The following is a 226092-nucleotide window of genomic DNA, read 5'->3' as shown; positions in this document are numbered from 1 at the left end:
CGATGCAGGACGTGCATTGGCCGGGTGCGGCCTTCGGCTACTTCCCCTCCTACACGCTGGGCGCGATGATGGCGGCGCAGCAATGGGCGGCTCTGACGCGGGAGCATCCCGCCGCCGATGACGATCTTGCCAAGGGTAATTTCGAGTCCATCAACGCCTGGCGCCGCGAAAAGATCTGGTCGCAGGGGTCACGCTGGTCGACACCGGACCTGCTCGAGCGCGCCACCGGCGAAAAACTCGACGCCACTTATTTCGTGAACCATCTGAAGCAGCGATACGGCGGATGAACCCGCCATATCGGCCCTTCTCGATTTCGGTGATCGGCTGATGCCCGTCGGCATTCTGGATGCAACGGGCGTCATCGCTGTGCGGCGACAGCTTCCTGTGTCTTGCGGGATCGTCTCTACTTTTCTATCACTGGTAGTATCCGACAGTTATCTTGCGAGACGGCCGGATTGTTCGGGCGGGGTGCTTTCCAGTGATATCTTCAGCGATCATGCGGCTTTTCGTCTTGATTGCCTTTGCCATTTTCTGTTCCCCAGCCATGGCCGGCGCCGAAATCCACAAGGGCAGTCCTGGCGGCTGGATCGATCGGGTCGAGCTTCCCAGGCCGGACCCGCGCTTCGACAGCCAGATCAAGAACGGCATATCCAATCTTTTGTCGGAGTATCAGATCCGAAAACGGCCAGGCGGCATCGAGGCATTTGACCGCTATGCCTACAAGATCGTCGATCGCACCGGGCTCGAGCGCGGTGCGGCCATAAGCATCGAGTTCGACCCGGCAACGTCCGAAGTCACGATGAACTGGCTGAACATCATTCGCGACGGCGTGGTGATCGACCGGTTGCCCGGGGCCACCTTCGACGTTTTTCGACGCGAAAAGGATGCGGAGAAAGGCCTGTTCGACGGCTGGCTCACCGCTTATGTGAATGTCGACGATGTCCGCGTCGGCGACATCATCGACTACGGCAAGACCACGGTCAGGACACCGATCGTCGGTGCTGACCTGTTTTTTCACTCGGTCGCGCTGGCGTGGGGAGAACCCATCGCACTCATCCGCGAGAGAGTGATTTGGCCGACAACCGAGCCGCTGAAGATCCGCCAGATCCGCACCGACCTCCAGCCGGATATCAAGGCGGATGGTGCGATGACGGCCTATCTTTGGCAGAGCGCAAATCCGGCTCCGGTCAAGCCCGAAGAGAACCTGCCGGCGGATTTCCTGACTTACCCCAGTGTGCAGATGTCTTCGACGTCCAATTGGCAGGATGTCGTCGACGCGGTTCTGCCCTACTACCGGCTCGATCAGGAACTGCCGGCCGAGTTCGCCTCGAAACTGGACGACATCGCCACCAGATACGCCAAGCCGGAAGACCGGATGATCGAGGCGATGCGGCTGGTTCAGGACACCATTCGCTATGTGAGCCTGTCGATGGGCCGCGGCTCCTACATCCCCCGCAGCCCCGATGTGGTGGTCAAGAGCGGCTTCGGCGACTGCAAGGACAAGGCCCTGCTTCTTGCCTCCAGCCTGCGGCGGCTGGGTATCCAGGCTGACCCGGCGCTGACAGACCTGGACGACGGATTTGCACTCGGCGATATTCTTCCAACAATACGCGCGTTTGACCACGTCATCGTCAAGGCCATCATCGGCAGCCAGACTTACTGGATCGATGCGACCAACTATCTCCAGGGCGGCAGGGCCGAGAACCTTGTTCCGCCCGACTATGGCTTTGCCTTGCCGATCGTCGCCGACAACGCTCAGATGGAGAGAATCGAGCGCAAGGAACTTTTTCAGCCGACCACCTTCGTCAGCGAGGCTTTTGACTTTCCCAAACTCAAGGGCGAGCCGCTCAACCTGACGGTCAGTACGACCTATCGCGATGCGGATGCCGACAGCATGCGGTACAGGTTGGTTTCGCAATCGGCCACAAAGCTCGCCGACGACTACCTACAATACTACAACCGCCAGTATCCCGGGATGACAAGCCTGGCGACGTTGTCGACAAACGACGACCGCGATCGGAACGTCGTCACGATAGTCGAATCCTACGAGTTGCCGGCAGAGGCGCTCGATACCGATGATCTTGTCACGAACTTTCCGCTGAAGGCGGATGTTGGCATCAGCAATTTGCCGGCGCCGGATATGGTCGGCAGGATCGGTCCGGTCTGGCTCGGCAGCCCCATATTCAAGCGTCATCAATGCATCGTCAGAAACCTGAAGGCACAATTTGTCGGGCCCGAGAAATCCAACGACGTGATTACGCCCTACGTCGCCTTCAAGGCGCGCTGGTCCAGTACGCCAACTGAATTTCAGGTCGACTGGTACCTCAAGACGATCGGCGATCGGGTTCCCGCCAAGAATATCGGCGCCTATCTCCGATCACGAAAGAAGATGAGCGACAATTCCGGCTGGAACTACAACTTCGCCTACGCCGAGCCCGAAGCAAACTGAGTCCCGCCGGAAATGCCTACTCCGCCGCGCCCCTGAAGGCGCTGGCGCCGGTATCGAACTGCAACTTGGCCAGCCGCGCATAGATGCCGCCCTTGGCGACGAGGCTCTGATGCGTGCCCTCCTCGACGATGCTGCCGCCGTCCATGACCAGGATCCTGTCGGCCTTCAGCACCGTCGCCAGCCGGTGGGCGATGACGATGGTGGTGCGGCCCTGCATCAGCCGCTCCAGCGCCACCTGCACCAGCGTCTCGCTTTCGGCGTCGAGCGCGGAGGTCGCCTCATCGAGCAGCAGGATCGGCGCGTCGCGCAGGATGGCGCGGGCGATCGCCACCCGCTGGCGCTGGCCGCCGGACAGCGTCACGCCGCGCTCGCCGACCTGGCTGTCATAGCCTTTCTCCAGCCTCAGGATGAATTCGTCGGCCAGCGCGTCCTTCGCCGCCGTCTCGATCTCGGCCTCGCTGGCGCCCGGCCGGCCAAAGCCGATATTGTCGCGGGCGCTTGCCGCGAAGATGGTGACATCCTGCGGCACGATGGCGATGCGCTCGCGCACCGAGACGGGATCGGCCTCGCGCACGTCGACGCCGTCGATCAGGATCCTGCCAGTTTCGGGATCGTAGAAACGCAGGATCAGCGAGAAGACCGTGCTCTTGCCGGCGCCTGACGGGCCAACAATCGCTACCGTCTCGCCGGGCATGACCTGAAAGCTCAAGCCATGCACGGCAGCGCGGTCGGGCCTGGCCGGGTAGGAGAAGGAGACATCGTCGAAGACGATCGCGCCCTTGGCGGCTGTTGGCAGGGGCTTCGGATGGGCCGGTGCCTGGATTGCCGGCTTCTCGGCCAGGATCTCGGTCAGCCGTTCGGCAGCACCCGCCGCCTGCGCAAGCTCGCCCCACACTTCCGACAGCGCGCCGAGCGCACCGGCGGCGAACACTGAATAGAGTAGGAACTGGCCGAGCGTGCCTGGCGATATCGAGCCTTCGAGCACGTCGCGCGAGCCGAACCACAGCACCGCCACGACGGACGAGAAGATCGTGAAAATGGCAAAGAAGGTGAGGAAGGAGCGCGCGAAGATCGAGGCGCGCGCCGCCGCGAAAGCGGCTTCCACCGCGGCGGAGAAATGCCCTGTGACCAGCTTCTCATTGGTGAAGGCCTGCAACGTGCGCACCGCGCCGATCTGCTCGCTGGCATAGGCGGTGGCATCGGCAAGTGTATCCTGCGCTTGCCGCGACTTGCGCCGCACCGAACGGCCGAAGGCGACCAGCGGCAGCACGATGACCGGGATAGCGGCGATCACCAGGCCGGACAGTTTCGGGCTGGTGACGACCATCATCCCCACCGCGCCGAGGCCAAGGATGACGTTGCGCAGCGCCACGGAAGCGGTCGCCCCGACCGCCGATTTGACCTGCGTCGTGTCGGCGGCGAGCCGCGAAACGATCTCGCCCGACTGGGCGGTGTCGAAGAATGAAGGCGATAGCGTCGTCACATGGGCAAAGACATCGCGGCGGATGTCGGCGACGACGCGCTCGCCAAGCGTGATGACGAAATAGTAGCGGCCGGCCGAGGCGGCCGCCAGCACGGCGGCCATCGCCACCAGGGCGGCGAAATACTCGGCGATGAAGGTGGTGCTGGCCGACGAGAAACCATGATCGATCATGCGCCGCACGGCCAGCGGCAGCGCCAGCGTCGTTGCCGCGGCGATGACCAGCGAGATGACGGCGCCGATGACCAGCGTGCGATAATGCGTGATGTACGGGAACAGGCGCCTGAGCGGCTTGAGCGAGCGCCGGCGCTCGTCTGCGCTGCTGGGTTGCGCCATTCCAGTGTTTCCTCTAGCGGCCTTCGGGCTATGCGCTTCAATATGCGCTTGCCGCGGCCTTGTGATTCAATTCCGGCTGATGTATAGGCTCGCCGACCGTTTTAGAAGCCGTGGCTCCTCAATAGCTGCGGCTTCGAGTTTTAAAAAGGGGCGCATCGACGCAGGCTTATGCCCGTCGGCAGCGCCGGCAAGCCAGGAACCGAACCATGAAGACCGACATTCATCCCGATTACCACACCATCAAGGTCGTCATGACCGATGGCACCGAATACATGACCCGTTCGACCTGGGGCAAGGAAGGCGATACGATGAACCTCGATATCGACCCGACCACCCACCCGGCCTGGACCGGCGGCCAGCAGACCCTGCTCGACCGCGGTGGCCGCCTGTCGAAGTTCAAGAAGCGTTTCGAAGGTTTCGGCCTCTAAGTCCGGCGACCTTTTCGCAGATCGGAAAACCCGCCCTTCGAGGCGGGTTTTTTGTTGGATTCGCCGAAGATTCAGCCTGCGCTCCTTACTCCGCCAGCAATTCCCTGAGCGCCATGCGCTTGTAGGCGGCGACCAGCCTGTCGCCCTCCTGGCGCTCCACCGAGATCGCCAGGCGCACAGCGGCCTCGCCCATCTGCCAGACAAGGAACGCAGTGGTTTCCAGCGCAGTCGGATCGGCGGCCGGCCGTAGCCGCTTCAGCACCGCGGTGAGGAATTCGGCGTTGGCCCGGCTGTCGGCGAGTTCGAGCTGGCGCAGCGCCTTGTCGGCCTGCGTGCCCGACCAGATGTCGCGCATCACCGGCTCGGCCAGGAACAGCCCGTAGTAGATATCGACCAGCTCCGAAAACGCCTGGCCCAGGCCTTCGGCGTCGCCGACATCGGCGAGTGCCGCCGAGATGCAGGCCTGGCTTTCGGCGGTGTAGCGCTCGGCCAGCGCCCAGACGATCGCCCGCTTGTCCGGAAAGAACTGGTAGAGCGAGCCGATCGACACCCCTGCCCGTTCCGCCACCTCGCCCATGCGCATGGCGTCGCTGCCCTGCTCGGCGATCAGCGCCGAGGCGGCGGTGAGCATCCGCTCGACCCGCTCACGGCTGCGCTGCTGGCTCGGCGCCCGGCGCGGCGAAGCAATCTGCTCCTGGGCCGAAACCGGCACGGCGGTGTCTTCCATGGCCAACTCCAAATGCCAACAAAATTGCTTGACTCGCAAAATACGAGGGTTTATCACGTTTTGCAAATGTGAGGATTACTCATGTTTGTAAAAGAGGAAAACGCCATGAACGACACGACAACGAAACCCATCCTGATCCTCGGCGGCACCGGCAAGACCGGCCGCCGCCTTGCCGAGCGGTTGACGGCGCATGGCCTGCCGGTACGGATCGGCTCGCGCTCGGGCACCCCGCGCTTCGACTGGCAAATCCCCGCGACCTGGGGCCTGGCATTGCAAGGCGTCAGCGCCGTCTACATCAGCTACTATCCCGATCTGGCCGTGCCGGGTGCGGCCGAGGCGGTCGGCGCCTTCGCCAGGCTAGCCGTAGAAAACGGTGTCCCCCGGCTGGTGCTGCTGTCCGGGCGTGGCGAGGCGGAAGCCCAACGTGCCGAAGAGATGCTGAAGGCCTCTGGCGCAGACTGGACGATCCTGCGCTGCGCCTGGTTCTCGCAGAACTTCAGCGAAGGCTTCCTTGTCGAGTCCTTGGCTGAGGGCGAAGTGGCTTTGCCGGTCGGCAATGTCGGCGAGCCATTCGTCGATGCCGATGACATCGCCGACGTCGCCTTCGCCGTGCTGACTGAGCCAGGGCATGTGGGCCAGCTCTATGAACTGACCGGGCCGCGACTGCTGAGCTTCGCCGACGCGGTCGCCGAGATTGGCAAGGCCGCCGGGCGCGACATCCGCTTTGTCAGGATTTCGCACGACGAATTCACCGCCGCCGTGACCGCGCACGACCTGCCGCCCGAATTCACCTGGCTGCTCAACGAGCTGTTCACCGAGGTGCTCGACGGCCGCAACGAGTCCCTCACCGATGGCGTCCAGCGCGTGCTTGGCCGCCAGCCAAGAGACTTCTCCGCTTACGCAACCGCAACCGCCGCAACCGGCATCTGGAGCAACTGACATGATCACGAAACTTCTCCCCACCCTCGTGTTCCTCGCCGCGATCGGCTCGGGCGTCGTCGGCGGCGTGTTCTTCGCCTTTTCCAACTTCGTCATGCCGGCGCTCGCCCGACTGCCCATCCCAAGCGGCATCGCGGCGATGAATTCGATCAACATCACGGTGATCACCCCGACCTTCATGATGGCGCTTTTCGGTACCGGCCTGCTCTGTCTGGTGCTTATCGCCGCCGCCATCATGGGCTGGAGCCAGTCCGGCTCGTACTGGTTGCTTGCCGGCGCGGTGATCTACCTGATCGGCAACCCGATCGTGACCATGGTCTTCAACGTGCCGCTCAACGATGCGCTCGCCGCCGTCGACCCGGCCAGCAGCAACGGCGCCGCCGTGTGGGCGAACCATCTGAACCAATGGGTGATGTGGAACCACGTCCGCACCATCACCGCCATCGTGGCGATGGCCTGCTTCATTCTCTCATTGCTCTAAGCAACTCCAGGAAAAGTGTGTAGCCGTCCGGATTGCGTCAAGACAAAGAGAGAAGCGTTTCTGCGAAAAGCAAGAGGCCCCGCTCAGGCGGAGTCTTTTGATGTATGGCCCTTGCGGTCGGAATGACCGAGATCGCGATCCGGATCGATGACATCGCGGACCAGCTGCTTCAGCTTGGCCGCGTCCGGAAAGCCGCCGTCGCGCTTGCGGTCCCAGACCAGCGTATCATTGCAGGAAATGGTGAAGATGCCGCCGGTGCCGGGCACCAGCGTCACCTCGCCGAGATCAGTGCCGAAGGTCGACAACAATTCCTGCGCCATCCAGCCTGCACGCAGCAGCCACTGGCACTGCGTGCAGTAGGTGATGCGGATGGCGGGCAGCGCTTTTTCGCTCATCTCGGACTGAGCTCCGCTCATGTCTCTGGCCGAGCCCTGCTCATGCCGCGCTGAGCTTGGCCATCGTCTCGTCGTCGACTTCGAAGTTGGCGTAGACGCTCTGGACGTCGTCGTCGTCCTCGAGTGTGGCGACCAGCTTCATCAGCGACTGTGCGCGATCCTCGTCGACTGGAACACTGTTCTGCGGCTTCCAGATCGGCTTCACCGATTCGGCTTCTCCGAGCGAGGCTTCCAGCGCCTTCGAAACTTCGCCGAGATTCTCGAAGGCGCAGTAGATCGTGTGACCTTCCTCGTCGGATTCCACATCGTCGGCGCCGGCTTCGATCGCCGCATCCATCACCTTGTCGGCGCTGCCGGCCGATGCCGGATAGTAGATCTCGCCGGCACGATCCCACATGAACGACACCGATCCGGTCTCGCCCATCGCCCCGCCAGCCTTGGTGAAGGCGGCGCGCACATTCGACGCCGAACGGTTGCGGTTGTCGGTCAGAGCCTCAACGATAACGGCGACGCCGCCCGGACCGTAGCCCTCATAGCGCACGGCTTCGTAGTTCTCGGCATCGCCCATCGACGCCTTGTTGATGGCGCGCTGGATGTTGTCCTTCGGCATCGACACCGCCTTGGCGTTCTGCACGGCAAGGCGCAGGCGCGGGTTCATCGATGGATCGGGCGTCCCGCTCTTGGCGGCAACGGTGATTTCGCGCGCCAGCTTGGAAAACATTTTCGACCGCACCGCATCCTGGCGGCCCTTGCGGTGCATGATGTTCTTGAACTGTGAATGGCCAGCCATGGCACCCCTGTCGTCTCTTGGGCTAGAGCAGCTTGCGGCCAGGTGGAATCACCTGGCGTTTTGCAAAATGCTCAAATTCAAAATTTCAGAACGCCCCTTGCGCGTCCGCATGGACGTACGGCGTTCTCTGTCGGAATGGCCGGCTTATAGATAAATCGGCTCAATTCGTCCAGCCGCGCCTTATAGGCAGCGCGGCGCTCGGGATCGCGGCTTTCCGAGGCTAGTGACCGCCGGACCCTGACTTCTTCCGTTTGCGGGCCAGCATGTTGAGACCTTCGACCATCGCCGAAAAACCCATGGCGGCATAGATATAGCCCTTGGGCACGTGATAGCCCATGCCGTCGGCGATCAGCGTCATGCCGATCATCAGCAGGAAGCCCAGCGCCAGCATGACGATGGTCGGGTTCTTGGCGATGAAATTGGCGAGCGGCGCCGCCGCCAGCATCATCACGCTCACCGCCACGATGACGGCGATATACATGATGGCGATCTCGTCGGTCATGCCGACAGCGGTGATGATCGAATCGATGGAGAAGACCAGGTCGAGCAACAGGATCTGGAAGATCGCGCCGGCGAGCGAAAGCTGTAGCGTCTCGCCCATCATCGTGTCCTGATGATCGTCGAGATCGACCGTGTGGTGGATTTCCTTGGTCGCCTTCCAGACCAGGAACAGACCGCCGGCGATCAGGATCAGGTCGCGCCAGGAAAAACCGTGGCCGAAGGCGGTGAACACCGGCGTCGTCAGCTGGACGATGATCGAAATGGTGGCCAGCAGCACCAGCCGCATGATCAGCGCCGCCGAGATGCCGAGGCGGCGGGCACGAGCCCTTTGCGATTCCGGCAGCTTGTTGGTCAGGATCGAGATGAAGATCAGATTGTCGATGCCGAGCACGATCTCCAGCACCACCAGCGTCAGCAGCGCGACCCAGGCGGTTGGATCGGACACGAAGTGAAAATGCGGCGCCAGGAATTCGATGAGCTGCATGGAGGTCGTCCCCTCTTGTAACGATCTGAAGCAGATGAAGCCGGCAGTTAGGTACTAAGCGCGTCTATATCAATGTCACAACCAGAAGGAGGGTGCGGTTTCCTCCAGCCGCGGGCCGCGACGAAACGGCGCGATCCGCTCGGTCAGCCCGGTGCGGTCGGAGATATCGACACCGACGCCACACAATGTCGCCGGCCCGGTCGCGGCCTCGAATCGCCCTTTCGGCACCTTCGACAGGAACCGGTTGAGCGGTTCCTCCTTGTCCATGCCGAGCGAGGAATCATAGTCACCGCACATGCCGGCATCGGAAATGTAGCCGGTACCGCCATTGAGGATCTGGTGATCGCCGGTCGGCTGGTGCGTGTGGGTGCCGACGACGAGACTGGCGCGGCCATCGACGAAATGCGCGAAGCACATCTTTTCCGAGGTTGCCTCGGCGTGGAAGTCGATGATCACCGCATCCGCCTGCTCGCCGAGCGGACAGGCAGCCAGCTCGCGTTCGCCGGCCTGGAACGGATCGTCGAGTTCGGGATGCATGAACACCCGGCCCATGATGTTGGCGACCAGAACCCGCGCGCCGCTCCTGGCGATGTAGACGCCGGAGCCGCGCCCGGGCGTGCCCTTGGGGAAATTGGAGGGGCGCAGAAAACGCTCTTCGCGCGGCGCAAAGGCCAGCGCATCGCGCTGGTCCCAGACATGGTTGCCGGTGGTGACGACATCGGCGCCGGCCGCGATCGTCTCGCGAAAGATCTCTTCGGTGATGCCGAAGCCGCCGGCGGCGTTCTCGCCGTTGACGATGACGAAATCGAGTTTGAAATCGGAGATCAGCCCCGGCAGTTGTTCCCACACCGCCGTGCGTCCCGTTTTTCCGACCATGTCGCCGAGGAAGAGAAGTCTCATATCCACTTCTATCCAGAGCCATGGATGCAAGGCAAGCGGTACCGCGATTGGTCCTGACGCCGACCGGAAGTGACCCGCTGCCGGTGGAGCGGCTTTGTGCACGCGCCCGCAGCGCGAACGGGCGATTGCATCATGGGCGACGTGGACGCGCGTGCCATCCGCGTAGCCAGAAGAACCATACGTAGAAGGCCGTGAAGCCGCCGGTACCGACAATGATCAACAGGGCGACGAGCCAGCCCTTCATTGCGGCGGTATCGAGGTTCGATGGATCGGCGGGGTCGTAGTACAATTCCACCTTGTCGCCTATGGACGCCGCATAAAGACCGATGATTTTGCCCTTTCCGGACCAGGTCATCGGCGCGTCGTCAACCACATAGGTGACGGCGACTTTGATGCCATCTATCGGTAGGCCGTTCTTTCTCGTTTCAGTGTAGGGATCGACATCCGTCACGGTGGCGACCGTCTGATGCCAGGCAGCCTGATGATACAGGCCGGTCCCGACGATGTGCAATCCCATTGCAAACAGCGCTGCCGTGATCAGGGCGAAAGGCATCAGGATGAAACGCATTAAAGACACAGTCTTTGCCGCCATCAAGTCGGATTGTACTACTGAAATACTATCCGATCTTCCCAGAAACGCGATAGGCAGATCATAATATTTTAAGGGATATCGAACCGGCGCAATCCGCTCTCGGTGAGTATTTCCGCAATGACAACGTCATGGTTTTCGTCCGGCACCTGTGCCACCTCCTGGCAGTCGAAGGCGATGCCGATCAGCCGTGGCGGCAGCCCCTTGTCGATCAGCTTGGCGATGGCGCGGTCGTAATAGCCGGCGCCATAGCCGATACGGTGACCGCGCGCGTCGAAGGCGGCAAGCGGCACCAGCATCACCGAAGGGTCGAGCACCTCGGCTTCTTCATGCGGGCCGACAGTGCCGAAGCCCATCTCGACCATCGGCGCGCCGCGCACCAGTTCGCGAAAGACGATGGTGGTCTTGTCGAGAATGGCCGGCAGGCAAAGCCTTGCCCCTTGCTCGCGCAAGGCAAACATCAGCGGCCGCACGTCGACCTCCGAGCGCATCGGCCAGAAACCGGAGACGATCTGGCCCGGTTCGACCGCGAGGTGATCGCGCGCCGTCTCGGCCATTTCGAGCGCCGCCTCCAGCCGCCAGAACGCATCCAGCGCATCGCGCCGGCCGAGTGCTTCCTTGCGGAGGTGTTTTTTCAGTTCTTTTGGAGAGGTCATGGAGCCAGGGTAGAAAAAGTCGGATTTGAACGGAGGGGCAGGAACGACGTTTTCTACCGCATGATCCACCGAAATGTCAGTGGATGCTTGGCCTTGAGCGACGATCCACACAACCGGTGGAGAGAGCGATCCCGGGAACCTACAAAGTAGGTGGGCGCCGTATGAGAAAACCCACGGGTCTTCCCAGGGACAGCTCCCTAAGGATCGTTAAGGCCCCGGGGAAAATGTTCTCCTGCCGGGAAGCACAGACCGTCTCACTCAATATAGGCTGCTGGTCGACCAAGCGCCAGTGAGACGGGCATTCTTTCCGTGTCGGGTTCACGGCCTCGCCGCCGCCAACAAGCCACCCTTGCACAGGCAGGGCGGCGTCCTTACGGTCGTCATGACCAACCAGGGAGCAAAAATGCGTTTCGAAGGCACGGCGGCCTATGTCGCCGACAAGGATCTGATGGTGGCGGTCAACGCGGCTATCGCGCTCGAGCGGCCCTTACTGGTCAAGGGCGAGCCCGGCACCGGCAAGACCGAGCTCGCCAGGCAGGTGGCCGCCGCACTCGGCCTCGACCTCATCGAATGGCACGTCAAGTCGACGACAAGGGCGCAGCAGGGCCTTTACGAATACGACGCCGTCTCGCGGCTGCGCGACAGCCAGCTTGGCGACGCACGTTTCAACGACATCAGGAACTACATCAAGCGCGGCAAATTGTGGGAGGCTTTCGCGGCCGGCAGGAAGGTCGTGCTTCTGATTGATGAGATCGACAAGGCCGACATCGAGTTCCCCAACGATCTGCTGCAGGAACTCGATCGGATGGAGTTCTTCGTCTACGAGACCGGCGAGACCATCCGCGCCGCGGTCAGGCCGATCGTCATCATCACCTCCAACAACGAGAAGGAACTGCCGGACGCCTTTCTGCGCCGCTGCTTCTTCCACTACATCCGTTTCCCCGACGTCGAGACGCTGCACAGAATTGTCGACGTGCACTATCCCGGCATCAAGCAGAATCTGGTGCAGGCGGCGCTGACCCAGTTCTACGAGATCCGCGAGGTGCCGGGGCTGAAAAAGAAACCGTCAACCTCAGAGGCGCTCGACTGGATAAGGCTTCTGGTCGCCGACGACATCGCCCCGGAAGACCTGCGCGCCGACCCGAAGAACGCCCTGCCCAAGCTGCATGGTGCCCTTTTGAAGAACGAACAGGACGTGCATCTGTTCGAGCGGCTGGCCTTCATGGCGAGAAGGCAGGGTTAGCGCTTTCCCCGGCTGTGGACTGTTGCCGCCAGCCGAACAGGCAGGCAGCTTCGGCCAGAACCCTTCGGAGGAGACAAAATGACCGAGATCACCGTCCGCCCGCTGGCGCAGTCCGACCATGCCGACTGGCAGCGGCTGTGGACCGCTTATCTCGCCTTCTATGAGACCAGGCTGCCGGAGGAGGTCTACGCCGTCACCTGGAAGCGGCTGTTCACGGCGGGTGAGTTCGATCCGAAGGGCTTCATTGCCACCCTCGACGGCAAGGCTGTCGGCCTCACCCACTACCTCTATCACCGCTCCTGCTGGGCGGAGCAGAACAACTGCTACCTGCAGGACCTGTTCGCCGACCCAGAGGTGCGCGGCAAAGGCATCGGTGCGGCGCTGATCGAGGCGGTGAAACACGAAGCGGCAGGGATCGGCGTCAAGAACGTCTACTGGATGACGCACGAGACCAATGCCACGGCACGCAAGCTCTACGACCATGTGGCGCGCCGGACCGGCTTCATCGAGTATGATCTGCTGTAGATAGACAATGTTCATCCCATTCTTCCTCGAACTGAAGGCAGCGCGTGTTCCCGTTTCGCTGCGGGAATATCTGTCGCTGCTGGAGGGGCTGGAAGCCGGGCTGGTCGACTACGACGTCGAGGGTTTCTACTATCTCGCCCGCACCGCACTGGTGAAGGACGAACGCCACATCGACCGCTTCGACCAGGTGTTTGCCCATGTCTTCAAGGGTGTTGAGGCGCTGGGCGGGCCGGATGCCGTGGACGTCGCGAACCTCCCGGAAGAATGGCTGCGCCGGCTCGCCGAGAAGCACCTGACCGACGAGGAGAAAAAACTGGTCGAGGCACTCGGCGGTTTTGAAAAGCTGATGGAGACCTTGAAACAGCGGCTCGAGGAGCAGAAAGGCCGACACCAGGGCGGCTCGAAATGGATAGGCACCGGTGGCACCTCGCCCTTCGGCGCCTATGGCTACAATCCCGAAGGCGTGCGCATCGGCCAGCACGAAAGCCGAAACCGCCGCGCCGTAAAAGTCTGGGATAAGCGCGAGTTCAGGAATTTCGACGACGCCGTCGAACTCGGCACGCGCAACATCAAGATCGCGCTCAAGCGCCTGCGCCGCTGGGTGCGCGAAGGCGCCGAGGAGGAATTCGACCTGCCCGGCACCATCCACGCCACCGCCGAGCATGGCTATCTCGACGTGCAAACGCGGCCGGAACGCCGCAATGCCGTGAAGCTCTTGATGTTCTTCGATGTCGGCGGCTCGATGGACGATCACATCAAAGGTGTCGAGGAATTGTTCTCGGCCGCCCGCGCGGAATTCCGCCAGCTCGAATATTTTTATTTCCACAACTGCCTCTACGAGGGCGTGTGGAAGGACAATCGCCGCCGTCACGCCGAGACGATCCCGACCTTCGACCTGCTCCACAAATATGGGCCGGACTACAAGGTGATCGTCGTCGGCGACGCCTCGATGAGCCCCTACGAGATTGCCCACCCCGGTGGCTCCGTCGAACACTGGAATCCGGAAGCAGGCAGCGTCTGGCTCGGCCGCCTGCTGCAGCAGTGGCCCAACGCGGTATGGCTGAACCCCGAGGACCAGAAGAACTGGGGTTATACCCATTCGATTGCCATGATCCGCGACATCTTTGGCGGCCGCATGTTCCCGCTGACGCTCGCCGGGCTCGAAGGCGCGACGAAGCAGCTTTCAAGGAAGCATTGAATAGCCACCGACGGGAAACCCGATGACCTGCTTTCTCTGCCTGCAATGCGGCGTCCAGTTCGCGGCAACCCAGGAACCACCGGACCACTGCCCGATCTGCGAGGACGAGCGGCAATTTGTGCGCTGGGAAGGCCAGGCCTGGATCACGTCGCAGGAGCTCGCTCACGGACACCGGGTCATGGTCAGGGACGACGCCGGTGTTCTCGCTTTCGGCATCGAACCGCGCTTCGCCATCGGCCAGCGCGCACTGCTGGCGCAGACGCCGCACGGCAATGTGCTGTGGGACTGCATCTCGATGGTCAACGACGAGGCAGTGGCCGAAATCAACCGTCGCGGCGGCCTGACAGCGATCGCCATCTCGCACTGCCACTTCTACTCGGCGATGGTCGAATGGAGCGAGGCGTTTGGCGGCGTGCCGATCTATCTCCATGCCGACGACCGACAATGGATCCTACGACCGCACAAGGCGATCATCAGTTGGGAGGGCGAGACGCTCTCCCTGAACCCGTCACTGACGCTCATCCGCTGCGGTGGCCATTTTGCCGGCAGCCAGGTGCTGCACTGGAAACGCGATGGCGGCAACGCCATCCTGACTGGCGATACTGTGCAGGTGACGCCGACGCGTCGCCATGTCAGCTTCATGTACAGCTACCCGAACCAGATTCCGCTCAACGCGGCCGCCGTACGCCGCATTGCGACGGCACTGGAGCCGTTCCGGTTCGACCATATCCACGGCGCATGGTGGAACCAGAATGTCATTGGCGATGCAAAGGCGGCATTCGACACATCGGTCGCCCGCTATCTCAGGGCCATCGCATGAAGGCACGACCGAAAATGCGGGCAAACTCTGTAACAAATGCCTATTTGCTGCGAATATGACGTTGCAATCAACAACGAGCCGGCAAGGCTGAGGAGATCAAATGGACACCCACACCTACCCCATCACCCGCACCGACGCCGAATGGCGCGCCCGGCTGACGCCGGAGCAATACGCCGTCATGCGCGGCCACGGCACTGAGCGGCCGGGCAGCTGCGCCCTGCTCTATGAGAAGCGTGCCGGCACGTTTTCCTGCGTCGGCTGCGACCAGCCTCTGTTCGAATCCAAGCTGAAGTTCGAGAGCGGCACCGGCTGGCCGAGCTTCAACGACCCGGTGCCCGGATCGGTTGAGAACACCGTCGATCGCAGCTACGGCATGGTCCGCACCGAATGTCATTGCGCCCGCTGCGGCAGTCATCTCGGTCATGTCTTCGAGGACGGCCCGCCGCCGACCGGCCTGCGCTATTGCATCAACGGCGTGGCGCTGAAATTCGAGCCGGCAATTTGAGCCCAACACGATCGCTGGGTAGACGGAAAGGGTGGCTGCGGCTGCCCTTTTTCATGCGCAGCAGGAGCCCGGCGAATGCGACAGGCGCCATGTCCGCGCTGTCAGATCACGACCACCAGGATCAGCCACAATGTGGCGCCAAGCGTCATCAATGAGGCCTTGGCGCCCTTGTCCTTTTCCGTGGTTCGCCATACCGCAAACGTCAGAAAGATGTTGTAGGGCACCGGCGCGAAATGCGCCGCCAGAGCCAGCGCGAGCGGCAGCTTCAGTGCGAGCAGGATGATCGCGACCACCGAAAATGCGACGTTGATCGCGGTGCCGACAAGGACGAGGTCGCGCCAGAACAGCCGATCGAGTGGCATCTGGCCTTGCCAGCGTGAGCGGAAGAAGGATCGGATGCCTTCTGGCAACACCTGCGAACTATCCCTGTCCCAGGACTTCGGTCACCGCGCGTTCGATGCGCGAGGCCTCCGTCACCAGCCAGTCGGCCATGGCCGGCCAGTTGTCTTCGGCATAGCAGTTCACCCGCCACATCGAATTGATGCCAAGGCCCTCGCAACTCTGTTCGGGCTTAAGCTTCAGCCTGTCTTCGATCGCCGGCTGGAACGGCTTCAACCGCGACCAGGCTTCCGTGGCGCCAAACTTCTCGTTGCGGCCGAAGAAGACGCCGACATGGTTCTGCGCCGGCGCGACATACATGGAAAGGACCAAGGCGAAATCGGGCATTCCGCGCTGCCAGAACCAGGGTCCGCGCCTCGCCATCAGAGTCCTTTCTTCCGGATGCCGTTCGGCGAACAGCGCCCAGAAGCCGCGCTGGCGGAATTCAGAGGCGCGGCGGGCGCCGAAGTCGAATTCGCTCATGGTTCGAACCGTATCTCCGGCAACCGCGTTGGGCGCCGGGCCGGTTAGTCTTACACCATGCCGAGCGCGGCCTTGTACAGGTCGAGGATGGTTTCCTCCTCCTGCCGCTCAGCCTGATCCTTCTTGCGCAGCCGGATGATCGTGCGCATCGCCTTGGTGTCGAAGCCGGTGCCCTTGGCTTCGGCGAACACTTCCTTGATGTCGTCGGCAATGGTCTTCTTCTCCTCCTCGAGCCGCTCTATGCGCTCGATGAAGGCACGCAGCTGGCCGGCGGCAACAGTCTGGCTGGTCTCGGTGATATCGTCGGCCATGTTTTCTCCACATCGTTCCTGCGCCGCGACTCGGGGGACTACGGCGGCAAATTTGAGCCGGTTCGATGCCCGACCGGCGGCGGCGGGTCAAGCGGTTATCGATGCGGCCTGTCGAGACGTTGGACAGGACGTGACAATCCGGCCTCAATCCGGATCCGAGACCTTTTCAGAATTCGCTCCGGTAAGCCGGATGGCATGGTTTCGAGAGCCGGCGCGCAGCAGACATTCCGGTCCATGAGCACCGGAAGCGCAGAAACCCGCGTCAGGTGACCGCCGGAGTAGAATTCTCAAAAGGTCTCAATTGAAGGCGATCAGCAGATCCTTGGCGTCGATCTGATCGCCGGCCTTGACCAGCACCTCGGCGACCGTGCCGTCGCGCTCGGCATGCAGCGCCGTCTCCATCTTCATCGCCTCGATGGAAAGCAGCACGTCGCCGGCCTTCACAGCCTGGCCGGCGGCAACCGAAAGCGCCGAGACGACGCCCGGCATCGGCGCGCCGACATGCGCCTCGTTGCCCGGCTCGGCCTTGCGGCGGGCCTTGGCGGCGGACGCACCATGCGCCCTGTCGGGCACCTTGACGCGGCGCGGCTGGCCGTTGAGTTCGAAGAACACGGTGACCATGCCCTTCTCGTCGACATCGCCGATCGCCAGGCAGCGCACCACCAGCGTCTTGCCCTTCTCGATGTCGACGAAGATTTCGCCCTCCGGCTTCATGCCGTAGAAATAGGTCGGCGTCGGCAGGACGCTGACCGGTCCGTAGGTCTCCTGCGCGCCGGCGAAGTCGGAAAACACCTTCGGATACATCAGCCACGAGGCGAATTCGAACTCCGAGAGCTTGCGCTCGAGCTTCTCCTCGATTTCCTTGCGGCTGGCCGTGAGATCGGCCGGCTTGAGCAGCGAACCAGGCCGCACCGTGATCGGCTTGTCGCCCTTCAGCGCCTTCTTCTGCAGCGCCGCCGGCCAACCGCCGGGCGACTGGCCGAGATCGCCGCGCAGCATCGAGACGACCGAGTCCGGAAAGGCGATATCCCTGGCCGGATTTTCGACATCGGCGACCGTCAGGTCCTGGCTGACCATCATCAATGCCATGTCGCCAACGACCTTGGACGACGGCGTTACCTTGACGATGTCGCCGAACATGAGATTGACGTCGTGATAGGTCTGCGCCACCTCGTGCCAGCGTGTCTCGAGCCCAAGTGAGCGCGCCTGTTCCTTGAGATTGGTGAACTGTCCGCCCGGCATTTCGTGCAGATAGACTTCCGAGGCCGGTCCCTTGAGGTCGCTTTCGAAGGCGGCGTACTGGTTGCGCACCGCTTCCCAGTAGAAGGAGATCTTGCGGATCCATTGCGGGTCGAGGCCCGGGTCGCGCTCGGTGCCTTTCAGCGCCTCGACGATCGAGCCCAGGCAAGGCTGCGATGTGTTGCCGGAAAAGGCATCCATCGCCGCGTCGATGGCATCGACACCGCTCTCCACCGCCGCCAGCACCGTCGCCGCCGACAGGCCTGACGTGTCGTGGGTGTGAAAATGGATCGGCAGATCGGTCGCCTCGCGCAGCGCCTTGAACAGAACGCGTGCGGCGGAAGGCTTCAACAGGCCCGCCATGTCCTTGACCGCGATGATGTGGGCGCCGGCCGCCTGCAATTCGCCGGCGAGGCCGACATAATATTTGAGATCGTATTTGGCTCGCGCCGGGTCGAGTATGTCGCCGGTGTAGCACATCGCCGCTTCGATCAGCTTGCCCTCGGTGCCGACCGCGTCCATGGCGACGCGCATGTTCTCGACCCAGTTCAGGCAGTCGAACACGCGGAACAGGTCGACGCCGCCGCTTGCCGCCTGCTTGACGAAATGCTGCACGACATTGTCGGGATAGTTGGTATAGCCGACGCCGTTGGCACCGCGCAGCAGCATCTGCAGCAACAGATTGGGCGCTGCCTCGCGCACCAGCGACAGCCGCTCCCATGGATCCTCGGTGAGGAAGCGCATGGCAACGTCGAAAGTGGCGCCACCCCAGCATTCGAGCGACAGAAGCTGCGGCAGGGCGCGCGCATAGGTGCCGGCGATGCCGGCAATGTCATGCGTGCGCACACGTGTCGCCAGCAGCGACTGATGGCCGTCGCGCATCGTCGTATCGGTGACCAGAACTTCCTTCTGCTCGCGCATCCAGGCGGCGAATTTCTCCGGTCCGAGCACGTCCAGCTTCTGCTTGCTGCCGCCCGGCACGTTGCCGTTGAGGTAGGGCACGACGGGGGCGGCCGCGTCGGCCTTCGGCTCCGGCCGCCCCCGCGTCTCGGGATGGCCGTTGACCGACACGTCGGCAAGATAGTTGATGAGTTTGGTGGCGCGGTCCTGCCGCTTCACCTGCTGGAACAGTTCCGGCGTCGTGTCGATGAACTTGGTGGTATAGGAATTGTCGGCAAAGCTTGGGTGATTGATGATCGCTTCGAGGAAGGTCAAATTGGTGGCGACGCCGCGGATACGGAACTCGCGCAATGCCCGGTTCATGCGGGCAATGGTCTCGGCCGGCGTCGGTGCCCATGCCGTCACCTTCTCAAGCAGCGGATCGTAGAAGCGGGTGATGACCGCGCCGGAATAGGCGGTGCCGCCGTCGAGGCGGATGCCGAAGCCGGTGGCTCCGCGATAAGCGGTGATGCGGCCGTAGTCCGGGATGAAATTGTGCTCGGGATCTTCGGTGGTGATGCGGCACTGCAGTGCATGGCCGTTCAGCCGGATGTCTTGCTGCGCCGGCACGCCCGATTCCGGCGTGCCGATGGCAAAGCCGTCGAGGATGTGGATCTGTGCCTTGACTATGTCGATGCCGGTCACCTGCTCGGTGACGGTGTGCTCGACCTGGATGCGCGGATTGACCTCGATGAAATAGAACTTGGCCGTATCGGCATCCTGCAGGAACTCGACCGTGCCAGCACCGATATAGCTGGTCTCGCGCGCGATCTTCAGCGCGTAGCCGCAAAGCTCCTCGCGCTGTGACATTTGGAGATATGGCGCGGGCGCACGCTCGACGACCTTCTGGTTGCGGCGCTGGATCGAGCAGTCGCGCTCGAACAGGTGCACCGCATTGCCATGCGTGTCGCCCAGTACCTGCACCTCGACGTGGCGGGCGCGCTCGATCAGCTTTTCGAGATAGACCTCGTCCTTGCCGAAGGCGGCTTTCGCCTCGCGCTTGCCTTCCATGACCTCGCGGGCAAGATCGGCCTCGGAGCGGATGGCGCGCATGCCGCGCCCGCCGCCACCCCACGATGCCTTCAGCATCACCGGATAGCCGATCTCCTTGGCCAGCTTCTTGACCGCGCCCATGTCGTCCGGCAGCGGATCGGTGGCCGGGATCACCGGCACGCCGACCTCGATCGCCAGATTGCGCGCGGCAACCTTGTTGCCGAGCCGGCGCATCGTGTCCGGCTTCGGCCCGATGAAGGTAATGCCGGCGACGGCGCAGGCTTCGGCGAATTCGGGGCTTTCCGACAAAAGCCCGTAACCGGGATGGATGGCATCGGCGCCGGAAAGCCTGGCGACGCGGATCACTTCCTCGATCGACAGGTAGCTTTCGATCGGACCCATGTCGCGGGTCAGGTGCGGCCCGCGCCCGACCTGGTAGCTCTCGTCGGCCTTGAAGCGGTGCAACGAATACTTGTCCTCCTCGGCCCAGATCGCCACGGTTTTGAGACCGAGTTCGTTGGCCGCGCGAAAAACGCGAATGGCGATTTCGGATCGGTTGGCAACGAGGATCTTCGTGATGGCCAAGGACGAACTCCGGACAGTGTCGGGGAGGGAAACAGACGCCATGATTAGCGCGAAAATGCTGCAGCGCAAACAAAATTGACGCTGGATTAAACCGATTGAAATGGAATCTTTGCGCCAAACCTGGTCGCATTCGGTCGAACGCGCAAGAAAGCGCCGAAGCTGCCGTTCAAGGCACGTTCCTTTTCCGGCCAAAGGCCAGGCTGTAGCGGCTTTCCGGACTCATCGGAAAGGGGAGCGCCCAAAAGAAAAATGCCCGGCGCGAGGCGCCGGGCATCCGTAAGTCTAGAGGCCGACAGGCTTACATCTTCTGGATGTAGGTGTACTTGCCGTCGTCGCCCTTCTTCCACTCGTACATGACGTAGCCGGGCAGCGTCGGATCGCCCTTGGCGTCATAGGACAGGTCGCCGAGCACGGTCTTGAACGGGCCGTTTTCATGCAGTGCCTTGGCAACTGCCTGCGGGTCGTTCGACTTGGCGGCCGTCGCTGCTTCCGTAAGCGCCTGCACGGCAGCGTAAGCGTAGAGCGTGTAGGCTTCCGGCTCGAAGCCCTGCGCACGGAACTTCTCGACGAGTTCCTTGTTCGCGGGGATCAGGCGCGGATCCGGGCCGAACGTGTTGAGCGTGCCCGCGACCGCGTCGCCTGCGATCGAAGCCAGTTCGTTCGACACGATGCCGTCACCGGAGACCAGTGTCGCCTTGAGGCCCTGGTCAGCCGCCTGGCGGATGATCAGGCCGGCTTCGGTGTGAAGGCCGCCCCAATAGATGATGGAGACGCCGGCTTCCTTCATCTTGGCGATCAGAGCCGAGAAGTCCTTGTCGCCGACGTTGATGCCTTCATACATGACTTCCGTCAGGCCCTTGGCGTTCATTGCCTTCTTGGTTTCGTCGGCAAGGCCCTGGCCGTAGGTGGTCTTGTCGTGCACGACGGCGATCTTGGCGTCCTTGAAGTTCGCGGCGAGATAAGCGCCGGCAATGCTACCCTGCTGGTCGTCGCGTCCGCAGGTGCGGAACACGTTCCACAGGCCACGCTCGGTGAACTGCGGGTTAGTGGCCGCCGGGGTGATCTCGACGATGCCGTTTTCCGCATAGACTTCCGATGCCGGGATCGACACGCCCGAGTTGAAGTGGCCGACCACGAACTTGACGCCGTCGCCGACGAACTTGTTGGCGACCGAGATGCCCTGCTTCGGATCGGAGACGTCGTCACCAACCTCGAGCTTGATCTGCTCGCCGTTGATGCCGCCCTTGGCATTGATGTCGGCGACAGCCGCTTCCGCACCCTTCTGAAGCTGTGCGCCGAAGGCTGCGTTCGGACCAGTGATCGGACCGGCAACGCCGATCAGTACATCAGCCCACGCGTTGCCGCCGAACGCGACCAGCGCGGTCAGGGCGACGGCGGACAAAAGTGACTTTTTCATTTAAACGCTCCCATTTACGGAGTGGGCGTGGATGAAGCTTTCATGCGATGCCCACCCTTATCGCAGAAAGCATAGTTTGCCGATTTTCAGGCACTTGTCACGCCGATTCATCCCCGAAGCGGCGTTAATGGTGAGCGTCAACCTTTCGGTTTCCAGCTCAAGATTGAAGCTCTTTCATAGAGCCAATTATACTGCGTCACCATCTGGTTGGTGCGCGTGTATTGATAGCCGACGAAGCCGAGGATCATCAGCACGATGGTGTCGACGACGTAGTAGTGCAGCGAGAACATCGTGCCGCCAAACAGCGCGTGATGGATGAAGCGGATGCCGATGCCGAGGCCCAGCATATAGGCGAACAGCTGGATGAAGCTGCGCCATGTCTGGGCGCTGGCCTTGCCCGTCATCCAGGCCGCCCAACCGCCGAGCAGACAGGTGACGAAGAAGAACTGCCAGATCGACGGCTCCTCGTAGAGAATACCCTGCATGGTGAAGTCTCCTGAGCTCAGTGGTGTCCGCCTTCGAGATAGGCGGCGCGCACTTCCGGATTGGCGAGCAGCTCCTTGCCGGTGCCGCTCATCGTCACGTTGCCGTTGACCATGACGTAGCCGCGCGTGGCGAGCTTGAGCGCGCCGAAGGCGTTCTGCTCGACCAGGAACACGGTCAGCCCCTGGGTGCGGTTCAGCTCGCGGATGGCGTCGAAGATCTGCTTGACGATCAGCGGCGCCAGACCCAGCGACGGTTCGTCGAGCAAAAGCAGCTTCGGCCGCGCCATCAGCGCACGTCCGATCGACAACATCTGCTGCTCGCCACCCGACAGCGTGCCGCCGCGCTGGCCGATACGCTCCTTGAGCCGCGGGAACAGCGTGAACACCTTCTCGACGTCCTCGTCATAGTGCTTGAGGTTGTCGAGGCTGGCGCCCATTTGCAGGTTTTCCATCACCGTCATGCGCGGGAAGATGCGCCGGCCTTCGGGCGATTGGGCGATGCGCATGCGAGCGATTTCATGCGTCGGCATCTGGGTAATGTCGGTGCCGGCGAAGGTGATGGTGCCGGCGCGGGCGCGAGGCGCGCCGAAGATGGTCATCATCAGCGTCGACTTGCCGGCGCCGTTGGCGCCGATCAGGGCCACGATCTCACCCTCGTTGACGGTGACATCGACGCCGTTCAGCGCCCGGATGTTGCCGTAATAAGTCTGCACGCCCTTGATATCGAGCAGCGTTGTCCCGGCCATCACTTGCCCCCTCCGCGCTTGCCCGCCACAGGCTTGGCGGCGGCAGTCTTTCCGGAAGCCGTGGTCTTTCCGGAAGCTGCATTTGCAGTCTTTCCGGACGCATGGCTGGTCGCCACCTTGCCCGCATCGACGCGACGCGAGAATTCCGTGTCCTTGCCCTTGCCGAGCAGCTTGGCCTGCTTGACCCATTCCTCACGAGCGATGCGCCCATCGAAGGCAAGATAGGCTTCAGCGGCCTCGACATCTGATTTCTTCCAGGCGCCGATCTGGTCGAAATGGAAGATGCCGTGCTCGTTGAGCTTCTTCTCGTTGACCGTGCCGATGCCCTTGATGCGGGTCAGATTGTCGGCCTTGCCGCCGCGGGGCGCCGCCAGCCTGTTGGAGATTTCCCCAACCTTGGCCGCTGGCGCTTTGGCGGCTGCCGGAGTCTTGGCTGCCGGTTTGGTCGGTGCGGACGCAGCGGTCGACTTCACCGCCGTTCCGGTTGCCACCTTGGACGCCGCTTTCGGAGCAGGCTTTGCCTTCGCCGCTGGAGCGGGCTTCGCGGCCGGTACGGCAGCCAGCGAGGCCGCCTTGCTTGCCGCGGCAATCGATCTTGCGTCGACCTGGTCGGCCTTTGACGCGCCCTTCGCCACCGTTACCCGCTCGCCCGAAATGTGCCCGACCGTGTCGGTCACCGGCCCGGCGAGATACGATGACGATGTCCCCGGACCGTGCGCGCCATCAGGCCCGGTATCGAGCTGTTCGATGACGTCTTCGTCGCCGACTTCGGTGAGGACCGCCTCGACTTCCTCGTCGTCGACGCCGAGATAGGCGGCGATGACGCGCGGATCGGTACGCACCGATTGCGGACTGCCGTCCGAGATCTTGCGGCCATATTCCAGCACCACGACATGGTCTGAAATCTGCATGACCACCGACATGTCATGCTCGATCAGCAGGATCGAGGTGCCCGTGGTGTTCTTGATGTCGATGAGCAGTTCGTTGAGCGACGCCGATTCCTTTGGATTGAGACCGGCCGCCGGCTCGTCCAGGCACAGAAGCTCCGGACCCGTGCACATGGCGCGGGCGATCTCGAGGCGGCGCTGTGCGCCATAGGGCAGGTCACCGGCCGGATCGTCGGCACGATCGACAAGATTGGCCTTCTCCAGCCAGTGCCTGGCGAGGTCGATCGATTCGGCCGAGGCCTTGCGATAGCTCGGGAAGCCGAACAGGCCAAGCACCGTATAGCCCGAGGCCTTCATCAGCTTGTTGTGCTGGGCAACCAGAAGGTTCTCCAGCAACGTCATGCCCGAGAACAGGCGGATGTTCTGGAAGGTGCGCGCCACCTTGGCGCGCGCCGGGATCTCGTGATTGGGCAGACGTTCGAGCAAATAGCTGGAGCCGTCGTTCCGGTTGAGCGTGATCATGCCTTCCGACGGCTTGTAGAAGCCGGTGATGCAGTTGAACACGGTGGTCTTGCCGGCACCGTTGGGTCCGATCAGCGCGGTGATCTCGCCGCGCTTGGCGGTGAAGGACAGGTCGCCGATGGCGACCAGGCCGCCGAACTTCATCGACAGGTGATCGACCTGCAGGATGGCCGCGTTCATGGGTGTGCTCGCATTCATCAGCCGTGGCCCTCCTTGGTGAAGGAACTGGAGACAGCCCTTCGCTCCTTGAGGAAGGCGGTCGGTTCGCGACTGCCGACGAAGCCGCGCGGCTTCCACAGCATGACGATGACCATGGCCATGCCGAACAGAAGCATGCGGTAGAGTTCGGGGGTGAAGTCCGGCCCGAAGATCTGCTTGAGGAAGTCGAGTTCGCGCAGCGCCTCGGTGCCGCCGATCATCACCAGTGCGGCAACCGCTATGCCGACCAGCGAGCCCATGCCGCCGAGCACAACGATGGCCAGGATGATCGCCGATTCCAGGAAGACGAAGGATTCCGGGCTGACGAAGCCTTGCCGCGCGGCGAAGAAAGAGCCGGCGAAGCCGCCGAACATGGCGCCTGTTGCAAAAGCCGTGAGCTTGGTCGTCGTCGTGTTGATGCCCAGCGACCGGCAGGCGATCTCGTCCTCGCGCAGCGCTTCCCAGGCGCGGCCGACCGGCAGGCGGCGCAGCCTGATGGTGACGAAGGCGGTGAGCAGGCACAGGCCCAGGATCAGATAATAGAGGAAAATCTTGTAGTAGGCGCCTGATTGAGCGATGTGCAGCACCTTGGCGATATAGTTCGGGTCTGACACGTTGAACGACATCAGGCCGAAGAAGCTCACCTTGGGAATGCCGGAAATGCCGGCCGAGCCGTTGGTGACCTCGCGCCAGTTGATCAGCACCAGGCGGATGATCTCGCCGAAAGCCAGCGTGACGATCGCCAGATAGTCGCCGCGCAGGCGCAGCACCGGGAAACCGAGCAGCACGCCCCAGAAGGCGGCCATGGCGCCGGCTGCCGGCAGCAGGATCCAGAACGACAGGCCGTACTGGGTGCCGAGCAGCGCATACGCATAGGCGCCAAGTGCATAAAAGGCGACGTAGCCGAGGTCGAGCAGGCCGGCGAGGCCGACAACGATATTCAGGCCCCAGGCCAGCATCACGTAGATCAGGATCTGGATGCCGAAATTATCGACCCATTTCAGCGAGCCCTGCAGCCCGCCGGCAATCGACCAGGCGCTCAGCGACAGCACCGCGACTACGAGGATCGGGTACAGCACCAGCGCGGCAATGCCGAGTTTGGTGAAGTTGGCATGGATGAAGGCCCTGAAATAGTAGATCACGCAAGCCAGTACGTAGATGACCGCCAGGGCGCGCAGGAATTGCAGATAGCCGGCCGGTTCTGCTCCCACCCATCCGGCGAGAGAGCTGTTGAACACGAACAGCAGCACCGCCGCGACAACGGCCCCGATGAACGCCGGCAACTGGAAGAAGCGTGATGCCACGCTGCCTGGCAACAGGCCGGTGGCGACGTCGGCGATCTTCTGGTTGGCTATGAACGGCTGGCCATAGGCGACATAGAGGAAGCGGCCGACGGCTGTGGCGATCACCACGGCGGCGAGCAGGCCCCAGCGTGTGGTCACGACCAGTTCATTGGAGATGTTCTGGCCGGTCTTCAGGCCAATGAACAGCACGAACAGGCCAAGCGAGATGGCGCCTGCGTAGAACGCCTCGCGCAACGCGCGCTGCACAGGGGTGGCGACGACGTCGCGCTCCGGAGATACGGTGACGGCCATGATCTCAGACCTTTTCGACTTCTGGCCGGCCCAGAATGCCGGAAGGCAGGAAGATCAGCACGATCGCCAGGATCGAGAACGCCGCGACGTCCTTGTAGTCGATCGAGAAATACGCCGACCACATGCTTTCGATGAAGCCGATCATCAGCCCGCCGAGGACCGCGCCCGGCAGTGAGCCGATGCCGCCGAGCACCGCGGCGGTGAACGCTTTCACACCCGGCGTGAAGCCGTCGGAGAAGGCGATGACGCCGTAATACATCAGGAACAGAGTGCCGGCGACGGCGGCGAGCGCCGCGCCCATGATGAAGGTGATCGAGATCGTGCGATCAACGTCGATGCCGAGCAGTGCCGCCATCTTGCGATCCTGCTCGCACGCTCTTTGCGCCCGACCCAGCGATGTCCTGTTGACCAGATACCAGAACAGCGCCAGGAGCGCTGCCGTGACGGCGACGATGATGATCTGCTTCAGCGACACGCTGATGCCGTTGATGTTGTAGACCTGGCTGACCATCGGCGGGATCGGCTTGTTGCGCGGCCCCTGGGTCACCTGGACGAAGTTCGACAGCGCGATCGACATGCCGATCGCGGTGATCAGCGGCGCCAACCGGAACGAACCGCGCAGCGGCCGGTAGGCCACCTTCTCGATCGTCCAGTTGTAGAGGCTGGTGAGCAGCATCGCCACGATCATCATGACCAGCAGCGCGACGACGACGGGCACCGAATAGAACAGCGCGCCGAGGACGAGGAAAACGATCAGCGCCGTGAAGGCGCCCACCATGAAGATGTCGCCATGGGCGAAGTTGATCATGCCGATAATGCCGTAGACCATCGTGTAGCCGATCGCGATCAGCCCATAGATCGATCCCAGCGTCAGCCCGTTGATAAGCTGCTGGACAAAGTACTGCATGTGTACGTGGCTCCCCTGGAATGTCGCCCATGCAGACGCATTCCTTTTCGTATTTCCCCTAGTCGTAAAGTTTCGAGCCCGGATTGCAACGTCATTTTTCAATCGTCATGCGCGTTTTGCCGACACGCCGTCGGATTGCCCGTTTTCTCCCATCCGGCCCCTGGACTATCGCGGACCCTATCATTGGCATAACGCAATGTCTTTGACGATTCGACCGCATCATGCGCCCCGTTTCGAAGAAATCACCGTCAAAATTAGGTGATAAGAGGAATCGTTGCGTTGCTGACATCATCCGTTTTTCGCCCCGTCGCTTTCCGCGGGGTGAGGTTTCCCATTACCCGACCACAAGAACATGCGCGAACGGATCGCGGCCGTTGAGAAAGATGGCGTTCAATCCGGTCACCCGTGCCCAGCCGCCGATCGAGGGTGCGGTAGTTCCCCCTGGGCACTCAGTAGGCAGACCCGCCATTCTCGCTCAGGACATGCCGCTCGGTGCCATCAAGGGGAGGATTGAATACGCTGACCAGGATCATGTCGCCGGCAGCATCGGCACGCAGATAGTGGTCGTCATGTTCATCGAGCACATAGATCGTGCCCGGCTCGATACGATGCACCTCACCGGACATGTCTTCGACCTCACCGGTGCCGGCGATGCAGTAGCAGGCCTCGAAATGTCGCCGATAGTGGAGGCGTGACTCGCTGCCTGCACGCACAACGGTATGACAGACGGTGAACCCCATGCCGTCCTTTTGTGTCAGCAGGCGGTGGCTGGTGCCATTGCCCCAATCCACGAAGAAGTCAGATTTTTCTACATCAGCCAATTGTCTGGTGAACATGATCGCTTTCCCTGCGTATCGTCAAATGTCCGGCGTCTCCGGTGATGGACCGGAAAAAGACCCGAAATCCGACTGCAGAAATGCCGCAAGATAGGCACGTCTTCAAATGATTGCTTCTCACCCGATATGTTAGTAAATTTTACATATGGAATATGTCCCGCTGAACGCCGTCCGGGCTTTCGAGGCTGCTGCACGTCATCTCAGTTTCTCCGCTGCCGGCGAGGAGCTGCACGTCACTCATCCGGCCATCAGTCACCAGATAAGGCGACTGGAGGAGTGGTTGGGCGTGCCGCTTTTCCACCGGGATGCGCGCAAGGTGCGGCTGACGGACGCCGGGGTTATCCTCCAGGCCTCGGCGAGCGGGGCACTTGCCGAACTCGGCGCCACATGCCGGCGCATTCGGCGCAATGCAGCGGTGGCGACCGTATCCGTGGGCTGCATACCTTCCATTGCCAGCCGTTGGCTCGTGCCCCGCTTGCCGGACTTCACCGCCGCCCATCCCGATATCGGCATGCGGGTGGCTTATGCCCGGGCCGAGGAAAGGCTCGGCGATGGCGAGAACGATGTGCTGATCACGCTTGGGGCGGATCCGACGCCCGGCGTCACCAGTCTCAAGCTGTTTTCACGCCTGAACCGGCCGGTATGCAGCCCCTATTACTTCGCTGGCAAGGACCATCTGCGAACACCTGCGGGTATGGCAGGGGCGGACCTGCTGCATGACGAGAACCGCCAGGGTTGGCGCGAGTGGTTCTCCGAGGCCGGACTGCCCAATGTCGATGTCGGCAACGGACCCGTCTTCGCCGACTTCAACATTCTGGCAACGGCGGTCATCGCCGGCCACGGCGTGGCCCTTTGTCCCGTCGACGTTTTTCGGGACGAATTGAATCGCGGCGATCTGATTGTTTTGTCGCAGGTCGCAACCAACCGCGACAAGGGCTACTTCCTGACGATGTCGGTGGATGCCGCGCCCGCAGCCCTTACCTTCGCCGACTGGTTTCGCCAGGAGGTCTCGGTCGATGCCGCGGCAGATGATCGGTAGATATCACTTGACGACAAAACCATGTGCGAACGGATCGCGGTCGTCGATGAAGATGGTGTTCAAGCCGGTCATCCGCGCCCAGCCGCCGATCGAGGGAATGATCGCCGGCTTTCCGGCGACGGTGACGTCCTTTTCGACCTTGCCCTTGAACAGCGAACCGATGATCGATTCATGGACGAAGCTGTCGCCGGCCTTGAGCTTGCCTTTGGCATGAAGCTGCGCCATGCGCGCCGAGGTACCGGTGCCGCACGGTGAGCGGTCGATCGCCTTGTCGCCGTAGAAGACGGCATTGCGCGCGTCCGCGCCATCCACCGTCGGCGCACCTGTCCACAGCATGTGCGACAGCCGGTTGATGCCCGGGTTCTCCGGATGCACGAAGGAATATTTTTCGTTGAGCCTTTGCCGCACCACCGGGCTCCAGGCGATGAAGTCGCCGGCCGAATAATCGGCCATGTCGCGATAGTTCTTCTGTGGCTCGACGATGGCGTAGAAATTGCCGCCATAGGCGACGTCGACGGTGATCTCGCCGAGTTGCGGACATTCGACGGTCAAGCCCTGGGCATGGAGGAAGGACGGCACATTGGTGATGCGCACCTCCTCGACATAGTCGCCAACCTGCTTGTATTCGGCGATGACCAGGCCGGCCGGCGTGTCGAGCCTGAGCACGCCCGGCGTCTTCGGCTTGATCAGCCCGTGCTCGATCGCCATCGTCACCGTGCCGATGGTGCCGTGGCCGCACATCGGCAGGCAGCCCGAGGTTTCGATGAACAGGATGGCGATGTCGCAATCCTCGCGCGTCGGCGGATAGAGGATCGAACCCGACATCACGTCATGGCCGCGCGGCTCGAACATCAGCCCCGTGCGGATCCAGTCATATTCGGCAAGGAAGTGCGCGCGCCGTTCCATCATCGTCGACCCCTGCAGCAGCGGGCCGCCGCCGGCGACCAGCCGCACCGGATTGCCGCAGGTGTGGCCGTCTATGCAGAAGAAGGATTTCTTGGCCATGACGCTCCTCGAAAAATCAAAACCGTTTTGGACTGAAGGGGGCCAGATCGATCGGCGGAACCTGCCCCAGGACAAGGTCGCGGATCAATCGCCCGGTGGCCGCCGCCTGGGTCAGGCCGAGATGGCCATGGCCGAAGGCATAGACCACCGACCGGCCTCCGGGCGCGCGGCCAATGACTGGCACTGAATCCGGCAACGAGGGTCGGAACCCCATCCATTCGCGCCCACCGGTCGGATCGAGCCCCGGCAGGAATTTCTGTGCCTTCTGCAGCAGCGCCTTCGATCGCGCATAATTGGGCGGCCGCTCGATGCCACCGAGTTCGACGGCGCCGCCGACGCGCAGGCCTGTTTCAAGTGGCGTGATGACGAAGCCATGACCGGAAAAGATCAGCTGCCGCTTCACGTCGAAGGCAGCCTTCGGCAGCGTCGTGTTGTAGCCGCGCTCGGTCTCCAGCGGAATGCGATCGCCGAGCTGCCTCGCCAGGAGATGCGACCACGCGCCGGCGGCAATGACGAGATGTCTGGCCTGCCTTGTCGTGCCATCGGCCAGCGTGAGTGTCGCGCCATCCTGGTCCGCCGCGACGCGCTCGATCCGAGCCATTTCAAAGCGCGCGCCCTTGGTCTGCGCATAGGCCCACACCGCCTTGCCGAGCAGTTTTGGATCTGCGACCGTCTTCCATCCCGGCACGAAGGTGCCCTTGACGAAAAGTGGCGAAAGCCCGGGCTGCAAATCCGCAAGGTCTTCGCCCTCGACATGGCGGAAACCGATGCCGAAACGCTCACGCGCCGCCCAGCCGGGCAGCGAGGCGCGGAACTCGGCCTCGCTCTCGTAGAGTTCGAGCGAGCCGTCCTCGCGCAGCATCCCTCGCGTGCCGGAACGATCGAGCAGCGCCATCCATTCGGCTTCGGCGAGCTTCATCATGCCGGCCTGCGCGGTGAGACTGGCCTCGTAGCGATCGCTCCACCCGGCGCGCCAGAAGCGGACCAGCCAGGGCAAAAGCTTGGGCAGATAGGCGGGTGGAATGCTGAGCGGGCCGAGCGGGTCGGCCAGCCATTTCGGCAACTGCCGGATCATGCCCTTGTGGGCCATCGGCAGCACTTCTGAAAAGGCAAAGGCGGCGGCGTTGCCGGAGCTCGTTTCCTCGCAGATGCCGGTGCGATCGAAGACCGTGACGTTGCGCCCCGCCTCGGCAAGACGGGCGGCGGCGCAGATGCCGATGATGCCGCCACCGATGATGGCGATGTCTTCGCCTTCTCCTCGTTCACGGGGAGAAGGTGTTCGAGGGGCGGGACGGAGGCCCGCTTCTGTCGACTTGGAATATCCCTGCACGTGGGCGCTGTCCCTCATCTGGCTGCCACCATCTTCTCCCGCGAACCGGGGAGAAGAAAGCCTCAGAACTGCGGCAGCTTCGGCCGTACCGCCAGTGCATCCTTGACGATCTTCTCGACTGCCTTGCGGCGCTCGCCCGACAGCGGCTGGCGCGGCATGCGCACGCGATCGTTGGTTTGAATGGCGAACACCTCGGCAAGCTTGATGTTCTGCACCAGATAAGTCGAAACGTCGAGATCGAGCAGCGGCCGGAACCAGCGGTAGATGGCGAGCGCCTCTTCGCGGCGGCCCTGTTTCATCAGCTGGTAGATGGCGACGGTCTCGCGCGGAAACGCCGTGACCAATCCGGCGACCCAGCCGATGGCGCCGACCGACAGCGCCTCGAAGGCGAGATTGTCGACGCCAGTGAACAGGTCGTAGCGGCTGCCCAGGCGATTGATGATCTCGGTCGAGCGGCGGATGTCGTCGGAGGATTCCTTGATGGCGACAAAGCGCTTGTCCGACGCCAGCTCCTCCATCTGGTCGACGGTGACGTCGACGCGGTAGGCAAGCCGGTTGGAGTAGATCATGACCGGCAGGTCGCCGGCCTCGGCCACGGCGCGCAGCGCCGCGACCGTCTCTTCCGCATTGGTGTGATAGATCGGGCTCGGCACCACCATCAGACCATCGGCGCCTTCCTTGGCGGCGCGGCGGGCAATGCTGGCGGCTTCGCGGGTGCCGGCCTCATTGACCGTCAGCAGCACCGGCTTCTTGCCGGCGACTTTCTGGGCGGTCTTCAGCACCTCGATCTTCTCATCCGGTGACAGCATCGGCCCTTCGCCGAGCGATCCGCAGACGATGATGCCGTCGCAGCCGGCCTCCATCTGCAGGCCAAAGCAGCGTTCCATCTCGGCATGGTCGAGGCGGTCGTCAACAGTGAATTTGGTCGTAACGGCGGGGAAAACTCCGGTCCACATGGTCATCGCTCCATCTGATATATCAGCGGTATATCTGTTAAGAAACCGCCTGTCAATGAGGATTCTCCTATGATATATCCTGAATATATCAGGAGATCGCCTTTGATATCCATGGAAGCAACTACCGCATTCGAGCCCGCGGCGGCCAAAGCCTACCGCGTGCTCGAGCACATGATCGTCACGCTCGAACTGGCGCCGGCGAGTTTCGTCACCGAGGGCGCCCTGATCGATAGGCTGGCGCTCGGCCGCACACCGGTGCGTGAAGCGATCCAGCGGCTGGCCTGGGAAGGGCTGCTCGACGTGCGGCCGCGCGCCGGCATTGCGATCGCTCCGCTGCATCCTGGCGACTGGCTGCGCGTGCTTGACGCGCGCCGCGGCGTCGAGGTGGTGCTGGCACGCTCGGCCGCCCGCTTCGTCACCCGCGAAGCCGCCGACATGTTTCACGAAGCAGCCCTTGCCATGCAAAAGGCGGTGATCGCAGGCAACGTGCTTGCTTTCATCCAGGCCGACAAGGCGCTCGACGAAGCGCTGGCGCTGGCCGCCGACAACCCGTTTGCTGCCCGCCTGGCAGCCCCCTTGCAGGCCCACAGCCGCCGCTTCTGGTTCCGCTACAAGGCCGACACCGGGCTTGCCGAATCGGCCGAGCACCACGTCGCGCTGATCCGCTCGATCCTCGACGGCGACGAGGAGGCCGCTGCCAAGGATGCCAAACGGCTGATGGCGCTGCTGCGCGGCCACGCCGAGGTGGCCGCGACCCGCTGATCGGGCGGTCAGATCCCTTGCGCCGTCGCGGTCACCGCGAGGGTATTCTCCCAGCCCTCACCGGTCGCGATGATGCAGCTTTGGCCCTGCACGTCGGTTACCAGCATGGTCCATGTCCCACTTGCCGAAACGTAGATCTCGACGATGGCGGCTTGTCCGACCACCCCGTAGCCGATCTGCCTTTGTTGGAAGGCCTGCGCCAGTCCCGCGACAAGATCGCCGTGGCCGCCGCAGACGAATTGCGCCTGTGCGGATAGCGTCGACAGCGCCAGCGCGGCGCCGATCGCCGCTATCCTGATCCATCGAAACGAAAATTTGTGTGCCATTTGGCACCTCCTTCGCCTTGACGTTCCGGCAAAGGGAGGCACATGGGCAGCCTCAATATGCCGGCGCGTTCCAGGCCGGGTCCGACGTCTTCATCACGTCACTCCTTCTGGTTTCCGGTCTGTCGTCTGGGAATTCTGTCACATTCCCTGGAGTCGATATGGTGAGGTCCCGATCCGAAAACAAGCGCCATTTCGGCCCTGCGGCGGGCAGCGGGGCGACGATCCCCTCAGCCTTCCACGGGTTCGCGAAGCGCCGCCCATTTCAGCAGGGCGTCGAGAGCCGGGCATAGCGCCTGGCCCCAATCGGTCAGACAGTATTCGACTTTCGGCGGCACTTGATGATGCACGATGCGGCGCACGATCCCGTCGCCCTCCATCTGCCTCAGCTGCTGGATCAGCATCTTCTGCGAGATCGCCGGGATCGCCCGTTCGAGGTCGGAGAAGCGCAACACCTTACCACCGAACAGGTGAAACAGGATCACCAGCTTCCAGCGGCCTTCGAGGATACGCAGCACATTCTCGACGCCGCTCGCCGCCGACAATGGCGTCAATGCTTCAGCCTTACTTTCAGGTAAGTACCTTACTTTTTCGTCGGTTCTTGTCATTTTTTCAGCATATCTCATTTTAGGAACCCGACAAGCCGTGGACTTTAAGTCGGCGGCAGGAACTGGAACCGGAGACGAGCCATGACCGTAAAACTTCCGCAGCCGCTGACCGACTATTTTGCCGCCAAGAACAGACACGACGTCGACGCCATGCTCATTCCCTTCGCGTCGGATGCCACGGTCAAGGACGAAGGCGAAACCCGTCGGGGTTCGGCCGCCATCCGCGGATGGATGGAAGCAACGACAAGCAAATATCGGGTTACGGTTGAGGTCGCCGACGCGACCGCCAATGGCGATGCATGGCGGGTCGCCGGCCTCGTCTCAGGCAATTTCCCGGGCAGCCCGGCGACGCTCCATTACAACTTCACGCTGGCCGACGACCGGATCACGCGGCTGGAGATCGGTGCATGACCATCCCTGGGAAATTCCCGGTCGACAATCAGGAATTTGGCGGCAAGCGCGTTCTGGTCACCGGCGGCACCAAGGGTGCCGGCGAAGCCATTGTGCGCCGGCTTACGGCGGCGGGCGCGATGGTTGTCACAACCGCCCGCTCGGCGACCGGACCATCATCGCCGAAGCTGTTCGTGCAAGCTGACATCAGCACCCTGGCCGGCGCAGAAAAAGTGGCGGCATCCACCATGGACAGTCTCGGTGGCGTCGATATCCTTGTTCACAACGTCGGCGGGTCGAAAAGCCCCGGTGGAGGATTTGCCGGACTGACCGATCAGGCCTGGCAAGACGAGCTGAGCCTCAACCTGCTCGCGGCGGTGCGGCTCGACCGCCTGCTTGTCCCGCATATGGTAGAACAGGGTGCCGGCGCGATCGTCCACATATCATCGATCCAGCGCCGGTTGCCCCTGCACGAGTCCACCATTGCCTATGCGGCGGCGAAGGCAGCCCTTGCAACCTACAGCAAGGCGTTGTCCAAGGAACTCGGCCCCAAAGGCATTCGAGTCAACACCGTGGCGCCCGGCTGGATCCACACCACCGCATCTGAGGCGATGGTGAAGAGGCTGGCCGCCCATTCCGGTTCGGATGAAGAAACCGCACACCAGAGCGTCATGGATGCGCTTGGCGGCATCCCGATCGGCCGGCCGGCTTGGCCGCACGAAGTTGCCGAGTTGGTGGCATTCCTTGTTTCGGACCGCGCTTCCGCCATCCATGGCGCCGAATGCGTCATCGACGGCGGTACCATTCCGACCGTGTGATCCAATGCAAAGAGGGCGCGGCCAAGCCGCGCCCTCTCCCGTGAAATAGCTGTCGGATTTTAGTTCATCGTCGGGATGACGAACTCCGCACCATCCTTGATGCCGGACGGCCAGCGCGAGGTGACCGTCTTGGTCTTGGTGTAGAAGCGGAACGCGTCCGGGCCGTGCTGGTTGAGGTCGCCGAAGGACGACGCCTTCCAGCCGCCGAAAGTGTAGTACGCGATCGGCACCGGGATCGGCACGTTGACGCCGACCATGCCGACCTGGACCCGCGAGGCGAAGTCGCGCGCCGCGTCACCGTCACGGGTGAAGATGGCGACGCCATTGCCCATCTCGTGATCGTTGGCGAGTTTGATCGCGCTCTCATAGGTCGGCGCCCGTACCACCGAGAGCACTGGACCAAAGATCTCTTCCTTGTAGATGCGCATGTCTGATGTGACGTTGTCGAACAGGCAGCCGCCCATGTAGTAGCCGTCCTCGTAACCCTGCATGGAGAAGCCACGGCCGTCGACGACCAGCTTGGCGCCTTCCTTGACACCGGTGTCGACGTAACCCTTGACCCGCTCCAGCGCCTGCGCCGTCACCAGCGGGCCGAAATCGGCGGAAGAGTCAGTCGAAGGTCCGACCTTCAGGCTTTCGACGCGCGGAACCAGCTTTTCCATGAGCCGGTTGGCGGTATCCTCGCCGACCGGGACGGCCACCGAGATCGCCATGCAGCGCTCGCCGGCCGAGCCGTAGCCGGCACCGATCAGCGCGTCGACGGTCTGGTCCATGTCGGCGTCGGGCATGATGATCATGTGGTTCTTGGCGCCGCCGAAGCACTGCACGCGCTTGCCGGCGGCGGTGCCGCGCGAATAGATGTAGTGGGCGATCGGCGTCGAGCCGACAAAGCCGATGGCCTTGATGTCGGGATCGTCGAGGATCGCGTCGACCACGCCCTTGTCGCCATTGACGACGTTGAGGATGCCAGCCGGCAGGCCGGCCTCGATGAACAGTTCGGCAATGCGCATCGGCACGCCCGGATCGCGCTCCGACGGCTTCAGGATAAAGGCGTTGCCGCAGGCGATGGCCGGCGCGATCTTCCAAAGCGGGATCATTGCCGGGAAGTTGAACGGCGTGATGCCGGCGACGACACCGAGCGGCTGGCGCATCGAATAGACGTCAATGCCGGGGCCGGCGCCGTCGGTGAATTCGCCTTTCATCATATGCGGCGCGCCGATGCAGACCTCGACCACTTCGAGGCCGCGCTGGATGTCGCCCTTGGCGTCGGCGATCGTCTTGCCGTGCTCGCGCGCCAGGATGTCGGCCAGTTGGTCATAGTCGCGGGCGACGAGTTCGAGAAACTTCATCAGCACGCGCACGCGGCGCTGCGGATTGGTTGCCGCCCACTTCGGTTGGGCCGCCTTGGCATTCTCGACGGCTGCACGCAGTTCCGCCTGCGAAGCCAGCGCCACCGTGCCGCGCACGGTGCCGTCCATCGGCTGCATGACATCCTGCTTGCGGCCGCTGGTCCCGGCGACATGCTTGCCGCCGATGAAATGACCGTAGTCGATCATGATTTCTCTCCCTGGGTTTGTGATGGCGCATTGTCCGCCTTTGGCCGGCGGATGGCAACGCGAGCCAGAACGCAACCGTTGTGCATGAAATAGATAGCGATTGACGGAAGAGCATCAATTGCCGCAAAATGATGAATTGCCATTGCTGCTGTACGGATTGAGAGATTGAGTTCCACGGCGCTCATCATTCGATCGGACCATCCCTATGAACTGGGATGACGTCCGCATTTTCCTGGCGGTGGCGCGGGCCGGGCAGATCCTTGGCGCGGCCAAGCGGCTGGAGCTCAACCATGCCACCGTCTCGCGCCGCATCGCCGCACTCGAGGATGCACTGCGGACAAAACTGTTTCGCCGACTGACCACCGGCAGCGAACTGACGCCGGGGGGCGAGCGCTTTCTCGATATTGCCGAGCGCATGGAAGGCGACATGATCGCCGCGCGCTCGATCGTTGCCGGCGAAGGCGACGATGTCTCCGGCACGGTGCGCATCGGCGCGCCGGACGGGTTTGGTGTCGCTTTCCTGGCCAAACGTCTCGGCGCGCTGACCACGCTGCACCGCGAATTGACTATCCAGCTCGTGCCGGTGCCGCGCTCCTTCTCGCTGTCGCGCCGCGAGGCGGACATCGCCATCACCGTCGAGCGGCCGACCGAAGGCCGGCTGGTGGCGGGCAAGCTGGTCGACTACTCGCTCGGCCTGTTTGCCTCGCGCGCCTATGCGCAAGCGCATGGCCTGCCCCAGAGCGCCGCCGAGCTCGGCCAGCATACTCTCATCGGCTATGTGCCGGACCTCATCGTCAGCCCCTCTCTTGATTACGCCGCCGAATTCAGCCCGGACTGGCGCACCAGCTTCGCCATCTCCTCGGCGCTCGGCCAGGCTGAAGCGGTGCGGTCGGGCGCCGGCATCGGCATCCTGCACACCTTCGTCGCCCGCTCGATACCGGAACTGGTTTCGGTCGACGTGGTGGCGCCCATCCGCCGTGCCTACTGGCTGGTCTACCACGAATCGGTCCGGCCGCTGCGCCGCGTTCAGATCGTCGCCAGCTTCATCACCAAGGCGGTGGAGCAGGAGAGAAGCCTGTTCGTTTAGAGATGCCGCCTTTTCCTCGCCACAAAATCGATGAGTGTGGCACCGGGCGTGCAATTCTGCCGATGTCACGGTGGAATTCCTGCTGCGGGTGGGGACATTCAGAAAGCTGGCGCGGATAAAAATGCGAGCCGTTCTTGCCATCCTGCCGCTGGTTTTTCTTTCCGCTTGCGCCAATCCATGGACCAAGGTGCCGGAAGCCGAACTGCCCAGGCCGATCCGCTACGCCATGGCCCGCCCTTCGCCTTTCGTCTTCGGCAATTATTGCGGCCCCGGCACCCGCACCGGCGATCTGTCGGCACGCCCGGTCTCCCGTCTCGACGCGGCCTGCCAGACGCATGACGCCTGCTACATCGCCCGCCACAATCATTGCGACTGCGATGGTGCCCTCGTCGCCTCGGCGAAAGCGATACGCGACGACAAGACAGCTCCGCGCAAGATGCGCGGCGAGGCGGAGCTGCTCATTGCCACTTTCGCCATCCCCGTCTGCAAGGTGTTCCCGCAGGGCTTCATGCCGCCGCGCGACCCGGCACAACTGAGCGCCCTGAAGGCCGGGGCGACCGAGTGAACGGCCGCGCATCCATCATCGTGGCCCTGTTCGGGCTGGCGGTCCTTGCCGGCTGTGCCGGCTCGTCGGGCCGCAATGCCTGCGACCTGCTGCAGGGCCAGGAGGCCTGCGCTCGACCCTCACTGTCGGCCACGACGCCTGGGCCGCGGGTCGCCGCCGCTCAATTTTTTGGCGACGCCGGCACAAGTGACTATGAAAAGCGGTTCCTGGCGCTGCTCGCCCACCACCAGCTCGGCGCCATGGACCGGGCCAACGGCACCGGCCCTTTTGGTCATGACCGCCATGAGATCCGCAACAGCGATTTCCAGGCGACCTACCGGACGCTGCAGCACCTGGCCGGGCCGGTTGCCGAAACGCATCTGCCGCCGGTCAGCGGCGGCAGCGGCGATGGCCATTTCAACGGACGCTGGCGGGTGTCAAGGCAGTCGCTCTACATCGATGCGGCAGCACGGCCTTCGGCGCCCAAGACATTCGACTTTTCCGGCCTGCAGGCGCGCAGCGTCGAGATCGTGCTGCGCCAGGCGGGCAAGCAACCGGCCGACATCGAGGGCTCATGCGACGGCGCGTTGGCGCTCCGCGACGGCGCCGGTTCGCGAACCATTGCTGCGGGCACGGCATTCCGCTTTCGCCTGTCTGGCGAGGACGACACCGTCAGCCTGTTCCCCAGCGACAGCCTGAACCGCTGCACTGCCAGGATCCGCTCCAGCCTTGTGCCGGCCGGCGCGCCGCTCACCATCCGGCGCGAAGAGACCGCCGATCCGGCGCTCGCCGCCTTCGACAGCCGTTACGAGCGTTGTCCTACCCCCGACCCCACGGGCCTCGACCCGCTGAGCCGCGCCTTCTACGCCAGCCGCTGGCTGTCGCAGACCTGTGCCCTGCCTATTGGAGAACCGCGCCTGCTGCGCAAGTCACGCGACGGCTTCAACGCCAAGGTCGAGGCGCTGATGGGAGCACCGCTGTCCGACAGCGCCATCGACAAGGGCGATCCGGAGCTGCCTCTCGACTTCTCAAAGGCGCCAAAGCTGAAACTGATCTATCTGTCCTCGCTCGAGTTCAAGGCGGATTTTTCCGGCCGCATCATCGAACGGTTGATCCGCCACCATGCCGCGCTCGGCACCAAGGTGCGCATCATGGTCACCGACGTGCTGGAGCGCGACAAGGACGATGCGCTTCTGCACCGGCTGGCGGCCGAATTCCCCAATGTCGAGCTGCAGGAATATCGCTGGCGGGCGGATCAGGGCGCGCCGATCGACGAGCAGATCTCACAATTGCACAAGACCCACCACGTCAAGATGCTGGCGACGCTGGCTGATGAGCCCGGGCGCTCGCGCGTCATCATCGGCGGCCGCAACATCCATGACGGCTTCCTGTTCCACCAGCCGATTGATCTTTCGCGCCATCCGGACCTGGAGCAATACGGCAAGACCGATGGGTTCTCGCTGAACTACTATTCGAACTGGAGCGACTTCGACATCGAGTTCTCCGACCGGACCACGGTCGAGACGCTCGCGGCGCATCTTTCGACAGTGTGGCTGCGCGACGCCGACACCAACATCGCGCGGCCCTTCTCCATTCCGGTCCGGTCGGACGGCCGCCGCCCGTCAGGCACGGCGCGGCACTTCATCTCCGTGCCCTATGCGGATGGCCATGCGCTGGAGGATTATTTCGTCGAGCTGGTCGACGCCGCCCAGCACCAGATCCAGATCGTCAATCCCTACCTCAACCTGACACCAAAGCTTAGCCGCGCTTTCGACCGGGCGCTGGCCCGCGGCGTCAGGATCGACATTGTCGGCCGCATCGATCTCAAGGGCGATATCGGCGGCAAGTTCCTCACCGCACTCAACAAGCTGTTCGTCGAGAAATATGGCGACCGCATCGACATTCGCGAGTTCAAGGCACCCGATGTCGTTCTGCATTCCAAGATCATGATGATCGACGAAAGGCTGGTGGCCATCTCCTCGGTCAATCTCAACAACCGCAGTTTTTTCCACGATTCAGAGAACGGGATGATGGTGTTGGACCCGGCCTTCTACACCAGGATGAAGGCGATCTATGACGACTATCTCGCCCACTCCAACCCGGTCGCCACCAATGTGACGATCCCGTGGGCCTATCGGCTGCTGTTCGACGAAGACTGGGTCAGGCAGGCGTTCTAAATCCCTATCGCAGGTAACGCTCCTGCGCGAGGTCGCGGACATCGATGTCCGGCACCCGGCTCGAGATGATGTCGGCCAGCACCTTGGCCGAGCCGCAGGCCATGGTCCAGCCTAGCGTGCCGTGGCCGGTGTTGAGATAGAGATTGGAAAGCTCGGTACGGCCGATCAGCGGCGGGCCATCCGGCGTCATCGGCCGCAGCCCGCACCAAAACGTCGCGTCCCGCATGGCGCCGGCGCCCGGAAAGAGATCGCCGACCGAGTGTTCCAGCGTGCGGCGCCGCGATTCGTGCAGCCTGAGGTCGAAGCCGGAAATCTCGGCCGTGCCGCCGACGCGGATGCGGTTCCCGAGCCGGGTGATCGCCACCTTGTAGGTCTCGTCCATCACCGTCGACACCGGTGCCGCGGCGGCATCCTGGATCGGCACGGTGATCGAATAGCCCTTGACCGGATAGACTGGGATCGGCCGCTTCACCCGGCGCATGAACGCCGCCGAATAGCTGCCCATCGCCATCACATAGGCGTCAGCGGTCATCCAGCCCTTGCTGGTGCTGAGATTGGCGATGCGGTTGCGGCTGCGCAGCACGCGCCATACCGTCAGATCATATTCGAATTTGACGCCACGCGCCACGCACAGCTCGGCCAGCCTGTCGGTGAACATCTTGCAGTCGCCGGTCTCGTCGCGCGGCAGCCTGAGGCCACCAACGAATTTTTCGCGCACGCCGGCCAAGCCCGGCTCCGCCGCGATACAGCCGTCCTGGTCGAGGATCTCGTAGGGAACGCCATACTTCTTCAGCACCTCGACATCGCCACCGGTGCCGTCGAGCTGCTTTTGCGTGCGGAACAGCTGCAGCGTGCCCTGGCTACGCTCGTCATAGGCAATGCCGGTCGCTTCGCGCAGCGCCTTCAGCGTGTCGCGGCTGTACTCGGCCAGCGGCACCATGCGCGCCTTGTTGATCGCATAGCGCTCGGCCGTACAGTTGCGCAGCATCTTGATCAGCCACGTCCACATATGCGGGTCGAAGGCCGGCCGCACCACCAGCGGGCCATGCTTCATCAGCAGCCATTTGATCGCCTTCAGCGGAATGCCGGGCCCTGCCCAGGGCGAGGCATAGCCGGGAGAGATCTCGCCGGCATTGGCGAAGCTGGTTTCCAGCGCCGGGCCTTTCTGGCGATCGACCACCGTCACCTCGTGGCCGGCCTCGGCGAGATAATACGCCGTGGTCACCCCGATGACGCCACCGCCCAGCACCATGATTTTCATTGTTCACTCCTTGCCGCACTGCGCGTCCTTCAGGACATCCGTAGACGCGGCCGCATTTCCGATTTGCGCATGATCCTTTCCGAAAATCGATTCCGATTTTCGGGGCCTTGCGCTGTGGCCCGTTCAAGCCGCCGAGGGACCGGGGTCGTCGTCTTCTGTCTGCCGCATTCCAGCCTTCTCGCCAAGAGGCCGCCTGTCGGCCGCGGCACTGTAGACCAGGGTGAGCCCATGCGGTCGCCTCACCTCGGCCTGGGATTTCTCCTCGACCGCGCGCCGCGCAGCCTCTGGCTGATAAAGCACGGCCTTGATCAGGATCGACTCTCGCCTGCCGTCGGCCTGTTCGATCACGGCCGCCTGGCCTTGCGCCATGCCAAGCATGCAAAGCCCGCGCCTCGTTGCGATCGACAGGCTGGAGCCGACCGGTCCGCGCACCTCGTTTTGTACCAGGGTTCGCGTCTCGGCAGGGCCCGCGCCGATGCAAAACACCACTCTGCTGTTCAGCGTGACGATATCGGGTTCGACCAAATCGATCGGGACGAGATCAGCGTTTGAAAGCTTGTGTTCAAGCATGTCCACCATCGGATCCGCGAATGCACGCCGACGCTCCAGCATGATTTCGAGGACGGCAAAGTCCTTCGTCGTCAAGCGACAATTCGCACCTTTCATCACCGCCTCCACGATCAGCGCCGCTGATGGCCGGAGGCGGGCGTGTCGACGGCTTCGACGGTCACCGACAGTTCCCTGCCGCCACGGCTGCTCCAGCACACCGCCTGCCCGACGGTTGCACCGATGAGCGCCGTGCCCATGGGCGTCAGCACCGAGATCTTGTTTTCAGCGATGTTGGCATCGCCGGGATAGACCAGCGTGATCCGCTGGGGGGTCCCGCTTTCGGCGCGGATTGTCACTGTCGAACCCATTCGCACCACGTCGGCCGGCATCGCCGCCGCTTCCGTGACGACAGCCCGGTCCATTTCCGAAAGCAACTCTTCGGCCGTCTCAGGCGTGCGGTCGAGCGACGCTCTCGCCAGGCCTGTCAGTCTGTCATGGTCAGCATCGCTGACCATGATCTGGTTCTGTGGACGCAGTCCTGTTGCATGTTGCATGGCAAACCTCATGAATTGGCGCATTGAATGGATGCGCGCTTGCCGCCGTACGGACGGCAGCTTGATGAAAAGCCGGCAGCCGCGAGGGCTGTCAGGCTTGATGGCGGTGTTGGATGTATGGATGCCCCGGTTCGGACGGACGCCAAGAAGGCGGCCGCGCCGGGGCTACGATCCCGCGATCGGGCAGACCCTGAACAAGGTTCTGATATGGGCGAGGTTGCTCATGCACGAAACCTTGCCGACAGGCGTCCGCTTGTCAAGCGCGGCCAAACCGCTCAACCGTCGACGTATCGCCGATGAAAGCGAGGCCCGAGGCTGGTCAGGATTTCGTAGCCGATGGTGCCGGCATGGCCGGCCGCGTCATCGACGCTTTGCGAGGGGCCGAGCAGCTCGACGAGATCGCCTTCGCGGAGCTTGCCGGGTGGCAAAGCGGAAATGTCGAGAATGATCGAATCCATCGACACCCGCCCAAGGAAGGGCAACCGCACGCCCTCGAACCAAGCCGCGGACGCCGCGCGGCGATGCCAGCCATCGGCATAGCCGAGCGAAATCGTCGCGGCGGTGAGAGGAGCCGTGGTGCGGAAAATGTGGCCGTAGCCGACACCAACGCCGGCCTCCAGCATGCGTGTCTGGACGACCTTGGCCTGCAGCCTCACCACCGGCAGCATCGGATTCGGCCTGGCCGGTGTCGGATTGATGCCGTAGAGCGCCGCACCGGGGCGGGCCAGATCATAGTGAAAGCGCTGGCCAAGAAAGATGCCGGACGAATTGGTGAACGAGGCCGGTGCCTCCGGCAACAGCTTGCGCAGCCGCTCGAAGGCAAATCGCTGCTGCTCATTGGCCGGATGATCCGGCTCATCGGCGCAGGCCAGATGGCTCATTACGAAACGGATGTCGATGCCGTCAAAGGCGCGCGGGTCGGCAGCGATGCGCTCGACATCCTGGGACGCCATGCCGAGCCGCGACATGCCGCTGTCGACCTGGATAGCCGCCGGCAGTTTTCGGCCGGCGCGGCGGGCCGCCGCACGCCAGGCCGCCAGTTGTTCCGGGCTGTTGACGACGGCGCAAAGGTTTGCCGCCACGGCGTCCGGCTCGGCACCGGGCGGAATGCCGTTCAGCACAAAAATGGAAGGGGCCGGCCCAAGCGAGCGGCGCAAGGCGATGCCTTCGCCGAGAAGCGCGACGAAGAAGTTCTCGCAGCCTTCGCGCAGCAACGCGGCGGCCACCTGGCTCGCGCCAAGCCCGTAGCCGTCGGCCTTGACCACGCCGGCACAGCGAACGCCCCCCAGTTGCGCTTTCAGCCGCCGGTAGTTTTCACGGATCGCGCCAAGGTCGATGGTGAGGATGGCGCCGGCCACCGCTTCGCTTGTGGCAGCGACGTCCTCGGGCAGCGACCTCTTGGGGGCGTCGTTCATGGCGACCCTTCTTGCGGCGGATAATGCATGTCGCCCAAAAAGTGGCCCGGTTTAGGGAGGACGACATGCATAAGACAAAGACATAAAGCGCGTCGCTTGAACCCACGCGACGCGCTTTAGACATCAATAGAACCGCCGGGCCGGCGCGGCAACTGCGGTCGCTTCGCGTCGAGGCTATTGCACCAGGTGCCGGAACGCCGCCACCACGTCTTCATAGACATGACGCTTGAACGGCACGACAAGGTCGGGCAAGTCCTGCATCGGCCGCCATGCCCATTTGTCGAATTCGGCGGTGTGGCCGCCTGGCGGCGGATTGATCTGGATCTCGCTGATATCGCCGTGGAAGCGGAAGGCGAACCATTTCTGCGTCTGGCCGCGATACCTGCCCTTGAAGGCGATGCCGACGAGGTGGTCCGGCAGATCATAGTTGATCCAGTCCGGCGCTTCGGCAAGCAGCGAGACGCCACGCATGCCGGTCTCTTCGAAGAGCTCGCGCTCGGCCGCCTGCAACGGCGCCTCGCCCTTGTCGATGCCGCCTTGCGGCATCTGCCAGAGCTGTGTCGTACCTGCGAATTCGCTGTCCGGTTCGGCGATGCGATGCCCGACCCAGACCAGGCCATCGGCATTGAGGATCAGCAGCCCGACACAGGGACGATAGGGCAGCGTTTCGCGGTCGACTCTTTTTGTCTTTGCCATCAGTCAATCTTCCAAGCCGTTTGCCGATGGCTAGCCTTTTTGCGGATCGATGGCCACCGCTGAAATCGGCACGATCTCGATGCCGCGCTTCTTGGCCTCCACCACCCAGGACGCCACCGTGTCGACCGTCACGTCGAAGGCCGAGCCGATGCCGACGGCAAAGCCTTTGGCGCGCGCGGTGGCTTCCAGCCCGTCGAGCTTTTTCAGGATGGCGCCGCGATCCTGTACGGCATCGATCGCCGTGTCGCCGGAGACGAAGGGCACCCCGTCCTTCAAAGCCAGGTCCGGCGCCAGGCTGCGCGCCGACGAGCCGTCATCGATATAGGCCAGCCCGCGTTTGCCGAGCTCGGCCATGAACGGCTCCATCGCCGCCGCGTCAGCGGAAAAACGCGCGCCCATGTAGTTCATGACTCCGGTGTAGTTCGTCGTCCGCGACAGCGCCCAGCGCAGGTTTTTCAAATTCTCGTCCGCGCTCGCCGCCACCGTCAGCGTGTTGCGGCCGGGGTTTATCTTCGGGTAGTCGAACGGTTCGAGCGGCACCTGCATGACGATCTCGTGGCCGCTCTGCCGCGCCGCCTGCATCCAGCGGCCGATGCTGTTGCCTTGCGGCGCGAAGGCCAGCGTCACTTCCGCCGGCAGTTTGGCGATCGCCGCCTGGGTGCCGGTCTGCGAAACCGAAAGCCCGCCGATGACGATCGCCACCCGCGCACCGCGCGCGCCCGACCAGGGCCGCGCATAGACGTCGAAAGGCCGCCGGCCATCGGCTGCACGGACGGGCAGAGGCCCGGTTTCGCTGGCTTCGATCAGCGCCTTGTCGGGAATATGGGCGATCTTCAAATTCTGGCCGAGGGTCGACGGGTCGCGGATGACGATCGCCTTGGGCGGGCCATCACCCTCTTCCGTCTGCACATGGATGATCTGCGGCCCGCCTGTCTTTGCCGGCGCCTCCGGCTTGGGTGCCGCCACCGGGGCCAATGCGACCGGCGCAGCGGCGGGCTCGGCCGCCGCCGTCACTTTCGGCGTCGACACGGCGACCTCTTGCGGCTTGCGGAACGGCTTTTCCCTCAGCGCGATCGCACCCGAGACGCCGACCACCGCCAGCACGACCACGGTTGCCGCGATCGCACCGGGGCGCACCTTGCCGGCGACGCGCGGCGGCCGGACGGTTTGTCCAAGCGGGCGTTCGATGTCCTTGCCTATGTCAGCCAAGCTGCATCCCCGGGCGCATGGCTCCGAAGACGAAACCCCTTCGAAAAGACATGCACGAATTCATCAATCCTGGCGCACCCCTGGCGCCACATTTCAGGGCTTCGCCTGCCCCGAATCAAACTGCCGGAACCTTTCGGTCCCGGCAGCATCGCATTGCTTCCATCAGGCGGCCAGCCTGTTGTCGGCCACAACCCTTACTGGTTGAGCACGGCCTTTTCCGGATTGGGCGGAAAAGCCGGATCGGTCTTCTGGCCGCGCAGCAGCTGTTCGGCATAGATGAGCTGCAGATCGTCCTTCGGATCCGGCGGCACATAGGCCGCCGAGCCCGAACCGGTCGAACTCTCGTCGGCACCCTTGATATGGCCCTTGAGGTCGGATTCGCCGCGCGTCAGATCTCTGCCCTGCAGTTCCGGTGGCAGCGGCTGGTCGACCTTGATGTCGGGCGTGATGCCCTTGCCCTGGATCGATTTGCCGGACGGCGTGTAATAGAGCGCCGTCGTCAGCCTGAGCGCACCATTCTCGCCGAGCGGAATGATGGTCTGCACCGAACCCTTGCCGAAGGACTGCGTGCCGACCACCGTGACGCGGCGCAGGTCCTGCAGCGCGCCGGCAACGATTTCGGAAGCACTGGCCGAGCCACCATTGACCAACACGATCATCGGCTTGCCGTTGATGTCGTCGACCTGCTTGGGCTTGGCATCGAAGCGGGTGACGTCCTTCGGATCGCGGCCGCGCGTCGAGACAATCTCGCCGCGGTTGAGGAAGGCATCGGACACGCTTACCGCCTGGTCGAGCAGGCCACCCGGATTGAGACGCAGATCGAGCACATAGCCCTTGAGCTTGTCGTTCGGCACCTGCTTCTTGATGGTGTCGATGGCGCTCTCGAGGTCGTCATAGGTCTTTTCCGTGAAGGAGGTGATCTTCATGTAGCCGATGTCGTTCTCGACCCGGAACTTGACCGCCTTGACCTTGATGATGTCGCGCACGACCGTCAGTTCGATCGGCTTGTCGGCGCCCTGGCGCAGGATGGTGAGCTTGATCGGCGTGTTGACCAGGCCGCGCATCTTCTCGACGGCGTCGTTGAGGGTCAGGCCGCGGACCTCCTCGCCATCGATCTTGGCGATATAGTCACCGGCAAGCACACCTGCCTTGGCGGCCGGCGTGTCGTCGATCGGCGTGATCACCTTGACCAGGTCGTTTTCCATGGTGACCTCGATGCCGAGGCCGCCGAACTCACCCTTGGTCTGCACGCGCATGTCCTGCGCCTGCTCGGCGTTCATGTAGGAGGAGTGCGGGTCAAGCGAGGCAAGCATGCCGTTGATGGCGTTCTCGACCAGCGACTTGTCGTCGGGCGGCGTCACGTACTGTGCCCGTACCCGCTCGAAGATATCGCCGAAGATGGCCAGTTGCTTGTAGGTCTCCGACCCTGCAGCGTTCGCCGCCGAGCCGGGTGTGCCATAAACAAGGCTCATGGCGGACGCGCCCATCAGCGCACCGGCAAACAGAAGCGACAGTTTCCGCATCATTTCACGTCCTTCCAGAAAAACGGTCCGCCCACCATGGGGCCGGATCGACGGGTTTTCCATCCTTGCGGAACTCGACATAGAGTTCCGGTGTGGCATTTCCATTCTTCGAAACCGAGGTGCTCGCCACCCGGGCCTCTCCCATCGCGCCGACCGGCTCTCCTGCGAGCACTGACTGGCCAGTCGCGACGCTGATTCTGCTCATCCCCGCCAAAACGACATGATAGCCGTCGCCTGCGTTCAGGATCAAGAGTTGACCATAGGAGCGAAACGGCCCCGCATAAAGCACATTCCCATCCGCCGGCGCGGTGACGATGGCTCCCGATTGTGTCGCAACCATGTCGCCAAGCATCACCGCGCCGTTACCGTCCTCGGCACCGAATCGCCGTTTGATGCGGCCGGTGACCGGCAGCACGATCTGTCCCTGCAGCGCCGAAAACGGTGCCGCTGCTGTGAGTTGATTGCCTTCCGGCACCGGTAGCGACGCCAGATCGGCCGGCGCCGCTGTCTTGTCGCCATCCGCCGTCTTCTGCTCGGCGGCCTTGGCCGCATCCGCCGCCTTGCGGCTCTTGTCGGCTTCGAGCGACGCGATCAGTTCCTTCAAGCTGCCGGCCTTGGCGGCCAGCGCCTCGGATCGCTGCTTTTCTGCGGCGATTTCCGTTTGCGTGTCGGTTTCAAGCTTCTGCTTGGCCTCCAGCAGCATGCCGAGTCGCTTCTTTTCCGCCGTCTGGTCGCCAACCGCCGCCGTCAGCCGCGCCCGCTCGGCCTCGATCGAGGCCGTCACCCGCGACTGTTCCTTGAGATCGGTCAGCAAAATATCCGTCTGCTGGCGCAGTTCCGGAACGACGGCGCCGAGCAGGATGGCGCTGCGCACCGACGACAGCGCGTCCTCCGGCTTGACCAGGATCGCCGGCGGCGGGTTGAGCCCCATGCGCTGCAGGGCACCCAGTACCTCCGCCAGCACGTCGCGTCGTGCCATCAGTGAAGTGCGGATCTTCTGTTCCTGATCCTTCAGCCCTTCCAGCCTGGCGCCGATATCCTCGATGTCCTGGCCGAGCTTCTGCTCGGTCATTGCCGACTGGATCAGCGCGGCAGTGATCGAGGCATGATCCTTCTTGATCGTCGCTATGTCTGCCGAAAGCTTGGCCAGGCGCTCGGACGAGAGGGTGATCTCCTTCGCGACCTGTTCGTATTCGGCGCGGCTCTGGTCCGGATCGGGGGCAAGGTCGAGCGTGTTCTCGGCTCGCGCCGCGTGCAGCGACAGCACGAGCACCGCCGCCGCGATGCAGCAGCGCGCGCGCCATGAGCTCGTCCTTGATTTCCAGTCTTCAGACATTGAAGCCCGACTCTATGCGTGGCTTCGTTAACGAACAATCAACCATGTTCGGAGGCCCCGTCAATTGGCGTAGTCTGGTGCGGCATTGGGGCGGAAATCCGTGTGTGTCGCGCCAATTCACCGGTTTACGAACGATGATAGGGATGGCCGGACAGGATGGTCGCGGCCCGGTATAACTGCTCCCCCAGCATCACGCGCACCAGTTGGTGCGGCCAGGTCAGCAATCCGAATGACATCACCAGTTCGGCTTGATCGCGCAGCGGCTGATCGTGCCCGTCGGCACCGCCAATGGCAATGACCAGCGCCTTGCGGCCGCCATCACGCAGCTGGCCGATGCGGCCTGCGAAGTCTTCGGACGAAAAATTCTTGCCGCGTTCGTCAAGCAGGAATAGCGAGGTGCCGGGCTGCAGCTGCCCCTGCAGCTTCTGGCCTTCCTCGCGCCGGCGCTCGTTGGCGGTCTGGGCGCGCCCCTCGGCAATTTCGGCCACGCCGGCAAATTCGAGCCCCACCGCCGGGCCGCTCTTGGCAAAGCGCTCGAAATAGCGGTCGGCGAGCTGCTTCTCGGGGCCGGCTTTCATCCGGCCCACGGCATGAACTGATATCTTCATCCTCGCCCCTATAAGCCGCTAATGCATGTCACCCAAAAGTGGGAACCGGTTTCGGGACGATGACATGCATCAAAACAAAGACGGCTTAGTGGAGGGTCTCTTCCTCGAGATCCGGCGCCTGCCACATCTTTTCGAGATTGTAGAAGTCGCGGACTTCGGGACGGAAGACATGGACGATGATGTCGCCCGAATCGATCAGGACCCAGTCGGCGCCTGCCAGCCCCTCGACGCGCGCCGTGCCGAGACCGGCATCCTTGAGCGCCTTGAGCAGGTGATCGGCGACAGCCGAGACATGACGGTGCGATCGACCCGACGCGACGACCATATAGTCGCCGAGGCTCGATTTCCCCTGAATGTCGATTGAGACGATGTTTTCGGCCTTGGAGTCTTCCAGACTGGCAAGGACTGTCTTGATGGCACGGGACACGGCGTCGTTTACGCTGATCCCGGCCGGCGAAGGCATGATATCGGCCTTCTTCCGCAGTGCTGTTCTCAGTGTATTTCCTTTCGCAGCAAGAACAACCAAATCACCCACAAAAACAGGTGACGCCTCTTAGATAGGCAGAGTTCCGTTGCAGTTTCAAGACGGCGCCCTGTCGCGCACGAACGTATTGTCGGTCCCGCGGTTCCGCCGCATGCGCGAAAAGATCGGAACCATGGCCGTCCGCATGGGTTATCGGCTCACCGACCAACCGGATTTTCCCCATGCCGATCGACCCTCAAAACGCCCTTCTGACCGTCCAGGCCGGCCTCGCGCAGCTCAGCACGCTGATCGTTTCCTACGCCTTCTCGGCCATCGGTGCCGTCATCCTTTTGATTGTCGGCTATATCGTCGCCGGACTTGCCGAGCGTTCCATCTTCGCTGGACTCGGCCACATCCATGGTTTCGACGCGACGTTGCGGCATTTCTTCTCCAAGATCGTCCGCTATGCCATCCTGATCCTCGTCACGATCATGGTGCTAGGACAGTTCGGCGTGCAGACAGCGTCGATCATCGCCGCGATCGGCGCCATCGGTCTCGCCATCGGCCTGGCGCTGCAAGGCACGCTGCAGAACATTGCCGCAGGCATCATGCTTCTGGCGCTGCGGCCGTTCCGCATCGGCGAATCCGTCGAGGTCGGTTCGATTGCCGGCTCGATCGAGGAGATCGGCCTCTTCGCCACCAGGCTCAGGGCCGCCGACGGCGTCTACATCCTGGCGCCCAATTCGACGTTGTGGAACCAGCCGGTGCGCAATTTTTCGCGCAACGGCGTGCGCCGCGGCGACATCACGCTCTCGATCGGCTCCTGGAACGACATCGACCGCGCCCAGAAGGCGCTGCTTGCCATTGCGGTCGCCGAGCGCCGGGTCAAGCGCGACCCGGGGCCGATCGCGTTCGTGGCGACCCTTGGCGAAAGTACCGTCTCGATTTCACTGCGCTACTGGACATCGTCGGCGGATTTCTTCGCCACTCAGGCCGACCTCACCAAGCGCGCCAAGCAGGAATTCGACGCAGAAGGCATATCGATCCCGCTGCCGCCACCCGAAGCGCCGGCGCCGGAAGCCCGCCGGCAATAAGCGTGGGTACCGGTTTTCGAAGAAGATCATGCTCAAACCATCCCGGTCCCACCGGGATGGGCTCAATTGCCCCGATGCCGGGCCTACTCGTCCGGCGCGAAGGCCAGTTCGACCGGCAAGGGCGCCTGCGCCGTCATCGGCGCGAAACTGCCGGTTTCGGCGGCTGGAACAGCCTGCGTCGTCACCACGCGCAAAAGCACGAACAGACAGAAGGCGCAGGCGATGACGATCGCCACATAGATGAAGGCCTGCGTCCCGAAGACGGCCGACAGCGCGGTGACGATGCCGGGCACGATGAAGCCCGAAAGCGACCAGGCGAACAACAGCGAACTGGACAGCGCCACCATGTCGTCCTTGCCGGCGCGGTCGGCGGCATGCGCGCTGGCCAGCGAATAGATCGATTCCGAGGCGCCGTCCCAGACGATGTAGATCACCACCAGCGCCGCCAGCGCACCGCCGTCGAAACCGAGCGCAAACATCCCTGCCGCCGCGGCGAGCGCTGATGCGGCGATCAGCACGTAGCGGCGGTCGGTGCGGTCGGAAATCCAGCCGAGCGGGATCTGCAGGATCAGCGTGCCGACCGGCATCGCCGAAAGCAGCAGGGCGACGTCTGCCTGGCTGTAGCCCTTGGCCGTGGCGTGGATCGGCGCGAAGCCGGCGATCGACATCGACAGGCCACCGACTGCAAGCATGCCGGCAACGCCGACCGGTGAAATCCGCCAGGCCCGGCCGAGCGCCACCGAGGCCGCTTGCGGTGCCGGCGGCTGGGCAAGCCTGGTCAACCCCACGGGCAGGATCGACAGCGCCGTGAAGGCGATGCCGATCAGCGGCGCGTCCGCGGTTCTGATGTCGACAAGAGCCAGAGTCGCATAGCCGACACCAAGCCCGGCGACATAGGCAACGTAGAAGAACGCCATCACCCTGCCGCGGATGGCATTGGCAACCGCATCGTTCAGCCAGCTCTGCGCGACGATGAACAGGCCGCATATGGCAAAGCCGTAGAGCGCGCGGGCCGCGATCCAAATCAGCGGATGCGGGCCGGCACCGACGGCGGCATTGGCCAGTGCGATCAGCGCCGACAGCACCATGAAGGCGCGGGCATGGCCAACCCTTCGCACCAGCGGTCCAGTCAGGATACACCCGGCGAGGCCGCCGGCCGAAAGTCCGGTGATGATCAGCCCGGCCCAGGTCGGATCGAAGCCCTCGGCGCCGAGCCGGACCGGGATATAGGCAAACATCAGCCCGTTGCCGACGGCGATCAACGCCATCGACGCGATGACGCTGGCAATCGCGATCAGCGGCGTGGACTCATCGTCCTGCCCGGCTTCGGTACGGTTTTTCCTGGGAATCGACATGCCTGCTCAGAATTGCCGATGAAACGGGCAAAGGGAGCGATAAAAGCGACATCACCAGGCGAGCCGGCTCAACCCTTCGCCAGTTTGCGGATCGCACTCGACGACAGCGACGAGCGCGGACCGTGGATGAAGGTCCAGGCCGGCGCCTTCATCCGGGCGAGCCTTGGCGCATCGCCTTCGTCGACGCGGGCATAGTCGAAGGTCTTGGCGACGACCGACGACAGGAACGACAGCGTCGCGCCTGGACGGTCGATGACGGCGATCGGGAAGGTCATGACGATCTCGCGCCAGCGCTGCCAGCGATGGAAGTCGCGCAAGCTGTCGGCGCCCATGATCCAGACGAAGTCGACGCCCGGATTGCGCGCCTTGACCAGCGCCAGCGTGTCGGCGGTGTAGCGGACGTGACGCGCCGCCTCGAAGGCGGTGACCTTGATCTTGGGGTTCTTGGCGATCTGCTCCGACAGTTGCAGTCGCTCGGCCAGCGGCGCCAGTTCGCGCGTGCTCTTCAGCGGATTGCCAGGCGTCACCATCCACCACAGCTGGTCGAGCGCCAGGCGTCTGAGCGCAATCTCGGCGACCAGGGCGTGGCCGGCATGCGGCGGATTGAACGAGCCGCCGAACAGGCCGACGGCCAGCCCTTTTTCGGCATGCGGCATTTTGAGATAGTGCGAGGAAATGAGGTCCTTGCCCTCCCCCTTGTCGGGAGGGTCGATCCGCGAAGCGGAGCGGGGTGGGGGCGTTGCAGAGTTCAGCGTTATTCCCCCACCCGGCTCGCTGTGCTCGCCACCCTCCCCACACGGGGGAGGGTAAGACAAGTTTTCAAGGCCTCACCTGTCCCGACCCGCGCACGCGGTATTTGAACGAGGTCAATTGCTCGACCCCGACCGGTCCGCGCGCATGCATCTTGCCGGTGGCGATGCCGATCTCGGCGCCCATGCCGAATTCTCCGCCATCGGCGAATTGCGTCGAGGCATTGTGCAGCAGGATTGCCGAATCGATCTCGTTGAAGAATTTTTCGACGGCTCGCGCATCTTCGGCGACGATCGCCTCGGTGTGATGCGAGGAGAACGTCTCGATATGGTCGATCGCACCACCGACGCCGTCGACCAGCTTTACCGCGATAATGGCGTCGAGATACTCCGTCACCCAGTCGAGATCGGTGGCAGGCTTGGCGTCGAAGAATACCTTCAGCACCTCGGCATCGGCATGGATTTCGCAGCCGGCCGCGCGGAGTGCGTCGAGGATCGGCACCAGATGCGTCGAGGCAACAGCACGATCGACCAGCAGCGTCTCTGCGGCACCGCAGACGCCGGTGCGCCGCATCTTGGCGTTGACGGCGATCTGCAGCGCCATGTCGAGCTTGGCGGAGCGGTCGATGTAGAGATGGCAGATGCCTTCGAGATGGGCGAACACCGGCACCCGCGCCTCGCTCTGCACCCGCCCGACAAGGCTTTTTCCGCCGCGCGGAATGATGACGTCGAGCGTGCCGCCAAGCCCCTTGAGCATCTCGCCGACGGCGGCGCGATCGGCGGTCGGCACCAGCTGAATGGCATCTTCGGGCAGGCCGGCGGCCTTCAATCCCTCGACCAGGCAGGCATGGATGGCGGCCGACGAATTGAGCGAATCCGAACCGCCGCGCAGGATCACCGGATTGCCCGCCTTGAGGCAGAGCGCGCCGGCATCCGCGGTGACGTTCGGCCGGCTCTCATAGATGACGCCGACGACGCCAAGCGGTGTGCGCACGCGCTCGATATGCAGGCCGTTCGGCCGGTCCCATGCGGCGATGACGTCGCCGACCGGATCGCGCAGTCCGGCGATTTCCCTGATGCCGTCGGCCATGGCGCGGATGCGCGCAGGGTTGAGCTTCAGCCGGTCCATGAAGGAAGCGGAAAGCCCTGATTCCTGGCCATTCGAGACATCGATGGCGTTGGCGTCGAGAATGTCCTGCTCACGGTTGACGATCGCTTCGGCCATGGCGACAAGTGCGGCGTTCTTGGCGGCGGTCGTGGCGATGGCCAGCGGTCGGGCGGCAGCGCGGGCGCGGCGGCCGATATCGGCCATCAGCGCCACGGTGTCATCCCCGGATTTTTCATGCAGCTTCAGCATGGCTCATCCTCCGCTCGATACTTCGTCACCAGCCATTACTTGGTTGCTGGCCAGCGCTTGGTCACCGGCCCGTACTTGGTCACCGGAATGGCTCACCACAAGGTCGTCACGGTGGATCATCGCCGAACGCGCCTCGTAGCCGAGCACGGTTTCGATCTCGGCCGTCTTCAGGCCTGCGATCCTTACGGCATCGGCGGCATCATAGGCAACCAGCCCGCGCGCGATCTCGCGGCCCTCGGGCGACAGGATCGCCACCGTATCGCCGCGCGAGAAATTGCCGCTGACCAGCTTGACGCCGGCCGGCAGCAGCGACTTGCCTGACAGCAAGGCACCGATGGCGCCGGCATCGACCGTCAGCCGGCCGGCAGGCTCGAGCTGGCCGGCGATCCAGGTCTTGTAGCCCTTGACCGGATTGCTGCTCGGCCGGAAAAAGGTGGCGCGTTCGCCGCGTTCGATCGCCATCAGCGGCGACAGCCGCGTGCCCGACGTGATGATCATTGCGGTGCCGGCGGCGGTCGCGATCTTGCCCGCATCGAGCTTTGTCCGCATGCCGCCGCGCGACAATTCGGACGCGGCCGCTCCCGCCATCGCCTCGATGTCGGGCGTGATACGGTCGACCACCGGAATGAACTTTGCGCTGGGGTCACGCGCCGGCGGTGCGGTGTAGAGCCCATCGATGTCTGAGAGCAGCACCAAAAGGTCGGCGCCCATCATCGTCGCCACGCGGGCGGCCAGTCGATCATTGTCGCCATAGCGGATTTCGGAGGTTGCCACCGTGTCGTTCTCGTTGATGACCGGCACCGCCTTCATCTTCAAAAGCGTCGAGATCGTCGCCCGCGCGTTGAGATAGCGGCGGCGCTCCTCGGTGTCGCCGAGTGTCAGCAGGATCTGGCCGGACTTGAGCGCCCCCTTGCCAAGCGCATCCGACCAGGCGCCGGCCAGCGCAATCTGTCCGACGGCGGCTGCGGCCTGGCTCTCCTCGAGCTTCAAGGCCCGCTTGCCGAGGCCGAGAATCGTGCGGCCAAGCGCTATCGCGCCGGACGACACGACGAGGATTTCAGCGCCACCCTGGGCGAGCACCGCAATGTCGTCGGCCAGCGAGGCCAGCCAGTCGCGCTTCAGGCCGGTCGTGCGGTCGACGAGCAGCGCCGAGCCGATCTTCACGGTGATGCGCCGGTATCTCTTCAGCGACTGCATGGCCCTATTTGTCCCAGCGCGTCTCGATCGGGGCCGATATCTTCGCACGCGCCTCGGCCACCACCGCCATCAGCGCCCGCAGCACCGCTTCGACGCCCTCGCCGGTGACCGCCGACAACAGCATCGGTGCGCGTCCGGCGGCGCGCTTCAGCGAGGCGACCTTCTTCTTGCGCGCATCGGCGTCGAGCGTGTCGACCTGGGAAAGCGCCACGATCTCGACCTTGTCGGTCAGGCCATTGCCATAGGCATCGAGTTCGGCGCGCACGGTCTTGTAGGCCTTGCCCGGGTTTTCCTCTTGCGCCGAGACCAGATGCAGCAACACACGCGTGCGCTCGACATGGCCGAGAAAACGGTCGCCGATGCCGACGCCCTCATGCGCGCCTTCGATCAGGCCGGGAATGTCGGCGATGACGAACTCGCGCGCATCGATGCGGGCAACACCGAGACCGGGATGCAGCGTCGTGAACGGATAATCAGCGATCTTCGGCTTGGCCGCGGTAACGGCGGCCAGGAAAGTCGACTTGCCGGCATTGGGCAACCCGACCAGCCCCGCATCGGCGATCAGCTTCAGCCGCAGCCAGATGTTGAGCTCTTCGCCCGGCAGGCCGGGATTGGCCCGGCGCGGCGCCTGGTTGGTCGAGGTCTTGAAATGCTGGTTGCCGAAACCGCCATTGCCGCCCTTGGCGAGCAGAAAGCGCTGGCCGACCACGGTCAGGTCGCAGATCAGCGTTTCGTTGTCTTCTTCGAAGACCTGCGTTCCCGCCGGCACTTTCAGCGTGACGTCGGCCCCTTTGGCGCCGGTCATGTTGCGGCCCATGCCATGGACACCGGTCTTGGCCTTGAAATGCTGCTGGTAGCGATAGTCGATCAGCGTGTTCAGCCCATTGACCGCTTCGAGCCAGACGTCGCCACCGCGGCCGCCATCGCCACCGTCCGGTCCGCCGAACTCGATGAATTTTTCACGTCGGAACGACACCGAACCGGCACCGCCGTCGCCGGAGCGTATGTAGACTTTGGCTTGATCGAGAAATTTCATGGGCTTGTGGAGTTTCTGCTAGTGGCTTTGCGGCATTGCTCTAAACCTTCGGCTTTGCTCTAAACCAAGGCGCGGCGAAGGGCGAGGCCGTTTTGTGACAATGGCCGCGAGGGATCGGCCGGAGATGCCGGAATGAAGCTTGTAACCTACAACATCCAGTACGGCATCGGCCTTGATGGGCAGTACAATGTCGAGCGCATCACCGACGCCGTGCGCGGCGCCGACGTGATCGCGCTGCAGGAGGTGACCCGCAACAACCCCAGGAACGGCGGCCGCGACATGGTCGCCGAGATCGGCGAGGCGCTGCCCGACTATTTCGCCGTCTATGGCAGCAATTTCGAAGCCAACATCGGCTCGCGCATCGAGAATGGCCGCGCCATCACCACGACCTTCCAGCTCGGCAATATGGTGCTGTCGAAGACGCCCATTCATCTGTCGCGCAACCTGCTTTTGCCGCGCAGCCGCAGCTTCGAGATGATGAACTTCCAGCGCGGCGCGCTGGAAGCGCTGATCGAGACGCCGTTGGGTTTCATCCGCTTCTATTCCATCCATCTCGATCACCGCAGCCCGGTCGAACGTGCCAGCCAGATCCAGTTCCTGCGCCAGCGCATGTTGAACTATGCGCTCGAAGGCGGCGCCTTGTCCGGCGTCGCCGAGATCGGCCTGCCGGAATTGCCGCATCCCGAAGCCTTTGTCGGTATGGGCGACTTCAACATGCTGGCCGGATCGCCCGAATATGTCGAACTCGCCGGCCGGCCGGACCATGAATTCGGCATGCCGCTGACCGCAGACTTTGCCGTCGATGCCGCCTTGCGCCTCAACGTCACCGGCGACGACCTGGTCAGCTGGGTCGACCCCAAACAGCCCGCCAATGCCAGCCGCTACAAGCGCATCGACTATGTCTTCACCAGCGCTTCGCTTGCCAGATCGCTGCAGCGTCTGTGGGTCGATCGCCAGGCCGTCGGTTCGGACCACCTGCCGGTATGGGTCGAACTGGGCTGACTTTTTCAAACCTGTGATTTCGATGCGACGCGAGGTGCGTCGAGATTCAGGTCAGGTCGAGCCGAGAATGGTGGCTTCCGAGAACCGGAGCGGAGCGTACTTAAAGTACGTGAGCACCGGAAGCGCAGGAAACCGCCATTCGCAGGCCGGCATCACCTGAATATCGATACACCTCAAAAATGCACCCAGTTCCTGAGGCTGGTCCAGGTCTTCCTGTCGAGCCGGTAGCGCTCGACCGGCACCTGGCCGGCGACGATCGAGTTCAGCATGCCCTGGCCGGCATACTGGAAGCCGCACTTGTGGATCACCCGGCGCGAGGCCGGATTGATGACCCGTGTCGAGGCATGCAGCACCTGGATCGACGTCTTCTGGAAGGCGAGGTCGACCAGCGCGTGGGCGGCTTCCGTCGCATAGCCCTTCTTCCAGTGTGGCTCGCCGATCCAGTAGCCGAGCTCCAGCCCGCGATCGGTGGTGTTGAGACCGGCACAGCCGACGAAGGTGTCGGTGCCGGCCAGCGTCAAGGCATAGGCGATGCCGGCACGGCGCGACTTCGCCATGGCAAGGAAGGCGCGTCCCTCGGCCTCGCCATAGGGGTGCGGCATGCGGGCCAGCATTTCGGCGACATGACGGTTGTCGGCAAGCTCGACCAGTTGCGGAATGTCGTCTTCGCGGGGCGCTCGCATCACCAGCCGCTCGGTGACCAGGACCGGGCAGTCTATCGCGTAACTTTCGTCGTCGGTGTCTTCCGCTTCGGCAACCATTTGAAAGTCCTCCAGGCCAAGAAAAAGGGGAGATGGAAACCCATCTCCCCTGATCCTTTTCCTGGCTTTGCCAGACACCGGTTCCCGAGATGGGGCGCCGGTGTTCTAGTGCGGAACCGGCTACTCCGCGGCTTTGGCAATCGGGTTGACCGATACGTAGGTTCGGCCGTTGGCTTTTTTGTTGAACGTCACGGCGCCGGTCTCAAGCGCAAAAAGGGTATGGTCCGTGCCCATGCCGACATTGACGCCGGGATGCCACGTGGTGCCGCGTTGACGAATGATGATGTTGCCCGGGATGACGGCTTCGCCGCCGAACTTCTTCACGCCCAGACGCTTGGAATGCGAGTCGCGACCGTTGCGCGACGAGCCGCCAGCTTTCTTGTGTGCCATCTAACTAACTCCGTTGCGCCGCAAGGCGCCTAAAAGGCCTTATGAACGCGTTCGCGTTCCGTTTCAAGTCCGATCCGGCGACCTGATCGCCAGAAAATTACTTCGCCGCCAATTCCTTGGCCTGCTCGCGCCAGTCCTTGATCTGGTCGGCGCTGAAGGGCATGTGCTCGTCGATCTTGGCGACATCCTTGTCGGTCAGCTTGGCGAGCTGCGCGAAGGTGATGATGCCCTGCTCGGCGAGGTCCTTGGCTGCAACCGGGCCGATGCCCTTGATCACGGTCAGGTCGTCCGGCTCGCCCTTCGGCGCCTTGAACAGCGGCGCTGCCGCGGTCTCGGCTACCTTCGCCTTGGGCTCCTTCTTCGGCGCGGCTTCCGCCTTCGCTTCAGTCACGGCCTCTGCCTTGGCTTCCTTCTTCGGCGCCTTGACCGCTGCCGTCTTCGTCGGCTTGGCACCACCCAGCAGGATCTCGGAGATCCGCACGGTGGTCAAAAGCTGCCGATGGCCGATCTTGCGGCGCGAATTCTGCCGGCGGCGCTTCTTGAAAGCGATGACGGTGCGGTTCTTGCCCTGTTCGACGACTTCGGCGGTGACCACCGCGCCATCGACGAACGGCGCGCCGAACGTGACATTCTCGCCCTCGCCATGCGCGAGAACGTGGCCGATCTCGACCATATCGCCGACATTGGCTTCGACTTTTTCGATCTTCAGGAGATCGTTGGCGGCAACGCGATACTGCTTGCCACCCGTTTTAATGACTGCGAACATTTTTTGCCTTTCGCTGTTCGGTCGGCCTTGATGAACCGCCTCTGGCGGTTCGGCCGTCTTTTTGTCAGTCTGCGGGTTCAAAAAACAAGCGGCGCGGAAGAACCCTCCACGCCGATTGCGCGCTGTCCCTAACCGAAGGTTGAGTGCGTGTCAAGGCGAGGCCGTTGCCGAGACTGTTATTGGCGGGTGCGAGCCAGCCGTGTCAACAAGACCGGACGGCATTGCCGTTGTCTGCAGGCGAGGATGCGCGGCTGGCGGGGAAATCCGCCTGCCTCCCGCTGCACCAGAACCGCCACGAATCCATCGCTTGTCAGGCAAGCCAAATAACTCACGGATTGGCCTTGTAACCTGCCCGTTCAGCCGTTATCTAGTGCGCCGCGCCGGCAACGGCCGACCATGACCGCGGAGAGGTGGCAGAGTGGTCGAATGCACCGCACTCGAAATGCGGCATGGGTGCAAGCCCATCGGGGGTTCGAATCCCTCCCTCTCCGCCATTTCGGAACAAAACCGGGCACGTTCAGGGTATCCAATTTTACGCCAGAGCTAGAGATCGCCACCAAGGTCGGATCAGGTTGCTCTTGGACCCAGTCCCGCCGCGGTCTTGCCGCGCCTAGATGATCTGGGCTGTTAAGCCGATGACGGCGGGTCTATGCAGCCTTCCGCCGCGATTGGCTCACGCTCAGGCACACCGCCGAAACCAGGAAGTAGAAGGCGCCTACCGCGGCATAACCAGCCACGTTGGTGATGGATGGCGGCATCGGCATCCGCGCCTGCACGATGAAAAACGTGCCTGCCAGCGCTGACTGCCCACCGCTCAGGATCATCGCCCATTGCGCACCATATCTCCTCCAACGGCGGATTGCGGTGCCGAGTTGAAGCACGCCGGACAGGATCGCCCATACGCCGAACACTCCGAGCACCCAATTCATGCTCATCTTCAGCGCGAGAGCCACCGCGAGCATTGTCGCCACACTAACCACGACGTTGATAGTCTGCGTTCGATTCTGTCCCAATCCTCCGCTGCGCGATGCGTCGACAAAATTGGCAAGCGCATCCCATGCAGGATAAGCCACCAGTAAGGCCGCCGCGATCACCCAGGAATGCTGTCCCACCGTGAAGGCAGCCACCACCCAGGCAGCCGAGAACGCCGTCCGAGCGAAGTAGTAGAGCTTGAGCCATTGTTCCTGGCTGGCGCGAGAAAGATCGCCACTGTGAGCCGTCATCGAATTGTCCTTTCAACTAGTAGGTAGAGCTCTCGACGAACGTCGCGGAGCGATTGCGGCTATGGTTGTTTGAGATCTAGGACCGTATCTGGAGGGAAGCCGGAGCGAGTCGCTGCAAGAGCGGGCCTGTCACGATGCTGAACATCTTCGGATCGCCATAGGCCCGCGCCGAAAGCATCGCGCCGTGAACCGTCGCCATGAACGCTTCGGCCTCGGCACGAGGAGTACTCATCAGTTGAAGTTGGCCGTGCCGCGCGCCGCGCTCCAGCACGGATGTCAGCCACGCTGACAGGGAGCGGAAATGCGCCCGGACCTCCAGGCCAACTTCCTCGGGCAGAACGGGGAGTTGGGTTGCCAGCAGGGCGCAGACACAAAACGGAGCGCTGGCGTCCGCGATGCAGGCTTCCCAATACCCAGCGTAGAACCGAAGCTGTTCGAGCGGATCGGATACTTGGAGTTCGAGATTCGCCATCCCCGTTTCAGCTTCTTCCCGGTACCGCGCAACCAGCGTTCGGACCAGATCCACCTTGCTCGGGAAATGGTGATGGATGCTCGCCTTACGAATCCCGACCACATCAGCGATATCGGCATAACTGAAACCGTTGTAGCCGCCAGCGACGATCAGAGAACGCGCACGGGCCAGGATGTCATCAGAGGTGGTGGATAGGTTGCTCATGGCTTAACCTACCTTCTGGTAGGATGGTCGTCAAGCGCCCCTTGCAACGCGAGCGACAAAACAGAGAGAGCAGTAGCGTGGAATTAGGGAGCTATGGCGTAGACGTCGTTCCCATCTTCACTGTTCTCGGCCCCCCAGTTTCCAGCGCCGGAGCCCAACGATCTTCAGCGTATGCCTTCAGGCCGAGCCATCCGATTGATGCCCCGCGATCGCGGCGAGAAAAACCTGGCCAAACTCCTTGAGCTTCGCCGCACCGACGCCATTCACTTCGGCCAAGGCGTCGAGATCGCGCGGGCAGCGTTCGGCCATGTCGATCAGCGTGCGATCGGAGAACACCACATAGGCCGGCACCTGGCGCTCCTTGGCAAGCCGCAGCCGCAGTGCCTTGAGCGCGGCCAGCAGCGAAGCATCGACGCCTTCGGTGTCCGCGGCCTGGGCGGAACGCATCTTGCCGCGCAAGGCGCGGCTGCGCGTCTCGACGCGGTAGTGGAACGGCATCTCGCCACGGCCAAGCGCATGGCCCTTTTCGGCGATGGCGAGGCCGCCATGGCCGCCCGGATCCGGTGCCAGGAAACCGCCCGCGACGAGCTGCCGGATCAGCGACAGCCAGACATCCTTCTTGTGCGCCACCCCGCTGCCGAAGCTGGCAAGCCGCTGGTGGTTCCTGGCCAGCACCTTCTCGGTTTCATGACCGAGCAGAATGTCGATGACATGGCCGGCACCGAAGCGTTCTCCGCTCTGCGCCACCGCCGACAGGATGATCCGCGCCTCCGCGCCGCCATCGGCGCGCGGCGCCTGGTCGAGGCAGGTGTCGCAATTGCCGCAAGGCGAGGCTTCCTCGCCGAAATAGCCAAGCAGCACCTGGCGGCGGCACTGCGCCGTCTCGCAATAGCCGATCAGCGTGTCGAGCCGGCCATGCGAACGCCTTTTGTGCTCCGGCGGCGCATCCTCGTCGTCGATGAACAGCCGCCGCATGCGGATATCGCCAAGGCCAAACAGCATGTGCGCCTCGGCCGGCCGCCCGTCGCGGCCGGCGCGGCCGATTTCCTGATAGTAGGCCTCCAGGCTGCCCGGCAGATCGGTGTGGAAGACATAGGCGACGTCAGGCTTGTCGATGCCCATGCCGAAGGCGATGGTCGCCACCATGACGACGCCGGACAGGGTCATGAAGCTGTTCTGGTTGGCGTCACGCGCCTCCTTGCTCATGCCGGCATGGTAGGCGAGCGCGGTGACGCCGTTCTTCTCGAGGAAGGCCGCCATCTCTTCCGTCTTCTTGCGCGACAGGCAATAGACGATGCCGCTGCGGCCGGGATGACGCTCGACGAAGCTCAGCAGCTGCCGCTTGCTGTCCTGCTTGGCCTCGATGCCGAGCTTGATGTTCGGCCGGTCGAACCCCAGCACCAGGGTTTCGACGCGCTCGGCGAACAGCCGCGACTCGATGTCGGTGCGCGTGCTCTCGTCCGCCGTCGCCGTCAGCGCGATGATCGGCACATTGGGGAAGATGCCGCGCAACCGCGACAAATCTTCATATTCGCGTCGGAACGCCGGTCCCCATTGCGAGATGCAATGCGCCTCGTCGACAGCAATCAGGCTGACGTCGAGCCTGGCCAGCGCGTCGAGCATCCGCTCGGTCATCAGCCGCTCCGGCGCGAGATAGAGCAGGCGCGTCTGGCCCGCCGCGACGCGGCGCCAGGCGGCGACATTGGCCTCGCGGTCGATCGAGGAATTGATCGTATCGGCGGCGACGCCGGCAAGCCGCAAGGCGGCGACCTGATCCTGCATCAGGGCCACCAGCGGCGAAACGACAATGGTCAGCCCGCCCAGAACCAGCGCCGGGACCTGGTAGCAGAGCGACTTGCCCGCACCCGTCGGCATGACAGCCAGCACATGGCGCCCGGCCAGCAGCGCATCCATGACGTCGGCCTGGCCGGGACGAAAATCGTCAAAGCCGAACACGTCCTTCAGGACGCGCCGCTTGGGATCTTCGGCGCGAATGCTCGCTGCCTGTGCCTGCATCAGTCGGACACCGGGCTGGATTGGATTTTTCGGGGATTGGAGAGGATGTGGAAACCGATCAAAACGACTCTCCGCGTGGCGCTTTGGAGTAGCGCAGCCGTCATCCAACCACAACGCCCCTTTGCAGGAACCCGATGATGCGGCTGTTGACATCGTCGGGCTGCGCCATGGCGGCGATGGGGCCCATCCTGGAGACAGAGGCAGCGCTTTCCCTTGCGACACCCGCACCCCCGCTGGATTCCTTCGCGCGCTGCGATGTAAGCTTGTCGACAGGCCAGGGAGGGCGCGATGCTGCAGACCAGACAGGATGCGATGCTGCAGACCAGACAGGATGCTCTCGGCGAGCGATTCCAGTTTCAGCGCGCCGCCTTCGAGGCGCAGCCTTTCCCGGACATTGGCGTCCGCATGGACCGACTGAAGCGCCTGCTGGCATTGACCGAGCGGCATGAGGCCGACATCTGCGCGGCGATCGACGCCGACTTTGGCGGCCGCTCTGCGCACGAGACGCGCCTTGCGGAACTGTTTGTCGTGCGCGCCGGCATCCGCCACGCGCTGTCCCATCTCAGGGGCTGGATGCGCGAGCGCCGCGTTGCCACCACCATGCCGTTCCTGCCCGGCAGAAATCGTCTCGTTCCGCAGCCGCTCGGTGTCGTCGGGATCGTGTCGCCCTGGAACTACCCCTTCCAGCTCGCCGTCGCGCCGGTGACCGCGGCGCTTGCCGCCGGCAATCGCGTGCTCGTCAAACCGTCCGAACTGACGCCGGCTTTTTCCGCTTTGCTGGCGCAACTGGCGGGCGAGCATTTCGCACCCGATGAGCTCAGCGTCATCACCGGCGATGCTGAGATGGGAAAGGCCTTCGTGTCGATGCCTTTCGATCACCTGCTTTTCACCGGCTCGACCGCGGTCGGCCGCCAGGTGGCGATCGCCGCGGCCGCCAACCTGACCCCGGTCACGCTCGAACTCGGCGGCAAGTCGCCGGCAATCCTCGATCCATCCTGCGACCTCGATGCGGCGGCATCCAGCATCGCCTATGGCAAGCTGTTGAATGCCGGGCAGACCTGCATCGCGCCGGACTATCTGCTGGTGCCGCAGGGACAGGCAGGCGCCGTCGCCGCGAAGCTCGCAACGGCGATAGCGCGGCTCTACCCGACCCTGCGCGACAACCCCGACTATACCGCCATCATCAGCGACCGGCATTATCAGCGCCTGCGCGACATGATCACGGAAGCCCGCGATGCCGGTGCCGTCATCGTCGAGGTCAATCCGGCCGGTGAAGAGTTCGGCGCCACCAGCCGGAAGTTGCTGCCGACCCTGGTCCGCAATGCCGGCCCGAACCTGCGGCTGATGCGTGAAGAGATATTTGGCCCGGTGCTACCGATCGTCGAATATGCCACCGTCGACGAGGCGATTGACCATGTGAACCGGGCGGACCGTCCGCTGGCGCTCTACTGGTTCGGTCGCGACAGCGGCAACCGTCAGCGCATCCTGCGCGAGACGATCGCCGGTGGAGTCACCATCAACGATTGCATGCTGCATCTGGTGCAGGAGAACCAGCCCTTCGGCGGCGTCGGCGCCAGCGGCATGGGCGCCTATCACGGCGAATGGGGTTTCCGCACCTTCAGCAAGGAGAAGCCGGTTTTCCTGCAGTCGCGGCTGAGCGGGGGAGGCTTGCTGCGCCCGCCCTACGGCAAGACGTTCGAGCGGCTTTTCAGCCTGCTCCGGCATATCACCTGACAGAGGACAGCCGTCGGTTGTACGGCGCGTTAAGCCTATGTTCACCATGATGGGGCAGGCTTCACATCCTGCGGTCATGTCTTGAGTACCGCGGCGCCACAAGCGCCCAGGCAACAACCCGCGCCTCTTCGGGGCGCGGGTCAGTCCCGACGCTCGATCTCCCAGCCTTGGCTAGGCAAGTCCTCGGCCAGAGCAATTCCGGGAAAAGTGTGAAACGGTTTTCCGTCAGGAATTGCGTCAAAACGAAGAGATGGAGCGGTGCGGCGTTTCCGTGAAACGGTGAACCGCTCTAGGCAAGAAAATCGGCCCGGTGCGGCGTAAAGCTGTCGACCAGCCGCCCCGCTTCCAGCGCCTTGACGCCGTGCACCAGGCCGGACGGCACGATGAAGCTGCCGCCGGCCGCGATGATTTCGATCCGGCCGTCGATGGTCACCTCGAAGCGGCCCTCTGCGACGTAGCTTGCCTGGACATGCGGGTGCGAATGCAGGGCGCCGACGCCACCCTTGTCGAAACCGAATTCGACCATCATCAGCTCATCGGTGTGCAGGAGAACACGCCGCCTGTTGCCGTCCGGCGTCGGCGTCCAGGCACCCTCGCCCGCATGCGCGAAAATCTTCGGCTCAGTCATCGCCATCTCCTCACCGCGCCAGCCAGCCGCCATCCACCGGCACCACCGCGCCATGCATGTAGTTCGACGCCGGCGCGAGCAGGAATACGGCGGCGTCGCCGATGTCGCCCGGCTCGCCCCAGCGGCCGGCCGGGATACGCCCCAGGATGGCGGCACTGCGATCGGGATCGGCACGCAGCGCCTGCGTGTTGTTGGTCTCGATATAGCCGGGTGCAATGGCGTTGACGTTGATGCCCTTTGCGGCCCATTCGCAGGCGAGCAGCCGGGTGATGCCGAGCACGCCATGCTTCGAGGCCGTGTAGGATGCGACGCGGATGCCGCCCTGGAAACTCAGCACCGAGGCGATGTTGACGATCTTGCCCTGGCGCCCGCCGGCAAGCGCACGCCTGGCGAAGGCCTGGCAGAGCAGGAAGACCGTCTTCAGATTGACGTCCATGACGTCGTCCCAGTCGGTCTCGCTGAGATCAACGGCATCGGCGCGGCGGATGATGCCGGCATTGTTGACCAGTCCGTCGAGCGGACCGCTTTCGTCCCAGACGCGGTCCAGCATCGGGCCGGCGGCGGCCGTATCGCCAAGGTCGGCGCTCACTGCCTCGAATTGCCCGCCCACTGCGGAGAGCTTGCTTGCCGTATCGTCCATCGAGGAACGCCCAACGCCAATCACCGCGCCGCCGGCCCGCGCGATCGAGACGGCAATGCCCTGGCCGATGCCGGTGTTGGCGCCGGTGACGAGAATGCGCTTGCCGGCCAGGCTGAAAGCGGAGAGATCGCTCACCGCAATTCGCCCAACGTCACGGGGTCGACATCGGTATAGTCGACATTGTCGCCGGCCATCGCCCAGATGAAGGCGTAGTTCGAGGTGCCGGCGCCTGAATGGATTGACCAGCCCGGCGACAGCACCGCCTCCTCATTGCCCATGACGATATGGCGTGTCTCGTCCGGCTCGCCCATGAAGTGGAAGACGCGCGCCGTCTCGGCCAGGTCGAAATAGAGATAGGCCTCCATGCGCCGGTCATGCACATGGCACGGCATGGTGTTCCACACCGAACCCGGCGCCAGTTGCGTCATGCCGACGACCAACTGGCAGGTTTTCGCGCCGTCGGCATGGATGAACTGGAAGATCGAGCGCTCGTTGCAGCTATCCTTGCTGCCTAGATCGAGACGCTTGGCATCGCCGATGCGGATCAGCCGGCTGGGCCAAGCCTGATGCGCCGGCGCGCTGAGCAGATAGAATTTGGCCGGCGCTGCTTTATCCGCCGAGGCGAACGACACGTCCTTGCTGCCCATGCCGAGATAGAGCATGTCACGCGCCTGCAACTCATAGGACTGGCCGCCGGCCTTGATGATGCCTGCGCCACCGATATTGACGGCGATCAGCTCGCGGCGATCGAGAAAATCCTTGGTCCCGGTCGGCTTGATCGCCTCCAGCGGCAGCAGCGTCGCCACCGGCACGGCGCCGCCGACGATCATGCGGTCATAATGGGTGTAGGTCAGGCTGATGCGGCCCGGCTGGAAAAGGTCTTCAATGTGGAAATTATGGCGCAATTCATCGGTTCCCATCGCCGCGGCGGCGACCGGGTCGATGGCAAAGCGCGATGTATAGTCGGTATGGCTCTGGCTCATTGCTGTCCTGACTTGAGATGGGTCATTCGCCGGCAGCGGCCTTGACCGAGCTGGTATAGAAAACCTGCCTTGCATGCAGGCGATCGCGGTAGCGTTGCTGGCTGGCGGTAAGGTGCGCGCGCATCGCTTCGCGCGCGGCTTCGGCATCGCCTGATGTAATCGCGTTGAGGATCACCAGATGCTCGCGCTGCAGCCCACGCTGGTATGTGTCGGATTGCACCAGCTCGGTCGACCAGGGCGAGGTCACGTCGCACGGAATGGCGCGCCGGCCGAGCACGTCGAGCATCTCGACATAGAACGGGTTGTTGGTGGCGCTGGCGATGGCGCGGTGGAAGGCGAGGTCGGCAGGACCGGTCGGCTCTGAGGCGAGCAGCAGCCGTTCGAATTCGAAGAAGGCCTCCTGGATCGCCGCCTCCTGCGCGGCGTTGCGGCGGATGGCGGCGAGTCCGGCCGACTCGATCTCGATCGCCAGCCGCACCTCGAGCACGTTGAGCGCGATCGAATCCTTGCTGCCCATGTCGGCGGCCAGCGCGCCGAACATTGTCGAGATGTGCTCGGTGACGAAGACGCCGGCACCCTGGCGCGGCTCGACCAGGCCGTCGGCGGCAAGCTTGGCCAGCGCCTCGCGGATGACGGTACGGCTGACGCCGAAGGTTTCGGTCAGCTGGCCCTCGGTCGGCAGTTTGTGGCCGGGCAGGATTTCACCCGCCTGCAGCTGCTTGCGGATCGCCGCGACCACGGTCTCCGACAGTTTTGGTTTTCTCTCGACCCTGAGGTCGGTTGCGGTATCCGATGCCATGTCGCCCCCTATTTGAACACGCTCGGCAACCAGAGCGAGATGGCCGGAATATAGGTCACAAGCCCGAGAACCACGAGGCTCGCACCATAGAACGGCCAGATCGAGCGCATCGCCTCCCACACCGTGATCTTGCCGACCGCACAAGCGACGAACTGCACCGTGCCGACCGGTGGCGTGTTCAACCCGATGCCGAGGTTGAGGATGGTGATGACGCCGAAATGCACCGGGTCGACGCCATAATGCGTGACCAGCGGCAGGAAAATCGGCGTGCAGATGATGATCATCGGCCCCATGTCCATGAAGGTGCCCAGCAGCAGCATCAGGACGTTGAGCAGCAGGAGCACGACCAGCGGGTCGGTGGAGATGGCGTTCATGCCGGCGATCAGCAGCACCGGCACCTTGAGATAGGCCATCAGCCAGCTGAACGAGGCCGCCGTGCCGATGATCAGCAGCACCATCGACGTGGTGCGCACGGCGCCCTTGGTGGCATGGACGAAGTCGCTCCAGGCCATCGAGCGATAAACGAAGACGGTGACCAGCAAGGCATAGAGGATGGCGATGCAGGAGCTTTCGGTCGCCGTGAAAATACCCGAGCGGACACCGCCGAAGATGATCCCGATCAAAAGAAGTCCGGGAACGGCGATGACCGCCAGCTGGCCGACGCGTGCGAGGCCGGGGAACTGTTCGACCGGGTAGCCGCGGCTACGGGCGACGAAGTAGGCGGTGACCATCAGCGACGCCGCGAACAGAAGGCCGGGCAGGATGCCGGCGGTGAACAGGTCGGCGATCGAAATCTTGCCGCCGCCGGCGATCGAATAGATGATCATGTTCTGCGACGGCGGCAACAGTAGCGCGATCAACGCCGCCATCGAGGTGACGTTGACGGCATAGTCCGCGCCATAGCCGCGTGCCTTCATTTGCGGGATCATCAGCCCGCCGACCGCCGCCGCTTCCGCCACGGCCGAACCCGAGATGCCGCCGAACAGGGTGGCGGCGATGATGTTGACCTGGCCGAGCCCACCCCTGACATGGCCAACCAGTGAGCCGGCAAAGGAGACGATGCGCTGCGCGATGCCGCCGCGCACCATCAGATCGCCGGCGAAGATGAAGAACGGGATGGCCATCAGCGAAAACGCTGACATGCCAGACTTCAGCTGCTGGAACACCACCAGCGGCGGCAGACCGAGATAGAGCACGGTGCCGAAGGACGCAGCACCGAGGCAGAACGCGATCGGCGTGCCGGCAAACATCAACAGCGTGAAGACGCCAAACAGGATCCAGAGTTCCATTCAGGCCTCCTGAACCGCCGGCATTTCCGGCACGTCTTCGAGATTGATATCCTTGTCGATATCCAAGCCTGACCAGCGCTGTGCAATGCGCTCCGCCGAGAAGAGGCAGATCAGCACGCCGCCGGCGACCAGCGGCACATAGTCGAAGCCGCCGGGCAGTTCGAGCGCGGGGATGGTGGTGTGCCAGGTCAGGCCGACCAGCTTGCAGCCGTACCAGACCATGCCGAAGCCGAAGCCGAGCGCGATGAGGTCGGAAAGCATGCGCAGCGCGCCTTTGCTGCCCTTCGGCAGGACATAGAGCAGCACGTCGAACCCCATATGGTAGTTCTCGCGCACGCCGACCGCGGCACCGAGGAAGATGAACCAGTTCATCAGCATGATGGCGCTGGTTTCGGTCCAGCTCGGCGACGAATTGAGCACGAAACGGGAGAACACCTGGTAGGCGACGAGCGCGGTCATGGCGACCATGCCGATGCCCGCCAGATAGAGCGCGCCATCGCAAATCCTGGAAAGAACGGCGCTGACGCGGGCCATCGGCTGCGTCTCGCTTTTTACCGATCCTGTCGCCATCCGGTCCTCCCGATCCTTGCTAGGAATGGAGCGGGGCGGGCGCAAAACCCGGCCCCGCAACCGGCTTACTTGGTTGCCTGGATACGGGCGGCGAGGTCCTTCAGCTCGGGTGTCGACAGATACTTGTCATAGACCGGCTTCATGGCATCGATCAGCGGCTGCTTGTCGATCTCGCTGACCTTGACGCCGGCCTTCTCGACGAGATCGCGCGACTTCTTCTCCTGCGCGTCCCACAGTTCGCGCATCTTGACGACGCTGTCCTTGGCCGCCTGCCGGACGATCGCCTGGTCTTCCGGCGTGAGCTTGCCCCAGCTTGCCTTTGACATCACCAGCACTTCCGGAACGATCTGGTGCTGGTCGGTGGTGTAGTGCTTGGCGACCTCATAGTGCTTGGCGGATTCGAAGCTCGGCCAGTTGTTCTCGGCGCCGTCGATGACGCCGGTCTCGAGCGCCGAATAGACCTCGCCATAGGCCATTGGCGTGGCGTTGGCGCCCAGCGCATTGACCATGTCGACGAACACGTCCGACTGGATGACGCGGAACTTCATGCCCTTGAGATCGGCGATCGAGGTGATGTCCTTCTTAGTGTTGTAGAAGGAACGCGCGCCGGAATCGTAGAAGGCGAGACCGACGAGGTCATGCGCCTCGAAGGCTTTCAGGATATCGTCGCCGACCGGTCCGTCCATGACGTGGCGCATCTGCTCGACCGAGCGGAACATATAGGGCAGCGACGGCACCGCGGTTTCCGGAACGATGCCGTTGAACGGCCCCATCGAGACACGGTTGAGGTCGATGACGCCGGTCTGCGTCTGCTCGATCGTGTCCTTCTCCTCGCCGAGCTGCGCCGAGTGATAGACCTCGACCGAATAGCGGCCATTGGTGCGCTGCTTGATCAGGTCGCCCATGTATTTGACCGCCTCGACCGTCGGATAGCCGTCGGGGTGCGTGTCGGCCGAGCGCAGCACGGTATCGGCGTTGGCAATGCCGACCAGCAGCGAGCCGAAAGCGAACGTGGCCGCCGTCAATTTTGAAAAATGCAACATGACTTCCTCCCTTTATGAAACCAAAGCGACCGGTTCAGAGCCGGTACGCCTTCTTCGCAAGCGTGTAGGCAAGCTCCCGCGCCAGCTCGTGCGCCTCGTCCTCGCGCAACCGGTGCTCGGCGACGAGCCGCGCCAGGAACGCGCAGTCGACCCGACGCGCCACATCATGACGCGCAGGTATCGATGGAAAGGCACGGGTGTCGTCGTTGAAGCCGACGGTGTTGTAGAAGCCGGCCGTCTCGGTGGTCATCTCGCGGAAGCGCCGCATGCCTTCCGGGCTGTCGTGGAACCACCAGGCCGGCCCGAGCTTCAGCGCCGGATAGGTGCCGGCGAGCGGCGCCAGTTCGCGCGCATAGCTCGTCTCGTCGAGGGTGAAGAGGATGATCGTGAGATCCGGTTCCAGGCCGACGCAGTCGAGCAGTGGCTTCAGCGCCGCCACATAGTCGGTTCGGGTCGGTATATCGAAACCCTTGTCGCGGCCGAATTTCTGGAAAATGGAAGGCGAATGGTTGCGCCAGGACCCTGGATGGATCTGCAGCACAAGCCCGTCATCCCGGCTCATCTTGGCCATTTCGGTCAGCATCTGGGCGCGGAACAGTCGCTTTTCGCGCTCATCGTCCGAACCGTGGCGCACACGATTGAAAAGCTCTTCGGCAGCCGCATCGGAAAGGTTGGCGGTCTCGGCCGTCGGATGGCCGTGATCGGACGAGGTCGCGCCAAAGCTTTTGAAGAAAGCACGCCGCTGGCGGTGCGCATCGAGATAGCCGGCCCAGCTGCCGGTGTCGCAGCCGGTGATCTCGCCGAGCCGATCGAGATTGGCGGAAAAACCCTCGAAGTCGGGATCGACGACGGCATCCGGCCGATAGGCGGTGACGACCTTGCCTTCCCAGCCGCTGTCGCGGATCATCTGGTGCCATTTGAGATCGTCGAGCGCGCCTTCCGTCGTCGCGATGACCTCGATGTTGAAGCGCTCGAACAGCGCACGCGGGCGGAAATTCTCCCACTGCAGCAGCGTCGCGATGGTGTCGTAGTGGCGGTCGGCAGTGCTGGCATTCAGCGGTTCGTCGATGCCGAACAGATGCGCCAGCACATGGTCGAACCACAGCCGGGTCGGGGTGCCACGGAAGAGGAAGTAGTTTTCGGCAAAGCGCCGCCAGATCGCCCTGCCGTCGGTCTCCACCGGTGCGCCGTCCAGGGTCGCTACGCCGAGATCCTCGAGGCGGACGCCCTGGCTGAACAGCATGCGAAAAATGTAGTGGTCCGGCACGATGAGCAATTGCGCCGGATCCGGGAACGGCTCGTTCAGCGCATACCAGCGCGGATCGGTGTGGCCGTGCGGGCTGACAAGGGGCAGGTCCTTGATCCCGGCATAGAGATCGCGGGCGATCGAGCGCGGATGCGCCTCGGCGGGAAACAGCAAATCCGCATTGGTCAGTGCCACGACGATCCTCCCAGGGCCGCTATCGGTAGGGTCGACAAGAAATAATGTCAACATACAAAAATTAGATTGTTGTATGATGACTTTTCTAGCCATTGTGTGGCAAGAAATCGGATGTTACGCCGCTTGCCAACCATCCCGAGGCGATTTCATGCCGTCCGACCAGACCAGCCATGCCACGACGACCAGACGCCTCTCCGGCGAGACGGCACACGCCTTGCCGGCTTCGGTCGCGACGCCTTCGTATGATCGCAGCCGCGTCGTCCCGGGCATCGTGCATCTCGGCGTCGGCGCCTTCCATCGCGCCCATCAGGCCGCCTATGTCGACGACTGCCTGGCAGCGGGCGAGACCGATTGGGGCATCGTCGGCGTATCGCTGCGCAGCGCCGACACACGCGATGCGCTATCGCCGCAGGACGGGCTCTACACGCTGGCAATCAGGAGCAGCGGCGCGGAAAAGCTTCGCGTCATAGGCTCGATCGGTTCGATGCTGGTGGCGCCGGAAGACCCGGACGCGGTGCTCGCCGCGCTGACCGATCCGCGCACCCGCATCGTGACGCTGACCATCACCGAAAAAGCCTATCTCAGGTCCGCCAGCGGCGGGCTGGACACCGCTCATCCCGACATCATCCACGATTTGGCAAATCCGCAAATGCCGATGACAGCGCATGGCTTTCTCGCCGAGTCGCTTGCCCGGCGACAGGCCGCCGGCACGCCGCCCTTCACCGTGCTGTGCTGCGACAACCTGCCGGCCAACGGCGCCACGCTGCACCGGCTGCTGATCGAATTCGCCAGGCTGCGCGATGCCAGGCCCGCCCAACCAAGCGATACCAGGCTCGGCGCGATGGACGATAACAGCCTAGCCCGCCATATCGCCCAGGTCGCGTTTCCCTCCAGCATGGTCGATCGCATCGTGCCGGCAACCACCGATGCCGACCGGGCGCGGATTGCTGTCGAGCTCGGACTCAACGACGCTTGGCCGGTCATGACCGAGCCGTTCTGCCAATGGGTGATCGAGGACAATTTTCCGCAGGGCCGTCCGGCCTGGGAACAGTTCGGCGTCACCATGGTCGACGACGTCAGGCCCTTCGAGGACATGAAGCTCAGGCTGCTCAACGGCTCGCATTCGGCCATCGCCTATCTCGGTCTGCTCACCGGGCACGCCACGGTCGACCGCGCCTTCGCCGATGCGGCGATACGAGCCTTCGTCGATGCGCTCTGGGCCGAGGCCATCCCGACACTGCCCAAGAATGCCGGGCTCGACACCAGCGCCTACACCGCGGAACTCGCCGAGCGTTTTGCCAACACAGCACTTGCCCATCGCACGGCTCAGATCGCCAATGACGGCAGCCAGAAATTACCGCAGCGCATCGTCGCTTCCGCCTTGGAGTGCATCGAAGCCGGGACCGTGCCCGAACACCTGACGCTGGTGATCACCGCATGGATCGCGGCCTGCGAGGCACGCGGCAAGACCTTGCCGGAGAGCCATTTCACCGATCCGCTCGACATGGCACTGGCCGGGCTTTTTGGCAGGCAGCTGCCGACGGAAGAGACGGTAGCCGCTGTGTTCGACCTCGCCGGCTTCGCCAAGGACCACGCCGAGCGTCAAACACTGATCGAGTTCGTCGCCACCCACATCGTCCATCTCAAGCAGGGCGGGCCGGCCCTTGCCCTCGCCGCTCTCGGTATAGGCAGCAAATAGCTGATGACAGACCTGGCGCTGGTTCATACCTGATGCGTCTAAGGCCTATTTGCGGGCCGAACCACCCAACGTCTGCCGGGCAGAATAATCCACGCCTTGCGAATTCCAGAACAACCTCGCGGCCTTGCCAACGAGGTTTTCGTAGGGAACGAAGCCGACCATGAATCGGCTATCGGAGGCATTGTCGCGATTGTCACCCAACACGAAATAGTGGTCCTCCGGCACCTCGAACACGCGCGTATTATCCCCAACGGAATTCTCTGTCAGGTCGAGAACGAAATGGGTCACACCTCCCGGCAGGGTCTCCTGTTGAAGCTTGGCCGGCTGCGAGATTTCCTCGTAGGAAAAAGTGCCGGCATCCTCGAGCCCAACGGCTACATCGTTGATGTGAAGTACCCCATCGATCATCTGGATCTTTTCGCCCGGCAAGCCGACGATGCGCTGGATGTAGTCGATCTCGGGGTCGGGTGGGTATTTGAACACCACCACGTCCCCTCTCTTGGGTTCCACGCCGAAAATGCGTCCTTCAATCGGCAGCAAATTGAATGGCACGCCATAGTGGCTGTAGCCGTATGTGAACTTAGAGACAAAGAGATAGTCGCCGGCCTGTAACGTCGGCACCATGCTGCCGGACGGAATCGAAAACGGCTGGAACAGAAACGAGCGGATCACAAGCGCAGGCACTGGCGAGGTAAGCAGGACAAGCACCACCACCCAAATCCCATGCGCATACCACCTGCCCGGCTTGTACCGGTGCGCGAAGGGCACGACGAGCGCTGCCCACAGGATCATCAAAGCAATACCTGAAAGGTTGGCCAGCCAGGCAAGATCGACGCCAGGCAACACCGGAAATCCGATGTAGATAAGCGCCAAGCTGATGGCGCTGATCACTACCAGGCTGGCAACCGCCAGTCTGCCGCTCCCGATCCAGAGAAACCCGCCGAACGGACCGCCAAAGGCCGACACAAGGGCCGTCGACCATCTCGATCGCGAGGTTGTTTCTCGCGCAACTGCTTCTTCTGTCATCGGCCATCCCCCACGCCAAGGCAGCCGACTGTCCAACAAACAAAAAAGCGAGGCAAGGCCCCGCTTTTTCAATCAGTCATCTGATGCGAACTTCAGGCCGGCAGAATGGCGCTTTCCAGCGTGGTAAGCTGGCTAAGGAACTGTTCCGCCTTGCTTCGGACCTGGTCGTCCTTGGCGTCGGCGGCGTCTTCCTTGGCTTCCTGGATACGGCGGGCGAGATCGGCGCGGTCGACATCCTTCACCGCGACAGCCGATTCCGCCAGCAGCGTGCAGCCGGCCGGAACGATGTCGGCGAAGCCGCCGAACACCACGTAGCGCTCTTCGCCACCAGACGCTGTCTTAACCGTGACGACACCCGGCTTGATCGTGGTCATGACCGGCGCGTGATGCGCCATCACGGTCATCTCGCCTTCGGCGCCCGGAATGACGACGGATTCGACCTGCTCGGAAACCAGCAGGCGCTCCGGCGAGACCAGTTCGAATTTGAAAGCTTCAGCCATGATCACTTTAGCGAATAGCGAGTGGTGAATAGCGAGTAGTTAGAAAAACCTACCCGGCTCACATTGCCCCTATTCACTACTCCCTATTCGCTATTCGCTTGCCTTAAGCCGCTTCGGCGGCAAGGCGCTGTGCCTTCTCGACCGCTTCCTCGATGCCGCCGACCATATAGAAGGCAGCTTCCGGAAGGTGATCGTAGTCGCCATTGCAGAGACCCTTGAAGCCCTTGATGGTGTCGGCGAGGTCGACCAGCTTGCCCGGCGCGCCGGTGAACACTTCGGCGACGAAGAAGGGCTGCGACAAGAAGCGCTCGATCTTGCGGGCGCGGGCCACCGTCTGCTTGTCCTCTTCCGACAGCTCGTCCATACCCAGGATGGCGATGATGTCCTGCAGCGACTTGTAGCGCTGGAGGATCGACTGCACCTGGCGCGCGACGCCGTAGTGCTCGTCGCCGACGACCAGCGGGTCGAGCATGCGCGAGGTCGAGTCGAGCGGATCGACGGCCGGGTAGATACCCTTCTCGGCGATGGCGCGGTTGAGCGTCGTCGTCGCGTCAAGGTGGGCGAACGAGGTCGCCGGCGCCGGGTCGGTCAAGTCGTCGGCAGGCACGTAGATCGCCTGCACCGAGGTGATCGAGCCCTTGGTGGTGGTGGTGATGCGCTCCTGCAGCGCGCCCATGTCCGTGGCGAGCGTCGGCTGATAGCCGACGGCCGACGGGATACGGCCGAGCAGAGCCGACACTTCCGAACCCGCCTGCGTGAAGCGGAAGATGTTGTCGACGAAGAACAGCACGTCCTGGCCCTGGTCGCGGAAATATTCCGCAACGGTCAGGCCGGTCAGGCCGACGCGGGCGCGCGCGCCCGGCGGTTCGTTCATCTGGCCATAGACGAGTGCCGCCTTGGAGCCTTCGCCGCCGCCCTTCTTGTTGACGCCGGACTCGATGAACTCGTGATAGAGATCGTTGCCTTCGCGGGTGCGCTCGCCGACGCCAGCGAACACCGAATAGCCGCCATGCGCCTTGGCAATGTTGTTGATCAGTTCCTGGATCAGCACGGTCTTGCCGACGCCGGCGCCGCCGAACAGGCCGATCTTGCCGCCCTTGGCGTAGGGAGCCAGCAGGTCGAGCACCTTGATGCCGGTGATCAGGATCTGTGCTTCCGTCGACTGCTCGACATAGGTCGGAGCCGGTTGGTGGATGGAGCGCATTTCGGTTGCATCGACCGGGCCCTCTTCGTCGACCGGCTCGCCGATGACGTTGATGATGCGGCCGAGCATGCCCGGGCCGACCGGCACCGTGATCGGGGCGCCGGTGTCACGCACTTCCTGGCCGCGCACCAGACCCTCGGTCGAGTCCATGGCGATACAGCGCACGGTGTTTTCACCCAGATGCTGGGCGACTTCGAGCACCAGGCGGTTGCCGACGTTTGTCGTCTCGAGCGCGTTCAGGATCGCCGGCAGGTGATCGCCGAACTGCACGTCGACAACGGCGCCGATGACCTGGCGGACCTTGCCGACAACGCCGGTTGCCTTGGTGGCCACTACCGATGTCTTGGCCGCAGCGGCCTTTGCCGGTGCTGCCGCCGTCTTGGCCGGAGCTGCCTTTGCAGCTGGAGCCTTGCCCGCCGCTTTTGCGGGGGCTGCGGTCTTCGCGGCTGCTGCCTTGGGGGCCGCCGTCTTGGGGGTCGCTGCTTTCGCCATCGTCTTTACCCTTTTTCGTCCTTTGTTTCTCACGCGGTCCGGTCGCGGGCCGATGACCCGCGAACCGCGCCTAGAGCGCCTCGGCGCCCGAAATGATTTCGATCAGTTCCTTGGTGATCTGCGCCTGCCGCTGACGGTTGTAGGTGATCGACAGCTTGTTGATCATCTCGCCGGCGTTGCGCGTCGCATTGTCCATGGCGCTCATCTTGGCGCCCATTTCGCCGGCCGCGTTTTCGAGCAGCGCCCGGAAAACCTGCACCGAGATGTTGCGCGGAATGAGATCGGCGAGGATTTCGCCCGGCTCCGGTTCGTATTCATAGACGGCGCTGCCGCCATCCACCGCCTCGGCCGGAGCCGACGCGAGACCGGCCGGAATGATCTGCTGCGCGGTCGGGATCTGGCTGATCACCGACTTGAACTGCGAATAGAACAGCGTGCAGATGTCGAAGCCGCCCTCGTTGAAGAGGTGGATGACCTTCTTGGCGATCGCGTCGGCATTGACGAAACCGAGCGTCTTGACCTCGCGCAGGTCGACACGGTCGATGATCATCGACGCATAGTCGCGGCGCAGGATATCGAAACCCTTCTTGCCGACGCAGATGATCTTGACCTGCTTGCCGTCGGCCAAAAGCCTGCGGATATGGTCGCGGGCAAGGCGGGCGATCTGCGAATTGAAGCCGCCGCACAGGCCGCGCTCGGCGGTGCAGACGACGAGCAGATGCACGTCGTCCTTGCCGGTGCCGGTCATCAGCGCCGGGGCATCGCCACCGCCGCCGATCGCCTGGGTGATGTTGGCCAGCACCGAACCCATACGCTCCGAATAGGGGCGCGCCGCTTCCGCTGCCTCTTGCGCACGGCGCAGCTTCGCCGCGGCGACCATCTGCATCGCCTTGGTGATCTTCTGCGTCGCCTTGACCGAGGCGATACGGTTACGAAGGTCTTTTAATGAAGGCATGCTTCAAACCTGATCCCGTCTTGTCTCATCCGGACTGGCGCTTCGCTCAGGCGAAGGTCTTGGCGAAAGCGTCGATCTCGGCCTTCAGCTTGGCGCGCAGATCGTCCGACAGCGCCTTTTCCTTGCGGATGGCCTCGAGCACGTCCTTGCCTGCCGCACGCATGTGGCTGAGCAGGCCATGCTCGAACTTGCCGACCTGGTTGACCGGCAGCTTGTCGAGATAACCGTTGACGCCGGCGAAGATCACCGCGACCTGCTCTTCCGTCTTCAGCGGCGAGAACTGCGGCTGCTTCAGGAGTTCGGTCAGGCGTGAACCGCGGTTGAGCAGGCGCTGCGTGGCAGCGTCGAGATCCGAGCCGAACTGTGCGAAGGCCGCCATTTCGCGGTACTGCGCGAGCTCGCCCTTGATCGAGCCGGCAACCTGCTTCATCGCCTTGATCTGCGCGGCCGAACCGACGCGGCTGACCGAGAGGCCGACGTTGACGGCCGGACGGATGCCCTGGAAGAACAGGTTGGTTTCGAGGAAGATCTGGCCATCGGTGATCGAGATCACGTTGGTCGGGATATAGGCCGACACGTCGTTGGCCTGCGTCTCGATGATCGGCAGGGCGGTCAGCGACCCGCCGCCCAAATCGTCATTGAGCTTGGCGGCCCGCTCGAGCAGGCGCGAGTGCAGGTAGAACACGTCGCCCGGATAGGCTTCGCGGCCCGGCGGGCGGCGCAGCAACAGCGACATCTGGCGGTAGGCGACGGCCTGCTTCGACAGATCGTCGTAGCTGATCAGCGCATGCATGCCGTTGTCGCGGAAATATTCGCCCATGGTGCAGCCGGCGAACGGCGCCAGGAACTGCATTGGCGCCGGATCGGACGCGGTGGCGGCGATGATGATCGAGTATTCGAGGGCGCCGCGCTCTTCCAGCACCTTGACGAACTGCGCGACGGTCGAGCGCTTCTGGCCGACGGCGACATAGACGCAGTACAGCTTTTCCTTCTCGGGGCCGTTGTCGTGCACCGATTTCTGGTTGAGCATCGTGTCGAGGATGATGGCGGTCTTGCCGGTCTGGCGATCGCCGATGACCAGCTCGCGCTGGCCGCGGCCGACCGGGATCAGCGCATCGATGGCCTTGAGGCCGGTCGACATCGGCTCGTTCACCGATTTGCGCGGGATGATGCCGGGCGCCTTGACGTCGACGCGCTTGCGCTCGACTGCCTTGATCGGGCCCTTGCCGTCGATCGGATTGCCGAGCGCGTCGACGACGCGGCCGAGCAGGCCGGGGCCGACCGGAACGTCGACGATGGCGCCGGTGCGTTTGACGATGTCGCCTTCCTTGATGTCGCGGTCGGCGCCGAAGATGACGACGCCGACATTGTCGGCTTCGAGGTTGAGCGCCATGCCGCGGATGCCGCCGGGGAACTCGACCATCTCGCCGGCCTGGACATTGTCGAGGCCGTAGACGCGGGCGATACCGTCACCGACGGACAGCACCTGTCCGACTTCGGAGACCTCGGCCTCCTTGCCGAAATTCTTGATCTGGTCTTTCAGAATTGCGGAAATTTCCGCGGCGCGGATGTCCATCAGCCGACCTCTTTCAGTGCAAGCTTGAGCGAATTGAGTTTGGTTTTGAGCGACGTATCGATCTGGCGCGAGCCCATCTTGACCACCAGTCCGCCGAGCAGTGACGGATCGACGGTGACGGAGATGGCCACGTCCTTGCCGGCAACACTCTTCAGCGCCGCCTTGAGTTCAGTCTGCTGGGCAGCAGTCAGCTCGTGCGCCGACGTCACTTCAGCAGCGGTCTCGCCACGATGTTCGGCGGCGATCTGGCGGAACGCCCTGATCATGCCGGGGATGGCGAACAGTCGGCGGTTTCTTGCGACAACCCGCAGGAAATTACCGGTGAGGCCAGCAATCCCAGCCTTGTCGGCGATCGCCGCGATGGCCTTGGCCTGGTCCTCGCTGGAAAACACCGGGCTGTTGATCAGCCGGGTGAGGTCGGCGCTGCCCGCGAGCATCGCCTCGAAGCTGTTGAGGTCGGCCTCGACCCTGGCCACGGAATTTGCCTGCAGGGCGAGTTCGAACAGCGAACCCGCATAGCGTTCTGCGACACCTGAGATTGGCGATGACGATTGAGCCACGGACCGTCTTTTCTCTTGTCTGACAGGCCGCAGATTGTTGGCGCGAGCAAAAACTCTGGCTAAATCTTTGACCTTACTGCATTTTTTCAAGCACGGAGGCGCGGCTTCCGCTATCCCCGGCCGAAAGTCGATTGCCGTCTAGCACAGGCATTTTAAGACCGCAATGCGTCGTTCCGCATGGTTTTCAGGCACTATTGTCGCATCCGGCGAAAGAACCCCGTCTTCCACCCCGGAAACCCAAGGGATTCAAGGCAGAAAGCCGAAGGCGAAGGCGAGCGGCAGCGCCGCCAATGCCAATTCCACCACAATGGACACCCAATTGAAAGGCGTGTTTGCGCCATCCGACATCATCGACAGCAGCCGCCCGAACGCGGTGAACAGCCAGGAGAAGCCAAGCGTCATGTAGACCAGCGGCTGCGCAAGCAGGATGCAGCACAGGCCGACGCCCAGATAGAAGCCCGACATTCTGCCGCGCCCCTCGGCGATCGCCGCCACCTTCTCGGGCTTGACCTGCAGCCGCAGGATCCGGAAGGCCAGGCCAGGCGCCAGAAAAAACAAAAGGCCGAGCAGCACGGTGACGACGGCGCTCGACCAAGCCAGCCATTCGCCCTGGCTCATTGGCCACGGAAATGCAAAATCCATCTTGTCTGGCCCCCCTCACAGCAATTCCGGATGCATTGAATGTCGCCCGTGGAGGAAGTCAAGCGCCCAGCCGGCAAGTCGGGGTTTCGGCAAAGCCGCATTGGAAATGCTATCGCCTGATGTGAGCTACCAGCTTGGAACCGCCGGCTTTGCGGCCGATTCGGCCACCACGCAAGCAAACATCTGAACGAGAATATATGCGGCGCAATTTCTTCAACAGTATAGATTGCGTGCCTTGCCGTGACGTAACGCAAGTATTATGCTTCGAATGTTCCTTTCGTCGACTTCTTGTTTAGTTTAGCAATTTCACATGTTTCATGATCACTTGTGAAATCTGCACGAACGGAGTGCGGCAGGCAGGATCTCATAATTCGGAGAAGATCATGCCGGATCTTTGTCGGGCTTTGCATCTGGCCAGCATCTGGGTCGCTGCGGCAGCCCTTGCCGGGATCGCGCAAGGCGCTCGCGCGGACTGTATCGCCGAACGGCCGTCCGTCATCGCTCCCGCCGACCCTTTGGTCTGCCAGCAGCTCGAGGCGACGATCAAGAAGCCCTCGGCGCTGTCCCTGGGCGACTACGAGAACAAGCTCAACCAATATCTGGGCAGTTACTGTTATCGCGATGAGGCTGCCGGATGGGTGCACGACAAATACGTGCGCCAAGCCGGGCCGCGCATCGCGACCCTGGTCAACGGCGCCTGGCAGGGCGTCGACCATGGCACCCATGCGCCGGTGATGATCTGGTATTCGCCTGACATGGTGGACTGGCTTCGCAAGAACCGCTCGGCAGAAGGCGAGGTCGATCATCCGCCGCCGGTTCCCGACGGCGCCATCATGGTCAAGGAGATGTTTTCGGAGCCGGCGTCGGATTGCCGGACGGTCGATCCTCTCAGACTTTTTCCAACCAGCGGCGCCGCGATCATGATCCGCGATGCCAGCGCCTCCTACGATGGCTGGTTCTGGGGCTGGTACGGCTTTGGCAGCCAGAGCGGCTGGACTCCGGATTGGCCGGCTCTGCCGGCCGACAACAACAGCCTGCCCAACATGGGCTTCGCCCAGTACTGCATGAACTGCCATGCCTCGGCGGCGGACAATCTGACCTTTGCATCTCCCAAGAACATCGCGGGCGAGCCAGGCAAGCCGCTCAACTATCTCGCACAGGATTTCTTCGCGGGCGCGCCGGCAACGACCTTGCACCAGTCGGTCGTTTTGCCAGTCAATGCCAACCCGCGTCTTGGCCAACCGCTCTACAGTCCGAACGCTGACGTGATCGCCGCGCTGCAGGCCTATGTCCGCGAGATGCCGACCTATGAGACCGTCTCGCGGATGCCTTCCGAAACCTACGACAACACCTGGGTCGCGGCCAAAGGTCCCGATGCGTCCGATACGTTCCTGACCTCGAGCCAATGCCTCGGCTGTCATGATGCCGGCAGCACCGGGCTGCAGTTCGACATGACCAAGCCGAACCCGCATGGCGATGGCTTGATCAATCTGTCGCCGCTGGCGACCTGGCGAACCTCGCCGATGGGGCTGGGCGGCCGCGACCCGATATTCTTCGCGCAGCTGGCCAGCGAAACGCAAAGCTTTCACCCCAAAATGTCCGGTGTGGTGCAGGACGTTTGCCTTGGCTGCCACGGCATCGCCGGGGAACGGCAGTTTCACATTGACGAGAAGGCGCGCTCGGGCAAATGCGAACTGTTCTCGCGCGACATGGTCGACGCGACGCCCTGGCCAGCCGACAATCCGAGTGCCGCGCACGCCAATTACGGCATGCTTGCCCGCGACGGCATCACCTGCACGTCCTGTCACCGCATGGTGCTCAACAGCAAGGCCAGTGGACAGCTCGGCGATCAGCCGCAGAACGCCTGCGTGGACGAGCGGCAGGCGCTGCTCAATCCGCACGCGACCGGTTTTGCCAAGACCTTCACCGGCAGCTTCATGGTGGGTTCGCCGGACACGCTCATCGGCCCCTTCGAGAAACCGGAAGTCGGGCCGATGCACAGCGCGCTGGGCATCAAACCGGTCCACGACGCCACGATCCTGAGCTCCGAGGTTTGCGGGACGTGCCACACGGTTCATTTGCCGGTTCTGCAGGGCATCAACACCCTGGCGCATATCTACGAGCAGACGACCTATCCGGAATGGGCGTTCAGCGCCTATCGAACCGGCAGCACGCCGGACGGCCCGCTTCCACTGGGCGCCGGCGCCACGCCGCGCAGCTGCCAAGGTTGTCACATGCCATCGACGGAACAGGACGGATCGCCGACGATGAGCAAGATCGCCAGCATCCAGGAAAATCTGAATTTCCCGCAGACCGAATCCAGCAACGCACCGGATCTTTCGGTTCGCGAGGGATTTGCCAGCCACACGCTCGTCGGACTCAACGTCTTCCTGGTCAAGATGGCGCAGCAGTTTCCCGATGTCTTCGGCATCAGGACGCGCGATCCGATGATGGGCAAGAAGGCTGTCGATCCCCTCGTCCTCACTGAGCAGGCGATGCTGGACCAGGCGTCACAGGCGACCGCCACCGTCACCGTCAGCGACCTTGCCATGACCGCCGACGCGCTTGATGCCAAGGTGACGGTGAAGAATCTGGCCGGTCACAAGTTTCCCTCCGGAGTGGGTTTCCGGCGTGCGTTTCTCACCTTCAGCGTGCTCGACCAGAACGGCGAGCAGCTCTGGGTCTCCGGTCGCGCCAACGCCGCCGGCGTGATCGTCGACGCCGACGGCAAGCCGCTTGATGGCGAGCTTTGGTGGAAGGACGACTGCTCCGGCCGCCTCCACCCTGGCGAACGGCCACATCAGCCGCACTACCAGAAGATCACACGACAGGATCAGGTTCAGATCTATCAGGAACTGGTCTCCACGCCGCCCGCCAATACGCAAAATCCAGTCTGCAATGCGCAGGCGAAGCCGGAAGGCGAACTGACGACCAGCTTCCTGTCGATCTGCACGGAGGTGAAAGACAACCGGATCTTGCCGGCGGGCTTTTTGCCGGTCGAAAGCCGGCTGGAAATCGCCAAGGCGTTGGGCGCCGATGAGGAACTTGCCGTCGATGTCGGCGCGACCGCTGTCGAGGACGATCCCGACTACATATCGGGCGGCAGCGACACGCTGAGCTACTCGATACCGCTTGCCGATTTGCCGAAGGGCGCACGCCCTGCCAGCATCGAGGCGGATCTCTACTATCAGGCGACGCCGCCGTCCTATCTGCAGGATCGATTCTGCACCGCCAACGGCCCCGACACCGATCGCCTGTATTTCCTGACCGGGCATCTCAATCTCGCCGGCACGCAGGCAGACGGCTGGAAGCTGAAAGTGGTCGGCAGCGGAACTGTTGCAGTGACTGCCCAGCCCTGATCTCTATTTGACGCAATTCCCCAGGGAAGCGCCACGCGCTTTTCCCGCGAAAACCGTTTCAGACTTTGCCTGGAATTGCTTCAGGGCAGCATGAAGGCCACCGCTGCCTCGGCATGGATGCGCGTCGTGTCGAAGACCGGGATGTCGAAGTCCGGCTGGCCGATCAGCATGGTGATCTCGGTGCAGCCCATGATGACGCTGTCCGCAGCCTCTTCGCGGCGCAGGCGTTCGGTCTCGGCGATATAGGCCGCCTTGGAGGCTTGGGTGACGACGCCCTGGCACAGTTCCTCGTAGATGACGCGATGCACCATGTCGCGCCCGGCGACATCGGGCACCACGGGCTGCAATCCGTATTTGTCGGCGAGCCGACCCTTGTAGAAATCCTGCTCCATGGTGAAGCGCGTCGCCAGCAGCGCCGGGCGCTGCATGCCGGCGCGCTTGATGGCGGCCGCAGTGGCGTCGGCAATGTGGATCAGCGGGATCGACACCGCCGCCTGCACCTGGTCGGCCAGTTTGTGCATGGTGTTGGTGCACAGAAGCAGGCCTTCCGCGCCGCTCGCCTCGAGTTTGCGCGCGGCGTCAGCCAGAAGCACGCCGGCGCCGTCCCAGTCGCCGTGATGCTGCCGCTCGGCGATCTCGGCGAAGTCGAACGACCACAGCAGCAGCTTGGCCGAATGCAGGCCGCCAAGTCGCTCACGCACGATCTCGTTGAGCAGCCGATAATAGATGGCGGTCGATTCCCAACTCATGCCGCCGAGAAGGCCAAGGGTTTTCATGTGATCTTCCTGTCTCGCCGGCTTGTGCCAGCCCATCGCTGCAATCGCATTCTTACAAAAAGCTTTGCGGGTCGATATCCACCTGCACCCTGACCGAACCGCGCTGTTTCGGCCCATTGGCCAGCATGGCGCGAATGAAGCCTTGCATGTCGGCGCGGCGCTCGCCCTGGATCAGCAGGCGAAACCGGTGGCGGCCGCCGAGCAATGACAGCGGCGCCTCGGCCGGACCCAGCACGAACAGGTCGGTGGCCTCGGGGGCGGCACGGCGCAGGCCGCGCGCATGGCCCTCGGCTTCTGCCCGCGTCACTGCGCTGACGATGACGCCGGCGAGCCGGCCGAAGGGCGGCAGTGCCGCCCGTTCGCGCTCGGCAATCTCGCGCTCGTAAAAAGCCTCGGCATCGCCGGAGACGATCGCCCGCATCACCGGATGGTCGGGCTGGAAGGTCTGCAGCAGGCCGAGGCTCTTCTTGCCGGTGCGACCAGCGCGGCCGGTCACCTGGCTGAGCAGCTGGAAGGTGCGCTCGGCGGCACGCGGATCGCCATTGGCGAGGCCGAGATCGGCGTCGACGACCCCAACCAGCGTCATGTTGGGGAAGTTGTGGCCCTTGGCGACCAGCTGTGTGCCGATGACGATGTCGGCCTCGCCATCGGCGATCGCCTCCAGTTCCAGCCGCAGCCGCCGCACGCCGCCCATCAGGTCGGATGACAAGACGATGGTGCGCGCGTCCGGAAAATGCGCGACGACCTCCTCGGCGATGCGCTCGACGCCCGGCCCGCAAGCAACCAGATGGTCGAGCGTACCGCATTCCGGGCAGGCTTCGGGGCGGCGCTCATTGTGCCCGCAATGATGGCAGACCAGCTGGCCGCGAAAGCGATGCTCGACCAGCCAGGCCGAGCAGACCGGGCAGCCGAAGCGGTGGCCGCAGACGCGGCACAGCGTCAGCGGCGCATAGCCGCGCCGGTTGAGGAACAGCAGCGACTGCTCCTTCCTCTCCAGCGTCTGGCGCATCTGGTCGAGCAGCACCGGCGACAGGAAGCCGCCGCGCGCCGGTGGCGCCCGCCGCATGTCGATCGCCTTGAGATGCGGGAGAGCCGCCTCGGCGAAGCGGGCGGAGAGCACCGCCCTGTTGTAGCGGCCCTGGCTGGCATTGACCCGGCTTTCGACCGACGGCGTCGCCGACGCCAGCATGACCGGAAAGCTGCCGATATGACCGCGAACCACCGCCATGTCGCGCGCATTGTAGAAGACGCGGTCTTCCTGCTTGTAGGCGGGGTCATGCTCCTCGTCGACGACGATCAGGCCAAGCTCCCTGAACGGCAGGAACAGCGCCGAGCGCGCGCCGGCGACGACACGCACGCCGCCTTCCGCCACTTGCCGCCAGACCCTCTCGCGCATCCTCGGCGGCAGGTCCGAATGCCATTCGCCCGGCTTGGCGCCGAAGCGCTGCTGGAAGCGCTCGAGAAAAGCATGCGTCAGCGCGATCTCCGGCAACAGGATCAGCACCTGCTTGCCTTGGTCGAGCGCGGCCGCCACCGCCTCGAAATAGACTTCCGTCTTGCCCGATCCGGTGACTCCGTCGAGCAGCGCGACATTGAACACACCGGCCGCGACATTGGCGCGCAGCATCTGTGCGGCGTCGTTCTGGTCCGGCATCAGTTCCGGTATCGCGTAGCTGGTGTCGGGCGCGGCCACCACCGGGCGCGGCGGGATCATCACCGTCTCGAACACGCCCTGCGCCCTCAGCCCGTCGATCACCGTCGACGACACGCCGGCCGCATGCGCCAGGCCCGACCGCGTCCATGCAAGCCCGCCTTCGGCCGTCTCCAGCACGCGCTCCCTCGCCCCCGTCATCCGGTCGGGCGCGAGAAGCGTGCGCTGCAGCCCCTCGATCCATGGCTCGGGGTCGAAAGCCTCCGGCGCCCTGAGCAGCATGCGCGCCACCATGCCCGGCGGCGACAGCGTATATTGCGCCACCCAGTCGACGAAGCGGCGCATCGCGCGGTCGATCGGCGGGCAGTCGAAGACCTGTTCGATGGGGCGCAGCTTTTTCGCGTCTACCTTCTCGACGGCGCCATCCCAGACGATGCCGGCGACCTGGCGCGGACCGAGCGGCACGCGCACGATCGACCCCGGCACCACGCGCATGCCGGCGGGCACCGCATAGGTGTAGGGACGTTCGGCGGGCATCGGCACCAGCACCGGCGCGGCTGCGACAAAGGGCGAATCTTCGTTCATGAGGCGTGACCTTGCCTCGACTTTGGTCTAGATCAAAGCGCAACGCTGAACGTGCCTTTCCCAGCACGACGAAATCGTCAGGAGACCGCCATGAAATTTTTTGTCGACACCGCCGACGTCAAGGATATCCGTGAGCTCAACGATCTGGGCCTGCTTGACGGCGTCACCACCAACCCGTCGCTGATCCTGAAATCCGGCGGCAAGATCGCCGAGGTCACCAAGCAGATCTGCGACATCGTCAAGGGTCCGGTCTCGGCCGAAGTCACCGCCACCGAATATTCCGAGATGATGCAGCAGGCCAAGGTCCTGGCCAAGATCGCCGACAACGTCTGCATCAAGGTGCCGCTGACACTGGACGGCCTGAAGGCCTGCAAGACGATCCGCACCGAAATGAACCGGCTGGTCAACGTCACGCTCTGCTTCTCGGCCAACCAGGCGTTGCTTGCGGCCAAGGCCGGTGCGTCCTTCATCTCGCCCTTCGTCGGCCGCATCGACGACATCGGCATCGACGGCATGGAGCTGATCCAGGAGATCCGGCAGATCTACGACAATTACGATTTCCAGACCGAGATTCTCGTCGCTTCGGTTCGCACCGTGAACCATGTCAAGCAGGCAGCACTTATCGGCGCCGATGTTGTTACCGCGCCGCCGGCAACGCTGAAGGCACTGGTCAAGCATCCGCTGACCGACAAGGGCCTGGAGCAGTTCCTCGCCGACTGGGCAAAGACCGGCCAGTCTATCGGCTGAGATGGCGATCGGCCGAGGCCAATACCGTTCTCAACAAAAAGGCCGAGCAATCGGCCTTTTTTATTGCGCTTCCGAAGAAGTCGACCCCCCAAGGGCGCCCGCCGATCAATCCGTGCCCTCATCGCCGGGCGCGCTCACCTGCTGGCGCCGGCCCATGATGATCTCGCGTTTACCGACATGGTTGGGTGCACCGACCAACCCTTCCTTTTCCATTCGCTCGACCAGCGATGCGGCGCGGTTGTAGCCGACACCGAGGCGGCGCTGGATGTAAGACGTCGAGCACTTCTTGTCGCGCACCACCACCTTGACCGCCTCGTCATAGATGGTGTCATTGTCTTCGGCTGCAACGGATCCCTTGTCGAAGACCGCGCCCTGATCGCCTTCGGCTTCTTCCTCATCCTCGTCGGCTGTCACGGTCTCCAGATATTCGGGGCGGCCCTGCGCCTTCAGATGCGCCACGACATGCTCGACTTCCGCGTCGGCAACAAACGGGCCATGCACGCGCGAAATGCGCCCCCCGCCCATCATGTGCAGCATGTCGCCCTGGCCGAGCAGCTGTTCGGCGCCCTGTTCGCCCAGGATGGTGCGGCTGTCGATCTTGGATGTCACCTGGAAGGAAATCCGGGTCGGGAAGTTGGCCTTGATCGTGCCGGTGATGACATCGACCGAAGGGCGTTGCGTTGCCATGATCAGGTGGATACCGGCAGCGCGTGCCATCTGTGCCAGGCGCTGGATGGCGCCCTCGATCTCCTTGCCGGCAACCATCATCAGGTCGGCCATCTCGTCGACGATGACGACGATATAGGGCATCGGCGCAAGGTCGATTTCCTGCTGTTCGAAAAGCGGCTCGCCCGTGCCCTTTTCGAAGCCGGCCTGCACGGTCATGACGACCGTCTCGCCCTTGTCGCGGGCGGCAGCCGCGCGCTCATTGTAGCCGTCGATGTTGCGCACACCGAGCCGCGCCATCTTCCGATAGCGATCCTCCATCTCGCGCACCGCCCATTTGAGCGCGGTGACCGCCTTTTTTGGATCCGTGACGACGGGGGTCAAAAGATGCGGGATGCCGTCATAGACGGAGAGCTCCAGCATCTTGGGGTCGACCATGATCAGCCGGCACTCTTCCGGCTTCAGCCGGTAAAGCAACGACAGGATCATGGTGTTGATGGCGACCGACTTGCCGGAGCCGGTGGTGCCGGCCACGAGCAGGTGCGGCATCTTCGCCAACTCGGCGATGACAGGCTCGCCGCCGATCGTCTTGCCGAGACAAAGCGCCAGCTTGCAGCTGGTCCTGCGGAAGCCCTCCGATTCGATCAGCTCCCGGAAATAGACCGTTTCGCGCATCTCGTTCGGAAGCTCGATGCCGATGACGTTGCGGCCCGGCACAACGGCGACGCGCGCCGAGACCGCCGACATGGAGCGGGCGATATCATCGGCGAGCCCGATGACACGAGAGGATTTCACACCTGGCGCCGGCTCGAACTCGTAGAGCGTGACGACCGGGCCAGGCCGAACATGAATGATCTCGCCGCGCACGCCGAAATCTTCGAGCACGCTTTCCAAAAGATCGGCGTTCTGCTCAAGCCGCTCCTGCGACATGTAGAAGCCCTGCCCCTCCGGTGGCCGCTGCAACAGCTCTTCGGAGGGGAGCTGGTAGGAATCGCCCGCCGTTGAAGGCGCGATTTTCCCGGCCAGAGGCAAGCGTGAGGAAGGCTGTGCGGCCGCGACCCGCACCGCGATGTCCCGACTCCGCACGACTGGCACGGCTACGGGATTGCTTGCCGCAGCGGGGAGTGCAGCGACCTCGACCTGCGACGGCGCGTTGCTCGCCGGCATGTCGGGCAGGGCGGCAGCTTCGTTCGAGTTGGATGGCCGGGCATCAGGCAATGGCTTCTTGGGCTGGCCTGGAAGCCATTCGATGACACGAAACAGCGAGGTGGCATCGGCAACCATAGATGGCCTGATGTCGATCCGCGCAGCGGCGACCGGCGCCGGCGTGGCCGGGCTGGCCGGTTGGGCCTGGGGCGAAACGTCGACCAGATAGGGCGCCATGACCTCGAAGAAGGCGTGATCCGAAAGATGAGGCCAGCGCTGCGTCTCGGGGATGGCTGTCCTAATCGCGGCGCTGCCCGCTGGGACGGCAGCCATGCGCGCGGATGCGCGTCCCGTTGCGACCGTCATCGGAGGCACCGACGGAGCACGTCGTGCCTTGTCGCTGGCACGACTCGGCGCAGCAGACGCTGCAGCCAGCGGCGGCGTCCTTTGTGCGGCCGTTTCGCTGCCGCCCTGCAACCGGGCTGTTTCCAAATGGGGATTGCGGCTTTTCACCGACGCCGGCAATGCCAGCAGCGAAGGCGCAAGTGGCGCGTCATCGACGATGGATTGCGTGATTGCCTGCTGCGTTGGGAGCGCGACTGGATCGCCTTGCTGGACGACACGGTCGCTCTCCTGGCGGTGCTTCTTGGTCTCATAGTCCGGCGTGCGGGTAAAACGCACGTTGGGCGCGAGGAAGAAGTATTCCTGCCAGGCAGGACTTTCGATGTCGCCGATTTTCGAGGCCGCATCGCTTGTCCCAAGGCCACCCCTCGGCTCCATATAGGGCCGCCTGTTGCCGCCGAGATCGACAGCCCTTGCGGAATAGCCGGCCTGCTGTGTACCGGACTGCCGTCCGTCCTGTCCCTGGTGAGTCGGGCGATCAAGGCCGCCTGTCCCGGCTGAAGGGGCTCGCTGACTGGCCCTGCCACGCATGCCATCCAGACGCTCCACCCCAGGGTCATCGGGCGAAGTTGCCTTCAATGAGTTGACCCTGGGAAAACGCTTGGATTCCATTCTCAAGACTCGCTCTGAAACGTCTGCCGAGCAATAGGGAGCGAGTGGTTAACAGTTGCTTCCCGGCGGGCTCGATGATCGACGATCTTGGAACAGCAATGTCATCGTGCCGGCCGCAACGAACGAGGCCAGGACCGTTGTCTCGCAGCACTCACGCCGGTGGCGCGCCCTGCCTGCAGGAGCCATAAGGATGTGAGGCAGGCTATCTTCGCGGCACTACCGGACGGGTCCGGCTTCGGGGTGCCTGATCGTGATGTCACCGATATCCAGCATACCCTCGCTTTGACGCGAGGGCGTAAGATACGAATGAACTGGGTGCTAGCCGGCCTTGCCGTGCCTGACCAGGTCCTGGGCGATGGACAGCTGCAGGGCTTCGGCCAGCTCGCGCGCGGCACGGTTCTCGGCGTCGATCTGCGCCCGGTATGCGGCGAACTCCTGACGCGGCCTGTCGAAGGACGAGGTGATCGAGCGAACCCCGGACGCGATCTTTGCACCGGTCTTGGCATCGCTCAACTGATAGTTGGCGGTCAGCGTCACGGAACCGGCGGTCGGCTCGTCTTCGTCGGTTCCGACCTGAACGAGTGCCGAGGATTCCACGGATTCGCCCACGCCGAGATAGAGCGAATAGACGGGCGAGGCCGGCTCGCCGGCGCCTCGTCCAAACCCGAAGATCAAATTGTTGCGCACCTGCTGCCCGAAACGCGTGTTGACCGGCTTGATGCCGATCGATGCCAGTTCGGCATTGGCGCTTACGGTCGAGCCGGTCGACAACGGCGCGTTCGAATAGAGCGGTCGCACCGTGCAGGCCGAGACCAGCGCAAGCGAGCCGAGCAAGCCGGCAAGCGCGATACGGCGCAGCAAAGGGCTCAGCTCTGTCTTTTCCCGATCAGGCAACGACATTGACGATCCTCTGCGGCACGATGATCACCTTGCGCGGAGCCTTACCTTCGAGCGCTTTCTGCACGAAGTCGAGAGCCAATACCGCTTTTTCGACCGCACCTTGGTCCGCGTCGCGGGCAATTGTCAAATCCCCCCGCTTCTTGCCGTTGACCTGCACCGGATAGGTGACTTCGTTGTCGACGACCAGCGCCGGATCGAAGACCGGCCACGGCCGTTGGGCGACCAGATCAGTCCCGCCGAGCGTTTCCCAGCACTCCTCGGCCAGGTGCGGCATGACCGGCGCGATCAGATGCACGAGTATCTCCACAGCCTGCCGGCAGGCGCCTTTCAACGCCGTATCGGCCTTGCCCTCCGCCACTTCGTTAAGCGGCGTGGTCAGCGCGTTGGCCAGTTCGTAGATGCGGGCGATGGCGCGGTTGAACGCGAGTTTCTCGATATCCTCGCCGACCGCCTTCAGGATCTTGTGCGCAGCCTTGGAGACGGCTCCGGCGTCGCCGGCATTGGTCGCCACGGGCTCGACGCCCACCAGCGTTTCGGCCGCCGTCGACACCAGGCGCCAGATGCGCTGCATGAAGCGATGCGCGCCGGCCGCGCCGTCGTCTGTCCATTCGACATCGCGCTCGGGCGGCGAGTCCGACAGCATGAACCAGCGCGCCGTGTCGGCGCCGTAGCCGTCGGTGATGTCTTCCGGGCTCACCGTGTTCTTCTTCGACTTCGACATCTTTTCGAGCGGGCCGATCGTCACCGCCTCGCCGGTGGCGATGTCAATGGCGCGGCGCTTGCCGTCGACATCCTCCAGCTTGACCTCGGTCGGCGCCAGCCAGCGGCCATTCGATGCCGAACCGACGCGATAGGTTTCGTGCACCACCATGCCTTGCGTGAACAGGCCCTTGAACGGCTCGGCCAGATCGACATGGCCTGTCTCGCGCATGGCGCGGGTGAAGAAGCGCGAATAGAGCAGATGCAGGATCGCGTGCTCGATGCCGCCAATATACTGATCGACCGGCAGCCATTCGTTCGCCGCCATGGGATCGGTCGGCTCATGCGCCCAGGGTGCCGTGAAGCGGGCGAAATACCACGACGAATCGACGAACGTGTCCATCGTGTCGGTTTCGCGCCGCGCATCCTTGCCGCATTGCGGGCATTTGACGTGCCGCCAGGTCGGATGGCGGTCAAGCGGATTGCCCGGCCGGTCGAAATCGACATCGTCGGGCAGCTTGACCGGCAGGTCAGCCTTCGGCACCGGCACGACGCCGCAATCCTCGCAATGGATCATCGGAATCGGGCAGCCCCAGTAGCGCTGCCGCGAAATGCCCCAGTCACGCAGGCGGAAATTCACCTTGCGCTCGGCCATCGGCCGGTTACCGATGGTCTTCTCTTCCAGCCGTTTCGCGACCTCGTCGAAAGCCTGATCCGGCTTCATGCCGTTGAGGAGGCGCGAATTGATCATCACGCCGTCGCCGTCATAGGCTTCATCGATGATCTGGAAGCTTGCCGGGTTCTCGCCTTCCGGCATCACCACCGGTACCACAGGCAGGCCGTATTTGTTGGCGAAGTCGAGGTCGCGCTGGTCGCCCGACGGACAGCCGAAGATGGCGCCGGTGCCGTACTCCATCAGCACGAAATTGGCGACGTAGACCGGCAGCGTCCAGCTGTCATCAAACGGATGAACAACGCGGATGCCGGTGTCGAAACCCTTCTTCTCGGCCGTCTCCAGCGCCGCCACCGAAGTGCCCATATGGCGGATCTCGTCGATGAACTTGGCCAGCGCCGGATTGGTCTCGGCAGCTTTTTTTGCCAGCGGGTGATCGGCGGCGACAGCCATGAAGGAGGCGCCGAAAATGGTGTCGGGCCGCGTCGTGTAGACTTCCAGCTCATGCTCGCCGCCAGAGGCGGTGGCCAGCGGCCAGCGGATCAGCAGGCCTTCGGAACGGCCGATCCAGTTCTGCTGCATCAGCTTCACTTTTTCCGGCCATTCGTCGAGGCCGTCGAGCGAATCAAGCAGGTCCTGTGCGAAGTCGGTGATCTTGAAGAACCACTGAGTCAGCTCGCGCTGTTCGACCAGCGCGCCCGAGCGCCAGCCGCGCCCGTCGATGACCTGCTCGTTGGCAAGCACCGTCATGTCCTCCGGATCCCAATTGACCTTGGAGGATTTGCGCGTCACCAGCCCCTTCTCGACAAAGTCGAGGAACAGCATCTGCTGGCGGTGGTAATAGTCGACGTCGCAGGTGGCGAATTCGCGCGCCCAGTCCAGCGACAGGCCCATGACCTTGAGCTGCTCGCGCATGGTGGCGATGTTCTGGTAGGTCCATTCCTTGGGATGGACCTTGTTCTGCATCGCCGCGTTCTCGGCCGGCATGCCGAAGGCGTCCCAGCCCATTGGGTGCAGCACGTTGAAGCCCTTGGCCCGCTTGTAGCGCGCCACCACGTCGCCCATCGTATAGTTGCGGGTGTGGCCGATATGGATGCGCCCCGACGGATAGGGGAACATCTCCAGCACGTAGTATTTCGGGCGCGGATCGTCATTGTGCGCTTCGAACAGCTTCTTGACGTCCCAGGCCTTCTGCCATTTGGGCTCTGACGCGCGCGGATTGTATCGTTCGGTTGCCATGGGACGTTTTTCACTTAAAAGCATGCGGACTGCGGGCGACAGCTCGGCAGTTCATTGGATATGGTCCGGGTGTTCACCATGGTTTGGCAAACCCGTCAACCATATGGGTCCCGCGTCGGTCAAAAACGCGGATCAAAACAGCGGGATTTGCATATGGGCGACGCCGTTCAGCAGTTTTTCGCGGTCAAGGCCAAGATCGCCGCCGCCGAGCGCGAGGCCGGTCGCCAAGCTGGCGCGGTGACGCTGGTCGCGGTTTCCAAGACCTTTGACGCCGCCGACATAAGCCCGGTCATCGAGGCCGGACAGCGCGTTTTCGGCGAAAACCGCGTCCAGGAAGCGCAAGGAAAATGGCCGGTGTTGAGGGAGGCTTTTCTCGACATCGAACTGCATCTGATCGGTCCGCTGCAGTCGAACAAGGCGAAGGAGGCGGTGGCGCTGTTCGACGTCATCGAGACGATCGATCGCGACAAGATCGCCGCTGAACTCGCCAAGGAAATCGCCAGGCAGGGCCGTGCGCCGAAGCTCTATGTCCAAGTCAACACCGGCTCCGAGCCGCAAAAGGCCGGCATCGAACCCCGCGACGCGCTCGCCTTCGTCGCCCGTTGCCGCGATGTCCATGGCCTCGGCATCGAAGGCCTGATGTGCATCCCGCCGGCGGACGAAAACCCCGGTCCCCACTTCGCCTTGCTGGAGAAGCTCGGCAAGGAAGCCGGCGTCGCCAGACTGTCGATGGGCATGTCCGGCGACTATGAGACGGCGGTCGCCTTTGGCGCCACCAGCGTGAGGGTCGGTTCGGCGATCTTCGGCAGCCGCTGACACGCCGCGGCCCTTGGACCAGTTTGGCGAGTTCGCTGTGCCAGCATTGGAAACGAAACGTACCGTTCCTATTTGCTGGATGTCATCACGATTCTCCTGGAGCCACCATGCGTTACAACCAGCTTGGAAATACGGGGATGTTCGTCTCTGAACTTTGCCTCGGCACCATGACCTTCGGCGCCGCCGGCGAAAACGCCCAATGGGGCCTGATTGCCAGCCTCGACCAGAAGGGCGTCAACGAGACCGTCGCCCGCTCGCTCGCCGCTGGCGTCAATTTCTTCGATACGGCCGACGTCTATTCCTTTGGCCAGTCAGAGAGACTGCTCGGCCAGTCGCTGAGGGACCTCGGCGTCAACCGGCAGAACGTCGTCATCGCCACCAAGGTGCACGGCGCCATGGGCGAAGGCCCGAACCAGCGGGGCTCGTCACGCGGCCACATCATGGATTCGGTCGATGCCAGCCTCGAGCGGCTGCAACTCGATCATATCGATCTCTATCAGTTGCACGGCACCGACACGGTGACGCCGATCGACGAGACGCTGCGGGCGCTGGATGACCTGGTTGCCAGCGGCAAGGTCCGCTATGTCGGCGTTTCCAACTGGCAGGCCTGGCGCATCGCCAAGGCGCTCGGCATCGCCGACCGCAAGGGCTTCGCCCGCTTCGAGACCATCCAGTCCTATTATTCGATCGCCGGCCGCGATCTCGAGCGCGAAATCGTGCCGCTCATCAACGAAGAGAAACTCGGCCTGATGGTGTGGTCCCCGATGGCCGGCGGTCTGCTGTCCGGCAAATACGGTCCCGGCGCGCCCGGCAATGGCGAGGGCCGCCGTGCCTCCTTCAATTTCCCGCCGGTCAACGAGGATCGTGCCTGGGCGGCTGTCGCCGTCATGCGCGAGATCGCCAGGAAGCACGACGTGAGCGTTGCCACGGTGGCGCTCGGCTATGTCCTGGCCAAGCCGTTCGTGATGAGCGTCATCATCGGCGCCAGCCGCATGGAGCAGCTGGAGCAGAACCTCGCCGCCACTGAACTGAAGCTCGACACCGACGATCTCGTCCGCCTCGACGAGATCAGCGCCTTGCCGGCCGAATATCCCGGCTGGATGGTGGAGCGTCAGGCAGCCGGCCGCCGTCCGGCGCCGTTCACTCCGAAAGCATAGAAGCTGCAGCGAAGACATCTCGGGAGCCTCGCCGGTTCCCGAGAGCCCTGTCAGGTCAGCCGCACGCTCTCCCCCAGAAAATCCAGAAAGGCCCGCACCCGCGCCGGCAAATGCCGGCCCTGGCCGACATAGACGGCGTGGGTGGGTTCCTCGTCACCAGGATTGAAATCCTCAAGCAGCGACACCAGCCTGCCCGCAGCGATATCGGCTGCCACGTGCCAGCGCGCCAGCCGAGCGATGCCGGCACCCGCCAGCGCCATCAGCCGCATCGCCTCGCCATCGCTGACCAGCGTGTTGCCGGCGATCGGAACCATGATGGGGTTGCCGGCCGCATCGAGGAACGGCCAGCCGTCGAGATGCCTGACGAAACCGAAGCCCATGCGGTTGTGCTGGTCGAGATCGGCGGGTGTCAGCGGCCTGCCATGTGTGCCGAGGTATGAGGGTGCGGCAACGACAACCACCGGGCTTTGCCCGAGCTTGCGCGCCACCAGCCGTGATTCGCCGAGCGGGCCGGCACGGATGGCGACGTCGGCGCGTTCCGCCATCAGGTCGATGACGCTGTCGGTCAGCACCAGATCGACCGAAATCTCTGGGTAGCGTCCGAGGAAGCGCGGCAAAAGCGGGATCAGCCGGTGCACCCCGAAGGGGACGTAGGTGTTGACGCGCAGCCGTCCGCGCGGCGCCGCACCCGCCGCTGCCTCCTGTTCGGCTGCTGCCATGTCAGCCAGGATGCGCAGGCCGCTATCGTAGAACGCGGTGCCTTCCGGCGTCAGTTGCAGCTTGCGCGTCGAACGGCTGACCAGGCGTGCGCCGAGCCGGGCCTCCAGCCGCGCGATCAGCTTGCTCACCGCCGACGGCGTCATGCGCAACGCGCGTGCCGCAGAAGAGAAACTACCTTCCTCGACAACGCGCACGAACACTTCGATCTCGCCGGAGCGATTGATGTCGGGCCTGGCCATTTGTGAATCTATTTCACAGAAAATGTGCCTAAGGCAAGTCTGGTTCACAATGCATTGCGACACGATCTTTCGGGTCGGGGCGCGGGACGACGCTCTTCGTCATCGAAGTGGAAATCGCCATGCCTCTTGCTCTTTACGCGCTCGCCGCCGGTGCCTTCGGCATTGGCGTCACCGAATTCGTCATCATGGGTCTGCTGCTCGATGTCAGCAAGGATCTCGGCGTTTCGATCTCGGCCGCCGGCCAGCTCATTTCGGGCTATGCGCTCGGCGTCGTCATCGGCGCGCCCCTGCTGACCATCGCCACCGGCAACTGGCCGCGCAAGACCGTGCTTCTGGCACTGATGTCGATCTTCACGCTGGGCAATCTCGCCTGTGCGCTGGCGCCCGACTATTGGACGCTGATGGGCGCCCGCATCATCACCGCCTTTGCCCATGGCACCTTCTTCGGCGTCGGCTCGGTGGTTGCCACCGGCCTGGTCGCGCCCAACAGGAAGGCTTCGGCGATTGCGCTGATGTTCACCGGCCTGACCATCGCCAACATCCTCGGCGTGCCCTTCGGCACCTGGCTCGGCCAGGCCTTTGGCTGGCGGGCGACCTTCTGGGCGGTAACCGTGGTTGGCCTGGCGGCCTTCGCCATCATCTTGGCTCTGGTGCCAAGCAGCCAGACAGCGCCTGAGAAAAGCGACCTGCGCGCCGATCTCGCCGTACTGCGCCGCACGCCCGTCCTGCTCGGCCTCGCCACTACCGTGCTCGGCTATGCCGGCGTCTTCGCCGTCTTCACCTACATCGCCCCGTTGCTGACCGAGATCAGCGGCTTCAAGGAGGCGGCAGTATCGCCGATCCTGCTCGTCTTCGGCGGCGGTCTCATCGCCGGCAACCTTGCCGGCGGCAAGGTCGCCGATCGCTGGCTGGTGCCGGCCGTTCTGGGCAGCCTCGTGGTGCTGGCCCTGGTGCTCGCCACCATGACCTTTGCCATCCACAGCCAGGTGATGGCCGTCATCTATGTCGGCCTGCTCGGTGCCGCCGCCTTCGCCACAGTGGCGCCGCTGCAGATGTGGGTGCTGGAAAAGGCGCAAGGTGCGGGCCAGAGCCTCGCCTCGTCCTTCAACATCGCCGCCTTCAACCTCGGTAATGCGGCAGGTGCCTGGCTTGGCGGCGCGGTGATTGCCCATGGCCTTGGCCTCGGCGCGCTCACCTGGGTCGCCGCCCTGCTGCCGCTTGCCGCACTCGCCGTGGCGGGACTGGCACTGCGTCTCGATCGCACCCCTGCGCTCGGCGCGCCTGCCTCCGTACGGCTGTGACATCAGCCGGCAAAACCGGATCGCTCTTCGACATCCCTCTTTCCACATCATCAGGAGCCAAGAAAATGGACTATCGACATCTCGGCGCATCGGGCCTGAAAGTGCCCGCACTCTCATTTGGCGCGGGAACCTTTGGTGGCTCCGGCCCGCTGTTCGGCGCCTGGGGCAACAGCGACGCCAGGGAAGCACGGCGGCTGATCGACATTTGCCTTGAGGCCGGCGTCAACCTTTTCGACACCGCCGACGTCTATTCGAACGGCGCGTCGGAAGAAGTGCTTGGCGAAGCGATAAAAGGCCGCCGCGATGCCGTGCTGATCTCGACCAAGACCTCGCTGCCGATGGGCGACGGCCCGGCCGACTACGGCTCGTCGCGTTCGCGGCTGATCAAATCGGTGGACGATGCGTTGAGGCGGCTCGGCACCGATTACATCGACCTGCTGCAGCTGCATGCCTTCGATGCCGGCACGCCGATCGGGGAGGTTCTGTCGACGTTGGACGGGCTCATGCGCGCCGGCAAGCTGCGTTATGTCGGCGTCTCCAACTTTTCCGGCTGGCAAGTGATGAAGTCGCTGGCGGAGGCCGACAAGCACGGTTATCCGCGCTATGTCGCGCATCAGGTTTACTATTCACTGGTCGGCCGCGATTATGAGTGGGAGCTGATGCCGCTCGGCCTCGACCAGGGCGTCGGCGCGCTGGTGTGGAGCCCACTCGGCTGGGGCCGCCTGACAGGCAAGATCCGCCGTGGAGCAAAGCTGCCGGAAAAGAGCCGGCTGCACGACACCGCCAGCTTCGGCCCGCCAGTCGAGGACGAGCATCTCTACCGGGTCATGGATGCCCTTGACGCGGTGGCCGAAGAAACCGGCAAGACGGTGCCACAGATCGCCATCAACTGGCTGCTGCAGCGCCCGACTGTGTCGTCGGTCATCATCGGCGCGCGCAACGAGGAGCAGCTGCGCCAGAATCTCGGCGCCATCGGCTGGACCTTGACGCCGGAGCAGATCAGCAAACTCGACGCGGCAAGCGAAGTCACCGCGCCCTACCCATATTTCCCTTATCGCCGCCAGGAAGGTTTCGCCCGGCTGAACCCGCCGGCTGTCTAAGCGTCGCGACACATCAACCGTTCGGAATCAGGGTGTGCGGAGATTCAGGTCAGGCCGCCCTGACCTGAAGATCGGCACGCCCTAGTGAAGCACGAACTCGCCATCGACCTTGCGCCATTCGTTCGGCGCGATCAGCTTCTGGTGCGTGTAAACAACCGAATGCAGCGGCCCGTCGAGCCTGGTCTTCCAGAATTCGATGAAACGGATCAGCACCGGAAATTCCGGAGCCAGGTCATAATCCTGCCAGATGTAGCTCTGCAGCAGATGCGGATGGTCGGGAAAATGATAGAGAATCTTGGCCGTGGTCAGGCCGTAGCCCTTGAGCATCAGGTCCATTTCGGAATGGTCACGCATCGCGGTCCCCAGGTTGAGTCTCCTTGCCTCCCAACGTCAGAGTGTGCGCGCCGTTGCTTAACTGTCTATTGATTTTTTCTTATCGCAAACGAGTTTTCCGCGCGAAAACATGCGGTTAGCAGCGACCTTGGCCGAGTGCTGACAGCTCCGTGCTGGCCCCCTGCGGCATCCCGCCACGCAAACCCAACGTCTAATATTGCCGTCACGACGGAACTGGTAATAATGCCGCCGAATTCGCGGCCGCTTCGCCGCGATCCCGCCGGCGTTTCAAGCCGGCGGATTGGTTCGGGAGGAAAGTGAAGAAATGTCAGAGGTTCATGTCCATCGCGTCCAGCCGGCGTGGAAGAAAAACGCGCTGATCGACAATGACACCTACCTGAAATGGTATGCCGACAGCGTCAAGAATCCGGACAAGTTCTGGGGCAAGCACGGCAAGCGCATCGACTGGTTCAAACCCTTCAGCAAGGTCAAGAACACCTCCTTTGACGGCAAGGTCTCGATCAAGTGGTTCGAGGACGGGCTGACCAACGTTTCCTACAACTGCATCGACCGGCACCTGAAGAAGCGAGGTGACCAGACCGCCATCATCTGGGAAGGCGACAATCCCTACGACGACAAGAAGATCACCTACAACGAGCTTTACGAGCATGTCTGCCGGCTCGCCAATGTGATGAAGAAGCACGGCGTCAAGAAGGGCGACCGCGTCACCATCTACATGCCGATGATCCCCGAAGCCGCCTACGCGATGCTCGCCTGTACGCGCATCGGCGCCATCCACTCGATCGTCTTCGGCGGCTTCTCGCCGGACGCGCTGGCCGGCCGCATCGACGACTGCAAGTCGACCTTCGTCATCACCGCCGACGAGGGCCTACGTGGCGGCAAGCCGATCCCGTTGAAGGACAACACCGACAAGGCGATCGAGATCGCCGCCAAGGCCGGAACGAAAGTCGAAAAGGTGGTGGTCGTGCGCCGCACCGGCGGCAAGACCGGCTGGGTGGCAGGCCGCGACGTCTGGTATCACGACGAAGTCGCGACGGTGAAGGCCGAATGCAAGCCGGAGAAGATGAAGGCGGAGGATCCGCTGTTCATCCTCTACACCTCGGGCTCGACCGGCAAGCCGAAGGGCGTCCTCCACACCACCGCCGGCTATCTCGTCTATGCCTCGATGACGCACCAATATGTCTTCGATTACCATGATGGCGACATTTACTGGTGCACCGCCGATGTCGGTTGGGTCACTGGCCACAGCTACATCGTCTACGGGCCGCTCGCCAACGGCGCCACCACTCTGATGTTCGAAGGCGTGCCGAACTATCCGTCGCAGTCGCGCTTCTGGGAAGTCATCGACAAGCACAAGGTCAACATCTTCTACACCGCGCCGACGGCTTTGCGCGCGCTGATGGGCGCCGGCGATGCGCATGTCACCAAAACATCGCGCAAGTCGCTGCGCGTGCTGGGCTCGGTCGGCGAGCCGATCAACCCGGAAGCGTGGGAGTGGTACTTCAACGTCGTCGGCAACGGCAAGGTTCCGATCGTCGACACCTGGTGGCAGACCGAGACCGGTGGCATCCTGATCACGCCGTTGCCCGGCGCCACCGACCTCAAGGCGGGTTCTGCGACGCGGCCCTTCTTCGGCATCAAGCCGCAACTGGTCGACGGCGAAGGCAAGGTGGTGGAGGGTGCGGCCGACGGCAACCTCTGCATCACCGATTCCTGGCCGGGCCAGATGCGCACCGTCTATGGCGACCATGACCGTTTCATCCAGACCTATTTCTCGACCTACAAGGGCAAGTACTTCACCGGCGACGGCTGCCGCCGCGACGCCGACGGCTACTACTGGATCACCGGCCGCGTCGACGACGTCATCAACGTCTCCGGCCATCGCATGGGCACGGCCGAAGTCGAATCCGCGCTGGTCAGCCACGACAAGGTTTCGGAGGCCGCCGTCGTCGGCTACCCTCATGACATCAAGGGCCAGGGCATCTACTGCTATGTCACGCTGATGGCCGGCGAACAGGCGAGCGAGGAGTTGCGCAAGGAACTCGTCGCCCATGTCCGCAAGGAGATCGGCGCCATCGCTTCGCCCGACAAGCTCCAGTTCGCGCCCGGCCTGCCGAAGACACGCTCGGGCAAGATCATGCGCCGCATCCTGCGCAAGATCGCCGAGGACGATTTTTCGGCCCTCGGCGACACCTCGACGCTGGCCGATCCGGCCGTCGTCGAAGACCTGATCGCCAACCGGCAGAACAAGAAAAGCTGATGCAATCAACTGTCGCGGTCGGTTCGGTCACCGAGCTTTGGCGCTATCCGGCGAGTTCGCTCGCCGGAGAACGCCTCGACGCGATTTCGGTGGATCAGCAAAGCATCGACGGCGACCGCATGTTCGGTCTCGTTGATGTCTCCGACAACGAAATAGCGCGGCCGGACCGCGACGTGAAATGGCACAAGGTGCCGCACATCAAGACCCGGTTGTCGCCAACCCGCGAACTGGAGGTTGCCATCCCGGATGGCGACTGGCTGCCGGCACCCGGCGCCGAAAGCGATCGCGCCGTGTCCGCCTATCTCGGCTTCGCGGCCTCGATCCGGCCGTTTCGGAGGGAAAACGCGGCGCCCGGCTATTCTGGGCCGTTGACCGCCGAGCGTTACCGCAAGGCCCCGATCCACCTGCTGACAACGGCTTCGCTGGCACGGTTGAAGGCATTGCACCCAGATGGTATCGCCGACCCGCGCCGCTTCCGCCCCAACATCGTCGTCGACATGGCAGCGATCGAAGGCTCGTTTCCTGAAACGGAATGGATCGGCCGCAAGCTGGCGATCGGCGACCTGCTCCTGACCATCTCCGAGCCATGCCGCCGCTGCGGCTTCACCATCATCGCCCAGGATGGTTTCGACCACGACCCCGCCATCCTGCGCAATCTGGTCCGCCACAACGCGCACAATCTCGGCGTCTACTGCACGGTCGACCAGCCCGCCCGCGTCGAAATCGGCGCAGCGATGCGATTCGTCTGATCACCCGTACAGATCCGCCCGCGTCGGCGGCAGGCCGCTCGGTCCGCGCGCCCGTCTGGTGACGACAGTCTGGAAAATCTGCGCCGAGGCGCGTTCGAAGGTGATCGAACAGCCTGTCAGGTAAAGCAGCCACAACCGCGCCTTGGCTTCGCCGACCTCGGCAATCGCCTCGTCGAAGCGGGCATGCAGGCGTTCCGCCCACAGCCTGCAGGTACGGGCATAGTGCTCGCGCAGGTTTTCGACATCATAGACGAGGAAGCCATGCGCTTCGAAATTGCCGAGCGTCATGCCGATCGTGTCGAGTTCCCCGCCGGGGAAGATGTATTTGATCAGCGCCTTGTATTCCGGTCCCTTGCGCAGGGTTTTCTTGATGTCGCCCTTGCTGCGCCTGGTGATGGCGTGGTGCAGATAGATGCCGCCCGGTTTCAGCAACCGGTGGATGGTGGAGAAGTAGGCGGCATGGTTGGCGAGCCCCAGATGCTCGAACATGCCGATCGACGATATCTTGTCGAAGCTACCGGTAAGCTCGGCGTAGGATTTTATCTCGATGGTGATCCTGTCCTCCAGCCCCTCGGCGCGAATGCGCTCCCGGGCGAGTTTCGTCTGGGCTTCCGACAGCGAGACACCGTGGCCGACGACGCCATAGTTCTTCACGGCATGGATCAGCATCGCTCCCCAGCCGCAGCCGATGTCGAGCAGTCTTTCGCCGGACTTCAGCCGCAGCTTGCGGCAGATATGGTCGAGCTTGTCGATTTGCGCCTGATCAATGCCGTTGGCGAAATCCTTGAAGTAGCCGCAGCTGTAGACCATGCGCTCGTCAAGGAAGAGCCTATAGAAGGCGTTCGAGATGTCATAGTGATGCTGGATCGCTTCCTGGCTCGAACCGCTGACGAAGGGATTGCGCCCTGAAAGGTCGGTCCGCGCCGTCATCTGCTTCCTTGAAAACAGCACGGCAGGCAGGTCACGCAGGATCGCCAGCTTGGGCAATGCCTTGAGTTTCGACCTGAGCTTGCCTTGCGAAGGCAGGGCGTAGAAATCAAACAGCGATCCGTCTTCGACATCGACCGCCTTGGAAATCCACATCTCGATCAGCGTCGAGAATGAAGGGCGGCGAACGATCTGCCAGACAATGTCCGCGTCGTTGACGGTAAGCACAGGGCCGGTGGCCGGGCCAATCCGCTCGCCGGTCCAGAGCTTGACGGCAAAGCCCGGCTTCAGTGTCTCAACTACCGTCCGAACGATCCGCGCGGCCTTGTCGGTGGCGTCCATGCTCCCTCCCGAAGCCAGGGCAACAATGTTGTCCGTTTGCCCCTGGACTGCAAGCCGCCCGTCTGGCTGGCCTGTCTGAAAAGACACACCGCCGGCTTTTTGGGAGTGATGCCTTGCCATTTGCCAAATCAGACCCCATCATCTCTGTGTTGTTCAACAAATCGAAAGGAGGTGATCCGATGTCGAGTGATTTCGTTTTCCAGAACGTGGCCTCAGCGGATTGCACTTTCGGGAAGCAGTCTTCCCGTTAAGGCGCGAGACGCGCGGCGGGTGACCTGACAGGTCGCCGCCATTGGCCGCGCCACGGACGGAAACACGGAAGGCCGCCGGCTTCGAAAGAAGCGGCGGCCTTTTCCTTTTGGAGCCCACGCCGAAGACCGGCGCATCGCTTTGCCGCGAATGGCCAGGTTCCGGGCTGCTATTTGGTCAGCGCCAGGGTTTCGATGTTGCGGGCAATGGTCTGAAAAGCGTTGTCGAGTTCCGCACCGGTGGCTGCTTTGTAGAAATGCTTGATCGAACCGCTGTCGGCGCTGGCACAGTCCTTCAGGGTCGCTTCGGCATTGGCTTCATTCAGATCGAAGCCGATCGTGAAGATTTCGATGCCCTTGCCTCGCATGGCGGCACAGAGCTTCTTTGCAGCTGTGCGGGTCGGTTCCTTGCCGGCGTCATTGTAGACCTCGTCAACGCTGCTGGCGTCGAAATAGGACAGGTTGAATTCGCCATCGGTCATCAGGATCGCATATTTGGCGACTCGCTTCGGGTCCATCCTGGCCGGCCGCTCGGAGGCTTTCATCATGCTGCCCCAGTTCTCCGAGAGCATGTACCAGGTCCATTGCACGCCGATATGACCGGCGGTGCCGCCCGATGCGACAAAATCCTTGATGACGTTCTTGAGTGCGTCGGCGTTGGCCGTCAACGGCACGAGCCCGGCGGCCGGGCAAGGGGCGGTGCGGCTGTTTGCGGCAAAGGTCGACAACAGATAGTCGCGATTGACCATGCTGGAACCGGGGCCTGCGTCAGAATATTGATCGGCACCCTTGCGTTCGGTGGCGCAATTGTCCGGACGCACTGATGCCGAAGCAGGCTGCGCGCTGGTGTTGCCGGGCGCCTGCTTGCGCTGGCTGGCATCGGTTTCAACATAGACGCTGCTGGCGGCAAGCGCCCCTGTATTGACCGAATTGGCGTAGGGCACGATGGAAACGCGCACCCTTGGCCTGGTCGGATCCTGGTTGCCCAGGAAACTGTCCACCGCATTGCTCGCGGCCGCCTTCAGATCCTTGATCTTCTGACCTGCCATGGATCCGGTCACATCGAGCATCATTGCCACTTCGATGTTCCTGTCCGAATAGAGTGCCGTTGTGGAAGCGGTGACGCGTTTCATGTCACCCATGCTGAAGATCGGGAAATACAGGGCGACATCGACATGGGCGTCCGCCTGGACCGTGTTGGTGGTCCTGTCGACAATCAGCCTGTCCATGACGATCTGGTTGGCCTGCAGGATGCCCGCCTGGCTGTTGGCGTCGAGAAAGACCTGCACCGATTTGTTGGCATCGGCTTCCCTGGTGACACCGGTCGTCAGGTCGCGTGCCGTCGACGTCACCGCGGCGTCAACCACGCCCTGCAGGCTCGATCTGGCATTGTAGAGCTGCGATACGTTGACGGAAAAGCCAACAGTCAGCGCCAGGACCGAGGCGGTAAGGCCGAACAGGACTGCGAAATTTCCACCGCGATGTCTGGCGAAAGCGCCGACCGCGTGAACAAGACCCCCGTAATTCCGCATCCTATTGCCTCCACTCGCCTCGGCCTCGTCGCCGCGGGAAGGGCAATGCAGGATTCCAGCCGGATGACGCCGCCGTGGGGCAGAAGACCAGCCATGCACCAACAACCCGTTGTTTTTGTTTGGTTTCGAGCTGCGTGAAGGTGAATGACCGGTAAACTGAAAAACACTTTTGCGACTTCGTTTACGAGCCGCTTACCATGATCGGAGCAAGGGATTCCGCAATGCCCGATGACGTCCTGTTGCGGTACAGGGCTTCTGTGCCGAAGCGGACCAGTTGTCCCATGGAGCGCGAAGCGGCCGGACTAGGCCAGCATTTGCGCGCTGACCGTCCTGTCGATGCCGTGATAGGGCGGATTGAACAGATTGCCTTCCTGTTCGTAGGTCCACACCTTGAACAGGCTGAGCCGATGCGGGCCGAAACTGTGCAGCAACGGCACGTCGGTGGCGTCTCGGCCGCGCGCGATCACGACGCGGCCAATCCTTGGCGTGTTGTGGCGGGGATCGAATGTGTACCATTTGCCGTCGAGGAACACTTCCAGCCACGCCGAGAAATCCATCGGCGCCGGATCAATCGGCACGCCGATGTCGCCGAGATAGCCGTTCACGTAGCGCGCCGGAATGTTCATGCAGCGGCAGAGCGTGATCGCCAGATGGGCGAAGTCGCGGCACACGCCGACGCGCTCCTCATGCGCCTGTGCCGCGGTGCGGGTCGAACGGGCATAACCATAGCCGAAGGACAGCCGGTTGTGGACATAGTCGACGATCGCTTGCGCCCGCGCCCAACCCGAGGGGAGATGGCCGAAAAGCTGCCACGCCAGCCCGCTCAGATGATCGGTCTCGCAATAGCGGCTGCCGAGGAGATAACCGAGCACTTCGTCGGGCAGTTCCGGCACCGGCACTTCCCTGGCCAGCGTGTTGACCGCATCGGTCTCGCCGCTGTCCTCGACGACCGCATCATAAAGGATGCGAAAGCCGCCGGCGGGCGCGGTGAAACGGCGGCAGGCATTGCCGTGCAGATCGTGGTAGAGCCTTGTCGGCACGGCGGGCGATGTCAGCACCCGCGTCTGCCGCTTGATGTCGGCCTGCCTGTCACTGTGGATCTCAAGCAGTGAAATCACCGGGGTGGCCGCGGTGCATTCAATGGCGATTTCGTAGCCGAGCCGGATCAGCATCGCAGTCCCCCTTCGAACGTCGTGGAAAACAGTTTTGCTCAAACGCGGAAGGAAGGGGCGAAGTTCCCTGGGACCATCGAAAAGGTGGCGCTTGCGCCTTCCCATAAAGACGCCGCGACGTTAGGTTCGGCGATCGCCAGAAGCGGTCCCCGACTCAAGGAAAACCATGTTCGCAGGCAAGAAATTCGCTGCCTTCCTCTTCGATATGGACGGCACGCTGCTCAATTCGACCGCCGCCGCGGAGCGCGTCTGGAGCAATTGGGCGATGGGGCACGGCCTCGACGTGGCGGCTTTCCTGCCAACCATGCATGGCAGGCGGGCCATCGAGACCGTCCGCAGGCTGGCACTTCCCGGGGTCGACCCACAGCACGAGGCGAACGAGATTACACGGGCCGAGATCGCCGATGTCGAAGGGATCAATGCCATCGCCGGCGCCGCGGCATTCTTGAGTGCGCTGCCGCCGGATCGCTGGGCCATCGTGACATCATCGCCGCGCGCGCTTGCGCTGGTGCGGATCGCAGCGGCGGGCATCCCGCGTCCGGCGACAATGGTCACGGCGGAAGACGTGGTTCACGGCAAGCCTGCCCCCGACTGCTTCCTGTTGGCGGCCGAACGGCTTGGCTTCGACGCCCACGACTGCGTGGTTTTCGAGGACGCAACGCCGGGCATCCAGGCTGGCGAGGCGGCCGGCGCCACGGTGGTGGTCCTCACAGCGACGCATCAGCACAAGATGGAAACGCCGCACGCCACCATTCCTGACTATGACAACCTGACGGCGGTCACCGACGCGCAGGGCCGGCTGGGTCTGGAGCGAACACAAAGCGCGGCGGCGTCCTGATGCATGTCGCCCAAAAGTGCACAGCGGTTTTGGAAGGAAATGCATAAAGCAAAGACCTGAAGCGCGTCGCCTGATCCCGTTCGAACGCTACGCGCTTCAGACCCTGGCAACGGCTAGAAATCGCTGGTCAGGCCCTTGACCTCCCAGTCGCCATAGCGGCCGGGCTCCTTGCCGCCACGGCCGCCGACTTCCTTCGGCGCCGCGGCTTCCTTCTCCAGATATTTCACGCGTCTTGCTTCGGCTTCCGCGAGCGCACGGCTGGCTTCCGGCGTCAACACCTTTGGCTGGACGTCATCGCCAAGCTCGGCATTGGTTTTACTGGTTTCGTCGTTCATGCGATATTTCCGGCGGATTGAAACGGGGACTGGCATTTCCCATCATATAGCGGTGAGCCCACAGGGATCGACCCCCCTTCACGATCAGTTGGACAGGAGCAGACGATGAACACACTTCGCACCGCCATGCTTCTTGCCGCAATGACGGCGCTGTTCATGGGCGTCGGCTTTTTGATCGGCGGAACCGGCGGCATGATGATCGCCCTGCTGATTGCGGCCGGCACCAATCTGTTCAGCTACTGGAACGCCGACAAGATGGTGCTGTCGATGAACCGCGCCGTCGAGGTCGACGAAAAGAACGCGCCCGAATATTACGCCATCGTTCAGTCACTGGCCCAACAGGCCGGCCTGCCGATGCCGAAGACCTATCTGATCGACAATCCGCAGCCGAACGCCTTCGCCACCGGCCGCAACCCGCAGAACGCCGCCGTTGCCGCCTCCACCGGCCTGCTACAGCGGCTGAGCCATGAGGAAGTCGCCGCGGTGATGGCCCACGAGCTCGCCCATGTGCAGCATCGCGACACGCTGACCATGACGATCGTCGCCACCTTTGCCGGCGCCATCTCGATGCTTGGCAATTTCGCCTTCTTCCTCGGCGGCAATCGCAACAACAATCCGTTTGGCTTTGTCGGTGTGCTGGCGGCGATGATCGTCGCGCCCTTCGCGGCGATGGTCGTGCAGATGGCGGTCAGCCGCACCCGCGAATACGAGGCCGACCGGCGCGGCGCCGAAATCTGTGGACACCCGCTCTGGCTGGCGTCGGCCCTTGACAAGATCGCCCGCGGCGCCGAACGCATTCCCAACCCCGATGCCGAACGCAATCCCGCGATGGCGCATCTCTTCATCATCAATCCTCTTTCCGGCGAGCGCATGGACAGTCTGTTTTCCACCCACCCCAGCACCGAGAACCGCATCGCCGCCCTGCAAGCGATGGCGCGCGAGATGGAAAGCGGCGGCACAGGGGTTGCACCACGCCAGGCGCCGATGCCGCAGGCAGACGAACAGCGGCCATTGGGCCCGTGGGACCAGTCAGCACGGCCCGAGCAGCCGGCAGAACCGGCCAAGCCGAAGCCCGGTCCGTGGGGCCGCAATCCGACCGGGCCCAAAGGCCGGTGGTCGTGAGCGTGTCGGACAGAGGACCTCGGCGCACCGTTTCAGGCGATCAGGAACACAAGGACGGCGGCGACTTCGTTGCCGGTCTCGCCGCCCGCAAGGCGGCGGCGCGCCTGCTTGCCGCCGTCATCGACGCCAGGACGCCGCTCGACGGACTGACCGACCACGAGAACGGCCACCCGCAATACAAGGCGCTCGACCTGCGCGACCGTAGCCTGGTCCGCGCCATCCTGGTTACAGCGCTGCGCTATCGCATGACCATCACGGGGCTGCTCGCCCGCCGGCTCGAGAAGCCGCTGCCGCCCAACGCCACCGCGCTGTCGCACATATTGCATGTCGCGGCCGCACAGATCCTGGTCCTCGACATTCCCGACAGCGCCGCCGTCGACCTGGCCGTGACCCACGCCAAGTCCGATCCGCGCACGCTGCGCTTTTCCGGCTTGGTCAATGGCGTGCTGCGCACCCTGGCGCGCGCCAAGGAAACGGAGCTGCCTGCCGCCCTTGCCGCCACCGACGAAGCGCCGAAATGGTTCTCCGATCGGCTGAAAACCGCCTATGGCCCCGAGCATGCCAGGCTGATTCTCGCCGCCCATCGGCACGAGGCGCCAGTCGATTTCTCGGTCAAGACCGACCCAGAGCTGTGGGCCGAAAAGCTCGGCGGCATCATCCTGCCGACCGGCACAATTCGGGTGGAGAAGCTTGCCAATGCCGTCACCGAATTGCCCGGCTTCACCGAGGGCGCCTGGTGGGTCCAGGACGCCGCCGCCAGCCTGCCGGCGCGGCTGTTCGGCAATGTCAGAGGCTTGCGCGTCGCCGATCTCTGCGCCGCCCCCGGCGGCAAGACCGCTCAGTTGATTCTCGCTGGCGCCAACGTCACCGCCGTCGACACCTCGAAGAACCGGCTGGCGCGGCTGACGCAAAACCTTGAACGTCTCGGCCTGACGGCCGAGATCGTCCAGGCCGACCTGCTCAAATACCAGCCGGAAGAGCTGTTCGACGCCGTGCTCCTCGACGCGCCCTGCTCGTCGACCGGCACGGTGCGGCGGCATCCCGACGTGCCGTGGACCAAGACGGCGGCCGATGTCGAGAAGCTGGCCGACCTGCAACGCAGGTTGCTCGCCCGCGCCGTCACGCTGGTAAAACCCGGCGGCAGGATCGTCTTTTCCAACTGCTCGCTCGACCCGCTCGAGGGCGAAGACCTCTATCGCGCCTTTCTGGCCGGCACAGCGGGAGTAGCCAACGATCCGCTGCGGCAAGGCGAGATCGCCGGCATCGATCCATTCCTGACACCGCAGGGCACGTTGCGCACCACGCCCGCCGATTTGGACCTCGGCGCGCCGGAACGCTCTGGCCTCGATGGCTTCTTCGCCGCGCGCATGCGTAGAGCCGGCTAAGGATTTTAACCGACCGGATTTACTGACTTTTTCAGGGAGAGCCGGGAGCAGAACCGGGTGAGCCGGGGCCGTCCGATGGAATTCGCCTTCGCACGAGTCATGCAATCATGTAAACTTGCACCGGGGTAGAGGACGATCAGGAGGGGTTTTGGCACTCGCTGCCAGCAGCACGACGCGTCTATGGACGCTTGTCGCGAGGGAGTTCTGGCGCAAAACGCGCCGGCGCCTCCGTGCCGGGCCGATCTATCGCTGGCGCTATTCCGGACGCACGCCGGAACGTGTGCTGATTGCACCGCCGGACCTGCGCCTCGCCGACCCGCAAATCGCGCTCGAGATCTACTATGGCCGCTATCCCTTGTCGGGGCATCTGGTCGAGACCGGCGGCAAGTCGCCTTTCCAGATCAACGTGCCCAACCATGGCTGGCAGAAGACGCTGCATGGCTTTCGCTGGCTGCGCCACATGCGCGCCGCCGGCACCGAGCTCGCCGCCGCCAACGCCCGCGCCCTGGTCTCCGACTGGCTCGCCATGCACGGCAGCCATATCTCCGGTATCGCCTGGGAGTCCGGAACCACGGCCAAGCGCATCATCGCCTGGCTGCAGCACTCCTCTGTCGTGCTGCAGGGCGCCGAGTTCCCCTTCTACCGCGCCTTCCTGAAATCGCTCGCCATCCAGATCCGCTACCTCAGGTCGATGGCGCGCGAAATGCCTGACGGCAAGGACAGGCTGCGCGCCCGCATCGCGCTCGCCTTCGCCGCCCTGTCGCTGCCGGCGCCGGCATCAGCGCTGCGCGGCGCGACCCGCAACCTTGCGGACGAACTCGACCGCCAGATTCTTGCCGACGGCGGTCACATTTCGCGCAATCCGATGGCCGTCCTGGAAATCCTCGCCGACCTTTTGCCGCTGCGCCAGACCTATGCCAACCAGGCGGAAACGCCGCCGCAGGCCCTCATCGGCGCCATCGACCGCATGCTGCCGGCGCTGCGCTTCTTCCGCCACCAGGACGGTAGCCTCGCCCGCTTCAACGGCATGGGCGCCACCATCCATGACCGCATCGCCACCATCCTGCGTCACGACGATACCGCCGGCGCGCCGCTGCTGCATGCGCCGCATTCCGGCTATGAGCGCCTGTCGATGGGCGGCGCTACGATTATCGCCGACACCGGCCTGCCGCCGCCGATCGACGTGTCCAACGCCGCACATGCCAGCTGCCTGGCCTTCGAACTGTCGTCCGGCCGCCAGCATTACATCGTCAACGCCGGCATCGACACCTACGGCGCCGCCGAGTTCCGGCCGCTGGCGCGCGCCACCGCGGCGCACTCGACCGCCACCATCAACGACACCTCGTCGGCGCGTTTCAGCCATTCGCTGCGCGTCAACGACCTCCTCGGCTCGCCGCTGATCGGCGGCCCGCAGCAGGTGCAGTGCAAGCGCACCGACCAGAAGGGCGCTCAGGGTTTTGTCGCCCGCCATGACGGCTATGTCCCGCGCTTCGGCTTCCTGCATGAGCGCGAGCTGAATTTGTCGGCGAACGGCAACGTGCTGGCCGGCAGGGACCGCTTCCTGCGGCCCGGCAATGCGGAAATCCGCAACAACGGCCGCGACTTCGTCACCATACGCTTCCACGTCCATCCCGACATCAACCTGCTGCAGGACGAGCACGATCGACTGGTCCTGGCCGGCGATCAGGCCGACACCTGGGTGTTCACCTCCAGCGAAGTGGTGCCGGACGTCGAGGAATCGATCTATTTCGCCGGTCTTGGCGGCCCGCGCCGCAGCCGCCAGATCGTGCTTGCCTTCAAGGCCTCTGAAGTCGCCGAAGTCCACTGGCAGCTGACGCGCACCAGCATCGCCGGTTACCCGGAAAACAACTGACCGTATCTGCCTCGAGCATGAGGCCGAAAGTTACAGACTTTTCGGAACATCATGCGGCAAAACAAAGAGCCAACCAGCGCTTCCGGTTTGATTTCCCGATGTCATGTGCTACGGCGCGGGCATCCACCACACCAGCCGTGAAAGGCCGCCATCCCATGGCCGTCGCCGCCAAGAACATTCCCGCACCAGACCTCGTTGCCGTGCGTCGCGCCCTGCTCTCGGTCTTCGACAAGACCGGCCTGATCGATTTCGCCAGGGCGTTGGCCTCGGCCGGCGTCGAGCTGGTCTCGACCGGCGGCACGGCAAAGGCGATAGCCGAGGCAGGCCTCGCGGTGCGCGACGTCTCCGAGCTCACCGGTTTTCCCGAGATCATGGATGGCCGCGTCAAGACCTTGCATCCGGCGGTGCATGGCGCGCTGCTCGGCGTGCGCGACGACCCGGAGCATTCGGCTGCGATGCGCAAATACGGCATCGAGCCGATCGATCTGGTCGTCTCCAATCTCTATCCGTTCGAGGAAGTCCGCCGCTCCGGCGCCGACTATGCCGCGATCGTCGAGAACATCGACATTGGCGGCCCGGCGATGATCCGCGCCTCGGCCAAGAACCATGCCTATGTCGCCATCGTCACCGACCCCGGCGACTACGCCTCGGTGCTGAACGCGCTAGAGATGAACATCGGCTCGCTGTCGCTGGATTTCCGCAAGAAGCTGGCGGCCAAGGCCTTTGCCCGCACCGCCAGCTATGACGCCGCGATCTCCGGCTGGTTCGCCGAGGCGCTCGAGATCGAACATCCGACATGGCGCGCCTTTGGCGGCAGGCTGGTCGAGGTGATGCGCTACGGCGAGAACCCGCACCAGAGCGCCGGCTTCTACGTCAATGGCGACAAGCGGCCGGGCGTCGCCACGGCGCGCCAGCTGCAAGGCAAGCAGCTGTCCTACAACAACATCAACGACACCGACGCCGCTTTCGAACTGGTCGGCGAATTCGATCCCGGCCGCTCCGCCGCGGTCGCCATCATCAAGCACGCCAACCCGTGCGGCGTCGCCGAAGGCACTTCGCTGAAGGCAGCCTACGCCAAGGCGCTCGCCTGCGATCCCGTCTCGGCCTTCGGCGGCATCGTCGCTGTGAATCGCATCCTCGATGCCGAGGCCGCGGAGGAGATTGTCAAGACCTTTACCGAAGTGATCATCGCGCCCGACGCGACTGACGAGGCAGCGGCAATCGTCGCGGCGAAGAAAAACCTGCGTCTCTTGGTCACCGGCGGCCTGCCAGACCCGCGCACGCTTGGCACGTCGGTCAAATCCGTCGCCGGTGGCATGCTCGTCCAGGGCAGGGACAATGCCGTGGTCGACGACCTCGAGCTGAAGGTGGTGACCAAGCGCGCACCGACACCGGCCGAAATGGCCGACCTCAAATTCGCCTTCCGCATCGCCAAGCACGTCAAGTCCAACGCCATCGTCTACGTCAGGGATGGCGCCACCGTCGGCATCGGGGCCGGCCAGATGAGCCGCGTCGATTCCTCACGCATCGCCGCCCGCAAGGCGCTCGACGCGGCCGAGGCTGCAGGCCTTGCCGAACCGCTGACCAGGGGTTCGGTCGTCGCCTCCGACGCCTTCTTCCCCTTCGCCGACGGATTGCTGGCGGCGATCGGAGCCGGCGCCACCGCCGTCATCCAGCCCGGCGGCTCGATGAACGACAAGGACGTCATCGCCGCCGCCGACGAACACGGCATCGCCATGGTGTTTACCGGCGTGAGACACTTCAGGCACTGAGCTACTCTTCCTTCTCCCCCAGGGGGAGAAGGAAGAGGCGCTGCTACTATTCCACCGGCTGGTCCGCCGGGTATGGCGTCCTGATCAGGATCGCCATGCCGATGGCCAGGAACAGGATGATCACGGCCATGCCGAGCCGCGCCGAGTCGCTGACGGCGGTGATGGTCGCCACCATGAACGGCGCCAGGAAACTGGTCGCCCGTCCGGCCAGCGCGTAGATGCCGAAATAGCGGCCGGATTCTGCCGCCGTGACGCTGCGCGCCATGTAGGAGCGTGACGACGCCTGCACCGGCCCGAAGGCCAGGCCGATCAACAGGCCATACATGATGTAGGCCTTTTCGGCGGCCGTGCCGAACAGGCCGCCCGAATCGACGGTCGAAAGCTGTATCAGGCCGAGCAGCGTGAAGCCCGGACCAGTCGAGACGACGCCGATCGTGGCGATCGACAGCATCACCAGCGCAATCATCACCACCACCTTCGAGCCGAGCGCGGTGTCGAGGCGCGCCGCGACCCAGCAGCCGAAGATGGCGACGACGTTGAGGATGATGCCGAACATGCCGATCTCGGTGATCGACCAGTGGAACATCGCCGCCGCAAAGGTTCCCCCCAGTGCCAGCAGCGCGTTGACGCCATCCTGGTAGATCATGCGGGCGACGAGGAAGCGGAAGATGCCGCCACGCTGGCGCACCTCGGCCAACGTCGATTTCAGTTCCGACAGGCCTTCTCGCACCGCCGGCCCGATCGGAATTCCCTTGATCGCATCCGGCGTGAAAAAGAACATCGGCAGGATGAACAGGAAGTACCAGCCCGCCGACAGCGGCCCGGTTGCCCGCGCGTCCTCGCCGAGCTTCGGGTCGAGCCCGAACAGCGGGTCGATGCCGATGATCGTCTTGCCGGTCTCCGGCGAGCCGGCCAGGCAGGTAACGACGAAGATCAGCGCGATCATGCCGCCGAGATAGCCGAGGCCCCAGGCAATGTTGGAAATCCGGCCGATTTCGCTTTTCGGCACCAGCCGCGGCATCATCGAATCGTTGAACACGGTCGAGAATTCCGCCGCCACCGAGGCCAGCGAGAACAGGGCCACGATGAGGAACAGGTTGGAGCCGGGGGCGGCGAACCACAACAGGCAAAGGCTGGTGATCTTGATCGCGGCGAAAAACGCGATCCATGGTTTGCGCGGTCCGGTTTGATCGGCGATCGAGCCGAGAATCGGCGACAGCACGGCGATGACCAGCCCGGCAGCGGCGATGCCATAGCCCCAGACCGCCTGGCCGGTATTGGGATCGCTCGACATGCGCGAAACGAAATAGGGGCCGAAGATGAAGGTGGTGACGACGGTGAAGAACGGCTGCGCCGCCCAGTCGAAGAACATCCATCCCCAGATGCCGCGCCCAGACGCACGCTGCACTGTTACCTCGGTCATGTCCCCTCCCAGCATCCGCGCGGCGCATCGCGCGCCATGTCTGCATGTTTTTCATGACGGCGCAAACGAACAAGCATGGCGCCGCCCCTCATTGCCGTTGGCTTCCTCGCCCCGGCGAAGCCGAGACGGAGGCGGGGAAATGCGCCGTCCCATGGTTCAGGTAATCGTTCAAGGAAGGGCTTCACCCTACGAAGCCCCTCTCCGATCGCTTCTCGGCCACCTCTCCCCCGCTCTAGCGGGGGCGAAGACTCCAATCTTGCGAGGCCTTACATCCCCGTCAGATCGCTCATCAACCCGGACGCTACCGACAGCCGCGACACGGTGATGTCGCCGCCTTCGGTCAGCGCCTGCAGCCGCTCGCGGATGCGTGCCACCCGCTCGCCGCCGGCTTCCAGCCAGGCCGCCACCGGATCGGCTGCCTTTGCATGGCCGGTGAGTGCCGCGACCGCAATGCCGCGCCGTGCCGCACCGATCGTGTCGGTGGCGCGCGACAGCGCCAGCTGATCGTAGTAGTCGGAGGGCGTGATCGAGCGCGCCGCGTCTTCGACACGCGGGATGCGGAAGGCATCGCTGACCGCGAAGAACGCCTTGGCCGCGGCGACGATGTCGGCATTGGCCGTGCGGGCCGTGAGCGCAATGTCGGGGATGAGTTCCGCCACCTCGCTCAGCGCCAATTGCTCGGCCAGCCTTTCCGGCGCGCCGCTCTTGAACAGCCCGTGCCGCTTCTCCTCGATCCGCTCGCGCGAAAAGGCCGGCAGCAGCGAAACGATCTTGGGCTCCAGTGCCTTGCGTGCGTCCTGCAGTTCGGCGATGCGCAGGCCAAGCGGTGCCGTGCCGGCATCGTTCTTGAGATACCAGCCGCTGGTCACGTAGATCAGCCGGCTGACCGCCTGGTAGAGATCGAGTTGCACCTGGCCGTCGATAAGGTTGTCGAGCGCGTCGATCTCGCGATAGAGCGCCGGCAGCGCAAAGCCGTCGCGCACCACGGCGAAGGTCCGCACCACCGCGGCGGCGGTGCGGCCGGTCGCCTCCTGCAGGCGGTTGACGAAGGACGGGCCGCCGCGATTGACCAGGTCATTGGCGACGACTCGGGCGATGATCTCACGACGCAGCCGGTGGCCGTGGATCTCGGCGGCGTATTTCTTCGCCATCCGGTCCGGGAAATAGCCCATCAGGTCGCGATCGAAATGCGCGTCGTCCGGCACGTCGCTGGCGACGATATCGGAAAACAGCACGATCTTGGCATAGGCGAGCAACACGCCGAGTTCGGCCCTGGTCAGCGGCTCACCGCGCGCTTCGCGCTCGGCGAGTGCTGCCGGCGACGGCAGTGTCTCGACCACGCGGTCGAGCAGGCCGCGTGCCTCCAGCGCCGTCATGAAGCGGCTCTGATGCGCGATGTCGGCGAGGCCGCGCTTGCGGGCGATCGAAAGTGCCAGCGTCTGTTCGTAATTGTTGGACAGCACCAGTCCGCCAACCTCGCCAGTCATTTCGGCCAGCAGCTTGTTGCGCGCCGGGCGAGTCAACGATCCCTTGCGCATGGCGGACGCCAGCGCGATCTTGATGTTGACCTCGACGTCGGAGCAGTTGACGCCGCCCGAATTGTCGATGGCATCGGAATTGCAGCGGCCGCCATTCATGCCGAACTCGATGCGCGCCCGCTGCGTCACGCCGAGATTGGCGCCCTCGCCGATCACCTTGGCGCGCACGTCGAGCGCGGTGATGCGGATGGCATCATTGGCGCGGTCGCCGACCTCGGCGTTGGTTTCGCTGGATGCCCTCAAATACGTGCCGATGCCGCCGAACCACAAAAGGTCGACCGGCGCCTTGAGGATGGCGCTCATGATCTCGACCGGCGTGGCGGTCGTCTTGCTGAGGCCGATCGCCGCCGCCGCCGCCGCCGGCAAGGTGATCGACTTCTGGTTGCGCGACACGATGATGCCGCCTTCCGACAGTTTCGTCTTGTCGTAGTCCTGCCAGCTCGAACGCGGCAGGGCGAACATGCGCTCGCGCTCGGCCATCGAAGCGGTCATGTCGGGATCGGGATCGATGAAGATGTCGCGATGGTCGAAGGCGGCGATCAGCCGGGTCTTCGGCGACAACAGCATGCCATTGCCGAACACGTCGCCAGACATGTCGCCGACACCGACGACGGTGAAGGACGAGGTCTGGATGTCGCGGTTGATCTCGCGGAAATGCCGCTTGACCGCTTCCCAGGCGCCCTTGGCGGTGATGCCCATCTTCTTGTGGTCGTAGCCGGCCGACCCGCCGCTGGCGAAGGCATCGTCGAGCCAGAAGCCGTGCTTCTCGCTGATCGCGTTGGCTGTGTCGGAGAAGGTCGCGGTGCCCTTGTCGGCGGCAACGACGAAATACGGATCGTCCGGGTCACGGCGCACGACGCCGGCCGGCGGGATGACACCGTCGAGGCCGATATTGTCGGTGATCGACAGCAGGCTGGAGACAAAGTTCTTGTAGGCCGACGTGCCGGCCTCGAAGATCGCGTCGCGGCTGCCGCCCGCCGGCAGGCGCTTGGGAAAAAAGCCGCCCTTGGCGCCGACCGGCACGATGACGGCGTTCTTGACCTGTTGCGCCTTGACCAGGCCGAGCACCTCGGTGCGGTAGTCCTGGGCGCGGTCCGACCAGCGCAGGCCGCCACGCGCCACCGGACCAAAGCGCAGATGCAGCCCCTCGACCTCGGAGCCGTAGACGAAGATCTCCCGCCACGGCCGCGGCGCAGGCAGTCCCTCGACCGCATGCGAATCGAGCTTGATCGCCAGCGACTGGCCTTTCTCTTTCGTATCGGCAACGAAATGATTGGTGCGCAGCGAGGCTTCGATCAGATTGAGGTAGCGGCGGATGATGGTGTCGTCATCGATGTTCGGCACATCTTCCAGCGCATCCTTGATCTTGGCCTTGAGATGCTTTGCCGCCACCACGCCTTCGGTCTCGGCTGTCGGGCCAAGCCGGGCGATGAACAGCGCATGCAGGCCACGCGCGATGTCGGGATAGCGGTTGAGCGCGGCGGCGATGAAATCCTGGCTCTGCGGAATGCCGACCTGCTGCAGATAGCGGCCATAGGCGCGCAGGATGGTGATCTCGCCCGACCACAGGCCGGCGGTCTGGGCGAGGCCGTTATAGCCGTCATTGTCCACCTCGCCGCGCCAGACGGACAGGAACGCGTCCTCGAACAGCGCGCCGCCATCGCCAAGGTCGATCGGCTTGCCGTAGCTGTTCTCCAATTCCATGTCGTGGATGAAGACCATACCGGACTGGTCGTCGTCGACCTCGAAAGTGCGCTCGCTGATGACGCGGAAGCCGATGTTTTCGAGCACCGGCACCCGCCGCGACAGCGCCACCGGGCTGCCGTGGTGATAGATCTTTAACGACGCCTGATGCGGCTTCTGCTCAACATCACGATAATAGTCGATGGCGATCGGATTGCCGGCGCTGATCCTGGCGATGCGGCCGGCATCGGCCAGCGCCACCGCCGCGCTGAACGAATCGCGGTAGCTTTCCGGCAGCCGCGCGGCAATTGCCTTCAATCCCTGGTCGCCGCCAGTGGCGTCCGCGGCATCGGAAAGAGCATCCTCCCAGGTGCGCACGATGTCGCGGATCGCCGCCTCGATCGTCGCTTGCTCGACCTTTGGCGTCTTGCCGCCGGAACGGCCGATGATGAAGTGCACACGCGCCAGCCCGCCTTCGGGGAAGGCTGGGTAATAGGCCGACAGCCGGCCTTCGAATACGGTCTTGAGATAGCTGCCGATCTTCTCGCGCACCACGCTGTCGTAGCGGTCGCGCGGCACGAAGACGAGGATCGAGACGAAGCGGTCGAACTGGTCGGCGCGCACCAGCGCCCGAACGCGCGGCCGCTCGACCAGGCCGAGAATGGCGGCGGCATGCTTCCTCAGGATCGGCACCGGCACCTGGAACAATTCGTCGCGCGGATAGCTCTCCAAAACGTTGATCAGCGCCTTGCCGGAGTGGTCGTGACGGTCGAAGCCGGACTTGGCGATGATGGTTTCGGCCTTCGACCGGAGATAGGGGATCTTCATCACCGAGCGCGTGTAGGCGGTCGAGGTGAACAGGCCGACGATGCGCAATTCGCCCGCCAGCGTGCCATTGGGAGTGTAGGTCTTGACGCCGACGTAATCGAGATAGATGCGGCGGTGCACGGAAGACTTGGCATTGGCCTTGGTGACGATCAGCGGCTCCGGTCCATGCAGGAAGGCGCGGATCTCCGGCGTTGTCGTCACGGCCTCCGTGCCGCGCCTTAGCACCAGCACGTCGGGATCGGCCAGAATGCCGAGACCGGGCTTGTCGGCGCGCTCCAGCGTACCGCTTTCCTCGCCGCCCGTGTATTTGAATTCGCGCATGCCGAGGAAGGTGAAATTGTCGTCGCGCAGCCACTCCAGGAAGGCGATCGCTTCGGCAACGCTCTTCTTGTCGAGCGGCACCGCGGTATAGCGGTACTCCGAGATCGCCTGGTCGAGGCGGGCCAGCATCGGCCTCCAGTCATGGACGGCGGCATGAACCTGGCCGAGCATCTTGCGCAGCCGCTCGGTCAAGCCGGTCGCCTGTTCGGCGGTCAGCCGCGGGATGTGGACATGGATGACGCTCAGCCGGTCGTGATTGCCGTCGTCCTTGGCGAAATTGCCGTCGCCGAGGATTTCATCGACGCCTGTCTTGCCGTGGCGCACGGTGATCACCGGGTGGGTGACCAGGGTCGGCTCGCCGGCGCTCTCGGTGATCTCGCCGAGGATGGAATCGAACAGGAACGGCATGTTGTCATTGACGACGGTGATGATCGTCACCGGGCGACCCTCGCGGACAACGCCCGAATCGGCATCGACGGCAACGACGCACTCGCCCTTTTTGTGGCTGGCGACTGCCTGGCCGGCGAGATCGGCTGCGCGTTCGAGATCGGCCGCTTCGTAGGTTGCGATGTCTTCAGCCGGCGCGCGGGCGAGCAGATAGTCGGCAAGCCTGGCTGGTCTTTCCTCCGTTTTCGTCGCTGCCGTGGCCTTTTTCTTCGACTTGCTTGCGGATTTCACGCTGGCCATGATGCCATTCCCTCCCGTCGCATGCTTTTGCGACTATGGTAGCAGATGACCGCTGTTTGGCGACAAAGGTTTGACGGCTTGCCAAGAATTATCGCAATTCTGCGGCAATCCGCCGCCCACCGAGGAGAAGTGACCCATGACCGGCAAGATCACCGCGCTTGACCTTGGCCCGGGAGAGCTGAGCGAGGCGACAAAAGCCTATTTCGCCAAATGCGAGGAGAAGCTCGGTCTCGTCCCCAACGTGCTGCGCGCCTACGCCTTCGACGACAAGAAACTGCGCGCTTTCACCGACATGTACAACGACCTGATGCTGGGAGAGTCCGGCCTGTCGAAACTGGAACGCGAGATGATCGCGGTCGCCGTCTCCTCGATCAACGATTGCTATTACTGCCTGACCGCGCATGGCGCGGCGGTGCGCCAGTTGTCCGGCGACCCGGCGCTTGGCGAGATGATGGTGATGAATTTCCGCGCCGCCGACCTTTCGCCGAAGCAGACCGCAATGCTCGAATTCGCCGTCAAGCTGACCGAAGAGCCGGCCAAGATCGTCGAGGCCGATCGGGCAGCACTTCGCCAGGCCGGCTTCACCGATCGCGACATCTGGGACATCGCCTCGACCGCCGCCTTCTTCAACATGTCGAACCGGGTGGCGGCGGCAATCGACATGCGGCCGAACGACGAATACCACGCCATGGCGCGGTGAAGCTCGGCGGCTGGAACACAACCACGCCTATATTAGCTGTTTCGCATTCTCGTTGCATGTTCGCCGCTTTGGTCCGATGATCGAGAGGCGGCGTGACCGCATGCCGGTTCCATGCCGCTGATCAAGGGAGGAGAACATGGCGAAGTTTCTCTACGTCTATCACGGCTCGGGCAAGATGCCGACCGAGGAGGCCGAACGGAAAGCGGCAATGGACGCCTGGACGGACTGGTACGGCAAGCTCGGCTCGGCCGTGGTCGACGGCGGCAATCCGGTCGGCATGTCGAGGATGTTGCTGCCCGGTGGCAAGGTCGAGAACAATGGCGGCAGCAATCCAACCGCCGGCTACACAATCGTCGAAGCAAGAGACATCGACGATGCCGTCGGCAAGGCCAGGGACTGCCCTATCCTGATGGACCCGGGTTTCAGCGTCGAGATCGCACCAATCATTGAAATGATGTGACGCGGCATTTGTTTAAGCATGATCTCTCCTGCCGAAGGTCAGCGAAGCAAAAAACGGTTCCCGCTTTTAGCTGACGCAGTCCTTCGGTTCGGATTTACGCTCTGTCAGCGCGCCGCGATCGCCGCGGCAGCGCCGGCCATCGTCGTGGCGCTGACGCGGTTGGCGATCTTCATGGCGCGCTTGCTCTTCAACAGCTTGCGCGCCTGCGAGGCGGCAAGCACCCAGGCGAGGTCGATGGCGACCAGCACCGCGGCCATGGTCGCCGTCAATTCGACCCAGCCGACGATGCTGACCGACGCAAGGTCGATGATCGTTGGCAGCAGCGCCAGATAGAACATCATGATCTTGGGGTTGCCGAGCGTCACCGCCATGCCGGCGAAGAACAGTTTTGCGGGCGAATCCTCGCGCGGCATTTCGCCTGCGTTTGCCTCGACCGGCGCGGTCCACATCTTGAAGGCAAGATAAGCGAGATAGGCGACGCCGATCCATTTCACGACGACGAAAGCGAAGTGAAAACTCTGCGCCACGACAGCCAGACCGAACACCGCCAGCGACAGCCAGATGCCCTCGCCGATCCACATGGCGAGCAGGAACGGGAACACGTCGCGAAACCCTTTCGAGATGACGCGAGCGACGAGTGCAGCTATCGACGGGCCGGGCGAGCCGGCGGCGACGAACAAAGCGGCGGCAAAGATCAGGAGCGAGGTGAGGTGCATGGCCAGGATCTCTGTTGAAACCTTCGTTGCCCGACATTAGAGCAACTCTAGGAAAGTGCGTAACGGTTTCCGTCCGGCATCGCGTCAAAACAAAGAGATGGAGCGGTTCTGCGTTTCCATGAAACGATGAACCGCTCTAGAGAAATCGACTGAGCGGCGGTAGCACCGACAAAGATACGCTTGCCCGTCCGGCATCTCGCGGCTAGAAGAGCCGCCGCGAAACAAATTCGAGCTTCACTTTGCCTCAGTAACCGCCGGTCTCGTCAACTCCCCCGACACACTGCATGGCGCCGCAATCGCGGAGCCTGTTTTCATTTTCATGTGTTCCTCTGGGCGGCGGTTCGAGACCGGTTTGGCACTGCTGAACCGCTGTCGCGCGCTGTCCGCCCGTGACACCTGATTTCCAATCATAGCTAGCTATCGCCACGCCGTGCCCGCATGGGCATCTCGACATCGCCGGCCTGATGAACTTCCCGACGGGAAGGGCCTATCGGCATGTCTGGACTATCGCGTATCCACTGGGCCATCGTGCCCAAGACCGCACCTCGACCGCTTATCAACTGCAATCGCTGCGGCACCGTGAAGGCCTATCGTTGCAGCGGCAAATTCCGCGTCAACGCCAATGGCAAGCGCATCGACGTCTGGCTGATCTACCGCTGCATCGACTGCGACAATTCCTGGAATTTCGGCATTCTGGAGCGTTGCAACCGCCGCGACCTCGAGCCGGCGCGGCTGGCGGCGCTTGAAAGCAACGATCCGGCGCTCGCCAAGCGCCATGCTTTCGATGTCGTTGCGCTACGCAGCCGGGTGGGGCGTGTCGAGGAGTTTCCCGATGTCGCCGTCCACAAGCAGAGGCTCGGCGACACGAGGGAAAGCGCAACCGGATTGGAACTCCAGCTCCGGCTCGAAATGCCGACATCGCTGCGGCTGGACCGCTTGCTTGCCAACGAACTCGGCGTCTCGCGATCGCGGCTTCAGGCGTTGGAAGAGCGGCGATTGTTGATCGTTGATCCGGAAGGCGCCAAAGCCTTGCGCAAACCGGTCCGGGAGGGAACGACGATCCGCATCGACCTGGCTGGCCAACACGACCGGGAGCACATCATCTCGGCTGCCGGTGGATAAACGAAAGAGGGGCGAAGCACGCCTATGCTTCGCCCCTCTGAGCTTTGGGAAAAAAGAGGATTAGGCCGCGCCGACCGCCTTGGCCGACTTCTCGAAGCGCTTGCGCTCATTGGGGTCGAGATAGAGCTTGCGCAGCCGGATGGTCTTCGGCGTCACCTCGACCAGTTCGTCGTCCTGGATCCAGGCCAGCGCGCGCTCCAGCGTCATGCGGATAGGCGGCGTCAGCTTGACCGCCTCGTCCTTGCCAGCGGCGCGGATGTTGGTGAGCTTCTTGCCCTTCAGCACGTTCACTTCGAGGTCGTTGTCTCTGGAGTGGATGCCGATGATCATGCCCTGATAGACCTTGACGCCGGGATCGATGACCATCGGGCCTCGGTCTTCCAGGTTCCACATGGCGTAGGCCACCGCCTCGCCCTGCTCGTTGGAGATCAGCACGCCGTTGGTGCGGCCTGGCAATTCGCCCCTGTAGGGCTCGTAGGCATGGAACAGCCGGTTCATCACGGCGGTGCCGCGCGTGTCGGTCAACAGTTCCGACTGGTAGCCGATCAGGCCGCGCGTCGGCGCGTGGAAGACGATGCGCTGGCGATTGCCGCCCGACGGGCGCAGCTCGACCATCTCGGCCTTGCGCTCCGACATCTTCTGCACGACGATGCCGGCATGCTCCTCGTCGACGTCGATGACGACTTCCTCGACCGGCTCCAGCAATTCGCCGTTCTCGCCCTTCTGCATGACGACGCGCGGACGCGACACGGCGATCTCGAAACCTTCGCGGCGCATCGTCTCGATCAGCACGGCCAGCTGCAATTCGCCGCGGCCGGAGACGAAGAACGAATCCTTGTCGGGCGATTCCTCGATCTTCAGCGCGACATTGCCTTCGGCCTCGCGCAGCAGGCGGTCACGGATGACGCGGCTGGTCACTTTGTCGCCTTCGGTGCCGGCCAGCGGGCTGTCGTTGACCAGGAAGGACATGGTCACGGTCGGCGGATCGATCGGCTGCGCATGCAACGGCTCGGTCACCGCCGGATCGCAGAACGTATCGGCAACTGTGCCCTTCGACAGGCCGGCGATGGCGACGATGTCGCCCGCTTGGGCTTCCTCGATCGGCTGGCGCTCGAGGCCACGGAAAGCCAGGATCTTGGAGATACGGCCGGTCTCGACCAGCGTGCCGTCATGGTGCAGCACCTTGACCGGCTGGTTGGACTTCAGCGTGCCGCTCTCGATGCGGCCGGTGATGATGCGGCCAAGGAACGGATTGGCTTCCAGGATGGTGCCGATCATGCGGAACGGACCGGGATGCACGGTCGGCGCCGGCACATGCTTGATGACGAGATCGAACAGCGGCGCCAGGCCCTGGTCCTTGGGGCCTTCCGGATTTTCGGAAACCCAGCCGTCGCGGCCTGAACCGTAGAGGATCGGGAAGTCGAGCTGCTCGTCGGTGGCGTCGAGCGCCGCGAACAGGTCGAACACCTCGTTGACCACCTCGACATGGCGCGCGTCCGGACGGTCGATCTTGTTGATGACGACGATCGGCTTCAGGCCGACCTTGAGCGCCTTGCCGACGACGAACTTGGTCTGCGGCATCGGCCCCTCGGCGGCGTCGACCAGCACGATGGCCGAATCCACCATCGACAGGATGCGCTCGACCTCGCCGCCGAAATCGGCGTGGCCGGGGGTGTCGACGATGTTGATGCGGGTGTCCTTCCAGTCGACCGAGGTCGCCTTGGCCAGGATGGTGATGCCGCGTTCCTTTTCGAGGTCGTTGGAATCCATGGCACGCTCGGCGACGCGCTGATTGTCGCGGAAGGACCCGGATTGCCGAAGCAATTGGTCGACGAGGGTGGTTTTTCCATGGTCGACGTGCGCGATGATCGCGATATTACGAATTTTCATGTTCTGGTCTCGGAAGCGTTGCGGGCAGCAGGCCAAAAGGCGCTGCCTCTTTCGGTTGCGCGGCTCATACAGGGTTTTTCGCAGTTGCGAAAGAGGCGGCGCGACACCAAATACTCATCAAATCTTAAGCATCTGCGTGTGAGATGATTTTGTTAACCAAGGCGGGAACCTTTCGGGTCCCGGACAGTTCGAACGTCATGACCGATAAACTCAACCGATTTTGGCCGCTCATCGCGTCCGCTGCCTTTGCCGTCCTGCTGGCGGTCAACGCCGCGCAGTCGGCTGCGGCGCTGAAAGAGGCACGGCCTGCCTTGCCGTCCGATGCGCCGTCTGCCGAGCAGGTTTTCGCCGACGCCCCCGACGGCGTCGACCCGATGGTGACCGGGCCGGTCAGCGCCTCCTTCAAGCAGAGGCAGGACGCCGCCAACTGCGACAGCGCCGTCTGGCCCAACATCCCGATGGTTTGCTACCCTGATTGACGACCGCCGGCAGCGGTCGTCATTGCAGAGATGACGAAGGTCGGCTTAGGCAGACCGCACAGGGTCGAGCGTGACCTTGTAGAGTTCATTGTCGTCGCGATCCATCAGCCGCACCGTCATCTGCTCGCTGGCGCCGTTGATATCGACCAGCCCGAAGAATTGCAGGCCGGCCGACGGCGGCAGGTTCTGGCCTTGCTCGGCGGTCGGCGCCTTGATGAACTTCAGCTCCGGACCGAAGGTCATGTCGAAATCGTTCGGACCGAACGTGCCGGCATGGATCGGACCCGAGACGAACTCCCAGAACGGATTGAAATCCTGGAACTGCGCCTTGTCGGGATTGTAGTAATGCGCGGCGGTGTAATGCACGTCGGCGGTCAGCCAGACAGTGTTGCTGATGCCGGCGTTCTTGATGAAGCGCAGCAGGTCGGCGATCTCCAGTTCGCGCCCCTTGGCCGGGCCGTTGTCGCCGTTGCTGACCGCTTCCGCGCCGGCCTTCTTGGTGGCATCGTCCCAGACGACGAGGCCGAGCGGCATGTCGGCGGCGATGATTTTCCAGGTTGCCTTCGAGTTTGCCAGTTCGCGCTTCAGCCACTTCGTCTGCTGTTCGCCCAGCATCCGCGATTGCGGCGTCATCTCGGTCTGCATGTCCGGACCGTTGGGGCCGCGATAGGACCGCATGTCGAGGAAGAACACGTCGAGCAGCGGCCCGTAAGCAATCTTGCGATAGACGCGGCCGGGCTCGGACGGTTCGTAGCGGATCGTCGTCATTTCATGGAAGGCGCGCGCCGCACGTGCCGCCAGCACATGGATGGATTTCTCGGTGTAGCGGGAGTCGGCGCTGAGATCCTTCGAGTCCGACCAGTTGTTGAGCACCTCGTGGTCGTCCCACTGGTAGAAGGTCGGGCAGATGGCGCTCAGGCCGAGCACGTTCCTGTCCATCATGTTGTATTTCCACTGGTCCCGGTATTCGTCCAGCGTCTCGGCGACCTTGCGCTTGCCATCGATCAGCACGACGTTCTTCCACTTGCCACCGCCGGGCAGGTCGACCTCGTCCTTCATGGCGCCGTCGGCATAGATGGTGTCGCCCGAGTGCAGAAAGAAATCGGGCGTGTGCTTGCCGATCGTGGCGTAGGTCTTCATGCCGGTCTCGTCGATGCCCCAGCCCTGGCCGGCGGTATCGCCCGACCATGCGAACTTGATGTCGCGCCTGGAGGCGGGCGCGGTGCGGAAACGGCCGGTGATCGGTTCGGAGAGGGCGTTGATATCGGCAAGATCGGCGGCCGTCATGCGGTAGAAGATGTCCTGGTCGGAAGCGAGGTCGGTGAGCAGCCGCTTGGCCGTATAGTCGCTGGCCGGCGAGGTATCGAGCGGCGCCAGGCGGACGGCATCGGTGAAACTTTCGGTCGATGACACTTCGAACATGACGCGCGATGGGCGATCGGTACGCGTCCACACCATGCCGCTGGTGGCATCGACATCGCCTGACTGGACGCCATGGGTAAAGCCCGGGCGCTGGTTGGCGCGCGAATAGTAAGGCAGCGCCAGGCTGGAAGCACCGACCAGGCCAACGGCGCTGGCGGAGGTGACGAAAGCGCGACGGGTCATCGAGAGCTTGTTCATGGCTGTCTCCTGGATGGCTTGAAAATTGCCACCAAAGTCCAGCGTCAATGTTTCAGGCGCATCTCGAAATCATGAAGGTTTTCTGACGATCAACAGCGCGTGGTGGCTCGCCCGGACGGCGAAGCTCCGATCCCCCCACGTGGGGGAGATCGGCAGCTTGACCGATAGCACCTACGCCGCTTGCGGTTCCGGATCGAACGCCGGGCGGCTGGTGTTGATCAGCAGTGAGATACAGGCAGCGGCGATCGCCGTCATGCCGGCGATCAGGAAGGCCAGCTCATAATTGCCCTGCAGCTCGCGCATCGTGCCGCCGAAGGCAGCCGCGGTGGCCGCACCGATCTGGTGGCCGGCGACGATCCAGCCGAACACGATCGGCCCGCTACGGTCGCCGAACGCCTCGTTGGCGAGCCTCAGCGTCGGCGGCACGGTCGCGATCCAGTCGAGGCCGTAGAGCACGGCGAAGATGATCAGGCTGGTCGCCGAGAAGCCGGAATAGGGCAGGTAGATCAGCGACAGGCCACGGATGCCATAATAGACGCCGAGCAGCTTGCGCGGATCGAAACGGTCGGTGAGCCAGCCCGACAGCGTTGTGCCGATCAGGTCGAAAATGCCCATCATCGACAGCAGGCCGGCCGCCTGCACCTCGCCGATGCCCATGTCGCCGCAAAACGCGATCAGATGCGTGCCGACCAGTCCGTTGGTGGTGAAGCCGCAGACGAAGAAGGTGGCGAACAGGTACCAGAACACCCGTGTGCCGGCGGCGCGGCGCAGCGTCGAGAACGTATGCGCGAGGAAATTGCCTTGCGATGCTGGCGGCGTCGGCGGCTTGTCGTCGGCCTCGGCGCCATAGCGCACCATGCCGATCGAAGCCGGCCGCTCCGGTACCAGCAGCCAGACCAGCGGTATCAGCGCCGCTGTGGCGATCGCAACCGCGATGGCGACCGGCTGCCAGCCACCCGACTGCGCCAGCGCGGCGATCAGCGGCAGGAACACCAGCATGCCTGAGGCACTGGAGGCTGACATCAACCCCATGACAAGACCGCGATTGGTCTTGAACCATCGATTGACGATAGTGGCCCCAAGCACGCTGGCGACGGCGCCGGAACCAATGCCCGAGAACACGCCCCACGTGATGAACAGATGCCAGGGCTTGGTCATCAAGAGGCTGAGCGCGGTCGAGCCCGACATCACCACCAGCGAGGCAAGCAACGTGCGGCGCAACCCGATGCGCTCCATCAGGGCTGCGGCAAATGGACCGGTGAGGCCGTAGAGCAGGATGCCGACGCCGGCGGCCAGCGAGATGATGTCGCGCCGCCAGCCGAAACTGTTCTCCAGCGGCAGCATCATGACGGCAGGCGCCGAGCGCAAGCCGGCCGCGACCAGCAAACAAAGAAAGATGACGCCGACCACGACAAAGGCGTAGCGCTGGCCAAAGGGACGGGATTGAGCTATCATGTTACTGACCGGTACGTTGCAGGGGTGTGAACATCAATACGTACCGATCGGTAACACGTCAATCGAGTTCCATGATGCCAACGGACAAAAATATTGAACTGACCATCAGCGACGGTCATGCATCGGCGCCGCCGAAAGCCGCCAAGAAGATCCTCGATGTCGCCTACGACCTGTTCTACCGGCGCGGCATCCGGGCGATCGGCGTCGACGAGATCGTCCGGCGCGCGGGCGTCACCAAGCCCAGCCTCTATCGCAGCTTTCCGTCCAAGGATGAGCTGGCGGCCTCCTATCTCAGGCAATACGACCAGGAATACTGGGAGCGTTTCGATGAGGCGGTCGCCGCTCATCCCGGCGACCCGCGCGCCCAGATCAAGGCTTTCCTGACCCGCATCGGCAAACGCACGCAGATGGCGGAATATCGCGGCTGCGGCATGACCAATGCGGCGGTCGAATATCCCGAACACGGCCATCCGGCCCGTGTGGTCAGCGAGGCCAACAAGCAGGAGCTGCGCCGACGGCTGCGCGCCATGGCGGTTGTGATGGGAGCGCAAGACCCTGACACGCTGGGCGACGGCCTGCTGCTCCTGATCGAAGGCGCCTATATCAGCGGCCAGTTGTTCGGGCTCGGCGGCCCGGCGCAGTCGGTCGCCCGCAACGCCGACCTGCTGATCGAAGCGAGCTTGAAGAAATAGCGTTTGGCGCTACGCTGCGTTGGCTTGCAACGGAGATCGTCCGCCATGCGTGCCATTCTGATCCCGCTTGCCCTCGCCGGCCTGTGTCAGGCGGCTCATGCCGACGGCATTGCGAGCGCCTACACCGATCTCGACTGGAAGAAGGACTGCGTGACCTACGCGCAGGCCGAGGAAGGCGACGGCGACTGGGCCGATCTCGCCTGTTCCGGCTATCGCGGCTATCCCGTGCTGGTCGCCTATGACGACGCCCGTGAATCGCTTTTCTATGGGTTTCCGCCGGGCGGCGACATGACATCGGTCTGGGAGAGTTTTTCCGGCTTCAATTCCTCCGGAGCCAAGGTCGAGTGGCGCATCGAGACCAACGGCGACAAGGCTGTGCCGTTTGCCGCCATCCACCGCCGCTCGATCAGCAATCCCGAGGACCAGAACAAGCCTACCGAGGTGCTGCTCGTCGCCAAGGTCGGCCAGATGGAGGCCCGCGACGGCTGCACGGTCGGCCTGGTGCTCGCCACCGGCAATCCCGCCGCCAACGATCAGGCGCGCAAACTCGCCGACGAGAAAGCCCGTATGTTCGCCTGCGGCAAGGACAAGCACACCGTCATCGGCAATGTGCCGGCTTTCGGCCGCGTCGATAACTGACCAGTCGGGCTACTTGCTCGCCTTGGCCCGCTCGATCGCGTCGACGATCATCTTCTTGGCATATTTGGAATCGTGCCAGCCTTCGATCTTGACCCATTTGCCGGGCTCGAGATCCTTGTAGTGCTCGAAGAAGTGCTGCACCTGCTGGCGCGTGATGTCGGGCAGCTGGGTGTATTCGGTGACGTTCTCGTAGCGCAGCGTCAGCTTCGGCGACGGCACGGCAATGATCTTTTCGTCCTGGCCGGCATTGTCTTCCATGATCAGCACGCCGATCGGCCTGACATTGATGACGCAGCCCGGCACCAGCGCGCGCGTATTGCAGATCAGCACGTCTATGGGATCGCCATCTCCCGACAGCGTGTGCGGCACGAAGCCGTAATTGCCGGGGTAGCGCATCGAGGTGTGCAGGAAGCGATCGACGAACAGCGTGCCGGCCTCCTTGTCCATCTCGTACTTGATCGGCTCGCCACCGATCGGCACCTCGATGATGACGTTGACGTCCTCTGGCGGATTCTTTCCGCTGGCTATGGCTTCAATGCGCATGGCTTTGTCCCTCTTATCGATGAAACGATCGATAGCGGGCGCTGCGGCGCGGCGCAATGCGGCGAATGGTGCTGGATACGGTCGACGAACGCAGTGGCCGGAAGGCCGGGCTGTCACTCCCAGACGAAAGCGACCTTCTTCAGCGCCTTCTGCTCGAAGATTTCGACACCCTCGGCAACATCACGGCCGCCGGCGCCAGCATAGAAGGCGAGCGCGTTCTGGTTGTCTTCCAGCGCCCATACCACCATGCCCTTCAGCCCGTGATCGGCCAGACGCGCCCTGGCTGCCGCGAACAAACGGCTGCCGAGCCCGATGCCCTGATATTCCGGGCGCAGGTACAATTCGTAGATTTCGCCTTGCTGCCGCAGTTCCCGGGCGCGGTTCTTGCCGATCGTCGCATAGCCGGCGATCTGGCCGCCGATCTCGACGACCAGAACGGTGGCGGCGCGGCGAATGGCATTCGCCCACCAGTCGGCGCCGCGGCGGTTGATCATCGACGTCAGGGTACGGTGCGGAATGATGCCTGAATAGGCGCCGCGCCAAGCCTGCAGGTGCACCTCGGCGATGTCACCAGCGTCGCGCGGCTCGGCCTTCCGGATGTCGATCGTGAGCGTATTCATGATTTGTTAACCATAAACCCGCATCGCCCGATTGCAAGAGTCAGGGCGACCTGCCGATCGCTTTCTCACAGGCGATCATCGCCTCAATGAGGTGCCTTCGATGCCGTCTTGGAAAGGCTCATATCTCGACGAGATGGTCGTCGAGCTCGTTGGCGTCGCCCGATGTGACCGGGAAATGCTCGGCCAGCACCGCCCCCACCGAGTCGACCGCCTTGACGAAGCCATCGGCAAGCCGGTCGTCGCCGGCATGCGCGGTCAAGTCGCGGACGACACCATCCCAGACATGCTGGCCGACCTTGGCATCGATGCCCGAGTCGGCGACCACCTCGGCGTAGCGCTCCGCGATCGAGACGAAGACCAGCACGCCGGTGCGCGCCGTGGTGCGGTGGACGTTGCGGGCAAGGAACTGCTTGATCGCATTGGCGTGCGCCGACTGATAGCGCAGCCGCCTCGGCACCAGATGGATGCGCAGGCCGGGCAGCGCCCACAACAACGCCAGCACGCAGACCAGCGCCAGCAGCTGGGCGATGACGAAATGCGGCAGCCGGATCGACAGCCACCAGGCCTCCAGTCCGTAGCCGACGGCAAGGCTGACGATCAGCATGCCTGCAGTCGCCATGAAGGCGGCCGGGAAGAAGTAGCCGTCGCTGGCATGCGCCACGACGCAATAGATCTCGCCATCGGTCCTGGCTTCGGCAGCGCGGATCGCCGCGGCGATGCGCTCATGGTCTTGCGGGCTAATCGGTCGTGTCACCATGATCTTGTCTCACCAGCTTCCTGAAGAACCACCACCACCGGACGAACCGCCGCCGCCGGAAAACCCGCCGCCACTGCCGCTCGAACCCGACCAGCCACTGCCCGAACTGCCCGACGACCAGCCGCTGCCCGACGAAGAACCCGTCGTCCAACCGCTGCCCGACGATCCGCTTGGTCCGCGGCCGTAACGGAATGTCATGCCCAGCCATTTGTACACGCCCGGCGACAGCTTCGTGCCGAACATCGGCGGCAGGAACGCCATTGCCAAGCCGCCGAAGAACATCGTCCCCCACAGGATCAGGAACACCGTGACGACGGGGTCGATAGGAGTGCTGTTGTCGGTGGGATTGCGGTGACCGCGCGCTTCCAGCTCCTCCGGATTGCCTTCCAGCACCATGACCATATCGTCGACGGCTTTGCTGATACCGCCAGAGAAATCGCCGGCGCGGAACGCCGGCACCATGTCGTTTTCGATGATCAGCTTGGTGTGCAGGTCGGTCAGCGTGCCTTCCAGCCCGTAACCGACCTCGATGCGCATCTTGCGGTCGTTCTTGGCCACCAGCAGTAGGACGCCGTTGTTCTCGCCGGCCTGGCCGAGTTTCCAGAAGCGGAACAGCCGGTTGGCGTAGGGTTCGATCTCTTCGCCGTCGAGGCTATTGATGGTGGCGACGACGATCTGGTCGGAGCCCTTGGTCTCGAAATCGGCGAGTTTTTGCGTCAGCGCCGCCTTGGTGGCGGGGTCGATGATGCCGGCATTGTCGACGACACGGCCCGTCAGCGCCGGCAGTTCGGCGGCAAAGGCCGTGAAGCAGCACAACAGCACGGCAGCCAAAACGATCAAGGCAGCGCCGATCGCCGCTGCCGGACGGCAGGGTGTCGTGGGATCGATGCTGCGTATCGTCATGCCGTCACCAGCTTCCCGACGAGCCGCCACCGCCGGACGAACCTCCGCCGCCGGAAAAGCCGCCACCGCCGCCACCCGAAGACCAGCCACCGCCGGAACTTCCCGACGACCAGCCGCCACCGGACGACCGCCGGTGTGGTTCGAAGGTCATGCCGAGCCAGCGATAGCGGCCGGGACCAAGCTTCTGGCCGAAGATCGGCGGTAGGACGGAAACCGCCATGCTGCCGAAGAAGATGATCGCCCAGATGCCGATGAACACCGCAAAGAACAGATCGTCGGTGTTAAAGGGCGGCTGCTGGTTGCGCTCACCCCGCGCCACCAGCTCCTCCGGATTGCCTTCCAGCACCATGACCATGTCGTCGACGGCTTTGCTGATGCCACCGGAGAAATCGCCGGCGCGGAACGCCGGCACCATGTCATTTTCGATGATCAGCTTGGTGTGCAGGTCGGTCAGCGTGCCTTCCAGCCCATAGCCGACTTCGATGCGCATCTTGCGGTCGTTCTTCGCCACCAGCAGCAGCACGCCGTTGTTTTCCTTCGCCTGGCCAAGTTTCCAGAAGCGGAACAGCCGGTTGGCGTAGGGTTCGATCTCTTCGCCGTCGAGGCTATTGATGGTGGCGACGACGATCTGGTCGGAACCCTTGGTCTCGAAATCGGCGAGCTTTTGCGTCAGCGCCGCCTTGGTCGCGGGGTCGATGATGCCGGCATTGTCGACGACACGGCCCGTCAGCGCCGGCAGTTCGGCGGCAAAGGCGAGCGGCAGCAAGAGAAAGCTTAGAATGGCATACAGCAAGGCAAGGTTGGCGATCCGTCGCGCCCCCCAAGGTTGGCGAAAGCGGATGCGACAGCCAATCTCCCCCCTTGAGGGGGAGATGTCCGGCAGGACAGAGGGGGGTGTGGACACGCCTGCGGTCCGTCTCGTCAGGATGCGATACTAGGAGATTCGCCGGCTTCGCCGCTCACCCGCCCTGCTTCGTGCCGAAATCGACCTTCGGCGTCTGCAGCTTGTCGTCGTCGATGGTGAAGTTGGCGAACGGCTGATTGCTGCGGAACCAGAAAGTCGCCCACAGCACCGAGGGGAAGGTCCTCAGCGTCAGATTGTAGTCCTTCACCGCCTGGATGTAATCGCGCCGCGCCACCGCGATGCGGTTTTCGGTGCCCTCGAGCTGCGCCTGCAGCGCCAGGAAATTCTGGTTGGCCTTGAGATCCGGATAGGCTTCCGACACCGCGATAAGCCGCGACAATGCGCTTGTCAGCCCCGCCTGGGCATCCTGGAACTTCTTAAGGGCTTCCGGGTCTTTCAGCGTTTCCGGCGTCACCGTTATCTGCGTTGCCTTGGCGCGCGCCTCGACCACCGCGTCGAGCGTGTCCTTCTCATGCGCGGCATAGCCCTTGACCGTCTCGACCAGGTTGGGGATGAGGTCGGCGCGGCGCTGATACTGGTTCAGCACCTCGCTCCATGCCGCCTTGGCGTTTTCCTCCGCCGTCGGGATGGTGTTGTAGCCGCAGCCGGCAAGCAGCGGCAGCACGATCGCCATCATCAGGAAGGCGGGCAGCGTGCGGAACATGGTCGGTGGAGCAAGGCGCTGGGCAAACATGATGGGTCCCTCGGTAGAAGTTGCATGCGAAGCATTACCACAATCGGCGCGCAAGAAAACGGCCTCGGCCGCGCAGCCCACCTGGCATGCCGCATACCATCGCAAGGCCCTGTGATTGGCCGCGCGAACGCGATAAGGTCCGGGTAAAACAGGACATCATCATGGCGGAACGCCAGGACAGCGATAGGGAATCGCGACGTATCCTCGAGCGCATCGCGCGAGAGACGGATCCGGCCGGCAATTCGTTTGTGGCGCGAGCCACGAAGGGCGTGCGCGACCACGTCACCGCGACCGATGCCGACCGTGCCGACCCGATCGAAATTTGGGGCACGCGCATTGGCCGGACAATCGGCCTGCTCCTGGTGCTGGGCCTGATGGTCTGGCTCGTGCTTTACCTCATCCGGGGCAACTAGGAATCAACGAACAATGAGCGCCGAACAAACCGACGCGCCGCGTGCGGTCATCGTCATTTCCAGCCATGTCGCGCGCGGCTCGGTCGGCAACCGTGCCGCTGTCTTTGCGCTGGAGACGCTGGGCTTTCCGGTATGGGCCGTACCCACGGTCATCCTGCCCTGGCACCCCGGCCATGGGCGGGCAACCCGGATCGTGCCGCCGCTCGACCAGTTCAAGGCGCTGATGGCCGATCTCGAGCGCGCGCCATGGCTGGGCGAAGTCGGCGCCGTGCTCTCCGGTTATCTCGGCGAGGCCGGCCAGGCCGAGGCCGTTGCTTCCTTGGTTGCCGCCGTGAAAGCAAGGACGCCTGATGCCGTCTATATTTGTGATCCGGTGATGGGCGATTCGGGTGGCCTCTACGTGCCGGAACCGACTGCTGCTGCCCTGCGCGACCGGCTGATGCCGATTGCCGACATCGCCACGCCCAACCGCTATGAACTGGAATGGATGGCCGGCGCCCCTTTGCCGGACCTCAAATCGGTGATCGCGGCGGCGCTCCACGCCGGCCCATCGACCATGCTGGTCACCTCGGCACCGTCGATGATGACCGGCGGCACCGGCAATCTTCTGCTCGACGGCAACCAGGTACTGCTGGCCGAGCACCGCCTGATCGACAAGCCGCCGAATGGTCTCGGCGACCTGACGGCCGCCGTCTATCTGGCGCGCATCCTCTCCGGCCAGCCGCCGATCAAGGCACTGCAGTCGACGACGGCGGCGGTCTACGAGATCCTGGCGCGCACCGCCAAGCGCGGCGGCGACGAACTGCAGCTCGAAACTGATGCGCAGAGCCTGTCGCACCCGATGGCGATGGTACAGCTTCGCCACCTCACGCATCCGGGGCGGGACCGCCGGGCGTGACTCCAGCCGCGGCCGCCGTGCTTGTCGGCGTCGATGGCTGCAAGGCCGGCTGGATTGCGGTGCGGCGCGATGCCGGTTCGACACCTCGTAGCCCTGGCTCGATACCTCGTAGCCCTGGCTCGATACCTCGTAGCCCCGGCATGCCACCTTCCGTCTCCGTCTTTGCAAGCTTCGCCGCGCTGCTTGCCGCACTTCCCGACGATTCGGTCATCGCTGTCGACATGCCGATCGGCCTGCCCGAGTTTTCGAGCAAGGGCGGACGCGGGCCGGAGGCGCTGGTGCGGCCACTGCTCGGGCAACGTCAATCCAGCGTCTTCTCGATCCCGTCCCGCGCCGCGCTTTATGCCGACACCAACGACTTCACCACCGTCGAAGCGTGGTACGCCGCGCATCGCCGGGCAAGCGAGGTGGCCAAGATCACATCCGACCCGCCGCGTGGCGTTTCGATCCAGGCGTTCGGCATTTTTGCCAAGATCCGCGAGATCGACGCGCTGCTGGTCGCGCAGCCTGCGTTGCGCAGCCGCGTCTTCGAATCGCATCCGGAAGTCGCTTTCTGCCGGCTGAACGGCGATCAGGCCATGCAGCTGCCCAAGAAGATCAAGGGTAGCATCAATCCGGCCGGCATGGCGGAACGCAAGGCGCTGCTAAGCCGGCACGGCTATGAGATGGGCTTTCTCGATCAGGCGCTGCCGCGCGGTGCCGCCGCCGACGATTTTCTTGACGCAGCAGCGATGATGCTGATTGCCGGTCGCATCGCCAACGGTGAGGCACGGCCTTTTCCCGACCCGCCGGGCAGCGACAGTTTTGGCATCCCCGTCGCTATCTGGGCGTAAGCAAGTCCAGGACGAGTGTGAGACGGTTTCCGTCGGGTGTTGCGTCAAAGAGGTCCAACGATGCATCTTGCATGGCGATTGCCGGGCAGCCATCTGCAATTCGGCATTGCCCGCAACAGGCTTTTGCCGTTAGAGCCTCTTTGGAGCAATTTCTAGGAAAAGTGTGAAACGGTTTTCCGTCCGGAATTGCGTCAAGCAAACAGATAGAGCGGTTTGGCTTTTCCGTGACACGGTGAACCGCTCTACACCGCAACGAGCTGCCGCATCCAACCCGGAAAGGCTCCAGACGCCGCCCATGCCTCATCTCCCCGACCACCTTCTCGCCGGCTACCGCAATTTCATGACCGGCCGCTATCTCACCGAGAGCGGACGCTATCGCGAGCTTGCCCGCGAAGGCCAGGCGCCGGAAACGATGATCGTCGCCTGTTGCGACTCCCGCACGGCCCCCGAGGCGATCTTCGACGCCGGGCCCGGCGAACTCTTCGTGCTGCGCAATGTCGGTAATCTGGTGCCGCCCTACGCGCCGGACGGGGAGTTCCATTCAACCTCTGCCGCACTCGAATTCGCCGTGCAGAGTCTCAAGGTGAAGAACATCGTCGTCATGGGCCATGGTCGCTGCGGCGGCATCCGCGCCGCGCTCGACACCAATTCCGCACCGCTGTCTCCCGGCGACTTCATCGGCAAATGGATGAGCCTGATCGCGCCAGCGGCCGAGACCGTGTCCTCCAGCACCTTCATGACGGCGTCGGAGCGCCAGACCGCGCTGGAGCGCATTTCGATCCGCTATTCCATCGCGAATCTCAGGACCTTTCCTTGCGTCTCGATCCTCGAAGGCAAGGGGCGGTTGTCGCTGCACGGCGCCTGGTTCGACATCTCGACCGGCGAACTCTGGGTGATGAACAAGGAGACCGGCGATTTCGAACGGCCGGAGATGACATAGACCATGATCCCCAGCCGAAGGACCGCGCCGGCGAAAAGCGGGGACCGGTTTTTCGGGAAAGATCACGGTCGAACGGGAAGTTGGAGGCAGCACATGATGGGAGATCGCCGTTCGGTCACTTTCGTCGCGGCAGCGTTGCTGTTTTCGATCATTCCTGTCCGCGCCGACGATGGCGCCCTCATCAGCCGCTGGTATTCGGCACTGCTGGTCGCCGACCGCACCGAACTGTCCGACCTGCTCGCCGATGATGTCCGCATAAAGCTCGAAGATCTCGGCATCGTGCAGAGCAAGCAGGAATTCATCGCCTCGATCGACGAATGGCAGGGCGCCGTCGCGGGTGCGGAGATCCGGCACCGGATCGAAAAGAGCGAAGGCGGCGTCACCACCGTGATCGCCTGCTACGACTTCCCCAACAACGACATGCTGATGCAGGAAACCTTCGCGGTGACTGACAACCGCATCACCGCCAGCTCGCAGGCGGCGATCGCCGAAAATTGCGACGGCTATTGACGAAAACCTGACCGGCAGCCCTGTTGCGCACGGCAAACCTGCGCCCTACATCGGGAACGCCCCGCCCTTTCCTTCGCCGCCAACATTCGAAAGACTGTCCATGCCTTCCACGAAAGCCGTAGACCTCGCCGCCCATCCGCTGACCGCGTGGCAAGGACCGCTGGATCTGCCCGATTTCACCCGCATCGGCGACGACGACTTCTCCCCGGTCTTCGACGCGGCACTAAAGGCGCATGAAGCCGAAATCGAAGCGATTGCCGGCAACAAGGATGCGCCGACCGTCGAAAACACGCTGCAGGCGCTGGAACTCGGCGGCGAAGCGCTCGATCGTGTCTCGTCGATCTTCTGGTGCCGCGCCGGCGCCTACACCAATGAGACGATCCAGGCGCTGGAGCGCGACATCTCGCCAAAGATGTCCAGGCATTTCTCGGCGATCTCGATGAACGAGAGGCTGTTCGCCCGCATCGACGATCTCTACCAGCGCCGCGACAGCCTGAAACTCGACGCCGAGACGCTGCGGGTGCTGGAGAAGACCTGGAAGGGGTTCGTCCGTTCCGGCGCCAAGCTTGACGCCGACGGCAAGAAGCGGCTGGCAAAGATCAGCGAGGACCTGTCTTCGCTTGGCACGACTTTCGGCCAGAATGTCCTTGCCGACGAGCGCGACTGGGCGCTGTTCCTCGACGAGGCCGACCTCACCGGGCTGCCGGGCTTCCTGAAGAGCTCGATGGCCGAGGCCGCCGAGATGCGTGGCCAGAAGGGGCGCTATGCCGTCACCTTGTCGCGCTCGATCTACGAGCCGTTCTCGACCTTTTCCGAACGCCGCGACCTGCGCGAGGTCGCCTTCCGCGCCTTCACCATGCGCGGCCAGAACGGTGGCGCCTCCGACAACACATCCGTGGTGCGCGACATGCTGAAGCTGCGCGCCGAAAAGGCAAAACTGCTCGGCTACGGCTCCTTCGCCGCCCTGAAGCTCGACGACACCATGGCCAAGACGCCGAAGGCGGTGCATGCACTGCTTGATCCGGTCTGGGAAAAGGCGCTGGAAAAAGCGGCAGCCGACCAGACCGAACTGCAGCGGCTGGCGACCGAAGCCGGCAGCAATGAAAAATTCGCCGCCTGGGACTGGCGCTTCTACCAGGAGAAACTGCGCGCCGAAAAATTCGCCTTCGACGAGGCCGAACTGAAGCCTTACCTGCAGCTCGACCGGATCATCGAAGCCTGCTTCGACGTGGCAACCAAACTGTTCGGCGTCACCTTCGAGGAGAAAAAGGGCATTGCCGTATGGCATCCCGACGCGCGCGTGTTCGTGGTGAAAAATGCCGACGGCAGCGAGCGCGGCCTGTTCCTCGCCGACTATTTCGCACGGCCGTCCAAGCGCTCCGGCGCCTGGATGAGCGCGCTCAAGTCCGGCTACAAGCTTGGCCACGGCTCGAAGCCGGTGATCTACAACGTCATGAACTTCGCCAAGCCACCGGCGGGCGAGCCGGCTCTGCTATCGGTCGATGAGGCAAAAACACTGTTCCACGAGTTCGGCCATGCCCTGCACGGCATGCTGACCGACGTCACCTGGCCATCGGTTTCCGGCACTTCGGTGAGCCGCGATTTCGTCGAACTGCCCTCGCAGCTCTACGAACACTGGCTGACCGTACCGGCGGTGCTGGAAAAGCATGCGCTGCATGTCAAGACCGGCAAGCCGATGCCGAAGGCGTTGCTCGACAAGATGCTGGCGGCGCGGACTTTCGGCGCCGGCTTCGCCACGGTCGAATTCACCGCTTCGGCGCTGATCGACATGGCCTATCACGCACGGCCGGATGCACCAGAAGCGCCACTTCGTTTCGAAGCCGAAACGCTTGAAAAGCTCGACATGCCGGACACCATCGCGATGCGTCATCGCACCCCGCATTTCGGCCATGTGTTTTCCGGCGACGGCTATTCGGCCGGCTACTACTCCTACATGTGGTCGGAAGTGCTCGACGCCGACGCCTTCGCCGCCTTCGAGGAGACCGGCGACCCCTTCAACCCGGCGCTGGCAGAGCGGCTGCGCAAGAACATCTACGCCGCCGGTGGCTCGAAGGACCCGGAAGAGCTCTACACCGCCTTCCGTGGCAAGATGCCTTCGCCGGAAGCGATGATGGTCAAGCGCGGGCTCGTGTAATCCAGCCTCACATCTTCCACGGATCAGCCACCCGCGGCCAGATCGGCCGCGTCAGCTTGGTGTAATTGGTCACCGCCGGATTGCTCGGATACGAACTCGGCGCCGAGACATAGATGATCTCGGCGGCGATCGGCTCGAAGCCGGCGTAGAAATGATTGGTCGACTTGATCAGCAGCACGTCCTTGCTCATCGGATCGATGCCGATATTGGAAAAGATATCCGGTTCGAAGGTCTGCGTGCGATTGGTGTTGAGGATGATGTCGACCTCGGTGCCTTCGATGCGCACCTGCGCTGTTGGCCCGAGTGTTACCCGGCTCGGCCCGAAACTCTGCCAGCCCTCGGCAACAGCCTTCAACACCCGCACGCGCGCGTCGATCGGCTCGCCGGCCTGAGGGCCGGCCTTGCCGCCGAAGCGCAGGTCGATGACGGCGCCCTCGCCTGCCGCCAGGCAGAAGGTGACCGCGATCGGATCCCAGATCGTCGCAACGCCGATAGTGTTGAGGCCGCGCGCCAGCATCTGGCGCAGCACAGCGGTGCCGTCGCCGGGTACGCCGCCGCCGGGATTGTCCCAGATATCGGCGATCACCACCGGCTTGCCCGGATTGTCGGCGCGCACGGCCAGCGCCCGATCAATGCCGTCGGCGGCACTCAGCATCGTCATCGCCGTCTTTTCGCGCAGCGCGTAGAGTTCCCGCCCCAGCCGCTCCGCCAGCGCATCGCCCTTGGCCTTGTCGTCGTCGGTGACGACCAGGATGCGCGTGCCCATTTCGGCCACGTCGGCCGCCATGAAGCCATGGATGACCGAGATCGACAGCACGCCGTCCTTACCGTGCAGCGCCTTGATGCGGTCGACAAAGGAGCGCATCGGCTCGCGGCTGGTCGGCAGCACCTGGATCATGCGGCAGTCGAAGGTCGAGATGACAGGCTTGATCTCACCACGGGCCGCGGCGAGGCCAAGCGCGACGACATGTTCACCGCGTTCGTAGAAATCGGTGTGCGGGAACTCGAGGAAGTAGGCCATGATGTCTGACGCCGCGACACGCTTCGGCGTCAGATGGCTGTGCGGATCGAATTCCGACGCGATGACGACCTTCGGGCCGACCATCTCGCGGACGCGCGCGAGCAGGTCGCCTTCGCAATCGTCATAGCCTTGCGCCACCATGGCGCCGTGCAGGCCGAGGATGACGGCGTCGACCGGCAGCGCCGCCTTGAGCTGGCCGAGTATCTCGTCGCGCAGCGCCTCATAGGTCTGCCGCTGCACCAGGCCGCCGGGCTCCGCCCAGGTGGCGGTGCCCTCGATGACGGTCAGGCCTTCGGCTGCCGCGCGCCGGCGCAGGGCGACCATCGGCGATGAGCACAGCGTCGGCGTTTCCGGATGTTTGCCGGGTCCAGCATAGAAGGCCATTTCGAACGAGGCCCGGTCGGTCGGCACCGGCGAGAATGTGTTGGTTTCCGTCGCCAGCGAGGCGGTGAAGATGCGCATGAAAGCTCCGTGGGCCTAGAGCAATTCCAGGAAAAGTGTGAAGCGGTTTTCCGTCCGGAATTGCGTCAAAACAAAGAGATAGAGCGGCTATTTGACCGCCCCGAGCGCCAGCCCCCTGACGAGGTAGCGCTGCAGCCAGATGAACAGGATGGCCACCGGCAAGGTCGCCAGCAGCGTCGCCGCCATGACGTGGTGCCATTCGATGGTGTAGCGGCCGGCGACCAGCGAAAACACCTGGATCGGCAGCGTGTAGCTTTCCTGGCTGCGCAGCATGGTCAGCGCCACGACGAATTCGTTCCAGGCATTGATGAAGGTGAAGATCGCGGTCACCGCGATCGCCGGCAGGCAGAGTGGCAGGAACACCTTGCGCAGGGTCAGCCAGCGGCCGGCACCCTCCATCCAGGCCGCCTCTTCGAGATCGCGCGGGATGGTGTCGAAATAGCTCTGCAGCATCCACACCGTGAAGGCGACGTTAAAGGCCATGTAGATCAAGCCGAGCGCCGTGGTGCTCTCGACCAGGCCCCAGGCCGCCATCAGCCGAAACAGGCCAAGCACCAGCACGATCGGCGAGATCATCTGCGAGATCAGCAGGAACTGGCGCAAGGCGCCGTAGCCGGCAAATCGGAAGCGCGACATCGCATAGGCGGCCGGAACCGAGATCAGGATGGCGCCGACAGTGGCAATGACAGACACGTAGAGCGAATTGAGCAGCGCCTGGCCGAACCCGGTCGCCACCCACATGTCGGAAAAATTCGACCAGCGGAATTCGCTCGGCCACCAGGTTGGCGACAGCACTTCCTGCCTTGGCTTGACCGCTGTCAGGAACATCACCGCGAAGGGAAAGATCGTCACCACGATCAGCGGCGCCAGCAGCAGCCATGCAATGATCGAACGCCTCAGCTTACTCGTCATGCGCGTTGCTCCCGCATTGCCAACCGCACATAGATCATGGTGAAGACCAGCAATATGGCGAACATCACCAGCGACACCGCCGATGCCTCGCCCAGTTTGCCGATGCGAAAGGCCAGCTTGTAGAGGTGGGTGACCAGGATGTCGGTCGAATTGGCCGGCCCGCCCTGCGTCATCACCCAGATGATCGGGAAGGAATTGAAGACGTAGATGGTGTTGAGCACGATGGCGATGTTGATGAACGGCTTCAGCAGCGGAAAGGTGATCTCGCGGAACTGCTGCAGCGGTGTCGCGCCTTCGAGCGCCGCCGCCTCGTAAAGGTCGTCCGGGATCGACGACAGGCCGCCGAGGAAGATCGTCGTCGTGAACGGCACCGTCACCAGGATGCCGATCAGCACCTGCATCGGAAAGGCGGTCTCCGCGCTCGCCAGCCACTGGATGTTGTGGTCGATGAGGCCGAGGCCGATCAGCGCCGAATTCAGCATGCCGCTTTCGCCGCTCAGTGCCCAGCGCCAGACCACAGCGGTCATGGTCAGCGACACCGCCCAGGGCAGCATGATGATGACACGGGCAATGCCGCGGCCATAGAAATCGCTATTGAGGATCATCGCCACCGGAATTGACAGCAGCAGCGCGCCGCCGACCACCAGCACCGTCCACTGGCCGGTGCGCCAGAGCGCGGCCATGAAGTCGGGATCGGCAAGCAGTGCCGCGAAATTGGCAAAGTCGTTGAATTCGCGAAGCTGGCCGAAGCGGCTGACTTCATGCGTCGAGATCTGGATCAGGTCCCACACCGGCCAGAAGATGACGACAGCCGCCAGGAACAGGCTGGGCAAGGTCAGGAGATAGGGCAAGAAGCGATTTTGCATCGGCTGACCTGCGCCTCGGCGCGGTGGATCTGAAGGTTCTGCTTGAGCGACGCCGCTATCGGCCGCTCTAAAGCATGATGCCGAAAAGTGTGAAGCGGTTTTCGGACGACATCATGCTCTATCTCTTGATTTAAAGGCGGATTCAGATTTCAGGTCGATTCGACCTGAAATCATCCCGCGCCAGGCGGAAATCAAGGTGTGGCGCGCCCCGCCTGAGTGGGGCGCGCCACGGGCGCAGGGAGATACGCCCTATTTCTTGAGCACTGCATTGGCCTTGGCCGCCGCGTCTTTCAACCCCGCCTCGGGGTCGCCGCCGAGATAGATCTTCTGCATGGCGTCGGAGGTGATCTGGGCGACTTCTTCCCAGCCGGGGATGATCGGTGCAAAGCGGGCGTCGGGCAGCAGCGCGGTGAACGCCGCCAGATCGGCGTTGTTCACGTAATAGTCCATTTTGGCTTCTTCCTTGTTCACCGGCAGGAAGCCTTCGCCTTGCGTGAACTTGGCGCGCTGCTCGGTGGTGAACAGGAAATCGAGCAACTTCCAGGCCTCGTCCTTGTTCTTGGAATTCTTGAACATGATGATGGAATCGGTGACGCCATACGTGCCGCGCGCACCGGTCGGTCCGGCCGGAATGGCCGCCACGCCATATTTCAGGTTCGGCGCCTCGTCCTTGATCTGGTTCGACAGGAACGGTGCGGTGATCATCATGCCGACCTTGCCCTGCTTGAACAGGTTCTGCACATCCTCGCGGTTGTTGGAAGTGACGCCAGGCTCGGTGAGGCCTTCGTCGATCATCGACTTGTAGAGCTTGGCGGCTTCAAGCGCGCCCGGCGTGCCGAGGCCGGAGGTGCCGTCCTTGTTGAGGATCTCGGTGCCCTGGGACCACATCGCATAATAGTAGTAGACGTCGGTCTCGATCTCCTTGCCCTGCAGGCCGAAACCGAAGGTGCCGGACCCGAGCGCCTTGATCTTGCGCGCGTCTTCCTGCAGCTCGGTCCAGTTGGCCGGTGGATTGGCGATGCCGGCCTTCTCGAACAGCTCCTTGTTGTAGTACAGCGCGCGCGCCGAGGCCGCGATCGGCAGGCCGTAGGTCTTGCCCTCCATGATCGAGGGCGACAGGAAGGTGTCGATGAAGCGGGCCTTGAAGTCCGGCGTGATGTAGCTGTCGAGCGGCTCGGCGACATCCTGCTGGACGAAGTCGATCAGCCAGCGCGTGCCGATGATGGACAGGTCGGCATTGGTGCCGGCGGTGATGTCGGTGGTCAGCTTCTGCAGCAGCACCTCCCACGGCACGACTTCGAATTTAACGGTGATGCCGGGGTTGGCCGCCTCGAATTCCTTCTTGACGCTTTCGAAATATGGCCCAGTCTTGGCGCTGTACTCGGCGACGGTGACGCGCACCTCGCCCGCATTCGCCTGCGCCGCCAATGCCATCATGCTCATTCCGGCCATCAGGCCGACAGTCCATTTTGCAAGGCTCATTTGATGTCTCCCATTTTGATTTTGCGCTTGCGCGCCTCTTCGCGACCCGCGCAGAAGATTTATGTGACTTTCCTACATTATCGATGATTTGAAGGCTTGCAAGCAGATTATTCTGTTGCTTAATTACATTTCGTGGACTAGGCCTGATACGGCTGTCAGAGCTCCCGGAGGATGACGCACGGTGGTTTCGCGACCTAAGTTCGAAGGCAGGGCCGAGTTCGAAGGCAAGACTGTCGTGGTGACCGGTGCCGGCGGCGGCCTCGGCACGGCCATCGTGGCGGTGATGGCGCAGAGGGGCGCCAGGGTCATCGGCTGCGACCAGTCCAGCGAAGCGCTGAAGAGCCCGCATCTTGCCTCCCGCCACGTCTTCGACCTTCTCGACCGGGCTTCGATAGACGCGGCAATCGCAGCGATCCTCGACAGGGATGGCGTGCCCGACATCCTTATCAACAATGCCGGCTGGACACGCGCCGAGACGCTTTCCGCCCTCAATCCCGACAAGATCGAACACGAACTCGACCTCAACCTAACCGGCGTGATGACTTTCGCCGATCCGCTGGTCAAGGCGATGGCTGACCAGGGCTCCGGCAGCGTCGTCTTCATCTCGTCGGTCAATGCCATCGCGCATTTCGGCAATCCCGCCTATGCGGCGGCCAAGGCCGGAATCAACGCCTATGCCAAGGCTATCGCCGTCGAGCTCGGCCGCAGCGGCCTGCGCGCCAATGTCGTCTGCCCCGGATCGATCCGCACCGCCGCCTGGGATCACCGCCTTGCCAAGGATCCAGAAATCCTCGGCAAGCTGCAACGGCTCTATCCGCTCGGCCGCATCGTCAACGCTTCGGAAGTGGCCGAAGCCGTCGCCTTCCTTGCCTCCGATCGCGCATCGGGCGTAACAGGCGTGGTGATGCCGGTGGACGCTGGCCTGACGGCCGGCTGCCTGCCATTCATCGACGACATATTGGGAGCGTGACCATGACCGACGTCGAGTTCCGCGACCTGTCGAAATCCTTCGGGCAGCACAAGATCCTCGAAAACATCAGCCTCGACATCAAGAGCGGTGAGTTCGTCGTGCTGGTCGGGCCATCCGGCTGCGGCAAGTCGACCCTGCTGCGCATGCTGGCCGGGCTGGAGACGATCACCTCCGGCGACCTCATGATCGGCGGCGTGCGCGCCAACGAATTGCCGCCGCAGCAGCGCAACATCGCCATGGTGTTCCAGTCCTATGCGCTGTTCCCGCATCTGAAGGCATCGGGCAATATCGGCTTTGGCCCGAAGATCCGTGGCGAGGCGCGCGCCACAGTCGATGCGAAGGTCAAGAAGGCGTCGGGCGTCCTCAATCTGTTCTCCTATCTCGACCGCTATCCCCGCCAGCTGTCGGGCGGCCAGCGCCAGCGCGTCGCCATGGGCCGCGCCATCGTGCGCGAACCGTCGGTGTTCCTGTTCGACGAGCCCTTGTCCAACCTCGACGCGCAATTGCGCGTGCAGATGCGCGTCGAGATCAAGGCGCTGCACCAGCGACTGAAATCGACGATCGTCTATGTTACCCACGACCAGATCGAAGCCATGACCATGGCCGACCGCATCGTGGTGATGGACCGCGGCCGGATCCAGCAGGTCGGCGCGCCGCTGGAGCTCTATGACCGGCCGGCCAACAAGTTCGTCGCCAGCTTCCTCGGTTCGCCGTCGATGAGTTTTGTTTCCGGTTCTGTGAAGGCAACGCCTGAGAAAACCTGGTTCGAGTCGGCCGGCGGCGGGCGGCTTGCGCTTGCCGCCAAACAGGTGCCGGCGGGCAGCGCTGTAGAAGCCGGCATCCGGCCCGAACATTTTGTGATCGGCGAGGCTGCCGACGCGATGACGATCAAGGTGGATGTCGTCGAGCCGACCGGCTCCGAAACCCATGTCTATGGCGCCATCGGCACCGACACGGTGCGTGCCGTGTTTCGCGACAGGGTGCCGGTCAGGCCGGGCGACGTGCTGCCGGTGAGTGTCGATCCCGGCAACATCCACCTGTTCGACAAGGCGACGGGCCTGCCCGTATGAAAACACAGAAATGAAAACGCCGGCCGACATCATCACGCGCCTGCAACTGATGTCGCAGGACGGCACCAAGTCGGATCGCAAGCTGGCAGCCTTCGTGCTTGCCGACCTCGATCTCGTCTCCAAGGCGGCGATTTCGGAAATTGCCGCGCGCGTCGGTGTCAGCGAGCCGACGGTGACGCGGTTCTGTCGCAACCTCGGTTGCGAGGGCCTGCGCGATTTCAAATTCTATCTGGCGCAGGCCATCGCCATCGGCGGCCAGTATCTTTCGCCGGAGCCGTTGAGCCGCGACGCCCGCGAACAGCGCATCGCTTCCGCCATCACCGAAGCGGCAATTGCCGCCATCCAGCGCGCCAGCGAAAACCTCGACATGACGACTCTGGTCGCCGTCGCCGCGCGGATCGCCGTTTCCGGCAATGTCCTGTGCATCGGGTCGGGCGGCATTTCGTCGATGATGGCGACCGAAATGCAGAACCGGCTGTTCAGGTTGGGCGTGTCGGTGCTGGCACAGATCGACGGACAGCTGCAACGCATGTACGCCGCCGTAGCCACTACAGACACCACGCTGGTCGCCTTTTCGGTTTCCGGCTATGCGCGATCGGTCATCGATGCGGTGCAGGTCGCCCAACAATATGGCGCCACCACCATCGCCATCACTCCGCCGGACTCGGCACTCGCCAAAGCCGCAGACACGGTCATCCATTTCCAGTCGCTAGAGGATGGCAACATCTACAAGCCGACATCGTCACGCTATGCGCTGCTGTCGATCGTCGACATGATCGTCACATCGGTCGCCGAAACGCGCGGACCAAGGGTTCTGGAAAACCTGCGCCGCATCAAGCAGAGCGTGAACACGTTGAAGGTCGACGATCCCCGCCTGCCGCTGGGGGATTGAACCTCCATCGAAGGCATCAGGACTGCTGGTCGAGCGCCTCGATGCCTTTCGCCAGCATCGCCGGATCGCCTGCAACGCGCACGGTCTTCAGCCGGGCGGTGCCACCGGCGACAATCGACACGGCGGACGCCGGCACGCCTAGCGCCTTGGCGATCAGCTTTTCGAGCGCCTTGTTGGCTGCTCCGTTTTCCGGCACGGCGCGGACGCGGGCCTTCAGGTGACTTCGCCCGTCTGCAGCGGTTTCGACGCCTTCGAGCCTGTCCAACGCAGCCTTTGGCGTCAGCCGCACAAACAGATCGACGCCGTTTTCGCGCGGGCGAAACGGCGCGCTCACAGGTTGGCTGCCTCAGACGACCAGCGACAGCACGGTGGTGAGCAGGAACTGCCGAAGGAAAAACAGGATCAGCAGCAGGATGATCGGCGAAATGTCGATGCCGCCAAGGTCCGGCATGAAACGGCGAATCGGCCGCAACGCCGGCTCGGTCAGCCGGTAGAGCATGTTGCCGATGCTGCCGACGAACTGATTGCGCGAGTTGACGACGTTGAAGGCGTAGAGCCAGGAGAAGATCGCCGAGGCGATGATGACCCACCAGTAGAGGTCAAGCGCCATGACGATTGTTTGAATGAGGGCGATCATGCCGGTCTCCGATTGTTGCCGACATGTAGCCATTGCGGGCTAAACCGGCAAGGGCCGCCGTCCTGCGCGCGCCGGCCCGACGTCTGGCGACCACGGATTTCGGCAAAACGCCGCCTTGACAGGAAAGCGCGGCGCCCGATAAATGCGCCCATCCGCTGGACGGGGCTGTAGCTCAGCTGGGAGAGCGCGTCGTTCGCAATGACGAGGTCAGGAGTTCGATCCTCCTCAGCTCCACCAGTGGAATAATCGATTTTCTGCTCTCCACGCCAAGAGGAAAGCGCGACGTTCGCCATGGCTCGCCTGCGGGCAATATTTGTTGTGCCAGCGCGCCTTCGAAGGCCGCGGCGCAATACTGCACCCTTGTCTGGCGTTATCCGGCGAAAACTGTTGTCAATTGGACTTATGGCCGAAGCCGCCCGGCGATTGTTTTCATTTTCTTTGGAAGCTGCCCCATTAGATTGACGTTACCAAATCAGTTTTTCTGTGCGTTGCGACAAGGGCGTTTCGGCGGGGGCGACCGAAGACGCTATATGGATTTTCGAATCGAAATGAAAATTCGCCTGCGGAAGCAAAGACGTGTCAATTCGCGAGAATCTCGCTGCCAACCTTAGACGCCTCTGCAAGGACCATGCCTCGGTAAGTGCGGTATGTCGTGAGCTGGGCATCAACCGCACGCAATTTGAACGCTACCTGCAAGGGCAGACGGTCCCGAACAAGGCGACCGCCAAGCTCATATGCCACTACTTCCGGATCGACGAAGCCGAATTGTACCGTGATCCCGGTGTTCCCGAACCCAGGGGGCGCGGGTTGCCGCCGGTTTCCGAGAGTCTGTTCAACCAGATGATCCGCCCTCCCAGTCCATCGATCGCGGGAGGCACCTATTTCACCTATTTTTCAATCCCGGACCGCCCCGATCTGCTGATGCGATCGGTGACCTTCGTGCGGCGCGAAGCCGAGTTGGTCACATTCAGAAGGGTCACCGGCTGGTCGGAACGGCGGGGATCGACCTGGGCGCGGGCGCGCGGCAACCACTATGGAGTGGCGATCTCGCGTCTGAACTGGATCTATTTCAGCGGCATCAATCGCCGCCAGACCGGCGAGCCGTCGCTGATCTCCGTGCAATGGGCTCCCATCTCCGAACCGGTGCTGACAGGCAAGGCCATGCTTCTGACGGAAGCCGGGCCGGCATTCGTGTCCGTCATCATGCGGCGCGACATTACCAACATCCGCCCCAGGGATGCCATCGGCATGGCACATGTCATCAGGCTCGACGATCCTGATGTCGACCAACTGGTGATCAGCCTCACCCGGGACGGGCTGGGCTAACCCCCTTGGCCATGGGCCCGCTTACGCTAAATAAGGATAAGAATATACCGAAAGAGCGTATGACAACGATTGTCTACTCCGTATATGATTAAAATCGATATTTTACACTTTAGCGTCAGGAAAGATAATCCACCAGGCCGCCTTTAGAAGGCAGATTTACTACAATTTTAACAAAGCATTAACTCTTTCGACCTTACCTTTCTTGTCGTGGATCCCGTTTTTGGGGGTCTTTAAACGGATCCCGATGGGGTCAGGAAAGGGATGAAATATGGCCAAGAAAGCGAACACCGCTCCGAAGCTGACGATTGCCGCCGGCACGCAGACCGTCTTCTTTTCGCAGGGCATGCACTACAACAAGCGCTGAAATCGTTCCGCGTCGGCGAGCGGTTCGCTTGTCGGCGCCTCGGCTCCCCAGGCGGCATTCAGCATCATGAAAATGCGCTCTTCAAAAACGCTCGTTTTCTACCCCGGACCGAACAAGGTCACGGCATGCAACTTCCTGACCAGAAGCGTGTTTGAATGCAGCCCCGAGGTGATCGGTCTTCTCGCATCGTGGGACAAATGGGCCTCGACGGCGGATATCGCCCGCGCCCAAGGACGGTCGAAGTCCGAACTGAAGGCTATCGTTCCGCAGTTGCTCGATTTTTCCGCCCTGGTGACCGCAGGATCGCCGCTCGCCGAACAGGAGGAGCAGTTTTCCGGACAATGGAAGTGGGGCCTTCCGACCGCGCTGATGCATTTCTGCGTCCAGGACAGCGAGTTCATGACCATCGAGCAAGCCGAAGAGCGGCAGACCGAACGCGCCGGTCATACGCCGCAGCCTGACCTCCTGCTCAAGAACTCTCCGGGCGCCATTCAGTTGCCGAACGCACTGGAAGACAATGAGCTTCTCGCCCTGATGGCGCGGCGCCGCACCAACCGCACGACGGCCAAGCCCGGCATCACGGCGAAGCAGCTTTCCGATTGCCTGTTCGCCGGCATGGGCATTACCGGCGAGACCACCAACTGCGTCGGCGCCCTGCCGCTTGGCATGACCCCTTCGGGCGGCGCTCGAAATCCTTATGAAGCCTATGTGGTCGCGCTTGCCGTCGATGGCCTCGAGCCCGGCGTCTATCACTATTCCGCCGCCGATCACGACCTTGGCCGGATTTCCGCAAACCATCTGCCGAAAATCTCCGAACTGGTCGGCGGGCAGGAATGGGCGGACGCCATGCCGTGCCTAGTCCTGCTTTGCGCGAAGCTCGATCGCACGATGTGGAAATACGAGGATGCCAATGCCTATCGTGTCGTGCTGATCGAAGCCGGCCATATCGGCCAGAACATCATGCTGGCGGCCACCAACCATGGCCTGTCCGCATGCCCCACCGCCGCACTCAGCCATTCGGCGATCAAGCGCCTGCTTGGTCTCGATCGCCTCACCGATGCGCCGATCTATGCCTTGACCATCTCAACCCCGCAAACAAGCCCGTCTTCGGCGGGCCAATCGATCAATTAGTCGGCTCAGCATGTTCAGTAACGCCTTTCTTGGGGCCAACCAGAAGACAGGAGCAGCACGTGCCAAATCAATCCTTACGTCAGTCCGAGATCGATAGCCTTCAATACATTTCGTCGATGACCAATGAGCTCGTGCAGATGGCCGAAGCAAGCCGTTTTCCCATGATCTCCTATCTGCTGGGCATGGCCTATGCCGAAGCCTTCGACGTCCTTCGCGGCGCACGGCCGGCCAGGCATGCGCAGCTCAGCGGCAATCCGCTGCACCCCAAGACGCAGGCGAAAGACCATCGCGCTCATGCGAGGAGAGCGTAGCGACATGCAATCGTCAGCCGCATACGCGGCTGCAGGCTCGACCTTCCGGCCAAACCGCTGGGAGACACTGTGCGCGTTGCAAAGCCTGCTGCCGCTGCTGAAAAAGGCCGCCACGGATCTTGGCCGCCCCGACATGGTCTACTGGTTCGAACAGGCCGATGCCGAGGTCGCCAACATCATCAAGGGCAGGCCGTCCGATACGACCGCCATTCCGGCCTTGATCACATCCTGCCCGCAGGACCGGCATCCGGTCGCATAGGCCCAAGGCGTTAGGTTTGATTGGATCGCCGGACTCGCTCTAACCGTTTGTTTTTACGCAATTTCAGGCGGAAAACCGCCACGCACTTTTTCCGGCAATTGCCCGAGGGGGACCTTGCAATGAACATGATCGCCAACATCAAGAGCGTCGACGCCAGGGAAAGCCTTTTCAGCCGACTCGACACCTTGATTGCAAGGCGACCGTCCTCGCCTGACACCGCGCGGGTCGAGGCCCGCCAGCTCGTCTCGATGGCGATTGCCGACAGCTGCCAGGCCGACAGTCTATGGGGCGCTGTGGATGCCTTTCACGCTCACTTCGATTTCATGATGCAGACCATCGAGATCAACGGCGCCGATGATCCGAACCTCAGGATCCTGCGCACGAAATGCCGATTCTATCTCGATGAGGTCGAGGCTCTGTGCCAGTCGCTGAGTTATTGATGGACCGAGTCTGCTCCAAGGTCTGTTCAGATTCAGGCCGAGCCGAGAATGGCGGGTTCCGAGAAGGGGGCGGAGCGTGCTTTTGGGTACGTGAGCACCGGAAGCGCAGGTATCAGCCGTTCGTAGGCCGGCCTCTCCTGAATCTGAACAGACTTAGTTGCGCAGGCTGAACACGAATGGTGCCGTGCGGCTTTGGCGCGCGCCGAGTTCCGGCGGCGGTGCCGGTACGGTGGCACCTTGCAGCACGGCCAGTGCCGCATGATCGAGGTCCGCATCCCCGGAGGAACGAGTGAGCCTGGCAGACAGGACCCGGCCGGACGAGTCGACCGTGAAGGCGACATACGGCTTGCCTTCCACGCCTCGAGCCTTGGCCGAACTGGGATAGCGCGTGTGCCGCTTGATCCAGGCCCCCAGACGGGAATCCCATTTGCTGGAGTCGCCGGATCGCGACGTCGATTCCGCCGACTTCGGCGCGGCCGTCTTCACAGCCGGCTTTGCATCGGTGCTGGCAACGCTAGCCGTCTTCGGCGGCGCTGCCTTCTCCTTCTTGGGCCGCGGCTTGGGCTTGTCGACAGGCTTCTTCGCCTTGGCTTCGACCGGTTTCCTGTCCTTGGGCGGCTCGACTGGTTTCGACTGCGGCAACGGAATGACCACGTCGGGTGCAACAGCCTTGACAATATCCGGGACGACCTCGTCCGGCGGCGGCTGGTCGACCTGTTGAGCCATCTCGGTCCGGGTGGGTTCGGTCTCGTCAGGTGGGACGGCTTCCGGCAGGTCGACAACCGGCTCCGCCTTCTCGACTTGGTCTTCGGGCGTCGGCTCGGTCGCCGGTATCGGCTCGATCTGATCTGATGTCATCGCGTCCAGGGTGGCAACCTGTTCCTGGACGGCCGGCATCACCATCATCGGCGCCATCTCGATCACCTGGGCCGGCGGCGGGCCGCCGTCGGCTTCGTTGACCATGCTGAAGTTCTGCACGGCATAGGCGACCGCGACATGCGCTCCAAGGACCAGCGCTGCCGCACCCGCCCACAAGCCGAGATCGCGCCGGCTGAAGCGCGACAACTCGGCTGAGGGCAAGGCGGCTGCCGGCGTCATGGTGCCGCCGCTCCGCTGGTGGCGGGCGCCGGAGCATCTGCGGCAGGAACCGTCTCGAGGCCAACCAGCGCGATCTTCAGATAGCCCGCACCGCGCAGCAGGTTCATCGCCTCCATCAGGTCGCCATAGGCCACGGCCTTGTCGGCGCGCAGGAAGATGCGCGTCTGCTTGTCGCCCTTTGTCCTGCCGTCCAGCGTCGCGGCAAAAATCGGGCGTGGCACCGTATCGTTGCCGATTGCCAGCGTCAGATCGTCCTTCAGCGTCAGGAACAACGGTGTCTCCGGCCGCGGCGCGGGCGTTGCGGTCGAGCCCGGAAGATCGACATTGACATCCACCGTCGCCAGCGGTGCGGCGACCATGAAGATGATCAGCAGCACCAGGATGACATCGATGAACGGTGTGACGTTGATCTCGTGGCTTTCCTCGAGATCGTCGTCCATGGTCTGTCGGATTCTGCTTGCCATGGCCTTGCTCCGCTAGTCCGCCGCCATTATTCCGCGGCCATCGCCGTTGCCGGCGCGACGGTGCGGAAGTCGAGGTCACGGCTGACCAGCCGCTCGACGCCCGCCGAGGCATCGGCGAGGATCTGCCGGTAGCCGGCTATCGAGCGGGCAAAGACGTTGTAGATGACGACAGCCGGTATCGCCGTGACAAGGCCCATCGCCGTGGCAAGCAGTGCTTCGGCGATGCCAGGCGCCACCACGGCGAGATTGGTGGTCTGCGCCTGCGAGATGCCGATAAAGGCGTTCATGATGCCCCAGACGGTGCCGAACAGGCCGACGAAGGGCGCGGTCGAGCCGATCGTTGCCAGCACGCCGGTGCCGCGCGACATCCGCCGCGACGCCCCCGCCTCGATGCGTGACAGGCGCGAGGTGACCCTCTCCTTCAGCCCGTCGCCCGAGACATGATCGAGCGCTCCGGCTGAAAGTGCGGTCTCCTCCTCGGCCGCCCGCACCAGAAGCGCGCCAGGGCCGCCGCTGCGGTCGAGCGCACGGCTGGCCTGCTTCAGCGTGGCGGCATCGCCGATCGCGTGCACGGCGCGACGGATGCGCAACTTGCCAGCGAAAATCTCCAGCGATTTGGCCAGCCATATCGTCCAGGTGACGAGGGAGGCGAAGGCCAGTCCGATCATCACCGCCTTGACGATGATATCGGCCGCCATGAACATGCCCCACGGCGACAGATCATGTGGCAAGGTCAGTTCCATCGCCCTCGAAGGTCCGGCCTCGGCCGGCGCTGTCGTGTTCGGCTGGGTGCCGGGTTGCTGTTGCGCGGGCGGGGCGACTGCCGGCGCGGCGGGAGCAGCGGGTGCCGACATGGCGGGCGCGGCACCGGTTGGTTGCTCCTGGGCCGTCGCACTGCCGGCCGACAGGATCACGGATGCGACCAACGCCGCCAACAAACCATTTCTCGACAACAGCTTTTTCCTTGTTCTCACAGCGGCCAGCCGCTTCTATTCCCCGCCACATCTCGTCACTGCACATAGCCGACGGGTTGGCCGGTGACGGGGTGCGCGAACACGCCCATCTCCACGCCGAAAATGCCTTTCAGTACATCGCTGCGCATGATTTCGCCGGGCGTGCCGCGTGTCAGCAGCTTGCCGTCCTTCAGCGCGATCAGCTCGTCGCAATAGCGCGCAGCCATGTTGGGATCGTGCAGCACAACGACGACGCAAAGGTCACGCTTGCGGCTGAGATCTCTGACCAGCCCGAGCACCTCGACCTGATGGGCGATGTCGAGTGCCGAGATCGGCTCGTCGAGCAGCATGACGCCGGCGTTCTGCGCCACCAGCATGGCGAGCCAGGCGCGCTGGCGCTCGCCGCCGGACAATTCATCCACCAGCCTGTCCGCGAAACCCTCCATGTCGGTCAGGACCAGCGCCTCATCGACATGCTGCCTGTCCTCCGCGCGGAAACGGCCAAGCGCGCCATGCCAGGGATAGCGCCCGAGCGTCGCCAGTTCGCGCACCGTAAGACCGGTCGCTGCCGGTGTCGTCTGCGGCAGATAGGCCAGCGCACGGGCGAGTTCGCGGGCGCCCCATTGCAGCAGCGGGCGCTTGGCGAAGGTGATGGCGCCAGAGCTTGCCGGTTGCTGGCGCGCCATCAGCTTGATCAGCGTCGACTTGCCCGATCCGTTATGGCCGATCAGCCCGTAGACGCGCGAGCGCTCCAGTTCGAGCGAAACCGGACCGAGCAGCGTCCGCTCGCCGACGGCAAAGCGCACCGCTTCGATATGGAAGGCAGTCTGGGCATCAACTCCCGCCGCGGTCATGGCTTCTCTCCAGTGCGGCCGCTCGTATTTCCAGATTCTGGTTCCGGCAGCCCGATGCCCGGTTGACTATGAAACATGATCTTAATAGTCAACATTGAAGATGACTGCAATTATCAACAATTAGTCGCGGCGGCCAATATCGGCGCGACATTCGGATCCGCGCCGGCGGCATATACTGGCGGCTCCACGACGCCCAGCATCTGGTGTCGTCGCGTTGATGCAAAGTGGCTGGAGCAATTCCAGGAAAAGTGTGAAACGGTTTTCCCGGGAAAAGCGCATGGCGCTTTCCCTAGGGAATTGCGTCAGGCAAACTCGACTGCCGGTCGAGAACCGGGAGCCAAAGATGATCAAGGCGACGCCCTTCGACTTTCCCTATGACGGCAGGCTGGTGGCCGAAAACACCGCGCTTGTCGTCATCGACCTGCAGCAGGATTTCCTGTCGACGACGGGCTATTTCGCCAGGCAGGGATATGACCCCTCGCCGCTGAGGGCGATCCTGCCGACCGTGGGCCGGCTGATCGCCGCCGCGCGCAAGGCCGGCATCAGGATCATCCACACAAGGCAGGGCTATCGGGCCGACATGGCCGACATGACGCCTTACGAGAAATGGCGCCGCAAGCGCGCCGGTCTCGAAGGCACCGAAATCCTGCTTCGCTCGGGCCCCGGGTTTCAGATCGTTCCGGAGATCGATGTCGCGCCGCAGGACATCATCGTCGACAAGACCTGCAACAGCGCCTTCACCTATACGGATTTCGAGCTTGTCCTGCGCGCGCAAGGCATCACGCATCTGCTGTTTTCCGGCTGCACAACCGATGTCTGCGTCCACACCACGCTGCGCGAGGCCTGCGACCGCAACTTTCAGTGCCTGACGATTTCCGATGCCTGTGCCAGCGGTGACAGACAAGCGCACGAGGCGGCGCTGCACATGGTGACGGTCGAGGACGGCGTGTTCGGCACATTGGCCGAGTCCGCCGCCGTCATCGAAGCTCTGTCGCGGCTTGGCGACATGCCGGAAACAGCAAAAGGCTGACGGAACCTCAGCCCGCGGCGCGCGTCTCCAGACCCGAGCGAGATGCAAACGCCCCAGGCTGGAAAGCGTCGGTTTCGCGACGCGCCAGCGAATTGCGCAGCAGGGCGATCGTTTCACGGCCGACGGTCGCGATCTCGCGCGGCGAGTCGACGCCGACAATCATGAATTCATCGATCCCGAGAGCCGCATAGGCAAGCAGCGAGAGGGCGGCCTGGGCTGGCGGTCCGGCAACATCGACCGCCTTGTGGCTGGTGGCGGAAGCACCCTGGTGGATCCTGACCGGAAGCGCAAAGCGCAGCTTGCCGGCCCGGCCGTGTTCGGCGGCAGCGCCGCGCACCCGCTCCATCAGCTGCCGGACCTCGTCGATCGAGCCTGGCGCCAGTTCGAAGATATCGGCATGCCGGCCGGCCACCTTGAGTGCCGTTCCAGACTGCCCGCCCATGCGGATTACCAGGTCGGCGCCGTGCGGACCCTTGCGCGGCACATAGCCGCCCTTGATGCTGTAGAACGCGCCTTCATGGTCGAACGGCCGGTCGTTCGACCACAACCGCTTCAGCAGCACCAGATATTCATCGATGCGCTGCCAGATGACGGTGTGCCCGACCGGGCGCGTTTCGGCATCGTCGTCGTTCAGCGGTTCGCTGATCATCCTGAGCGCCAGCCGTCCACCGCTTTTCCTGTCGATCGACGCCAGTTGGCGGGCCGCCACCGTCGGTTCGACCACGCCGGCCCAGTGGGTAAGCACGACTTCCAGCGACGAGGTGCGGTCGAGCACCTGGGCAGCGAGATCCATATTGGTCAGCAGCCCGGCCGTATCGTCGACGACGATCTTGCGGAAGCCGCCATCCTCGATCAGCCCGAGCTTGGTCGCGGTCTCGGCAAAGTCGTAGAAAAAGGGAACGGCGGCCCCAGCGGGATGAGTCTTTCCGGGAACATGCGTGAACTCGATCGGCATTGCCATCTCCTCCATCACTGGAATCATTGATGCGGTGAAATTCGGATCACCAGCCGCGCGCAAGCGCACCAGCGGTCCGGTTCATTCAACTCCGATTACCTGAAAGCTGCGGGCGCTAACCCCGGTCGATCTGTCGACTCAGGGAATGAGGCCCAGAACAACTGCCCCGGTGAACACGAACGCAAGGGCAAAGACGAGATAGGCGAAGGCACCGGCATAGGCCGGGCGGAAGGCCTGGGCATTGGCCAGCCTCTGGCCGCTGCGATCCGTCTGGGCGTTCTGGATATAGGACATATCGACCTCCGTCTCGCTGGTTAATCTATAAAACTTGTAGACTTTGTCGATTGCTATTTTTTAGCGATAGGCGGAAAGATTTTCTGATATCAAGCCAAAAATTGGCAACACATTGCTTAGATAGCGTGTTTTGGCCACCGATCCACATGGCCTGCCCACGTTGCTCCCGGCCTTCAATGGACCTGTGGCCTTGTCCCCGCTGCACCCAATTCGTGCATTGGCCGGCCGGAGCGGGCGCGATAGCATCGCCCAGTGAGCGCATGGAAAATCGTCCAACAGGGAAGCAGAAAAATGGGCACGAGACTGGCCGGCAAGGTTGCCATCATTTCAGGCGGTGCAACGGGAATGGGCGGCGCGGCCTCGGAGCTGTTCGCCGCGGAAGGCGCCAAAGTGGCGGTCGTCGACCGCAATGAGGAAGCAGCCGCCGCAACCGCGGCGGCGATCCGGGCACGCGGCCATGTCGCCGAGCATTTTGTCGCCGACGTGTCCGACGAAGCCCAGGTCGAGGCCGCAGTGAAGGGCGCGACCGAAAAACTCGGCCCGGTCACCGTGCTGTTCAACCATGCCGGCACCATCGTCATCAAACCCTTCCTGGAGACGACGGTGCAGGAATGGGACTGGCTGCATGCCGTCAATGTGCGTTCGATGTTCCTGATGACGCGCGCCGTGCTGCCCGGCATGATATCGGCCGGCGGCGGTTCGATCGTCTGCACCTCGTCGATCTCGGCGGTGGCGGCGACGCCGATGGAGGTGCTCTACGACACCACCAAGGGCGCCTGCCACATGTTCGCCCGCGCCATCGCCGTCGAGTTCCGCGACCGCAACATCCGCTGCAATGCGGTCTGCCCGGGCTTCATCCGCACGCCGCACGGCCTGCGCGAGGTTGCCGATCTCGGCCGGCTCGGCGTCGACGTCTCCGACGCGGCACTGGCGGCGCAGCAGGGCCGCATCGGCGAGCCGGAAGAGGTGGCCAAGGCAGCGCTCTACCTGGCCAGCGACGAGGCCAGCTTCGTCAATGGCACGCATCTGTTCGTCGACAATGGCTTTACCGCGATGTGATCAGCGGGAGCGCTGACAGCCCTGGCTGTCAGCGCTCCTCGCGTCGAAACGGCTTGAGCAGCGCTGATGGCGCCACCGCATTGCGCGACATCACGGCCATGGCGACTATAGTGAAGATGAAGGGCAGCATCAGGAACGCCTCGTAGGGGATGTGGCCGAGCCCGCTCGCCTGCATCCGCAACTGCAAGGCATCGACAAAGGCGAACAGCAGCGCCGCCCCAGCCGAGCGCCACGGATCCCAGCGGCCGAAGACGACCAGCGCGATCGCCACCCAGCCGCGGCCGGACACCACGCCGAAGGTGAAGGCATTGAACTGCGCCATCGACAGGAAGGCGCCGGCCAGCCCCATCAGCGCACCGCCCAGGATCACCGCCTGGAAGCGCGTCGCGATGACGCTGACGCCGGCTGAATCGGCGGCGCGCGGATTCTCGCCGACCATGCGCACCGACAGGCCCCATGGCGTGCGGTAGAGGACGAAGGCGGCCAGCGGAATGGCCAGGATCGCCATGTAGACCAGCGCAAACTGGTTGAACACCGACGGCCCAAGGACCGGAATGCTGGAGAGGACCGGGATCGGCAGCGTCTCGAACCCCTTGATGCTAGGCGGCACCGATTGCTGGCCGAAGATCAGCCGGTAGAGAAAATAGGCGAGCCCCGACGAGAACAGGGTGACCCCAATGCCGCAGACATGCTGGCTGAGGCCCAGCGCCACCGTGAACAGCGCGTGCAGCGCGCCCATCAGCATGCCGGTCAGCACCGCCGCCAGCACGCCCAGCCACAGGCTGCCGCTGAGGCTGGTGGCGGTGAAGCCGGTCATCGCCGAGAGCAGCATGATGCCTTCGATGCCAAGATTGAGCACGCCGGCCCGCTCGGAGAACATTTCGCCGAGCGTCGCAAACGCCAGCGGCGTGGCGATGCGGATGATGGCAGCCAGGAAGCCGACCTGAAAGATCTGTTCGAACACCGCGCTCATCGGGCGGCTCCGACCCGGCGGATGCGATAGGCGGTGAACAGCAGCGCCACCAGCATGGCGAGCAGCGCCGTGCCCTGGATGACATCGCTGAGGAAGGCCGGAACGCCGGTCGCCCGCGACATCGCCTCGGCGCCGGTCATCACCGCGGCGAGGAAGACCGCCGCCGGCACCACACCAAGCGGATTGAGACGCGCCAGCATGGCGACGACGATGCCGGAATAGCCGTAGCCCGGCGAGATGTCGCTCATCACCTGGAAATGCACGCCGCCGACTTCGCCGACCCCGGCCAGCCCGGCCAGCGCCCCGGACAGCAGAGCGGTCGAGATCAGCACGCGCTCGACATGGATACCGCCATATCTAGCGGCTTCGGGATTCTCACCGGTGACCCTGATCCGGAAGCCGAGCGTCGTGCGCACGATCAGGAACCAGATGACCGGTGCTGCGATCAGCGCCACGACCACGCCGAGATGCAGGCGCGTGCCTTCGAGCAGCACCGGGAAATTGGCCGAATCCTCGATCGGTGGCGAGATCGGATAGCCGCTGAAACTGTCTTTCCACGGCCCTTCGATCAGCGCCATCAGCGCATAGTAGATGACCGAGTTGAGCAGCAGCGAGCTGACCACGTCATCGACCTTGAATTTGACCCGCAGCGTCGCCGGCACCAAGGCAACCGCCGCACCGGCGGTGGCACCGGCCACCGCCATCAACAGCATGGCGAGCGGCCCCGGCATCGGAATGGCGCCGACAAAGCAGCTGGCGACAGCACCGGCCAGCAATTGCCCCTCGGCGCCGATGTTCCAGAATTTTGCCCGGAAGGCGACGGCCACCGCCAGCCCGGTGAAAATCATCGGCGCGGCACGAACCATTGTTTCGGTGATGGCATAACTGTCGCCGAGCGAAGCGGTGAACATCACACCATAGGCTTCGAGGACGCCGGCGCCGGCCAGCGCGATCAGGCCGCTGCACAGGACAAGCGTCGCCGCGATCGCCAGCAGCGGCAGGGCCAGATTGAACCAGGCGGGCGTCGAGGTGCGGACTTCCAGGCGGAACATCAGCTGTGGCCCTCCGCGCCCGTCATCATCAGCCCGAGCCGTGCCACCGTCGCATCGGCGCTGTCGAGCGTGCCGGCGATGCGGCCCTCATACATCACCGCGATGCGGTCGCAGAGCACCAGCAACTCTTCGAGATCCTCGCCGATGACGATGATGCCGCAGCCCTTGGCGCGCATGTCGAGGAACTTTTCGTGAATGAAGCGGGCAGCGCCGATGTCGAGCCCGCGCGTCGGCTGAGACACGATCAGCACCTTCGGATCGAAAGCCAGCTCGCGCGCCAGCAGCGCCTTCTGCAGATTGCCGCCGGACAGCGCCCCGGCGCGGGTCATCGGCCCGGGGCAGCGAATGTCATAGGCCTTGATCTGCGCCTCGGCGAAGGCGCGGATCGCATCCGACTTGAGCAGGCCCTTGCTGCTGAACGCCGCCGTGTCGATGCGCGGCAGCACCATCGAATCGGCGAGCGGCAGGTTGGTGACCAGACCCGTCGTCATCCGGTCTTCCGGAATGCGGCCGAGGCCGAGCGCCTGAACCTCGCGTGGCGAAAACCGCGACACTTTTAGGCCGGCGATCGTCATCCGGCCGGCATCGGGCACACGCGTGCCCGAGATCACCTCCGCAAGCGCCCGCTGGCCATTGCCCGAGACACCGGCAATGCCGAGGATCTCGCCGGCGCGAACGGAAAGCGACACGTCGCGCAGCGCCGTGCCCGAATGCTGCGACGTCGAAATGCCATCGAGCGTCAGCACCGCCGCACCGGGCGTCGACGGGCCCCGTGCCGGCGGCACGATCTCGTGGCCGCACATCAGTTGCGCCATCGCGGCAGACGTCGTGCTTGCCGGGTCGTCGACACGGCCGGCGACGCGGCCGAGCCGCAGCACCGTGCAGCGATGCGTCAGCGCCCGCACTTCGTTGAGCTTGTGCGAGATGAAGATGATGCCGAGACCCTGCGCCGCCATCGACCGCAAAGCCGAAAACAGTCCGTCGACTTCGCTCGGCGCCAGCACCGCCGTCGGCTCGTCGAGGATCAAGAGCCTGGCACCGCGAAACAGCGCCTTGACGATCTCAAGCCGCTGCTGCTCGCCAACCGACAGCGCCGATACCGGTAAGTCGGGATCGAGCGTCAGCCCGTGCTGGCGGCCGATTTCCAACAGCCGCGCCAGCCCACCGACGCGGTCGATCCGCCCCGATCTACCGGGAATGCCGATGAGCAGGTTCTCCAGCACAGTGAGCCTTGGCGCCAGATGGAAATGCTGGTGCACCATGCCGATGCCGGCGGCCAGCGCATCGGCCGAACTGGTGATCCGCACCGGCTGGCCCTGGATCAGGATCTCACCGGCGTCGGGCGCATAGGCGCCGAACAGCACGTTCATCAGCGTCGTCTTGCCGGCGCCGTTCTCGCCCAGCAGGCCGAGGATCTCGCCCGGCGCGACGCTGAGATCGACGGCCTCGTTCGCCTTGACGGCGCCGAAGCTCTTGGTGATGCCGCGCATTTCGATGAGTGGGGCGGGCAAGATGACTCCCGGTGGATGGCGTTGGCGCGGCTCTTCACCCTCCCCCTTGCGGGGAGTGAGAAGCGATCCGCGCAGCGGACGAAAAGCCAATTGCTTGGCTTTTCGAGCTTCGAACGCCCTGAGCCTGCGAAGGGCCGGGCGGTGAGTTGCCGGGTCCCCGCTGCTTCGCAGCGTCCCAGCGTTCGCTGGCCTTTCATCGTGCCCCCGGCACGATGAATTCGCCTGCGGCGAACCGGCTGCTCCCCCCGACAAGGGGGAGGATAAAAACCTCAATCCGAAACCGGCGTATTCTCGTCGACGTCGACGCGGAAATTGCCCTCGAGGATTTCGGCCTTTTTCTTCTCGACCAGATCCTTCACGTCGGCCGGCAGCGTCTTGTCGAACTTGTGATAAGGCGCCAGAAACGAACCGCCCTTGGCCATGCGCGAGAAATCGCCATAGTCCTGCGCGGTGAAGACGCCGGCCTTGACCAGCTTGATCGCCTGCTCGACCGTCGGATACATATCCCAGACCGGGCCGGTGATGACCGTGTCGGGGCCGAGGCTCGACTGGTCGGACATGTTGGAGATGGCGAAGATCTTCTTATCCACCGCCGCTTCGATGACGCCGAAACGCTCGGCATAGATGACGTCGACACCGGCGTCGATTTGCGCGACAGCCGCTTCCTTGGCCTTGGGCGGATCGAAGAAGGAGCCGATGAAGGCGACCTTCTTCTTGATGTTGGGATTGACCTCCTTGGCGCCGGCAAAGAAGGCGTTGACCAGCCGGTTCACTTCCGGAATGCCCATCGCCGCGACAGCGCCGATCGTGCCCGACTTCGACATCTTGCCGGCGATCATGCCGGACAGATAGGCCGGCTCGTGGATCCAGTTGTCGAAGACACCGAAATTGGGTTCCGCCGGGCCGGCGCCGGAGCCGAACAGGAAGGCTGTCTTCGGGAACTGCTTGGCGGTGCGGCGCGATTCACGCTCGGCGGCGAAAGCATCGCCCAGCACCAGCTGATAACCGCCTTGCGCATATTCGCGCATGACGCGGCTGAAATCGGCCGTCTGCACCTTTTCCGACCATTTGTATTCGATGCCGAGTTCCTTCTCGGCCTTCTGCAGGGCGACATGGATCTGGTTGTCCCATGGCTCCTCGATCGGCGTGGCGAAGATCGCCGCCACCTTCAGCTTCTTGTCCTTGCCGAAGGCAGCGCCCGGCAGCATCGCCGCCGCCAGGCCAAGCGCGCCCAGCTCCAGCACGTTGCGTCGCGAAAGCCCTTCGCTTTTTAACTGGAATCTATTCTTCGGATTTTCCATTGCATTCCCCTCTGTTCGACAGCCGTGTCGAGCCGACCGTTCGTGAAAATGTCAGACAGGAAACTATGGAACGGGTCCGAACTTTTGTCCACACGGTCAAATTTGGCAGGCTCGATCATCTCGATCTTAGCCGGCCAAGAGGGGCTGCCGGTCAGACCCGTTCGAGCGCGATCGCTATGCCCTGGCCGACGCCGATGCACATGGTCGCCAGCGCATAGCGGCCGCCGCGTTCGCGAAGCTCCAGCGCCGCCGTGCCGGATATGCGGGCGCCCGACATGCCCAACGGATGGCCGAGCGCGATGGCGCCGCCATTCGGATTGACGTGCTCCGCATCCTCGGCAATGCCGAGCTGGCGCAACACGGCGATGCCTTGCGAGGCAAAGGCTTCGTTGAGCTCGATGACATCGAACTGCCGCGGCGTCAGGCCAAGCCGCGCGCACAGTTTTTGCGTCGCCGGCGCCGGGCCGATGCCCATGACGCGCGGCGCCACACCGGCGGCAGCACCGCCGAGGATACGGGCAATCGGCGTCAGGCCATATTTCTTCACCGCCGCCTCGGAAGCAACGATCAGCGCCGCCGCCCCGTCATTGACGCCTGAGGCATTGCCGGCCGTCACCGTGCCCCCTTGCCGGAACGGCGTCGGCAATTTGGCCAGCGCCTCGACCGTGGTGCCGGCGCGAGGATGCTCGTCCTTGGAGACGACCACCGGATCGCCCTTGCGCTGCGGGATCGTCACCGGGGTAATCTCCTTGGCCAGCCGGCCATTGGTCTGTGCCGCGACCGCCTTGTCCTGGCTGCGCACGGCAAAGGCGTCCTGGTCGGCGCGCGACACCGAAAAATCCTCGGCGACGTTCTCGCCGGTCTCCGGCATCGAATCGACGCCGTACTGCTTCTTCATCAGCGGATTGACGAAGCGCCAGCCGATTGTGGTGTCGTAAATCTCGGCATTGCGCGAGAACGCGGTGTCGGCCTTGGGCATGACGAAGGGTGCGCGGCTCATCGATTCGACGCCGCCTGATATCATCAGCTCCGCCTCGCCGGCCTTGATGGCTCTCGCGGCAATCGTCAGCGCATCCATGCCCGAGCCACACAGCCGATTGACGGTCGAGCCCGGGATCTCCTTGGGCAAACCAGCTAGCAGAAGCGCCATGCGCGCCACGTTGCGGTTGTCCTCACCGGCCTGGTTGGCGCAGCCATAGACGACGTCGTCGATCCCCTGCCAGTCGATGCCGGGATTGCGCTCGACCAATGCTCTCAGAGGTATGGCGCCGAGATCGTCGGCACGCACCGAGGACAAGGAGCCGCCAAAGCGACCGATGGGCGTGCGGATGTAGTCGCAGATATAGGCCTCGGCCATGTCATGCAGCCTTTGCTTTTCCGGTTCCCTCATGCGCCGCCTTGGTGCGGGCCTGCAGGTCGCGCAATGTCGTGAGTTCGAGTTCGCTTGGCGCCGGTGTTTCGTCAAGCGCCTCCGCGAACTTTACCATCCAGCCACAGGTCTCCTGCACCTGCTGACGCGTGACGCCGGGATGCAGCGACACGACCGTGAATTCCTTGGTCACCGGGTCCGGTTTCCAGATTGCGAGATCGGTGATCAGCAAGGACGGGCCCGCAGTGTCGATGCCGAGACGCTTTCGATGATCGCCGCCCTCGCCATGGCCGAAGGAGGTGAAGAAGTCGATCTTTTCGACCATGCCGCGCTTGGTCTGCGCCATGGTGATGTAGATCTCCTTCGACGACGTCGCGATCTCCGGGGCGCCGCCGCCGCCGGGCAGCCGGGTCTTGGGATGGAAATAGTCGCCGATGACCGTGGTGTTGATATTGCCGAACTTGTCGAGCTGGGCAGCACCCAAAAAACCGATCGAGATACGGCCGCCCTGCAGCCAGTAGCGGAACATTTCCGGCACGGCGACAGTGGTGACGGCGGTTTCGCACAATTCACCATCGCCGATCGACAGCGGCAGCACGTCTGGCGCAGTGCCGATCGTGCCGCTCTCGTAGATCAAGGTGATGTCAGGAGCATGCGTCAGCCGCGCGACATTGCAGGCGGCGGATGGCGCACCGATGCCGACGAAGCAGACATCGTCATTCCGCAGCGCACGGCTGGCGGCGATCGTCATCATCTCGTTTGGGGTAAAGCCCAATGGACTGTCGCTCATGCCACTTTCCTCAGATGGTCGACACGGGCCGCGAAATCGTCGGCGCTCTTCTCGATGACGTTCACCTGCATCCAGGCCTGGAATTTTTCGCGATCGGCGGCGATCTCGTCCCATTCCAGATAGGCCGCATTGTCACGCGCATAATAGCCATGCGCGTAGGACGGGTGCGAGCCGCCGGGCACGACGGCGATCGCCGCGATCGTCCAGCGCGGCAGCACGGTCAGATTGGGGTGGAGATCGTCGAAATTGTCGACCACTTCCTCGACCGTCACCACCGACCGCTTCGCCGCCAGCACCGCCTCCTTCTGGATGCCGATAATGCCTTCGACCAGCACATTGCCTTTCCTGTCCGCCTTCTGCGCATGAATGAAGGTGACGTCAGGTCGGATCGAGGGGACGGCCGCCAGCACCTCGCCGGTGAAGGGACAGGTCACCGATTTGATGTTCGGATTGACCGCCGCCAGCCCAGCGCCGCGATAGCCACGAAAAACCGCGCAGGGCAGGCCGGCGGCACCCGCCTCATAGGCATTGGCCATGCCGGCATGGCTGTGTTCCTCGATCTCGATCGATCTGGGAAAGCCGTTCTCGATGGCGTCGCGGGCCCGCCGCAGCAGGCCGACGCCTGGATTGCCGACATAGGAGAAGACGATCTTCTTCGCCATGCCCATGCCGATCATCTGGTCGTAGATCAGGTCCGGCGTCATACGGATCAAGGTCAGGTCGCGAAACCCCTGGCGGATTGCCTCATGCGCCGCTGCAGTCGGAATCAGGTGGGTGAAGCCCTCGAAGGCGACCGAGTCACCATCGTTCAGATTTTCGGCCACGGCCTGTTTGAGCGGCAGGAACTTGACCATCGCTTGGGCTCCGGGTCCAAAATGTTCGTATTGCGAACATATGTTTTGTATGCGATACTTATTACGCCGAGTGATGGCGTCGAGTCAATCTGGGCGCCGATGACCCCCGTGGAGGTGAGATGGACGAAGAGGCCGCTTCCCGCGACCATGTCGGCTCGCTCGAGCGCGGCCTTGCCGTGATGGAGATCCTGGCACGGCACCCCTCAGGCATGACGCTGACCGAAATGGCCGAGCAAGCGGGACTGACCCGCGCCGGCGCCCGTCGATTCCTGCTGACACTTGTCGCCACCGGCTACGCGACCCAGGCCGGGCGCGTGTTCTCCCTGTCGCCGCGCCTGCTGACGGTCGCCCGCACCTGGCTCGGCGGCGCCTCGCTGTGGAGCTTCGCTGCCCCCATCATGCGTGCCGTGGCGACGCAATTGAACGAGGCCTGCTCGGCGGCGATCCTGTCGGGGCAGGATGTCGTCTATGTCGCGCGCATTCCCGGCCGGCGCATCCTCAGCGTATCGCTCGATGTCGGCACCCGTCTGCCGGCCTATTGCACCTCGATGGGGCGCATCCTGCTTGCCGGCCTGACACCTGAAGAACTCGACACATTTCTCGGCCAGGCGACGATCGAGAGACGGACGCTCAAGACGATCACCGACAGGCGGCTGCTGGCCGACGCCATCGGCAAGGCGAAGGCGGACGGCTTTGCCATCGTCGACGAGGAGCTGGAACTCGGCCTGCGCTCGATCGCCGTGCCGATCCGCGACCGGGCGCAACGCACGGTCGCGGCCATCAACGTCTCGACCCAGTCGGCCCGCTTCACCGTCGAGGAGATGGAACGGGAAATCCTGCCGGCGCTGCTTGAGGCCAGGCAGCGCATCGAGGATTTCTTCGTCGTCTAATTCATCGGGGTTGCATCTCGCACCCTCAATGCTTGATGCGGTCGCGCATCGCGTACCAGAGCATGCCGAGCACATAGAGCGGACCGCGCAGTGCCGTGCCGCCGGGGAACGGCATGGGCGTCAGCGTCGAGAACAGGTCGAGCCGTGCGGCGTCGCCGGTGATCGCCTCGGACAGGAGCTTGCCCGACAGCGTCGAAAGAATCACCCCCTTGCCGGAATAGCCATGCGCGAAATAGACCTCGCCATAGTGCCCGACATGCGGCAGGCGCGACGTCGTCACCGACACCAGCCCGCCCCAGGCGTGATCGATGCGGCAGCCCTGAAGTTGCGGAAAGGTCTTTTCCATATGCGGCCGCACGAAGCCGGCAATGTCGGCCGGCGGCGACGGCGTGTAGCGCTCGCCGCCGCCGAACAGCAGGCGTCCGTCCGCCGACATCCGGTAATAGTTGACGACGAAGCGGGTGTCGGACACCGCGACATTCGCCGGGATGACATTGCGTTTGCCTCCCAGCGGCTCGGTGGCGACGATGTAGTTGCCGACCGGCATGATGCGGCTGTTGACACGCGGCTCCAGCCCGTTGAGCAGTGCATCGCCTGCCAGCACGACATGCTTTGCCCGGACCGACCCCTTGGCCGTCGAGACCTTGATCGAAGGCTCCCGCTCCAGCCGCACGGCAATCGAATTCTCGTGGATGACAACGCCCGCCGCGACCGCGGCGCGCGCAAGGCCGAGCGTGTAATTCAGCGGATGCATGTGGCCGCCAAGCGGCTCGTACATCGCGCCGTGATAGGGCGTGTCGACCTTGGAGCGGGCGTCCGCCGCCGACAGGATTTCGGCATGCGGGAACTTCATCACCGTGGCCAGGCACTCGGCTTCTTCCTCAAGATCCTTGAGATCGGAGCCGTTGACCGCGCCGACCAGATGTCCGGTCAGCCGAAGATCGCAATCGATGGCATGGCGCTCGATGATCTCGAGCACCAGCCCGCGCGCCTCGAAGGCGAGGTCGAACAATGCCTTCGCTCGTTCAGGTCCGTAGAGCTTGACCAGGCCTTTGGCGCCCTTGCGCAGGCCGGGAATCATTTGACCGCCATTGCGCCCCGATGCGCCCCAGCCGATCTTGCCGCCTTCGAGCAGCACCACCTTCAACCCGCGTTCGGCGGCGTGAAGGGCCGCCGACAGGCCGGTACAGCCGCCGCCGACCACCACCAGGTCGGCGTCGACATCGCCCTGCAGGGCGGGATGGTCCGGCGACGGATTTGCCGTCGCGACATAGTAGGATTTGCCGATATCCAGGCCGGAATTGAAGCCCATCATCACACCTTCAGCAGCAGGTGGTCGCGTTCCCAGCTCGTAACCACGCCCTGGAACAGGTCGAGTTCGACGCTCTTGACGCGCAGATAGGTCTGGAAGAAGTCCTCGCCGAGCAGTGTCCGCACCGGCTCGCAAGCGGTGAAACGATCCAGCGCCTCCTCCATGGTTTTCGGCAGAGTGCTCTTGATCTTGTAGGCATTGCCCGACGCCTCGGCCGAGCGCGCGAGTTTCTGCTCGACACCGAGATAGCCTGCGAGAAGCGAGCCGGCGATCGCCAGATAGGGGTTGGAATCCGCACCCGGCAAGCGGTTCTCGATCCGCCGCGCGGCGCGACCACCGGCCGGCACGCGCAGGCCGCAGGAGCGGTTGTCGTGCGACCATTCGATGTTGGCAGGCGCGCTGTGGTTTGGGCGGATGCGGCGGAACGAGTTCACGTTCGGCGCAAACAGCGGCATGATCTCGGGGACATATGTCTGCAGGCCGCCGATGAAATGGCCGAACATCTCGGTGTCGGCATCATCAGTGCCGGCAAACAGCGTCTTGCCGGCCTCGTCGATGACCGACATGTGCAGATGCATCGAGCTTCCCGCTTGTGCCGCGATCGGCTTGGCCATGAAGGTGGCGTGCATGCCGCTTTGCTGCGCGGCTTGGCGCGTCAGCCGTTTGAACAGCAGCACCTTGTCGGCCAGCGGCAGCGCATCGCCATGCAGGAAATTGATCTCCAGCTGCGCCGTGCCCGATTCATGGATCAGCGTGTCGAGCGGCAGCCCCGCTGCTGCGGCATAGTCATAGATGCGGCGGATCACCGGCTCGAATTCCTCGAGCGCGGCCATGTCATAGGGATGCTGCACGGTCTCCGTGCGGCCATTGCCGCCAACCGGTGCGGTCAGCGGCCGGTCGGGATCGGGATTGGGCGCGGTCAGATAGAATTCAAGCTCCGGCGCCACCACCGCCCGCCAGCCGCGCTGGCGGTAGAGGTCGAGCACTGCCCGCAAGACATGACGTGGCGAGGCCATCCATGGCCGGTCGTCCATGTGGAAGGCATCGGCAAACACATAGGCCTTGCCAGCGGCCGCGCCAGGCGCCAGGCAGAGCGTCGAAACGTCAGGCACCATGCGCATATCGGGGTCCTGATAGGCAAAACCCTCGTCGATCGAGCCGGAATAGCGGCCGTCGATGCTGACCAGAAAAGCGCTGCTCGGCAGATAGAGCGCGCGGTCTTCCAGTGCTTTGAGGAACTTGGCCGTTGGCAGCGCCTTGCCGCGCAGGACGCCGTTCATGTCGGGCACCAGGCACTCGACCTCGTTGATGCAGTACTGGGCCAGCCAGGCCTTGGGGTCGCTGGCGCCGGAGAGCGAGGTATTCGTGTTTTTGTCAGGCATTTCGTTCATGTCCGTATCAGGGAGAGTATGGCTTGCGCGGCCACGTCCGTTCCCGGGATCAGCGCCATATGGGCTGCATTGTCCCTGAGACGGGCGCGCATTGAGTCATCGGCCAGCAGGCCGAGAATGGCTCTTTCCAGTACTCCTTCGGTCCAGCCGTCACGGCCGATATGATTGCCGACGCCGGTCTCCTCGGCGCGCCGCGCATTGTCATGCCCGTCCCAGCAATAGGGCATGATCAGCGACGGCACGCCGAAGCGCAGCGCCTCGCAAAAACTGTTGTTGCCGCCATGGTGGATGAACAGGTCCGACTTCGCCACCACCGAGGGCTGCGGAAACCAGGCATCGAGATAGACATTGTCCGGCACCGCGCGATAGGCGTCGCGCAAGCCGCCGGCATTGACGATGAACCGCGCCGGCAGCCTGTCGAACACGGCCAGCATTCGCTCGATCAGTCCGACATCCATGGCCCCTAAGCTGCCGAAGCTGACATAGACCAGCGGTCCGCCATTGCGCGGAAACACCGGCACCTGGAACGGGCCTTCCGAGCGCACGCAGCCTTCGAGATAGACGAAGCGGGCTGGATCGAGCGGCTCGGCGCGCTCGCGGCGCACGATCGTCGGCGTCAGCAGCAGGTTGAGGTCAGGCGAGGCTTCGAGGAACAAGCCCTTCGCGAGCGGCGCCAGGCCGGCATCCGCCCGGAAGCGGTTGAAGCGGTCATGCGCCGGCGCCGAGGCCTTGAGATAGCGGGCCTCGAACGCCTCGCGTTGCGGGTCGTCAGCGCCCAGCCCCGACAGATAGGGCGGCACGGCAGCGTCCGGAAGCTCGGTCTCGGCGCAGGAAACGACACGCACCCACGGGCAGCCGGCCGCAGCGATCGCTGGGAACATGATGACATTGTCGAGCACCACCGCGTCCGGTTTCAGCCGCGCCAGCAATTGCCGCAGCGGCGCCTCGGCATTGACCGCGGTGTCGACGATCGCTTGCCAGGTCGGCGCGACATAGGTTTCGAGCTGGTCGATCGGGCTCAGCCTGAAATGCGGCAGATGCCTGCGCACGAAAGCCTGCCAGTAGCTCTGGCGCTCGCTGTCGCTCAGCGGCTCGTCGGTCGGCAGCTGATATTCCTGAAAACCATAGTCGGCAAAGACACCGGAAAAGCCGGCATGGCAGATGAAGACTGGCCGGGCGCCTTTTGCCCGCAGCGCCTGCGCAATGCCGACGCAATTCAACGCCGCGCCGAAACTGGCTTCGGGAAACAGCGCGATGGTCGGGCTGGCTTTACGCGTCAATCAATCCTCGTCATTCCGGCCGGCTGATCATGCCGAACAGGGCGGGAGCCCCGCGACTGGCCGCTTGCGGTCGCTGGTTGCGGGAGAGCCGCAGGTGAATGCGAAGCAGATCGGCAGCCACCTCATACTGCCGGCTTTCAAGATGGTCGAGTATATTCAGGTGTTCGCGCAGCGACTGCCGCAGCCGGAAGACGTTGACGCCGGCATAGATGCCTGGCAGCCGGCGCAGCCTGAGGTGATCGGCCAGCGCGTCGGCCACGAAGCGGTTGGCGCAGCCCTCGGCCAGCATGCCGTGAAAATCGATGTCCAGCCGCTGGAACTCGCGTGTGTCGAAGGCGGCGTCCGCCAGTGCCGACAGCGCTTCCATGCTCTGGCGCAATGCCGCGGCACGTGCGCCGTCCAGCCGGAAGCCGGGCGTCAGGATGGCGGCCGGCTCCAGCAGCAAGCGGAACTCATAGCTTTCGCCTTGTGCCTCCGGATCGTCTGGCGCGCGCCGGAAAAGCCAGGACTGCCCCGGCGCACGGTCCAGAAGATTCTCTTCCGTCAGTTTGTTGAGCGCTTTTAGTACCGTCTTTCGTTCAGCATCGTACCGCCGCATCAGTCCCGCGACGGTTACTGTCTGGTCCAGCCGCCGCGCCGACCGGTCGCGCAGGATCGCCTCGGCAAGCTCGTCCTCCTCGGTGACAGGCAGTTCCGTGGCAACAGTCGCCTGCGCGGTGAGGTCGATGGCCAGATGATAGCCCGATGCCGCCTCCCAACGTACAACGCCCTGTTCCGCAAGCAGGCTGAGCGCCGCCCGCACCGGCGTGCGCGAAACATTGCACAGCGACGCGATCTGCTGCTCCGGCAGGCGTGCGCCGGGCTCGAAGCCGCGCTGCCGCGCCACATCCAGGATGCGCTGCGCCAGATCGAGGTGGTTGGTGCGGGGTCGTCGGGCTGCGGCTTGCATGACAATGCTCGTGAACGGACGTGGCCAATACGCTTTGACCGATCGGCCTCGCGGACGCAATCGGTCAGATTCCTCGGTCGCTTGGCAAATTATGGATTGACGTACTTTTTTCTGCAATAGTACTGTCAGGACAATCGGCCAAAAAAGACCGAGGGAACAGGATCGAGGCGGCGGCACGGGTCGCAGGCGTTGGTCCGGCGAATGAATTCGACGATCAACCAGAATGGGGAACCTGTCATGACCGCCACGACCTTTCTGCGGCACCGTTCGCTGAAGATGCCGTCAATCGCACTCGGCCTTGCCTTGGCGCTGTCGGCGCCGGCGATGGCTGCGGACCTCGTCATTTCCAACTGGGACGGCTACATGGCCCCCGACGCCATGGCCGCCTTCAAGACCGCGACCGGGGTTTCTGGCGAGGTGGTTGTTCATGCCACCAATGAAGAGATCATGGGCAAGCTCATCGCCGCCGGCGGCAAAGGCTATGACGTGGTCTTCGTATCCTCGCCCTTCGCCGAAGTGTTGAACAAGCTCGGCCTGACCGAGCCCATCGACCACGCCAAGGTCCCCAACCTCGCCAACCTCTATCCGGAAGCGACAAAGCTTCCGCACGATGTCGGCAACACGTTTTCCGTGCCTTACACCTGGGGCACGACAGGCCTCTGCTATCGCTCCGACCTGATGAAGGTCGCGCCCACGAGTTGGAGCGACCTGCTCGCCCCGTCCGATGAGCTGAAGGGCAAGACCACAATGCTGGCGACCGATCGCTGGCTGCTGGCCGCCGGCCAGCTCGACAAGGGCTTTTCCGTCAACGAGACCGATCCGGCCAAGATGGCCGAGGTCAAGGACCTGCTGATCTCGGCCAAGAAGACCCTGCTCGCCTATGACGACACCACTTTCTATTCCAAGCTGGTTTCCGGCGAGGCGCTGATGGTGCAGGCATGGGACGGCTGGTGCAATTACGGCATCGCCGAGAAGCCCGAGATCAAGTACGTCATCCCCAAGGAAGGCTCCGACCTGTGGGTCGACACGATGGTGGTGATGAAGGCCTCGGCCAACAAGGACGCCGCCTTCCAGTTCATCAATTTCATGCTCGACGCCAAGAACCACGCCTGGGCGGCGCAGAACATCGACTACAAGGTGCCGAACAAGCCGGCCATGGAAAGCCTGCCGGCCGATTTCCTGGCAAAATTCCCCAACATGGCGATGCCGGTGGCCGACCTCGTCAAGTTCGAGCAACTGCGGGATGTTGGCGACGCCCAGCGCGACTATTCGAAGATCGTGAGCGAGATCAAGGCCGCACAGTAAACGGCCTCAAACCAGACATCACGGCTGGCGGCGCTTCTGCCGCCGGCCCTGAGCGGTACCCGAAAATTGTCCCAGACCCGACTTCGCTCCTCCTTGCTGATGGCCCCGGCGCTGGTCTGGCTGACCGCGCTGATGGTGGTGCCGTGCGCCCTGGTGCTGGCGCTCGCCTTCTTCCGGCGCGGCATCTATGGCGGCATCGAATACACTTTTACGCTGGAGAATTTCGGGCTGGTCTTCGACCCGCTCTATGCCGGCATCTTCCTCAACTCGGCACGCATCGCCGGCACAGCGACGCTCATCGCGGTGGTGATCGGTTATGCCGCCGCCTATGCCATATCAGCCGCACCGCGCCGGTTGCAGCCGGTGTTCCTGTTCTTCGCCGTGCTGCCGTTCTGGTCCAACTACCTGATCCGCACCTATGCCTGGATCGTGCTGCTCAACCGCGAAGGGCTGATCACCCAGCTCTTGCGCTGGTTTGGCTACACCGGCGAGCCACCGTCGATGCTCTATACGGAAGGCGCCGTCATCGCCGGCCTGGTCTACAACTACCTGCCGTTCGTCATCCTTGCCTGCTACGCGCCACTGTCGCGGCTCAACCCGGAACTCGCCGAAGCCTCGCGCGACCTCGGCGCGTCGGCGATAACCACCTTTCGCCGGGTCATCCTGCCGCTGACCGTGCCGGGCATCGCCGCCGGTGCGGTCTTCGTCTTCGTGCTGTCGATCGGCAATTTCGTCACGCCGGCGCTGCTCGGAGGTGGCCGCTTCCAGATGATCGGCAATCTCGTCTACGACCAGTTCCTGACCGCCAATGACTGGCCGTTCGGCGCAGCACTGGCCATGGCGCTGATCGCCATCATGCTGCTGGTGCTGATGGCGCAGGCCTTGGCCGCCGACCGCGCCTCGGGCCGGACCGCGCAAGTGAGCGGTGGCGCCGATGGCTGAGCGCTCTCCCACCACGCGGCGCGCACTCTGGCTGCTACTGAGCCTCGTCTTCGCCTTCCTCTACATTCCGATTGCCGTGCTGGTGGCGCTGTCCTTCAACGAAGGCGGACTGCCGACGGCATGGTCCGGCTTTTCGCTGAAATGGTACATCTCGCTGGCCGGCAATTCCGCCATCCTCTCCGCCGCGCTCAACACGCTGATCGTGGCGCTGGTCTCGACCGCCGTCGCCACACTGCTCGGCACGCTGCTGGCGATCGGCGTCGAGATGCGCCGGCAGTATGGCAAGGGCCTCGAGGCACTGATCTTCGCCCCGATGATCATCCCCGACATCGTGCTGGCCATCGCGCTGCTCTCGTTTTTCTCCATGCTCAACCTGACCATGGGCCTGCACACCATCATCCTGGCTCATGTCGTCTTCAACCTCGCCTTCGTCTGCTCGGTGGTGCGCGCAAGGTTGAAGAGTTTCGACTGGTCGATTGTCGAAGCGTCAGCCGACCTTGGCGCCTCCGCCGTCACCACCTTCCGGCGGGTGACATTGCCGGTCATCCTGCCGGCGGTGATCGCCGGCGCGCTGCTTGCCTTCACGCTGTCGGTCGACGAGTTCATCATCGCCTTTTTCACCGCCGGCGCCGGCCGCGCCTCGACCACGCTGCCGATGCAGATCTATGCGATGATCCGCTTCGGCATCACGCCGGAGATCAACGCCCTGGCGACCATCGTCATGGCGGTCAGCATCACCGCGCTGACCCTGTCGCAGCGTCTCAACCGCGGGATTATCGGCCAATGAGCGAACCACGCACGCTGCTGGCCATCGACAAGGTGTCGAAGAATTTCGGCCGCGTTACCGCCGTCGACGGCATTTCGCTCGACATCCGCGAGAACGAGTTTTTCGCCCTGCTCGGCCCTTCCGGCTGCGGCAAGACCACGCTGCTGCGCATGCTGGCCGGCTTCGAGACGCCCAGTGGCGGACGGATCCTGCTCGATGGGCGCGATATCGCCAGGACCCCGCCCAACAAACGGCCGGTCAATCTGATGTTCCAGTCCTACGCGCTGTTTCCGCATATGAGCGTCCGGGCCAATGTGTCCTATGGGCTGGAGATGGAGCGCTTGCCGGCTAGCGAAATCCGCTCCCGCGTCGATGCCATCCTGGCGACAACCGAACTCGTCCCCTTCGCCGACCGCAAGCCGGAGCAATTGTCGGGCGGCCAGAAGCAGCGCGTCGCGCTCGCCCGGGCGCTGGTCAAGCGGCCCCGGCTGCTGTTGCTCGACGAGCCGCTGGGCGCGCTCGACAAGAAGCTGCGCGGCGCCATGCAGTTGGAATTGAAACGCCTGCAGCACGAGGTCGGCATCACCTTCGTCATCGTCACCCACGACCAGGAAGAATCGCTTGTCATGGCCGACCGCATGGCGGTGCTGAAGGATGGCAGATTGCTGCAATGCGACACCCCGCACGCGGTCTACGAACATCCCGGCGACCGTTTCGTCGCCGACTTCATCGGTGTGATGAACTTCGTGCCGGGCAAGGCCGCCGCCGATGGCGTCATGGCGGGCAATGGCACCCGGATCGCCGGCAAGGTTCCCGCCTCGCTTTCGCCCGGTGCGTCCGCTGTCGCGTCGGTGCGGCCCGAGCGCATCCGGCTGTTCCCCTCGGGTGAGACCGCCAACCGCACCACCGGCACGGTCGAGGCGATGGCCTATCAGGGGCTCGACCTGCAGCTGCATGTGCGCACCCCCCTGTCACCGAAGCCGTTCCTCGTTCGGGTCACCGCCGATGCCGCCGACCGCCGGCCAGTCTCGTCGGGCGACCAGGTCGAACTCGGCTGGGACGCCGCCGATGTCAGAATTTTCGCAGATTGAAGGAGAAGCCTGATGGCGCAGAAGACGATCGCGTTTTTTCCCGAAGCCGCCTACGGCCCGGCGCTCAATTCCGTCGGCATTGCCCAGGCGGTCGAGGCGCGTGGACACAAGGCCGTGTTCCTGTCCGATCCCGGCTTCGTCGATGTCTACAAGGGCTACGGCTTCGAGGCCCATCCGGTGAATCTGTCCGAGCCGATGCCGCCGGAGCAGATGGCCAAGTTCTGGGAGGATTTCATCAACGGCCACATCCCGAACTTCCGCAAATCGCCCTACGACCAAGTCGACAATTACGTGAAGGATTGCTGGACGGCGATCGTCGACAGCGCCAAATGGGCGCAGAAGGACCTGCCGCGCGTTCTGGCCAGCATCAAACCGGACGTGATCTGCGTCGACAACGTCATCCTGTTTCCGGCGATCAAGCAGTTCGGCAAGCCGTGGGTGCGCGTCATCTCCTGCTCGGAAAACGAGATCGAGGATGAGGACATTCCGCCGCATCTCTCCGGCTGCGGCGAGAACGACCATGCCGGACACCAGCGCTACCGCGACCATTTCAACGCGGTGATCAAGCCGATCCATGACGACTTCAATACCTTCCTCACCGCCAACAACGAGGCGCCCTATCCGATCGGCCAGTTCTTCGAGGCCTCGCCCTATCTCAACCTGCTGCTTTATCCCGAGGCGGCGAAGTTCAAGCGCCGCCATCCGCTCGACCCGGCAAAATTCCAGTATCTCGAAGGCTGCGTGCGTCAGGAAAAGCCCTACACGGTGCCGACCTTCGCTGAGAACAATGACGGGCCGCTGCTCTATGTTTCCTTCGGCAGCCTGGGCGCCGGCGATGTCGACCTGTTGAAGCGCATCATCGCGACATTGGGCAAGACGCGCTACCGCGCGCTGGTCAATGTCGGCGGCTACAAGGACCAGTACACGGACGTGCCCGGCAATATCATCGTCGAGAGCTGGTTCCCGCAGCCTTCGGTCATCCCGCAGGTCGACGCGGTGATCCACCATGGCGGCAACAACTCGTTCACCGAGTGCCTCTATTTCGGCAAGCCGGCGATCATCATGCCCTATGTCTGGGACGGTCACGACAACGCCACCCGCGTCGAGGAAACCGGCCACGGCTTCGGCATGCCGCGCTACGACTGGAGCGATGCCGATCTGATCGCGAAGATCGAAGCCTGCCTGACGGAACCAGCGATGAAAGCCAAGCTGGCGAAGACCTCGGCACAGATGCACGCGCAGAACGGCCCGGAAAAGGCTGCTGGATTGCTGGAGAGATTGCTGTGACCTCCTCCGCCCCACACCTCCACCAGGCCTCGACCCGCACTGATCTCGTCGACTGGGGCGCTCAGCCGGATGCGCTGGAAGGCGCGTCGCATTCCACCGGCCGGCTGGTGCACAAGGGGCCGAACAACCAGCCGGAATCCGGCATCTGGGTCTGCACGCCCGGGCGCTGGCGGCTGGCGATCCCGCGCGACGAATTGTGCCATTTTGTCGCCGGCCGCGCGACCTACCGGTCGGATGTCGGCGAAGTGATAGAAGTCTCCGCAGGAACCGTGGTCATGTTCCCAGCCGGCTGGGCGGGTGAGTGCACGGTCCATGAGACCATGCGCAACGTCTACATGCTGGCCTGAAAGCATGATCCCGAACCGAAGGACCGCGCCAGCGAAAAGTGGGACCCGGCTTTCGGACGAGTTCATCCTCAAGCAAAGGTACACGGAGTTTGATGACGTGCTGACACCGCATTGGCCGAAGGCCTCGACCGTGGACCTGGAGGACTGGGGCGCGGGTAGCAACACGCTTGCCGGCTCGCCACGCGCCTCTGGCAAGATCCTGTCGCAGAACCCGGACGGATCGAGTGAATGCGGCCTCTGGTCATGCACGTCAGGCACGCGAAAAGTCACCTTCCCTGCCGACGAGTTCTGTCATTTCCTGTCGGGACGCGGCAGCTATGTCCATGAGAATGGCGAGCAGATTCCGGTCGAGGCCGGCACGCTTGTGTTCTTCCCCGCCGGCTGGACCGGCATCTCCATCATCACCGAAACGCTGACCAAGGCCTTCATGTGCCGGTGAGCGCCCATTCCAAGGAAATCGACATGACCACGCCCATCATGAAATCCCCACTCACCATTACCGACCTCGTCGACTGGGGCGTCATCCCGACAATGATCGAGGGCGAATCCCGCACCTCGGGCAAGCTTCTGTACAAGGGGCCAGAAGGTCGCTCCGAGTGCGGCCTATGGGTCTGCACGCCGGGCAAATGGCATTGCCACGTCACCCGCGACGAGTTCTGCCACTTCCTCGAAGGCCGCTGCACCTACGTCCATGAGTCCGGCGAAATCATCGAGATCGAGCCGGACACGGCAGCGTTTTTTCCACAGGATTGGAAAGGCGTCTGCACCGTCCATGAGACGATCAAGAAGGTCTACATGATCCGCTGAGCGGGTCCGAGAGGATGTCCATGCATTTCTCCCCTGACCGGCCGGCTTTCTTCGTCAACCCGGATTACCGGCCGATGGCCGGCCCGAACAAACCGGTGATCGATCCGGCGACGATGGAAACGGTCGGCGTCATCGCGCCCGCCGGCGACGGCGAGATCGATGCCGTGCTCACTGCGGCCACCAAGGCGCAGGCCGCCTGGAAGAAACTCGACGCCAAGAGCCGGGCCAAGCATCTGCATGCCGTCGCCAACGCCATCGAGGCGGCCGACTTCACGCGCTGCGCCGAACTGATGGTGCGTGAGATGGGCAAGCCTTATCCGGAAGCGATCGGCGAGATCGCCAACTGCGCGCCGATCTTCCGCTACTATGCCGAGATGGCGCGCGACGACGCCGGCAAGATCGCCGGCACAACGCAGGCCGGTTCGTTCCAGTATGCGCGCTACGAGCCCTATGGCGTGTCGGTGCACATCATGCCCTACAACTTCCCGATCCTGCTGATGTGCTGGACCGTCGCCGCCTCGCTGGCCGCCGGCAATGCCTGCGTCATCAAGCCGGCCGAAGCGACGACGCTGTCGACGCTCGACTACATGACCGTGTTCCGCTCGCTGCCGGAAGGACTGGTCTCTTGCCTGCCCGGCGGTGCCGCCACCGCGCAGGCGCTGATCGCCTCGGAGCGCACCCATGCTGTCGCCTTCACCGGCTCGGTCGCCGCCGGCAAGGCAGTGGCCGTGGCCTGCGCCGAACGCATGAAGCCTTGCGTCATCGAGGCCGGCGGCAGCGATCCGCTGATCATCAGCAAACACGCCCCGCTCGAGATCGCGGCTGCCGGCAGCGTCACCGCCGCCTTCCATCTCACTGGCCAGGTCTGCACCTCGGCCGAACGCTTCTTCGTCGTCGACGACGTGCATGACCGCTTTGTCGACCTGTTCGCCGAAAGGACGCGCGCGCTGCGCATCGGCAACGGGCTGGACAAGACCGAGATCGGCCCGCTGGTCAGCGAAGGCGCGCGGGCCAAGGTCATGCGCCTGGTGGACGACGCTATTGCCAACGGCGCCGTTGCAGTCACCGGCGGCCGCATTCCGCCAGCGCACAACACAGGCTGGTTCTACGAGCCGACCATCCTCACCGGCGTCACCCCTGAGATGGCGATCGTGCGCGAAGAGTGTTTTGGCCCAGTTGCCGCGATCTGCCGGGTCAAGGATTTCGACGAGGCGATACGGCTTGCCAATGACAGCCCGTTCGGGCTCGGCGCCTCGGTGTTCACCACCGATCTCGCCGAGGCGCATGAGGCGGCCGAGCGGCTCGAGGCCGGCATGGTCTGGGTCAACAATCCGCTGATCGACAATGACGCCTTGCCCTTCGGCGGCTGGAAAGCGTCAGGCCTCGGCCGTGAGCTTGGCCGTCAGGGGCTTGATGCCTTCCGCCGCTCGAAGATGGTCATCATCGACCATAGACCGGCTATCCAGGACTGGTGGTATCCCTACCCTGACAGCTGGTTCCGCGAAACCGGCGGCCGCAAGCACGTCTGAAATGAGCCGCGCGGCAGCGCAGCGCCCGTCCGATAGGACGATCTTACGCCTCGATCGCTTCCACCAATGCCCGTGAGACAGAAGCAATCACCGCGTTGCGCTTGGCCAGGCTCTGTTTCGTGCCGGTCAGATAGACCGACATCACAATCGGATTGCCGGAAGTCGGCCAGATCACGGCCGCATCATTGGTGCTGCCGCGCGCGCCGGTTCCGGTCTTGTCGCCGCATGTCCAGCCTTTCGGCAGTGCTGCCCGGATGCGCTCGTCGCCGGTTTTGTTGGCCACCAGCCACTCGACAAGCTGCGCCCGACCCTTGTCCGACAGGCTGTTGCCGATCGTCAGCCGTTCAAAATTGTTAGCCATGGCCAGCGGTGAGGTCGTGTCGCGCGCGTCGCCCGGCAGCGACTCGTTCAGCTCCGGCTCGATCCGGTCCAGCCTGGTCACCTTGTCGCCGATCGAACGCAGATAGGACGTCAGTTGCGCCGGCCCGCCAAAGGACTCCAGCAAGAGATTGGCCGCCCCGTTGTCGCTGACTGTCACGGCGGCCTCGCAGAGCTGCGCTACCGCTATTTCGCCGCCAGCATGTTTCTTGGTCGTCGGAGAATTCGCGACGACAGCGTCGTGCGGGATCTTGACGTTGCGGTCGAGCTGCTCGATGCCGCCATCGACGCGATGCAACACGAACGCAGCTGCGAGGGCCTTGAAGGTGCTGCACATCGGAAACAGCTCGTTCTCGCGATAGCCGAATTGTGCCGTCGTTCCGGAGATTCGGCAGGCCACGCCGAGCCGACCACCGCTTTTCGCCTCGATCCGCCTTATTTTCGGCAAGACCTCATCAAATTTTGTCGGGCTCGTTGCCGCCTTCGCGATTGCGCCAAGGGTGACGGGGGCCGTCAAGACCACCGCGAGACCACCGATGAAACTGCGTCTGCTTGTCATGTCCGCACTCTCTGTTGCCCCGCACGGCAGAACTGGACCGGATCCGACGCCGTCGCAAACGAGTAAACATCGTCCCCGACATAAGAAAAACCTAGGGCTGGGGATTGATGAAGCGATCGCACCTCCCGCTGAATGGCTTGCGCGCCTTCGAGGCCTCCGCAAGGCATCTCAGCTTCACCGGCGCCGGCCTCGAGCTGCGCGTCACCCAGGCCGCCGTCAGCCATCAGATCAAGGGCCTTGAAGAGGTCCTTGGCGTCAGGCTCTTTCGCCGATTGCCGCACGGCCTCGCCTTGAGCGAGGAAGGCGAAGCCCTGCTGCCCGTGCTGAGCGATGCCTTCAACAGGATCAGCGACACGCTCGACCGCTTCGAGGGCGGCCGCTTCAACGACATCGTCACCGTCGGTGTCGTCGGCACTTTCGCCTCGGGCTGGCTGATCCCCAGATTGCCGGCATTTCACCAGGCCTATCCGGACATCGAATTGCGCATTTCGACCAACAACAACCGGGTCAATCTCGCCGCCGACGGTCTCGATTTCGCCATCCGCTTCGGCGACGGCTCCTGGCAAGGCACCGAGAACACGCCCCTGCTGCCGGGCGGCTTCTCGCCGGCCTGCACGCCCGACATCGCGGCGCGTCTGCGCGACCCCTCGGACCTGGCACGCGAAACGCTGCTGTGCTCCTACCGGGAAGACGAATGGTTGCGCTGGTTCGAGGCGGCGGGGTGTCATTGCCCGCCGATCAAAGGCATCGTCTTCGACTCATCGGTCACCATGGCGAACGCTGCTGTCCAGGGCGCCGGCGTGGCACTGCTGCCGGTTTCCATGTTCAGCCGCGAGCTCCGCTCGGCTGAGCTGGTGCAGCCTTTCGACTGTACGGTCGATGTCGGCCGATACTGGCTCTCAGTGCGGCGCAGGCGCCAGGACTCGCAGGCAATGACGATCTTTGCCGACTGGTTGAAGGCCGAGACGGAGTGCAATTCCAGGAAAAGTGTGTAGCGATTTTCCGTCCGGAATTGCGCCGACAAACAGATCGGCTTCAGCCGATGCTTTCGCCGCCGTCGATCACCAGCGCCTGGCCGGTCATGAAGGATGAGCGGTCGGAGACGAGGAACAGGATCGCCTCGGCGATCTCTTCAGCGCTCGCCCAGCGTCCCATCGGAATCTTGGTGCGGACGTAGTTTTCGATCGCCTGGCGCCCGCCCATCTGGGCGATGAACGGCTCGTTGAACGGCGTATCGACCCAGCCCGGGCAGAGCGCGTTGACGCGGACATTGTGCCTTGCATAGTCGAGCGACATCTGCCGCGTCATCGCCACAACGGCATGTTTGGAGGTGGCATAGGCGATCATTTCGCGGTCGTAGAACACGCCCGAATTGGAGGCCGTGTTGAGGATGACGCCGCCGCCCTGTGCGATCATCGACGGCATCACCAGCCTGGCTGCCAGGAACTGGGCCCGCACATTGACCCGCCACGAGGCGTCCATACCGCCGACCTCGACCTCGGTCAGCGCGCCGCCGACCTGGATGCCGGCGTGATTGTGCAGGATGTCGATACGCCCGTGCCTGTCGAGCGTACCAGCAATGAGCTCCTCTACTGCCGCATCTTCCGCGACATCGGTGGGGATTGCCTCGGCCCGGCCCCCCGCCGCACGAATGTCCGCAGCTGTTGCCTCCCCGCCGGCCTGATCCCTGTCGGCGATGACGACCATCGCGCCTTGCCCGCCCATGATCATGGCGCCGGCGCGCCCGATGCCGGAGCCGGCGCCCGTCACCACGGCGATGCGGTCTTTGAGGATCATGATGCGACTTTCAGTTCGGCGGTTTGCGTTGGCGCAGCTGCCATTGGGCAAGCACCACAAGCACGACGGAGGCGACGAGCACGATCGTCGCGATGGCATTGATTTCCGGCGTCACACCACGCCGGATCGACGCGAAGACGTAGATCGGCAGCGTCGTCTGCGCGCCGGCGACGAAGAACGCGACGATGAAATCGTCGAAGGAAAACGTGAAGGCGAGCAGGAATCCGGCAATCACCGCCGGCATGATCTGCGGCAGGACGATGCTACGGAACGTCGTCAACGGCGTGGCGTAGAGATCGCTCGAGGCCTCGACCAGATTGCGGTCGAGGCTGCCGAGACGCGTGCCGACGATCATCGTCACCAGCGCCATCGAGAACAGGCCATGCGCCGCGATGATCGAGCCATAACCGAGCGACAGCCGCGGCGGCTGGTCACCAGGCCACATCGAGGCGAGGAACGGGTTGACGACCGCGAACAGCTGGACGAGCGCGACCAGCGTCGAGATACCGATGACCACGCCTGGAACGACGATCGCGGCACCCAGAAGCGCATCGAAGATGGCGCGGGTCCGTACGCCGACGCGCGCCAGGCCAAGGGCGGCCGCGGTGCCGCACAGCGCCGCCAGCAGGGCACTGGTGGTGGCGATGAACAGGCTGTTCTTCAGCGCTTCGACCAGGAACGGATTCGCCAGCGCCTTGCCGTACCATTGTACCGAAAAACCGGTGAACTCGCTCGCGTGGTGGCCCGCGTTGAAGGAGAACAGCACCACCAGCGCGATTGGCAGATAGAGGAAAGCGAAGACGACGATGACGAAGGCGCGCATCAGATCAGATCCACCCGGCGCGCGCCCGAAACCCGTGTCGAGATGCGGTTGGCGGCAATCAGCACCACCACCGAGACCAGCACCAGCGTGATCGCGATGGCCGATCCGAACGGCCAGTTGCGCGATTGCAGGAACAGGTCGACCAGCGCATTGCCGATGAAGAACACCTTGCCGCCGCCAAGCAGCGTCGGGATCAGATATTCGCCGAGCAGCAGGATCATCACCAGCGAGAAGCCGGTCATCACCCCCGGCAGCGACAATTTCAATGTCACCCCCAGGAAGGTGGAGAGCGGCGTTGCACCCAGATCGGCGGAGGCTTCCAGCAGCCGGCGGTCGAGCCGCTCGAGGCTGACATAGATCGGCAGGATCATCAGCGGCAGATAGCCATAGACGATGCCAAGCAGGACGGCGCCCGGTGTGTTGATCAGCCTGATATCCTCGAAGCCGATATAGGCGAGCAGCGCCGGAATGCCGCGCCCGCCCAGCACATACATCCAGGCATAGGTCCGCATCAGAAGGCTGGTCCAGAACGGAATGACGACGAGCGCCAGCAGGATCAGCCGCCAGCGCTGCGGCGCTTGCAGGGCAAGGTAATAGGCGACCGGATAGGCGACGAGAAGACAGGCCAGCGCCCCCACCGGCGCCAGCAGCATCGTGTTCCAGAAGGCGGTCGCCCGCGCCGGAAGATTGGCATATTGCGCGAGCGTAAAGGCGGCCTGGTAGCCGCCTTCCGGTGCCCGCTCGCCGACGCTGAAGACGGCGATGGCGATGAACGGCAGCACCAGGAACACCACCAGCCACGCCGCCGCTGGACCGAGCAGCAAGGTGGTCATCAGATTGTGACGAAATTTGTTGCCGTGCATGAAACCGCCCCGGTGCCGGCGGACACACGCCCGCCGGTCAGTTGTCTGCGTCAGGCCGGCACTCAGGCCGACTTGAAACGGGCCATCAGTTCGGCTCGGCCAGGATCGGTCAGCGTTGCCGCCGCGCCGAATTCGAGCGGCGTCAACAGGTCGGCCGCCGGATAGAGGATCGGATTGTCGAGCACCTCCTTCGGCAGCAGCTTGTTGACCCGCGCATCGGTCGAGGGGGCACCATTGGCCAGGTGCTCCTTGACCGCGACCTGCGGGTTCATCAGATAGTTGAGCAGGGCGTAGCCGGCGGGCTTGTTCGGGGCGTCCTTGGGAATGGCATAGAAATCGGTCCAGATCTCGCCGCCTTCCTTGCCCAGCACATAGGCGATCTCCGGAATGTCGCGATGCAGCTGCGCGCCGTCATTGGTCCAGCACATCGTCATCCAGGCGTCACCGGCACGCATTCCCGGCTGGTAGTCGGATGAGACCGCGAACAGATGCGGCTTGACCTTGAGCAGCAATTCCTCCGCCTTGGCGAGCTCGTCCGGCTTCAGCGAGTTGAACGAGTAGCCGTGATATTTCAGCGCATTGCCGATCGTGGTCAGCTGGTAATCGTGCACCATGGTGCGGCCATCGCCCTCCGCCATCGCGGTATCCCAGAACTCCTTCCAGCTCGTCATCGGCTTGGTCAGCTTCTTGGTGTTGACGGCAATACCGGTGGTGCCCCAGTTCTTCGGCACGGCGTAGGTCGTCCCGTCGATCGTGCCTTCCGAGGTGAAGCGCGGGTCTTCCTGCGAGCCGTCGAAATTCGGCAGCTTCGCCATATCGAGTGCTTCGATGATGCCGAGCTTCTTGTAGGTCGAGATCGTGTAGTTCGTCGGCACGAACAGGCTCCAGCCCGAGGCGCCGGCCTGCAGCTTGGCCAGCATCTCCTCGTTGGAACCGAACACGTTGACCTCGACGGCGACGCCGGTGTCCTTCTTGAAATTCTCGAACGTCGCCGGATCATGATAGTTCGGCCAGGTGGCGATCGACATGCGGTCGCCAAGGCTCTCGGCGGCGAAGGCCGACGTCGGCATGATGCCGATCTCGCGCGCCATCACAGCCGTTGCGATACCGAGGCCCGTGAGGCCGAGGAAATCGCGGCGGCCAATCGAGCCGCGCTTGAGGCGCATCAGCTGGTCGACAAAATTCTCAGGGCTTATCGGCAGTCCATCACGATATGATTTCGACATGTTTGGTTACCCTCTGGTTGGTCCCGTTGTTCTTGGGGTCCGGAAACGCCAGCGGCGTTCCGGCGGCAAAGCCGATGGCGACGGGTTCACCCGGCTTGAAGAGATTGCCGTGGCCGATCAGGTGGTCGGCCTTGGCCAGCAGCGTTCCGATGCCCTGGACCTCGATCGCGTATTCCGCGGTCGAGCCCAGAAAAATCCGGTTGCGGACGATGCCCTTGAACCGGCCGCTTTCCGGAGCGCCGAGACTGAGCGATTCCGGACGCAGGCTGACGGATACGGTCTCGCCCTGTTGCAAGGCGGTACGTTTGCGCGCCGCGATGACGCTGCCGTCGGCGAGCGCCACCTCCACCAGCTCGCCCGAATGCCCGGCGACTTTACCGCTCAGCAAATTGGTCTTGCCGACGAAATCGGCGACGAACAGGTCGGCCGGCTCGTCATAGATCTCGCTCGGCTGACCGAGCTGGACGATGCGGCCGCCATTCATGACGCAGACGAAATCGCTCATCGACAGCGCTTCCTCCTGGTCGTGGGTGACCAGCACGAAGGTAATGCCGATCTCGCGCTGCAGGTTTTGCAGCTCGATCTGCATGTCGGTGCGCAGCTTCTTGTCCAGTGCGGCCAGCGGCTCATCGAGCAACAGCACGGCCGGCTTGTTGACCAGCGCGCGTGCCAGCGCGACACGCTGCTGCTGGCCGCCGGACAATTCGTGGATCTTGCGGCGGCCATAGCCGGCGAGCCGCACCATGGCGAGCGCCTCGCCTGCCCGTGAGGTGATTTCGCGCGACGACAGCCGCGGCCGTGCCTGGCGCAACCCGTAGGCGACGTTGTCCTCGACATCGAGATGCGGAAACAGCGCGTATTGCTGGAACACCATGTTGACCGGCCGCCGGTAGGGCGGCGTGCCGGCCATGTCCTGGCCGCGAATGAACACCTGGCCTTCGCTCGGCTGTTCGAAGCCGCCGATCATCCGCAGGCAGGTCGTCTTGCCGCAGCCGGACGGTCCCAGCAAAGCGACAAAGGCGGAAGGCGGCACGGCGAGATCGATGCCGCTCACCGCGGTCACGCTGCCATAGCGCTTGGTGACGCCGCGAAACTCGATGTCGGGCACTGCGGTCAAGGCTGCTGGCTCCAGCGACAGGGCAATTTCGGAACGCTACCAGAGCCAATGGCGGCTAGTATATACCTCGCAGGTGGTATATCTGACCTATTTTCTCGTTTAAGGGGGTATGGATTGTCCCGCAGCGACGAATACAGCCAACTCGCCGCGCTTGTCGCGGCGACGCGCGAGACGAGCGGCGACCTGTTCGGCAAGGCGATGGTCGATTGGCTACGGCAGCGCGTCAGCTTCGACCACTGCGTGATCTTCGGCTACCGGGGTGCCGCGCGCCCGCCGCTGCTGTTCGAGACCTTCTCGCCGGCTGAAAGCCATGTCTTCGTCGCCCTCTATCAGGAAGGCCCGTATCTGCTCGACCCGTTCCACCACGCGGCGGTCGAACGCCAGGAAGGTTTCTGGCGCATGCGCGAACTCGCGCCGGACCGCTTCTACGCCAGCGAATATTTCCGCTCTTACTACAGCCAGACCAGACTGGCCGAGGAGGTCGGCTTCTTCGTGCCGTTGCCAGGAAAGGACGCGCTGGTGCTGTCGCTGATGCGGCTGCGCGCTTCGGGTCCGTTCGGCACCGCCGATGCCAGATTGCTGCGCGACATGGCGCCGGCAGTGATCAGCTTCACCAGGCTGCGCTGGCCCGCCCTTCCGGCCGACGAACAGGCAGAGGCGAAGCCGGACGAGACGATCGCCCCGGTCAACGAGTTCGATCGCGCCCATATCTGGCAGAGCCTGTCGCTGACGCCGCGCGAAAAGCATGTCGTCGACCTAGTGCTGCAGGGTCATTCGACCGAATCGATCGCGAGGGCCATGCGCATCGTGCCGGGAACCGTGAAGGTTCACCGCCGCAACATCTACCGCAAGCTCAAGATCAAGTCGCAGGCCGGCCTGTTCGCGCGCTTCGTCGAGATCATCGATGCGCGGATACGGTAGGGGTTACGCCCCCCAAACCACCGCTTGCTCGTGGCGCTTGATCAGGTGCTTGAGATTGTCGAAACCCAGGCGGATATGCTTGGCAAAAGCGTCGACGGCCGGTGCGCGTGGCGTATCGGCGAGCCGCAGCAGCCCGAGCGCCCGCTCGGGGTGCGGGATCGCCACCGGCAGCGCCGTGATCGCCTTGTCCTTGCGAAAGGCAAAGACCACGCTGTGCGGCAGCACGGTCAGCGCGTCGGTTTGCTTCATGTAGTTGACGGCGCTGGTCAGCGAACCGCCGGAATAGCGGATCTTTATCTCGGTGGCGCCCAGTGACAGAAGCAGGCTGCGCAGATCGTCCAGCAGCGGGCTGCCGGGCGGCGGTGCGATCCAGGGATAGTCGAGCAGGTCGCTGGTCCTGAGCTTGCGCCGCAGCAGCAACGGATGCGTGGCGCGGCAGGCGACGACATTGCGCCCCGGCAGGATCTCGCGGAACTCCATGCCCGATCCTTCTTCGAGAATGTCGATCGGACAGACGGCAAGGTCGATGCGGTCGGCGTTGATGGCGGCGCGCAGGTCGGAGAGGTAGCCATAGCTCTGGTCAACGCGCACATCCGGATAGGCATTCTGGAAATCGGCGATCATGCCGGAGATCAGCGCGTCCATGAAGAACGGCGTGCCGCCGACCCGTACCACGCCGGAGCGGCCCTGGCTGAAATTGGCGACGATATCCGAGGCTTTGCGCGACGCCGCCAGCATGACCTGGCCATGATCGGCCAGTGCCCGGCCGAGCGGCGTCGGCTGCAACGGCCGGTGCCCCTTCAGGAACAGCGGCTCGCCCAGCCGTTTCTCCAGCATCGACAGCGTGCGCGAGACGGCTGGCTGCGACAGGCCTACCAGCGCGGCACCCTCGGTGACGCCGCCGGCCTGCACCACGGCCGCCAGCTGGATCAAATGCCTTTCGTCCATCTTCATACCAATATGGTATATTAAATCGGGCAGAAATCATCATCTTTGTGTCCGGCCTGCGCTAAAGTTCCCCGGTGAGATGAAACCGGGGAGGAACATGTCACAGACCGGCAGACCGTCGTTCAACGAGACCAACTCCGCGGAGATGGTCGCCCAGCGCCTGTTGAAGGCCAAGGCCGGGCCCTTGCCGCGTTTCCTCGCGACCGTCGTCGACCATCTCCACCAGATCGTCCGGGAGACCCGCCCGACAGCGGCGGACTGGCGCCAGGCGATCGCCTTCCTCACCGAAATCGGCCATGCCAGCGACGACAAGAGGCAGGAATGGGTTCTGTTGTCCGACCTGCTCGGCGTCACCGCGCTGGTCGAGGACATCAACTCCCGCCGTCCGACCGGCGCCACGCCCAACACCGGGCGCGGCCCGTTCTATCGCAACGACGCGCCAAGGCTGCCGCTCGGCGCCAACATTTCGCTCGATGGCGTCGGCACACCCCTCACTGTGTCCGGATGGGTCACCGATCTCGACGGCATGCCGATAGCGGGAGCGACGGTCGAAACCTGGCAAGCGAACACACAAGGTTTTTACGAGAACCAGCAGCCCGACCTGCAGCCGGAATTCAACCTTCGCGGCGTCTTCACCACCGACAGAGACGGCCGCTTCCACTACCGTACGGTCAAGCCGGCCGGCTACGGCGTACCCAGTGACGGCCCGGTCGGGCAGATGCTTGGCCGGCTAAACTATCCGCTCGACCGTCCGGCACATCTGCATTTCCTCATCCGCGCCGACAATTTCGAGACGCTGACCACACAGGTATTCGATCGCGGTGACCCGCGCCTCGACGAGGACGCGCTGTTCGGCGTCAAGCCAGAGCTGGTCGGTGACTTCAAGCACTTGAGCGGCGGCGACGGCTGCTCGCTCGATTTCAATTTCGTCATGGCGATGGCGCGCAAGGGGAGCCGGGCGGCATGACTAGGCAATTCACCTATTCCGGCAGCCCGGCGCATATCGTCTTCGGCAACGGCGCGTCGTCCGAGGTCGGCGCCTGGGTCGAAAGGCTCGGCTGCAGACGCGCGCTGGTGCTGTCGACGCCGCACCAGGCAGCCGACGGTGACGCGCTGGCGAGAACGCTCGGCACGCTGGCGGCCGGGACATTTTCCGGTGCGGCCATGCACACGCCCGTCGAGGTGACCGAGGCGGCACTGGCCAGGGCGCATGAAGTCTATGCCGACTGTGTCGTCGCGCTCGGCGGCGGTTCGACCACCGGACTGGGCAAGGCGATCGCCTATCGCACTGACCTGCCGCAGATCGTCATTCCGACCACCTATGCCGGCTCGGAAGTGACGCCGATCCTCGGCCAGACAGAGAACGGCGTGAAGACCACTGTGCGCGATGCAAAAATCCTGCCGGAAGTGGTGATCTACGATCCGGAACTGACCGTCGGACTGCCGGTGACGATGAGCGTCACCTCGGGCCTCAACGCCATGGCGCATGCGGCGGAAGCGCTCTACGCGCAGGACCGCAACCCGATCTCGACGCTGATGGCTACCGAGGGGCTCCGGGCCCTGAGCCAAGCGCTTCCCGTCCTGATCGAGGCGCCCAGGAATCTCGCCGCACGCGGCGACGCGCTTTATGGCGCCTGGCTGTGCGGCACCGTGCTCGGCACCGTCGGCATGGCGCTGCACCATAAGATCTGCCACACGCTGGGCGGCTCCTTCGACATGCCACATGCCGAGACCCACGCTGTGATGCTGCCGCACACGATCGGCTTCAACGCCGGCGCCGTGCCCGAATTGCTCAAACCGGTTGCCGACATTTTTGGCGGCAGCGCCGGTCGCGGCCTCCACGATTTTGCCAAATCCATCAATGCGCCGCTGACGCTGGGGGAACTTGGCCTCAAGCAGGCCGATCTCGATCGCGCCGCCGAGATCGCCACGCAAAATCCATACTGGAATCCGCGGCCCTTCGACCGCGCCGCAATCCGCGCCCTGTTGCAGGACGCGTGGGAGGGAAGACGTCCACAGGACTGACGGCAACAAAGGGAGGAACACCAATGATTACCAGACGCGAATTCATCCGCAACACCGCGGCCACCGGCCTGCTTGCCGGCGGCTTGCCCATGCCGGCGATCGCCCAGAATGCGCCGATCAAGCTCGGCTATGTCAGCCCGCAGTCCGGTCCGCTGGCGGCTTTCGCCGAGGCCGACAAGTTCATCATCGACGGTTTCCTCACCGCCACCAAGGCCGCGGGCCTCAACTACGAGGTCGTGGTCAAGGACAGCCAGTCCAACCCCAACCGGGCTGCGGAAGTCGCCAAGGAGCTGATCGTCAACGACAAGGTCAATTTGATGCTTGTCGCCTCGACGCCGGAGACCACCAACCCGGTCGCCACCACGTGTGAGGCAGAAGAGGTGCCCTGCCTGTCGACGGTGGCGCCCTGGCAGCCCTGGTTCATCGGCCAGCAAGGCAATCCCGGCGACCCGGCCTCGTGGAAGCCGTTCAATTACGCCTACCATTTCTTCTGGGGGCTGGAGGACGTCATCGCCGTCTTCACCAACATGTGGGCGCAGGTCGAGACCAACAAGAAGGTCGGCGGCCTGTTCCCCAATGACGGCGACGGCAATGCCTGGGGCGACGGCACGGTCGGCTTTCCGCCGGTGCTGGACAAGGGCGGCTACGGACTGACCGACACCGGCCGCTACCAGAACCTGACTGATGATTTCTCGGCACAGATCAACGCCTTCAAGGGCGCATCCTGCGAGATCATCACCGGCGTGATGATCCCGCCCGACTTCACCACCTTCTGGAACCAGGCTAAGCAGCAGGGTTTCACACCCAAGGTGGCGTCGATCGGCAAGGCCTTGCTGTTCCCACAATCGGTCGAGGCGCTCGGCAAATCCGGCCACAATCTGTCGTCGGAAGTCTGGTGGACGCCGAACCACCCGTTCAAATCGTCGCTGACCGGCGAAAGCTCGGCGCAGGTCGCCGAAGGTTTCACCAAGGCCACGGGCCGGCAATGGACGCAGCCGATCGGCTTTGTCCACGCGCTGTTCGAGATCGCCGTGGATGTCATGAAGCGGGCCGGCGAAGCCGGCGACGGCGACAAGGTGGCGGCGGCAATCGCCGCGACCAAGCTCGACACGCTGGTCGGGCCGATCGCCTGGGACGGTGCCAAGCTGCCGCCTTTCGCCGCCAAGAACATCGCCAAGACACCGCTGGTCGGTGGCCAGTGGCGGCTGAAGGATGCTGGCGGCTACGATCTCGTCATCACCGACAACAAGACCGCACCTGAAATTCCGACCGGCGGCAAGATGGAAGCCATTGGCTAGCCATGTCCATGCTCGCGCTCTCCAAGGTTTCGAAACGCTTCGGCGCCCTCACGGTCGCCGATGCGGTTTCGTTCGAACTACGGCAGGGCGAGGCGCTCGGCATCATCGGCCCGAACGGCGCCGGCAAATCGACGCTGTTCAACCTGGTCACCGGTAACATCGCCGTCGATGCCGGCACCATCATCTTCGATGGCCGGGACGTGACACGGCTGCCGCCGATGCAGCGTTGCTTTGCCGGCGTCGGACGCTCGTTCCAGATCCCGCAACCGTTCGAGAAATTGACCGTTTTCGAGAACCTGCTGGTCGCCGGCGCCTTCGGGGCAAGAAAGACGGAAGCCGAGGTCGGCGACCGCTGCGCCGAAATCCTGGTCGAGACCGGGCTGATCGACCGCGCCAACCACCCGGCCGGCGGCTTGAGCCTGCTGCAGCGCAAGCGGCTGGAGCTTGCCCGCGCCCTGGCAACCGACCCCAGGCTGCTGTTGCTGGACGAGATCGCCGGCGGACTGACCGAGGGCGAATGCGGCATGCTGGTCGACACCATCCGCGCCATTCACAAGGGCGGCATGTCGATCATCTGGATCGAGCACGTGCTGCATGCGCTGAACTCGGTGGTCGAGCGGCTGCTGGTGCTCAATTTCGGCAAGGTCATCGGCATGGGCTCGCCCGCCACCGTCATGGCGTCGCGCGAGGTTCGCGAGATCTATCTCGGGATCGAAGTCTGATGGCGCTGCTCGAGACAAAAGGCCTGACCGCCCGCTACGGCGACTTCCAGGCGTTGTTCGGCGTCGACATCGCGCTGGGCCAGGGCGAGACCATAGCCATCATCGGCGCCAACGGCGCCGGCAAGACGACGCTGATGCGCTCGATCTCAGGCATTTTGGCCAACAAGCCAGAAGCAGTGCTGTTCGATGGCGAAGAGATCGGCGCTTTGCCGGCTCCCGATATCGTCGCCCGCGGCATTGCCATGGTGCCCGAAGGGCGAAAGCTGTTCGTGTCGCTCAGTGTCGAGGAGAACCTGCTGATCGGTCGCTACGGCCGCGCCGTTGCCGGACACTGGAGCCTCGAAACCGTCTATGAGCTGTTCCCTATCCTGAAGGAGCGGCGCGCCAATCCGGGCACGGCACTGTCCGGCGGCCAGCAGCAGATGGTGGCGATCGGCCGGGCGCTGATGTCCAATCCGCGTGTGCTGCTGTGCGACGAGATCAGTCTTGGGCTGGCGCCGGTCGTCATCAAGGATATCTACGCCGCCTTTCCACGTATCCGTGCGGCCGGCGCTTCGATCGTCGTGGTCGAGCAGGACATCGGCCAGGCGCTGAAGGTCAGTGATCGCGTCTATTGCATGATGGAGGGCCGCGTCACGCTCTCTGGCGCGCCATCGGATCTGACGCGCAAGAAGATCCACGCCGCGTATTTCGGGGTGGCCTGACATGGCGTGGCTCGACACCATCATCCAGGGCATTCTGCTCGGCGGTCTTTATGCGCTGTTCGCGGCAGGCTTGAGCCTCGTCTTCGGGATCATGCGGCTGGTCAATCTGGCGCATGGCGACCTCATCGTGCTCGCCGCCTTCCTGATCCTGGCGCTGGTTACCGCCCTTGGCCTCAACCCATTCATCGCGGCGCTGGTGGCAATGCCGCTGATGTTCGCCATCGGCTGGGCGTTGCAATTCTTTCTTCTCAACAGAACGCTAGGCACCGACATATTGCCGCCGCTGCTGGTCACATTTGGCCTGTCGATCGTCATCCAGAATGGTCTGCTTGAAGGCTTTTCAGCCGACAGCCGGCGCATCTCGGTCGGTGGGCTGGAAACCGCGTCGGTGGCGCTTGGGCCGATCAATGTCGGTGTCATGCCGCTGCTGACCCTGGCCTCGGCCGTCGCGGTGATCATCGGCCTCAACCAGCTGTTCTACCGCACATCGCTCGGCCGCGCCTTTCGCGCCACCTCGGACGATCCGGTCACAGCCGGGCTGATGGGCATCCAGCCGAAGCGGATTTTTGCCACCGCCACGGGCATCGCCATGGTGGTGGTGACGATCGCGGCACTCTATCTCGGCACGCGCGCCAATTTCGACCCGACCATCGGACCGGCGCGGCTGATCTACGCCTTCGAGGCGGTCATCATCGGCGGCCTCGGCTCGCTGTGGGGAACGCTGTTCGGCGGCATCGTCATCGGCATCGCCCAGACCTTTGGCGCCGCGATCAATCCGGAATGGCAGATCCTGGCCGGACATCTGGCCTTCCTGGTGGTGCTTCTGGTCAGGCCGCGTGGGCTGTTTCCGCGGGCGGTGGATTGAGCGCCATGACCGACATCACACTCGGCCGCTGGAAAGTCGAAACGCGAACCAGGGCATCTGCGACCTTCGCCATCGTCGCCGCGCTCGTCATCGTGTTCGCCTTCGCCGCACCACTGTTCGTCTCGCGCAGCGTGCTGCAGGACCTGTTCTTCATCCTCACCATGCTGGTGCTGGCGCAGAACTGGAACCTGCTCGCCGGCTATGCCGGGTTGGTCTCGGTCGGCCAGCAGGCCTTTGTCGGCTTCGGCGCGTATGCCATGTTCGCCCTCGTCATCCTCGCCGGGCTCGACCCGCTGGTCGCGATCCTGCTTGCCGGCATCGCCAGCGCTCTGCTCGCCATCCCGACCGCCTTCTTCCTGTTTCGCCTGCAGGGCGCCTATTTCGCCATCGGCAGCTGGGTCATCGCCGAAGTGGTGCGGCTGGCGCTGGCGCAATGGAAGATGCTGGGCGGCGGCACCGGCACCTCGCTGCCGCGCGAGGCGATCCGCGACATGCCTGCACTGAAGCTGGTCGGCGAGCTGTTCGGTGTCAAATCGTCGGGCGCTGGTGACATCCTGACCTACTGGTTGGCGCTATTGCTGGCCATCGCCACCATCGGCCTTGTCTACCGGCTGCTGCGCTCGAAACAGGGGCTGGGTCTGGCGGCCGTGCGCGACAACCAGGAAGCGGCGCGCTCGGTCGGCGTCGACGCCCGCCGCATGAAGACGCTGGTCTATCTGGCAGCAGCTTTCGGCACCGGCCTCGCCGGTGCGCTGATCTATGTGCAGAAGGCCCGCATCTCGCCGGACGCCGCCTTCTCCGTCGTCGACTGGACTGCCTATGTCATCTTCATCGTCGTCATCGGTGGCATCGGCACCATCGAAGGTCCGATCGTCGGCGTCATCGTCTTCTACATCTTGCAGAACCTGCTGGCCGATTACGGTTCCTGGTATCTTCTGATCCTCGGGCTGATCGGCATCCTCATCATGCTGTTTGCGCCGCGCGGCCTGTGGGGCCTGTTTGCCGAGCGCACCGGCATCCAGCTTTTCCCGGTCCGTCGCCGGCTGACCGGTGGACCGTTTAAACCAAGCAAAAAGGGAGGGCCGCATGGCTGACATCACCACCGACGTGCTGACCATCGGCACCGGGCCTGCCGGCTCGGCGACGGCAGCGCTGCTTTCGACCTATGGCATCGAGAACATGGTCATCAACCGCTATCGCTGGCTGGCCGCGACGCCGCGCGCGCACATCACCAACCAGCGCACCATGGAAGTGCTGCGCGACCTCGGCTGGGAGGTCGAGGCAGAAGCGTATATGCACGCCACCGAACAGGATCTGATGGGCGAGAACGTGTTCTGCACCTCGCTGGCCGGCGAGGAGATCGGCCGCATGCGCAGCTGGGGCAAGCATCCGCTTTCCCGCGCCGAGCATCTTTTGTCCTCACCCTCGCACATGAACGACCTGCCGCAGACCTTCATGGAGCCGCTGCTGTTCAAGACCGCTTGTTCGCGCGGCACGCAATCGCGCATGTCGACCGAATACCTCTCGCATGTCCAGGACGCCGACGGCGTCACCACCACCTGCCGCGACCGGTTGACCGGCAAGGATATCACCATCCGTTCAAAGTATCTGGTCGGCGCCGATGGCGGCAACTCGCTGGTCGCCGAGCATGCCGGCCTGCCCTTCGAAGGCAAGATGGGCGTCGGCGGCTCGATGAACATCCTGTTCAAGGCCGACCTGTCGAAATACGTCGCCCACCGCCCCTCGGTGCTCTACTGGGTGGTGCAGCCGGGCGCCGATGTCGGCGGCATCGGCATGGGCCTGGCGCGCATGATCCGGCCGTGGAACGAATGGCTGATCGTCTGGGGCTACGATATCAACCAGCCCGCGCCCAAGGTCGACGACGCATTCGCCAGGAAGGTCGCGCGCGACCTCGTCGGTGACCCCGAGCTTGAGATCGACATCCAGTCGGTCTCGACCTGGACCGTCAACAACATGTACGCCACGCAGACGTCCAAGGGCCGCGTGTTCTGCATGGGCGACGCCATCCATCGCCACCCGCCGTCAAACGGGCTCGGCTCCAACACCTCGATCCAGGACGGCTTCAACCTCGCCTGGAAGCTTGCCTATGTCATCAAGGGCACGGCCGGCTCAAAGCTGCTCGACAGCTACTCGCAGGAGCGCGCGCCGGTCGCCAGGCAGATCGTCACGCGCGCCAACAAGTCGATCGAGGAATTCGGGCCGATCTTCAAGGCGCTTGGCCTGCTCGATTCCATCGACCCGGTGAAGATGCAGTCGAACATGGATGCGCGCTGTGACGACACGCCGGCGGCCGAGGCGCAGCGCACCAAGATTCGCGAGACCATCGCCTCCAAGGTCTACGAATTCGACGCCCATGGCGTCGAGATGAACCAGCGCTACAAGTCGAACGCCATCGCCAGTGACGGCCAGAAGGAACCGGCCTTCACCGAAGATGCCGAGTTGCACTATCAGCCGACCTCCTGGCCGGGCGCTCGTCTGCCGCATGTCTGGGTGCATTCGGAACGCGGCGACAAGGTCTCGACGCTCGACCTGACCGGCCACGGCAAATTCACCGTGCTGACCGGCATCGGCGGGCAAGGCTGGCTCGATGCGGCCAAGGCGGTCGGCAAGGAGCTCGGCATCGATATTGCTGGCCATCTGATCGGCCCGCGCCAGCCCTGGCAGGATTTTTCCGGCGACTGGGCGCGCGCCCGCGAAGTGCGCGACAGCGGCATCCTGCTTGTGCGCCCGGACCAGCATGTCGGCTGGCGCGCGGACGCGATAGGCGGCAATCCGGTAGCGGATCTGCGCCGCGCCCTGACGGCAATTCTGGACAGGTGAGGACAGAGATGGAAGCGCACGAAAAGGGCTTCTTCACCGAAGAGAATTCGGTCGAGGTCGTTACCGGCCGCAACGCCAACGCCAAAAGCGAACGGCTGAGGACGGTAATGGAGGTCATCACCCGCAAGCTGCACGAGGCGGTCAAGGAGATCGAGCCGACGCAGGACGAATGGTTCGACGCCATCCTGTTCCTGACCAGGACCGGCCAGCTGTCGACTGAATGGCGGCAGGAGTTCATCCTGCTGTCGGATGTGCTCGGCGTCTCGATGCTGGTCGACGCCATCAACAACCGCAAACCCTCGGGCGCTTCGGAATCGACGGTGCTCGGCCCGTTCCATCTCGCCGACGCGCCGGAACTGCCGATGGGCGCCAACATCTGCCTCGACCAGAAGGGCGAGGACATGTTCATCCATGGCCGCATCCTCGACACCGAAGGCAGGCCGATCGCCAATGCAGTGCTCGACGTCTGGCAGGCCAATGATGAAGGCTTCTACGACGTGCAGCAGAAGGGCATCCAGCCCGACTTCAATCTGCGCGGCGTCTTCCGCACCGGCGCCGATGGCCACTACTGGTTCCGCGCGGTGAAGCCGAAATTCTATCCGATCCCTGACGACGGCACGGTCGGCAAGCTGCTGCACGCTCTGGGCCGACATCCCTATCGCCCAGCGCATTTGCACTACATCCTCAAGGCCGACGGCTTCGAGGCGCTGACCACCCACATCTTCGATCCGGACGATCCCTACATCAATTCGGACGCCGTCTTCGGCGTGAAGGAGAGTTTGTTGGCGCAGTTCAGGCGCATCGACGATCCGGCAAGCGCCAAGGGGCTCGAATTCGCCGGCTCCTTCTGGGAGGTCGAGCACGATTTCGTGCTGGCGAGACACCAGGGATAAGCGGCCCCTATGTGGCGCGATCAGGCTGCGGCGGCGCCTTCCCAGGAACCGCTCTCGGCCATTCGCCTGAGCAATGGCGCCACCTTGAACACGTCCTTGCCGGTTCGCTGATGCCAATATTCGAGCCGCTCGATGATCTTTCCCGCCCCCTCAAGTCCGGCCCAGAACATCGGGCCGCCCTTGCCGATGGGAAAGCCGTAGCCATTGACCCAGACGACATCGATGTCGGAGGCGCGGACCGCGATCCCTTCCTCCAGGATCTTGGCACCCTCGTTGACCAGGGGATAGAGCGTGCGCTCGATGATTTCTGCCGCCTCGATCGCGCGTGGCGCGATGCCCTGCTCGGCGGCCTTGTCGCGGATCAGCGCCTCCACTTGCGGGTCCGGAACCGGCGTTCGCGCGCCGGCCTCGTAGAGATAGTAGCCACGGCCGTTCTTCTGGCCGAAACGCCCTTGTTCGCACAGCGTATCCGCGATCACGGCCGTCTGGCCGCGCGCCTTGCGGTTGCGCCAGCCAATGTCGAGGCCGGCGAGATCGCCCATCTGGAACGGCCCCATCGGCCAGCCGAAATCGGTGAACGCCTGGTCGATCTGGCGCGGTGTCGCACCCTCGAGCAGAAGCGCCTCGGATTCCGAGCCGCGCGCCGCCAGCATGCGGTTGCCGACGAAGCCGTGGCAGACGCCGACAATGACAGCCACCTTGCCGATCCGCCGCGCCAGGTCGACGACGCTCGCCAGCGCATCGGGCGCGGTCTTCTCCGCCCGGACGATCTCCAGCAGCTTCATGACATTGGCCGGCGAGAAGAAATGCAGGCCGAGCACATCCTGCGGCCGCGAGGTCGAGGCGGCGATTTCGTTGATGTCGAGATAAGAGGTGTTGGTGGCGAGAACGGCCCCCGGCTTGGCCAGCGTGTCGAGCTTGCCGAAGACCTCCTTCTTGACCGCCATGTCCTCGAACACCGCCTCGACGATCAGGTCGCAATCGGCGAGATCGGCATAGTCGGTGGAACCCGTGAACTGGGCGAGCCGCTGCCGCTTCGCATCTTCGCTCAATGAGCCCCGCATGACGGAGACGGCGTAGTTCTTCTCGATGGTCGCCAGCCCGCGTTGCAACGCCTCCGAGCTTGTCTCCAGCAAGGTTACGGGATAGCCGCCATTGGCGAAGGCCATGGCGATGCCGCCGCCCATCGTGCCGGCGCCGATGACGCCGACGCGAGCGATCCTGCGCTTGACGAGATCTTTGTCTGGACTCTTTGCCGCCTCGCGTTCGGCGAAAAACAGATGCCGCTGCGCGCGCGACTGATCGCTGGCAACAAGCTTCACGAATAACGCGCGTTCCGCCGCCAGCGCCTCATCGAAGTGCAGCGTGACGGCATTGCGCACCGCCTGCGCGCACGCGATCGGCGCCTCGAGGCCGCGCGCCTTCTTGGCGAGGTCCGCCGCCGCGGCGTCGAAAGTCACGAAGTCAGTTTCCTTGAGCCCTTCATCGCGATCGCGCACCGGCGTGAAGGGACCACCCTTGCGGGCTATTTCCCTGGCGAAGTTCACGGCATGCGCGGTCAGATCGCCTTCGAAGACGGCATCGACCAGACCGGTGGCATGCGCCTCTTCAGCACCGATCGGCGCCCCGGAAACGATCATCTTGAGTGCCTTCACCGCGCCGACGAGGCGCGGCAGTCGCACCGTGCCGCCGCCGCCCGGCAAGAGGCCGAGCTTTACTTCCGGCAGGCCGAGCCTTGCGCCGGCGTCGGCGACGCGGAAATGGCAGCCGAGCGCCAGCTCCAGGCCGCCGCCAAGCGCCGTGCCATGGATGGCAGCGACGGTCGGCTTGGCTATCGTTTCCAACGCCGCGATGATCGCGCGCAGCTCGGGCTGTTGCACCGGCTTCCCGAACTCCGTGATGTCGGCCCCGGCAACGAAAGTCCGGCCAGCGCAGGTGATGACGATGGCCACAACCAACGGATCATCCCGCAACTCAACGAGAGCCTGCATCAGCGGCTCGCGAACGTGGAAGCTCAACGCATTGACCGGTGGGTTGTCGATGATGACGATGGCGACATCGCCGTCGCGGCTGACCTTCAGGAAATCGGACACGCAAACCTCCCAGCAATGGCGAGCGGCTTCGGGCCGCGCGAACGGGATTTACAGCGCCAGGAGGCGGATGGGAACCGGATGCCGGCCTGGCACAATGATTACCGGCCTTGAAGGGCCTGGCGTTGGCCGGCAGCTCCGCCGCCATCATCTCTCTGGAATCGCGGCGTAGTCGTTACCGCAGCGCCTTCTGTCCGCCCGCGGCCGTGATCACCCCAACGATGATCAGCCCTGTCAGCAGCAGCCGCACGCCGGCACTGACGCCGAATGTGTTGAGCATGGTCAAAAGCAACACCAGGAACAGTGCCGCACCCCAGACACCGGGGACATTGGCCTTGCCGCCGGCCACCGACGTGCCGCCGATGACGACGACGGCGATCGAGGCCAGCAGATACTCGTTTCCGATATCGACATTGGCGCCCCGGAAATAACCGGCGAGCAGCGCGCCGTCGATGCCGCCGAGTGCGCCCGACAGCGTATAGGTGAGGAAGCGGATGCGGCCGACATTGACACCGGCGAGCCACGCCGCACGGATGTTCTGGCCGATCGCCAGCACCGAGCGGCCATAGATCATGCGCTGCAGCGCGATGGCCGCACCGAGGGTGAACAGCACGGTGAGGATCGCCATCACCGGAATGCCCAGCACCTGCCAGTTGGCGAAATCGGCAAAGCCGGGCGGCGGCTTGATCTGCAGCCCGCGCCCATAGCTGATGTCGATCGACTGGATGATGAAGCTGGCCGACAGCGTGGCGATGATCGGCGGAATGCGCAGCGCCCAGATCAGCAGATAGTTGGCGGCACCGATCGCCGCGCCCGTCGCGATCGCCGCCAAAAGCCCGACCACGATCATGGAATCGTTGCCGTCCATCACCTTCATGGCAACGGCGCTGGCAAGGCCGATATTGGCCGGCAGCGACAGGTCGACATTGCCCGGACCGAGCGTGATGACGAACATCTGGCCGACGCCGACAATGACGGTGAACACCGCAAGCGACAGCGCCGCCGTGACCATGCCGCCGGCGCCATAGCCACCGGTGAAGGCGATCGTCGCCAGCCACACCAGCAAGGCGCCGAGGAACGACCAGATCCAGGGTTTGGCAAGCAGTGGTTTCAACGCGGCCATGGCTACCTTTCCCTGCGGCTGATCAGGACGCGGGCCGCCAGCACGATGATCAGAATGGCGCCGTTGGCGGCCACCTGCCAGTCGGGCGGAATGTGCATGAAGGTGAGCAGCGGCGATGCGGCCAGCGCCAACGTCAGTGCGCCGATCACCGCGCCGATCGGCGACACCCGGCCGCCGACGAACTCGCCGCCGCCAAGGATGACACCGGCGATCGCCAGCAGCGTGTAGCCATTGCCGATATTGGCATCGGCCGAGGTGGTGATGCCAATCAGCGCCATGCCGGACAGCACGCCGAACAGGCCGGCCAGCGAAAACAGCACGATCTTGGTCTTGAGCAGCGACCAGCCGGCGCGGCCAAGCGCCGCCGGATTGCCGCCGGAGCCGCGCAGGATCACGCCATAGGAGGTGCGCATCAGGGCGAAGTGAACGATGAGACCGATCAGCAGTGCCGCGATGATCGGGAATGGCACGAAAGGCGGCTTGAAGGCCATGAACGCCAGCAGCCAGTCCGGCGCCTTGCCACCCGGTTTGGGCAGGACGAGGATGGCCAAGCCCTGCCAGACGAAGCTCATGCCCAGCGTCACCACGATCGAAGGCAGGTTGCGCAGATGGATCAGCGCACCGAGCAGCGCATAGACGCAGATCGACCCCAGCAGGATGGTGACGCCAACCAGCGGCGCGTCCTTGAGCCAGGTCGCGGTGACGCAGCCGACAAAGCCGACGAAAGTGCCGATCGACAGGTCCAGCTCGTTGCCGGCGATGACGAACATCTGCGCTATGGTCGCCAGTGCGATCGGGATCGCCAGGTTCAGCATCAGGCTGAAGCCGAAATAGCTAATGGCGCGCGGATTGAGCCAGGCGATGGCGATCAGCACCAGCGCCAGTGACAGCGCCGGCAGCAGTCCGCGCCGCAGGCGGCCACGGGCCAGCGCGCCACGCTCGGCGGTACTCCTGGCGGCGGTCTCGAGGCTGGCGGCCGTCATCTCAGGCCGCATCGCCGAACGAGGACTGGATGATCTTCTCTTCGGTCAACTCGTCGCGGCGCAGATTGGCGACGATGCGGCCGTTCTTGAAGACATAGATGTGGTCGCAATTGTCGAGCTCTTCGGTTTCCGTGGTGTACCAGAGGAAGGTGCGGCCATTCCTGGCCTCTTCGCGCACGAGGTCGTAGACCTCCAGCTTGGTGCCGATATCGACGCCGCGCATCGGGTCGTCCATCAGCACGATCTGCGCGTCGGAGCCGAGCGCGCGGGCAAACAGCGCCTTCTGCTGATTGCCGCCCGACAGCGAGAAAATGTTGTTGTTCATGTCCGGCGTACGGATGCCGATCTTCCTTTGCCAAAATGCAGCGAGCTCGGCCTCGCGCTGCGGCGAGATCAACAGCCCGTTGCGCAAACGCGCCAGCGAGCGGATGCCGATATTCTGCGCAATCGACCATTGCGGGAAGATGCCGTCCGACTGGCGGTCGCCGGCCACCAGCGCCACCGGCGCGGTCACCTCGATACCGGCCTTGGTGCGCGATGCGGCCTCGAAGATCGCCAGCAACAGGTCGGTCTGGCCATGGCCCGCCAGCCCCGCAAGGCCAATGATCTCGCCGGCACAGGCAACAAGGTCGGTGCCGTCCTTCTGCACGGCAGGTCGCGCCCGCACACGCAACGGACTGGCCACCGGCTTGGCGGCAGCGGCCTGCGCCGCGATCTTCTGGCGCGCTTCCGCTCCGCCCATCGCTGTCACCAGCCGGTCGCGGTCGAACGCACCAGCGGTGTCGGCGACAACCACCTTGCCATCGCGCATCACCACAATGCGGTCGGCATTCCGCAGCACCTCGCCCAGCACATGCGAGATCAGGATGCAGCTTTTGCCGCTGGCCACGAAGCGGCGCACGAAGGCCAGCAGTTGGCCGGCCGTATGGGCGTCGAGCGACGACGTCGGCTCATCGAGGATGACGAGGTCAAGCCGGTCCTGCGTCACCGTGAAGGCGCGCGCTACCTCGACCATCTGGCGCCGGCCGATCGACAGGTCGCCGACAATGTCGCCCGCCGAGATGCTGTGCCCAGGAAAAATCTCGTCGAGCTTGGCGGCGATCAGATCCGCTGCCTTGCGCCGCCAGCCGAAGCCGCGCAGCGAAGCGTGGTTGATGCGCGTGTTCTCGGCGACGCTGAGATTGGGGCACAGCGACAGTTCCTGGAACACGCAGCGTATGCCGAGCTGCTGCGCCCGCGACACCGAGTAGGTCTCCTCGATGCCGCCATGGACGCGGATCTGGCCGCTGTCGGGCATCAGCGTGCCCGCCACCATATGCATCAGGGTCGACTTGCCGGCGCCATTATGGCCGACGAGGCCGACGCACTCGCCGGGGCCGACGTGGAAATCCACGCCGCCCAGTGCGCGAACGGCGCCGAAATGCTTTTCGGCGCCGTTCAGTCTGATGATGTCGGCGTTCCCTTCAGGCATGCTCAACGATATCCGCTCGATCATCCGGAAGGCAACGCTTGTCCGACGCTCACTTGATGTTGGCTTTGATGGCCGCGATCGCGTCTTCCTGCGTGTATTCGTGGCTGGCGACGCCGCCTTTGACGATTTTCGGCAACTCGGCCTCGAAATCGTTCTGGGTGAAGGCGAGATACGGCACCAGCAGATCGTGCGGGATATCCGTGCGGCCATCGAGCACCTGCTGTGCCACCCAGAAGGCGAGCGACGACACGCCGGGCGCGATCGACGCCGACCAGGTCTGGTAGCCGTCCTTGTCCTTCTGTTCCTTCCACCACTGCAACTCGTCCTGGCGGTTGCCCATGATGATGGTTGGGCGCGGCTTGCCGGCGGCGGCGAAGGCCTGTGCCGCGCCGTAGCCATCGCCACCCTGGTCGACGATGCCGACGATATCGGGCAGCGACGGCAGGATGGTCGCCACCGCCTTCTGCGCCGTCGTCTGGTCCCAGTCGCCGGTCACCGAGCCGACGATCTTGAACTCGGGATGGGCGGCGACGCCTTCGAGGATGCCGGCATGGATGGCATCGTCGATCGAGGTGCCGGCCAGGCCACGGATTTCCAGCAGATTGCCGCCCTTGGGCTGGAATTTGGCCATCTGTTCCACTTCCTGCTTACCCATGTCCTTGAAGTCAACGACGACACGGTAGGCGCAAGGTTCGGTGACGGTGCCATCGAACGAGACGACAACAATGCCGGCGTCGCAGGCCTGTTTGATGGCGCCGTTGAGCGCGTCCGGCGAAGCGGCGTTGATGACGATGGCGTCATAGCCCTGCAGGATCAGGTTCTGCACCTGGGCTGCCTGCGTCGGCACTTCCTTGTCGGCGGTGGTGAAGATATCGGCTGCGCCGACAACCTTGTCGGCGACCGCCTTCTTGGTGACGATGCCATAGCTGTCGAGCATCGCCTGCCGCCACGAATTGCCGGCGTAGTTGTTGGAAAAGGCGATCTTCTTGCCACTGGTGTCGGCCAGTGCCGTGCCCGACGCGAGCATCGCGGCAAAGGCGCCCAAGACGAACAGTTTCTTCATGTCTTAATCCTCCCAGATGTTGACTGCTACAGTTCCTGCCGGCTTTGACCCCGGCCTCACTCCCAATCTGATTTGAGCACGGATAATCCCAGTCTCAAAACAGTCTCAATCCCGGCACGCGCACCCGCAGCCGGTACAGCGACGTCGACGCGGCGATGTAGAGGCTCCTCAGATCGTCGTCTCCGAAGGTAAAATTCGCGCAGTCTTCCGGCGTCCGGATGACGCCCAGAATGGCACCTGACGCGTCGAACACGTGGATGCCGCCGGGGCCGGTGCAATAGACATTGCCGCGGCTGTCGATCTTCATGCCGTCGGGCGCTCCCGGCCCCTCGCCCTCGGTCGCGGCCCACACCGCACCGCCGTTCAAATCACCATCCGCCTCGACGCCGAACACCCTGATATGGCCTCGCTCGGTGTCGTTGATGAACAGCCGCGACTCGTCCAGCGAAAAGCAAAGCCCGTTCGGCTGGGCGAAATCGTCAGCCAGCAATGTCAGTCGAGCGCCGTCGCCATCGATGCGGTAGACGCCCTGGAACGACAGTTCCTGTGGGCGCGGCACGCCATAGAACTCCACCCTGCCATAGCCCGGATCGGTGAAGTAGATCGATCCGCCGGTGGCAACGACGATGTCGTTCGGGCTGTTGAGTTGCTTGTCCTGGTGGTGCGTGGCGAGCACGGTTACGCTGCCATTGGGCTCGGCCCGGGTCACCCGGCTTGTCGCGTGCTCGCAGGTGACAAGCCGCCCCTGCCGGTCCAGCGTGTTGCCATTGGCCTTGTGGCTCTGCTCGCGGAACAGCTCGATCTCGCCGGCGGTACTGCGGCGATACATGCGGCTTTCCGGAATGTCGGAAAAGACCAGCCATTTCTCGTAAGGATGCCACACCGGTCCTTCGAGGAAGCCGAAGCCGCTCGCCAGCGTTTCGATGGTCCCATCGCCGACGACGTCGTCGAAGCCGGAATGGCGGGCGCGCGCCGACACCGACATCACTGGCTCCCGGCGACGCGAACAGCCGTGCGAATCCGCAATGTGACGAATGGCATGAGCGCTTCCCCGATATGGTCTTTTTATGGGTCGAGCGTAGTTGCGGCGCGGGCGCGGCGATACGGGTCAAAGCGCACGGCCGACTGTGCATTTGCACAGTCCGCCAGACGGGATCAGGGATTGGGCGACACCTGTGCCAGCCAGGCGTCGAGCCGGTCCTGCTCGCGGCGCAGCGCGTCGATGTTGATCAGGCCGCGCGCCATGGCGAGATAGATCGCCCGCGTCCGCGAGTTGAACACGGAAGCATCACCGGCGCCGTCCTCCGCCGGCACGATGCCGAGCTTGTCATAGACATGCTTGATGCGGCTCTGCGCACCGCGGATCGACAGGCCGCGGCGTGCTGCAATGGCCCGGTCGGTCAGGCCGAGCGCGATGTCGATCAGGCTTTCATATTCACCGTCGGTGATGCCCTCGAACTTGTCCTGGACGCGGTGCTGGATGCCGCGGATCTCGCGGTCGATGATGCAATGGCCTTCGCGGAAAACGCCGCGCAGAGCCGAGCGCATACCCTCCTCCGTCGCCGATTTGAGCACATAGCCATAGACCGAGCCCGGCGGCACGATGCGTGCCACGCCGCGCACATAGGCCTCATCGGCGAAATTGGACCAGAACAGGATGTGGGTGCCGGCGCGGCGGTTCCAGATCGCCCTGGCAACCTCGATCCCGGTCGCCTTCGGCATCTGCAGGTCGAGCACGACATGCGGCGGCTCGCGCTCGGCCGCCAGATTGATGGCATCCTCGCCGTCGCTCGCCTCGATCACCTCGACGTCGCCGGGCCACAATTGCTCGACAGTGCGGCGCGCGAATGTGCGGTGCAGGCCGTCATTCTCGGCGATCATCACAAGCATTACATGGCCTCCGACACGGCGAGCTGACCCGGTCCCGTTGCAGCCGCCGTATCCGGCAAATCCCGGGACGGCTGGCGGTCAATCTCGACGACGACACGGGTGCCGCCGCTCTTGCGGCCGGCTTGCCCGATGCGCAGCCGCGCTCCGATCAGCGCGGCCCGCGTATGCATATGGCCAATGCCGCCATGGGCGGCCGGATCGACGGTGCCGCAACCCTGGCCGTCATCGGTGACGATCACCCGCAGCACGCTCGCGGTCGACGCCAGCAGCACATCGATGCGGCGTGGCGCGGCGTGGCGAACCGCATTGTTGATCGCTTCCTGGACGATCCGGTAGAGCGCGGTGCGGACAGGCTCCGACAGGCTGTCGGCGCTGCCGTCGCTGGTGTCGGCAATGCGCACGGCGATCGGCGGCTTGGATCTGGCGACGCTGCGATTGAGATGCGCCTCGACCGCGTCGCGCAGGCCGAACAGTTCGAGCACGCTCGGCCGCATGTCGTCGACGATGTGGCGCAGTTCCGTCAGGCAGCCGGCGACCTCCTGCTCGAGATCGGCAAGCTGCGCCGCCCGCGCCACGCCCTGGCCGCGCAAGGCCGAAAGCTGGCGCGCGATGCGGGCGAGGTCGGCAAGCGTCTGGTCGTGCAAGTCCATCGCCATACGCCGGCGTTCGCGTTCCATGCCTTCGGTCAGCTGCGAGGCGCCGACCCGCAACAGTTCGACGCGGTTGCGCGCCTCGCTCTCGGCCAGCATTGCGCGGCGCGCCTCCTCGGTCTGGATCAGCGCGAAGATATAGGGCGCGATCAGATCGGCGCATTGCTGGGCGACCGCGACATCGGCAAGCGTGTAGCAGCCGACCTCGTGCCGGCTGATGTTGAGGGCGCCGATGATGCCGCCGCGCGCCCTGAGCGGCACGACGATGCGGCTGCGCAGCCTGGCGGCGAAGATCGGTCCGTCGATGGCCGTGGCGAAATGGAAGCGCTGGTCACCCAGCGCATCATCGGCAAGCAGATAAGGCACCTCGCCCCACAGCACCGAGCGGATCGGGCTGACTTCGGTCGGCAGCGGATGCTGGGCAAGCTCGCTCCAGCTGGTGTGGAAGCCGGCTTCATAACAGGCATGCCTGCGCCCGTCATGCGACAGTACCGCCAGATCCATGTGATCGTGCGGAATCAGCGTGCCGATCTCGATGGCTGTCGCGCGGAACGCCGTGCCCGGATCGATATGGCCGGCAAGCGCCGCCGAAATCGCCAGCAACCGGTCGATCAGGACCAGGGACACCTCCGGCATGGCTTCGCGATCCTCCCGTGCCGGGAATAGTGGACGCAGGCCGGCGCCGCTGTCAACGACAGCTCCATTGACGGGTCCGATCAACTTGCGGTGCAATGATTGAAAAGGGTTCGCGTCCTGGTCTAGGGAAGGGGCCAGGAGACCGCAACAGAATGCCAGTGACGCCAACCGTTGCTCCGGGCGCCCCGGGAATTCCGGCTCGCTGGACGTCAAGCGCCAAGAGCGGCGTCGGAACGTCCTTTTCGCCAACCGGCCAGATCTGGTTCACGATCAGCCATGGCATCCTCAACGAGATCTACTATCCGCGCCTGGACAGTGCCTGCACGCGCGACCTCGGCCTGATCGTCACCGGCCACGACGGCTATTTCTCCGAAGAGAAGCGCGACGCCGTGCACGCCATTGAACCGTTCGAGGAGGGCGTACCCGCCTACAGGCTGGTCAACACGGCCGCCGACGGCGCCTATCGGATCGAGAAACGCATCCTCGCCGACCCGGCCCGGCCCACGCTGCTGCAGGAGATCACTTTCACGGCGCTCAAGGGCGCCGCCAGCGACTACCGCGTCTACGCCTTGCTGGCGCCGCATCTGGTCAATGCCGGCATGGGCAACACGGCCTGGGTTGGCGACCACAAGGGAAGGCCTGTTCTGTTCGCCGCGGGACGGGGCACCTGCCTGGCGCTGGCCTCGTCACTGCCCTGGCGAAGTTGCTCGGCCGGATATGTCGGCGTCTCCGACGGTTGGCAGCAACTCCACAACACCGGCGGGCTCGACCCAGCCTGCCAACGGGCCGAGGACGGCAATGTCGCGCTGACCGGCGAGATCGGCTTCTCCGCCGCCAAGACAAAGGCTCTGCTTGCGCTGGGCTTTGGCGCGACGCCCGACGAGGCGGCCGAAAATGCCTTCGCCAGCCTGAAGCGGGGTTTTGAACCCGCGGCGAAATCCTACGTCGAGACATGGCGCAAGTGGCAAAAGGGCCTGCTGCCGCTGGACCGGCATGGCGCATCCGGGATCAACTCCTATCGCGTCTCGACCGCGGTCCTGGCGACGCACCGGTCGATCGCCATACCTGGCGCTGCGGTCGCCAGCCTGTCGATCCCGTGGGGCTTCAACAAGGGCGACGACGACCTCGGCGGCTACCATCTGGTCTGGCCGCGCGATCTGGTCGAGACGGCCGGTGGTTTTCTCGCCGCCGGCGATGCTGCGTCAGCTCTGCAAATCCTCGACTATCTCCGCTCCATTCAGCAGCCCGATGGCCACTGGCCGCAGAACGCCTGGCTCAACGGGTCAGCCTATTGGCCCGGCATCCAGATGGACGAATGCGCTTTCCCGCTGCTGCTGGCCGACGCGTTGCACCGCGCAGGCCACCTGCCGCGCGCCAGGCTATCCGCCTTCCAGCCGATGATCGAGCGCGCCGCCAGCTATGTCGTGCGCAATGGACCCGTCACCGGCGAGGACCGCTGGGAGGAAGATGCCGGCTACAGCCCGTTCACGCTGGCCGTCGAGATCGCGGCCCTGCTTGCCGCGGCAGACCTGCTCGACGCCTGCGGCAGGCAGGACGCAGCGACCTATTTGCGCGAGACCGCTGATGTCTGGAACGACCAGGTCGAGCGCTGGACCTATGTCACCGGCACGGCACTCTGTGCGGGAAACGGCGTCGAGGGCTACTACGTCCGCATCGCGGCGCCCGACAGTGCTGAGGCCGGTTCGCCGAAGGACGGCTATGTGCCGATCAAGAACCGGCCGCCCGGCGACGCCGACCGGCCCGCCGAGGCAATCGTCAGCCCGGACGCGCTGGCGCTCGTCCGCTTCGGCCTGAGGGCCGCGGACGATCCGCGCTTCGTAGACACGGTCAAGGTCATCGATGCGCAATTGCGCTGCGACCTGCCGCAAGGGCCGCTCTGGTATCGCTACAATGGCGATGGCTATGGCGAGCACGTGGATGGCGCGCCCTTCGACGGCACCGGCCAGGGCCGGCCCTGGCCGCTGCTGGCCGGCGAACGCGCCCATTACGAGCTGGCGGCGGGACGCAAGGACAAGGCGGCCAGCCTGCTGGCGGCGCTCGAAGGCTCGGCCGGACCGGGCGGCCTGCTGCCCGAGCAGGTCTGGGACGGCGCCGACCTGGCCGAGCATGAACTGCTGCATGGCGGCCCCTCGGGCAGCGCCATGCCGCTGGTCTGGGCTCATTCGGAGCATATCAAGCTGTTGCGCTCGCTGCGTGACGGCGCGGTCTTCGACATGCCGCCGCAAGGCGTCAAGCGCTACATCGAGGACAAGACGGTATCGCCGTTCAGGACGTGGCGGTTCAACAACAAGATCCGCACGCTGCCGCCCGGCAAGACGCTGCGTGTCGAACTGCTGGCCCCGGCGACGATCCGCTGGAGCGCCGACAACTGGGCGACCATCGTCGACAGCCAGACAGAGGAGAACGCTTTCGGCATCCATCTCGCCGATCTGCCCACGGCCAGCCTCCCCTGCGGAAGCACGCTGATCTTCACTTTTTTCTGGTCCGGGACCGGCGATTGGGAGAATGTCGACTTCTCCGTCATATCAGGCGAGCAGGATAGTCAGTAGATCCTTCCTCGACAAACCCAGCAAATCTCTAGGAAACAGGGAAGAAACCATGCAGATCGGAATGATGGGACTGGGCCGGATGGGCGCCAACATGGTCCGGCGCCTGATGCGCGACGGCCACCAATGCGTCGTCTACGACATCAACCCCGCCAGCGTCGCCGCACTCGTTACCGACGGTGCGTCCGGAACCGCATCCCTGGCGGAATTCGTCAGCAAGCTGGCCAAGCCGCGCTGTGTGTGGCTGATGCTGCCGGCGGCGATCACCGGCAAGATCGTCGACCAGGTGGCAGCCCTGATGGAACCCGGCGACATCATCATCGACGGCGGCAATTCCTACTACCATGACGATGTCGACCGGGCGGCCAAGCTCAAGGACAAGGGCCTCAGCTATATCGATGTCGGCACCAGCGGCGGCGTATGGGGTCTCGATCGCGGCTACTGCCTGATGATTGGCGGGCCCGACGAAGCCGTCCAGCATCTCGATTCTATCTTCGCCACGCTGGCGCCCGGCGCCGATGCCGGCGCGCCTGCTCCCGACAGGGCCGCGGGCACGGCACCGTACGGCTATCTGCATTGCGGCCCGAGCGGTGCTGGCCATTTCGTCAAGATGATCCACAACGGCATCGAATACGGCGTCATGGCGGCCTATGCCGAGGGCATGAACATCCTCAAGGCCGGCAATGCCGGCAAGGTCAAGCGCGCCGCCGATGCCGAGACCAGCCCGTTGCAGAACCCCGAATACTACCAATTCGACATCGACCTCGCCAATGTCGCCGAGGTCTGGCGGCATGGCAGCGTCATCGGCTCCTGGCTGCTCGACCTGACTGCCGGCGCGCTCAAGTCCGACGCCTCGCTGGCGAGTTTCGGTGGCCGCGTCTCGGATTCCGGCGAAGGCCGCTGGACGCTGAAGGCCGCGATCGACACCGGCGTGCCGGCACCGGTGCTGTCCTCGGCCTTGTTCGACCGCTTCTCCTCGCAAGGCGAATCCGAATTCGCCGACAAGCTTCTGTCCGCCATGCGCTATGCCTTCGGCGGCCATGTCGAGAAGCCGAAGGCCGGCTCGTGACGGCGGCAAGGGAGACAGTTTGATGAGCCAGGAACGCTCGGACACGCTGGTGCTCTTCGGGGCCACCGGCGACCTCGCCCACAAGAAGATATTTCCAGCGCTTTACCAGATGGTCGCCAAGGGGACGCTCACCGAACCGGTGATCGGCGTCGCGTTCGATGCCTGGGACCTCAAGCAATTGCAGGCGCGTGCCCGCGACGGCATCGTCAGTGCGCTCGGCAAGATCGACGAAAAGGTGTTCGCCAAGTTCGCGTCCCTGCTGCGCTACGTCAGTGGCGACTACCGCGATCCGGCGACGTTCGAGAAACTGAAAACCGCGCTCGGCACGGCTCAGCGGCCGTTGCACTACATGGCGGTGCCACCGACGATGTTCGAGACCGTCGTCCAGGGGCTTGAGCAATCGGGCACGGCGCACGGCGCACGGCTGATGGTGGAAAAGCCCTTCGGCCACGATCTGCAATCGGCGCGCTGGCTGAACCGGGTGCTGCATCTTGTGTTCGACGAACAGTCGATCTTCCGCATCGATCACTATCTCGGCAAGGAAGCGATCCAGAACCTGCTCTATTTCCGCTTCGCCAATTCCTTCCTCGAGCCGATCTGGAACCGCAACTTCGTCGAGAGCGTGCAGATCACCATGGCCGAGGATTTCGGCGTCGAGGGGCGTGGCCGCTTCTATGACGATGTCGGCTGCATCAGGGACGTCATCGAGAACCACCTGCTCAACATCCTGTTGCTGCTTGCCATGGAGCCGCCTGTCGGCCGTTCGGCCGACGACCTGATCGACGAGAAGGTGCAGGTGCTGCGGGCGATCCGCACCTTGACGAAAGACGATGTCGTGCGCGGCCAGTTCACCGGTTATCTCGCGGAACCCGGCGTGGCGCCGAACTCACCGGTCGAGACCTTTGCGGCGGTGCGTTTCTTCGTCGACACCTGGCGTTGGCAGGATGTGCCGTTCTTCATCCGTGCCGGCAAGAACATGCCCGTGCATGTCACCGAGGTGGTGGTGCGACTGAAGCGGCCGCCACTCGACGTCTTCGACCCAATCAAGCCCGCCGACCAGAACTACGTCCGCTTCCGCATCGATCCGCAGGTGGTGATCGCCGTCGGCGCCCAGCGCAAGGCGCCGGGCGACGACATGATCGGCGAACAGGTCGAGCTGACGGCGCTCGACGACAGCAAGAGCGACATGCCGCCCTATGAGCGGCTGATCGGCGATGCCATGAACGGCAACGGCCAGCTGTTCACCCGCCAGGACGCCAGCGAACTGGCCTGGCGCATCGTCGGCCCGGTGCTCGGCGACACCACGCCTCCCCACCTATATGAGCCGCTCACATGGGGTCCGGCAGACGTGATGGCCGGGTTCGGGCCGCCCAACGGCTGGATCGATCCGGTAAAGTGAGTGGAGGTGACGCGATGGCCAAGGCGGTGAAACAACCAGCATCGAGCCCCGAGAAGATCGTGCTTTCGATCGATATCGGCGGCTCGCATGTCAAGATCCTCAGCAGTGCCGGCGGCGCGGAGCGCCGCGCCGACTCCGGACCTGGCCTGACGCCGCAGCAGATGATCGACGCCGTCAAGAAGCTTGCCGAGGGCCTGTCCTACGACGTCGTCTCCATGGGCTACCCCGGCCCGGTCAACCACAACAGGCCGCTCATCGACCCTGCCAATCTCGGCAAGGGTTGGGCCGGCTACGATTTCGCCGCGCAGTTCGGCAAGCCGGTGAAGGTGGTCAATGATGCGCTGATGCAGGCCATCGGCAGCTATGAGGGCGGTCGCATGCTGTTCGTCGGGCTGGGAACCGGCCTAGGCGCGGCAATGATCGTCGACAACGTCGCCCAGCCAATGGAACTAGCCCACCTTCCCTACAAGAACGGCAAGAGCTTCGAGGACTATGTCGGCGAACGCGGCCTGGAAAAACGCGGCAAGAAGAAATGGCGCAAATATGTCTTCGACGTCGTCGATCGGCTCCGCGCCGCCATGCAGCCTGACTATGTCGTCATTGGCGGCGGCAATGTCGACAAGCTCGATGAATTGCCCGTCGACAGCCGGCGCGGCGACAACACACGCGCCTTCGAAGGCGGATTTCGTCTGTGGCGCGACAAGGCGCTGATAGTCTGATATTGTTATTGTTTAATATAGTTGTTCAAAATAACGTGTGCCGCGGCATCAAGTCATTGCGCTGCGCAGATTTGCCGACTAGGAATTTCGCGCCACAATAACGCCGCCCGTCCCGTGGATGCACAAAGGACGCCGTAGCATTTTGATTTTGCGCATGACCTTTTCCGGGAATCGAATCCGATTTTCGGGTCATTCGCTCTAGACGGAGAGATAGATTGACCGACGATAGCAACAGCGCCCGTAAAGACATCGACCTGCTCGAGCTGACCGCTCACATCGTGTCCGCTTATGTCGAGAAGAACCGCTTGCCCGTTTCCGGTCTGGCCGATCTCATCGCCAGCGTCAGTGCTTCGATAAGCGGGCTCGGCCAGCCGGTGGTCCCGGTGGCGCCGCCGCTGGTCCCGGCGGTCAACCCCAAGAAATCGGTGACACCGGACTTCATCATCTGCCTCGAAGACGGCAAGAAGTTCAAATCGCTGAAGCGTCACCTCGGCGTGCATTTCGGCCTGACGCCGGATGCCTATCGCGCCAAATGGGGCTTGCCTTCGGACTATCCGATGGTCGCCCCCAATTATGCAGCCTCGCGTTCGCTGCTGGCGAAGTCGATCGGCCTCGGCCGCAAGGCCGCCCCGAAGCCGGTCGTCAAGGGCAGGAAGGCCAAGGCTCCGGCCTGAGGGAATTCCGCGCTGAGCCAATAGGCTGAGCCAATGGATTGATTGGAGCCTGCCGGCGAATCCGCCTTGGCAGGCTTCATGTTTTTGTGGCTTGGATGAATCGGACGGATTCTTTGGGGGGAAGCCATGAACTACACAAGGATGGTGATCGAGAAAGAGGCGCCGGAAGAATACGGCTACGACCGGATCCTCTACAATCTCTCCGAAAGCTCGATCGCCGACCAGAAACTCTCCGACATCGACCTGTCGCTGCCCGATCTCACGCTTTTCTATGGCGAGCATCGCGGCGACAAGGCGCTGCGCGCGCTGATCGCAATGCAGGACACCGGCGTTTCGCCTGACGATGTGCTGGTCACGGCCGGTGCCGCCGGCGCCCTGTTCATCATCTCGACTTCGCTTTTGTCGGCGAGCGATCATCTGGTGGTCATCAGGCCCAACTACGCCACCAACATCGAAACCCCAAGGGCGATCGGCTGTGCCATCAGCTTTGTCGACCTGGCCTTCGAGAAAGGCTTCGCCATCGATGTCGGCAAAGTCGCCGCGGCGATCCAGCCGAACACCAGGCTGATCAGCGTCACTTGTCCGCACAACCCGACCGGCACGATGATGGACCGAGCCGAACTCGACGCGCTGGTGGCGCTTGCCGAAAGCAGCAACTGCCATTTGCTGGTCGACGAGACCTATCGCGACCTCTCCTATGGCAAGCGCCTGCCGGCGGCTGCGTCCCTGAGCCCGAAGGCAATCAGCGTCTCGTCGCTGTCCAAGGCCTTCGGCATTCCCGGCATCCGCATCGGCTGGCTGATCACAAGGGATGCTGACCTTCAGGAAAAATTCCTCGCCGCCAAGGAGCAGATCGGCATCTGCGGCAGCGTCATCGACGAGGGTATTGCGCGTGGCATGCTGCAGCGCCGGGATGCGTTCCTGGCGACGCTGCTGCCGGAAATGGCCAGGCGCCGCGACATCGTCCAGGCTTGGATCGACCGCGAGCCGCTGGTCGACTGGGTGCGACCTGAAGGCGGCGTCGTCGGCTTCCCGCGCCTGAATGTCGATCCCGGCTTCGACCTCGACCGGTTCTATGTGAACCTGCTGGAAAACCATGGCACCTATGTCGGACCCGGCCACTGGTTCGAAATGGAGAAGCGCTTCTTCCGCGTCGGATTTGGCTGGCCGACGGAAGTTGAGTTAAGCGGCGGCCTCGACGCCATCTCAGCTGCGCTGCGGGAGTGACTTTCCCGGTGCGGCCGATGAAACAGGCTGAAAATTCCTTGATCCAGCACCGATTTTCGCGCACATCGCGCTGGGAAGTTTGTTAGAAGTTCCCTTGGCCGGAACAGCGCCCATCCGGGAAGTGCCCCGCCGGCTATCGCATCGGCCCGAAAATCGGTTCCGATTTTTGGAAAAGCACGATGCGACAACCAATCAGTGTTGGAGCGTACTTTGTGCGTCCAATTGGACGCACGTCGCTCCAATACCATCGCAACGGGGCCTCGATCCATGACTCCCGCCCAAACGTCGCCGGACCAGCGCTATGCCGCGTTCCGCCACCGCTCCTTCCTGAGCTATTGGGCGGCGCGTTTCCTCACCACATTCGCCACCATGATCGTGTCCGTCGCGGTCGGCTGGCAGATGTACGACCTGACCCGCGATCCCCTCGATCTCGGCCTGGTCGGCATCGTCCAGTTCCTGCCGTCGCTGTTGCTGGTGCTGGTCACCGGCGTCGTCGCCGACCGCTTCGGCCGCCGCTTGATCATGGCGCTGGCGGTGGTGGTGGAGGCGTTGTGCGCACTGGCGCTGCTATTTCTGACACTGCACGGCATCAGCGGACCGCTGCCGATCTTCGCCGTGCTCGCCATGTTCGGTGTCGCCCGCGCCTTCTTCGGCCCGGCCTCGGCCTCGCTGTTCGCCAATCTGGTGCCGCCGGAGGATTTCGCCAACGCCATAGCCTGGAATTCGTCGGCCTGGCAGACCGCGACCATCGTCGGCCCGGTCGCCGGCGGCCTGCTCTATGGCGTGTCGGCGGAAGTGGCCTATGGCACCGCCGCGGTGCTGATGCTGGCCTCCGGGCTGCTGATCTTCACCATCCCGAAGCCTTCGCAACGCACAGAGACCGAAAAGCCGACGCTGCAGAACCTGTTCGGTGGGTTCAGCTATATCTGGGGCGAGAAGATCGTGCTGGGCGCCATCTCGCTCGATCTGTTCGCGGTGCTTTTGTCGGGCGCCTCGGCGCTGCTGCCGATCTACGCACGCGACATCCTCCAGCTCGGCCCCTGGGGACTCGGCCTGCTGCGCTCGGCGCCGGGCGTCGGCGCCATCTGCGTCGCCATCTGGCTGGCCGGCCATCCGATCCGTAACCATGCGGGCATGATCATGCTCGGCTTCGTCGCGGCGTTCGGCGCCTTCACCGTGCTGTTCGGCCTGTCGACCATCACCTGGCTGTCGATCGTCGCACTCGCCTTCCTCGGCGCCACCGACATGTTCAGCGTCTACATCAGGGAGACCTTGATCCAGCTGTGGACGCCCGATCATGTGCGTGGCCGCGTCAATGCCGTCAACCAGGTCTTCGTCGGCGCCTCCAACGAAGTCGGCGAATTCCGCGCCGGCACGATGGCGGCACTGATCGGCACGGTCCCGGCCGTCGTGGTCGGCGGCATCGGCGCCATCGCCGTCGCCGGCCTGTGGATGGTGCTGTTCCCGCAACTGCGCAAGGTGCGCCACCTCAACGGGCGAAATTGAAGCAGTTCCAGGAAAAGTGTGAAGCGGTTTCGCGTTTCCGTGAAACGATGCCCGGCTCTGACCCCTATCGCACTGCCGGCTTGCCGAAAATCATCCGCAGGAACTCGTCCAGCCAGCGCTTGAGATGCATATCCCAGATCAGCCGGCCGCCGAGATGATCGCGGCCGGGCTGCGCGCCCGGCAATTCGAAGCGATGCGCGCCGCGCACCACCCAGCGCTGCATCATCACCCTGGTCAGCTCGCCGTGGAACTGGATGCCCCAGGCATTGTCGCCATAGCGGAAGGCCTGGTTGGGGTAGGTCTCGGCCGTCGCCAGCAGCGTCGCATCCCTGGGCAGCGAAAAGCCCTCGCGATGGAACTGATAGACCATCTCCGGCCAGTGCATCAGTTTCTTGCCGGCTTCGGTCGCCTTCAGCGGATACCAGCCAATCTCGACCAGCCCTTCGCCGTGACCCTCGACCTTGCCGCCAAGATGGTTGACCAGCATCTGCGCGCCAAGGCAGATGCCGAGGAACGGCCGGTTCTCCCTCAGCGGTATTTCCAGCCAGCTGGTCTCGCGGCGGACGAACTCGTCCTCATCATTGGCGCTCATCGGCCCACCGAACACCACCGTGCCGGCGTGGCCGTCCAGCGTTTCCGGCAAGGTATCGCCAAGCGGCGGCCGGCGGATGTCGAGCTCGAAGCCCTCTTCCATGAGCATGTGGCCGACGCGTCCGGGGCTCGAATTCTCCTGATGCAGCACGATCAGGATCTTTGGCTTCGAACTCGTTTGGCGCGGCATGGGCAGGCGAAATCCCGTCTATTCGTCGCTCGATGTTCCGGTGGCATTGGGCGCGTGCGCCGCCGCCTTGCGGCGCGCCTCGACGCGATCGCGGCGTTCGACGCCGATCAGTTCGGCGACGCGCCAGACTGTGTTGTCCTCCAGTTCGTGCAGCTCTCCATCGGCATAGACGATCTCCCACATCAGGCCGATGAAGGCCTTGCGTGCGTCGGCGTCGAGGTGGCGCTTCAAGACGCTGGTGAAGGCATAGAGATCGATCGCTTCATTGTCGGCCCGCTCGCCGGCGGCGACGAGCGCTTCGAGTTCGGCGCCGCTGATCGAGTAGCTCTCGGCCAGCACCGCCTTGAACCGCTCCCACTCGACATCCTGGCGCACCCCATCGGCATTCATGACGTGATAGAGGAGCGCCGAAGCCGCTATGCGCGGATCATCGGTGCTGGTATGCGCGCCGGCGGCGGCCGGCAAATCCCTGAGAAACGACAGAACGCGTTCAAACATAGATCCATTCCCCAACGGCCAGACGGCCGGCCCAAATCAAAACAGCCGGAACCGGCGCGGCGATTTTTCCGCTTCCTCGTCCGGATCGACGCCGGGGTCGTCCGGCAGCCGCGCATGCTCCTCGGCCGGCTCGACGGCTTCCGCGTCAGTCGGCACCGCGGCGAAGGCCGCCGCCGTTACCGGTCGGACATCATCCTCGTGGCGCTCGGCGTCCTTGCCCGCGGGCGCGCCTTGGCCAGTGTCATCGATCACTTCGAGGGGCCTCTCGCTCGCCGGCTTTGCCAGCGCTTCGATGACCGGCACGGCGACGGCCGGGGCATCGTCATGGCTGTCGATCAGCTGGCCAAGCCGCTCCATCGGTGCGCGCCATTCGAAGGCGTCGAGCCGGCCGGTGATCGGTGACACCGGCGCCCAGCGCTCGGAAACGACGCCATCGGCGACCCAGGCCGGATCGCGCGGCGCCCGCACCGCCCTCGACAGCAGCTGCCGCACCTTGCCCTGGTCGCCGGTCTCGGCCTCCTCGATGTCGGCCAGCAGCAGATAGGCGCCCTCACGGCGGTCCATCCGGATCGCGGCCTCGGCCTCACGGCGCGCGGTCGAAAAATCGAGCGCGTCGAGCGCCGCACGCGCCACCGTCATCGACGACTCGGCGTGGTTCTTCTTCATCTCCTGCAGCTTCTTCGCCCGGTTGAGGCGGTCGAGCACGGCGTCACCCGGCCGTGCATGGGTGTAGAGTTCGGCGATCTCCGGATGCGGCTCGGCCTTCCACGCCGCCTCGAGGATTTTTGAGCCCTTGCGCACATCGTTCTGCTTGAACAGCGCTGCCGCGGCAGCGACGGCGGCGGGCGCGAAGTCCGGCTGCAGCCGATTGGCCTCGATCGCCGCGGTTCTGGCGGCAGCGGGATCGCTATCGCCAAGTGCCTGTGCCTTGGCCGTCAACAGCACGGCGCGGCGGCGGTTGGCGGCGTCGCGCTCGATCTGCCGTGTCGACTTCTGCGCGTCGACCAGTTTCAGCGCGCCGTCCCAGTCGCCGCGCGCGGTCAATTCTTCCAGCGTCGATTCGGCCGCCCAGGCCAGTTGCGGCGCCATCACGGCCGCGCGCCCGGCATAGTGCCGGGCGGCGTTGCGGTCGCCGAGCCGTTCGGCTTCCAGATAAAGCCCGCGCAGGCCGAGCAGCCGCATTTCGGGATCGTCGAGCATGCTCTCGAATTTCTGCCGCGCGCCTTCATGATCGCCTTCGAGCAGCGACGCCTGCGCCTCGAGCAGATGGATCAGCGGCTCCTGGTCGGAGCGGATCAGCTTGGCCGCTTCCTTGGTCTTCTTGCGGGCCAGCGCGCCGTCGCCGGCGCCCGCCGCGATCATGCCGGTCGACAGCGCCTGATAGCCACGGTCGCGGCGGCGCACGCGGAAATAGCGCGAGATGGTGTAGGGGCTGTTCCACAGCGACTTGACCAGCCACCACAGGATCATCACCGCGGCGACGACGGCAACCACGGCCACCGCCGCCACCATCAGGCTGACTTGGTACTGGTAGCCGTTGAACGTGACGACCATGTCGCCCGGCCGGTCGGCCAGCCAAGCAAAGCCCAGCCCGAGCGCGAAAACGACGAAGAGGAAGGCCAACAGGCGGATCATGGTGTTGCCCTCATGCCTTCATCGCGCCGGAGATCAGCGCGTCGACCTGGGTTTCGACCTCAATGCGTGCTTTCAGTTTGCCGGCAAAGTCGGCACCGGCGGCCTTCACCGCTTCCGGCAGCGTATCATATTCGCTGAGCGCCTTGGCATAGTCGCCCTGTTTGACCGCCACCTCCATGCGCGCGACGGTTTCCGGCGCACCGGCACCTTCGACGGCACCGATCGGCCGGACCTTGACCAGCGATTCCGCGCTCGACAAAAGGTTCTGCAGGAAGCCGGCATTCTCATCGACGGGCGTCGCCGCGGCGACCATGGCATTGGCGGCGGTATCCGCCTGCGATGCGATCTCGGTGCGGGTCGGCACGCCTTTTTCGGCATAGGCGCGCAGCGTCGTGAGCTGCGGCGCGTCCGGCGAAATCGCGGCAAAGGTTTCGAGCTCGGCAGAGAACGGCGCGCCACGCTCGAGCGCCGCCTTGAGCGCCGACGCGGCGATGGCCAGAGCGATCTTCGGCTGTCCTGCCGCCGCCTCGACCTTGCCAGAAAGCTGCGAGACCGACTGCTCCAGTGCGGTGAGCCGGCCATCCTGCGCCGTCGTCGCCTCGCCGGCCGACTTCACCAGGGCGTCTAGAGCAGCCAGTTTTTCGTTGAGCGGGCCGAGATCGACCGGCGCCGTGCCGCCAGCCTTGCCGAGGGCGGCGACCGCCGTTTCGATCTGCTTGACCTTGTCGCCAAGCGCCGCGAGCCCGGCGTTGTCGCCAGCTCCACCGGATTCGACCGCCGATTTCAGCGCCGCAACGTCCGTCTTGACCTGATCGAGCGCCGCCGACAGCCCATCCACCTTGGCCGACGCGTCGGAGTTGCCGCCCGTCTCTTTCAAGCCGGTGATTTCGCTCTTCAGCGCGGCGATCTCGCTGTTGACGCCGTCGAGCGAGGTGCCGGAACCGGATCCCGGCGCGCCGAGCAGGCCAGCAAACTGCAGCCCACCGGCGCCGACCAGCGCGATGACACCGCCAATGATGCCGGCGGCGACGCCGTTCAGGCCGCCACGTTTTGCCGGAGGTGTTGGGGCCACTCTTTCGTCCCGTGTCTCGGTTCTTGCCTTGCTTTCGTCGGCCTGGGCGCGCTTGGCCAATGCATCCTCGAAATTGTAGTCGAAGGCTCTGGTTTTACTGGCCGGCGCATCGGACGGTCCGGGATAGGAGGATTCAGCTTCGGTGCCATCCTTGGCTGCCGTTGCTGCTGGCTGCTCCGAATCGGCCTGGGCGTCGGCATGCTCCCAGGGCTCGAGATCGGTCTGGTCGGCATGCACCGGCTCCGAGGGAACCTCGGCTTGCGAGGCGCCCTCCACTGGGGCTTCTTCGGCGCCAGCCTTTGGCTTGGCGGCATCCTCGTCGACGACGCGCGAGATGGCGCCGGGCTCGAGATCGATGGTCACCGGCTCGCGGCGGCTTTTCGAGTGTCGCATCTTCGGCGTCTTGACCATGCCTGGGCTCCGCACAATTCGCTTCGTCTCAACGCCTGGCGGCGCATGATGGTTCAGAAAGGGTCTAGCACATCACCAAGCGGTGAAAAGGGGCGGTGTGATGACGCGGCTCAGAGCCGCGCCTGCAAAAGTGCCAACAGCGCTTCCTCATCCGGCTGTGCGGCAACGCGGATTCTTTCCTCGGCGGCATCGTCGAGGGCTGCCGCGATGCGCGCGGAAAGAGCGAAAAACCTTGCTTTTTCAAAGAGTTTTTGCAGAGCGGGCCGGCCGGATAGGGCCCGCATCGCGGCGGCGGCCTTGGCCGAATAGAGCAGCACCACATCCGCGGGCTGGCCGGACAGACGCTCGAGGATGGCTTCGTCCGAATAACCCACCGCTAGCGTGTCGTATGTCTCGACGGCATGGACCTGAACGCCTGCCGTCTTGAGCTCTTGTTCGAACACCGGAAACCGCACGCGTCCACAGAGATAGACGATGGCATTCCCGGAGAAATAACTGGCAAGACTGTCGGCAAGCGCTTCGGCATTGCCCGGACCGTCACTGACGGACAAAAAACCGGCTTCGCGCGCGGCTTCCGCCGTCCTTTTGCCGACGGCATGGCAGGGCAGACCGGCAAGCGTTGCGATGACCCCTCTTGGAGCATGGCGCACGGCGTTGGTGCTGGTAACGGCAACGGCGATGGCATCGCCTGGAAGCAGTTTGGCATCGACCGGCAAAGTCGCCGTTTCGGTCAATGGCAGAAGGATCGCCTGAAACCCTATGTCCTGAAGCCGCTGCGCAGTACGGGAAGCACCCGGTTCCGGTCTCGTCACCAGGACGCGAAGCATTTCAGAGCCAGCCGTCGAAGAACTTTTCACCGGCCTTGGCGCGCACCGTCAAGGCGGCTTCATGGCCGATACGGGCGGCATCCTGTGCCGATCCCTGCAGTTCGACCGTGTGCGACTGCGTGCCGTCAGGCGAAATGATCAGCCCGGCGAAAGACAGTATTCCGGCCACGATCGCCGCATAGCCGGCAATCGGCGTGCGGCAGGAGCCATCGAGTGCCGCAAGAAAGGCGCGTTCGCAGGCGAGCGCCTGGCCGGTCGGCACATCATGGATGGCAACCAGCATCTTTTCGACATCGCGATCGCCAATGCGGGTCTCGATGCCGATCGCGCCTTGTCCTGGTGCCGGTGGGAAGCTGTCGAGCGGCATCAGGTCGGTGACGACATGCTCAAGCCCGAGCCGCTTCAGCCCGGCATAGGCGAGGATGGTGCCGGCGGCGACACCTTCGTCCAGCTTGCGCAGGCGCGTCTGCACATTGCCGCGAAACATCACCAAGTCGAGATCCGGCCGCATCCGGCGGATCAGCGCCTGCCGCCGCAGCGACGACGAGCCCACCTTCGCTCCGCGCGGCAGTTCGGCAATGCCCATCTTCGCCCCGCGCGGCAGCGCGGCAATGGTCTTCGCCGCCTTGCCGACAAAGGCGTCACGCGCATCCTCGCGCGGCAGGAACGCGCTGAGTTCGAGACCGTTGGGCAGTTGCGTCGGCATGTCCTTCGAAGAATGCACGGCGATGTCGATCCCGCCCGCCAGCAGCGCCTCCTCGATCTCCTTGGTGAACAGGCCCTTGCCGCCGGCTTCCGACAGCGGCCGGTCCTGGATGCGATCGCCGCTGGTCGAGATGACGACGATCTCGAACGCCTCCGCCGGCATGCTGTGCGCGGCCATCAGCCGCGCCTGGGTTTCATGCGCCTGGGCCAGCGCCAAGGGGCTGCCGCGTGTTCCGATTCTCAAGATTGTTTGCATGGCATGCAGTCCGTGATAACCCCCGGCCAGCGAGGTTTTTCCGGGCTTCCTCCTAAAGCGGAAAGCCCTGACATACAATCTATTGGGACAGCGACGAATTGATCCGCGTTCTAGGCATCGAGACGAGTTGTGACGAGACCGCCGCCAGCGTCGTGGCGCTGGACGGCGATGGCGCGCCAAGAATCCTGTCAAACATCGTGCTCAGCCAGATCGAGGAACATGCCGCATTCGGCGGCGTCGTGCCGGAGATCGCCGCGCGCGCCCATGTCGAGGCGCTGGACGGCATCGTCGAGGCGGCCCTTGCCGATTCGGGCACAGAACTTGCAGATATCGATGCGATTGCCGCCACTGCCGGCCCCGGTCTGGTCGGCGGCCTGATTGTCGGGTTGATGACCGCCAAGGCGATCGCCGCGGCGGCGAACAAGCCGCTGATCGCCATCAACCACCTCGAAGGCCATGCCTTGACCGCCCGGCTGACCGACGGGCTCGATTTTCCCTATCTGTTGCTCCTGGTCTCCGGCGGCCACACACAGATCCTCGCGGTGCGCGGCGTCGGCGACTATCA

214 protein-coding genes, 2 tRNA genes and 1 other RNA gene (2 of these 217 cut by a window edge) are annotated in these 226092 nt (G+C 63.8%); 87 read left to right on the top strand and 130 right to left on the bottom strand.

All coding sequences use genetic code 11. The annotated features are described in order from the left end of the window. Together AC1D10_RS04680 and AC1D10_RS04675 are read left to right on the top strand one after the other, a co-directional pair. Positions 1 to 287, top strand: the 3' portion of a protein-coding gene (locus tag AC1D10_RS04680; RefSeq protein WP_477269137.1) for a carboxypeptidase M32. It extends 1198 nt beyond the left edge of the window; the window shows 287 of its 1485 coding nt (coding positions 1199-1485); its start codon lies off the left edge, out of view; its stop codon occupies positions 285 to 287. Positions 288 to 496: 209 nt separating this feature from the next. Further along, the gene (locus AC1D10_RS04675) at positions 497 to 2449 is read left to right on the top strand and encodes a DUF3857 domain-containing protein (protein ID WP_477269135.1); all 1953 of its coding nucleotides are present in this window, start codon (positions 497 to 499) and stop codon (positions 2447 to 2449) included. A 16-nt stretch (positions 2450 to 2465) separates the two neighbouring features. Here the strand turns inward: AC1D10_RS04675 and AC1D10_RS04670 are convergent, their stop codons facing one another. Further along, positions 2466 to 4265: an ABC transporter transmembrane domain-containing protein gene (locus tag AC1D10_RS04670; protein WP_477269133.1), complete on the bottom strand. Its 1800-nt coding sequence runs from the start codon at positions 4263 to 4265 to the stop codon at positions 2466 to 2468. A 206-nt stretch (positions 4266 to 4471) separates the two neighbouring features. Here AC1D10_RS04670 and rpmE point away from each other — a divergent pair, with 206 nt between their 5' ends. Further along, a complete protein-coding gene (gene rpmE / locus AC1D10_RS04665; protein WP_006327661.1) occupies positions 4472 to 4693 on the top strand; it encodes a 50S ribosomal protein L31 in 222 nt (73 codons plus the stop codon). An 85-nt stretch (positions 4694 to 4778) separates the two neighbouring features. On the opposite strand, the gene AC1D10_RS04660 is transcribed toward rpmE, so the two are convergent. Beyond that, positions 4779 to 5420 (bottom strand): TetR/AcrR family transcriptional regulator, encoded by a 642-nt coding sequence (locus tag AC1D10_RS04660; protein WP_477269130.1) that lies wholly within the window; start codon positions 5418 to 5420, stop codon positions 4779 to 4781. 105 nt (positions 5421 to 5525) lie between these two features. Between AC1D10_RS04660 and AC1D10_RS04655 the strand changes: the two genes are divergently transcribed. Together AC1D10_RS04655 and AC1D10_RS04650 are read left to right on the top strand one after the other, a co-directional pair. After that, positions 5526 to 6359, top strand: coding sequence for an NAD(P)H-binding protein (locus AC1D10_RS04655; RefSeq protein WP_477269128.1), 834 nt, complete (start codon positions 5526 to 5528; stop codon positions 6357 to 6359). 1 nt (position 6360) lies between these two features. Then, positions 6361 to 6840: an anthrone oxygenase family protein gene (locus tag AC1D10_RS04650; RefSeq protein ID WP_477269126.1), complete on the top strand. Its 480-nt coding sequence runs from the start codon at positions 6361 to 6363 to the stop codon at positions 6838 to 6840. A gap of 83 nt (positions 6841 to 6923) precedes the next feature. Here the strand turns inward: AC1D10_RS04650 and AC1D10_RS04645 are convergent, their stop codons facing one another. From AC1D10_RS04645 to ssrS, 7 genes are all read right to left on the bottom strand, one after another. Continuing rightward, complete coding sequence (locus AC1D10_RS04645; RefSeq protein WP_477269124.1) at positions 6924 to 7235, bottom strand: Rdx family protein; 312 nt, start codon at positions 7233 to 7235, stop codon at positions 6924 to 6926. A 40-nt stretch (positions 7236 to 7275) separates the two neighbouring features. Beyond that, on the bottom strand, positions 7276 to 8025 hold the full coding sequence (locus tag AC1D10_RS04640) for a YebC/PmpR family DNA-binding transcriptional regulator (RefSeq protein WP_184872386.1): 750 nt from the start codon (positions 8023 to 8025) through the stop codon (positions 7276 to 7278). 220 nt (positions 8026 to 8245) lie between these two features. Beyond that, positions 8246 to 9010 carry a TerC family protein gene (locus AC1D10_RS04635; RefSeq protein WP_477269122.1) on the bottom strand — a complete coding sequence of 255 codons (765 nt, stop codon included), beginning with the start codon at positions 9008 to 9010 and terminating at the stop codon, positions 8246 to 8248. 75 nt (positions 9011 to 9085) lie between these two features. Then, entirely contained in the window at positions 9086 to 9910 is an 825-nt protein-coding gene (locus AC1D10_RS04630) for a TIGR00282 family metallophosphoesterase (RefSeq protein WP_379103923.1), read from the bottom strand. A 130-nt stretch (positions 9911 to 10040) separates the two neighbouring features. Further along, positions 10041 to 10478 carry a hypothetical protein gene (locus tag AC1D10_RS04625; RefSeq protein WP_477269119.1) on the bottom strand — a complete coding sequence of 146 codons (438 nt, stop codon included), beginning with the start codon at positions 10476 to 10478 and terminating at the stop codon, positions 10041 to 10043. 92 nt (positions 10479 to 10570) lie between these two features. Then, the gene (locus tag AC1D10_RS04620) at positions 10571 to 11155 is read right to left on the bottom strand and encodes a 5-formyltetrahydrofolate cyclo-ligase (RefSeq protein WP_477269117.1); all 585 of its coding nucleotides are present in this window, start codon (positions 11153 to 11155) and stop codon (positions 10571 to 10573) included. A gap of 98 nt (positions 11156 to 11253) precedes the next feature. Further along, positions 11254 to 11409, bottom strand: a non-coding RNA gene (gene ssrS, locus AC1D10_RS04615) — 6S RNA. 149 nt (positions 11410 to 11558) lie between these two features. Between ssrS and AC1D10_RS04610 the strand changes: the two genes are divergently transcribed. From AC1D10_RS04610 to msrB, 5 genes are all read left to right on the top strand, one after another. Then, the gene (locus AC1D10_RS04610) at positions 11559 to 12398 is read left to right on the top strand and encodes an AAA family ATPase (protein WP_477269115.1); all 840 of its coding nucleotides are present in this window, start codon (positions 11559 to 11561) and stop codon (positions 12396 to 12398) included. Between the two features lie 78 nt (positions 12399 to 12476). Beyond that, complete coding sequence (locus tag AC1D10_RS04605; protein WP_477269113.1) at positions 12477 to 12923, top strand: N-acetyltransferase family protein; 447 nt, start codon at positions 12477 to 12479, stop codon at positions 12921 to 12923. 7 nt (positions 12924 to 12930) lie between these two features. Continuing rightward, on the top strand, positions 12931 to 14121 hold the full coding sequence (locus AC1D10_RS04600; protein ID WP_477269111.1) for a vWA domain-containing protein: 1191 nt from the start codon (positions 12931 to 12933) through the stop codon (positions 14119 to 14121). A 22-nt stretch (positions 14122 to 14143) separates the two neighbouring features. Further along, positions 14144 to 14941, top strand: coding sequence for an MBL fold metallo-hydrolase (locus AC1D10_RS04595; protein WP_477269109.1), 798 nt, complete (start codon positions 14144 to 14146; stop codon positions 14939 to 14941). A 100-nt stretch (positions 14942 to 15041) separates the two neighbouring features. Beyond that, on the top strand, positions 15042 to 15446 hold the full coding sequence (gene msrB / locus AC1D10_RS04590) for a peptide-methionine (R)-S-oxide reductase MsrB (protein ID WP_477269107.1): 405 nt from the start codon (positions 15042 to 15044) through the stop codon (positions 15444 to 15446). A 101-nt stretch (positions 15447 to 15547) separates the two neighbouring features. On the opposite strand, the gene AC1D10_RS04585 is transcribed toward msrB, so the two are convergent. The 11 genes from AC1D10_RS04585 to AC1D10_RS04535 form a co-directional block, all read right to left on the bottom strand. Further along, positions 15548 to 15859: a hypothetical protein gene (locus AC1D10_RS04585; protein ID WP_477269105.1), complete on the bottom strand. Its 312-nt coding sequence runs from the start codon at positions 15857 to 15859 to the stop codon at positions 15548 to 15550. Between the two features lie 7 nt (positions 15860 to 15866). Next, positions 15867 to 16307: a hypothetical protein gene (locus tag AC1D10_RS04580; RefSeq protein ID WP_477269103.1), complete on the bottom strand. Its 441-nt coding sequence runs from the start codon at positions 16305 to 16307 to the stop codon at positions 15867 to 15869. A gap of 50 nt (positions 16308 to 16357) precedes the next feature. Continuing rightward, positions 16358 to 16618 carry a DUF2312 domain-containing protein gene (locus AC1D10_RS04575; protein WP_352695314.1) on the bottom strand — a complete coding sequence of 87 codons (261 nt, stop codon included), beginning with the start codon at positions 16616 to 16618 and terminating at the stop codon, positions 16358 to 16360. A 297-nt stretch (positions 16619 to 16915) separates the two neighbouring features. After that, positions 16916 to 20374, bottom strand: coding sequence for a pyruvate carboxylase (pyc, locus tag AC1D10_RS04570; RefSeq protein WP_477269100.1), 3459 nt, complete (start codon positions 20372 to 20374; stop codon positions 16916 to 16918). 298 nt (positions 20375 to 20672) lie between these two features. Then, positions 20673 to 21791 (bottom strand): branched-chain amino acid ABC transporter substrate-binding protein, encoded by a 1119-nt coding sequence (locus AC1D10_RS04565; protein ID WP_477269098.1) that lies wholly within the window; start codon positions 21789 to 21791, stop codon positions 20673 to 20675. A gap of 137 nt (positions 21792 to 21928) precedes the next feature. Continuing rightward, positions 21929 to 22276 carry a DUF6867 family protein gene (locus tag AC1D10_RS04560; RefSeq protein ID WP_379099815.1) on the bottom strand — a complete coding sequence of 116 codons (348 nt, stop codon included), beginning with the start codon at positions 22274 to 22276 and terminating at the stop codon, positions 21929 to 21931. Between the two features lie 17 nt (positions 22277 to 22293). Next, the gene (locus AC1D10_RS04555; RefSeq protein WP_477269096.1) at positions 22294 to 23022 is read right to left on the bottom strand and encodes an ABC transporter ATP-binding protein; all 729 of its coding nucleotides are present in this window, start codon (positions 23020 to 23022) and stop codon (positions 22294 to 22296) included. Beyond that, positions 23022 to 24629, bottom strand: coding sequence for an ATP-binding cassette domain-containing protein (locus AC1D10_RS04550; protein ID WP_477269095.1), 1608 nt, complete (start codon positions 24627 to 24629; stop codon positions 23022 to 23024). Before AC1D10_RS04550 ends, AC1D10_RS04555 begins: the two co-directional genes overlap by 1 nt. Beyond that, on the bottom strand, positions 24629 to 26224 hold the full coding sequence (livM, locus tag AC1D10_RS04545; RefSeq protein ID WP_477269094.1) for a high-affinity branched-chain amino acid ABC transporter permease LivM: 1596 nt from the start codon (positions 26222 to 26224) through the stop codon (positions 24629 to 24631). Before livM ends, AC1D10_RS04550 begins: the two co-directional genes overlap by 1 nt. 4 nt (positions 26225 to 26228) lie before the next feature. Next, on the bottom strand, positions 26229 to 27131 hold the full coding sequence (locus AC1D10_RS04540; protein ID WP_379099826.1) for a branched-chain amino acid ABC transporter permease: 903 nt from the start codon (positions 27129 to 27131) through the stop codon (positions 26229 to 26231). A gap of 449 nt (positions 27132 to 27580) precedes the next feature. Further along, complete coding sequence (locus tag AC1D10_RS04535) at positions 27581 to 27967, bottom strand: ectoine synthase (protein ID WP_379099829.1); 387 nt, start codon at positions 27965 to 27967, stop codon at positions 27581 to 27583. 145 nt (positions 27968 to 28112) lie between these two features. Between AC1D10_RS04535 and AC1D10_RS04530 the strand changes: the two genes are divergently transcribed. Continuing rightward, positions 28113 to 29006, top strand: coding sequence for a LysR substrate-binding domain-containing protein (locus AC1D10_RS04530; RefSeq protein WP_477269093.1), 894 nt, complete (start codon positions 28113 to 28115; stop codon positions 29004 to 29006). A 3-nt stretch (positions 29007 to 29009) separates the two neighbouring features. Here AC1D10_RS04530 and AC1D10_RS04525 read toward each other — a convergent pair whose 3' ends face one another. Genes AC1D10_RS04525 through AC1D10_RS04515 form a run of 3 tightly spaced genes read right to left on the bottom strand, consistent with a single transcriptional unit; the run spans position 29010 to position 32297 of the window. Next, a complete protein-coding gene (locus AC1D10_RS04525) occupies positions 29010 to 30011 on the bottom strand; it encodes a 4-hydroxyproline epimerase (protein WP_477269092.1) in 1002 nt (333 codons plus the stop codon). Positions 30012 to 30027: 16 nt separating this feature from the next. Then, positions 30028 to 31359, bottom strand: a complete 1332-nt coding sequence (locus AC1D10_RS04520) for an NAD(P)/FAD-dependent oxidoreductase (protein WP_477269091.1) — start codon at positions 31357 to 31359, stop codon at positions 30028 to 30030. Positions 31360 to 31403: 44 nt separating this feature from the next. Then, positions 31404 to 32297 carry a dihydrodipicolinate synthase family protein gene (locus AC1D10_RS04515; RefSeq protein WP_477269090.1) on the bottom strand — a complete coding sequence of 298 codons (894 nt, stop codon included), beginning with the start codon at positions 32295 to 32297 and terminating at the stop codon, positions 31404 to 31406. Positions 32298 to 32408: 111 nt separating this feature from the next. Here AC1D10_RS04515 and AC1D10_RS04510 point away from each other — a divergent pair, with 111 nt between their 5' ends. Then, on the top strand, positions 32409 to 33059 hold the full coding sequence (locus tag AC1D10_RS04510) for a GntR family transcriptional regulator (RefSeq protein ID WP_477269089.1): 651 nt from the start codon (positions 32409 to 32411) through the stop codon (positions 33057 to 33059). 8 nt (positions 33060 to 33067) lie between these two features. Here AC1D10_RS04510 and AC1D10_RS04505 read toward each other — a convergent pair whose 3' ends face one another. Both AC1D10_RS04505 and AC1D10_RS04500 read right to left on the bottom strand, forming a co-directional pair. Then, entirely contained in the window at positions 33068 to 33385 is a 318-nt protein-coding gene (locus tag AC1D10_RS04505; RefSeq protein ID WP_477269088.1) for a hypothetical protein, read from the bottom strand. Between the two features lie 227 nt (positions 33386 to 33612). Continuing rightward, a complete protein-coding gene (locus tag AC1D10_RS04500) occupies positions 33613 to 33936 on the bottom strand; it encodes a winged helix-turn-helix transcriptional regulator (RefSeq protein WP_208647184.1) in 324 nt (107 codons plus the stop codon). A gap of 135 nt (positions 33937 to 34071) precedes the next feature. Here AC1D10_RS04500 and AC1D10_RS04495 point away from each other — a divergent pair, with 135 nt between their 5' ends. Together AC1D10_RS04495 and AC1D10_RS04490 are read left to right on the top strand one after the other, a co-directional pair. Beyond that, positions 34072 to 34401: a nuclear transport factor 2 family protein gene (locus AC1D10_RS04495; RefSeq protein WP_477269087.1), complete on the top strand. Its 330-nt coding sequence runs from the start codon at positions 34072 to 34074 to the stop codon at positions 34399 to 34401. After that, the gene (locus AC1D10_RS04490; protein WP_477269086.1) at positions 34398 to 35198 is read left to right on the top strand and encodes an SDR family oxidoreductase; all 801 of its coding nucleotides are present in this window, start codon (positions 34398 to 34400) and stop codon (positions 35196 to 35198) included. Before AC1D10_RS04495 ends, AC1D10_RS04490 begins: the two co-directional genes overlap by 4 nt. Before the next feature lie 59 nt (positions 35199 to 35257). On the opposite strand, the gene AC1D10_RS04485 is transcribed toward AC1D10_RS04490, so the two are convergent. After that, on the bottom strand, positions 35258 to 36754 hold the full coding sequence (locus AC1D10_RS04485) for a CoA-acylating methylmalonate-semialdehyde dehydrogenase (protein WP_477269085.1): 1497 nt from the start codon (positions 36752 to 36754) through the stop codon (positions 35258 to 35260). Continuing rightward, positions 36751 to 36930 carry a hypothetical protein gene (locus tag AC1D10_RS04480; protein WP_477269084.1) on the bottom strand — a complete coding sequence of 60 codons (180 nt, stop codon included), beginning with the start codon at positions 36928 to 36930 and terminating at the stop codon, positions 36751 to 36753. Before AC1D10_RS04480 ends, AC1D10_RS04485 begins: the two co-directional genes overlap by 4 nt. A gap of 29 nt (positions 36931 to 36959) precedes the next feature. On the opposite strand from AC1D10_RS04480, the gene AC1D10_RS04475 reads away from it, so the two are divergent. The 3 genes from AC1D10_RS04475 (at position 36960) to AC1D10_RS04465 (ending at position 40562) form a co-directional block, all read left to right on the top strand. Continuing rightward, on the top strand, positions 36960 to 37841 hold the full coding sequence (locus tag AC1D10_RS04475; protein ID WP_477269083.1) for a LysR family transcriptional regulator: 882 nt from the start codon (positions 36960 to 36962) through the stop codon (positions 37839 to 37841). A 121-nt stretch (positions 37842 to 37962) separates the two neighbouring features. After that, entirely contained in the window at positions 37963 to 38406 is a 444-nt protein-coding gene (locus AC1D10_RS04470) for a hypothetical protein (protein WP_477269082.1), read from the top strand. Then, on the top strand, positions 38403 to 40562 hold the full coding sequence (locus tag AC1D10_RS04465; RefSeq protein WP_477269081.1) for a phospholipase D-like domain-containing protein: 2160 nt from the start codon (positions 38403 to 38405) through the stop codon (positions 40560 to 40562). The genes AC1D10_RS04470 and AC1D10_RS04465 overlap by 4 nt, the downstream gene beginning before the upstream one ends. A 4-nt stretch (positions 40563 to 40566) precedes the next feature. Here AC1D10_RS04465 and AC1D10_RS04460 read toward each other — a convergent pair whose 3' ends face one another. The 10 genes from AC1D10_RS04460 to rsfS all read right to left on the bottom strand — a co-directional run bounded on the left by AC1D10_RS04460 (position 40567) and on the right by rsfS (position 50176). Beyond that, positions 40567 to 41823, bottom strand: a complete 1257-nt coding sequence (locus AC1D10_RS04460) for a D-amino acid dehydrogenase (protein WP_477269080.1) — start codon at positions 41821 to 41823, stop codon at positions 40567 to 40569. A 123-nt stretch (positions 41824 to 41946) separates the two neighbouring features. Then, complete coding sequence (locus tag AC1D10_RS04455) at positions 41947 to 42501, bottom strand: GreA/GreB family elongation factor (RefSeq protein ID WP_477269079.1); 555 nt, start codon at positions 42499 to 42501, stop codon at positions 41947 to 41949. Between the two features lie 2 nt (positions 42502 to 42503). After that, positions 42504 to 42926, bottom strand: coding sequence for a nucleoside diphosphate kinase regulator (gene rnk, locus AC1D10_RS04450; RefSeq protein WP_477269078.1), 423 nt, complete (start codon positions 42924 to 42926; stop codon positions 42504 to 42506). Between the two features lie 275 nt (positions 42927 to 43201). Continuing rightward, a complete protein-coding gene (gene alr, locus AC1D10_RS04445; protein ID WP_477269077.1) occupies positions 43202 to 44341 on the bottom strand; it encodes an alanine racemase in 1140 nt (379 codons plus the stop codon). Between the two features lie 174 nt (positions 44342 to 44515). After that, entirely contained in the window at positions 44516 to 45037 is a 522-nt protein-coding gene (locus AC1D10_RS04440) for an RNA pyrophosphohydrolase (protein WP_477269076.1), read from the bottom strand. A gap of 30 nt (positions 45038 to 45067) precedes the next feature. Next, positions 45068 to 46246, bottom strand: coding sequence for a divergent polysaccharide deacetylase family protein (locus tag AC1D10_RS04435; protein ID WP_477269075.1), 1179 nt, complete (start codon positions 46244 to 46246; stop codon positions 45068 to 45070). Between the two features lie 194 nt (positions 46247 to 46440). Continuing rightward, entirely contained in the window at positions 46441 to 47772 is a 1332-nt protein-coding gene (locus tag AC1D10_RS04430) for a S41 family peptidase (RefSeq protein WP_379099884.1), read from the bottom strand. 1 nt (position 47773) lies between these two features. Next, the gene (locus tag AC1D10_RS04425; protein WP_477269074.1) at positions 47774 to 49105 is read right to left on the bottom strand and encodes a murein hydrolase activator EnvC family protein; all 1332 of its coding nucleotides are present in this window, start codon (positions 49103 to 49105) and stop codon (positions 47774 to 47776) included. Positions 49106 to 49230: 125 nt separating this feature from the next. Beyond that, positions 49231 to 49713: a 23S rRNA (pseudouridine(1915)-N(3))-methyltransferase RlmH gene (gene rlmH / locus AC1D10_RS04420; protein WP_477269073.1), complete on the bottom strand. Its 483-nt coding sequence runs from the start codon at positions 49711 to 49713 to the stop codon at positions 49231 to 49233. A gap of 85 nt (positions 49714 to 49798) precedes the next feature. Next, positions 49799 to 50176 (bottom strand): ribosome silencing factor, encoded by a 378-nt coding sequence (rsfS, locus tag AC1D10_RS04415; protein WP_023678068.1) that lies wholly within the window; start codon positions 50174 to 50176, stop codon positions 49799 to 49801. Positions 50177 to 50418: 242 nt separating this feature from the next. Between rsfS and AC1D10_RS04410 the strand changes: the two genes are divergently transcribed. Then, complete coding sequence (locus AC1D10_RS04410; protein WP_477269072.1) at positions 50419 to 51270, top strand: mechanosensitive ion channel family protein; 852 nt, start codon at positions 50419 to 50421, stop codon at positions 51268 to 51270. Between the two features lie 83 nt (positions 51271 to 51353). On the opposite strand, the gene AC1D10_RS04405 is transcribed toward AC1D10_RS04410, so the two are convergent. From AC1D10_RS04405 to obgE, 5 genes are all read right to left on the bottom strand, one after another. Beyond that, a complete protein-coding gene (locus AC1D10_RS04405; RefSeq protein WP_477269071.1) occupies positions 51354 to 52625 on the bottom strand; it encodes an MFS transporter in 1272 nt (423 codons plus the stop codon). A gap of 68 nt (positions 52626 to 52693) precedes the next feature. Continuing rightward, positions 52694 to 53281 carry a nicotinate-nucleotide adenylyltransferase gene (locus tag AC1D10_RS04400; protein ID WP_477269844.1) on the bottom strand — a complete coding sequence of 196 codons (588 nt, stop codon included), beginning with the start codon at positions 53279 to 53281 and terminating at the stop codon, positions 52694 to 52696. A 163-nt stretch (positions 53282 to 53444) separates the two neighbouring features. Further along, the gene (locus AC1D10_RS04395) at positions 53445 to 54731 is read right to left on the bottom strand and encodes a glutamate-5-semialdehyde dehydrogenase (RefSeq protein WP_477269070.1); all 1287 of its coding nucleotides are present in this window, start codon (positions 54729 to 54731) and stop codon (positions 53445 to 53447) included. Between the two features lie 3 nt (positions 54732 to 54734). Beyond that, positions 54735 to 55928, bottom strand: coding sequence for a glutamate 5-kinase (gene proB / locus AC1D10_RS04390; protein ID WP_477269069.1), 1194 nt, complete (start codon positions 55926 to 55928; stop codon positions 54735 to 54737). A 4-nt stretch (positions 55929 to 55932) separates the two neighbouring features. Beyond that, positions 55933 to 56964 carry a GTPase ObgE gene (gene obgE / locus AC1D10_RS04385; protein WP_477269068.1) on the bottom strand — a complete coding sequence of 344 codons (1032 nt, stop codon included), beginning with the start codon at positions 56962 to 56964 and terminating at the stop codon, positions 55933 to 55935. Between the two features lie 132 nt (positions 56965 to 57096). Here obgE and AC1D10_RS04380 point away from each other — a divergent pair, with 132 nt between their 5' ends. After that, positions 57097 to 57966, top strand: a complete 870-nt coding sequence (locus AC1D10_RS04380; RefSeq protein WP_477269067.1) for an endonuclease/exonuclease/phosphatase family protein — start codon at positions 57097 to 57099, stop codon at positions 57964 to 57966. Positions 57967 to 58139: 173 nt separating this feature from the next. Here the strand turns inward: AC1D10_RS04380 and AC1D10_RS04375 are convergent, their stop codons facing one another. The 3 genes from AC1D10_RS04375 to AC1D10_RS04365 all read right to left on the bottom strand — a co-directional run bounded on the left by AC1D10_RS04375 (position 58140) and on the right by AC1D10_RS04365 (position 59883). Continuing rightward, entirely contained in the window at positions 58140 to 58727 is a 588-nt protein-coding gene (locus AC1D10_RS04375) for a GNAT family N-acetyltransferase (protein WP_477269066.1), read from the bottom strand. 120 nt (positions 58728 to 58847) lie between these two features. Beyond that, positions 58848 to 59117, bottom strand: coding sequence for a 50S ribosomal protein L27 (gene rpmA, locus AC1D10_RS04370; RefSeq protein WP_013529063.1), 270 nt, complete (start codon positions 59115 to 59117; stop codon positions 58848 to 58850). Positions 59118 to 59214: 97 nt separating this feature from the next. Further along, the gene (locus AC1D10_RS04365) at positions 59215 to 59883 is read right to left on the bottom strand and encodes a 50S ribosomal protein L21 (protein WP_477269065.1); all 669 of its coding nucleotides are present in this window, start codon (positions 59881 to 59883) and stop codon (positions 59215 to 59217) included. Positions 59884 to 60287: 404 nt separating this feature from the next. Here AC1D10_RS04365 and AC1D10_RS04360 point away from each other — a divergent pair. Then, a tRNA-Ser gene (locus tag AC1D10_RS04360) sits at positions 60288 to 60377 on the top strand. 153 nt (positions 60378 to 60530) lie between these two features. Here the strand turns inward: AC1D10_RS04360 and AC1D10_RS04355 are convergent. The 3 genes from AC1D10_RS04355 to recQ form a co-directional block, all read right to left on the bottom strand. After that, positions 60531 to 61106, bottom strand: coding sequence for a DUF308 domain-containing protein (locus AC1D10_RS04355; protein WP_477269064.1), 576 nt, complete (start codon positions 61104 to 61106; stop codon positions 60531 to 60533). Between the two features lie 76 nt (positions 61107 to 61182). Then, complete coding sequence (locus AC1D10_RS04350; RefSeq protein WP_477269063.1) at positions 61183 to 61782, bottom strand: TetR/AcrR family transcriptional regulator; 600 nt, start codon at positions 61780 to 61782, stop codon at positions 61183 to 61185. A 177-nt stretch (positions 61783 to 61959) separates the two neighbouring features. Beyond that, positions 61960 to 63798: a DNA helicase RecQ gene (gene recQ / locus AC1D10_RS04345; protein WP_477269062.1), complete on the bottom strand. Its 1839-nt coding sequence runs from the start codon at positions 63796 to 63798 to the stop codon at positions 61960 to 61962. Positions 63799 to 64110: 312 nt separating this feature from the next. Here recQ and AC1D10_RS04340 point away from each other — a divergent pair, with 312 nt between their 5' ends. After that, a complete protein-coding gene (locus tag AC1D10_RS04340) occupies positions 64111 to 65532 on the top strand; it encodes a coniferyl aldehyde dehydrogenase (protein WP_477269842.1) in 1422 nt (473 codons plus the stop codon). Positions 65533 to 65821: 289 nt separating this feature from the next. Here AC1D10_RS04340 and AC1D10_RS04335 read toward each other — a convergent pair whose 3' ends face one another. The 8 genes from AC1D10_RS04335 to uxaC all read right to left on the bottom strand — a co-directional run bounded on the left by AC1D10_RS04335 (position 65822) and on the right by uxaC (position 72979). Next, entirely contained in the window at positions 65822 to 66160 is a 339-nt protein-coding gene (locus AC1D10_RS04335) for a cupin domain-containing protein (RefSeq protein WP_477269061.1), read from the bottom strand. Between the two features lie 10 nt (positions 66161 to 66170). Further along, positions 66171 to 66935 carry a 2-dehydro-3-deoxy-D-gluconate 5-dehydrogenase KduD gene (gene kduD, locus AC1D10_RS04330; protein WP_477269060.1) on the bottom strand — a complete coding sequence of 255 codons (765 nt, stop codon included), beginning with the start codon at positions 66933 to 66935 and terminating at the stop codon, positions 66171 to 66173. Next, positions 66932 to 67783, bottom strand: coding sequence for a 5-dehydro-4-deoxy-D-glucuronate isomerase (kduI, locus tag AC1D10_RS04325; protein ID WP_477269059.1), 852 nt, complete (start codon positions 67781 to 67783; stop codon positions 66932 to 66934). Before kduI ends, kduD begins: the two co-directional genes overlap by 4 nt. A gap of 22 nt (positions 67784 to 67805) precedes the next feature. Further along, on the bottom strand, positions 67806 to 68582 hold the full coding sequence (locus tag AC1D10_RS04320; protein WP_477269058.1) for a FadR/GntR family transcriptional regulator: 777 nt from the start codon (positions 68580 to 68582) through the stop codon (positions 67806 to 67808). Between the two features lie 8 nt (positions 68583 to 68590). Continuing rightward, a complete protein-coding gene (locus AC1D10_RS04315; protein WP_477269057.1) occupies positions 68591 to 69871 on the bottom strand; it encodes a TRAP transporter large permease in 1281 nt (426 codons plus the stop codon). Beyond that, complete coding sequence (locus AC1D10_RS04310) at positions 69872 to 70441, bottom strand: TRAP transporter small permease (protein ID WP_477269056.1); 570 nt, start codon at positions 70439 to 70441, stop codon at positions 69872 to 69874. A 65-nt stretch (positions 70442 to 70506) separates the two neighbouring features. Beyond that, positions 70507 to 71484, bottom strand: coding sequence for a TRAP transporter substrate-binding protein (locus AC1D10_RS04305; RefSeq protein ID WP_477269055.1), 978 nt, complete (start codon positions 71482 to 71484; stop codon positions 70507 to 70509). A 34-nt stretch (positions 71485 to 71518) separates the two neighbouring features. Then, the gene (gene uxaC, locus AC1D10_RS04300) at positions 71519 to 72979 is read right to left on the bottom strand and encodes a glucuronate isomerase (protein ID WP_477269054.1); all 1461 of its coding nucleotides are present in this window, start codon (positions 72977 to 72979) and stop codon (positions 71519 to 71521) included. Positions 72980 to 73073: 94 nt separating this feature from the next. Between uxaC and AC1D10_RS04295 the strand changes: the two genes are divergently transcribed. Then, positions 73074 to 74624: a mannitol dehydrogenase family protein gene (locus AC1D10_RS04295; protein WP_477269053.1), complete on the top strand. Its 1551-nt coding sequence runs from the start codon at positions 73074 to 73076 to the stop codon at positions 74622 to 74624. 45 nt (positions 74625 to 74669) lie between these two features. On the opposite strand, the gene lepB is transcribed toward AC1D10_RS04295, so the two are convergent. The 7 genes from lepB to AC1D10_RS04260 all read right to left on the bottom strand — a co-directional run bounded on the left by lepB (position 74670) and on the right by AC1D10_RS04260 (position 81579). Further along, positions 74670 to 75650, bottom strand: a complete 981-nt coding sequence (gene lepB, locus AC1D10_RS04290) for a signal peptidase I (protein ID WP_477269052.1) — start codon at positions 75648 to 75650, stop codon at positions 74670 to 74672. Between the two features lie 92 nt (positions 75651 to 75742). Next, entirely contained in the window at positions 75743 to 76150 is a 408-nt protein-coding gene (locus AC1D10_RS04285; protein ID WP_379100003.1) for a F0F1 ATP synthase subunit epsilon, read from the bottom strand. Between the two features lie 103 nt (positions 76151 to 76253). Next, positions 76254 to 77846, bottom strand: coding sequence for a F0F1 ATP synthase subunit beta (atpD, locus tag AC1D10_RS04280; RefSeq protein ID WP_477269051.1), 1593 nt, complete (start codon positions 77844 to 77846; stop codon positions 76254 to 76256). A gap of 70 nt (positions 77847 to 77916) precedes the next feature. Then, on the bottom strand, positions 77917 to 78801 hold the full coding sequence (locus AC1D10_RS04275; RefSeq protein WP_111548394.1) for a F0F1 ATP synthase subunit gamma: 885 nt from the start codon (positions 78799 to 78801) through the stop codon (positions 77917 to 77919). A 46-nt stretch (positions 78802 to 78847) separates the two neighbouring features. Continuing rightward, positions 78848 to 80377 (bottom strand): F0F1 ATP synthase subunit alpha, encoded by a 1530-nt coding sequence (atpA, locus tag AC1D10_RS04270; protein WP_111548395.1) that lies wholly within the window; start codon positions 80375 to 80377, stop codon positions 78848 to 78850. Continuing rightward, positions 80377 to 80937 carry a F0F1 ATP synthase subunit delta gene (locus AC1D10_RS04265; RefSeq protein ID WP_477269050.1) on the bottom strand — a complete coding sequence of 187 codons (561 nt, stop codon included), beginning with the start codon at positions 80935 to 80937 and terminating at the stop codon, positions 80377 to 80379. Before AC1D10_RS04265 ends, atpA begins: the two co-directional genes overlap by 1 nt. Positions 80938 to 81183: 246 nt before the next feature. Continuing rightward, a complete protein-coding gene (locus tag AC1D10_RS04260) occupies positions 81184 to 81579 on the bottom strand; it encodes an AGROH133_08824 family phage infection protein (protein WP_379094941.1) in 396 nt (131 codons plus the stop codon). A 383-nt stretch (positions 81580 to 81962) separates the two neighbouring features. Here AC1D10_RS04260 and AC1D10_RS04255 point away from each other — a divergent pair, with 383 nt between their 5' ends. Then, positions 81963 to 84938 carry a hypothetical protein gene (locus tag AC1D10_RS04255; protein ID WP_477269049.1) on the top strand — a complete coding sequence of 992 codons (2976 nt, stop codon included), beginning with the start codon at positions 81963 to 81965 and terminating at the stop codon, positions 84936 to 84938. Positions 84939 to 85018: 80 nt separating this feature from the next. Here AC1D10_RS04255 and AC1D10_RS04250 read toward each other — a convergent pair whose 3' ends face one another. Further along, positions 85019 to 85714, bottom strand: a complete 696-nt coding sequence (locus AC1D10_RS04250; RefSeq protein ID WP_477269048.1) for an aspartate/glutamate racemase family protein — start codon at positions 85712 to 85714, stop codon at positions 85019 to 85021. 52 nt (positions 85715 to 85766) lie between these two features. Then, complete coding sequence (locus AC1D10_RS04245; protein WP_477269047.1) at positions 85767 to 87950, bottom strand: primosomal protein N'; 2184 nt, start codon at positions 87948 to 87950, stop codon at positions 85767 to 85769. A gap of 90 nt (positions 87951 to 88040) precedes the next feature. Between AC1D10_RS04245 and fsa the strand changes: the two genes are divergently transcribed. Continuing rightward, positions 88041 to 88697 (top strand): fructose-6-phosphate aldolase, encoded by a 657-nt coding sequence (gene fsa, locus AC1D10_RS04240; protein ID WP_379094931.1) that lies wholly within the window; start codon positions 88041 to 88043, stop codon positions 88695 to 88697. Positions 88698 to 88802: 105 nt separating this feature from the next. Here the strand turns inward: fsa and AC1D10_RS04235 are convergent, their stop codons facing one another. The 3 genes from AC1D10_RS04235 to leuS all read right to left on the bottom strand — a co-directional run bounded on the left by AC1D10_RS04235 (position 88803) and on the right by leuS (position 95034). Further along, on the bottom strand, positions 88803 to 91523 hold the full coding sequence (locus AC1D10_RS04235) for a DNA translocase FtsK (protein WP_477269046.1): 2721 nt from the start codon (positions 91521 to 91523) through the stop codon (positions 88803 to 88805). Between the two features lie 318 nt (positions 91524 to 91841). Continuing rightward, the gene (gene lptE / locus AC1D10_RS04230) at positions 91842 to 92423 is read right to left on the bottom strand and encodes an LPS assembly lipoprotein LptE (protein ID WP_477269045.1); all 582 of its coding nucleotides are present in this window, start codon (positions 92421 to 92423) and stop codon (positions 91842 to 91844) included. Beyond that, positions 92410 to 95034 carry a leucine--tRNA ligase gene (gene leuS, locus AC1D10_RS04225; RefSeq protein ID WP_477269044.1) on the bottom strand — a complete coding sequence of 875 codons (2625 nt, stop codon included), beginning with the start codon at positions 95032 to 95034 and terminating at the stop codon, positions 92410 to 92412. Before leuS ends, lptE begins: the two co-directional genes overlap by 14 nt. 153 nt (positions 95035 to 95187) lie before the next feature. Between leuS and AC1D10_RS04220 the strand changes: the two genes are divergently transcribed. Then, positions 95188 to 95850 carry a YggS family pyridoxal phosphate-dependent enzyme gene (locus AC1D10_RS04220; protein WP_477269043.1) on the top strand — a complete coding sequence of 221 codons (663 nt, stop codon included), beginning with the start codon at positions 95188 to 95190 and terminating at the stop codon, positions 95848 to 95850. A gap of 107 nt (positions 95851 to 95957) precedes the next feature. Continuing rightward, complete coding sequence (locus AC1D10_RS04215; RefSeq protein WP_477269042.1) at positions 95958 to 97007, top strand: aldo/keto reductase; 1050 nt, start codon at positions 95958 to 95960, stop codon at positions 97005 to 97007. Positions 97008 to 97057: 50 nt separating this feature from the next. Here the strand turns inward: AC1D10_RS04215 and AC1D10_RS04210 are convergent, their stop codons facing one another. Beyond that, positions 97058 to 97966: a LysR family transcriptional regulator gene (locus tag AC1D10_RS04210; protein ID WP_477269041.1), complete on the bottom strand. Its 909-nt coding sequence runs from the start codon at positions 97964 to 97966 to the stop codon at positions 97058 to 97060. Between the two features lie 119 nt (positions 97967 to 98085). On the opposite strand from AC1D10_RS04210, the gene AC1D10_RS04205 reads away from it, so the two are divergent. Together AC1D10_RS04205 and AC1D10_RS04200 are read left to right on the top strand one after the other, a co-directional pair. Next, positions 98086 to 99267 (top strand): MFS transporter, encoded by a 1182-nt coding sequence (locus tag AC1D10_RS04205; protein ID WP_477269040.1) that lies wholly within the window; start codon positions 98086 to 98088, stop codon positions 99265 to 99267. Positions 99268 to 99332: 65 nt separating this feature from the next. Next, the gene (locus tag AC1D10_RS04200; RefSeq protein WP_477269039.1) at positions 99333 to 100367 is read left to right on the top strand and encodes an aldo/keto reductase; all 1035 of its coding nucleotides are present in this window, start codon (positions 99333 to 99335) and stop codon (positions 100365 to 100367) included. 81 nt (positions 100368 to 100448) lie between these two features. Here AC1D10_RS04200 and AC1D10_RS04195 read toward each other — a convergent pair whose 3' ends face one another. Beyond that, the gene (locus AC1D10_RS04195) at positions 100449 to 100721 is read right to left on the bottom strand and encodes an usg protein (RefSeq protein WP_111548407.1); all 273 of its coding nucleotides are present in this window, start codon (positions 100719 to 100721) and stop codon (positions 100449 to 100451) included. 304 nt (positions 100722 to 101025) lie between these two features. Between AC1D10_RS04195 and acs the strand changes: the two genes are divergently transcribed. Next, positions 101026 to 102981 (top strand): acetate--CoA ligase, encoded by a 1956-nt coding sequence (gene acs / locus AC1D10_RS04190; protein WP_477269038.1) that lies wholly within the window; start codon positions 101026 to 101028, stop codon positions 102979 to 102981. Then, on the top strand, positions 102981 to 103730 hold the full coding sequence (locus AC1D10_RS04185; protein ID WP_477269037.1) for an MOSC domain-containing protein: 750 nt from the start codon (positions 102981 to 102983) through the stop codon (positions 103728 to 103730). Before acs ends, AC1D10_RS04185 begins: the two co-directional genes overlap by 1 nt. Here AC1D10_RS04185 and AC1D10_RS04180 read toward each other — a convergent pair whose 3' ends face one another. The 3 genes from AC1D10_RS04180 to AC1D10_RS04170 form a co-directional block, all read right to left on the bottom strand. Then, positions 103731 to 104999: a class I SAM-dependent methyltransferase gene (locus AC1D10_RS04180; RefSeq protein WP_477269036.1), complete on the bottom strand. Its 1269-nt coding sequence runs from the start codon at positions 104997 to 104999 to the stop codon at positions 103731 to 103733. It abuts the gene before it with no gap. 418 nt (positions 105000 to 105417) lie between these two features. Further along, complete coding sequence (locus tag AC1D10_RS04175) at positions 105418 to 106779, bottom strand: TadE/TadG family type IV pilus assembly protein (RefSeq protein WP_477269035.1); 1362 nt, start codon at positions 106777 to 106779, stop codon at positions 105418 to 105420. A gap of 302 nt (positions 106780 to 107081) precedes the next feature. After that, positions 107082 to 107951, bottom strand: a complete 870-nt coding sequence (locus AC1D10_RS04170; protein ID WP_477269034.1) for a transglutaminase-like domain-containing protein — start codon at positions 107949 to 107951, stop codon at positions 107082 to 107084. Positions 107952 to 108117: 166 nt separating this feature from the next. Between AC1D10_RS04170 and AC1D10_RS04165 the strand changes: the two genes are divergently transcribed. After that, positions 108118 to 108789: an HAD-IA family hydrolase gene (locus AC1D10_RS04165; protein ID WP_477269033.1), complete on the top strand. Its 672-nt coding sequence runs from the start codon at positions 108118 to 108120 to the stop codon at positions 108787 to 108789. Positions 108790 to 108902: 113 nt separating this feature from the next. On the opposite strand, the gene AC1D10_RS04160 is transcribed toward AC1D10_RS04165, so the two are convergent. Then, the gene (locus tag AC1D10_RS04160; RefSeq protein WP_477269032.1) at positions 108903 to 109124 is read right to left on the bottom strand and encodes a DUF1674 domain-containing protein; all 222 of its coding nucleotides are present in this window, start codon (positions 109122 to 109124) and stop codon (positions 108903 to 108905) included. A gap of 105 nt (positions 109125 to 109229) precedes the next feature. Between AC1D10_RS04160 and htpX the strand changes: the two genes are divergently transcribed. The 4 genes from htpX to purH all read left to right on the top strand — a co-directional run bounded on the left by htpX (position 109230) and on the right by purH (position 115276). Continuing rightward, entirely contained in the window at positions 109230 to 110246 is a 1017-nt protein-coding gene (htpX, locus tag AC1D10_RS04155) for a zinc metalloprotease HtpX (protein WP_477269031.1), read from the top strand. Continuing rightward, the gene (locus tag AC1D10_RS04150; protein ID WP_477269030.1) at positions 110243 to 111631 is read left to right on the top strand and encodes an RsmB/NOP family class I SAM-dependent RNA methyltransferase; all 1389 of its coding nucleotides are present in this window, start codon (positions 110243 to 110245) and stop codon (positions 111629 to 111631) included. Before htpX ends, AC1D10_RS04150 begins: the two co-directional genes overlap by 4 nt. Before the next feature lie 148 nt (positions 111632 to 111779). Then, complete coding sequence (locus tag AC1D10_RS04145; protein ID WP_477269029.1) at positions 111780 to 113504, top strand: heparinase II/III family protein; 1725 nt, start codon at positions 111780 to 111782, stop codon at positions 113502 to 113504. Positions 113505 to 113659: 155 nt separating this feature from the next. Next, positions 113660 to 115276, top strand: coding sequence for a bifunctional phosphoribosylaminoimidazolecarboxamide formyltransferase/IMP cyclohydrolase (purH, locus tag AC1D10_RS04140; RefSeq protein ID WP_477269028.1), 1617 nt, complete (start codon positions 113660 to 113662; stop codon positions 115274 to 115276). Between the two features lie 46 nt (positions 115277 to 115322). Here purH and AC1D10_RS04135 read toward each other — a convergent pair whose 3' ends face one another. Both AC1D10_RS04135 and AC1D10_RS04130 read right to left on the bottom strand, forming a co-directional pair. Further along, positions 115323 to 116699, bottom strand: a complete 1377-nt coding sequence (locus AC1D10_RS04135; protein ID WP_477269027.1) for an MFS transporter — start codon at positions 116697 to 116699, stop codon at positions 115323 to 115325. 266 nt (positions 116700 to 116965) lie between these two features. Continuing rightward, positions 116966 to 121756, bottom strand: a complete 4791-nt coding sequence (locus AC1D10_RS04130; protein WP_477269026.1) for an NAD-glutamate dehydrogenase — start codon at positions 121754 to 121756, stop codon at positions 116966 to 116968. 136 nt (positions 121757 to 121892) lie between these two features. Here AC1D10_RS04130 and AC1D10_RS04125 point away from each other — a divergent pair, with 136 nt between their 5' ends. Together AC1D10_RS04125 and AC1D10_RS04120 are read left to right on the top strand one after the other, a co-directional pair. Continuing rightward, positions 121893 to 122456, top strand: coding sequence for a peroxidase-related enzyme (locus AC1D10_RS04125; protein WP_477269025.1), 564 nt, complete (start codon positions 121893 to 121895; stop codon positions 122454 to 122456). 136 nt (positions 122457 to 122592) lie between these two features. Further along, entirely contained in the window at positions 122593 to 122916 is a 324-nt protein-coding gene (locus AC1D10_RS04120) for a YciI family protein (protein WP_379094862.1), read from the top strand. A 104-nt stretch (positions 122917 to 123020) separates the two neighbouring features. Here AC1D10_RS04120 and AC1D10_RS04115 read toward each other — a convergent pair whose 3' ends face one another. Then, complete coding sequence (locus tag AC1D10_RS04115; protein ID WP_477269024.1) at positions 123021 to 123632, bottom strand: LysE family translocator; 612 nt, start codon at positions 123630 to 123632, stop codon at positions 123021 to 123023. Between the two features lie 495 nt (positions 123633 to 124127). Between AC1D10_RS04115 and AC1D10_RS04110 the strand changes: the two genes are divergently transcribed. Continuing rightward, the gene (locus AC1D10_RS04110) at positions 124128 to 124754 is read left to right on the top strand and encodes a DUF1062 domain-containing protein (protein ID WP_477269023.1); all 627 of its coding nucleotides are present in this window, start codon (positions 124128 to 124130) and stop codon (positions 124752 to 124754) included. Positions 124755 to 124814: 60 nt separating this feature from the next. On the opposite strand, the gene typA is transcribed toward AC1D10_RS04110, so the two are convergent. Further along, complete coding sequence (typA, locus tag AC1D10_RS04105) at positions 124815 to 126644, bottom strand: translational GTPase TypA (RefSeq protein WP_379094853.1); 1830 nt, start codon at positions 126642 to 126644, stop codon at positions 124815 to 124817. 197 nt (positions 126645 to 126841) lie between these two features. On the opposite strand from typA, the gene AC1D10_RS04100 reads away from it, so the two are divergent. After that, on the top strand, positions 126842 to 127123 hold the full coding sequence (locus AC1D10_RS04100) for a hypothetical protein (protein WP_477269022.1): 282 nt from the start codon (positions 126842 to 126844) through the stop codon (positions 127121 to 127123). A 45-nt stretch (positions 127124 to 127168) separates the two neighbouring features. Here the strand turns inward: AC1D10_RS04100 and AC1D10_RS04095 are convergent, their stop codons facing one another. Then, entirely contained in the window at positions 127169 to 128743 is a 1575-nt protein-coding gene (locus AC1D10_RS04095; protein WP_477269021.1) for an alkaline phosphatase D family protein, read from the bottom strand. A gap of 171 nt (positions 128744 to 128914) precedes the next feature. Then, on the bottom strand, positions 128915 to 130198 hold the full coding sequence (locus AC1D10_RS04090; protein ID WP_477269020.1) for an MFS transporter: 1284 nt from the start codon (positions 130196 to 130198) through the stop codon (positions 128915 to 128917). 74 nt (positions 130199 to 130272) lie between these two features. Here AC1D10_RS04090 and AC1D10_RS04085 point away from each other — a divergent pair, with 74 nt between their 5' ends. Together AC1D10_RS04085 and AC1D10_RS04080 are read left to right on the top strand one after the other, a co-directional pair. Beyond that, the gene (locus AC1D10_RS04085; protein WP_477269019.1) at positions 130273 to 130890 is read left to right on the top strand and encodes a TetR/AcrR family transcriptional regulator; all 618 of its coding nucleotides are present in this window, start codon (positions 130273 to 130275) and stop codon (positions 130888 to 130890) included. 45 nt (positions 130891 to 130935) lie between these two features. Next, complete coding sequence (locus AC1D10_RS04080) at positions 130936 to 131529, top strand: hypothetical protein (RefSeq protein ID WP_477269018.1); 594 nt, start codon at positions 130936 to 130938, stop codon at positions 131527 to 131529. A gap of 9 nt (positions 131530 to 131538) precedes the next feature. On the opposite strand, the gene ppa is transcribed toward AC1D10_RS04080, so the two are convergent. The 6 genes from ppa to AC1D10_RS04050 form a co-directional block, all read right to left on the bottom strand. Next, entirely contained in the window at positions 131539 to 132072 is a 534-nt protein-coding gene (ppa, locus tag AC1D10_RS04075) for an inorganic diphosphatase (protein ID WP_379094837.1), read from the bottom strand. A 113-nt stretch (positions 132073 to 132185) separates the two neighbouring features. Next, the gene (locus tag AC1D10_RS04070) at positions 132186 to 132692 is read right to left on the bottom strand and encodes a GNAT family N-acetyltransferase (RefSeq protein WP_379094834.1); all 507 of its coding nucleotides are present in this window, start codon (positions 132690 to 132692) and stop codon (positions 132186 to 132188) included. 118 nt (positions 132693 to 132810) lie between these two features. Next, positions 132811 to 133449, bottom strand: a complete 639-nt coding sequence (locus tag AC1D10_RS04065; RefSeq protein WP_477269017.1) for a TPM domain-containing protein — start codon at positions 133447 to 133449, stop codon at positions 132811 to 132813. Positions 133450 to 133458: 9 nt separating this feature from the next. After that, positions 133459 to 134352: a TPM domain-containing protein gene (locus AC1D10_RS04060; protein WP_477269016.1), complete on the bottom strand. Its 894-nt coding sequence runs from the start codon at positions 134350 to 134352 to the stop codon at positions 133459 to 133461. Between the two features lie 4 nt (positions 134353 to 134356). Then, positions 134357 to 135193 carry a TPM domain-containing protein gene (locus AC1D10_RS04055; protein ID WP_477269840.1) on the bottom strand — a complete coding sequence of 279 codons (837 nt, stop codon included), beginning with the start codon at positions 135191 to 135193 and terminating at the stop codon, positions 134357 to 134359. A gap of 118 nt (positions 135194 to 135311) precedes the next feature. Next, entirely contained in the window at positions 135312 to 135950 is a 639-nt protein-coding gene (locus AC1D10_RS04050) for a LemA family protein (RefSeq protein WP_477269015.1), read from the bottom strand. 161 nt (positions 135951 to 136111) lie between these two features. On the opposite strand from AC1D10_RS04050, the gene AC1D10_RS04045 reads away from it, so the two are divergent. The 6 genes from AC1D10_RS04045 to AC1D10_RS04020 all read left to right on the top strand — a co-directional run bounded on the left by AC1D10_RS04045 (position 136112) and on the right by AC1D10_RS04020 (position 141699). Beyond that, positions 136112 to 136363 carry a hypothetical protein gene (locus tag AC1D10_RS04045; RefSeq protein ID WP_477269014.1) on the top strand — a complete coding sequence of 84 codons (252 nt, stop codon included), beginning with the start codon at positions 136112 to 136114 and terminating at the stop codon, positions 136361 to 136363. A 13-nt stretch (positions 136364 to 136376) separates the two neighbouring features. After that, complete coding sequence (gene pdxY / locus AC1D10_RS04040; protein WP_477269013.1) at positions 136377 to 137261, top strand: pyridoxal kinase PdxY; 885 nt, start codon at positions 136377 to 136379, stop codon at positions 137259 to 137261. After that, entirely contained in the window at positions 137258 to 138094 is an 837-nt protein-coding gene (locus tag AC1D10_RS04035; RefSeq protein ID WP_477269012.1) for a DUF429 domain-containing protein, read from the top strand. Before pdxY ends, AC1D10_RS04035 begins: the two co-directional genes overlap by 4 nt. A 295-nt stretch (positions 138095 to 138389) precedes the next feature. Then, positions 138390 to 139034: a carbonic anhydrase gene (locus AC1D10_RS04030; protein ID WP_477269011.1), complete on the top strand. Its 645-nt coding sequence runs from the start codon at positions 138390 to 138392 to the stop codon at positions 139032 to 139034. Between the two features lie 93 nt (positions 139035 to 139127). After that, positions 139128 to 139544: a nuclear transport factor 2 family protein gene (locus tag AC1D10_RS04025; protein WP_379094810.1), complete on the top strand. Its 417-nt coding sequence runs from the start codon at positions 139128 to 139130 to the stop codon at positions 139542 to 139544. A gap of 100 nt (positions 139545 to 139644) precedes the next feature. Then, positions 139645 to 141699, top strand: coding sequence for a M3 family metallopeptidase (locus AC1D10_RS04020; RefSeq protein WP_477269010.1), 2055 nt, complete (start codon positions 139645 to 139647; stop codon positions 141697 to 141699). Between the two features lie 7 nt (positions 141700 to 141706). Here the strand turns inward: AC1D10_RS04020 and AC1D10_RS04015 are convergent, their stop codons facing one another. The 4 genes from AC1D10_RS04015 to AC1D10_RS04000 all read right to left on the bottom strand — a co-directional run bounded on the left by AC1D10_RS04015 (position 141707) and on the right by AC1D10_RS04000 (position 146442). Continuing rightward, a complete protein-coding gene (locus tag AC1D10_RS04015; RefSeq protein ID WP_477269009.1) occupies positions 141707 to 143182 on the bottom strand; it encodes a M81 family metallopeptidase in 1476 nt (491 codons plus the stop codon). Positions 143183 to 143269: 87 nt separating this feature from the next. Next, positions 143270 to 144094, bottom strand: coding sequence for a carbohydrate ABC transporter permease (locus tag AC1D10_RS04010; RefSeq protein ID WP_477269008.1), 825 nt, complete (start codon positions 144092 to 144094; stop codon positions 143270 to 143272). Further along, positions 144091 to 144960: a carbohydrate ABC transporter permease gene (locus AC1D10_RS04005; protein ID WP_477269007.1), complete on the bottom strand. Its 870-nt coding sequence runs from the start codon at positions 144958 to 144960 to the stop codon at positions 144091 to 144093. Before AC1D10_RS04005 ends, AC1D10_RS04010 begins: the two co-directional genes overlap by 4 nt. Before the next feature lie 249 nt (positions 144961 to 145209). Beyond that, positions 145210 to 146442 carry an ABC transporter substrate-binding protein gene (locus AC1D10_RS04000; protein ID WP_477269006.1) on the bottom strand — a complete coding sequence of 411 codons (1233 nt, stop codon included), beginning with the start codon at positions 146440 to 146442 and terminating at the stop codon, positions 145210 to 145212. A 181-nt stretch (positions 146443 to 146623) separates the two neighbouring features. On the opposite strand from AC1D10_RS04000, the gene AC1D10_RS03995 reads away from it, so the two are divergent. The 3 genes from AC1D10_RS03995 to AC1D10_RS03985 are packed head-to-tail and all read left to right on the top strand — an operon-like array spanning position 146624 to position 149374. Then, on the top strand, positions 146624 to 147412 hold the full coding sequence (locus tag AC1D10_RS03995; RefSeq protein WP_477269005.1) for an SDR family oxidoreductase: 789 nt from the start codon (positions 146624 to 146626) through the stop codon (positions 147410 to 147412). Between the two features lie 2 nt (positions 147413 to 147414). After that, a complete protein-coding gene (locus AC1D10_RS03990; protein ID WP_477269004.1) occupies positions 147415 to 148482 on the top strand; it encodes an ABC transporter ATP-binding protein in 1068 nt (355 codons plus the stop codon). Between the two features lie 10 nt (positions 148483 to 148492). Further along, a complete protein-coding gene (locus tag AC1D10_RS03985; RefSeq protein ID WP_477269003.1) occupies positions 148493 to 149374 on the top strand; it encodes a MurR/RpiR family transcriptional regulator in 882 nt (293 codons plus the stop codon). Between the two features lie 16 nt (positions 149375 to 149390). Here the strand turns inward: AC1D10_RS03985 and AC1D10_RS03980 are convergent, their stop codons facing one another. Together AC1D10_RS03980 and AC1D10_RS03975 are read right to left on the bottom strand one after the other, a co-directional pair. Beyond that, complete coding sequence (locus tag AC1D10_RS03980; protein WP_477269002.1) at positions 149391 to 149708, bottom strand: DUF167 family protein; 318 nt, start codon at positions 149706 to 149708, stop codon at positions 149391 to 149393. Positions 149709 to 149720: 12 nt separating this feature from the next. Continuing rightward, complete coding sequence (locus AC1D10_RS03975) at positions 149721 to 150011, bottom strand: YggT family protein (protein ID WP_091576245.1); 291 nt, start codon at positions 150009 to 150011, stop codon at positions 149721 to 149723. 161 nt (positions 150012 to 150172) lie between these two features. Here AC1D10_RS03975 and AC1D10_RS03970 point away from each other — a divergent pair. From AC1D10_RS03970 to AC1D10_RS03945, 6 genes are all read left to right on the top strand, one after another. Continuing rightward, positions 150173 to 150248 (top strand) — tRNA-Ala (locus AC1D10_RS03970). Positions 150249 to 150587: 339 nt separating this feature from the next. Continuing rightward, complete coding sequence (locus AC1D10_RS03965) at positions 150588 to 151337, top strand: helix-turn-helix domain-containing protein (RefSeq protein WP_477269001.1); 750 nt, start codon at positions 150588 to 150590, stop codon at positions 151335 to 151337. Positions 151338 to 151773: 436 nt separating this feature from the next. Then, complete coding sequence (locus AC1D10_RS03960) at positions 151774 to 152832, top strand: SagB/ThcOx family dehydrogenase (protein WP_477269000.1); 1059 nt, start codon at positions 151774 to 151776, stop codon at positions 152830 to 152832. A 59-nt stretch (positions 152833 to 152891) separates the two neighbouring features. Continuing rightward, positions 152892 to 153143 carry a hypothetical protein gene (locus AC1D10_RS03955; RefSeq protein ID WP_379094777.1) on the top strand — a complete coding sequence of 84 codons (252 nt, stop codon included), beginning with the start codon at positions 152892 to 152894 and terminating at the stop codon, positions 153141 to 153143. Positions 153144 to 153147: 4 nt separating this feature from the next. Continuing rightward, the gene (locus tag AC1D10_RS03950; RefSeq protein WP_477268999.1) at positions 153148 to 153402 is read left to right on the top strand and encodes a hypothetical protein; all 255 of its coding nucleotides are present in this window, start codon (positions 153148 to 153150) and stop codon (positions 153400 to 153402) included. A 119-nt stretch (positions 153403 to 153521) separates the two neighbouring features. Then, complete coding sequence (locus tag AC1D10_RS03945; protein ID WP_477268998.1) at positions 153522 to 153842, top strand: hypothetical protein; 321 nt, start codon at positions 153522 to 153524, stop codon at positions 153840 to 153842. Between the two features lie 153 nt (positions 153843 to 153995). On the opposite strand, the gene AC1D10_RS03940 is transcribed toward AC1D10_RS03945, so the two are convergent. Genes AC1D10_RS03940 through AC1D10_RS03925 form a run of 4 tightly spaced genes read right to left on the bottom strand, consistent with a single transcriptional unit; the run spans position 153996 to position 157211 of the window. After that, entirely contained in the window at positions 153996 to 154940 is a 945-nt protein-coding gene (locus tag AC1D10_RS03940; RefSeq protein WP_477268997.1) for an energy transducer TonB family protein, read from the bottom strand. Then, positions 154937 to 155404 carry a TonB system transport protein ExbD gene (gene exbD, locus AC1D10_RS03935; protein ID WP_477268996.1) on the bottom strand — a complete coding sequence of 156 codons (468 nt, stop codon included), beginning with the start codon at positions 155402 to 155404 and terminating at the stop codon, positions 154937 to 154939. The genes AC1D10_RS03940 and exbD overlap by 4 nt, the downstream gene beginning before the upstream one ends. A gap of 26 nt (positions 155405 to 155430) precedes the next feature. Next, positions 155431 to 156357: a tonB-system energizer ExbB gene (gene exbB / locus AC1D10_RS03930; RefSeq protein ID WP_477268995.1), complete on the bottom strand. Its 927-nt coding sequence runs from the start codon at positions 156355 to 156357 to the stop codon at positions 155431 to 155433. A 56-nt stretch (positions 156358 to 156413) separates the two neighbouring features. Then, positions 156414 to 157211: an ATP-binding cassette domain-containing protein gene (locus AC1D10_RS03925; protein ID WP_477268994.1), complete on the bottom strand. Its 798-nt coding sequence runs from the start codon at positions 157209 to 157211 to the stop codon at positions 156414 to 156416. A gap of 343 nt (positions 157212 to 157554) precedes the next feature. Here AC1D10_RS03925 and AC1D10_RS03920 point away from each other — a divergent pair, with 343 nt between their 5' ends. Next, entirely contained in the window at positions 157555 to 158241 is a 687-nt protein-coding gene (locus AC1D10_RS03920; protein WP_477269838.1) for a cysteine hydrolase family protein, read from the top strand. Positions 158242 to 158248: 7 nt separating this feature from the next. Here the strand turns inward: AC1D10_RS03920 and AC1D10_RS03915 are convergent, their stop codons facing one another. After that, positions 158249 to 159196 (bottom strand): LLM class flavin-dependent oxidoreductase, encoded by a 948-nt coding sequence (locus tag AC1D10_RS03915; protein ID WP_477268993.1) that lies wholly within the window; start codon positions 159194 to 159196, stop codon positions 158249 to 158251. Between the two features lie 138 nt (positions 159197 to 159334). Continuing rightward, on the bottom strand, positions 159335 to 159490 hold the full coding sequence (locus tag AC1D10_RS03910; RefSeq protein WP_111548454.1) for a hypothetical protein: 156 nt from the start codon (positions 159488 to 159490) through the stop codon (positions 159335 to 159337). Between the two features lie 291 nt (positions 159491 to 159781). Here AC1D10_RS03910 and AC1D10_RS03905 point away from each other — a divergent pair, with 291 nt between their 5' ends. Beyond that, positions 159782 to 160549 carry an SDR family NAD(P)-dependent oxidoreductase gene (locus AC1D10_RS03905; protein ID WP_477268992.1) on the top strand — a complete coding sequence of 256 codons (768 nt, stop codon included), beginning with the start codon at positions 159782 to 159784 and terminating at the stop codon, positions 160547 to 160549. 28 nt (positions 160550 to 160577) lie between these two features. Here the strand turns inward: AC1D10_RS03905 and AC1D10_RS03900 are convergent, their stop codons facing one another. From AC1D10_RS03900 to AC1D10_RS03870, 7 genes are all read right to left on the bottom strand, one after another. Then, the gene (locus AC1D10_RS03900; RefSeq protein WP_477268991.1) at positions 160578 to 161522 is read right to left on the bottom strand and encodes an ABC transporter permease; all 945 of its coding nucleotides are present in this window, start codon (positions 161520 to 161522) and stop codon (positions 160578 to 160580) included. After that, complete coding sequence (locus AC1D10_RS03895) at positions 161519 to 162574, bottom strand: ABC transporter permease (protein ID WP_477268990.1); 1056 nt, start codon at positions 162572 to 162574, stop codon at positions 161519 to 161521. The genes AC1D10_RS03900 and AC1D10_RS03895 overlap by 4 nt, the downstream gene beginning before the upstream one ends. After that, a complete protein-coding gene (locus AC1D10_RS03890) occupies positions 162574 to 164085 on the bottom strand; it encodes an ABC transporter ATP-binding protein (RefSeq protein WP_477268989.1) in 1512 nt (503 codons plus the stop codon). Before AC1D10_RS03890 ends, AC1D10_RS03895 begins: the two co-directional genes overlap by 1 nt. Before the next feature lie 269 nt (positions 164086 to 164354). Further along, positions 164355 to 165386, bottom strand: coding sequence for a BMP family protein (locus tag AC1D10_RS03885; RefSeq protein WP_477268988.1), 1032 nt, complete (start codon positions 165384 to 165386; stop codon positions 164355 to 164357). A gap of 151 nt (positions 165387 to 165537) precedes the next feature. Continuing rightward, positions 165538 to 166743, bottom strand: coding sequence for a 3-oxoadipyl-CoA thiolase (gene pcaF, locus AC1D10_RS03880; protein ID WP_477269836.1), 1206 nt, complete (start codon positions 166741 to 166743; stop codon positions 165538 to 165540). A 1-nt stretch (position 166744) separates the two neighbouring features. After that, positions 166745 to 167545, bottom strand: a complete 801-nt coding sequence (locus tag AC1D10_RS03875) for a CoA-transferase subunit beta (protein ID WP_477268987.1) — start codon at positions 167543 to 167545, stop codon at positions 166745 to 166747. Further along, the gene (locus AC1D10_RS03870; RefSeq protein ID WP_477268986.1) at positions 167542 to 168399 is read right to left on the bottom strand and encodes a CoA transferase subunit A; all 858 of its coding nucleotides are present in this window, start codon (positions 168397 to 168399) and stop codon (positions 167542 to 167544) included. The genes AC1D10_RS03875 and AC1D10_RS03870 overlap by 4 nt, the downstream gene beginning before the upstream one ends. Positions 168400 to 168518: 119 nt before the next feature. On the opposite strand from AC1D10_RS03870, the gene AC1D10_RS03865 reads away from it, so the two are divergent. Next, positions 168519 to 169289: an IclR family transcriptional regulator domain-containing protein gene (locus AC1D10_RS03865; RefSeq protein ID WP_477268985.1), complete on the top strand. Its 771-nt coding sequence runs from the start codon at positions 168519 to 168521 to the stop codon at positions 169287 to 169289. A gap of 25 nt (positions 169290 to 169314) precedes the next feature. On the opposite strand, the gene AC1D10_RS03860 is transcribed toward AC1D10_RS03865, so the two are convergent. The 4 genes from AC1D10_RS03860 to AC1D10_RS03845 are packed head-to-tail and all read right to left on the bottom strand — an operon-like array spanning position 169315 to position 174221. Further along, positions 169315 to 170604: an NAD(P)/FAD-dependent oxidoreductase gene (locus AC1D10_RS03860; RefSeq protein ID WP_477268984.1), complete on the bottom strand. Its 1290-nt coding sequence runs from the start codon at positions 170602 to 170604 to the stop codon at positions 169315 to 169317. Then, a complete protein-coding gene (locus AC1D10_RS03855; protein ID WP_477268983.1) occupies positions 170604 to 171983 on the bottom strand; it encodes a glutamine synthetase family protein in 1380 nt (459 codons plus the stop codon). The genes AC1D10_RS03860 and AC1D10_RS03855 overlap by 1 nt, the downstream gene beginning before the upstream one ends. 5 nt (positions 171984 to 171988) lie before the next feature. Next, positions 171989 to 173272, bottom strand: coding sequence for a nucleotide disphospho-sugar-binding domain-containing protein (locus AC1D10_RS03850; RefSeq protein WP_477268982.1), 1284 nt, complete (start codon positions 173270 to 173272; stop codon positions 171989 to 171991). A gap of 10 nt (positions 173273 to 173282) precedes the next feature. Beyond that, the gene (locus AC1D10_RS03845; protein WP_477268981.1) at positions 173283 to 174221 is read right to left on the bottom strand and encodes a GntR family transcriptional regulator; all 939 of its coding nucleotides are present in this window, start codon (positions 174219 to 174221) and stop codon (positions 173283 to 173285) included. A 237-nt stretch (positions 174222 to 174458) separates the two neighbouring features. Between AC1D10_RS03845 and AC1D10_RS03840 the strand changes: the two genes are divergently transcribed. From AC1D10_RS03840 to AC1D10_RS03800, 9 genes are all read left to right on the top strand, one after another. Then, positions 174459 to 175526 carry a polyamine ABC transporter substrate-binding protein gene (locus AC1D10_RS03840; RefSeq protein ID WP_477268980.1) on the top strand — a complete coding sequence of 356 codons (1068 nt, stop codon included), beginning with the start codon at positions 174459 to 174461 and terminating at the stop codon, positions 175524 to 175526. 99 nt (positions 175527 to 175625) lie between these two features. Then, positions 175626 to 176468 carry an ABC transporter permease gene (locus AC1D10_RS03835; RefSeq protein WP_477269834.1) on the top strand — a complete coding sequence of 281 codons (843 nt, stop codon included), beginning with the start codon at positions 175626 to 175628 and terminating at the stop codon, positions 176466 to 176468. Further along, the gene (locus tag AC1D10_RS03830; RefSeq protein WP_477268979.1) at positions 176461 to 177255 is read left to right on the top strand and encodes an ABC transporter permease; all 795 of its coding nucleotides are present in this window, start codon (positions 176461 to 176463) and stop codon (positions 177253 to 177255) included. The genes AC1D10_RS03835 and AC1D10_RS03830 overlap by 8 nt, the downstream gene beginning before the upstream one ends. Continuing rightward, on the top strand, positions 177252 to 178325 hold the full coding sequence (locus AC1D10_RS03825) for an ABC transporter ATP-binding protein (protein ID WP_477268978.1): 1074 nt from the start codon (positions 177252 to 177254) through the stop codon (positions 178323 to 178325). Before AC1D10_RS03830 ends, AC1D10_RS03825 begins: the two co-directional genes overlap by 4 nt. A 12-nt stretch (positions 178326 to 178337) precedes the next feature. Then, the gene (locus AC1D10_RS03820) at positions 178338 to 179612 is read left to right on the top strand and encodes a glycosyltransferase (protein ID WP_477268977.1); all 1275 of its coding nucleotides are present in this window, start codon (positions 178338 to 178340) and stop codon (positions 179610 to 179612) included. Then, entirely contained in the window at positions 179609 to 179959 is a 351-nt protein-coding gene (locus AC1D10_RS03815; RefSeq protein ID WP_477268976.1) for a cupin domain-containing protein, read from the top strand. Before AC1D10_RS03820 ends, AC1D10_RS03815 begins: the two co-directional genes overlap by 4 nt. A 97-nt stretch (positions 179960 to 180056) precedes the next feature. Continuing rightward, a complete protein-coding gene (locus AC1D10_RS03810; protein WP_477268975.1) occupies positions 180057 to 180398 on the top strand; it encodes a cupin domain-containing protein in 342 nt (113 codons plus the stop codon). Between the two features lie 23 nt (positions 180399 to 180421). Next, complete coding sequence (locus tag AC1D10_RS03805) at positions 180422 to 180766, top strand: cupin domain-containing protein (protein WP_477268974.1); 345 nt, start codon at positions 180422 to 180424, stop codon at positions 180764 to 180766. A gap of 20 nt (positions 180767 to 180786) precedes the next feature. Continuing rightward, a complete protein-coding gene (locus AC1D10_RS03800) occupies positions 180787 to 182295 on the top strand; it encodes an aldehyde dehydrogenase family protein (RefSeq protein WP_477268973.1) in 1509 nt (502 codons plus the stop codon). Positions 182296 to 182338: 43 nt separating this feature from the next. Here the strand turns inward: AC1D10_RS03800 and bla are convergent, their stop codons facing one another. Further along, on the bottom strand, positions 182339 to 183232 hold the full coding sequence (gene bla / locus AC1D10_RS03795) for a class A beta-lactamase (RefSeq protein ID WP_477268972.1): 894 nt from the start codon (positions 183230 to 183232) through the stop codon (positions 182339 to 182341). Positions 183233 to 183339: 107 nt separating this feature from the next. On the opposite strand from bla, the gene AC1D10_RS03790 reads away from it, so the two are divergent. Then, positions 183340 to 184227: a LysR family transcriptional regulator gene (locus AC1D10_RS03790; protein ID WP_477268971.1), complete on the top strand. Its 888-nt coding sequence runs from the start codon at positions 183340 to 183342 to the stop codon at positions 184225 to 184227. Positions 184228 to 184267: 40 nt separating this feature from the next. Here AC1D10_RS03790 and AC1D10_RS03785 read toward each other — a convergent pair whose 3' ends face one another. From AC1D10_RS03785 to AC1D10_RS03765, 5 genes are all read right to left on the bottom strand, one after another. Next, a complete protein-coding gene (locus tag AC1D10_RS03785) occupies positions 184268 to 185029 on the bottom strand; it encodes an SDR family NAD(P)-dependent oxidoreductase (RefSeq protein WP_477268970.1) in 762 nt (253 codons plus the stop codon). Between the two features lie 10 nt (positions 185030 to 185039). After that, positions 185040 to 185852 (bottom strand): ABC transporter permease, encoded by an 813-nt coding sequence (locus tag AC1D10_RS03780; RefSeq protein ID WP_477268969.1) that lies wholly within the window; start codon positions 185850 to 185852, stop codon positions 185040 to 185042. Then, positions 185852 to 186715: an ABC transporter permease gene (locus tag AC1D10_RS03775; protein WP_477268968.1), complete on the bottom strand. Its 864-nt coding sequence runs from the start codon at positions 186713 to 186715 to the stop codon at positions 185852 to 185854. The genes AC1D10_RS03780 and AC1D10_RS03775 overlap by 1 nt, the downstream gene beginning before the upstream one ends. Before the next feature lie 62 nt (positions 186716 to 186777). After that, positions 186778 to 187941, bottom strand: a complete 1164-nt coding sequence (locus AC1D10_RS03770; protein WP_477268967.1) for an ABC transporter substrate-binding protein — start codon at positions 187939 to 187941, stop codon at positions 186778 to 186780. Then, a complete protein-coding gene (locus tag AC1D10_RS03765) occupies positions 187922 to 189058 on the bottom strand; it encodes an ABC transporter ATP-binding protein (protein ID WP_477268966.1) in 1137 nt (378 codons plus the stop codon). The genes AC1D10_RS03770 and AC1D10_RS03765 overlap by 20 nt, the downstream gene beginning before the upstream one ends. 114 nt (positions 189059 to 189172) lie before the next feature. On the opposite strand from AC1D10_RS03765, the gene AC1D10_RS03760 reads away from it, so the two are divergent. After that, positions 189173 to 189979 carry a response regulator transcription factor gene (locus AC1D10_RS03760; protein WP_477268965.1) on the top strand — a complete coding sequence of 269 codons (807 nt, stop codon included), beginning with the start codon at positions 189173 to 189175 and terminating at the stop codon, positions 189977 to 189979. A 3-nt stretch (positions 189980 to 189982) separates the two neighbouring features. On the opposite strand, the gene AC1D10_RS03755 is transcribed toward AC1D10_RS03760, so the two are convergent. Further along, a complete protein-coding gene (locus AC1D10_RS03755; RefSeq protein WP_477268964.1) occupies positions 189983 to 190933 on the bottom strand; it encodes a LysR family transcriptional regulator in 951 nt (316 codons plus the stop codon). A gap of 91 nt (positions 190934 to 191024) precedes the next feature. On the opposite strand from AC1D10_RS03755, the gene AC1D10_RS03750 reads away from it, so the two are divergent. Genes AC1D10_RS03750 through AC1D10_RS03710 form a run of 9 tightly spaced genes read left to right on the top strand, consistent with a single transcriptional unit; the run spans position 191025 to position 200275 of the window. Next, the gene (locus AC1D10_RS03750; protein ID WP_477268963.1) at positions 191025 to 191894 is read left to right on the top strand and encodes a dioxygenase family protein; all 870 of its coding nucleotides are present in this window, start codon (positions 191025 to 191027) and stop codon (positions 191892 to 191894) included. Next, the gene (locus AC1D10_RS03745) at positions 191891 to 192952 is read left to right on the top strand and encodes a maleylacetate reductase (protein WP_477268962.1); all 1062 of its coding nucleotides are present in this window, start codon (positions 191891 to 191893) and stop codon (positions 192950 to 192952) included. Before AC1D10_RS03750 ends, AC1D10_RS03745 begins: the two co-directional genes overlap by 4 nt. Before the next feature lie 23 nt (positions 192953 to 192975). Beyond that, positions 192976 to 194250, top strand: a complete 1275-nt coding sequence (locus tag AC1D10_RS03740) for an ABC transporter substrate-binding protein (RefSeq protein WP_477268961.1) — start codon at positions 192976 to 192978, stop codon at positions 194248 to 194250. 2 nt (positions 194251 to 194252) lie between these two features. Beyond that, on the top strand, positions 194253 to 194972 hold the full coding sequence (locus AC1D10_RS03735; RefSeq protein ID WP_477268960.1) for an ABC transporter ATP-binding protein: 720 nt from the start codon (positions 194253 to 194255) through the stop codon (positions 194970 to 194972). Then, entirely contained in the window at positions 194972 to 195676 is a 705-nt protein-coding gene (locus AC1D10_RS03730) for an ABC transporter ATP-binding protein (RefSeq protein WP_477268959.1), read from the top strand. The genes AC1D10_RS03735 and AC1D10_RS03730 overlap by 1 nt, the downstream gene beginning before the upstream one ends. A 1-nt stretch (position 195677) precedes the next feature. Beyond that, complete coding sequence (locus tag AC1D10_RS03725) at positions 195678 to 196541, top strand: branched-chain amino acid ABC transporter permease (RefSeq protein ID WP_477268958.1); 864 nt, start codon at positions 195678 to 195680, stop codon at positions 196539 to 196541. A 5-nt stretch (positions 196542 to 196546) separates the two neighbouring features. Next, positions 196547 to 197635 (top strand): branched-chain amino acid ABC transporter permease, encoded by a 1089-nt coding sequence (locus AC1D10_RS03720; protein WP_477268957.1) that lies wholly within the window; start codon positions 196547 to 196549, stop codon positions 197633 to 197635. Next, positions 197628 to 199382 carry an FAD-dependent oxidoreductase gene (locus AC1D10_RS03715; protein ID WP_477268956.1) on the top strand — a complete coding sequence of 585 codons (1755 nt, stop codon included), beginning with the start codon at positions 197628 to 197630 and terminating at the stop codon, positions 199380 to 199382. The genes AC1D10_RS03720 and AC1D10_RS03715 overlap by 8 nt, the downstream gene beginning before the upstream one ends. 8 nt (positions 199383 to 199390) lie before the next feature. Beyond that, positions 199391 to 200275 (top strand): intradiol ring-cleavage dioxygenase, encoded by an 885-nt coding sequence (locus tag AC1D10_RS03710; protein WP_477268955.1) that lies wholly within the window; start codon positions 199391 to 199393, stop codon positions 200273 to 200275. Between the two features lie 20 nt (positions 200276 to 200295). Here AC1D10_RS03710 and AC1D10_RS03705 read toward each other — a convergent pair whose 3' ends face one another. The 8 genes from AC1D10_RS03705 to AC1D10_RS03670 all read right to left on the bottom strand — a co-directional run bounded on the left by AC1D10_RS03705 (position 200296) and on the right by AC1D10_RS03670 (position 210181). After that, positions 200296 to 202368 carry a 3-hydroxyacyl-CoA dehydrogenase NAD-binding domain-containing protein gene (locus AC1D10_RS03705; protein WP_477268954.1) on the bottom strand — a complete coding sequence of 691 codons (2073 nt, stop codon included), beginning with the start codon at positions 202366 to 202368 and terminating at the stop codon, positions 200296 to 200298. A gap of 172 nt (positions 202369 to 202540) precedes the next feature. Continuing rightward, positions 202541 to 203488 carry an ABC transporter permease gene (locus AC1D10_RS03700; RefSeq protein WP_477268953.1) on the bottom strand — a complete coding sequence of 316 codons (948 nt, stop codon included), beginning with the start codon at positions 203486 to 203488 and terminating at the stop codon, positions 202541 to 202543. Positions 203489 to 203490: 2 nt separating this feature from the next. Continuing rightward, positions 203491 to 204471, bottom strand: coding sequence for an ABC transporter permease (locus AC1D10_RS03695; protein ID WP_477268952.1), 981 nt, complete (start codon positions 204469 to 204471; stop codon positions 203491 to 203493). Between the two features lies 1 nt (position 204472). Then, positions 204473 to 205942 (bottom strand): sugar ABC transporter ATP-binding protein, encoded by a 1470-nt coding sequence (locus tag AC1D10_RS03690; RefSeq protein WP_477268951.1) that lies wholly within the window; start codon positions 205940 to 205942, stop codon positions 204473 to 204475. Positions 205943 to 205991: 49 nt separating this feature from the next. Beyond that, on the bottom strand, positions 205992 to 207005 hold the full coding sequence (locus AC1D10_RS03685; protein WP_477268950.1) for a substrate-binding domain-containing protein: 1014 nt from the start codon (positions 207003 to 207005) through the stop codon (positions 205992 to 205994). Positions 207006 to 207099: 94 nt separating this feature from the next. Further along, entirely contained in the window at positions 207100 to 207990 is an 891-nt protein-coding gene (locus AC1D10_RS03680; RefSeq protein WP_477268949.1) for an SMP-30/gluconolactonase/LRE family protein, read from the bottom strand. 170 nt (positions 207991 to 208160) lie between these two features. Beyond that, a complete protein-coding gene (locus tag AC1D10_RS03675; protein ID WP_477268948.1) occupies positions 208161 to 208895 on the bottom strand; it encodes a response regulator in 735 nt (244 codons plus the stop codon). Continuing rightward, positions 208895 to 210181: a sensor histidine kinase gene (locus AC1D10_RS03670; protein WP_477268947.1), complete on the bottom strand. Its 1287-nt coding sequence runs from the start codon at positions 210179 to 210181 to the stop codon at positions 208895 to 208897. Before AC1D10_RS03670 ends, AC1D10_RS03675 begins: the two co-directional genes overlap by 1 nt. 152 nt (positions 210182 to 210333) lie before the next feature. Between AC1D10_RS03670 and AC1D10_RS03665 the strand changes: the two genes are divergently transcribed. The 7 genes from AC1D10_RS03665 to AC1D10_RS03635 all read left to right on the top strand — a co-directional run bounded on the left by AC1D10_RS03665 (position 210334) and on the right by AC1D10_RS03635 (position 219342). Further along, positions 210334 to 212751 carry a glucan 1,4-alpha-glucosidase gene (locus AC1D10_RS03665; RefSeq protein ID WP_477268946.1) on the top strand — a complete coding sequence of 806 codons (2418 nt, stop codon included), beginning with the start codon at positions 210334 to 210336 and terminating at the stop codon, positions 212749 to 212751. 49 nt (positions 212752 to 212800) lie between these two features. Further along, the gene (gene gnd, locus AC1D10_RS03660) at positions 212801 to 213817 is read left to right on the top strand and encodes a phosphogluconate dehydrogenase (NAD(+)-dependent, decarboxylating) (protein ID WP_477268945.1); all 1017 of its coding nucleotides are present in this window, start codon (positions 212801 to 212803) and stop codon (positions 213815 to 213817) included. A gap of 22 nt (positions 213818 to 213839) precedes the next feature. Next, positions 213840 to 215216, top strand: a complete 1377-nt coding sequence (gene zwf, locus AC1D10_RS03655) for a glucose-6-phosphate dehydrogenase (protein ID WP_477268944.1) — start codon at positions 213840 to 213842, stop codon at positions 215214 to 215216. 14 nt (positions 215217 to 215230) lie between these two features. Then, a complete protein-coding gene (locus AC1D10_RS03650) occupies positions 215231 to 215935 on the top strand; it encodes an ROK family protein (RefSeq protein WP_477268943.1) in 705 nt (234 codons plus the stop codon). A 215-nt stretch (positions 215936 to 216150) separates the two neighbouring features. Beyond that, positions 216151 to 216609 (top strand): Ros/MucR family transcriptional regulator, encoded by a 459-nt coding sequence (locus AC1D10_RS03645; RefSeq protein ID WP_477268942.1) that lies wholly within the window; start codon positions 216151 to 216153, stop codon positions 216607 to 216609. Between the two features lie 126 nt (positions 216610 to 216735). Next, positions 216736 to 217836: an aminotransferase class I/II-fold pyridoxal phosphate-dependent enzyme gene (locus tag AC1D10_RS03640; protein ID WP_477268941.1), complete on the top strand. Its 1101-nt coding sequence runs from the start codon at positions 216736 to 216738 to the stop codon at positions 217834 to 217836. Between the two features lie 267 nt (positions 217837 to 218103). After that, positions 218104 to 219342 carry an MFS transporter gene (locus AC1D10_RS03635; protein ID WP_477268940.1) on the top strand — a complete coding sequence of 413 codons (1239 nt, stop codon included), beginning with the start codon at positions 218104 to 218106 and terminating at the stop codon, positions 219340 to 219342. 64 nt (positions 219343 to 219406) lie between these two features. Here the strand turns inward: AC1D10_RS03635 and AC1D10_RS03630 are convergent, their stop codons facing one another. The 6 genes from AC1D10_RS03630 to hemC all read right to left on the bottom strand — a co-directional run bounded on the left by AC1D10_RS03630 (position 219407) and on the right by hemC (position 225527). Further along, the gene (locus AC1D10_RS03630; protein WP_477268939.1) at positions 219407 to 220123 is read right to left on the bottom strand and encodes a glutamine amidotransferase; all 717 of its coding nucleotides are present in this window, start codon (positions 220121 to 220123) and stop codon (positions 219407 to 219409) included. Positions 220124 to 220141: 18 nt separating this feature from the next. Further along, complete coding sequence (locus tag AC1D10_RS03625) at positions 220142 to 220621, bottom strand: tellurite resistance TerB family protein (RefSeq protein ID WP_477268938.1); 480 nt, start codon at positions 220619 to 220621, stop codon at positions 220142 to 220144. A gap of 36 nt (positions 220622 to 220657) precedes the next feature. Beyond that, entirely contained in the window at positions 220658 to 222256 is a 1599-nt protein-coding gene (locus AC1D10_RS03620; protein WP_477268937.1) for a heme biosynthesis HemY N-terminal domain-containing protein, read from the bottom strand. A gap of 10 nt (positions 222257 to 222266) precedes the next feature. After that, positions 222267 to 223739, bottom strand: a complete 1473-nt coding sequence (locus tag AC1D10_RS03615; protein WP_477268936.1) for a COG4223 family protein — start codon at positions 223737 to 223739, stop codon at positions 222267 to 222269. A gap of 110 nt (positions 223740 to 223849) precedes the next feature. After that, complete coding sequence (locus AC1D10_RS03610; RefSeq protein WP_477268935.1) at positions 223850 to 224566, bottom strand: uroporphyrinogen-III synthase; 717 nt, start codon at positions 224564 to 224566, stop codon at positions 223850 to 223852. Between the two features lies 1 nt (position 224567). After that, positions 224568 to 225527 (bottom strand): hydroxymethylbilane synthase, encoded by a 960-nt coding sequence (gene hemC, locus AC1D10_RS03605; protein WP_477268934.1) that lies wholly within the window; start codon positions 225525 to 225527, stop codon positions 224568 to 224570. Between the two features lie 101 nt (positions 225528 to 225628). Between hemC and tsaD the strand changes: the two genes are divergently transcribed. Next, positions 225629 to 226092: the 5' end (the start) of a tRNA (adenosine(37)-N6)-threonylcarbamoyltransferase complex transferase subunit TsaD gene (tsaD, locus tag AC1D10_RS03600; protein ID WP_477269832.1), read on the top strand. 622 nt of this gene lie beyond the right edge of the window; the window shows 464 of its 1086 coding nt (coding positions 1-464); the start codon lies at positions 225629 to 225631; the stop codon falls past the right edge of the window.

The sequence above is a fragment of the Mesorhizobium sp. P2_A8 genome, assembly GCF_056404935.1.
This window is presented reverse-complemented; position numbering and strand designations above follow the sequence as displayed.

Excerpts from the sequence above, each read along its gene's own strand:
- AC1D10_RS04320 (WP_477269058.1), bottom strand. The coding sequence starts at position 68,582 with ATGGCATCGGATACCGCAACCGACCTCAGGGTCGAGAGAAAACCAAAA.
- AC1D10_RS04025 (WP_379094810.1), top strand. The coding sequence starts at position 139,128 with ATGATGGGAGATCGCCGTTCGGTCACTTTCGTCGCGGCAGCGTTGCTG.
- AC1D10_RS04110 (WP_477269023.1), top strand. The coding sequence starts at position 124,128 with ATGTCTGGACTATCGCGTATCCACTGGGCCATCGTGCCCAAGACCGCA.
- AC1D10_RS04410 (WP_477269072.1), top strand. The coding sequence starts at position 50,419 with ATGCCGATCGACCCTCAAAACGCCCTTCTGACCGTCCAGGCCGGCCTC.
- rpmE (WP_006327661.1), top strand. The coding sequence starts at position 4,472 with ATGAAGACCGACATTCATCCCGATTACCACACCATCAAGGTCGTCATG.
- purH (WP_477269028.1), top strand. The coding sequence starts at position 113,660 with ATGGCCGTCGCCGCCAAGAACATTCCCGCACCAGACCTCGTTGCCGTG.
- AC1D10_RS03755 (WP_477268964.1), bottom strand. The coding sequence starts at position 190,933 with ATGAAGATGGACGAAAGGCATTTGATCCAGCTGGCGGCCGTGGTGCAG.
- AC1D10_RS04600 (WP_477269111.1), top strand. The coding sequence starts at position 12,931 with ATGTTCATCCCATTCTTCCTCGAACTGAAGGCAGCGCGTGTTCCCGTT.
- AC1D10_RS03835 (WP_477269834.1), top strand. The coding sequence starts at position 175,626 with ATGGCCCCGGCGCTGGTCTGGCTGACCGCGCTGATGGTGGTGCCGTGC.
- AC1D10_RS04205 (WP_477269040.1), top strand. The coding sequence starts at position 98,086 with ATGCCTCTTGCTCTTTACGCGCTCGCCGCCGGTGCCTTCGGCATTGGC.
- AC1D10_RS03625 (WP_477268938.1), bottom strand. The coding sequence starts at position 220,621 with ATGTTTGAACGCGTTCTGTCGTTTCTCAGGGATTTGCCGGCCGCCGCC.
- rnk (WP_477269078.1), bottom strand. The coding sequence starts at position 42,926 with ATGCAACATGCAACAGGACTGCGTCCACAGAACCAGATCATGGTCAGC.
- lptE (WP_477269045.1), bottom strand. The coding sequence starts at position 92,423 with ATGTCGTTGCCTGATCGGGAAAAGACAGAGCTGAGCCCTTTGCTGCGC.
- AC1D10_RS04630 (WP_379103923.1), bottom strand. The coding sequence starts at position 9,910 with ATGAGACTTCTCTTCCTCGGCGACATGGTCGGAAAAACGGGACGCACG.
- rsfS (WP_023678068.1), bottom strand. The coding sequence starts at position 50,176 with ATGCCTTCGCCGGCCGGGATCAGCGTAAACGACGCCGTGTCCCGTGCC.
- AC1D10_RS04065 (WP_477269017.1), bottom strand. The coding sequence starts at position 133,449 with ATGGTGACACGACCGATTAGCCCGCAAGACCATGAGCGCATCGCCGCG.
- AC1D10_RS03905 (WP_477268992.1), top strand. The coding sequence starts at position 159,782 with ATGGGCACGAGACTGGCCGGCAAGGTTGCCATCATTTCAGGCGGTGCA.
- AC1D10_RS04305 (WP_477269055.1), bottom strand. The coding sequence starts at position 71,484 with ATGTTGCATTTTTCAAAATTGACGGCGGCCACGTTCGCTTTCGGCTCG.
- AC1D10_RS04200 (WP_477269039.1), top strand. The coding sequence starts at position 99,333 with ATGGACTATCGACATCTCGGCGCATCGGGCCTGAAAGTGCCCGCACTC.
- AC1D10_RS03780 (WP_477268969.1), bottom strand. The coding sequence starts at position 185,852 with ATGCGCGCCTTCGTCATCGTCGTCTTCGCTTTCCTCTATCTGCCAATC.
- AC1D10_RS03725 (WP_477268958.1), top strand. The coding sequence starts at position 195,678 with ATGGCGTGGCTCGACACCATCATCCAGGGCATTCTGCTCGGCGGTCTT.
- AC1D10_RS03940 (WP_477268997.1), bottom strand. The coding sequence starts at position 154,940 with ATGACGCCGGCAGCCGCCTTGCCCTCAGCCGAGTTGTCGCGCTTCAGC.
- AC1D10_RS03700 (WP_477268953.1), bottom strand. The coding sequence starts at position 203,488 with ATGGCCGCGTTGAAACCACTGCTTGCCAAACCCTGGATCTGGTCGTTC.
- AC1D10_RS04180 (WP_477269036.1), bottom strand. The coding sequence starts at position 104,999 with ATGGACGCCACCGACAAGGCCGCGCGGATCGTTCGGACGGTAGTTGAG.
- livM (WP_477269094.1), bottom strand. The coding sequence starts at position 26,224 with ATGGCCGTCACCGTATCTCCGGAGCGCGACGTCGTCGCCACCCCTGTG.
- AC1D10_RS03675 (WP_477268948.1), bottom strand. The coding sequence starts at position 208,895 with ATGCTTGTGATGATCGCCGAGAATGACGGCCTGCACCGCACATTCGCG.
- typA (WP_379094853.1), bottom strand. The coding sequence starts at position 126,644 with ATGAAAATTCGTAATATCGCGATCATCGCGCACGTCGACCATGGAAAA.
- AC1D10_RS03805 (WP_477268974.1), top strand. The coding sequence starts at position 180,422 with ATGACCACGCCCATCATGAAATCCCCACTCACCATTACCGACCTCGTC.
- AC1D10_RS04285 (WP_379100003.1), bottom strand. The coding sequence starts at position 76,150 with ATGGCTGAAGCTTTCAAATTCGAACTGGTCTCGCCGGAGCGCCTGCTG.
- AC1D10_RS03685 (WP_477268950.1), bottom strand. The coding sequence starts at position 207,005 with ATGAAGAAACTGTTCGTCTTGGGCGCCTTTGCCGCGATGCTCGCGTCG.
- AC1D10_RS03790 (WP_477268971.1), top strand. The coding sequence starts at position 183,340 with ATGAAGCGATCGCACCTCCCGCTGAATGGCTTGCGCGCCTTCGAGGCC.
- AC1D10_RS03825 (WP_477268978.1), top strand. The coding sequence starts at position 177,252 with ATGAGCGAACCACGCACGCTGCTGGCCATCGACAAGGTGTCGAAGAAT.
- AC1D10_RS04045 (WP_477269014.1), top strand. The coding sequence starts at position 136,112 with ATGGCGGAACGCCAGGACAGCGATAGGGAATCGCGACGTATCCTCGAG.
- AC1D10_RS03975 (WP_091576245.1), bottom strand. The coding sequence starts at position 150,011 with ATGATCGCCCTCATTCAAACAATCGTCATGGCGCTTGACCTCTACTGG.
- msrB (WP_477269107.1), top strand. The coding sequence starts at position 15,042 with ATGGACACCCACACCTACCCCATCACCCGCACCGACGCCGAATGGCGC.
- leuS (WP_477269044.1), bottom strand. The coding sequence starts at position 95,034 with ATGGCAACCGAACGATACAATCCGCGCGCGTCAGAGCCCAAATGGCAG.
- AC1D10_RS04010 (WP_477269008.1), bottom strand. The coding sequence starts at position 144,094 with ATGACGAGTAAGCTGAGGCGTTCGATCATTGCATGGCTGCTGCTGGCG.
- AC1D10_RS04550 (WP_477269095.1), bottom strand. The coding sequence starts at position 24,629 with ATGAATGCGAGCACACCCATGAACGCGGCCATCCTGCAGGTCGATCAC.
- AC1D10_RS03910 (WP_111548454.1), bottom strand. The coding sequence starts at position 159,490 with ATGTCCTATATCCAGAACGCCCAGACGGATCGCAGCGGCCAGAGGCTG.
- AC1D10_RS04610 (WP_477269115.1), top strand. The coding sequence starts at position 11,559 with ATGCGTTTCGAAGGCACGGCGGCCTATGTCGCCGACAAGGATCTGATG.
- AC1D10_RS03715 (WP_477268956.1), top strand. The coding sequence starts at position 197,628 with ATGGCTGACATCACCACCGACGTGCTGACCATCGGCACCGGGCCTGCC.
- AC1D10_RS04000 (WP_477269006.1), bottom strand. The coding sequence starts at position 146,442 with ATGAGCCTTGCAAAATGGACTGTCGGCCTGATGGCCGGAATGAGCATG.
- bla (WP_477268972.1), bottom strand. The coding sequence starts at position 183,232 with ATGACAAGCAGACGCAGTTTCATCGGTGGTCTCGCGGTGGTCTTGACG.
- AC1D10_RS04510 (WP_477269089.1), top strand. The coding sequence starts at position 32,409 with ATGGAAGCAACTACCGCATTCGAGCCCGCGGCGGCCAAAGCCTACCGC.
- AC1D10_RS04005 (WP_477269007.1), bottom strand. The coding sequence starts at position 144,960 with ATGCAAAATCGCTTCTTGCCCTATCTCCTGACCTTGCCCAGCCTGTTC.
- AC1D10_RS03615 (WP_477268936.1), bottom strand. The coding sequence starts at position 223,739 with ATGGTCAAGACGCCGAAGATGCGACACTCGAAAAGCCGCCGCGAGCCG.
- acs (WP_477269038.1), top strand. The coding sequence starts at position 101,026 with ATGTCAGAGGTTCATGTCCATCGCGTCCAGCCGGCGTGGAAGAAAAAC.
- lepB (WP_477269052.1), bottom strand. The coding sequence starts at position 75,650 with ATGACAGAAGAAGCAGTTGCGCGAGAAACAACCTCGCGATCGAGATGG.
- AC1D10_RS03875 (WP_477268987.1), bottom strand. The coding sequence starts at position 167,545 with ATGAGCGACAGTCCATTGGGCTTTACCCCAAACGAGATGATGACGATC.
- AC1D10_RS04460 (WP_477269080.1), bottom strand. The coding sequence starts at position 41,823 with ATGAAAATCATGGTGCTGGGCGGTGGCGTCATCGGGGTGACCACGGCG.
- AC1D10_RS03640 (WP_477268941.1), top strand. The coding sequence starts at position 216,736 with ATGAACTACACAAGGATGGTGATCGAGAAAGAGGCGCCGGAAGAATAC.
- hemC (WP_477268934.1), bottom strand. The coding sequence starts at position 225,527 with ATGCAAACAATCTTGAGAATCGGAACACGCGGCAGCCCCTTGGCGCTG.
- AC1D10_RS04165 (WP_477269033.1), top strand. The coding sequence starts at position 108,118 with ATGTTCGCAGGCAAGAAATTCGCTGCCTTCCTCTTCGATATGGACGGC.
- ppa (WP_379094837.1), bottom strand. The coding sequence starts at position 132,072 with ATGCGCATTGAAGCCATAGCCAGCGGAAAGAATCCGCCAGAGGACGTC.
- AC1D10_RS03855 (WP_477268983.1), bottom strand. The coding sequence starts at position 171,983 with ATGCCTGACAAAAACACGAATACCTCGCTCTCCGGCGCCAGCGACCCC.
- rlmH (WP_477269073.1), bottom strand. The coding sequence starts at position 49,713 with ATGAAGATATCAGTTCATGCCGTGGGCCGGATGAAAGCCGGCCCCGAG.
- proB (WP_477269069.1), bottom strand. The coding sequence starts at position 55,928 with ATGCAGTCGCTGAAGAGATACCGGCGCATCACCGTGAAGATCGGCTCG.
- AC1D10_RS03885 (WP_477268988.1), bottom strand. The coding sequence starts at position 165,386 with ATGGAAAATCCGAAGAATAGATTCCAGTTAAAAAGCGAAGGGCTTTCG.
- AC1D10_RS04350 (WP_477269063.1), bottom strand. The coding sequence starts at position 61,782 with ATGAGCAACCTATCCACCACCTCTGATGACATCCTGGCCCGTGCGCGT.
- AC1D10_RS03865 (WP_477268985.1), top strand. The coding sequence starts at position 168,519 with ATGGACGAAGAGGCCGCTTCCCGCGACCATGTCGGCTCGCTCGAGCGC.
- kduI (WP_477269059.1), bottom strand. The coding sequence starts at position 67,783 with ATGAGCCAGAGCCATACCGACTATACATCGCGCTTTGCCATCGACCCG.
- AC1D10_RS04530 (WP_477269093.1), top strand. The coding sequence starts at position 28,113 with ATGGAATATGTCCCGCTGAACGCCGTCCGGGCTTTCGAGGCTGCTGCA.
- AC1D10_RS03620 (WP_477268937.1), bottom strand. The coding sequence starts at position 222,256 with ATGATCCGCCTGTTGGCCTTCCTCTTCGTCGTTTTCGCGCTCGGGCTG.
- gnd (WP_477268945.1), top strand. The coding sequence starts at position 212,801 with ATGCAGATCGGAATGATGGGACTGGGCCGGATGGGCGCCAACATGGTC.
- AC1D10_RS04565 (WP_477269098.1), bottom strand. The coding sequence starts at position 21,791 with ATGAAAAAGTCACTTTTGTCCGCCGTCGCCCTGACCGCGCTGGTCGCG.
- AC1D10_RS04030 (WP_477269011.1), top strand. The coding sequence starts at position 138,390 with ATGCCTCATCTCCCCGACCACCTTCTCGCCGGCTACCGCAATTTCATG.
- AC1D10_RS04070 (WP_379094834.1), bottom strand. The coding sequence starts at position 132,692 with ATGAATACGCTCACGATCGACATCCGGAAGGCCGAGCCGCGCGACGCT.
- AC1D10_RS03840 (WP_477268980.1), top strand. The coding sequence starts at position 174,459 with ATGACCGCCACGACCTTTCTGCGGCACCGTTCGCTGAAGATGCCGTCA.
- AC1D10_RS04670 (WP_477269133.1), bottom strand. The coding sequence starts at position 4,265 with ATGGCGCAACCCAGCAGCGCAGACGAGCGCCGGCGCTCGCTCAAGCCG.
- htpX (WP_477269031.1), top strand. The coding sequence starts at position 109,230 with ATGAACACACTTCGCACCGCCATGCTTCTTGCCGCAATGACGGCGCTG.
- AC1D10_RS04340 (WP_477269842.1), top strand. The coding sequence starts at position 64,111 with ATGCTGCAGACCAGACAGGATGCTCTCGGCGAGCGATTCCAGTTTCAG.
- AC1D10_RS04315 (WP_477269057.1), bottom strand. The coding sequence starts at position 69,871 with ATGGAACTCTGGATCCTGTTTGGCGTCTTCACGCTGTTGATGTTTGCC.
- obgE (WP_477269068.1), bottom strand. The coding sequence starts at position 56,964 with ATGAAATTTCTCGATCAAGCCAAAGTCTACATACGCTCCGGCGACGGC.
- AC1D10_RS04495 (WP_477269087.1), top strand. The coding sequence starts at position 34,072 with ATGACCGTAAAACTTCCGCAGCCGCTGACCGACTATTTTGCCGCCAAG.
- AC1D10_RS04135 (WP_477269027.1), bottom strand. The coding sequence starts at position 116,699 with ATGACCGAGGTAACAGTGCAGCGTGCGTCTGGGCGCGGCATCTGGGGA.
- AC1D10_RS03720 (WP_477268957.1), top strand. The coding sequence starts at position 196,547 with ATGACCGACATCACACTCGGCCGCTGGAAAGTCGAAACGCGAACCAGG.
- AC1D10_RS04655 (WP_477269128.1), top strand. The coding sequence starts at position 5,526 with ATGAACGACACGACAACGAAACCCATCCTGATCCTCGGCGGCACCGGC.
- AC1D10_RS03695 (WP_477268952.1), bottom strand. The coding sequence starts at position 204,471 with ATGACGGCCGCCAGCCTCGAGACCGCCGCCAGGAGTACCGCCGAGCGT.
- AC1D10_RS03735 (WP_477268960.1), top strand. The coding sequence starts at position 194,253 with ATGTCCATGCTCGCGCTCTCCAAGGTTTCGAAACGCTTCGGCGCCCTC.
- pdxY (WP_477269013.1), top strand. The coding sequence starts at position 136,377 with ATGAGCGCCGAACAAACCGACGCGCCGCGTGCGGTCATCGTCATTTCC.
- AC1D10_RS03950 (WP_477268999.1), top strand. The coding sequence starts at position 153,148 with ATGCAATCGTCAGCCGCATACGCGGCTGCAGGCTCGACCTTCCGGCCA.
- AC1D10_RS04275 (WP_111548394.1), bottom strand. The coding sequence starts at position 78,801 with ATGCCTTCATTAAAAGACCTTCGTAACCGTATCGCCTCGGTCAAGGCG.
- AC1D10_RS04015 (WP_477269009.1), bottom strand. The coding sequence starts at position 143,182 with ATGCGCATCTTCACCGCCTCGCTGGCGACGGAAACCAACACATTCTCG.
- AC1D10_RS04535 (WP_379099829.1), bottom strand. The coding sequence starts at position 27,967 with ATGTTCACCAGACAATTGGCTGATGTAGAAAAATCTGACTTCTTCGTG.
- AC1D10_RS04365 (WP_477269065.1), bottom strand. The coding sequence starts at position 59,883 with ATGTTCGCAGTCATTAAAACGGGTGGCAAGCAGTATCGCGTTGCCGCC.
- AC1D10_RS04120 (WP_379094862.1), top strand. The coding sequence starts at position 122,593 with ATGGCGAAGTTTCTCTACGTCTATCACGGCTCGGGCAAGATGCCGACC.
- AC1D10_RS04675 (WP_477269135.1), top strand. The coding sequence starts at position 497 with ATGCGGCTTTTCGTCTTGATTGCCTTTGCCATTTTCTGTTCCCCAGCC.
- AC1D10_RS03820 (WP_477268977.1), top strand. The coding sequence starts at position 178,338 with ATGGCGCAGAAGACGATCGCGTTTTTTCCCGAAGCCGCCTACGGCCCG.
- alr (WP_477269077.1), bottom strand. The coding sequence starts at position 44,341 with ATGAACGACGCCCCCAAGAGGTCGCTGCCCGAGGACGTCGCTGCCACA.
- AC1D10_RS04475 (WP_477269083.1), top strand. The coding sequence starts at position 36,960 with ATGAACTGGGATGACGTCCGCATTTTCCTGGCGGTGGCGCGGGCCGGG.
- AC1D10_RS03610 (WP_477268935.1), bottom strand. The coding sequence starts at position 224,566 with ATGCTTCGCGTCCTGGTGACGAGACCGGAACCGGGTGCTTCCCGTACT.
- AC1D10_RS03990 (WP_477269004.1), top strand. The coding sequence starts at position 147,415 with ATGACCGACGTCGAGTTCCGCGACCTGTCGAAATCCTTCGGGCAGCAC.
- AC1D10_RS04160 (WP_477269032.1), bottom strand. The coding sequence starts at position 109,124 with ATGAACGACGAAACCAGTAAAACCAATGCCGAGCTTGGCGATGACGTC.
- rpmA (WP_013529063.1), bottom strand. The coding sequence starts at position 59,117 with ATGGCACACAAGAAAGCTGGCGGCTCGTCGCGCAACGGTCGCGACTCG.
- AC1D10_RS04125 (WP_477269025.1), top strand. The coding sequence starts at position 121,893 with ATGACCGGCAAGATCACCGCGCTTGACCTTGGCCCGGGAGAGCTGAGC.
- AC1D10_RS03670 (WP_477268947.1), bottom strand. The coding sequence starts at position 210,181 with ATGCCGGAGGTGTCCCTGGTCCTGATCGACCGGTTGCTGGCGATTTCG.
- AC1D10_RS04405 (WP_477269071.1), bottom strand. The coding sequence starts at position 52,625 with ATGTCGATTCCCAGGAAAAACCGTACCGAAGCCGGGCAGGACGATGAG.
- AC1D10_RS04080 (WP_477269018.1), top strand. The coding sequence starts at position 130,936 with ATGCGTGCCATTCTGATCCCGCTTGCCCTCGCCGGCCTGTGTCAGGCG.
- AC1D10_RS03920 (WP_477269838.1), top strand. The coding sequence starts at position 157,555 with ATGATCAAGGCGACGCCCTTCGACTTTCCCTATGACGGCAGGCTGGTG.
- AC1D10_RS04440 (WP_477269076.1), bottom strand. The coding sequence starts at position 45,037 with ATGGCAAAGACAAAAAGAGTCGACCGCGAAACGCTGCCCTATCGTCCC.
- AC1D10_RS04625 (WP_477269119.1), bottom strand. The coding sequence starts at position 10,478 with ATGCGTTTCATCCTGATGCCTTTCGCCCTGATCACGGCAGCGCTGTTT.
- AC1D10_RS03845 (WP_477268981.1), bottom strand. The coding sequence starts at position 174,221 with ATGCAAGCCGCAGCCCGACGACCCCGCACCAACCACCTCGATCTGGCG.
- AC1D10_RS04170 (WP_477269034.1), bottom strand. The coding sequence starts at position 107,951 with ATGCTGATCCGGCTCGGCTACGAAATCGCCATTGAATGCACCGCGGCC.
- fsa (WP_379094931.1), top strand. The coding sequence starts at position 88,041 with ATGAAATTTTTTGTCGACACCGCCGACGTCAAGGATATCCGTGAGCTC.
- AC1D10_RS03730 (WP_477268959.1), top strand. The coding sequence starts at position 194,972 with ATGGCGCTGCTCGAGACAAAAGGCCTGACCGCCCGCTACGGCGACTTC.
- AC1D10_RS03710 (WP_477268955.1), top strand. The coding sequence starts at position 199,391 with ATGGAAGCGCACGAAAAGGGCTTCTTCACCGAAGAGAATTCGGTCGAG.
- AC1D10_RS03650 (WP_477268943.1), top strand. The coding sequence starts at position 215,231 with ATGGCCAAGGCGGTGAAACAACCAGCATCGAGCCCCGAGAAGATCGTG.
- AC1D10_RS03740 (WP_477268961.1), top strand. The coding sequence starts at position 192,976 with ATGATTACCAGACGCGAATTCATCCGCAACACCGCGGCCACCGGCCTG.
- AC1D10_RS04060 (WP_477269016.1), bottom strand. The coding sequence starts at position 134,352 with ATGACGATACGCAGCATCGATCCCACGACACCCTGCCGTCCGGCAGCG.
- AC1D10_RS04430 (WP_379099884.1), bottom strand. The coding sequence starts at position 47,772 with ATGATGCGGAAACTGTCGCTTCTGTTTGCCGGTGCGCTGATGGGCGCG.
- AC1D10_RS04515 (WP_477269090.1), bottom strand. The coding sequence starts at position 32,297 with ATGTGGACCGGAGTTTTCCCCGCCGTTACGACCAAATTCACTGTTGAC.
- AC1D10_RS04220 (WP_477269043.1), top strand. The coding sequence starts at position 95,188 with ATGGGCGACGCCGTTCAGCAGTTTTTCGCGGTCAAGGCCAAGATCGCC.
- AC1D10_RS03770 (WP_477268967.1), bottom strand. The coding sequence starts at position 187,941 with ATGTCGAAATCATATCGTGATGGACTGCCGATAAGCCCTGAGAATTTT.
- AC1D10_RS04130 (WP_477269026.1), bottom strand. The coding sequence starts at position 121,756 with ATGGCCAGCGTGAAATCCGCAAGCAAGTCGAAGAAAAAGGCCACGGCA.
- AC1D10_RS03925 (WP_477268994.1), bottom strand. The coding sequence starts at position 157,211 with ATGACCGCGGCGGGAGTTGATGCCCAGACTGCCTTCCATATCGAAGCG.
- AC1D10_RS04490 (WP_477269086.1), top strand. The coding sequence starts at position 34,398 with ATGACCATCCCTGGGAAATTCCCGGTCGACAATCAGGAATTTGGCGGC.
- AC1D10_RS04115 (WP_477269024.1), bottom strand. The coding sequence starts at position 123,632 with ATGCACCTCACCTCGCTCCTGATCTTTGCCGCCGCTTTGTTCGTCGCC.
- AC1D10_RS03985 (WP_477269003.1), top strand. The coding sequence starts at position 148,493 with ATGAAAACGCCGGCCGACATCATCACGCGCCTGCAACTGATGTCGCAG.
- AC1D10_RS04640 (WP_184872386.1), bottom strand. The coding sequence starts at position 8,025 with ATGGCTGGCCATTCACAGTTCAAGAACATCATGCACCGCAAGGGCCGC.
- AC1D10_RS03915 (WP_477268993.1), bottom strand. The coding sequence starts at position 159,196 with ATGCCGATCGAGTTCACGCATGTTCCCGGAAAGACTCATCCCGCTGGG.
- AC1D10_RS04195 (WP_111548407.1), bottom strand. The coding sequence starts at position 100,721 with ATGCGTGACCATTCCGAAATGGACCTGATGCTCAAGGGCTACGGCCTG.
- atpA (WP_111548395.1), bottom strand. The coding sequence starts at position 80,377 with ATGGACATCCGCGCCGCGGAAATTTCCGCAATTCTGAAAGACCAGATC.
- AC1D10_RS04395 (WP_477269070.1), bottom strand. The coding sequence starts at position 54,731 with ATGCTGAAGCTGCATGAAAAATCCGGGGATGACACCGTGGCGCTGATG.
- AC1D10_RS04540 (WP_379099826.1), bottom strand. The coding sequence starts at position 27,131 with ATGCAGTACTTTGTCCAGCAGCTTATCAACGGGCTGACGCTGGGATCG.
- AC1D10_RS04215 (WP_477269042.1), top strand. The coding sequence starts at position 95,958 with ATGCGTTACAACCAGCTTGGAAATACGGGGATGTTCGTCTCTGAACTT.
- AC1D10_RS04560 (WP_379099815.1), bottom strand. The coding sequence starts at position 22,276 with ATGCAGGGTATTCTCTACGAGGAGCCGTCGATCTGGCAGTTCTTCTTC.
- pcaF (WP_477269836.1), bottom strand. The coding sequence starts at position 166,743 with ATGGCCGAGGCCTATATCTGCGACTACATCCGCACGCCCATCGGTCGC.
- AC1D10_RS04620 (WP_477269117.1), bottom strand. The coding sequence starts at position 11,155 with ATGACCTCTCCAAAAGAACTGAAAAAACACCTCCGCAAGGAAGCACTC.
- AC1D10_RS04250 (WP_477269048.1), bottom strand. The coding sequence starts at position 85,714 with ATGAAAACCCTTGGCCTTCTCGGCGGCATGAGTTGGGAATCGACCGCC.
- exbD (WP_477268996.1), bottom strand. The coding sequence starts at position 155,404 with ATGGCAAGCAGAATCCGACAGACCATGGACGACGATCTCGAGGAAAGC.
- AC1D10_RS04100 (WP_477269022.1), top strand. The coding sequence starts at position 126,842 with ATGACCGATAAACTCAACCGATTTTGGCCGCTCATCGCGTCCGCTGCC.
- AC1D10_RS04175 (WP_477269035.1), bottom strand. The coding sequence starts at position 106,779 with ATGCGGAATTACGGGGGTCTTGTTCACGCGGTCGGCGCTTTCGCCAGA.
- AC1D10_RS04555 (WP_477269096.1), bottom strand. The coding sequence starts at position 23,022 with ATGGCCGGGACAACGCTGCTCGATATCAAGGGCGTGCAGACTTATTAC.
- AC1D10_RS04595 (WP_477269109.1), top strand. The coding sequence starts at position 14,144 with ATGACCTGCTTTCTCTGCCTGCAATGCGGCGTCCAGTTCGCGGCAACC.
- AC1D10_RS03745 (WP_477268962.1), top strand. The coding sequence starts at position 191,891 with ATGACTAGGCAATTCACCTATTCCGGCAGCCCGGCGCATATCGTCTTC.
- AC1D10_RS04260 (WP_379094941.1), bottom strand. The coding sequence starts at position 81,579 with ATGGATTTTGCATTTCCGTGGCCAATGAGCCAGGGCGAATGGCTGGCT.
- AC1D10_RS03785 (WP_477268970.1), bottom strand. The coding sequence starts at position 185,029 with ATGATCCTCAAAGACCGCATCGCCGTGGTGACGGGCGCCGGCTCCGGC.
- AC1D10_RS04095 (WP_477269021.1), bottom strand. The coding sequence starts at position 128,743 with ATGAACAAGCTCTCGATGACCCGTCGCGCTTTCGTCACCTCCGCCAGC.
- AC1D10_RS04020 (WP_477269010.1), top strand. The coding sequence starts at position 139,645 with ATGCCTTCCACGAAAGCCGTAGACCTCGCCGCCCATCCGCTGACCGCG.
- AC1D10_RS03830 (WP_477268979.1), top strand. The coding sequence starts at position 176,461 with ATGGCTGAGCGCTCTCCCACCACGCGGCGCGCACTCTGGCTGCTACTG.
- AC1D10_RS03900 (WP_477268991.1), bottom strand. The coding sequence starts at position 161,522 with ATGAGCGCGGTGTTCGAACAGATCTTTCAGGTCGGCTTCCTGGCTGCC.
- AC1D10_RS04375 (WP_477269066.1), bottom strand. The coding sequence starts at position 58,727 with ATGGTTGCCGAAGCGGAAGACACCGACGACGAAAGTTACGCGATAGAC.
- AC1D10_RS03945 (WP_477268998.1), top strand. The coding sequence starts at position 153,522 with ATGAACATGATCGCCAACATCAAGAGCGTCGACGCCAGGGAAAGCCTT.
- AC1D10_RS04505 (WP_477269088.1), bottom strand. The coding sequence starts at position 33,385 with ATGGCACACAAATTTTCGTTTCGATGGATCAGGATAGCGGCGATCGGC.
- AC1D10_RS04520 (WP_477269091.1), bottom strand. The coding sequence starts at position 31,359 with ATGAGGGACAGCGCCCACGTGCAGGGATATTCCAAGTCGACAGAAGCG.
- AC1D10_RS04295 (WP_477269053.1), top strand. The coding sequence starts at position 73,074 with ATGCCGTCCGACCAGACCAGCCATGCCACGACGACCAGACGCCTCTCC.
- AC1D10_RS04245 (WP_477269047.1), bottom strand. The coding sequence starts at position 87,950 with ATGAACGAAGATTCGCCCTTTGTCGCAGCCGCGCCGGTGCTGGTGCCG.
- AC1D10_RS03665 (WP_477268946.1), top strand. The coding sequence starts at position 210,334 with ATGCCAGTGACGCCAACCGTTGCTCCGGGCGCCCCGGGAATTCCGGCT.
- AC1D10_RS03870 (WP_477268986.1), bottom strand. The coding sequence starts at position 168,399 with ATGGTCAAGTTCCTGCCGCTCAAACAGGCCGTGGCCGAAAATCTGAAC.
- AC1D10_RS04050 (WP_477269015.1), bottom strand. The coding sequence starts at position 135,950 with ATGTTTGCCCAGCGCCTTGCTCCACCGACCATGTTCCGCACGCTGCCC.
- AC1D10_RS04525 (WP_477269092.1), bottom strand. The coding sequence starts at position 30,011 with ATGGCCAAGAAATCCTTCTTCTGCATAGACGGCCACACCTGCGGCAAT.
- AC1D10_RS04580 (WP_477269103.1), bottom strand. The coding sequence starts at position 16,307 with ATGAGCGAATTCGACTTCGGCGCCCGCCGCGCCTCTGAATTCCGCCAG.
- AC1D10_RS03800 (WP_477268973.1), top strand. The coding sequence starts at position 180,787 with ATGCATTTCTCCCCTGACCGGCCGGCTTTCTTCGTCAACCCGGATTAC.
- AC1D10_RS03690 (WP_477268951.1), bottom strand. The coding sequence starts at position 205,942 with ATGCCTGAAGGGAACGCCGACATCATCAGACTGAACGGCGCCGAAAAG.
- AC1D10_RS04650 (WP_477269126.1), top strand. The coding sequence starts at position 6,361 with ATGATCACGAAACTTCTCCCCACCCTCGTGTTCCTCGCCGCGATCGGC.
- AC1D10_RS04485 (WP_477269085.1), bottom strand. The coding sequence starts at position 36,754 with ATGATCGACTACGGTCATTTCATCGGCGGCAAGCATGTCGCCGGGACC.
- AC1D10_RS04575 (WP_352695314.1), bottom strand. The coding sequence starts at position 16,618 with ATGGCCGACGATATCACCGAGACCAGCCAGACTGTTGCCGCCGGCCAG.
- uxaC (WP_477269054.1), bottom strand. The coding sequence starts at position 72,979 with ATGTTGACATTATTTCTTGTCGACCCTACCGATAGCGGCCCTGGGAGG.
- AC1D10_RS04400 (WP_477269844.1), bottom strand. The coding sequence starts at position 53,281 with ATGCCGCATGCCGAAAAAGGGCTGGCCGTCGGCCTGTTCGGCGGCTCG.
- AC1D10_RS04210 (WP_477269041.1), bottom strand. The coding sequence starts at position 97,966 with ATGGCCAGGCCCGACATCAATCGCTCCGGCGAGATCGAAGTGTTCGTG.
- AC1D10_RS04185 (WP_477269037.1), top strand. The coding sequence starts at position 102,981 with ATGCAATCAACTGTCGCGGTCGGTTCGGTCACCGAGCTTTGGCGCTAT.
- AC1D10_RS03635 (WP_477268940.1), top strand. The coding sequence starts at position 218,104 with ATGACTCCCGCCCAAACGTCGCCGGACCAGCGCTATGCCGCGTTCCGC.
- AC1D10_RS04335 (WP_477269061.1), bottom strand. The coding sequence starts at position 66,160 with ATGACTGAGCCGAAGATTTTCGCGCATGCGGGCGAGGGTGCCTGGACG.
- AC1D10_RS04470 (WP_477269082.1), top strand. The coding sequence starts at position 37,963 with ATGCGAGCCGTTCTTGCCATCCTGCCGCTGGTTTTTCTTTCCGCTTGC.
- AC1D10_RS04380 (WP_477269067.1), top strand. The coding sequence starts at position 57,097 with ATGAAGCTTGTAACCTACAACATCCAGTACGGCATCGGCCTTGATGGG.
- AC1D10_RS03960 (WP_477269000.1), top strand. The coding sequence starts at position 151,774 with ATGCGCTCTTCAAAAACGCTCGTTTTCTACCCCGGACCGAACAAGGTC.
- AC1D10_RS03895 (WP_477268990.1), bottom strand. The coding sequence starts at position 162,574 with ATGTTCCGCCTGGAAGTCCGCACCTCGACGCCCGCCTGGTTCAATCTG.
- AC1D10_RS04255 (WP_477269049.1), top strand. The coding sequence starts at position 81,963 with ATGCCGGATCTTTGTCGGGCTTTGCATCTGGCCAGCATCTGGGTCGCT.
- atpD (WP_477269051.1), bottom strand. The coding sequence starts at position 77,846 with ATGGCGAAAGCAGCGACCCCCAAGACGGCGGCCCCCAAGGCAGCAGCC.
- AC1D10_RS03680 (WP_477268949.1), bottom strand. The coding sequence starts at position 207,990 with ATGTCGGTGTCGGCGCGCGCCCGCCATTCCGGCTTCGACGACGTCGTC.
- recQ (WP_477269062.1), bottom strand. The coding sequence starts at position 63,798 with ATGCAGGCACAGGCAGCGAGCATTCGCGCCGAAGATCCCAAGCGGCGC.
- AC1D10_RS04090 (WP_477269020.1), bottom strand. The coding sequence starts at position 130,198 with ATGATAGCTCAATCCCGTCCCTTTGGCCAGCGCTACGCCTTTGTCGTG.
- AC1D10_RS03775 (WP_477268968.1), bottom strand. The coding sequence starts at position 186,715 with ATGCACGGCAACAAATTTCGTCACAATCTGATGACCACCTTGCTGCTC.
- AC1D10_RS04660 (WP_477269130.1), bottom strand. The coding sequence starts at position 5,420 with ATGGAAGACACCGCCGTGCCGGTTTCGGCCCAGGAGCAGATTGCTTCG.
- AC1D10_RS03630 (WP_477268939.1), bottom strand. The coding sequence starts at position 220,123 with ATGCCGCGCCAAACGAGTTCGAAGCCAAAGATCCTGATCGTGCTGCAT.
- AC1D10_RS04605 (WP_477269113.1), top strand. The coding sequence starts at position 12,477 with ATGACCGAGATCACCGTCCGCCCGCTGGCGCAGTCCGACCATGCCGAC.
- zwf (WP_477268944.1), top strand. The coding sequence starts at position 213,840 with ATGAGCCAGGAACGCTCGGACACGCTGGTGCTCTTCGGGGCCACCGGC.
- AC1D10_RS04425 (WP_477269074.1), bottom strand. The coding sequence starts at position 49,105 with ATGTCTGAAGACTGGAAATCAAGGACGAGCTCATGGCGCGCGCGCTGC.
- AC1D10_RS04310 (WP_477269056.1), bottom strand. The coding sequence starts at position 70,441 with ATGGCGACAGGATCGGTAAAAAGCGAGACGCAGCCGATGGCCCGCGTC.
- AC1D10_RS04635 (WP_477269122.1), bottom strand. The coding sequence starts at position 9,010 with ATGCAGCTCATCGAATTCCTGGCGCCGCATTTTCACTTCGTGTCCGAT.
- AC1D10_RS04235 (WP_477269046.1), bottom strand. The coding sequence starts at position 91,523 with ATGGAATCCAAGCGTTTTCCCAGGGTCAACTCATTGAAGGCAACTTCG.
- AC1D10_RS03750 (WP_477268963.1), top strand. The coding sequence starts at position 191,025 with ATGTCACAGACCGGCAGACCGTCGTTCAACGAGACCAACTCCGCGGAG.
- AC1D10_RS04085 (WP_477269019.1), top strand. The coding sequence starts at position 130,273 with ATGCCAACGGACAAAAATATTGAACTGACCATCAGCGACGGTCATGCA.
- AC1D10_RS04645 (WP_477269124.1), bottom strand. The coding sequence starts at position 7,235 with ATGAGCGAAAAAGCGCTGCCCGCCATCCGCATCACCTACTGCACGCAG.
- AC1D10_RS03860 (WP_477268984.1), bottom strand. The coding sequence starts at position 170,604 with ATGATGGGCTTCAATTCCGGCCTGGATATCGGCAAATCCTACTATGTC.
- AC1D10_RS04355 (WP_477269064.1), bottom strand. The coding sequence starts at position 61,106 with ATGACGGCTCACAGTGGCGATCTTTCTCGCGCCAGCCAGGAACAATGG.